This window comes from Marinomonas transparens (assembly GCF_016463975.1).
GTDB classification, from domain to species: Bacteria; Pseudomonadota; Gammaproteobacteria; order Pseudomonadales; family Marinomonadaceae; genus Marinomonas; species Marinomonas transparens.
Genome location: NZ_JAEMNX010000009.1, coordinates 1 through 170,542, shown reverse-complemented (window position 1 = coordinate 170,542; position 170,542 = coordinate 1). Strand labels below are relative to the sequence as shown.

Here is a 170,542-nt window from a genome sequence, read left to right as displayed (position 1 = left end):
AAATCCTCGTGTCGGCGGTTCGATTCCGTCTCTGGGCACCATCATAAAAAAACCTGCTTTTAAGCAGGTTTTTTTTTGTCTGAAATTTTGTTTATAAATGGTGCTTTAACTGTCAAATAGGCTAGCATGAAGCCTTGAACCTTCACTTATCCTTACTTTCCATTCTTTCTAGACCTCAGAAATTCTTATAATCGCTTACCTGAATATTGCTAAATCCAGCGCGCCAAAGAACCAGGGGAAACCATCATCGAGGGCGATATAATTCGAGCGGGTAAATATCATCATGGGTGAGTCTTTCCATGCCCCGCATGCTATCTGACATCATACCAGCCAACATCGGTGGCTTTGATGATATAGAAAAGAGGATGTGAGTGTATCACGAACTGGAAATAGGCGCCCTGTAGTCACTCTTCCTGGAGATTAATCAACACCTAGGAACGAATGCAGTAGGGTTTCAAGAGCCAGTGTGGCTAGGCGAGCAGAAAGTATAAAAATAACCTAATATACGGCAGAAACGCGCTCTAAAAACTTGTACCATCAATCCTTTTACTGAAGACGGATTTGTAGGAATGTCGATACATTTCAAAGGGATGGTAACACAGTATGGTTTGTTGCTTCTTTGAAAAGCAGGGTCTTTTACAGGAGAAAATAACATGATATGGCTGCTACCTTCCGCATTAGCCCTATTGATTAAACTATATTTATTCTTCCATTTAAGGTCACATAAAGAGACCAACATTTTTTTATGTCAAAATGTTGGTGGAAATAACTACTTCATCATTTTTTTGGTGTCGATATTTTTCATGAGTTGTTTCGAGCTGCTAAGTTTTTTTCAGATAGGGCACAACCTATTAGTGCTGAAGTTATACTACTGCACTACTATTTTTACTGCTCTGTATATATTTTTTAACTGTTTTAAAATATCACAGACTCCCCTTTTTATTAATAGAGGTGCCTTGCTCTTTTTTGCCAGTGCTTTGTCTTCTTTGGTTTTCTTCAGCAACAAGGTAATAGCTGATTTTAGTGTGCTCGATAATAATTCAATTACTCGTGTTGCGGGCGAGTATTATTTTGTTTTTCAAATTTACATGGTTTTTTTTATATTTCTTTCGACATTTTTTTTAATAAAAAATATTCTTAATGCAAAGGAGTATTATATCAAGTCAAGGTGCCTGATTACGTTGCTGGCGTTTCTGCCTTTTATGCTGGTGGCTGTGCTATTGATGCTGTTAATGCAGCTTGGCTACAGGGTAAATATGGCGGGTTTTTTATCGCTGGCAACCTGTTTTATGCTGCTTGTTTTTCTCTCTTTGAATAATAAGTATTCCTTATTTAAGGTGATGAAGTTCGTGCCCTTTTCGAGAGAGAGAGTTTATTATTTGAAATTGAGTGCGTTATTGGCACAGCTTTCACGGCCTTGGATGGAGGAAAGTGTTGATATGAAGTCCCTACTCAAAGAGATTGAAATCTTGGTGATTCAGAATGCCCATCATTATTTTGCGACTCAAAAAGAAGTAGCACAGGCATTGAGTATTTCCGAAAGCAACTTAAGTCGAAAACTAGACTCGAAATAGCAAAAGCAAAAGCTTATGTGTCGTTATCAGCGGGTGCATCTTGGCTGGCGATAATATAGCTATGCTCACCTTGATAACGAACAAAAGCATGCACCAAATGGTGGTTTTTTGGGTGAAAAATTTTCGGTGTAAGGGGGACTAACGCCTGTATTATCTTGTTTAAGGTTGCCAAGTCTATGCCGAATGCGGCTTGTAGTGGAGTGTCGTAATCTTCGCCTGTGTCAATCAGCTCATCGATTTGTTCAGGCGTCAACCCCAGCATCTGCTCTGCAATCAGTTTCGTTTTGTAGGTCTCCATGTATAAATCCTTTTTATAATATTTTGAAGAAATTATGCCTAGGTGGGAGAGGCATTGTCCTTTTCTCGAGTCTTACCTCTGCGTATATTTCGTATTCTTGTTCGCTTGATTTTTGTCCAGTAAATAAGTAAAAAAACACATTGTCAAAGTCTTTTTTCTAGAAAATAGCCTTTCTTTTTTGCAAATATGTAAAATAGATTTTAAATTTTAAATCGCATTTAAATCAATGTCTTATATGGTGGATTTCAAAAATGAAAGTTATCTTTTAAAACGTAAGGTTGTGTTTGTTATTACTTTTTCTTACTGGGGATATGAGGTTAGATGATTGCTTATGCAATTTTGCATAGTCAATGGAGAACTAACCATGTTAATGAAAGGAAATTGTCAAATTGCAGCGCTGGGGACGTATTTTCCTAAGCAAGTGGTCACCTCACGAGAGCTTATGAGAGAAATCAAATCCGAATTACATTATGGCATTTCTGAACACTGGCTAAGCGAGGTGTGTGGCATAGATGAACGACGAGTCGCCAGTGCGGAAGAATTGCCCAGTGTGCTTGCCATAAAAGCTGCCGAACAGGCATTGTCGGAAAGCGGCATTAACGCGAGGGACATTGATGCGGTGATTTTTTGTGGTATTAGTCGAGAATGGCTCGAACCCTCTATTGCCCATAAAGTACAACATGAATTAGGTTGTACCAATGCGATTAGCTTTGATGTTTCAAATGCTTGTCATGGCTTTATGAATGGCATAATAATAGCGGACAGTCTAATCCAGTGTAGTGATGCTACTCATGTATTGGTGGTCACTGGCGAGGCGTCTAGCGACATTACGAATTACTATGTAGACAAGTTGAGAAACAATAGTGCGTCATTGCAGAAAGAGCTAGGTGCATTGACACTGGGGGATGCTGGGGCAGCCATGGTACTTACGCCAAAAATCGATGGGCGGGGTTTCCAATATTTCAATTTTTACACAAATGCAAAATACACGGATTTGTGTAAAATAAGCCTAGACAAAAAAGGCAGGTATGAAGGGCAAATGGTGATGGGGAAGATTAGCTCAGTGGGAATCCGGTTACACTCAGCCTTGATAGAGCAAACCTATTTGGCACTACAATGGCAGCCCATGGATATTGCACACTTTATTTGCCATCAAACGGGTAGAAAACCACATCAACGTATGTCTGAAGTGGCGAAGGTATCACCACAGATAATGCCTGTTTCCTACAAACATTATGGCAATATCACTACCGCAACTATTCCGGTTAATTTGTATAATGTACAGGCGACACCCAACCAAAGAGTTCTTATTGCAGGTGCGGGCAGTGGGATATCAATTAGCCAAAGTGGCTTTATAGCATAACAGGAGATAAAAATGACATGGATGTTGCCATCTGCTATTGCTTTAGTTATCAAATGTTTTTTATTTTTTTATTCAAATGTCCATAAGAAGAAAAATTTCTTTATTTTACTTGTTTTGATGTTTTTTCTGAATTTCATCGAAATGATTAGCTTTTTAAGGTTAGGTTACTATTTTTTAGGGTTGAAATTATATTATTGTTTGGCTGCGTTCGTTGCTTTATATTTGTTGAAAAACTGCGTAGAAATATCAAATAGTTTTTATTTTTTTAAGAAGGATTTTTTATTTATCATTGCTTGCTTTTTATCTGGTGCTATCTTGCTTTCAGATAAAATAGTTGCTGGATTTTATTTTTTACCCAATGGCTCCATCACTCGGGTTGCAGGGGAATACTACTTTATTTTTCAGACATATATATTGAGTTTTTTATTGTGTTCCATCTTTATTTTAGTGAAGGGGGCCATGGCTAAAAAAGAATATGATGTAAGATCAAGGTGCATTGTCGCGCTTTTGGCTTTTGTCCCCTTTATTGTAATAGCTATTATATTGATGATCCTGATGCAGCTCGGTTACAGGGTCAATATGGCTGGTTTTTTGTCTCTGGCCTTGTGTTTTATGTTGTTTGTTTTCATTTCCTTGAGTGAAAAGCATAAATTATTCACCATGATGAAATTTGTACCCTTCTCGCAGGAGCGTGCACACTATTTAGAATTAAAAAAACACATTGAAAAACTAACTCTTCCTGCCATCGGTGAGTACATTGATATGAAATCGGTTTTAAAAGACGTGGAGATGGTAGTTATTCGCCATACGCATCACCATGCCAATTCACAAAAAGAAGTCGCACGGCGGTTGAGTCTGTCAGAAAGCAGCTTAAGTAAGAAAATGAGTAAAAAGTCCTAGGCACCCATTTCTTAAGCTTTGAAAATCCTCATGTCGGCGGTTCGATTTCGTCTCTGGGTATCATGATTAAGAAAAAAGGCCATCTATCCGTAGATGGCCTTTTTTCTCTACAATTTGTCTTACTGTATTGATGCCTTTCTTATTAGCCATGAGCTGATCAATGGGCGTAAGCGTAAGGGGAGCTATAATCGGATTAGCTCGGAAACAGGCATTAGCAGTGCTTATTTGCATAAGTTCCATATTAAGAAGCAAGCTGTATGTATTACAAACTTAAACAAGATTGCACAATTCTTCGCCGTTAAATATGTGGTGGTGAATTTCGACCCCTGATGGTCTTGGTGTTATTAATTCTCATTATCGATGACTTTCAGTTACATCTCTTAACTTAACCTCATATCTTCTCCAGCTTTGCCCTTCATGTAGTGTGCTAATCTTCAAAGACTCGTTCGACAAATTTTGTAGCAGCGGTATCTTATGATCAAAGGAATGAAGGCTATTTTAATAACAGCATGCGGTTATTTCCTGTTTGGATTGCTGGGGCTTTTGGCTGTCTTGCCTCCTAGTCATATGGCAACGATTTGGCCAGCTGCGGGCTTTGCTCTTGGTATGGTTTTAATCTTTCCTGTTAAGTGGGTCTTACTTGGTGTTTTCTTTGGCTCTTTGGCAGCCAATGGATTTTATGCTTGGCTGATTCATAGTACGTCATATTTCTCTGTCACATTCTTTTTTTCTGCTGTTGGCGCCGTGCTGCAATTTCTTGTGGCTGGATGGTTAGTAGATAGGTTGATAGACAAATCCTCTAGTATTCGCCATGTCAGTAATGTGCTGCGCCTTTTATTACTTATTGTTCCCCTTTCTGCTTTGGTTTATTCCTCGGTAGCGAGTCTGTCTCTCGCTTTTTCTGGTGATATTACATTGTCGTTTTTTGCTTTCCACTGGTTAACTTGGTGGACAGCGGTTGTTCTAGGTTGTCTTTTTATTACGCCTTGGTTTGTTGTGCTTTTTCCTCATTATTTTGGCGGGGATTCGCGATCTAAGTATCTGATTTTCTCTCTTTTTGTTGTCTTGGTATGTTCTATTTTATTGTCTTTGTGGGTAGGGGATTTTGAAAGGCGCAAACAGCAAGAAGAATTTAGAAACAATGCAGAGTTATTAAGAACATCATTAAGCGGTAGAGTGAGAAGCGCAGAGGATATCTTATACGGCATTGTTGGTTTAGTACGGGGCAGTAATCAAGTGGATGCTGTAGAATTTCAGCGCTATGCTGATAGTGTTATGTATCATGACTCTTCGATACAGGCTTTATCTTTAAATTTAGCCGTGTCAGGCGCTGAGCTGGGTAAGCTCGAGCATTTTATTGAGAACAACTACCCCAGTTTTGATTTTTTTATAAAACAGCATAATAGTGCAGGAGAGTTGGTTGCTGTTATGCCACGAGACCTTCATGTGGTGGTGAGTTACATTGCCCCTTTTGAAGAAAATAAGAGCGCGATTGGCTTTGATGTGTATTCTCAAGTTGATCGTCGTTATGCCATTGATCAAGCCATTGAACGTAATAGAGCCTACCCTACAGGGCCGATTAATTTAGTTCAAAATAGTGTCGGCGTACTGCTTTTTTTACCCCTTTTAGACCATGACAATATCACTTTTTTGGGGGTTGCTACTGCTCTGATTCAAATGGAAGAGTTATCGAAAAGAATCGTACATCGTGGTTTATTGCCTAATACAGAGCTCTATTTAATCGATATGGGGAGGGAGGCTGTTGGGCCTAAGTTGTTAGCAAGTAGCGCCGATGCAAGGTTATCGACTGATGCGCTTCTATCAGGTCTTGATAGAAGCATCTTTGGTAATAGTGTGACGTATGATGTCGAAGTGGGTGCGCATCAATGGAATCTGATTCAGGTGAGTGAAAATGTATTTTTTAGGCAGCCTTGGAGTGTGTATTTGGTTGTGACGAGTGTTTTGTTAGTGGCCAGTTTATTGAGCTGGTTTCTATTGCTTATTAATAATTATACTGCGGAGGTTGAGCGTCAAGTGGCGCGCCGTACACAGGATCTACAGTTAGCGAATAAATCTTTGAAAGAGTCTGAGCTTGCACACAGCAAGGCAAAACTTGAGGCGGAGCGCGCGAATAGGGCAAAAAGTGAATTTTTGGCCAACATGAGTCACGAGATCCGTACTCCACTAAACGGGGTAATTGGTTGCCTTTCTTTGTTAATCAATACGGGCTTAAGGTCTGAGCAAAGTAATTTGGCTAGGCTTTCTCAGCAGAGTGCTGAATCCTTGTTAGATATTATTAATGACCTGCTAGATTTATCTAAGATAGAGGTGGGGAGCTTTGTTTTAGATAAGCACTCTTTTGATTTGAGGGCATTAATTGAAGAAATCGCGCTCTTTTTCAGTGCTAAATCAGAAAATAAAAAAATTGCATTGTATATACCTACCAGTGCTACCCCCCAGATTCGATTATTGGCTGATCGCCTGCGCTTGAAGCAGGTGTTAGTGAATTTATTAGGAAATGCTATTAAGTTTACTCGAGAGGGTGAAGTGTCGTTGCGTATTGTGGTGGATCCTTTAGACGAAAATACGGTGATTTTACGATTCACTATTACTGACACTGGTGTTGGTATTTCTCAAGCGAGTCAAGATCAGTTATTTCAGCGTTTTAGGCAAGGGGATGGTTCGACTACTCGCCAGTTTGGCGGCACTGGGTTAGGCTTGGCTATTAGCAAAGATATTGTAGACGCGATGGGCGGAGAAATCGGTTTTAGCTCAGGTGAAGGAAAGGGGGCAACATTTTGGTTCAGTGTCCCTCTTGCTTTTGATCCTACCTTTGCCCTGTCAGAAGAGAAGCCGCATGGTGATTTAAGAGCACTTGTCATTTATCAAGACAATACGGGGCGTGACTATATAACTAGTCTATTGGAAATGATGGGCGTTTCTTTCCAGTCCTATGAGACGATTTCTCAGGTCTTATTAGATAGCCCATTGGCTGCTGATTGCCTACTGCTTGATGAGCAAGTAGTGACGAGCTCTCTTATTGATGATCTAGATAAATTAGAGCGTCTTTGTCAGGCACAAGAAATAAAACAGATTTTGTTGAAGGGGCGTTCTGATGTGAGTTTTAATTCAGATCGATATTTTGCATTTTTAACTAAGCCCATATTTTATCAGTCACTAGAAAGTGTCTTAGATAGTATGGTGACTTTACCTCTAGGAGAGAAGGTTATGAAAGAGAGTGGCGCAGAAAATAAATCAGAAGAGCGTCCTGCCTTTAACGCAAAAATTCTTTTGGTGGAAGATAATGTTACCAATCAAATTGTTGCACGCGGTTTGCTGAATTTATACGGTATTGATGTGGTGGTTGCAGAACATGGTCAAAAAGCCGTGGAGCTTGCTGCAACCACTAAATTTGATTTGATTTTTATGGACTGCCAGATGCCTGTCATGGATGGTTATGAAGCTACCAGACAGATACGTAAGATGACGAATAGCCAAACACCTGCAGATGTTGTTATTGTTGCCTTGAGTGCCAATGCCATGAAAGGGGATGATGATATTTGTTTTGCTGCGGGAATGAATGATCATATGGGTAAACCTATTTCACAACAGAAGTTAACCGCTATGCTGACTAAATGGCTCCCCTACTGAGTGCCAGTTGTTGACATTAAATGAAGCGGGAGTCTCTACCTATGCTTGAGTCTAAAATATTTGATTATAGCGACTATGAAAATCGATTGGCTTTTAATCAAGAGCTGATGATCTTGGTAGCGAGTGAATTTATTAAGGAAGCAACAGGCTTACTCAAGCAACTCCATGGTTTTGCTGAGGATCAGGATTGGACCAATTTGGCCATTGTTGCGCACCGTCTAAAGGGTGCTAGCTCAGAAGTTTCTAGTTATGGGGTGAATCATGGCGCTACAGAGATTGAGCAGTTGGCAAAACAGCATCAAGTGGAGGGGCTTTCTGAGTGTCTTATTCATTTGTCCCATGAGTTTGAGCTGCTAAAAGCCGCTCTTATTGCAGAAATCCTTTCTTAAGTTCTTATATTCCGATTTTATTCCATGTGAACCGCATGCTAATGAGCTAGATGGCGGCGTTTGTTTTCCTTTCATTTGTTGTGTGTTTTTTATTCTAAGCAAAGAAAAATGCGACGATTTTAAAGTTTTGTGTTTCAAATGAAATCTAACTATCATCAAAGTGAAATATTTGCTCTCTATAGTCGTTCTTTCTTTTCTAATAAAAACTCATTGTGAGGAACACGGAAATGCATAATTTTAAATTGGCGTCAGTAGTAATTGGTTTGTCTATTGCTAGCTCAGGGTTTGCTGCGACAGAAGTCGAATGGTGGCACGCAATGGGTGGTGCAAATGGTGAGAAGGTAAATGAAATTGCTAAAGCGTTTAACGATTCTCAAGACGCGTATGAAGTAAAGCCTGTCTATAAAGGTAATTACACCGAAACCATGACCTCTGCTATTGCTGCCTTTCGAGCGAAACAGCAACCCGCTATCGTGCAAGTGTTTGAAGTGGGTACTGCTAGTATGATGGCCGCAAAAGGCGCTATTTACCCTGTCTATAAGTTGATGCGTGAGTCAGGCCAGCCATTTGATGAAAGCTCTTATTTAAGCGCTGTGACGGGCTACTACACGAATAGCGACGGCAAGATGCTATCTATGCCATTTAACAGTTCCACCCCTGTGCTTTATTACAACAAAGACCTGTTTAACAAAGCGGGTATTAAGCAAGTGCCTAAAACCTGGCAAGACGTAGAAAGTGTGTCTAAGAAGCTGCAAGCGTCTGGTGTGAAATGTGGTTTCACCACAGCTTGGCAATCTTGGGTTCACTTAGAAAACCTAAGCGCTCGTCACAATGTGCCATTTGCTACGCTTGAAAATGGTTTTGGTGGTCTGAAAACCGAATTGAAACTGAACGGTCCCTTGCAAGTTGCCCATATTAAAAAAATGGGCGAATGGCAAAAGAGCGGTATTTTTAGCTATTCAGGCCGTAGGAATGATGGTGCGGCTAAGTTTTATAGTCAAGAATGCGCCATGTATACCGAATCTTCAGCCGGTTATGCGGGTATTAAACGTAATGCGAAATTCGACTTTGGTGTAGCGGAACTTCCCTATTGGGAAGGAAAAGTTAAACAGCCATCTAATACCATTATTGGTGGTGCGTCTTTATGGGTGCTGCAAGGGCATTCTAAAGAAGAATATCGTGGTGTTGCTTCTTTCCTAAGTTACCTATCTCGCGCTTCCGTTCAGGCAGATTGGCATCAGTTTTCTGGTTATTTACCCATCACGAAAGCAGCTTATAGCTTGACTAAAGGTCAGGGTTTTTATAGCGCAAACTCTGGTACGGAAACCGCTGTTGTTCAGATGACAACGGGCACGCCAACCGCGAATACCAAAGGCTTACGTTTAGGTAACTTTGTGCAGATTCGTGGTGTGATTGATGAAGAACTAGAGTCTGTATGGAGTGGAAAAGTGGATGCACAAACCGCTCTAGATGTAACGGTTAAACGTGGTAATGCATTATTGCGTAAGTTTGAAAAAGCAAACGATTAAGCAAAATAGTTACCCTTATGAATCTTCATAAGGGTATTTTCTTGTGGTTTTTATTTTTGATTTTTCGTTCTCTTTTGTTTGGATTGTCCCATGACAGTTACCTTCCCTCAAAAAGGCCTGCCTTGGTTGTTGCTTTTGCCGCAACTCTTGGTCACGGCCATTTTTTTTCTTTGGCCTGCTGAGCAAGCTTTAGAGCAAGCGTTTTACCAAGAAGATGCCTTTGGTTTAAGTCGAGAATTTGTCGGCCTAGAAAATTTTGTTTATTTGTTCACAGATCCCCTTTATTACCAATCCATGTTAACCACGCTCGTCTTTAGTTTTTCTGTGGCAATTATGGGTATGTCTGTAGCGTTATTTTTGGCGGTCATGGCGGATAGGGTCATTCGTGGCAAGTTGACTTATCAAACCTTGTTGATTTGGCCTTACGCTGTGGCGCCAGCCTTAGCGGGTGTGTTGTGGTGGATTTTATTTGACCCAAGTATGGGGCCAATTGCTTTATGGTTGGGATCGGCAGGCGTGGATTGGAATCATTACCTCGATGGTAATCAAGCCATGATATTGGTGGTTATTGCTTCCACATGGAAACAGATTAGTTATAACTTCTTGTTTTTTTTAGCTGGTTTACAAGCAGTCCCAAGATCTTTGATTGAGGCGGCGTCTATTGATGGGGCAAGTCCAGTGAAGCGTTTTTGGACCATTGTCTTTCCGCTCCTGTCACCAACGACTTTCTTCTTACTGGTCGTAAATCTTGTTTATGCTTTCTTTGAGACCTTTGGTGTTATTGATGCCACGACCAAAGGTGGCCCGGGTCAAAGTACGAACACCTTGGTTTATAAGGTATTCGAAGACGGCTTTATTGGCTTAGATCTAGGTGGGTCGGCCGCTCAGTCTGTTGTTTTAATGGCAATAGTCGGTGTGTTGACCGTGATTCAATTTCGTTTCATTGAGCGCAAGGTGCAGTACTCATGATAGAAAATCGACCTTGGTTAACTTTTATCAGTCACGCCACTTTAATGCTGGGTATTGCATTAGTCGCTTTACCTGTATGGATGGCATTGGTTGCTTCGACACACCCAGCTTCCGCGTTTGGCGTCGGTCATATTCCACTTTGGTTTGGCAGCGCCGGAATGGAGACATGGCAAACTGTGCTGTTTGAACAAGCGGGGAATGGTATTGATACACCTGTCTGGGTGATGATGTTGAATTCTTTAGTAATGGCGCTAGGAATTACCTTTGGAAAAATTGCCATTTCCTTGTTGTCTGCTTATGCCATTGTTTTCTTTCGGTTTCCGTTTCGTAATCTGTGTTTTTGGATCATTTTCATGACCCTAATGCTGCCCGTTGAGGTGCGGATTGTGCCAACCTATCAGGTGGTCGCAAACTTGGATTTGCTTAATAGCTATACGGGATTAACCTTACCTTTAATTGCCAGTGCTACGGCGACTTTCTTATTCCGTCAGTGCTTTTTGAGTATTCCGGGTGAGCTGGTGGAGGCGGCCAGAATTGATGGTGCTGGGCCATGGCGTTTCTTCTTTGATATTTTGCTACCCATGTCTCGGACGAATATCGCGGCCTTGTTTGTGATCTTGTTTATTTATGGTTGGAATCAATATTTATGGCCTCTACTGATCACTACAGATGATGCCTATTACACCCTAGTGATGAGTATTAAACGCATGTTGTCTGTTAATGATGGCGATATCGCATGGAATCAAATAATGGCGACCACTTTGCTCGCGATGCTGCCTCCGGTGGCTGTCGTAATTGGTATGCAAAAGTTGTTTGTGAAAGGCCTAGTGGACGCGGAGAAATAAGTTATGTCAGACGTTGTTTTGAAGAATATTGGTAAAACCTATCTTAATGGCTTCTGTGCGATTCCAAGTATGGACCTCACTATTGAAGAAGGAGAATTTATTGTTTTGGTTGGTCCTTCTGGCTGCGGAAAATCAACATTGCTACGTATGGTGGCGGGCCTTGAAAGCATTACTCAAGGGGATTTGTTGATTAAGGGAAATAAGGTTAATGAGAAAGAACCTGCTGACCGTGATATCGCTATGGTGTTTCAGAACTATGCGCTTTATCCCCATATGTCTGTGTATGGCAATATGTCCTATGGGTTGAAAAATCGAGGCACAAGTAAAGCGGTCATCGCCGAGAAGGTGAATGCGGTGGCGACCATGTTGGGGTTGGAAGAACTGTTAGAGCGTAAACCTAGAGAACTGTCTGGTGGTCAGCGTCAGCGGGTTGCTATGGGGCGGGCTATGGTACGTGACCCAAAGGTGTTTCTGTTTGATGAGCCGTTATCGAATCTTGATGCTAAATTACGCGTGCAAATGCGCATGGAAATTCGTCAATTACAGCGTAAATTAGGCACCACCACCTTATATGTGACTCACGATCAAGTGGAAGCGATGACTTTAGCTGATCGTTTGGTGGTATTGAATAAAGGCGTGGCCGAGCAGATAGGCACGCCAATGGATTTGTATAACAAACCAGCCACGCCTTTTGTAGCAGCGTTTATTGGTTCGCCGTCAATGAACTTGTTTGATGCTAATCTTACCGAGAAAGGCGTGAGCTTGTCGGAATCGCTGTATCTGCCGTTACCTCATGCTCACCGTGGCAGTATTGTGTGGGGGATTCGTCCTGAGCATTTGGCCATTGTTGATGAGCAAGATGCGGATTTTGCTTTAGAAATTCTCGCGGTAGAATCACTTGGCGCTGAAACCCTTGTGCATGGGGTATTAAAAGATGGTTCAGTGCAGGGAAAAGCCATGGTAGTGCGCCTTGCAGGGCCACATAATCCAGAGTTAAATAGCTTGCTTTGGTTATCAGCACCAGCAACTCATTGGCATATTTTTGATGCCATCACTCAGCAAAGGTTATGAGGGTAAGATGCGAAAGGAAAAGATGTCGACAACGGATATTTTAAAAACAAGGGTGATGGGGCACCGTGGTGCGGCTTTGTTAGCGCCAGAAAATACCTTGTCATCTATCCGTGCTGCAGCACGAGCCGGTGTTACTTGGGTTGAAATTGATGTTTATTTGATTGCCCAAGGCGGTTTGATCATTTTTCATGACGATAAGCTAGATCGTTGCACTAATGGCTCAGGCGTGACTCGCCAAGTTCTGCCAGAGGAGGTAGCGGCCCTAGATGCGGGAGGGTATTTTTCATCTGATTTTGTTGGGGAGAAAATACCCACTTTACTGGAAGCATTAGACTGTATTCAATCTTTAAATCTAGGTTTAAACCTAGAAATTAAACATGATGAAGCGGATGTTGAAAGCATTGTGCCTGCGGTCATGGATATTTTGCAGAGACATTGGAAAGATAACGACAAATTGATGATTTCTAGCTTTAATTATGAGGCTTTACAATTATGTTATCAGATAAATAAAACCCGTCATCTAGCTCAATTGTATGAAAATATTCCGCAAGATTGGCAAGCACAGTTAGAAAGCATTGAGGCTTATAGCCTAAATTGTGATTATGCTTGTTTGACGAAACAGCAGGCTCAGGCAGTCAAAGCGGCAGGTTATAAGTTACTTTGTTATACCGCCAATGAGCCTCAGTTGGTGGAATCTCATTGGCAATGGGGAATGGATGCCATTATTACCGATGACCCTACGCAGTTTGCATCATTTATTGATTAGGAGAAGGGCCTGACTTTGGACTTGAACGAGCGGCAGCAACAAATACTTAACTGGGTTCAGCAAGAAGATAGGCTCTTGGTAGAGGACATGGTGACGCGTTTTTCTGTGTCTTCTCAAACCATCCGAAAAGACATTAATCAGCTTGCTGAACGGCATTTAGTAAGACGAACCCATGGCGGAATTGCACCTGTTTCCAGTACTGAAAACTTGCCCTTTGATCACCGCTTGTTTTTGAATGGGGATGCTAAAAGTGCGATTGCTCATCAAGCAGCGAAAATGATTCCTGATGGGGCTTCTGTCTTTTTAGGGGTTGGTACCACAGTAGAATATGTTGCTAAGGCCTTATTATCTCATCGGCACTTACAGGTATTTACGAATAACTTAACGGTGGCGACTATCCTAGGCAATAACCCAGATATTCGTGTTCGTGTACTAGCTGGAAAACTGCGACATCGACATCATGATTTAGTGGGCGAAGAGACCTTGTCCGGTCTTAGGCAATATTATTTTGATTATGGTGTACTTGGTTGCGGTGGCATGGATGAGGGGCAGGGTATATTAGACTTTGACCCAGAAGAAGCGGCAGTGAGCCGAGTTTTAGTCGAACAAAGCCGTCATAGTTTGCTGGTGGCAGATCAACATAAATGGGGCCGTAAGGCGATGGCCCGCGTGCATCCTTTTATGGCGGTCGATTGGCTGTTCAGTGATTACTTAACAACAGAACAAACCCATTTACTCACCTCACAAGGTGTTCAGATTCAACTTTGCTCCTAGGATGGCTATGTCTATCTCTTCTCTTTCTGACCTTGCTTCACATCATTGCCGAGGCTTACGTTTTATCCTCACGGATGTGGATGATACCTTAACTTGGTTGGGACAATTACCCGTAGAAACCTTGCAGGCTTTAGCCCAGTTACAAGCGAATGATATTAGGGTTATTCCTGTAACAGGAGGCTGTGCGGGGTGGTCTGATATGATCGCGCGCACCTTACCTGTTGATGGGGTGATTACCGAAGGCGGGGCCTGTTTTATTGGTAAAACAACTGATCAGCGGCTGACCTACCAATTCTGGCGTGATGAGCAAGTTATGCGAGATGAGCAGTCTCGTTTGTTAGCAAAAGTCACCGACGTTCTGCAGGCGTTCCCAATTTTGCGCTTAGCCCGCGATCAAGCATATCGTCTAACGGATGTGGCGATTGATTACGCTCAAGACATTAAACCTGCCGCCCTTGAGGAAAAAGAAGCCTGTCTAGACGCCTTGATAGCATTAGGCATTAATGCGAAAGCCAGTTCAATTCATATTAATGTGTGCTCGGAAGGATATGATAAGTTTGCCATGGCGCAACGAATACTAAGTCAGGTTTATGGTTTAAGCGATACGGAGCAAAAGGTGCAGGTGTTATACGTAGGCGATGCGCCTAATGACGAAAGTATGTTTGCTCGTTTTCCATTGAGTGTTGGTGTGGCAAATATTAGTGAGCATCTGTCAAAAATGCACTATTTACCCGGTTACCAAACTACTCAACCGGGTGGGTTAGGCTTTGCCGAATTAGCCGACTTTATTTTGTCTGCACGGCGTTAGAACTCTTCTTTACTTGATGTTTTTTTTGGGTGTCTTCTTGGGGAAAAACGAAGCGATCCAAACGGTAACTCCGCCAAGGGCAAGTCCTACGGCTAAGCTGATGCCAGTATTGATAGCGCCTGTTATAATGGGGTATTGAGCGATTTCGCCAGCAACAGCCATCCCTGCGAGGTGATGTAGGGTAGGCAAACCATGGACAAAAATACCGCCACCCACTAAAAACATGGTAATGGTTCCCACGATAGTAAGTAGACGTATGAGCATAGGTGCGCCTTTTAAAATGGCATTGCCAAACACCTTCACTAGTTTATTGGTGGATTGGAATAAGTACAGGCCAATATCATCAAGACGAACAATCACCCCTACCAAGGCATAGACACCAAGGGTGACGACAATGGCGATTAGACTGACAACGAGAGCTTGGGTTACTAGGTCTTGGCCCGCTACTGTGCCAAGTGAGATGACAATAATCTCCGCAGAGAGAACAAAGTCAGTACGAATGGCGCCCTTTACTTTATTGTTTTCTAGCGCCAGTAATTCAGGCGCCGACTCGGCTTGTTGTAGGTTTTTCCTGAGAGTTTGTTTTTCGTCGTCGTGTTGAAAATAGTGTAGAACCTTTTCGACACCTTCGAAGCATAGGTACAAGCCACCAAGCATTAATAAAGGCTGAATTAACCAAGGAATAAAGGCACTGATCGCGAGGGCGAGAGGCACTAGAATTAACTTGTTGAGGAATGACCCTTTGGCAACTGCCCAGACCACAGGCAGTTCTCTATCAGCTTTTACCCCAGAGACTTGCTCAGCATTGAGCGCAAGGTCATCACCTAGTACCCCAGCGGTTTTCTTGGCTGCCACTTTAGAGAAAACGGCGACATCATCCAGTAGGGTGGTGATATCGTCTAATAGTGCCAGTAATCCAGTCATTGCCATTGTCGTTTTCTCTAAGAGTCGGTTAGTTGCAAGCGCCTAAACGTTTGGATATATCATCCGCAGCGGCTTTTACTTGGCTTTGCATCTCAATAAAAGTGTCATCATCTACTCGAAAGGAAGGGGCGGTGACACTGATTGCTGCTACAGGTTCATTGAGAGCATTGAAAATAGTGGCCGCCGCGCATTTAATCCCCATTTCATGTTCTTCCAAATCCAATGAAATACCACTCACCTTGATGGTATCTAGTTCTATTTGTAATGCTTCTGGGCTGTCTAGAGTATGTTCTGTGTGACGGAAGAAAGATTGTGAAGCAATGGCGGCTTGTTGTTTCTCGTTCGGTAAGAACGCCAGAATGGCCTTGCCGACACCTGTACAGTAGGCGGGGCCTTTTTTACCTACGGCAGAATATAGACGCAGACTCTTTGGGCTCTCTAATTTATCGATATAAATGACTTCTCCATCGTCAAGTACGGCGAGGTGGATGGTCTCTTGAGTGGCAGCCCATAAGCCTCGCATAGGTGAGGCGGCGACGTCTCTAATATCTAAGTTTGCCCAAGTTCTATGAGCTAAGGTTAGCAGGCCATAACCCGGATAGTAGGCTTGGCTGTGTTCATCAAAACGCACGAGTCCATGTTCAAGTAGTGTGTTTAATTGGCGGTGTGCGGTGGCTTTTGGTAATTCGGATAAGTCGACTAACTCGGCAAACCGTAAAGGAACCGGTGACGTGCAAACATGATTAAGCATATTGAGGGCTTTACTCAGTGAGGAGCCATTGGTCTTAGTTTCCATTGCATGTCCTAAAAAGAGTTGTTTTTAAAATGACTGTATCTAAAGGTAATTAAAGCAGATGCTTGTCTGCTCTAGTATTGTGCGTTATATGTGGCCAAAATCAAACCAGCTATCCCCTCAAAAATACGTTAAGAAACAAAAAAGTAGGGTGTGTTGGTTTGAAACCTCCGCGTCACGGTTTACACTCTTTTATATTCATTGTGTTGTTTTAGACCATTATGTCTGAAGTGATACTTTTACGGATAGGGTTGTCTTTTTATGTCTAGCACTTTGCGTACTTGGCGTCGTTTGATTATGCCGGACCCAGTTCGGGCACATCGTTATCAGAGCTTGCCTGAACAGGGGCCTAAAGTGCTTTTTTTTAGCGGCGGCTCGGCCTTAAATAAAATTAGCAGAGTATTTAAAGAATATACCCATCATTCAGTACATTTGGTGACCCCCTTTGACTCAGGAGGGAGTTCGGCGCGCCTAAGAGCGCAATTTGATATGCCGGCGGTGGGAGACTTACGCAGTCGTTTGATGGCGCTGGCAGATGAAACTGTAATGGGGCAGCCAGAGGTCTATGCCTTGTTTACTCATCGATTAGAGTCGCAAGCATCAGAAGGTGTTTTAAAAGAGCAGCTGCAACAGCTCGTCTTGGGTGAGCACCCGTTGATTGCTTGTATTCCCAACCCGATGAAAGAGCTAATTCAAACCCAGTTAGCGGTGACACAAGAACGCATCGATGACTTATTTGATTTACGTGGCGCTAGTATCGGTAATCTCATTATGGCGGGGGGCTATTTAAACAATCAGCAAGAGCTAGACCCAATGGTGTTTTTATTCTCTCGCTTAATAAAGGCCTTGGGAGAAGTGAAAACTACGCTGGATGCCTCTTTTCATCTTGGGGTTGAGTTGGAAGACGGGGCTACAGTGTTAGGCCAGCATAATATTACGGGTAAAGAGACAGCATTATTAAACAGCCCCATCAAACATATGTGGCTGAATAAAGGCCTGCGTAAAGTTGCTCCTATTAACCAATATATCGCGGATGATCGCAAGGGTTCCATTGAAGGTGCGGATTTGATTTGTTATCCCCCTGGTAGCTTTTATAGCAGTTTGCTGGCGAACTTATTGCCAGAAGGTGTTGGTCGTTCTATTTGCCGTAACCCAAACCCTAAAGTGTATTTGCCCAATTTAGGCGTTGACCCTGAACAGCAGGGTTTATCCTTGATGGAATGCATTGAGCGTTTGATATCGACTGTGTTGGCTGATGCAAAGGTGGATGAAAATAGTTTTACTGCTTTGGATTATTTATTACTCGATGAAACCTATGATTATGGTGTTATTGATTTAGATCGATTGCGAGAAATGAAGATAGAGGTGATTAAAACGCCCCTAATGATCAGTAAAGTGGATCGTTACGATGAGGGCCTTGTTGCAAGGGCTTTACTGTCTTTCACTTAGTTTTTTGAGTAAAAACGTTTATTCACTTCTACACTGATGAATAGCTTTAAGAAAAAGAGTACTAAGACTGTTAAGTGAATATTATTTATACAAAATAAAGGGATTTGCATTATTATATGCACATATTTTATATGGTTAATAATTTGCAATTAGTTAATTACACCCAATTGGGAAGAGAAAGTTAATGAGTACACGAGTACTGATCTGTGATGACTCCAAAATTGCTAGGAAGCAGCTAGCAAGAACTTTACCATCAGGCTGGGATGTCGAGCTTGAATACGCTGAAAATGGTCAGGAAGCTTTAGACCTAATAACGTCGACTGCTTTTGATATTCTGTTTCTAGATTTAAACATGCCGGTTAAAGATGGCTATCAAACACTTGATGCGTTGCAGTCTTTTACAACGCCAGTGCCTGCGGTCATTGTTGTGTCAGGTGATGTCCAGCCACAGGCGATTCAGCGAGTGAAAGACATGGGGGCAATTGCTTTTCAGAAGAAGCCCGCCAGTACCGAAGAGATTCATGAGTTATTGGTTTCTTTGAATTTATTTTCAGTAGGTGAGCAATCTTCAGACAATGTCCCTGCGGTTGATCAAAGTAGTGCCGCTGAAGAGTTTACGCTTAACGATTGCCTGCAAGAAATTTCAAATATTGCCATGGGTCGTGCCGCCAGTGTCTTAGCGGACATGCTGAATGTCTTTATCAAATTGCCTGTTCCAAAAGTGAACATACTCGAAGTGGGCGAACTTCAAATGGCGCTTGATTATAGCGTTAAAGACGACAATTGCTCTGCGGTCTCTCAGGGCTTTGTTGGCTCTGGTATTGCTTTTGAAGCCCTGCTTATTTTTAATGACTCTAGTTTTCCTGATATGGCAAAACTGTTGGGCGTGAAGGAGCAAATTACCAGAGAGTTAGAAATCGAGTTACTAATGGATGTTAGCTCTGTATTGGTTGGTCCGTTTATGACGGCGATTGGCAAACAAATAAACATCGATTTTAGTCATAGCCACCCAATACTATTGGGGCAGCATGTCAAAATTGGTGACCTTATTAATGTTAAGAAGGCAACGTGGAAGCGAACCTTAGCGGTAGAAATTGTGTATGAAGTGGAGAACTATCAAATTAGTTGCGACTTATTATTACTGTTCACGGAAGATTCGGTTTCAACACTTGAAAACCTATTATCTTTTTTAGTTGAGGACGACGAATGAGCAACGATGCGGAAGGAATAGCTGATCTACATTGGATGTTCGATATGCTTCATCATATCGATGTGGGATTAGCCGTTATTAATCAAAACTACGAAGTGCAGTTGTGGAACAGTTTTATGGAAAACCACAGTGGCATTAGTTCATCGATTGCTAAGCAGCAGTCTTTGTTGTCCTTGTTTCCAAATCTGGATGCAAGTTGGTTACGTCAAAAACTTGATAATGTATTTGCTTTAAAAACACCAATTTTCATTTCTTGGGAGCAGCGTCCGGCTTTATTTCCGTTTAACAGCTATCGTCCCATTACTGGGGTTGCAGACAAAATGTACCAAAATGTGGCGATACGCCCACTTTCCAACCCAGATGGCTCTGTAAAACATCTTTGTTTGGTGGTTTATGATGTGACTGACGTTGCAAGTAATAAAATTTCTCTTTCAGCGGCGAATCATAGGTTGGTTCGTTTAAGCCAAGCCATCTCTAAAAAGTAATCATAGCGGCTCTTATTTCTCTTCTATGAAGAGGAATAAGAGCAGCCTTTTTCATCTTGAGTCCCTCATTTGATTCCACTTTTCTTGATCTAAACGACTATTATTTGCTTTGTTGAATTGTCAGTATAGATACCAGCTATTGTAATCATTTTGTCTACCGCTAATATGTGCCTACTAGATCTGTTTACTGGAGTTGTGAATGAATAGCCAACTGATGCAAGAGTTGGAAGCGCTAGGGGGTGAAATACGCCCAGCGAGCTTGAAAAAGTGTGATGAAATTGTCATAGAGCAACCTGGGTTTACCGCTCGCATTGCCCTATGGGGCGGACATTTAGCAAGCTTTGTTCCTTTTGGACAAGAAGACCTTTTATTTCAATCTAACAACAAAGGTGGAAAGGGCCGTTTTGGGCGCCGTCATTTTGGTGTACCAGTATGCTGGCCTTGGTTTGGCGCTTATGAATCCGATGAAGATTTTCCTGCCCATGGCCTAGCGCGTTATTTTCGTTGGAAATTTTCTGAAGCAGGTCGTTTCAAAAATGGTGATGTAAAAATCGTTATTCAGCTCGCATCAGAAGATCACCCTTTACTTGAAGAAATGTGGCCTCAAGCTTTTGAGTTACGTCAAGTATTTAGGTTCTCTAGCAAAGAATTTAGAATTAATTTTTCTGCTGCGAACCTTTCTGATCAATCTATGCCAGTTAGCGAAGCGCTTCATACCTATTTTCGAGTGGGTAACAGTAAAAAAACGGAAGTACGCGGATTGGATCAGGTGTCTTATGTAGACAAGTTTGATAACGGTGATATGAAACAGCAAAAAGGCCCCATAACAAGCTGCGATTATATGGACAGTGTTTACTTGTCTGCGCCGGATCAGACCGAAATTCACGATAAAAAATTAAAGCGTAAGTTAATTATTCGCACCGAAGGTAGCCAAAGTACCGTGTTATGGAACCCGGGTGAAGCATTAGCCAAACAGCGTAATGATATGGATGATGAGGATTATCGTCATTTTGTTTGCCTAGAAACGGCGAATGCTTTGAGTGAGGCTTATAGCATTGCCCCTGGCGAAATGCATCAGCTTAAATTGAAAGTTCATTTTGAAGAGCTTGATGAATAGCAGGAGTGTAAAAGAGATAAAAAAGAGCCCGCTGGCAATGGTTGTTAAGCGGGCTCTTTCATTTTGAGTGTTTTACGTTAGTAGCCAAAAACCTTAATCAAAATTGTATTCCATGATCAAAGGGGCATGATCAGAAAAACGTTGGCCTTTATAAATGCTACCGCCCTGAATAAGGTTTTTGATACCAGGGGTGGTGATTTGATAATCCAATCGACCACCTTCATCTAGCTTCCAAGCACGTTCGTAATCAGGCCACCAAGTGTATTGCTTGTCTTGCTTATTTACCTGACGGAAAGCGTCTATATACTCAAGTTCGTTGAAAATTTCGTTAATCCATTTACGTTCCTCAGGTAAGAACCCCGAGTTGCGTTGATTGACGAACCAGCTGCTCACATCAATGGGGGAGCGTGCGACGTTCCCTGTGCCGCAAAAAATAAATTCCCGACGTTTACGACGGGTTTTGATGAGGTGGTTTTTAAAGCCTTCCATAAAGCGATATTTGTGCTCTTGCAGTGCTTCTTCATGGTTTGAACCATGAGGTGTTAAAAACGCACCAATACTGACTTTATCGAAATCTGCTTGAATGAAACGGCCTTCAAAGTCGCATTCAGGAAAGCCCATGCCAGTCATAATAGCTTTTGGCATGGTTTTGGAGTAGATGGCTACCCCTGCTTGCTCTGGGTTTTCCATAGAGTCAAAAAAGTAAGTATTGAACTCAGGAGGAAAGAATACATTGTCATTGAGACTGCGTTCATCTGCTTGTATGTCCTGTAGACACACAACATCCGGGTTCTGACGAACCATCCATTCAAAAAAGCCGCGATCGGCTGCTTGTCTTATACCGTTTACATTAAGGCTGATGACCTTCATTTCTGGTCCCTACAATTCCTAGCCGTGTGTTATATTAGCACCCATCCAATGTTGGCATGGCTTCGCTCGTTCTTGGCGGCGCTTTGTTTGTTTTTATCATCTTTCTGGAGTCGGTATGAAACCTTACCAAAGAGACTTTATTGAATTCGCCATTGAGCAAAATGTATTGCGTTTTGGCGAGTTTACTCTTAAATCTGGCCGTGTAAGCCCTTACTTCTTTAATGCTGGCCTGTTTAGTTCAGGACAAGCGCTTGCTAAATTAGGCCGCTTTTACGCTGCCTCATTAATGGAAGCTAATGTTCCATTTGATGTGCTTTTTGGCCCTGCCTATAAGGGCATTCCGTTGGCAACCACCACGGCGGTTGCTTTATATGACCATCATAATGTAGACACACCATACGTTTTCAACCGTAAAGAAGCAAAAGCTCACGGTGAAGGCGGTTCTCTTGTTGGTGCGCCTTTGGCTGGTAACGTCATGATTATTGATGACGTTATTACCGCAGGAACAGCCATTCGAGAAGTTATGGCTATTATCCAAGCTGCGCATGCGGCACCTGCCGGCGTACTTATTGCCTTAGATCGTCAAGAACGTGGCCAAGGCGAGTTATCTGCCATTCAGGAAGTCGAACGTGACTTCAATATGCCTGTTATTAGTATTGTCTCTTTAAATGACATCATGACGTATTTAGCGGAACAGGCAACGCCTGAGCTCGCAGAACATCTAGATGCGGTTAAAGCTTACCGTGAAAAATACGGCATCTAAATACTTCGTCAGGGGCTAGTGTTATTTAGTCCCTAGCGATTTAACATCAAGTTTTGTGCCAACACGGCCCATTGTTCAGACCAGTTTGCGCTGGCTTTCACTTTAAATTCGCTGCGAACATAGTGGCGAATTTTTCCTTCCAGCACAGCCATTAAGAAATTAGCACAAGGTGCAACTCCCATCGCTGGACGTAAACCCTGTTTTAAATCTGCTTCGCGGATGACCTGCTTTAACTGAGTTTCGATACGGTCAAACAATTGGGCGATGCGAACACGTAAGCGCTCTGTTTCGCCAGCTAAAGCATCAGCAGTGAGTAAGCGACACATCCCCGGGTTACTATCAGCGAACCCTACGACTAAGGTCAGCATCATTTCAATGCGTACCATGACGTCGCTTTCATCTTGTACAATGCGATGAATGCGAGAAAATAAAGACTCTTCGATAAACTCAATGAGTCCTTCAAACATTTTTGCCTTGCTTGGGAAGTGACGATACAGTGCCGCTTCAGATACACCAACTTGTTTAGCCAAGGCGGCCGTTGTAATACGTGCCCCCGGACTGCTTTCGAGCATTTGTGCCAAGGCTTGCAAAATTTGTGTGCGGCGATCGGTTTTTTTGTTAGTCATTGGTGTACCCAGTTTTAACCCGATATGTCAGCTATGATGCGCTTGTTATAGACAAAAAGCATCATAGCCTTGTTTATGTTATTTCGCTGCTGGCGTATTTGATATCAGCGTACCAACACCTTTGTCCGTTAATATTTCCAGTAGAGTGGCATGCGGTACACGGCCATCAATAATAATAGCGCTGGTAACGCCTGCATTGACGGCAGACAAGGCACAACTGATTTTCGGTAGCATGCCGCCATAAATCGTGCCGTCAGCAATTAGGGCATCTACTTGAGCGGTACTTAATCCCGTTAGAACCTTGCCTGACTTATCCTGCACACCCGAAATATTAGTGAGCAGCATAAGTTTCTCTGCACCTACTGCTTCAGCCACTTTACCAGCAACCAGGTCTGCATTGATATTGTAGGAATGACCTTCATCATCGACTCCAATTGGGGCAATGACAGGAATTAAATCACTGTTTTCTAGAACCTTTAAAATACTCGTGTCGATATGAGACACTTCGCCTACATGACCAATATCAACCTGTTCTGGAGCATTCATGCCTTCGGCTTGATGCTTCACAAACAGCTTTTTAGCTTTAATGAAGCGGCTGTCTTTACCGGTAATGCCTATGGCTTTACCACCGGCCTCACAGATTAAATTGACGATTTCTTTATTAACTTGGCCACCTAATACCATCTCCACCACATCCATAGTGGCCGTGTCAGTAACACGCATACCATTGATGAAGTTTGATTCGATATTGAGCTTTGTCAGCATGTCACCAATTTGTGGCCCGCCGCCATGCACAACGATTGGATTAATGCCAACGGCTTTCATTAATACGATGTCACGGGCAAAACTGGCTTGCAAGCTCTCATCTGTCATGGCGTTACCACCATACTTTATGACAATCGTTTTACCGGCATAGCGTTGAATATAAGGAAGCGACTCACTTAATACGGTAGCAACATCGAAAGCGGATTCACGTGAAAGAGCCACGGGTTATTTACTCCTGAAAACAAAAAAGAGATTACCTATTGAGCTAGGTAATATTGAGTGACTGATAAAAGCGCCATCTCAAAATAGAATACTAGGCTGCTGTGGCGAAACGATGACAGTACAAGGTAAACAACGAGTGTAAGCAACCACTAATGTCTAAAATAATAACGTGAACTCAGCGGATTAACTATAGGAGATTATAAGAAAATGACGAACTTAAGGCATCTAGAAGCAAATTAGATCTTAGATATTTAATAAGGGTGAGGGAATCTTGTATGTAACAGGAAAAAGGTGAAATAAATTCACCTTTTTCCTGTTTTGCATATCTAGTGAGGAGGGCTTATTTTGTACCTGTGTGGCCAAAACCACCTTCGCCTCGTTCAGTTTGTTCGAATTCAGTGACGATATTAAATTCGGCTTGAACAACAGGCAATAATACAAGCTGCGCTACCCGTTCGCCGGGCTCAATCGTAAAGCTGGTATTGCCACGGTTCCAACAGGACACCATTAACTCACCTTGATAATCGGAATCAATCAGGCCAACTAGGTTGCCTAAAACGATACCGTGCTTATGGCCTAAGCCAGAGCGAGGTAAAATTGTTGCGGCAAAATTTGTATCTTGGATGTAAATGGAAAGGCCGGTTGGCAGTAAAGTCGTTTCGCCCGGAGCAAGGTCGATGGCAGTATCTAGGCAGGCACGAAGGTCTAGGCCAGCAGAACCTTCTGTCGCATAGGTAGGTAATGGAATCTCTTTACCGATTTTGTCACTGAGTATTTTGAGCTGTATGGCTTGTTTCATTGTCTTTTTTATCTCTTAATTCGTTGAGGGTGTGGATGCAGTGTATTCATAAATGAAGCTAACCAGCTGTGTGGCTAACTCTTTTTTTGCTGCTTTACTGGGTGACCAGGTATTGTCTTTGGTAATTACTGTGACCTGATTCTGGTCTTGATTAAAGCCAATGTCGGTGCGAGAGACATCGTTGGCGATAATGATATCTAGGCCTTTTTTAACCAGCTTACCTTTGGCGTATTCAACGACCTTTTGGGTTTCTGCGGCAAATCCGACCATGTATTTGGCTCGCTTTTTCTGGGTCAGGGTGGCGATGATATCTGGGTTTTTTACTAGAGTGAGTTGGATTTCATCGCTATCTGATTGTTTCTTCATTTTTTGGTCTGTTGCTGTTTTCATTTTGAAGTCGGCAACGGCCGCCGCGCCAATAAAGACATCCGCTTGCTGAGTCATATTGCTTTCACAAGCCGCGAGCATTTCATCAGCGCTTTTAACGGAAACTAGGTTAACACCGTGTGGGGCAGCGCATTGCACTGGCCCACTGATGAGTGTGACGGACGCTCCGCGGGCCTGTGCGGCAGTGGCAAGGGCATAACCCATTTTTCCAGAGCTATGGTTGCTGATGTAGCGAACGGGGTCGATGGCTTCCATGGTTGGGCCTGCGGTAATGACCCAATGTTGCCCAGTTAGATCTTGTTTAATAGCGGTTTGCTCAAAGTGTGCTGTAATGGTGTCAAAAATATCCGTTGGCTCGCTCATACGTCCCGGGCCAATATCGCCACAAGCTTGCGCGCCATCCGCTGGGCCTATGTTTAGCACGTCACGTTCTGCAAGTAATTTGGCATTGGCTTGAGTGGCAGGGTGACGCCACATGGCTTGGTTCATCGCTGGAGCAAGTAGTACTGGCGATTCGGTAGCAAGGCATAGGGTGCTTAGTAAATCGTTTGCCATGCCTTGCGCATAACGGGCGATAAAATCAGCGGACGCTGGCGCGATGACGATTAAATCGGCCCACTTTGCTAATTCAATATGTCCCATACCTGCCTCGGCATTAGGGTCTAATAAAGTGCTGCGTACTGGATGCCCAGAAATGGCTTGTAGAGTCATTTCAGTCACGAAGGCTTTTGCGCCATCAGTTAATACGACTTGAACCTCTGCGCCCGCTTTGGTAAGTAGACGAATCAGCTCGATACTTTTATAGGCCGCAATGCCGCCTGTAATCCCTAATAAAATGCGTTTTTGAACTAGGTTTGACATAAAAAACTTCTCAATTCGAGCTGTGATCGATATGGTGTTAGAACCGTTAACTAATAGCTGAGGCAGGATGCCTCTTAATTTCTTGCTTGATTAACCTAGGGCAAGATTATCATGGATCAAGGAGTAGATCATGAGCATTAAACATTGGCCAGCACAAGAAAGACCTCGCGAAAAACTCATTCACCAAGGCGCTAGTGCCTTAAGTGATGCTGAATTATTGGCTATTTTTTTACGTACGGGTACCCAAGGCTTAAGTGCAGTAGAGCTAGCCCGCCGAGTGTTGACACATTTTGGTGGATTACGTTCCCTGATGTCTTCCAGTCGAGAAGAATTCTGCCAAGGCTTTGGTTTAGGCGACGCAAAATATACCCAGCTACAAGCGGTATTGGAAATGTCCAAGCGCCATCAGCAAGAACAATTGATGCGAGAAACTATTTTCACTAGTGCTCAGCACGTTCGAACCTACCTTTCAGCACAACTACGTCATTCCCAGCGAGAGGTTTTTGCTGTTTTATTTTTAGATACCCAACATCGACTGATTCGTTATCAAGAGCTCTTTATGGGTACCATAGACTCCGCCGCTGTTCATCCGCGTGAAGTGGTAAAAGCCGCTTTGAAACACAACGCAGCAGCGGTGATTCTCGCTCATAATCATCCCAGCGGTATCGCTGAGCCAAGTCAGGCTGATATCAGTATCACAGGAAAAATAAAGCAGGCATTAGATCTTATTGACGTCCGCTTGTTGGATCACTTCGTCGTCGGGGATGGCTCGCCAGTATCACTGGCAGAGATGGGGCTTTTGCAGTGCTAATACGCTGTAGGTAAAATATTGATAGTGAGCGCATTGGTGTACTTGGCTTTTCGCTGGTTAAATCTGCGGTATTGGTTGATCCATCTGTTGCGCAAGCTTTTGATGCGCAAAGTCTACGCACCATTTCTATTCCTATGCGCTTTATTAACCTTGGTGAGCCTAAAACGGTTCCTGTTTCAGTCGCTTCCAGTGTTCTATCCGAGACTGTCATGAATGGACGATTGGATTATGTATCGGAGGCAACCCATTTTAGCTTCTTACCTGAATGCAAAGCGTCTGCTAAGGCATTTTTAAAGCAAATAGGTGAAACTATTTACTTTGTGACGAGGGTGGTCGTCGGACACGAGCGGATATCCATGCCGAATTGGCCGAGCTTATAGAACAGGCTTTTACTGAAACGCTCAAATAGCATCATAGGGTTGTTAAGGAAGCGGGATTTCTAAGCCGACTTTGACATTACCCATGACAACATTGGAGTTAAATTTGAAGATGCTTTTATCATCCAAAAACAGCTCTTGAGTGATAATGTCGTACCTTTGCATGCTTTTCGCCGCAATGACTAAAATAAAGTCGTTTTCTCCAGTGACATAGTAGCATTGCTGCACTTCAGGGTAGTTTTTTGCTTTCTTCTTGAAGTTGTTTACCGTGGCGTTTCCCCCTTGTACTAGCATAACTTCGACAATCACTAGTATGTGACCGCCTAGTTCGGAGGGGTTGAGTACGGCGATTTCTTTTTCGATCACGCCAGATTCTCGCAGTGCTTTTAAGCGCCTTTGCACTGCCGTTGCTGAAAGTCCGATTTCTTGCCCTATTTCTTCTGTGGTGCGTCGGGTGCTGGTTTGCATCATTTTCAATATTTGGTGATCAAATGAATCCATATGGGGAAAAACCTCTTAGATGGTTGTTTTGCGCAGTAAGTGTGCATTTTGAAGTGTATTTTGCTGCGCTTCGTTATTAGTGTGCTCCTAAAATGGAAGAAATCCAATACGGATAAACATTAGGGAGATGGCCACAATGAAAAACAAAGAAGTAGTACTGGGTATTTGTATGGGCTTGGTTGCCTCTTTTATTTGGGGAAGTTGGCCTGTTATCTCGAAACTTGCCCAAATTCAAAGTATTACTTCGGTTGAAATAACGATCTTGCGCTTTGGTGTGTCCGGTTTGATTCTCTTGCCCGTGCTGTTTTATCACTCAGCATCACTGTCGTCTCTTTGCACTAAAGGTGTTGCTTTAGCAATTGGGGCTGGGATGCCCTATGTATTGTTGGCGGTGAATGGCATGAGTCTTTCTTCGAGTGCGCATTTTGGCATTATCGCTCCCAGCTGTATGTTGGTGTTTTCAACGTTAGGCAGCGTTTATCTATTATCGGAAAAGCTGACTCGCCAGCGTTTGCTGGGCGTATTAATGATAGTCGCGGGCGTATTTATTGTGGGTTGGCATAGTCTTGCTCTGACGAGTCGTCAGGTTTTAATCGGTGATCTTATGTTTGTTGGTTGTGGTGCCTTATGGGCCAGTTTTACCTTGTTAAGTAAATACTGGAAACTCAACTCTTGGGTGGCAACCGCAATGGTTTCTGTTGTATCGGGTGTGGCTTGTGTGCCGCTTGCGGCTTTTAGTCAGGAGTCTTTTTTTTCGAATATACCGATTTCTACCTTGTTGCTACAGGGTGTTTTTCAAGGCGTATTGGTCGCCATTTGTGCTCTTTATTGTTATTCGAAAAGTGTTTCTTTACTGGGGGCGGCGAAAGGTTCTGTTTTTGCGGCTTTGGTTCCGCCTTTTGCTATTGTGTTAGGTGTGTTGATTTTAAATGAAGTTGTTACTTGGGTAGAGGTGGTTGGTATTACTTGTGTGTTCTTAGGGATGGTTTTTGCGCTGGGGTTAGTCAAGTTTTCCCATAAGAAAGTAGTGGCTGTCGAAGTGTAGGTGTCTGAGGCATTATTTTGACTCAAATTATTTATTACCAAATCTGTTTGTAGGGACCATAGTGATGCTCCGAAGAGGTAGGCGGTAGTTTCGATAAGGAGTGTCACTATGGTTTTATTCAGATTCATTTATTGATCATTTTTTTAACAATAAGGTTGCTCAATAGGTGTGGGTATGGGAAAATGCGCGCCGCTATATCCTCGGTATGGGATTTTTTTGATTCATAAGGAATCATGCTCCGCCTGAGGAAGTGAAACACTTCCAATAATCTTTCTGGATAGCAAAAGGTATTTAATTATGTCTCGCGTATGTCAAGTTACTGGGAAGCGTCCTGTTACAGGTAATAACGTTTCTCACTCAAAGCGTCGTACTAAGCGTCGTTTTCTTCCTAACCTTCATTGGCACCGTTTTTGGGTCGAAGGTGAAAACCGCTACATCCGTTTACGTGTATCTTCTAAAGGTATGCGTATTATCGATAAAAAAGGCATCGAAACAGTTCTTACTGAAATGCGTGCCAACGGCGAAAAAGTATAAGGATCTGAATCATGGCTTCTAAAGGCGCTCGCGATTTAATTCGCATGGTATCTTCTGCTGGTACTGGTCACTTTTACACAACTGACAAGAACAAGCGAAATACTCCGGATAAACTTGAAATGAAAAAGTTTGATCCTGTTGTACGTAAGCACGTTATGTACAAAGAAGCGAAAATTAAATAATTTTCGATTCTTATAAAAAGAGCCGGCTCATTGAGTCGGTTTTTTTGTATCTAAAAGAAGCTATTTGCTTATTTGATCCGTATCGTTTGTGACTGTTTAGTTAATTTTGAGGTGGCTTATGCCTGAATTGCCAGAAGTGGAAACCACGTTACGCGGTATCGAGTCGCATCTTGTTGGCCGCACACTTGCACAGGTTGATATTCGTCAGCCGCAATTGCGCTGGCTCATTACTCCTGAATTGACTGCGGATGTGGTCGGTCAGGAAGTCACTCATTTATCTCGTCGTGGCAAGTACATAGGTATTCATACTGCTAAAGGGACATTAATTATTCATCTTGGTATGTCTGGCAGTTTGTATTTTGTACCAGTTGATACACCGCCCCTCTTTCACGACCATGTGGATTTCTGTTTTGAGGGCGATGGTCCTTGGTTAAGGTACACAGACCCGCGTCGTTTTGGTGCTATTTTGTGGACGACCGATGATTGGCATCAACATGATTTAATTAAACACCTTGGCCCCGAACCTTTATCGGACTTGTTTAATGTTGAGCAACTTTATGCTCGTGCTAAAGGCCGTAAAGTGCCGATTAAAACCTTCATTATGGATAGCAAGGTTGTGGTAGGCGTAGGCAATATTTATGCAAATGAAGCCTTATTTAAAGCAGGTATTCGGCCTACTCGTATGGCGGGTAATATCAGTAAAGCTCGCATGAGGCGTTTGGTGGAATGCATTAAAGCGGTACTTGCTGCTGCCATTAAACAGGGCGGTACTACCTTGAAAGATTTTGTAGGCGGTGATGGTAAGCCTGGGTATTTCAAGCAAGAGCTAACCGTCTATGGACGAGCAGATAAGCCTTGTACTGTGTGTGGCTCGACACTGAAAGAGATTCGACAGGCTCAGCGTAGTACGGTTTATTGTGTTAATTGCCAAACTTAGAGCAGATATGAGTCGTTTGCCTATGTCCGGCATAACAATTGCAGGTTATTTTAGGCCATTAAAATTGCGATAAGAGCTCTTTTTTCATCTGCTTTTCAAGCAAAATGCACTAGAATGTTCACACTAATAATTTAGTGTAGCATTGCGCTATGGCGTGAATAAGTTTATTTTTGACCACTTGGGCAAGATTCATTATCTGTCCGAATATAATTAAAAAAACCACAAGAGGAATTGGAATGAAAGGTATTTTTCTTGCGTCTGTTACGGCGCTAGCTATCTCGGCGAGCATAGCTCAAGCAGCAGACATTAAACCAGCAGTTGTTTATGACCAAGCAGGTAAGTTTGATAAGTCCTTCAACGAAGGGGTTTATAACGGCATTAAGCGCTATACAGCGGATACGAGTATCCAAGTGCGTGAATTTGAGCCGAAGAACGAAGCTCAGGTTGAACAAGGCCTACGCCGTTTAGCGAAACGAGGTTATTCACCTATCGTTGCGGTTGGTTTTTCAATGACCTCAGCGGTTGAAAAAGTAGCGAAAGATTTCCCTAATATTCATTTCAGCATCATTGATGGTGTCATCGACCTTCCTAACGTTCAATCCATTGTCTTTAAAGAGCAAGAAGGCTCTTTCCTAGTGGGCGCTTTGGCGGCAATGAAATCGACGACTCATACTGTTGGTTTCGTTGGTGGTATGGACATTCCACTTATTCGTCGCTTTGGTTGTGGTTACGAGCAAGGTGCTAAATACATCACGGCTGATGCGACAGTAATTCAGAATATGACGGGGTCTACGGGGGCGGCATTTAATGACCCAACAAAAGGTTCTGAGCTTGCTAAAAGCCAGTTCTCTCAAGGTGCTGACGTAGTATTTGCTGCCGCAGGTGGTACCGGTATTGGTGTTTATCAAGCTGCAAAAGATAGCGGTAAACTAGCAATTGGTGTGGATTCTAACCAAAACCATATACAACCTGGCACCATGCTAACGTCTATGGTTAAACGTGTTGATCAAGCGGCTTATAACGCTTATGAAGCAGCACAAACTGGCACTTGGAAGCCGGGTTTCATGGTTCTTGGTCTTGCTGAGGGTGGTGTAGATTGGGCGCTGGATGATAACAACGCGAACCTCATTACTGACGATATGAAAGCGAAGATGAAAGACATCAGCGCTAAGATTGTCAGCGGTGATATCAAAGTACATGATTACATGTCAGACAATACTTGTAATTACTAAGTTGCATAATCAAACAGCTGTTGGCGTTTAGTGGGCAGCTGTTTTTTTTGCCTTGATGTTTTGATATTGAATGCTATCGCGATGAAATAACCGTGGTAACAAAAAACACACTGAGTGCTCTGACTCATTTAGAGACACTAAGAGCGTTCCATTTAACTCAGACGAATTACTTTAGATATGACAAATAATGCAACGCCATACGCAATTGAATTGCGAGATATCAGCAAACGCTTTGGGGCGGTTCAGGCCAACAAAGATATTTGCCTGCAAGTTGAAGCTGGCACGATTCACGGCATCATAGGTGAAAACGGTGCGGGTAAATCTACCTTAATGAGTATCATCTATGGCTTTTATGAAGCCGATACGGGTTATATTGAAGTAGATAGCAAACGAGTCGATATTCGTACTTCTCAAGATGCCATTGATTCGGGTATTGGTATGGTGCACCAGCATTTCATGTTGGTGGAAAACTTTACCGTGCTAGAGAATGTTGTACTGGGTGCTGAAGGTGGTGCGTTATTAAAACAAGGAATGGACGCCGCACGGGTTGAACTACAACGCTTGGCGCAAGAATACAGTTTGGATATTGATGTAGACGCAATAGTGGAAGAACTTCCTGTTGGTTTACAGCAACGTGTCGAAATACTGAAAGCCCTTTATCGTGGCGCACGTATTTTGATTTTGGATGAGCCTACTGGCGTGCTTACCCCTCAAGAAGCGGATCATTTATTCCGTATCTTAAAAGCCCTAAAAGAGCAGGGCGTGACCGTATTATTAATCACTCATAAGTTACGTGAGATCTTGGCTTCCACGGATAATGTTTCTGTGATGCGCCAAGGGGAAATGGTTGCCCATCGTGAAACGGCGAAAACGGATAAAGAAGAACTTGCCGAGTTGATGGTTGGCAAAAAAGTACGTCTGCAAGTGTCTAAAGAAGTGGCCGCGCCAACAGAAACGGTATTGTCTGCAAAAAACCTTTGTTTTGTTGATGGGCAAGGGGTCGAGCGACTCAAGAATGTTAGCTTGGACCTGCGGGCCGGTGAAATTGTTGGTATTGCGGGGGTGTCGGGTAATGGGCAAAGTGAACTGCTCAATGTGCTTTCTGGCATTACTCCCATGACATCGGGTGAAATTCAATTCGGCGATACACTGATTAATGCCAAAGCGCCTAAAAATGCCGCGCAAATGCGTGATCTGAAAATGGCCCATGTACCAGAAGATCGCCATAAAATGGGACTGGTCACAGGGTTTGAAGCCTATGAAGCCGCTGTGTTGGGTTACCACAATTCCGACGCTTATAATGGCAAAGTCCTGATGAACCGCAAGGTGATGGTCGATGAATGTAGTCGACGTATGGCAGGATGGGATGTACGTCCCCCTAATCCTCATTTGAAAACCGCCAACTTCTCTGGTGGTAACCAACAAAAAATTGTCATTGCTCGCGAAGTAGAACAGAACCCAGATGTCTTGCTGATTGGGCAGCCGACCCGAGGCGTTGATATTGGGGCGATAGAAAATATACACGAACAAATTGTAAAACTTTGCGTTGCTGGTAAAGCAATCTTACTGGTCTCGGTTGAATTGGATGAGATTATGGCGTTGAGTGATCGCATTATTGTGATGTTCGATGGTGCGATAGTGGGCGAATTAGACATAAAAGACGCGGATGAACGTACGCTTGGCTTAATGATGGCAAATGCTTACAACGAAGAGTTATCAGAACAAGCGTTACAAGAAGGGGAGTCAGCATGAGCCAGCCTAAAGTTCCAGTTTGGGTCAATGTTGCGCTGATCCCTTTCATTAATATTATGTTGGCTTTTTTGGTTTCGGGTTTAGTGATTCTCGCCATAGGTGAAGACCCAATAGAAGCCGCTGGCTACCTTATTTATGGCGCTTTCGGTTATGACGAAGGCATTGGTTATACCCTTTACTATGCAACTAACTTCATTTTCACCGGATTAGCGGTTTCCGTCGCCTTTAAAGCGGGATTGTTCAATATAGGTGGAGAAGGTCAGGCTTATATTGGTGGTTTGGGGGTTGGTCTAGTGTGTTTAGCGCTTGATAAAACCATGCCATTTTATGTGATTGCTCCCTTGGCAATTATTGGTGCTGGCGTATTTGGTGCCGCATGGGCCTATATTCCAGCCTACTTGCAAGCACGTCGTGGCAGTCACATTGTTATTACCACCATCATGTTTAACTTTATTGCTTCTTCTTTGATGGTTTACTTAATTGTAAATTGGCTAAAGGAAGATGGACGCATGGCACCGAACAGTCGAACGTTCGAAGAGAGCGCTTGGCTGCCTTACTTGCATGATTTTTTCTTGCCGTTAGGTATAGATATTGGCAGCTCACCGCTTAATTTTGCCTTTGTTATTGCTTTGGTCTGCTGTGTCTTAGTATGGGGACTAATCTGGCATACCCGCTGGGGCTATCAATTACGTACCTTGGGCACCAGTGCAACAGCAGCGAGTTATGCTGGTATTGACACCGCAAAAGTAACGATTTGGGTGATGTTGATTTCAGGTGGTTTGGCGGGTTTTGTTGGCATTAATGAAATTATGGGCGTTAACCATAGTCTGCTGCTTAACTTTACCGCTGGTTATGGTTTTGCTGGAATTGCAGTGTCTCTAATGGGGCGTAACCATCCGATTGGTATTGTGTTGGCGGCTATCTTGTTTGGTGCCCTGTATCAAGGTGGTGCTGAGTTGGCATTTGAGTTGCCTAATATTACGCCAGAAATTGTGGTCGTGATTCAAGGTTTGGTCATTTTATTCTCGGGAGCGCTTGAGCATATGTTTAAAGATCGCATCGAAGGTTTTTTCATTCGCAGAGCGGTGGCATAGGGGAAGAATATGTTTGAAACATTGATACTTATGCTAGATGCCACATTACGGGTTTCTACGCCTCTTATTTTAGCGGCGTTGGCAGGACTGTACGCTGAGCGCTCAGGTATTGTCGATATTGGTCTAGAAGGTAAGATTCTAGGTAGCGCCTTTGCTGCAGCGGCAGGTGCGGCAGTGTATGGATCCGCTTGGATAGGTTTGTGCTTCGGTATTTTAGCCTCCGTTGGCTTGGCGATGATCCATGGCTTTGCTTGTATTACACACCGTGGCGACCATATTGTTTCTGGTGTGGCGATTAATACCGTGGTGGCAGGTTTGACTGTCACCTTAGGTCTGGATTGGTTCAGTATGGGGGGGCAAACGCCTGCTCTATCTGGTGATGCTCGTTTTACGGATATTACCTTGCCGTTTGCCGACGCTTTAGCAAGCGTTCCTGTTATTGGGCAGATTTATTCTAACTTGTTAAGTGGTCACAATATCTTGGTATATCTTGCTTTCGCCATGGTACCAGTGACCTATTGGGTGATTTACAAAACCCGCTTTGGTTTACGTCTTCGTGCTGTAGGTGAAAATCCTCAAGCGGTGGACACGGCAGGTATTTCTGTCGCCTTCATTCGCTATCGTGCCTTAATTATTTGTGGCATCTTGTGTGGTATTGCTGGTGCTTATTTATCGACTGCCCATAACGCAGGCTTTTTGAAAGACATGAGTGCAGGCAAAGGCTATATGGCATTGGCAGCACTTATTTTTGGTAAATGGCGTCCAGTCCCTGTGTTGTTGGCTTGTTTGCTGTTTGGCTTCTTAGATGCGGTAGCAGTGCGTTTGCAAGGGGTTGAGCTTCCCGGTATTGGTGAAGTGCCGGTACAGGCTATTGAAGTCTTGCCTTATGTGTTAACTGTCTTGTTACTTGCTGGTTTTATTGGCAAAGCGGTTGGACCGAAAGCGGTTGGTCGTCCCTACGTCAAAGAGCGAGAATAGTATGTCGGAAGTGAATGATGGCGTATTGTTTGAACTCGCCAAAGAAGCCATGGGCAAGGCCTATGTGCCTTATTCACGCTTTACAGTGGGGGCTGCGATTGTGACAGCCAGTGGTAAGCATTATTCTGGCTGTAATGTCGAAAATGCTTCTTACCCAGAAGGGACTTGTGCCGAGGCTGGCGCGATTGCTTCCATGGTAAGAGATGGTGAAACAAAGATTAAAGCCATTTATGTGATGGGTGAAGGCGATCAGCTGGTCACCCCTTGCGGCGGTTGCCGTCAGCGTATTCGGGAGTTTTCCTCTGTGGATACCATGATTCATATTTGTGGTCCTGAAGGGGTGCGAAAGACGCTATCCTTGGATGAGCTCTTACCCTTTTCCTTCGGCCCTGAAAACCTCGCTTAACGAGAAAAGGCCATCTTGTGAGATGGCTTTAGTTACGTTTTGTGCATTTTAGCTTCGACATTTTTGAGTAATGCTGGGGTGAGTTTGATGGTGGCGATCATTTGTCCGAAGTCGTCTTCATCCCGTCGAATATTAAAACCGAGATGCTGGCAGAAGTCGAGCATGCGTTTGTTTTCTGCCAGAACTATGCCTTTCATGACGCGAATGCCTTTGTCGCTTGCCACACGGAACAGTTGGCGCATTAGATAGGAGGCCAAGCCTAGGCCTTGGAATTCGTCTCCTAGCACCACGGCAAATTCACAACTTTGGTCGTCAAAGTTATCTATGTAGCGCGCTGTACCTATGAGCAAGTCTTGCCCATTACGTTCTAGCACAGCAAGCAGCGCCATTTCCCTGTCGTAGTCGATATGAGACATACTTGCCAGCATTCTGGGTGTCAGTTCACTGATATTAGAGATAAATCGGAAGTAGCGGGTTTCATGGGACATGCTGCGTACGAAGTTGGCTAAAATACCAGAATCCCTCGGTAGAACAGGGCGTATTGTGACGACTTCGCTGTTTTTCAAAACTAACTCAGAGACCCATTGGCGTGGATAAGGGTGAATGGCCAGGTGTTCATAACGACTCATTTTTGAACAATCGCGTAGTGAAGAGGAAACCTCCGCATAGCAGCTACCACTTTCGTGAATGCGTACATCCGATAATTTCAAATACTCAATTTCGGGCAGTTCACAGACTAAGGTCGATAGATTACGCAATAGTTTTTCCAGCTCAAAAGACGCCATATTAGGGAAAGCGCGATGAATTAGGTCTTTAGCCAATATGGTATTGAGTGGTGGCAGGGCAACAGCCTCTGCTTGCTTGTGTTGTTGTGCCCCTTCTAGTGAAAGCCCAATGGCTGGGCCAAAAATCGCATCTTGGAAAACGCGTAGATGAATGGGAGCTGATAACAGGTTAGAGGCCTGACGACGCGAGGTTAAACGGATATGAAATAGTTCAAAGATACCCCGTAGATCTTCACCTGAAGGTGTTTTTTTGCCTTCCTTGCGTAACTGATTAAGGGCATTCGTAGCGTGTGAAACATCAATTTTAAAACGAAAAGCATGGCTGTCTGGTGCTTGTTTTGCGAGTAGCTGGTTACGCTGGAATTGTACTAAAAACTGAAAACCTTCAATGGCGGTTTCTGGCGTACGAAAGGTTGGAATACCTGCTTCATTGATTCGAGTACGCATACTGGTCATATTGCCCCCGCCCAATAAACAGACTAGAACGAGTTTCTTCTGTGTTTTATGTAACTTACTAATCAGGTCGTAGAGCGAATCGACATCGATAAAAGCAGTAGGGCTTAGGGTGAGTAAGACTGCGCCGCATTGTTCGCTATTTAATGCGGTTTTTGCCAGATCAATAAATAGATCTGTGGCGCAACTTGCCCACACTGTCGTAACTGGGCCTATGCCGCCTCGTCCTGCCATGATGGCTTCTAACTGGTCATGTAGCTCGCCTTCTGGAGAAAGTAGATCGATGTTTAATTCTTTTGCTCGCTGGGCGGCGAGCTCTCCAGGGCCTGCACCATTACCAATAATCAACAAGGAACCTTCTTTTACGCGTCGCGCATTGGTCATCACGGATGCTGCGGCGATAAGGTCATTGAGTCGACGACCACGAACCGCACCAGTACGGCTTAAGGCCGCGTCGAGTACGCGCTCATCTGCCCCCATTGAATGCTCTGTTACCACGGCCACCGGTTTGCTGCGCCCCGTAGCGCGTAAACTGCTTAAAAAACGCGTTGGACGACCGATTTTTTGCAGGTACATCAAGATTGCCTGACTGTCAAAATCGTTGGATAAATAATCCAGTACTTGCGATGGCATCACATCCACAGGGGTTCCCATGGAGACCACTTGAGAAAATCCAATACCTTGCCATGTCGCCCAATCGACTAATGCACTGGCAACTGTGCCAGATTGGGACATGAGTGCCAAACGGCCTGGTAAGGGGTGAGTTAAACCTAACCAAGCAAAGACACCTTGTTTGGGACGGCAAACCCCAAAGCTGTTGGGGCCCAACAAGCGTACATTATGCTGGCGTAGAAGTTTGAGTAATTTGGCGCTGGGTTCGTCTGTCCAAGTGAGCATCAATAGGGAGCCAATATTGGCGGCACCACAGTCAGTGATAATTTCTTCCATGGATGAGTGAGGGTAAGGACCAGCGAGGATTGCTAGGTCAGCCGTGTTATTTAGTTTGTTTAAAGAGGAAACATGGGGGAAAGGTAAATTGCTCGCATTTTTTGTATGGGGAGCAACGCCAACCAAGTTGACAGGACAGGGCCGTTTAGCATGAGACAACGCTTCGACTAACGCTAGCATAAGAGGGTCGTGTTCGTCCTCGCCAGTGAGCACTACCATGGATTTTGGTGCGAGTAATGATTGTAATGTATGTTGGCTCACTTGATGTTCTCCTCAGGCGGATACTTAACAAACTGACTATCAAGATATCATGCTCTCTATGTGTAAGGATTGTAGACCATGGTAGGGTAGACTGTTTTTGTATTTCCATGGCTTGATATGACGCAGTCAAAGGGGAAAAAAATAACCACTCTTGGGGTATGAGATGACAACCGCCTACATTACACATACATATTGCGATAAACATGACATGGGAGAGGATCATCCTGAATCCCCACAACGGCTTGGTGCTATTCAGAATCGTCTTATTATGGGTCAATTAATGGACTTTATTCGACGTATGGAAGCTGAGCCAGCGACCCGTGATCAACTTGTCGCTACCCATGATGAAAGCTATGTGGACTCTATCTTTGCGCGGGCTCCAGAAGAAGGGCAGGTGGAGCTTGAGCCTGATACCCTAATGATGGCTCATACCCTCGATGCGGCGCTTTATGCTGCGGGTTCAGTGGTTCAGGCAGTGGACTTGGTCATGGGCGATACCATAGAGAATGCTTTTTGTGCGATTCGTCCACCGGGGCATCATGCAGAATACGACAAAGCCATGGGGTTCTGCCTGTTTAATAATATTGCTGTTGGGGCTCGTCATGCGACTCGGCAATATGGCTTAGAGCGGGTTGCTATTATCGATTTTGATGTACACCATGGCAACGGCACCGAAGACATTTTCAAAATTGATCCCACAGTACTTTATGCGTCCAGTTACCAACACCCTTTTTATCCCTATAGTGATCCGGGGGCTTCCCATGACAATATTCTCCATATGCCGCTTGAGGCGGGTTCTGGCAGCCAAGAATTCAAAGCAATAATAAGTGAACAGTTACTGCCTGCTTTAGAGTCTTTTAAACCTCAGCTAGTGATGATTTCTGCAGGGTTTGATGCTCATAAAGAAGACCCAATGGGGCAACTTAGACTGAGTGAATCGGACTTTACTTGGATTACTGATGTTTTGATGGATGTAGCTGAACGTCATTGTCAGGGTCGAGTTGTCTCGGTATTGGAAGGTGGTTACAACATAGATGCACTAGGCCGCGCGGCTTTTTGTCATATCAAAAGCTTGATGAAACTCTGATAAGTTAGTCGTTAATCATCCACCAAATTAGGGCGCATAGGCGCTCTTTTTTGTGCCTTTCAACAGTGTGTTGAGTTTCTTTTAGACTAGTCAAAATGTAATTATTTGCAACTAATGCTAATGGTTATCGTTTACATGTGTTTTTAGTTAGGTATTATGTCGCTTTACATTTGATATTGATTATCATTTAATTTTAGGCTTGACGAGAGAACTTTTATGCGAACCCCCTACTTTGAAACTCCTCTTACCCTGATTGCGAGTGCCATTTTATTTGCCTCCACTTCCGCTTTGGCAGCTCCTGATGCAGTCAATGAAACGCAACTGCCCACCTTGCAAGTTGAAGCGAAAAAAGAGCTACACACTTCTTCTGATGGGGTGAGCACGGTTAGTGAAATTACTCAACAAGACATGGAACAGGACTTGGTAGTGAATCTGGATGATCTAGTGCGTTTTGAACCTGGCGTAGACGCTTCTCAGGCAGCACGTTTTGGTATCAGTAGTGTCAATATTCGTGGTCTAGACGGAGATCGACTCAAGATTACGGTAGATGGTGTGGATCAAGCCAATGCCTATAGACCAACACCAACTTTTTTACGTGCTGGTCGTAATTTAGTGGATTTAGATTCACTTGAAAAAGTGACTATTTTGAAAGGAGGCAATACGCAGGCAGGAAGTGGTGCGTTAGGCGGCGCAGTCAAGTACCAAACGAAAGAACCGAGTTCTTTTTTGTCTCCAGAAGGTGACGATAGCTTTTTCTCATTCAAGGCGGGCTACCGTAGCGCTATGGATCAACAGAGTGAAACCATTACAGCAGTGAATCGCAGTGGCAAATTAGAAACTCTATTGTTATATACACATCGAGATGGCCATGAAACAGAGAACTATTATGGCGATGCTGGCAGTGATCAAACTGTTGGTGCTACTAGGCAATCTGTAGATCCAGAAGATAATGAATCCGATAACATTTTAGCGAAAGCGCAATATCAATTAGATGAATCTAACCGCATTGGTGTAGTAGGTGAGTACTACAATGCAGGCTCGGTTATTGATCTGTACTCAGAGGGTGCAGATGATGATTTTCATCGCGCCGATGATACTAATAAGCGCCAGCGCATTGGTGTATTTTGGGAGAATCAGCAGGCCACCTCTGCCTATGATCAAGTGAAATGGCAACTGGATTATCAAAATACTAAAACCATTAACAAAACCTATCGTGAAAGTACGGCGAGTACGAGCATTGTTAATCGTTATTACGAAGAAGAGTCGATCGATTTAAAAGCAGATTTTGTTAAAGGTTTTAGTCAGCAAGATCTACGCTATGGTTTTAATTACAAGCAAACTTCTCTTGATAATTTAAATAGAGATACAGGTACTTCTGGAACTTCTCGGTTTTCACCGCTGGCGGATGCTGATGTGGTGGGGGCATATATCGAAGGTGGTGTCACTGTAACGGAGCAACTGATGCTGGTTCCTGTTTTACGTTACGATAGTTACCAATACAGTACTAAGGGTGATGAGTATTTTGATGCCTATCCTAGCAGTAGTAGTGAAGCTTTTACCGCGCAAATAGGAGCAGAATTTGAACTAACCCCAGCAATTAACCTGTATGGAAAATATGGTCAAGGCTTTAGGGCGCCAGATTTGGATGATTTGTATTACTTGTTTGAAGGAAGTGCTGGACCAGGGATGGCGTATGCTGAAGTTCCAAATCCCGATTTAAAAGCGGAAACCAGTGTTTTCACTGAAGTGGGAGCTCGCGCTCAAAATGATTATGGCATTGCTGAATTCGCTTTTTTCTACACGGATTATAAAGACTTTATTCAATCTCGCGTTCTTGTGGATTACGCGGCTCCATATGCTGGTGGAAAATATACTAAAAGAAACCTTGATCGAGTGGTCATTAAAGGAGCTGAATTTAAAGGCAGTCTGAATCTTTCTAACCTTGTTGAAGGTCTAGGCGATGGTTGGATGTTGAACTCGGCGATTGCTTATGCCGAAGGCGAAAATACCAAAGAGCATAAGCCTCTAGATAGTATTGCGCCGCTGAGTGCTGTATTTGGTTTAGGTTATGACGCGCCTTCAAAAATGTGGGGTACTCAACTGAACATGACCTTTAGTGCAGGTAAAGACAAAGCAGACATCACAACTGATGAGCAGTGGAAAGCGACAGAGAGCTATCAAGTGGTTGATGTGACAGGTTATTACAAACCGACTGGTTCTGTGACGATTAATGCCGGTGTATTTAATCTGCTTGATGAGGAATACCAAAAATGGAGTGATGTTCGCCATGCAACCGTGAATACACCTGTACAATCTTTAAATCCTTTTGCTGTAAATAATACCAACCTACAGCGTTACACTCGTGCTGGTCGCAATGTTGGTGTCGATGTCACCGTTACCTTCTAACAAAATTCATTCTAATTTTTGACTAAATAAAGCTTGTAAGGTCTGACCTTACAGGCTTTTGGAGTATGTTATGAGCAATTTATATCAGGCCTATCAAGCGGCCATAGAAGAGAATCCAAAAAGCCGAGCGCGTGATCTTGCGCAGACACTGAATGTGAGTGAAGGCGCTTTAGTCGCTTGCCGACAAGGTGTGGATACTTGGCAATTAAAGTCACCATTTCAAGATTTATTAAGTGCATTGGAGCCTTTGGGTGATGTGATGACCATTACTCGTAATGATGAAGTGGTTCATGAATGCCATGGCATTTATAACAATGTGCGTTTTATGGGCGGCGGTAATATGGGCTTGGTGCTAACGCCTGAAATTGATTTACGTCTTTTTATGAGTCAGTGGTTTGCAGGCTTTTTAGTATCGGAAAAAGGTCGAGACAGCTTACAGTTTTTTAATAAACAAGGCATGGCACTGCATAAAATCTATCGAACCGATAGAACCAATGTTCAGGCGTGGGAGGAGTTAGTCGATGCGTATCGTCTTCCTGTTGGTGACGTTGAGTTTGATCCAGTACAAACGGTTAAATCAGAAGCGCCGGTTTTGCCAGCCGATTTTGATTCGGCGCTTTTTGCTAAAGAATGGTCAGAGCTAAAGGATGTTCATGAATACCATGGCATGTTGAAACGTCATAAATTATCTCGAACTCAAGCATTGGAACAGATAGGTCCAGAATGGGCGACCAAGATTCATCACTACGCCGTTGTTCAGGCAATACAGTTTGTTCAGGAAGAAAGCAGTGATGTGATGATTTTTGTCGGTAACTCTGGTTGCATTCAAATTTACACCGGTGCCATTCAAAAGCTGATGCCTCATGGGCCTTGGTTCAATGTATTAGACGAACGATTCAATTTACATCTTCGTACCGATTTGGTGGATCAAGTTTGGGTAATAGAGCGCCCTAGCAGTGATGGCGTGATCACATCGATTGAGGCCTTTAACAAGCAAGGGGATTCCATTATTACCTTGTTTGGTCGCCGTAAACCCGGAGAAGCGGAGCTACCTCAGTGGCGCGATATCGTGCATAAAGTGAAGGCGCATTCTTACGATGAGGAGAATGAGCATGTTGCTTAAAAAGCGATATTTCGCATTCCTTATTGTATTGTTTAGTCCGCTGTTGATGGCTCAAGAACGCATTATCAGTATTGGTGGTATTGTCACAGAAATTGTCTATTTATTAGAGGGGCAAGATCAGCTTGTCGCCACAGATACCAGCAGTATTTACCCTGATGCTGCGAGCCACACTCCGAAAGTTGGTTATCAGAGAACCTTGTCTGTAGAAGGTGTTTTGAGCATGAAGCCGGATGTTTTGCTTATTACACCCGCCACAGGCCCTGCGAAAGTGTTGGCTCAGTTGCAGGAGGCCGGTATTAAGCTAGTATCCATCGATGGTGATGACTCCCAGCAGGGTATTGTGCAGCGAGTCACTCAGGTTGCCAAAGCACTGAACAAAGAAGCTCAAGGTCAACAAGCGGTCGCCGAAATAAATGCCTCTTTTTCTCGATTGCAGGCACCTACCCATTGGAGTCGACCTCCACGTTTGTTGTTTGTTTTACAGATGCACGGCGCGCCCATGATCGCTGGACAAGGTACCGCGCCAGATGCGTTATTCAAAATGGCTGGCGCGGTGAATGCCGCAGAGCAGATTAATGGCTATAAAACGCTTACCCCCGAAGCACTTTTGGCGATTCAGCCTGATGCGATAGTGGTTACCACCCAAGGGTTGGATCGTGCTGGAGCGGCATCGATTTGGTCTCTTCCAGGTTTGTCTATCACGCCAGCGGCTAAGGCCAAACGTTTGGTTGATTTGGATGCTTTGATGGTTTTAGGTTTGGGACCTCGTACCCCGCAGGCTATTGAATCGTTACAACAGCAACTTAGCGATTGGACACCATGAATATTCGTTCACCCTATATCATTTTACTGGGTGCCCTGTTGTTAATGATGGCAATGGCCTTAACACAAGGTGCTTATTCTTTGTCTTGGTCGGCGATTTTGTTTGATAAAATCGGCAGCATAGATCAGCAAATATTAATGACAGTCAGGCTGCCACGCTTGCTGATGGCCGTTTTAGTCGGTGCGGCGTTGGCGGTTTCCGGTAGTTTAATGCAGGCACTTTTTCGCAATCCATTAGCGGACCCTGGTTTATTAGGTGTGTCAGCAGGAGCATCGGTATTTGTCGGTGTTTTAATCGTTTTTCAACCCGCTTTGGGTGCTGTGCCTTTGTGGGCGAAATCGTACCTTCAAAGTGGTGCGGGGTTTATTGGCGCGGTCGGTACTTGTGCCTTAATTTTTTCGTTATCTAAGCATCAAGGAAAGGTGTCTGTTTTGCATTTATTGCTGGCGGGTATTGCTATCAATGCTTTGGCAGGTGCGGCAACGGGTCTATTAACTTATGTGAGTAATGATGAACAACTCAGGGCGCTGAGTTTTTGGTCTATGGGGAATTTAGGTGGGGCTCGTTGGGAACATGTGATTGTGTTGGCCAGTTTGGTGTTACCTATTTGTGGCTATGTTTTCCGCCAATCTAAGAATCTGAATTTATTGCTCTTAGGTGAAGAGGAAGCCCGTTACCTTGGGTTAAACGTTGAGCGTTTTAAGTTTCGTCTTGTGGCTGTAGTGGCTTTATGTGTTGGTATCACGGTGGCGTTTGCCGGTCTGATTGGCTTTGTCGGTTTGATGGTTCCCCATTTAGTAAGGTTACTTTTTGGCTCCGATAATCGTTTGGTAGTGCCTTGCTCGGCTCTATTAGGCGCAGCTCTATTAACGGGAGCAGATACTGTGGCGCGTTTATTGGTGATTCCCGCTGAGCTGCCTGTTGGTTTAGTGACGAGCTTGCTTGGTGGGCCATTCTTTTTATGGCTATTGATCAACAATATTAAGGAATCACGCTAATGCTACAGGCGAATAATGTGTCTCTATCGCGTGGTGGAAATTTGCTGCTTGATTGCGTTTCTATGTCGCTAGAATCCGGTGAGTTACTTATGGTTCTTGGCCCGAATGGCGCAGGGAAATCCACCTTGTTGTCTTGTTTGTCTGGGGCGGTTCATGGGGATGCCGGAGAGATTTTATTAGAAGCCAAACCCTTGTCGGCGTTCCCTATTGAGACGTTAGCCAAGAAACGAGCCGTTCTTACTCAGCAGGTGACTATGGTTTTTAACTTTACCGTTGAGCAGGTGGTCTCGCTTGGGTTAGCGCCTTGGTCTTTAGGTGTGAAACAGGCTGATGAGTTAATACAAAGAACACTAATGGATGTTGGCTTGCCCAATATGCAGAAGCGTGATTACAACAGTTTATCTGGTGGTGAGCAGCAGAGAGCACAATTGGCGAGAGTCTTAGTGCAATTATTGGCAGGCAATGATGATCTTTCTGGGTGCTATTTATTGTTAGATGAGCCCATAGCAGCCTTGGATCTTGAACAGCAGCAAAGAGTGCTGCGTTTATTAAAAACCTTGTCGGCAAAAGGGTTGGCTGTATTGTGTGTGATTCATGATATTAACCTTGCGGCACTTTATGGCGACCGACTTGTGTTGTTGGATAATGGGCGATTGATGTTTCAAGGGAAACCTGCGGATTTAACTGCCAAGCCTTATATAGAATCCGCTTATCAAGCGGATTTGATACGTCTTCACCATGCGCAGATGGCTGTGCCGCAATGGCAGTTTCAGGTGTAGCAGCCTGAAACTGTTTATTTTGTTCTAATGAGTATGGCCTAAATGCGGTCGAAGTCAGCTAAGCTTTTTAACTTGTGAGACGCTAGATCAAATTTGGTGTGATCGAATTCGTCTGGGTGGGGAACAGCGATAACCTGCATTCCGGCGGCTAAGGCGGCTTTTATTCCTCCAATGGAGTCTTCAAAGGCGATGCATTGCTGAGCATTCGCATTGAGCTTTTCTAACGTGAGTTTATACACATCGGGCGCGGGTTTGCCTTGTGCTACTTCATCCGCTGAGGTGTAGGCTTGAAAATAATGCCCAATCTCTAAACGCTTGAAAACACTGGGAATGATTGTTTTTGGCGAGTTGGTCGCTAGGCCTATTTTGATTCCTGATTGTTGCAAGTGAGCCAGTAAGTCGTGGACACCAGCCATGGCGTCTCCTTGTGTTTCTACAAGGTATTTTACTTGCTCAATCACTTGTTGTTCTACGTCTGCCAGTGAGGTGTTTTGCCAAGGCTGTTGTTCATACCAAAATTCGGTGACTTGCCGTGTGGTCATCGCAGCGGTAAGTTCCGCTAATGCGGGAGTGACTTTGACACCAAGAGAAGAAAAGACCTGCCGCTCGGCTTGTTTCCAGAAAGGCTCGGAATCAATCAACAACCCATCCATGTCGAAAATAACAGCCTGCATCACGTCTCCTTTAGTGTTCCCAATTTAACAATATTGGTTTTTCTGCATCCGCGGCAAAGAAGTAGCCTGCTTTCGGTGTGACATAGACGGTTTGGCCTTTCTCGAAGCAGTTTTTATCAAAGGCCTTATGAGGCAGGTCTATTTCCCAAACCTCGTTACTGTTCCAATCAATTGGCGTTAACTCTAAGCGTACTTCTGCACCAATGGGATTAATCGCAATAATGCGAAGTGGCAAAGAAGCTGTGTCGGTAGGGCTTGGTGAGACAAAGAACTCGTGAGAGCGAATATATAGCTGACCGTCTTTTGGTTCCGCCGTGTTTGGTCGCTCAATGTTGGCTATGCCATTGTGCCATTTCCCTTCTTCGAAGCGGCCTTCAAAGACATTAACGTTGCCAAGGAAGTCGAACACAAAACGGCTGTTTGGTGATGCGTACAAAGCCCCCGGTTGGTCGATTTGCTCTATGTGTCCGTTGCTCATGACCACAACGCGATCGGATAATTCTAAGGCTTCTTCTTGGTCGTGGGTAACGAATACGCTGGTAAAGCCTAATTCATCATGTAAACCCCGTAACCAACGGCGTAGTTCTTTACGTACTTTTGCATCTAAAGCGCCGAATGGCTCATCCAATAATAATACTTCTGGTTGGGTGGCTAGCGCGCGAGCTAAGGCGATACGTTGTTTTTGACCGCCAGAAAGTTGGGATGGGAAGCGGTTGGCGAGGTGAGCCAGTTGCACCATATCCAATAAATGCATCACGCGTTTTTTGATTTCGGTCGCGCTTGGGCGTTCTTTACGTGGTAGGACTTCTAATCCAAATGCCACGTTATCTGCCACCGTCATATGACGGAAAAGCGCATAGTTTTGGAAGACAAAGCCAACACGGCGATCACGTACATGGAGGTTGGTGACATCACGATCACCAAACTGAATACGCCCAGTATCTGCGCCTTCGAGCCCTGCGATAATACGCAGTAGCGTTGTTTTACCTGAACCTGATGGCCCAAGTAGACCGATCATTTCGCCTTCGTTGATATTTAAGGATAAAGGCGACAAGGCTTGAAACTGCCCAAAATGTTTGGAGATGTTTTCAATCAAAATACTCATTGTGTCACCTGTTTTTCTTTATCGGATTCAATTTTTAAGCTTCGTTCCTGACGCCACTCTACAAAGGCTTTGAACAGGAGGGTAATAAGAGCGATCATGGCTAACAATGATGCACTGGCAAACGCGGCGGCGGCTTGATAATCCTCGTATTGCAATTGAACATGCAGAGGTAAGGTATTGGTTTCACCACGGATATTGCCCGACACCACAGACACGGCACCAAATTCACCAACGGCTCGTGCATTGGTTAATATTACGCCGTAGATCAGTGCCCATTTGATGTTTGGTAGCGTTACTCTACGGAAAAGTTGCCAACCTGATGCGCCTAGGATAACCGCCGCTTCTTCATCTTCTCGGCCTTGTTGCTGCATGAGTGGAATCAATTCACGGGCCACAAAAGGGCAAGTAACGAATACGGTAACCATAACGATACCCGGCCAAGCAAACATTAGCTGAATGTCTTGATCGTAGAGCCATGAGCCTATCCAACCATTGTTGCCGTATAGCAAAAGGTAAAGCAGACCGGCAACCACGGGCGACATGGCAAAGGGAATGTCCAATAAGGTCATGAGAATTTTGCGACCGGGGAATTCAAAACGTGTGACTGCCCATGCCAACATCACGCCGAACACTAAATTGATCGGTACGGTTAACGCAGCAACAACAAGGGTTAAGCCAATAGCATGTAAGGTGTCAGCCTCTACCAAACTGGTAAAGTAATGTTCCGCCCCTTTCATAAAGGCTTGTTGGAAAATGCTAAACAGCGGTACGACCAATAAGATAAAGGTTAAAAATAGGGTTAGGCCGATCAGCGTTCGTCGAACCCAAGGGCTATCACCCACGCGCATTTTATGTTTGTTTCCAGACATGGCGATGCTCCTTAGCGTCCGTGCAAGCGGCGTAAATAACGCGCTTGCCATAAGTTAATTGCGAACAAGAGCACCAAAGAGGCCATTAACACCACAGAGGCAATGGCGCTCGCCGCTGGGAAATCGAATTCTTGTAAGCTCACAAAGATCATTAATGAGGTGATTTCACTCACATAAGGCATGTTGCCAGCAATAAAGATCACTGCGCCAAACTCGCCTAAGCTTCGAGTGAATGACAAGGCCACGCCTGTCATTAATGCAGGCCAAAGGGCGGGGAATATTACCCGACGAAATACCGCCCAATCGGAAGCGCCGAGTGTCATACCCGCTTCTTCCTCTTCAGGTGAGAGTTCTTCTAATACGGGTTGAACGGTGCGTACGACAAAGGGAATACTGGTAAAAGCCATCGCCAATACAATGCCCACAGGCGTATAGGCAACTTTAATGCCCAAACTTTCTAGTATTGAGCCATACCAACCATTTTGTGCATATAAGGTGGCTAAGGTGATACCTGCTACTGCAGTGGGTAACGCAAAAGGTAAATCAACAAGGGCGTCTAAAATACGACGACCGGGAAATTCGTAACGCACTAACACCCAAGCTAAAAGCAACCCTAAAAAGCCATTAAAAATAGAGGCAATGAATGCGGCCCACAGGGTGACTTTGTAACTGGCAACCACACGTTCATCACTGATAACACTCCAATATTGTTCCCAACCCATATCGGCGGTTTGCATAACCAAGCCTGCCATTGGCAGCAACATGATCAAACTGATAAACAACAAAGAGGTGCCTAGACTCAAGCCTAGTCCGGGTAATACCCGTTTATGGCGAGGACGAGGGTGGTCGACGCTAAGGTTGGTTGCCATGATTACTTCTCTTTTAATAGACGGAAAAAGCCGAACACTGACCATGTTCGGCTTTCTGATAACCTATTCTAACAATTAACGGCGTTGAAGTTGATCCAGTTTACCGCCATTTTTGAAGATTTCTTTGGTCGCTTTTGGCCAGCCACCGGCAATCTCTTCTACAGTTAGCAATGTCACTTCTGGGAACTTATCGGCAAACTCTGCTTTTACCACATCGTTATGGATGCGGTAGTTAAAACCTGCAAGAAGACGTTGAGATGCTTCACTGTACAAGTAGTTTAGATACTCATGAGACACTTCTTCAGTACCGTGCTTTTTCGCATTTTTCGCGACAACAGCCACAGGGAATTCCGCCAAGATAGAGGTTTTAGGCACCACTACTTCATATTTATCTGCACCGTACTGGTTACGGATATTGTTGACTTCCGATTCAAAGGTAATCAATACATCACCTATGCCACGCTCAACGAAAGTTGTCGTTGCGCCACGGCCACCCGTATCAAAAACAGAGACGTTTTTAAGGAAGGTGCTTAGAAATTCATCGATTTTCGTTTCGTTGTTTTTGCCAAAGGTATTTTGCGCATAACCGAAAGCGGCTAGGTAAGTGTAACGACCATTACCCGATGTTTTAGGGTTAGGGAAAACTAAAGCCACATCTTTACGCGCTAGGTCGCCCCAGCTTTGAATGTTCTTTGGGTTGCCTTTACGAACAAGAAACGCCGTTGTTGAGTAATAAGGTGAACTGGCGTTGGGGAATTCTTTCTTCCAATCCGCAGGGATCATTTTGCCTTTGTCATGCAAGACTTGCACGTCAGTGACTTGGTTGAATGTCACTACGTCTGCTTGCAAACCGTTCATAATGGCATTGGCTTGTTTTGAAGAGCCTGCGTGAGATTGTTTGATTTCTATGGTTTTCCCGGTTTTTTCTAACCAGTGTTTTTCGAACGTTGGGTTATAGGTAGCGAATAATTCACGCGCGATGTCGTAAGAAGTATTCAGAATAGTTTGATCCGCAGCCGACGCTTGAACGGCGCCGCTTAACAGCAAAGTGCCAATAACGGCTTTAAAGAAACGTGGCTTAGCTTTCATAGTATCCTCGGTGTATATAACAATGATTCTTAATAAGGGTGAAGGTTACTTAAAAGTTTTAGTTATTACAACATCGATCTATAGACTTATTTGAAATATACGCTGTGGGTTAAATTTATATCAATTTGTCCAGTTGGTATATTTTCTATCGATTGTATTTTTTTGGTGCTAACCATTCAGGTTTAGCATGATTAAAGTGTAAGCATAAAGACAGGCGCAAGCGGCCAGAGCGGCTATTCCTGAAGCATTTAAAAGGTGAGGAAATCGAAGTCTCGCTTGCTGAATTTTTAACATAGGAAGTTTTAAACGCTCAGGCCAAGAGGTGGGGTTAAGCAATGGCAAACTGTGAAAGAGCATCAACAGGCCTGAGATTAATGCCGCATTTCCCCAAAATTCGCCCATGTGTTGTAAACCATACCAAGCTACATTCCATAGTCCTGCCAAAAAAGCCCATAGAGCGATTTCACCTTGGTATTTTTGTAACCTTTGTAGCAATGGATTCGGTACTGATAAGAGTAAAATGAGAATCATAAAAACCGTGACGACAATGCCCATGTGTTTGCCTTTTTTAATGTAAGTCGGTGATGAAAAGTGAATACAGGGATTAGACGTGACAGAAGGGCAAGGTATTACAGGGGAATAAAAATATGTGTCATTTAGTGTGTAAAGTGATTACTTAAACACTGCCTTCTTTTTCGATTACTAAAATACGCGCTTCACCAATAGGGTGTGCAACATGTTCTGTACCGACCGCTGCGAAGAAAATATCTCCAACCGTCATTAATTGAATATGTTCTTCACCATTTTTTCGATAGTGCATATTTACCTCGCCATCTAACACCACAAACACTTCTTCCCCGTCATTGATGTGCCATTTATAGGGCTGATCTGTCCAGTGTAGGCGAGTCGTGACACCACTCATATTGGCAATGTCTAACGCGCCCCAAGCACGATCTGCTGTGAAGTCTTTGGCTTTGATGAATGTCATAAAAAAAGGCCTTGTTTTAGTGATCTTTAACAATGCACAGAAAGTACTAGAGACAGATTTGATAGCCAAGTTAGAAAACGAATAAACGTCACTTTGATGGTAAAAGCGACGTTTTACTGGTGGAATCAGGAAGTATGATTTTAAACCTCATAATGATGAACCGAATACTGCTTGGCGTACTTTTCCATGCCTTCAGGAATAAAGGCTTTGTGCCAATCTTCTCCTAGAAATGCAACCAGCTTATCTTTGCTTTGCCATTTAGACACCATGGCGTATTCATTCGGGTTAGATTCAACGGGAAAGCCAATCTCAATAGACACACAGCCATCTTGAGCTTCCAACGCGCCTACCGATAAACTGCGGAATTTGACTTCAAACTCCTCGCGGTATTCTGGATGGATTTCAACACGGAAAAATCGAGTGATCATATTGGTGTACCGATAGGGGCGATGAGAAATTTATTTTTTTAAGCGCCTTAGAATGATCTTTTTTGCCTCTTGGTTTGATGTGCCTTGCTCTTTAGATAATTGCAGCTCTGCAATTTTGATTTCCTTGATGAGTTGTCGTTCGTTGTGTATGGCGATGGCTTGCTCTAGAGATTCTTTTAATTCTTCGTAGAAACTCATTTTTCATAACCTCTGTTCTTTGAAGTCTAAGATCTGTTTTCAGGTGTCATTTGGCATTTTGTGTGATGTCAGGCTAAGTTCAAAACCACAAGCATTGGCGTATTTTAGCAATGTTGCCCAGCTTGGGTTGGCGTTGCCGCGTTCTAACCGACTGATATTGCTTTTTTGAGTGTGCATACGCATTGCTAGTTGCTCTTGAGTTAAACCAGCTTGTTTACGCATAGAAAGAAGTTGGTCAATAAAAGCGAACTCACTTTCGAGCCTTTCATATTCCGTATGTACTTCTTTATTTTTTAGCGCTCGTTCTTTTAAATTTTGTAAACTCATAGTGACTGAACCTTTTGCTAGGTTTAATTCTCGCTTTGGCGTCTTTTGTGATTTCTTCACAAAGGCGTGTAATACAAATATTTGTTGGCCTTTTAAGTAGCAAAATAAACCACGGCCAATGCCTTCTTTCGCTTTGGCTCGAATTTCAAAAAGACCATCCCCCATTGATTCTGTGTGAGGTGGGCCAAGGTTTGCTCCATGTTTTTCCATCAGCTCTAAGAGCTTGATCATCCGTGCTTGAATTTTTGGTGGCATGGTAAGAATGGAATCTTCTACGCCGTCATAAAAATGTATTTTCCAGCTCATGGTTCCCTCCTGGCTGTTATCATTAATGATAACCTCTATTTTAATTCTTTCCATAAAATTTATGCGTTGATTAAAAATCAAAAAATCTATATTGTACTAGTACGTGAATACATAAGCTTTTATCCAATCATAAAAGCAAGACGACGAGAGAGTCGATTTTATGCAGGACTTGATCCAGTTTTTAACACAAGCCGATGACGATGAGATGTTAGAGAAGCGTTTAAAGGCGCTGCTAACACCAAATGAAATCAATGAGATGCAGCATAGGTTGCAAATATTTTCTCTGTTGGAGCAAGGTGTGCCACAACGGGATATTGCCAAACAATTGGGAGTGGGGATTGCCACGGTGACCCGTGGTTCCCGAGCATTAAAGGAAATGAATGAGTCATGAGTCAACAAAACAATAAAAAGCCAGAGCGTATTCGCCTGCCGCGTAAACCTAAGTACATTACCATCAGTTCCGATTGTGATTTTTTTGATTTATTTAAAAAGGTCGAAAAGCGTTTTGATCACTGTTTCATGTTGGAATCCCTTGGTGAAGAGAGTTTTATTTCCCGCCATTCGATTATTGGTTTTGATCCTGAAAAATTGATCTGGGCGGAAGGCAAGCAGCTGTTTATTCAAGAACGTGATGGCAGCACGGAGTCTTATGAATCCGATAATCCGTATTATCTGCTACGCAGCATCGTGCCGCAGAATATTTTATCGCGCGGGTTTGCTGGTGGCCTAACGGGTTATATTGGTTACGACAGTATGAATTACTTTGAACCGAGCTTGGACTTGCAAGCCAGTGAGATGTTCGATGCTTTCCGCTTTGGCTTGTACAAAGATGGCCTGATCTTAGACAAAATGACGGGTGAAGTAATTTATTTCTACTATGAAGACTCGCATGCCAATGGCTCGGGTAATCGCGTGGAGCTTGTTAATCAAATGATGGTGGAACCTACACCAGAAAACGGTTCATTCGTGGTGACACCAATAGGTGAATCCATGACAAAAACCAACCATGCCGATGCGGTGGCTAAGGTAAAGCAAGACATAGTGGACGGTAAAATTTTCCAGTGTGAAGTGGGGTTCAAAAAATGGTTCGACATGGAAGGCGATACCATTAATTTGTATGAGCAACTGCGTGAAGTGAACCCTTCCCCACAAATGTATTACATCAAGTTTGGTGAGCAAAAAGTGATTGGCGCAAGCCCTGAGTTATTGTTCCGTGTACGTCAAGGGGAAATGGAAACCTTCCCTCTGGCAGGCACAGCGAAACGAGGTGTGGACGCAAAAGAAGATACGGCATTGGCGCGTGCTTTGTTGAATGATCCGAAAGAAATTGCTGAACATAATATGATTGTTGATTTGCATCGTAATGATATTGGTCGTGTGGCACGTTTTGGTACGGTGAAAGTGCGCAGTTTGATGGACATTAAACGTTTTAGTCACGTTCAGCATATTTCTAGCGAAATTGTTGGCATTATGGCGGAAGATCATGACATGTTCTCCGCATTAGCCAGTAACTTCCCTGCCGGAACTTTAACGGGCGCACCGAAAATTGAAGCCATGAAGATTATTGATGATTTAGAAAATGACGGTCGTGGCCCATACGGTGGCGCGGTGGGTCAGTTCTCTTTTAATGGGGATTGTATGTTCGCAATTCCGATCCGTACGGTTTTTGCTAATGGCAACAAGGCTTATGTGCAAACCTGTGGCGGCAATGTTTTCGATTCTAATGCGGAAGACGAATACGAAGAAATTCAGCGTAAGTTTGCCGGCACGAAACGTGTGTTAGACAGCTTCGCACCCGCTAATACTCAAGATAAGGTTTAAGGGAAGGTGACATGAAAGTTTATATTATCGACAATTACGACTCCTTCACTTACAACCTTTATCAGTTTATTGGCGAAGTATTGGAAACGGAAAAAAGCCAAGGTGAGATTGATGCCTTTGAGGTGATTGTTAAACGTAACGACGAAGTGACATTAGACGATATTCGTCAAGCGGCACCAGATCGCATTATTATTTCCCCAGGGCCAGGATCACCAGACGACAAAGCCTACTTTGGTGTGTGTGCCGAGGTGATTTTGGAATTCGGTAAAACCATTCCACTGATGGGCGTTTGTCTTGGCATGCAGGGTATTTGCCATGTGTTCGGTGGTAAGGTAGTGAAAGCCCCCTTACCCATGCACGGTAAAACCAGCCCGATTACCCACAATGGTGAAGGCATCTTCCATGACATTCCAGACCAGCTTGAAGTGATGCGTTATCACTCGCTCATTGCCGAAGCAGAAAGCTTCCCTGATGTATTGGAAGTGACGGCATCGGTTGGGGATTTGAAAGAAGCGGATTTCAGTGATTTAGCGACGGTCCACAAGGGCGGTGAGTTTGAATTAATGGGGATTCGCCATAAGGAATATCCTATTCAAGGTATACAGTTCCATCCTGAATCGTTTGCTACCGAAGGTGGTAAAGACTTGATCAAGAACTTTTTGTTTCAGGTTTGATGAAAAAGAAATACGAAAAGGCTGAGCATGCGCTTGGCCTTTTTTGTCTCATTTTTATTCCTCAAGTGAAAAGTCAGATTTAATGAATGCAGCGTAAAGGTACTAGTTAACGCCACTCTAAAGAGAATTGATTCTTATGAAAATACGGTTGTCTATCGCTATTGTTTGTACTGTTTTATCAGGCCTAGGTGTTTGGCTTAGTATTAGCGCGATACTTAATATTATTTCTATGGCTATTAAAGTATTAACTCAAGAAGAAGCATTAACCTGGGAAAGGTTGAGGGACGTTTTTTTTCTTATTTTTCCGTTGGCTTGGTTTTTTTACTTTAGAATTTGTCATTACTGGGTAAGGTTTAATTACGTACCTTATTCGCTTATTTTACCCGGTACATTATTCGGTGTTATATGCATTGCAGCTACTGTTGGCTTTGGTATTGTTTTTACCTTTCCAGCGGTTCTTCTCATGTTCTATATCTTGTTTTTTGTTATTAAAAAATAGGTATAGCAATAGTGAGCGGTAAGGGTTACTTCCTTAAAAGCTCTGAGATAAAAGCTAGCGTAATGCAACTGGCTCATGCAGAAATTAAGGCAGCGCCCAGCAATGGCAGCTGCCTTTTTTAGTTTGCATGATTGGTTGCAAAAAATGATTACCCTTTGATCCACTGCCAAGCGCGACCTAGCCATTCGTAGAAGGCTCTTTGGCTGTTGTAGCTGGCATTAGCACTGATACGCCAGTCACTTTGTTTCGATCCCAAATATAAGGCGGGAGCGGGAATAGCATTGATATTCGCTCGTTCAAAGAAGGTAAATGCACGCTTTAAATGGGAGGCTTCGGTCACTAGGGTAATGCGTTTCCCCCTTAGATCCGCTTCCATCATATTGGCCTCATCTTCGGTGTCTTTGGCGAGCGGGAAGGTTTTAATTCGTGTTGGGCTTACTCCCAGTTCTATCGCGGCTTCACGCATCACCTCAGCATGCGACTTTATATTTCCACCACCATAGCCAGAGACAAACAACATGGCGTCTGGGTTGGCTCTTAAAATACGTAGCCCTTCTTCCAAGCGGAAAAGCGCACTTCTGCTTAATGTCATGACCGCTGGCGTATTGCTAAGGACCTTGTGTCCACTGCCGAGCACAACGACCACATCAACGGGTTGGGTGATATCAAAAATAGGGTAGTCGTGCTCAACCGTGGCAATGAGCCTGTCTGCCACAGGATTCCAGCTGGTTAAACCTAAAAGCAATATGGCGCAGAATAAAAAGAATTTAGCAGTTTTCGGCCGTTTCTTTATTAGGAAAAGCGCGAGAAGCATAGCCATAAGTGTGAGAGGAATTGGCATCAGCATGGTACCAACGATTTTTTTAATATAAAAAAGAATCACGCTCACGGTATTTTACCTCCTTAAATAAGATGCTTAGAATACCTTATTAATGAAAGACAACAGAGCTTTCCGTTTAACTTTCTACTTTAATTTTATTCTCAGGATGCAGTATGTTTTCTATTCGCCAAGCCGCTTTTCCGCAAGATAATGACCCTGTTTTAGCTATCTTTCGTGAATACATTGCTTCTGCGCCTGTCAGTTTAGATTACCAACAGAATGAGCAGGAGTTTGTTTCTTTAGAAAGTAAATACTCACTTCCATATGGTGTGGTTTTCTTAATTTTTAAAGAGGATGAAGTGGTTGGTTGTGCGGCGTTTCGACGTGTGGATGATCGAGTATGTGAAATGAAGCGTGTTTATATTCGCCCTACGGAGCGAGGTCATCGTTTAGGTGAAAAACTGGTCACAGAATTAATGGGTTGCGCTAAGGAAAATGGCTATCAGCGAATGTGTCTTGATGTACTAGCGGATTTTGAAACGGCTAGAAAACTGTATATAAAACTGGGCTTTGAGCCTTGTGATCCTGTGAGCTACAACCCAATACCGGGAACGCATTTCCTCGGACGTGACTTGTGATGTCATAACTAATTTTCCCTTCCTCTTTGTGTCATTCTTTTAGTTTCTGACTTTTTTACCTGACCTATGTCATGAAAAGCTATTTTCTTCCTAACTGTTCTTCATATGTAGGCTTTACTGTATATTAGTGGTTTCTAATATTTTGAGGCCTTAATTCCAGTAGGAGGAAATAATGAAAAATAATTTACGACTTTGGTTAAAAGGGGGACTTATTACATGCTTAATGATTTGCTTGCCAGCGCTGGCATCAGGCGATAATTATGGTGCCGTGGGTGCTGAAAACCTGTCTGACAAAGAGCTCACGTTAGAAGTAATGCTTAACTTCGCATTAGAGGATGAATACCTTGCAAGGGGAGAGTACCAAAAGATCATCGAGACCTTTGGTGGTAAGAAGCCTTTTACTAATATTATTAAAGCAGAAGAAAAACACATTACTTGGTTAGTACCATTGTTTGAAAAATATGGCATTGCTTTACCCGTTGACCGTGGCATGGAAAGCGCTGTGATACCGGCGAACTATGAAGAGACTTTTTCTATTGGTGTTGCTGCTGAAATAGCCAATATTGATATGTATTCACGTTTTCTAAAACTGGATCTACCCAGTGAGGTGGAAGACGTCTTTATGCGCCTGCGTAAAGCGTCAGAAAACCATTTGGCGGCTTTTCAACGGTGGGAAGCTAAGTACTAAACATGATCGTCCCCTTTCTTATTTAACCCAATAATGGTCATGTGACTATTATTGGGTTACTTCTCTTTTTACAGCGATATGTAAAAGGTTCTTTGACTTATTGTTGTTCATGTTGATCAAAGCTCCCTTTTAATAAAGCCTTTACGTGTTCTAATTAAAAAGCATTGCTCTTTGTCTTTTGCTGTGAATTGATAGGATGCTATTTAGTATTAAGCTAAGGTTGTTTGTGGTGATTGAAATTCCTTTGTCTGTTGTTCCTGCAAAGCAAGAAACCGATTGGTGGCTACCTCGTCATGAAGCAAAGCTCGTACAAAAAGAAGCCATGGATCGTGTCGATTTGGTGTTTCTCGGTGATTCCATTACTCAGGCGTGGGAGGTGGAAGGTGCAGATATATGGGATGAGTTCTACCGTCCGCGTAATGCCTTGAACCTTGGCTTTAATGGCGATAGAACCGAGCATGTGTTGTGGCGCCTTGAGCAAGGGGAAGTGGATGACATTCAGCCGAAACTTTTGGTCTTGCTAATTGGCACTAACAATACTGGGCATCGACAGGATAAAGCAGAAGATACGGCCTTAGGTATCAAGAAAATCTTAGATGTGTTGGCTGAGAAATTACCTCATACCAAAATCTTATTACTGGCTATCTTTCCCCGTAGTGCGAAGCCGACACAACAGTTACGTGTACTCAATGATTCCATCAATCAAATCATTCAACACTATGGGGATGACGAAAGGGTGTTTTATCTCGATATTAATGCTCATTTTTTAACGAATGAAGGCGTTTTGAGTCGTCGTGTAGCGAAGGATTTTCTGCATCCCAATGGGAGTCAGTATTCGCGATGGGCGGATTTGATTGAGCCTAGTATTCAGCGTTTGATGAAATGACTTTTTGCTTAGCTTTATGGACAAAGACATATCGGGATTGCTATCCAGATTCTATATTATTTCATTTGAACGACATGTCTTTGGTGAATATGATGCGCTTTGATTGATGTTTGCTTTTTGATAATAAGGACGCACTTGTGAATACAAAAATAATAAAGATAGGAACCTTGGCGGAAGAGACAGTTCAACAAATACGCCTGCATAACGCGTCGTTGGATGTCAGCATTTTAACTTATGGTGCGACGATTCAATCTGTTCACTTGAATGGCTATGAGCATTCATTGGTCTTGGGTTCGAATAGTTTGTTCGCCTATCAGCAAGAGGCAAAGTATTTCGGCGCGGTGGTCGGACGTGTTGCTAACCGTGTTGCCAATGGTCATGCCGTTATTGCGGGCAAAACTTATCTATTGCCCCTGTCACCACCAGAACCCAATCAATTACATGGCGGGCCATTTGGCACGGGTAATCTGAATTGGGCAATTGAGGCCAGTGGTGAGGACTTTGTGCATTTACAAGTGAAGTTGGCCGATGGTCATATGGGGTACCCCGGCAATATGCTGGTTAATCTGATTTATCGCTTGATTGGTGATGCCTTGGAGATGGAGATTGAAGCCGTTTCAGATCAAACCACCTTGTGTAATTTTGCTGGTCACAGTTATTTTAATTTAGATGGCACGGGTTCTATTTTGGATCATAGTCTGTCTATTCATGCTGAGTCGTATTTGCCGGTGGATGACAACTTGATTCCGACTGGTGAGATTAAAAGAGTTGAAGGTACGGCGTTTGATTATCGAACATCTCGTGCCATTGGCTCTAAAAATGGCACAGCAGAGTATGTTGGGTTAGACACGAATTTTTGTTTATCCGATCAGCGTCAGGAGATGCGTGAAGTAGCGACCTTGATTGCTCCGAAAACAGGCTTGACGCTCACTTACCAGACAACCGAAACAGGCTTGCAGGTGTACGATGGACGATATATTTCGCTGGCGTCTGAGCTCAATATCAATCAAGGTTTATTGCGTGCTTACTCTGGTGTGGCGTTGGAAGCGCAAGCTTGGCCCGATGCGGTTCATCATTCTGTTTTCCCTTCTGTTGTGTTAAATGCAGATCAGCTTTATCAACAAAGAACACGTTACCAATTCAATTGATTCTTATTGTCCAGATAGGCCGAATTTATAGAAGATAGCCAAGCTTTTTTAGCTTGGTTATGTTGTTTGTTAATTTCGTCATCTACGTATTAATACGTAGGTGACTAGGTAGTTCCCGTTTTTTGTTCGGTATTCGTACGAATTGTTTACACTTTCTAATCGCGCGATTATCCGCCCTGCTAGTTCATATCTTTACCCAATAATCATAACAACAGGATGATAAAAACAATGAAATCCTTGAAGATAACCACCCTAGTTGCTGCCGCTGCAGTGACTATCAGTGCTATTTCCCTGCCTGCTTTTGCTGCGGACAGAGTCTATAAACTTAAGATGGCTGAGACTTGGTCAGCTAACTTCCCTATTTTTGGCGATGCTCCTCGTAACATGGCTCGCATGGCTGAGGAAATGTCGAATGGTCGTTTAAAAATTACTATCGACTCTTCTAATAAACATAAAGCGCCTTTTGGTGTGTTTGATATGGTTCGTTCAGGTCAGTACGACTTAGGCCATTCCGCGTCTTATTATTGGAAAGGTAAGGTGCCAAACACCTTGTACTTCACCACTATGCCATTCGGTATGATCACGCCAGAACAATACGGTTGGTTCTATGAAGGTGATGGTATGAAGCTAATGGAGAAGGTGTATCAACCTTTCGGTTTGTTGTCTTTCCCAGGTGGTAACACAGGCAACCAAATGGGAGGCTGGTTCCAGAAAGAAATCAATTCATTGGATGACCTTAAAGGTCTGAAAATGCGTATCCCAGGGTTCGCAGGTGAAGTCTTGGCTAAGTTAGGTGCGAAGCCAACTAACATTGCTTCAGGCGAGCTTTATACTGCCCTTGAACGTCGCACTATCGATGCCCTTGAGTGGGTCGGACCTTCCCTAGATTTACGTATGGGTTTCCACAAAATCGCACCTTACTATTACACTGGCTGGCATGAGCCTGCAACGGAACTTCAATTCTTAGTCAACCAACGTACTTGGAAGAAGTTGCCTGATGATCTGCGTGAAATCTTACGTGTGTCTATGAAGTTAGCTGCGTACGATATGTATACGCAGTCTTATCATGAAAGCGGTGTGAACTGGGCGACTATGGCTTCTGAATACCCGAATATTCAGGTTAAAACCTTTCCTAAAGAAGTGTTAGCGGCCATGAAAAAAGCTAACCAGGAGTTGCTTGCAGAGAAGTCTGCCGCCGACCCTGTCGCGAAGGAAATCATTGAGTCTCAAGCGGCCTATATGAAAACAGCTCGTGTTTGGACCAATATCTCTGACCGTGCTTACCTTGAAAGTGTTGACAGTTTAGCGGAATAAATCTCTAAGAGGCCTGTTGCATATTTTGTGGAACAGCCTCTCTTACAGGGCAAGTGAGTACCGCATGGTATGAGCCTGCCCTGTGTCTTTTCTAGGAGCTTGTAATGTTGTTAATCAACCTAGAACGAGGTATTACTCGTTTTTCAAATCTACTGGGTGTTATCTCCACTGTGTTGTTTATTGGTCTGCTTTTTAATGTCTTTTACGATGTTTTAATGCGCTACGCCTTTAATGATGTCTCTATTGGTATGCAGGAGCTGGAGTGGCATTTGTACGCGGCCGTTTTCTTGCTAGGAATTCCCTATGGAATACAACATGGTGGTCATGTTCGTGTGGATTTGATCTACGAAAACCTATCAATTCGAGGTAAAGCTTGGGTTGACCTGTTCGGTTGTGTGTTCTTCTTGTTACCTTTTACTTTACTCGTGGGTTACTACGGTATTGGTTTTGCCCATGAAGCATTTTTGTTAGGGGAAACCAGTGGCGACCCAGGTGGTTTACCCTACCGCTGGATTATTAAAGCGGTTATTCCTTTTGCCTTTTTCTCTATGGCAGTCAGTGGCTTGGGTATGTTGATTCGTTCTATCAATGCCATACGAGGGTTGAGTGTGGACGGTTTTTCGCATCCACCTATTCAACATTAATCCTTGTTGCCATTTTTAAGTTTGTAGGTCGTTTATGATTGGAATTATGATGTTTTTTGTTGCCCTAGTAATGTTATTACTGGGCTTCCCTGTTGCCTTTACGTTTGGCGGCATTGCCTTGATCTTTGGGGTGTTTGCTGAAGGTTTTGATATGTTTGCTTTTATGCCGTTCCGCATACAAAGCTACATGGAAAACACGACCATGATGGCGGTGCCCCTGTTTGTCTTTATGGGCATAGTGCTACAAAAAACTCGCTTGGCTGAGCAGTTGCTGGAAGCCATGGGCAAGTTATTTGGTGGTGTTCGCGGTGGTTTAGCGATTTCTACTATATTAGTAGGGGCTCTGTTGGCGGCATCGACGGGTGTGGTCGGCGCAAGTGTGGTTGCCATGGGGCTAATTTCTTTACCTGTGATGCTTAAGTACAACTACAACAAGTCGTTGGCCTGCGGCACGATTTGTGCGTCTGGTACCTTAGGACAAATTATCCCGCCTTCTATTATTTTGATTATCTTGGGTGACGTGTTAGGTATCCCAGTCGGTGACCTGTTCCATGCTGCTTTGTATCCAGGTATGGCGTTGATTGCTTGTTACATTATTTATATTTTGATTCTTACCTTCTTAAATCCTGAAATGGCACCGGCCATGCCACAGGAGCTAGATGACGAAACGCGTGCAGAGCAAATTTTCAGTGCGTTAAAAGCCATTATACCGCCTTTGGCACTCGTCTTAATCGTATTGGGTTCTATCTTTACCGGTATTGCGACACCAACAGAGTCTTCTGCTTTGGGTGGCATGGGCGCGATTGTGTTGGCGCTGTTATATCGCCAGTTTAGTTGGAAAATGCTGTATGACAGTGGCTTAGAAACAGTGAAAGTAACCGCCATGGTCTTTGCTATCCTGATGGGGGCAACCGCTTTCTCTATGGCGTTTAGCTACACAGGTGGGGATTATATTGTTGAGGAAGCCTTGCTTAGCCTACCGGGCGAAAAATGGGGCTTCATTATCTTGGCAATGGTTGTGATTTTGATCTTAGGCTTCTTTATCGATTTCGTGGAAATTGCTTTTATTATTGTGCCGATTCTTGCACCAGTTGCGGAAACACTTGGCATTAATATGGTGTGGTTTGCTATTCTGATTGCAATGAATTTGCAGACATCTTTCCTGACACCGCCCTTTGGTTTCAGTTTATTTTATCTCAAAGGGGTGGCGCCGAGTTCGGTACGAACCAAGGACATCTATAAAGGGGTTATGCCTTTTATCTTGATCCAGATTCTCGTCTTGGCCAGTTTGATGGTCTTCCCTGAATGGTTCGGAATGGGCTAATGTTTCAGAGAGAAAAAGGATTTTCAAGTTATGTTAAAAGCGGGTTTAACCCGCTTTTTTCGTTTATTCTGGCGTTTACTGCTAGAGTGACACCAAGCATTTTTATAACAATAATAAATAGGTCTCGTCCCGTGGGCTTAAAAAGTAAAATTATATTACTGGCTGTGGCCCCTTTGATTGTCGCGACCGCCATCATCATTTATCTGAGTCTTCAGTCTGCCCGTGAGCTGGCAGCGGAAGAGCTGTCTATTTATGAATTCAACTTGGTTGATGCCAAAAAACAGGCGTTGAAAGATCATGTCAATATTGCTTTGTCAGCCATCCAGCCCGTGCTGGACAATACGCAATTAAGTGACGCGCAAGCACAAGCACAAGTGAAAAAAATCCTAACCAGTTTAAGCTATGAAGACGATGGTTACTTTTTTGCCTATGAGATGTCTGGGGTAAATTTAGTTCATCCGACGCAACCGGATTTTGTTGGTGTGAATCTCTGGGAGTTTCAAGATAGGACTGGGAATTTTTTGATTCAGGGACTGATTCAGGCGGCACAGGCGGGCGGTGGTTACCATAGATATATTTGGGAAAAACCTCCTCTCATGCAGCAAGAAGATAAGCTTAGCTATGTGGTCACCATAGAGCGTTGGAATTGGATGATGGGCACAGGCCTGTATCTGGATGATATTTATGCCGAGTTAGCGAAAACCAAAGTGACTATGAACGATAATATCCAGCGTAGCTTTTTTACCGTGATTGTGGTGGTGGTGATTACGGTTGTCTTGGTTATTTTGTTAGGCTTGGTGATCAATTTACATGAGCATAGGCTGGCGGATTCACGCTTGAAAGAGTCTGCTCAGCGTTTTATGCGTTTGCAGGTGAATGAGCGGCGTGGCTTTTCCCGTGAACTTCATGATGGCATTAATCAATTACTGGTCAGTTGTAAGTTTCGCATTGAATTGGCTAGCAATAAATTAAAGCGCGAGCACGATAAAGAAGTCGTGCAACAAGAGTTGCTCAAGGCCGGCGACATGATTAGCCAGACGATTAATGAAGTACGACAAATCTCCCATAATTTACGTCCTACTTTACTGGATGATTTGGGTTTAGATACGGCGCTGAGTTCCTTGATTGATCAGTTTTCTGAACGTACTGACATTCAAGTGGATTATCGCTTTGATGTTCCCGTTGAATTGGCAGATGAAATCGAAATCAGCATTTATCGTCTTACTCAGGAAGCCTTGACCAATATTGAAAAACACGCCCAGGCAAGTCGGGTGTCAATCAAGCTTTGGTTTTTAGGCCAACAGCTTGAATTTGAATGTAAGGACAATGGTAAAGGTATCGTGGCTAGCGCTGAACCAAGTGCAGGCATAGGCTTCATTAATATGCGAGAACGATTAGAATTGATTGGGGGCAGTTTCTTTATTGAATCTCAGAACGGAAAAGGTACGCGGATCTATGCGGTGCTGCCTCTTTAACCTATGTTACCTTCTTGAATTTATTCATAAAAGAGTCGACTGGTGTGGTGAATAATATAGCCAAAAATACGCACCGTTTCATCATATGGACTTTTACTGAATGGTTAGAATAGTTTACTGTCATGGGTGACGATGTTTAGCCGCTAACTTTGATACCAATCTTATGAATGATGAACAACCCTGTACTATTTTACTTATTGAAGATGACCTTAAGCTTGCCGAGTTAATAACAAGCTATTTAGGCCAAAAAGGATTCATTGTTAATCATGCCGAAGATGGTCAGAAAGGACTGGAGTTGGCGGAACAATTATTGCCTCAGCTTATTATTCTCGATCTGATGTTGCCCCATGTCGATGGTTTAACCGTGTGCCGAAAGTTGCAAGCGTGGTACCAAGGGTCGCTGTTGGTGTTGACGGCCAGTGGTGATGATATGGATCAGGTGGCGGTGTTAGAAATGGGGGCGGATGATTTTGTGAGTAAACCCATTCACCCGCGAGTGCTGCTGGCGAGAGTGCGGGCATTGTTACGCCGTTACGAAAAAAATACTGATACTTCCCATCAAACGCCTGAAACCAACAAGGACCAACTGACTTTTGACAGTCTTATGATTAATATGGGACGTAGGCAAGTTGAGCTGGCGGGCGAGCCCGTTAAATTAACAGAAACAGAGTTAGAATTATTATGGTTGCTTGCGAATAACCCCGAGAAACCTGTGTCAAGAGATCAAATTAGTCAGTCGTTACGTGGGATTGAGTACGATGGACAGGATAGATCCATTGACAACAAAATTGTGTCATTAAGAAAAAAACTGGGCGACAGTCATGGGCTTCCCCGCAGGATCATTACCGTGCGCGGCAAAGGTTATCTTTTTATTACTGATCAGTGGCAAGTGAATGTTTAACGATGACAAATCAAGACATAATGGTGACAGTGCTGCACCGCTAAAACAGTCTAAGCTCTCGGTATCTCATTTTTTTGGTATGACCTTGCTTAAACAATTTATCAGCATGTATCTGGCGTTAATTGTTTTGTTTTTCATTTCTACTGTGGGCAATGAAATGCTTTTCAACAGCCTTTATTATGATGAACTCCACGATGATCAGCTCCATGATTACGAAACCGTGGTGACGTTAATAAAGGCGTTATACCCGATTCAGTCTAACGAAGAGTTTCAGACGTTACTGCAAGGTATCAATAAGACCTCCAACCTTCCGATAGAAATCATCCCTTTTGATCAGTTAACACTGTCTGAAAAACAGCTTAGTGATATTCAACAAGGTGTGCCTGTTTGGCCTTTTTTCCCTTTAGATATTCATTTTCAGCTTATTGCACCTAATACCGTTGTGAAAGTTGGCCCGATGAAAGAGAGCGAAGCCGCCGAGTTAGTATTTACTGCTTTTCGATATTTTCCGTTGTTTATTTTTGTTGGCTTTGCCTTACTTTGGGTGCTGGGAATGCAGTATCGATTAGTGAAATTGGAACATACGGCCAATGCATTTAGTCGGGGAGAGTTTGATGCTCGGGCACCTGAAGGTTTTTTAGCTTTGGGTGACCTGAGTAAAACGTTTAACGTGATGGCGGAACGATTAAAACGGCTGTTTGAAAGCCAAAGAAATTTAATCAATGCCGTTTCACATGAATTACGTTCTCCTATTGGGCGCCTTAGGTTTCAGCTGGAAATGGTGGCAGACACCTCTGATGACAATTTGAAAAACCAATATCTGTTGGGCATGAATGCCGACATTGATGATATGGGGGAAATGGTGCATGAACTGCTGAGCTACACGAGGCTTGAGAGCGCGGAACCCTTGCTGAAATTAGAAAATATGGATGTTTCAAGTTGGTTGTTCAAGCAAAAACAGCATCTTGTTTCGGAAATTAATACTGAAATTCACCTTAGCTTGCCAGACAAAGAGACATGGGTGGCGATGGAGCCTCAGCTGATGTCTCGGCTATTACGTAACTTGGTGAGTAATGCAGACAAATACACTAACACTACTATCGTGGTTGGTGTCAGCGTAGACGCGTTGCATTATAAAATGTGGGTAGATGATGATGGCCCCGGCATTACTGAAGAACAGGCCGTGCATTTATTTGAACCCTTTACTCGCCTCGATGTGAGTCGGAATAAAGAAACAGGAGGCTATGGGTTAGGTTTGGCCATTGTGGCGCAAATAGCTCGCCAACATGGTGGCGAGGTGAGCATTCATCGTAGTGAATTCGGTGGCGCCAGAATATTAGTGACTTGGCCTGTAGTGGTCTAGGTTTTATTATTAATATCAGTACATAAGTATGACATTGCGCCACACAATAGGGACATTAATGGGACATAAGTTAGTCGGTTAATCAGGCATATTTCTACTCATTCAAATAGATTCAGAGTAGGACTATGTCAACCAGTTATCATCATGTCAGCCAGCCACTTTACCGTGGAACAATAGTCGTAAAATATTGGTTATTAGCGGTATGGCGCTTACCAAAAAAAATCACCCTAAGTTCCAGCGTTTTCAATGTTTTATTAGCCACCGCCTTCGTGTTTTTTTATAACTTTTCGTTGTGGAAAAATGTTTTCAAGTTGCCTTATCCGTTGTCGCTGTGGAATGTCGGTTTTTACCTGTCGTTGTTTGTCTTTTTAGTCGCTTTTATTAATATACTGCTTCTTTTTACCACGCTGCCTTATCTCAGAAAACCGCTCCTTACTATAATTCTAATATCAGCGGCCAGTGCCAGTTATTTTATGGACACCTATGGCATATTGATTGACTGGAACATGATACAGAATACGGTTGAAACCGATGTCTCTGAAGCCGCGGAGTTGTTGTCAGGGAAGTTGTTTTTCTACGTTGTTTTTTTGGGTGTAGTGCCGACGCTGATGGTATGGCGAGTAACCATAAAACCAAGCTCTGTGCTAAGGGGGTTAGCGGGTCGGCTTATTAGTGGTGTTGCGAGTATCCTGATTATCATTTTGATTTTGATGACTTTTTATCAAGATTATTCTTCTTTTTTCCGTAATAACCGCTACTTGAGACATTTGATTAACCCAGTTAATTTTATTTATGCGACGGCGACCTATGCTTCTAGTGTATTCGCCTCGGAAAGTGCGCCACCACAAGCTATTGCTTTAGATGCTCTAAGATCTAAGGTTCTGCCTGCTAATGGAAAACATAACCTGACAGTATTAGTGGTAGGTGAAGCGGCGAGAGCGGCTAATTTTTCACTTAATGGTTATCGTCGAGTAACCAATCCTAAGCTTCAAAAACAAGATGTTATTAATTTCACTAATGCCTCTTCATGTGGAACAGCAACCGCAGTATCTGTGCCTTGTATGTTTTCTAAGTTTGAGAGATCGGATTATAGCCATTCAAAATCAGAAAAATATGAAGGGTTATTGGATGTGTTGTCACGAGTTGGCTTGTGGGTTCTATGGAGAGAAAATAATTCTGGCTGTAAAGGGGCGTGTGATAGGGTGCCAACAGATGAACTAAGTCATGCGAATAATGAGTTGTGGTGTAACAGCAAGGAATGCTTCGATGAGATTCTTCTTAATAAGCTGGACGAAAAGGTCGAATACCTTGATCAAGATGTTTTCATCGTGTTGCATCAAAAGGGGAGTCATGGGCCTTCTTATTTCCAACGCTATCCAAAAGCATTTGAGCAATTTACACCTGTGTGTAAGACCAACCAGTTGCAGGAATGCTCAAGGCAAGAGATTACTAACGCTTACGACAATTCTCTCTTATATACAGATCATTTTTTAAATGAAGTTATTGAGTTTCTTAATCGACAATCGCCTCACTATAATACCTCAATGATATATCTATCAGACCATGGCGAATCGTTAGGGGAAAACAATATCTATTTGCATGGTACACCCTATTTCATGGCTCCTACGGAGCAAACGCACATTCCATTTTTAATGTGGTTTTCCAAAGAATATCAATTAGCTAATAAAATTAGTGCCCCGTGTTTGATGGCCAAAAGCGAGCAGCCAGTTTCACAAGACAATCTGTTTCATTCTATTTTAGGACTGAACAATATTACGACCGACATTTATGAAGAGGAGCTGGATGTTTTTAGCTCATGCCGTAAAAACTAAATCACCATGATGAATAGAAAAAGGGATGTAATTATGACAAACAATGTTCTTAAGCCAAATGGCGTTGGTATAGGTCGTATTCTTAAGGCTGGACGATGTTCGATGCAGGGTTTTGAGGCGGTGTACCGACATGAGTCCGCTTTTCGGCAGGAATTACTGCTGGCTGCGGTGATGTTTCCTATTAGCCTTTTTGTCGCTACCGATTTTTTTCAGCTTGCTTTGTTGAATGGTGCCATGTTGGTTGTGTTATTGGTTGAAATAATAAACTCGGCCGTAGAAGCTGTGGTTGATCGTATTAGCCTAGAGTTGCATGAGCTGTCAGGAAGAGCGAAAGATTTGGGCTCAGCGGCGGTATTTTTGTCGTTGATGTTATACAGCCTTATTTGGATCAGCGTTCTTTATAAAAATTTTGCCGAGGGTGGTTAAGGAAATGGGATGGACTCCCCCACCATCGGCATCTATGTGCCAAGATTAGTTGCTGAGACCACTAATCTAAAGGGAGAGTCCACATGACTATTATGCGAGTTGGTTTAGATTTAGCAAAAAATATTTTTGAACTTTGCACGATGGATGAACATGGGCATGTTGTACAACGTAAGACCTTAATGCGAAATAAGATTTTATCGTATTAAAACCGAGGGAGTCCATACAAGGTACGAATAAGTCTACCAAGCCGTCCTTAATTATCTGGTCATGATAGCGAGTGAAAAATCAAAAAAATCGGACGTGCTTCATGTTCCGATTTTTTGTGCGTATTTTCTGGTTAAAGAACAGGTTAAAGTGACACACTATATTGAATCTTAAAAAGGTAGGGGGCTTCGAACATATGCTACTTCCCTTATTTAGACTAGACGGTTATTTTTCCTTTCCTATTGAAACAATAAAAAGAGTTAGAGTATGACAATGTCACCTTCACTATTACGTGTTTTACTGGTGGATGATCACACCCTTGTTTTGGATGGTTTGCAAGCTCGGTTGGAGCTGGAAGCAAATATAGAGGTTATCGGTACGGCGTCTAATGGCTTAGAAGCTCTGGAAAAAGCCAAGGCGCTGAAACCAGACTTGGTGCTGATGGATGTATCCATGCCAGTATTGAACGGCTTGGAAGCGACGAAGCGCTTTAAGACAGAACAGCCAGAGATAAAAATTCTCATGCTCAGCATGCATCATGATAAAGAATACATTTTGTCTTTGATCCAGTCTGGTGCCAATGGCTATGTGTTAAAAGATGTGTCATCGGAAGAGCTGGTGCAGGCGATGAATACCGTGAGTCAGGGGGGCACTTATTTTAGTTCAGGGGCCTCGGATGCTTTATTTTCGCAAGCGAGTACGCCTGAGAAATGTGAAGAGCTAACCAAGCGTGAGCTGTCAGTCCTCAAAGAATTAGCCATAGGTTTGTCGAATAAAGAAATGGCGCAAACGCTCAATATCAGCGTTAGAACGGTAGAGACCCATAGGCAAAATATTAAAAACAAACTTGATATTCATACTTCGGCTGGGTTGGTAAAATATGCTCTAGAGCATCAATTAATTGAGTAGTTGAAGAGAATAGTATAAGGAATAATAAATGAATTTCCGTAAGTACCATGCCCTTGGAAATGTCTATTTAGTTGTCTCACCTGATGAATTTCTTGATGAACCTGCGGCATTAACTATTAAAAACATTTGCCATAAACATTATGGTGTTGCCTCGGATGGTTTATTAATTGGGCCGTTTGAGTCGTCCGTAGCCGACTTTGGTTTACGCATCTTTAACCCTGATGCCAGTGAAGCGGAGAAAAGTGGTAATGGCCTACGAATTTTCTGTCGTGCCCTGTGGGATGCTGGATTGGTAAAAGACAAGCCTTTCAGTATTGAAACCAAAGGGGGTGTGGTGAAGGCTCAGGTACTCGAAGCAGGGCGTCGGGTAAATGTAGAAATGGGCAAGGTGTCTTTTAGCAGCCGTGACATTCCAGTTTGGGGCGAACCTAGGGAAGTTTTGTTAGAAAGCCTAAATGTAATGGGGTTGGATCATATTTACAGCGCGGTAACCATTGGCAATCCGCATTGTGTGATCTTGACGGACTCGCCCACAGAAACACTCGCAAAAGAATTTGGTCCCCTGATTGAAACTCACCCGAACTTCCCGAATCGCACAAATGTGCAGTTTATGCAGGTGATTGACCGTCAACATATTTGCATTGAAATTTGGGAGCGCGGTGCGGGCTATACTTTAGCGTCTGGAAGCAGTAGTTGCGCCGCTGCGGCCGTGGCTTACAAATTAGGGCTGTGTGATGCGAATATTAAGGTCATTATGCCAGGTGGACAAATCGACATTGATATCAGCGAGGACTTTCGTGTCAGCATGAGTGGTGGTGTGACCCGAGTTTGTCATGGGGAGATTGATCCTGAATGTTTATCTCAGGTATTCCATTGAGACTTTTTATTTTGAATACTAAAAAAGTCTTTGCTGCGTCCATCACACACCGTATAAAAGCCTAGTATTATTAAGAGTGTGATGCATTTCAGTGATTTGTAAGTCTTTTTTATTCATAACAGCGTAGAGTGTTGTAACGGCAAACCATGTCGTGGGCTTTTCAGTAAGCTTTTTATGATGATGGGGTCCACTATGCGCGTTTTGTTTGCCTTTTTTACCATGTTTTTTCTTTCCCCTGTGTATGCCGTCGATGATTGGTACAAGCCTCCTGTCTCTGCTACTTGGCACTGGCAATTACAGGGAATAGTGAATGAGAGCTATGATGTCGATATATACGATATTGATTTGTTTGACTCGCCTGTTGAATTGATTCAGCGCTTGCAAGCCTCAGGCAAAAAAGTCATTTGTTATTTTTCGGCTGGTTCCTATGAGGATTGGCGCCCTGATGCGGCCGCCTTTGCGGAGCAAGATTTAGGTAAAACGCTGAGTGGTTGGGACAATGAACGTTGGTTAGACATTCGTTCCGATCAGGTAAAAAGCATCATGGCGAGTCGTTTGGCGTTAGCGGCAAAAAAAGGTTGTGATGGCGTTGAACCAGACAATGTAGACACTTATCGACATAACACCGGATTTTCTGCTCGTTCGAATGATCAGTTGGCGTTTAACCGTTTTCTTGCTGCTCAGGCTCATCAACGAGGACTGGCCATTGGTCTGAAGAATGACCTTGATCAGCTGAGAGCGTTGGTCAACGATTTTGACTTTGCGGTGAACGAGCAATGCTTTGAGTTTTCTGAATGTCGGGCCCTATCGATTTTTATTAAGAATGGTAAACCTGTGCTGAATGCGGAGTATCGAGAAATGTATTTGGAGGATATGGCGCAGCGTGAAGCCATGTGTAAAGAGTCCATTATCCAGCAATTTAGTACCCTGATATTACCTTTAAAGTTGAATGATGTATTTCGAGTCAGTTGTTTACCTTGAGAGCTGCACTGGCCTTATTTAAAATAGACTACCATGCAGCAAATGCTTTTATGGAGATAATAGCCAGATGACGCCTTCTACCCACCCTATTTTTTGGCGCTCCCCTGATTTACCTTATGTCGAGCTGCGTCACGTGGTGGATGGCAGAGAGGTAAGCTATGCGCCCCATAGCCATAAAGAATGGTCCATTGGTGCGATTCTAGATGGGCAAAGTGAGTTTCTTTGTGAGGGTCGATTGCATCAGGTAGAAAAGGGGATCTTGGTGTTGATGAATCCTGATGCCGTACATGCCTGCCACCCATGTAAGGACTCACCTTGGTCTTATTACATGATGCATTTGGACAAGCATTGGTTGGCGTCTTTACTTAAGAGTGCTGGTGTAAGACCTGAACTGGATTGGCGAGATAGTCGTTTAGACACGCTGCTGGCATCGCACTTTTATCAAGATTTTGTGTCATTGTGCCGAAGCCTTATGTCCAGTCAGCTAACGTCTATTGAAAAAGACGCTTCACTCAAAAAATACTTTGTGCGTTTATTCGAGTACCTTGATCATGTCGTAGAGGCAGAGAAAACGCTATTACCCCCTAATCGGCTTTATCAAGTGGCGGATTACTTAAATCAGCATTGTCTAGAAGACAGGTCCATTGACCTTATCAGTGACGAGTTTGGCTTTAGTACGGGGTATCTGGTTCGTGCTTTTAAACGCCATTTTAATATGACGCCCCATGCCTATCGACTGAATCGCCGTGTACAACTTGGCCAACAAGCCTTAAAAGCAGGCCAAGCCATCTCAGAGGTCGCGCAAGCGGTTGGCTTTAGCGACCAAGCGCATTTTCAGCGGGTGTTTAAGCAGCGGGTAGCAGCAACACCAAACCAGTACCGCCGTTCCATGTTTACCGATCAAAAAGCGCCTCTAGGGAAGGTCTGAACAAGTCCTCTTGTCTCAGCATGTGGATAAAAGCCTGTTATTCGAGGCGAGTGCCGAATGTGAATAGTTGCCCTATTGTCGAGGTGCTCAACAAAGAATTCAGGCTTTTAGACCATGCCCTACGGGTCTTTCAGAGAAAACGCCACACTGCGTTGCGACTCTTTGAAAGGTACTCACATCAGAATCGCGCCTTATTTGACGATTTCTCTGAAACACTGAGTCTTAGTAGACTTATTCAGACCTTCCCTAGATTAAGATCAAAAAACAGCTCCCTGCTAATAACAAGGCTAAGCTTTTATTGAGCAAGCGCATCTTGGCAGGGCTTTGAAAATATTGCCCTAAGAAGATTCCTATGCCAACCCACACTCCCAGCGATAGCCAGCAAATAGGCAAATACACACTGGCAAAAGTAACAACCTTAAATGCTTCCGCATTAGGGATATAAGCGGCGATGCCTGATATCGACGCTAACCATGCTTTAGGGTTTACCCATTGCATAATGGCGCCAGTCATAAAGCTTGGTGCCTTGTTATTAGCATCAGAACTTAGCTCGCCATTATCGCTAAATAATTGATAACTAAGATAAAGTAGAAAAGCGATGCCTAACCATTGCAGAACTTGAGTTAGCCAAGGCAAGACATCGATAAAATAATTCAATCCAAAGCCAATCAATAGAAAAAGCACAATAAAGCCTAGGCTGGCACCAGTCACAAAGGTTAAACCTATCTTGATACCGTAACGAGCACTACTACTTAACGAGATAAGGTTAACGGGTCCCGGTGAGAGAGAAGCAGCAAGAGCAAATAGCGACATGGATAGGATCAAAGATAAGGTCATGAAACATTCCTAGAGAATTCAAAGAGGCGCCTACTATCGTCTTTATGATGAGTCGAGTATTGAACAAAATTGACCTTTTTTAGTTTTGTTATGGTTCGCTTTTTTTAGAGCGAGAGGCGGGTTATGCTTTTGGCTTTACTGGCTCAATAGGAAGAGTATGAGTGATTTTCGGGTTTTGGCGCTATCAGGCAGTTTACGTGCCGCCTCATTGAATACCTTCGCCTTGCAAGCATTGAAAACGTTGGCACCGAATAATGTGACGGTTTCGCTAGTAGACTTGGGCGATTTCCCATTATTTAACCCTGATCGCGAAGAAGAAACGATTGCGCCAGTGGCAAGATTAAAAACGGCCCTAAAAAACGCTGATGGTTTGATTATTGCCAGCCCAGAATATGCCCATGGTATTACAGGGGTGATGAAGAATACTTTAGATTGGTTGGTCAGTGGAGATGAATTTGTCGATAAACCTATTATGCTGATTAATACTTCACCACGGGCTTTTCATGCGCAAGCATCCTTGAAAGAAATCCTCAAAACCATGTCGGGCCATTTAGTGGAACAAGCCAATGTGGACGTTCCATTATTAGGCAGTCAGCTGGATGCTCGTGGTATGGCTGAACATCCTGAGATTTCTCAAAAGCTAATCTCTGGTCTTAAGGTGTTTTGTGAGGAGATTGCCTATTCTAAAAAGGAGTCATTATGATTCGTCATGTTTTATTGATTAAATTCAAGCAAGAAGCCAGTACAGTCGATATCGCTACATTGATGAGTAACTTTATTGCTGTTAAAGATAAAATTACTGGTATTGATACAGTGGAATGGGGTGAGAATAGTAGCCCAGAACAAAAGAATAAAGGCTATACACATTGTGTTGTTATGACTTTTATCGATGACGCTGCACGTGATTTTTATTTACCTCACCCAGACCATGAGATTTTGAAAGCTCAGCTGGGCCCAATTTTAGAAGACATTATTGTGCTGGATTATGCTTTGTAAAATATCCATGTAAGTGTCTGCTTTTTCGTCTATTTTTGCATCGTCTTGGTTTTGCTTGCGACTTTGTGCAAAGGTCTTGTAACGAATTAATTTTATAGGGATGGCTCATGCTATATCGATTGATGTTGTGTTTTTTACTCAGTGGTGTTGTGACGCTCTCTATGGCGGAAGAAGCACCAGACAATGACAAGTTGTCTCAAACCGTGTTTGAGCTAGAGCGCAGCGTCGCGATGTTGCAACTGTCTACGGCACGTCTGGAGGATTATAAAACCTTGGATAGACGGGTTAGTGTGTTAGAAGGGCGAGTGAGCTTTTTAAGTGTTTTGGCTTTTTTGTTGTTTGTTGCTGGTGGTATTTCCTTGTTCCAATTGCATCGTCAACATAAGCGTCTTTTCGTTCTTGAAAAAGGCCACATGGCGGCTGAGAAGAGTAAAGGGAATGATGATGAGTGAATCATGTGTTTTGCTGATTATCGATATGCAACAAGGCATGTCGTGGCCGCAGGCGGGTGAAAGAAATAATACCAATGCTGAGCATGAAATAGCTGAGCTGCTTGCCCATTGGCGAGCTAACCATGCCCCGATTGTTCATGTGCGCCACTTATCTACCGAACCGGACTCCTTATTCTGGCCAGAACAAGAAGGTGCTTTGTTTCAAGAGGCTTTTCAGCCGTTAGCCAGCGAGAAAGTGATTGAAAAATCTGTGCCAGATGCTTTTACCTACTCGAATTTAGAGGCTTGGTTACGAGAACAAGCTATTCAAAGACTGCTGGTAGTGGGGGTGAGTACGAATAATTCGGTGGAATCGACAGTAAGAAGTGCAGGTAATTTAGGCTTCAATGTCTATGTGGTCGCCAGCGCCTGCTTTGCTTTTGCTAAACAAGATTTTGGTGGTCGTGAACGCAGTGCAGAGGAAGTACATTCAATGTCATTAGCGAATTTGCATGGTGAATATGCCACCGTCATTAGCCAAGATGAGGCCTTTGCTTTATTACCGGAGTAGCTTACTTTGCTAAGGCGCTTATTATTCCACTACACACATTGGGGTTTTCGCGATAGGATCCTGATGGATTTGAGCATTTAAAGAAAAAACGGATTTTAATAGTGCTTTAGTTAGAACCGTTTCTGGGCTTCCTTGTCGAATAATTTCCCCGTGTTTCATTAGGATTAAATGGTCGCAATAGCGTGCAGCTTGGTTTATATCATGCAGCACAGTAATGATGGTTTTCCCCTGTTTATTGAACTGACGTAGTAGATGCATCAGCTCGACCTGATGGTTTAAGTCCATATAAGTGGTGGGTTCGTCTAGTAGCAAATAAGGCGTGTCCTGTGCCAGTGTCATGGCAAGCCATACTCGTTGACGTTGTCCGCCGGATAGTTCACTGACGAGCTGATTGGCTAGCTCTGTGATTTTCGTTTCCTGCATCACTCGCTTAATGATGCGTTTATCTTCGGCGTTAATGCGCCCCCAAAATCCTGTGTAAGGGCTACGGCCATAAGACACCAGATCGACTACCTTGATCCCTTCTGGTATTGGTTGTGTTTGCGGTAATAGGGCTAACTTCCTTGCTAGTTGTTTAGAAGGGATTTTGTGTAGATTTTGACCCTGCCATTGTACCTGCCCTGCCATAGGCGGCAGGATTCTCGCCATGGCTTTTAAGAGTGTGGACTTACCACAGCCGTTTGGCCCCAGCAGAGCAATAATTTTTCCTTCAGGAATCGTCAAATTAACCTGATCAACAACGATGTTATTGTGGTAGCCAACGGACAAGTTATGGGTGCTAAGAGACATGAATTATTTCGTCCTAAAAAGTAACCAAAGAAAATACGGTGCGCCGATAATCGCAGTCATCAGACCAGCGGGTAGCTCGATTGGTGGGTCAATGGTACGCGCTACTAAATCTGCTACCAGTAATAAGATGGCGCCGACGAGCATGGTAGCGGGCAACAAGGTTTGATGACGACCACCAACGAGCTTACGGGTTAAATGGGGGGCCACCAAACCGAGGAAGCCAATAGGGCCACACACAGCGACACAAGAGGCAGTAAGTCCAACCGCCACAGCAAGAGACACTAGGCGTAGTTTATTGGCATTGATGCCAAGACTCATGGCCGTATCGTCACCAAGGTGAATTAAGTTGAGTGACTTGGCTAACCAAAAAGCAACGGGAATGAGCAGTAGCCAAGGTAGTATCATCATCAACTGGTGCCAGCCACGTCCCCATAAACTGCCCGTTAGCCAAAGTAGAGCATTATTAATTTCTAATGGTTTTACTAGCATGAGAAAGTCGACACCACTGGCATACAGTGCGGCCAAGGCGACACCAGTAATTGCTAGCTTGATAGCGCTGCTAGATTGTCCACATAACCACCAGAGAATGAGGGCAGCGAGTAAGCCCCCAACCAGAGCCACCGCAGGAAGCCAGTCGATGCTGGACGCAGGAAAATACGTCATATAAATAACCGCTGCAAGCCCTGCCCCATGGCTGACACCGAGCACATCAGGCGAGGCGAGTGGATTGCGAATAACGCCTTGCACTAGAGCGCCAGATAGCGCCATCATAGCGCCAACTAGAACCGCTAAAAGGGTTCGAGGGAGACGATATTCGTGAAGGGTGAAGTAGTTGTCACTGCCTTGTTGAAAGCCTTTGAGTATTTCATTAAGGGGAATAGAAACCGCGCCGAACATGAGGTTTGCTATGATTAATATCAGCATACCAGTGATGAGGGTTGGAAAGGGCCGACTTTGCTTCATAGGGTTCTTTTCCTCACCAGATAGATAAAAAAGGGAGCGCCAATTAAGGCTAAAATGGCGCCTGCTGGTGTTTCCATTGGGAAGATAATCGCTCGGCTGATCGTATCGGAAAGCACCACTAGACAGGCACCCATGAGCATGGCAATGGGTAAAAATTTACGGTGATCTTGGCCGCAGAGCATTCTCGCCATATGGGGAACCAATAGCCCGACGAAACCAATGGCGCCAACGGCACTGATGGCACTGCCGACGAGTAGTAGTACAAGGAAACTCCCTCCTAATTTTACCCAGAGCAAAGATACGCCAAGGTTGCGCGCATTATCGTCTCCGAGCTGTAGCAGGTTGAGGCTTTGTGAAATCAATAAGGTACCAAGTAAACCCAGTAAAGCGATGGGCCAGAGTTGGTCAAGCGTTTGCCATCGGGCGTCGGTAAGACTGCCTGCAAGCCAAGTTAGTACGCCACTTGCTTGATCTTCTTCAATGATAATAACGGCTTTAGTCAAAGCCGCGCACAAGGTAGAAATGGCAACCCCTGCGAGCACTAAGCGTCCGTGTTCACCGCCTGTTTTCCAAGCATTGCCTAATAACATCACTAAAGCCCAAGCCAGTCCACCACCCACCATGGCTGCCATGGAGGTGCCTAAAAGGCCGAACCAAGGGGTGATGGTCGAGACAATCGCCATACCCAGTGCTGCACCGGCATTGATGCCCAGCACCGAAGGTGAAGCAAGAGGATTTTGTGTCAGCCCTTGCATGACAACGCCTGCTGCCGCTAGGCAAGCACCGACGATAGCACCAATCATGGCCCGTGGTAGTCGTAAATCATGAACAATACGGTGAGCAATGTTGTCGTCATTCATCGCGTATAAAGCGCTTAGTGCATCGTGGGGGGAGATAGGAATAACAGACCAGCTAAATAAACTGATCCAACCGACGAGACACAATAACAAGGACAGTACTAGGCATTGTCCTGAATAGGGGAAAGAGAGAAATTTCATTTATTTAGCATTAAGGATTTTAATAAGGTCTTGGCCCATACGCTCTGCGGCCACTATGCCACGGGACTTTGACCAAACATTAGGGTTAACCTTGTAAAGGTGTTTATTGCGCGCCACTTTCAGCACCGACCAAAGAGGCTCATTTTGCCATTTATCGATGATGCTTGGGGTAACGTAATGACCAATTAATAAATATTCAGGGTTAATCGCAACAAGTTGCTCTAAGCCAGTTTGACGATACGCAGAGTCGTCCCGGCCTGTTTCTGCATTCGTTAAACCTAATGCTCGAATCACACCGCCAGCATAGGAATCGGCAGTATGAAGAAACAGTGCATCGTCTCTCGCTACACCAAATTGTACTTCAGCATTGTGGGGAAGTTGTTTTGCTAGTTCCATCATAATGGTTTTGTGTTTTTGTAAGCGCGTCTGCATGGCGCTGTCTTTACCCACTACTTTTCCGATAATACCAGCGGCTTTTAGGCTGCCCTCATAGGTCTCGCGTCGTGATGGCAAAATTAATGTGGGTGCTATTTTTTGTAGATCTTTATACACAGCCTCATGGCGGGCAATATCGGCAATGATTAGGTCTGGCTTTAGGGAGGCGATGACTTCTAGGCTAGGCTGAGAGCGAGTTCCGACCGAGGTCCAATCACCAATAATATCGCGCACATCTTTTAATACGCGAGTAGGGTCTTTGTCATCGGCGATGCCGATAGGGCTAACATTGACGGCAGCAAGGGCATCCGCAAAAGAAAACTCCAAAACAATGATTCGCTTTGGCTGGTAATCAATCGTGAATGTACCCTTGCTGTCTTGAACTGTGGTAGCTTGAGTAATAACTGAGAAAAGTAATACCACGCAGGTTATAACATAGGAGGAAAAGCGAGTCATATTCAAAGGACCTTAATGACAGTCTGGAATTTTCAATAATGATAACACTTATCATTATTGTTTGTGGGCCGTTTTAGCAATTAACCTCTATTTTAATCAAAGGCTTTCGAGTATAGACATTGGTCTAAGAAGCATTTTGTTGGTTATGATAAAAGCGCACACTCCTTGGTAAATCGATAACTGAGAATAATAAAATGGCCGCTATCGACATTCCTGAAGTTCAAAAATTTATAGAAGCGACTCCACCGTTTTTGAACCTGACGTTACCACAGCAAAAACAATTATTGACTGGCGTAAGCATGATTTATGTTCGCCAAGGCCAGCGGGTTATGTTGCAGGGAGAATCGGCGACCGTGCACTTAATTCGACGGGGTGCGTGCGAAATTCGTTCTCCTAAAGGGGCGCTGGTGGATCAAATTGCCGATGGAGAATGTTTTGGTGTGTCGAGTGCTATGGTGCAAAACCCGGATGGTTTGCATGTGGTCGCTTTAGAAGACAGTTTGGTTTATCGCTTTGATAAAGTTCGCTTTATGGAGATGGTAGAACAAAACGAAGCATTTGGGCTTTTCTTTGAACACACTCGTCATAATCGATTACGTAAACTTTCTCGTAGTCAGGGGGAAGAATTAACGTCTCCAACCTCGCAATTATCGACGCCTATTTCTCATATCATGACCCGGCAGTTGATACTGGCGTCGCCAAACGACACAGTACAGGCTATTGCCCAACGCATGACAGAAGCGCGTGTTAGCTCAATACTCGTGGTTGAGAACGAACGTTTGTTGGGCATAGTGACGGATAGAGATCTACGCTCACGGGTATTGGCACTGGGCGTTCCATCTAGCCTCGCGGTTAGTGACATTATGACGCGTTCGCCTGTTAGTCTATTGCCCGACTCTCTGGTGATGCAGGCACAAACCCTAATGAGCGAAAGCAATATTCATCATTTGCCTATTGTAGATGAAGAGCAAAGAGCGGTGGGGATGTTAACGGCAGCGGATTTGCTACGTCACCAAGAGCTTAGCCCTTTGTTGTTGATTAATCAGATTCACCGACAACAAAGCGTAGAAAGCTTGGCTCATGTTTGTAAGCAGTGGCCAACGCTCATCATTAATTTAATTGTTACCGATATGAAACCAGCCGATGTTGGCAAAGTTCTGGCGACCGTGAGTGATAATTTAACTCGACGTTTGATCGAACTGGCATTGGAGAAGTTTGGCCCTGCACCCATGGGATTTCAGTTTCTGGTGTTTGGCTCCCAAGCTCGCCAAGACCAATCTTTGGGCAGTGACCAAGATAATGGTTTGATGCTTGAGCGGGAGCCAACGGCGGACGAAAGCGCTTACTTCAGCGACTTCTCTCAGTTTGTTTGTGAGGGGTTAGGGTTGTGCGGTATTCGACTTTGTCCAGGTGACATTATGGCGAGTAACCCCGCTTGGCGAATGACGGAAGCTGGCTGGAAAAAAGCGTTTTCGAAGTGGATCAAAAGTGGTGAGCCCAGCGCGCTGCTTCATGCCAGTATCTTTTTTGATATTCGTTGCGTGTATGGTGAAGAGGAAGCGATAAAGGGGTTGATCAAAGGTATGCAGATAGAAGTCAGTAAGAATAGTGTGTTTCTTGCTACCTTGACCCGTAGTGCTTTGGCGAGCAAACCGCCGTTAGGTTTCTTTCGGCATTTTTTGTTGGAATCCTCTGGAGCGCATAAGCATCAGTTAGATTTAAAGCACCAAGGTTTGGCACTGATTAATGACTTGGCGCGCTTGTATGGCTTGTCCTGCGGTACTTATCGGGTTGGGACCTTAGAACGCCTTGAGCAGGCAATCAGAGAGAAACTCATGAGTGTGGATACAGGGCGTAATCTGATGGATGCATGGGATGAGTTAAACGCATTGCGTTTGGCCGCTCAGCGGCAGCATTGGCAAGCGACAGGTAAGGCCAGTGCCTATTTAGACCCTAAAGATTTAAGTTCTTTAGAGCGTAAGCATTTGAAGACGACCTTTAGCATTATTAGTGATGCTCAGGATGTGGCACAGCAACGCTTCTTGAAAGGGTACAGCTAGATGTTGATCGGTGTGATGCAGAAGTTCAAGGCGTGGCACATGTCGCGTCAGGCGATGAAGCGAGCTTGGTCTGATTGGGATTACTTGGTGCTGGATATTGAAACCTCAGGGCTAGACCCGAAACAGGATAACATCGTTAGTTTGGGGTGGGTCTGTATTCATCATGGCGTGATTGATCTGGACAGTGCACGACATATGCTGCTTGAGGGGGCAGAGATTAGTGATAATGTGGGCATTCATATGATTACAGATGCAGATGTTGAATTGCATGGCAAGAAGCAGCAGAGTGTGCTGCGTTACTTGCGGCATCTCTTGAGAAAGCGAGTATTAGTCATTCATCATGCGCCGATGGAGTTGGGATTTTTAAAGTCGTCTTGGCAGCAACAAGGGCTAGCGAGTTTTTCGTTTAATTGGTTAGACACACTAGCGATTGAGCGGGCTAAAGCCCATAGAGCACAGCAGCCGATTCAAGAAGGCGGCTTTCGTCTTGGCCCTTGTCGAGCGCGTTATGCTTTACCTGATTATCAAGGACATGATGCGTTAACCGATGCGTTAGCGACGGCTGAGTTATTATTGGCTCAAGCCGCCTACCAGGGTAAAGACTGCCGACTGCATGATTTAAATCAATTGGGCGGCGGCAGAACTCGCTTAGTTTCTTGAAGGCATGGGAGATAATCCCCAGTCATCTATTGTCGGTTCTGTGGCGATGACTCTAGGTTGCTCAGACCAGTGTAATAGGCTCATTTCGCCGGACGCGGATTCTGTTAGAGCCGTGCAATGCTCGACCCAATCCCCATCGTTACAATACAGAATGTCTTCTTTTAGACGAAAGGAGGCGAAGTGAATATGACCGCAAATATAACCATCTACCTTTTGGCTTTGAGCTGACTTTAACGCGGCCGTTTCAAAGCGCTCTATAAATTCTTTGGCTTTGCTGATATGGCTCTTTAAGTAACCTGCAAGGGACCAATAAGGTCTACCGATAAATCGACGAACACCGTTAATCCATTGATTTAATGACAACATAAGCCCGTGAGCTCGATCACCAATGGCCAGCATAAGTGGGCTGATTTTCACCATTTGGTCGAATTCATCGCCATGGCTGACATAAAAGGTGCGGCCATTAGCCGTTTGATGGCGAGCATTAAGACGAATATTGATACCAGACAGGGTCTGTCCCGCAAACTGACGGAAAAAGGCATCGTGGTTACCTGGGATATAAATGACCTTGGTGCCAGATTGCGCCATGGCTAATATCTGTTGTACTACTTGGTGGTGAGCTTCAACAAAATAGGCGCGATGGCGCATTTCTTGTAAATCAATGATATCGCCAACCAAATATAGGGTGTCTGTTTTGATGTTTTTCAAAAAGTCTAATAAGTGGATGGCTTGGCAAGCTTTTGTCCCTAAATGGACATCAGAAATAAACACGGATCGAAATGTTGTTTGCATAAGCGCCTCCTAGCTAGTTACTTCTAGGTTAATGAGCCTATATGACATACTTATGCATTCTTTATGACAGTTAGATAACAATTATCTTTATCCTACTTTTAGGAGGAGGTTATTGTGTTATTTGTTTGCTCGGATTGCAAAAACAGATGGTTGCCCCCTTTTTGCTTTGCAAATTTTTTTGCCTGTGCAGCCAGTTCGGCGACCTGGTGGTGATTTTTACACTGTAGTAAGTTGGTGTGTACTACGCCAATGGCTAGACTTAGTATTGGGTGGAAGAGTGTATCTCCTTGACGGTTCTTGGTCCAAACCCCTCCTTCTTTTAAGGTGTCTTCTGGATAGAAGGCACGTACTTCCCGTTCGAATTCTTTTAGTACGTTTTGACATTGTGGCCGCCAATCTTTATCACCAAAGATGACAACAAAGTCATCGCCACCAATATGACCAATGAAGTTGTTGGAAGAGACGCTATTCTTAATTAGGGAACCGACTAATTGAATGATGGCATCCCCCTTTGAGTAGCCAAAAAAATCGTTGAATGGTTTGAAGTCATTGAGGTCAAAATAAGCAACATGAAAATCTTCATTGGCGAGTAAGCGTCGACTGACTTCTTTGTGTATGGGGACATTGCCGGGCAATAGCGTTAGTGGATTGGAGTAGGTGGCATTTTGAATTTTCAGTTCAGTAATGTGTTTTAACAGGTCTCTAAGATGGCCTACACCAATAAATTCACTTTTTCTAACAACAATGATTTCGTTATTCAGGGTATCGGCTTCTTGATTAGTCACCAAGGTTGAAACGCTAGAAAGGCTGACATTACTTTCGACGATGAGAACATCACTGCAGAGCAAATGGGTGACGGGTTTATTTTCGTATAATGCTCGACCATAGGGTGTTGAGAAAAGCTCATGCAATTGATGGCGTCGAATGACCCCTATGGGCCTGTTATTTTCCAGTATTGGGATATCAATAAGGTCTGGATGTTGTTTAAAGCATAATGACGCTTCGTTTAATACACTGCTTGACGGTAAGGTTGGTGTATATCTACAGAGAGTCTGAACTGTTTCAGTGTGGTTGGCTTGAAATTGTGCGCGTCGCTTGGCCTGTTTTTCCAGATAGGGATGTGTAGTAAATGCTGGATGTTCTGTTGGGCGTCCAAGGAAGTAGCCTTGGCCTAAGGTGATGCCGATTTCAATCAGTTGATCGAGCTCTTGCTGAGTTTCTATGCCTTCTGCTATTAAGCTGCAATTTAAACGCTGGGAAATGGTCAGGATGGAGCGTACAAACTCACGTTTAATATCATCTTTGTCTATGCCTTGAATAAAGTGCTTGTCTATTTTAACAATATCAGGCTGTAATTCAGACCAAAGTTGTAAGCCTGAATACCCTACACCAAGGTCATCTATTGCGACTTGAAACCCCATTTCTCGGTAGTGATCGACACTGGTTCTCGGCAATCCATTGTGATCGTAGGGGTGTTGTTCTGATAGTTCGATAACAATGTTTTTTAAATCAAGAGCTAGATTTTGAAGAATGGCTAGCGTCATGCCTGACTGGTGATCAGGAGAGGCAAGTAAAGACGCACTCACGTTGAGAAATAGGCGCCCTTCTAGGGAAAGGTGGGCAAAACGAGATAAGGCATGTTTTCGGCATAATATTTCTAGTTGATGTAATTTGCCTTCAGACAGGGCTAAAGAAAATAATGCATCAGGTGTGAATAACCTAGAGTTCTTTGGTCCCCGTGATAAGGCTTCATGACCATAAATAAGGCCATTGGTTAGGTCATAGATAGGTTGAAAGTAGGGGGTTATCAAGTTTTCTTTTAGGATTCTTTCAAGCAGAGCTTTGTCGTCGAATTGATCCATGTTTCCCTAAGTCCACTAAACAGTAATAAAGTAATTTGAAGTAAATACTTTATGTCTTATTTGTGTCGTTTTGATGACAGAGAAATCTGAGGCAGGGAAGAGAAATAGACAGGAGTTAAGAAACCTCGTTGCCGGATCGATGTTATTGTTATTACCTTTCGATCTGCGGAAACGTTAGGTTCTTTGGTTTTAATTTTGATCTCTTAACTAGGGCTGACTCATATATTTTATCAACGCTATAAGAATCAAAATATTTGACCTAGGTATTACTTAGCTCTGTTGAGCGGTTTTGAAACTACGGTTAGCTGTTAGGTTGGCAAAGAAGGCTTTGATAGCAACAATCGTTTTTTTAGTCATCTCTGTGTAGTAAGCGCTGCGTAATGCGTAAGCTTGTTCTACATAGTAATCAGTATCAAGGTTACCGAAAGCATCGTATTTATAATCGTTTTTCATGGTTTATCTCCTAAAGTATTGGTCATAATTGACATGACTAATACTAGGATTTGGTAGGTGAACTCACAAACGATCAATTCTCAGCTCATAGGTTAGAAAAATTCATCATAATGAAGCTTGGTTACTTTGAGCGCGAAATTTACCCGGTGGCACACCGGTACAGCGTTTAAAGAAGCGGGAGAAATAGCCCGGATCCTTGAAGCCTAACTCGTAACTTATTTCTTCTACAGAGCGTACTGTGTAGATCAAACTGCGTTTGGCTTCGAGTAGCAGGCGAGCATGGATAAGGTCGAGTACGCTTTGATCAAAGGTGGCTTTGCAAAGTCGGTTTAGACGACTGGCTGAGGTGCCTAGCGCTTCAGCGTATTGATGGCTGCTCCAATGTTGTCGGTAATGCTGTTCTATCAATTCTTTAAGGTGATGGGCGTTACCGTTTCCTGTTTTGGCGATTTCATTGGCATCACCATTGGTTTTTTGTTGGCGATGCAATAACAGTAAAACCGCCTTAATCAAGTATTCACTCATTAGGGCTCGACCTTCGCGTATATAGGAAGACTCGCTTTCTAACTGTTGAATGAGGGGCCAGAGTTCATTAAAGACATTACGGTTACCATTAAAGTTAATTTGTCCTGCCTGACTGAGTAGAGGCTTAATATATTTAGCTGCTTTTTCTTTGTAAGCATCTTCTAGCAAAGGTTCTGCGATAGTAATTACTCGACCATCGGTATCCGGTGCAAAACGAAAGCCGTGTACCACTCCAGCAGGCACTATGATGGCCCATGCCCCTAATAATTTTTGCTGTAGACCATCCAATTGCACCTTAGCTTCCCCCGACCTCAAGATCAGGATTTGAAACAATTTTGCATGTCGGTGAGGGCTGATTTTCCAGCCGAGTTCACTGCTGCGAGATTCAATGTCTTCAATATGGAAAAACTCTGGGTCGTTGATCCAGCTGGAGTCTCCATACAGGCCAAAGTGAGGGATATTAGAAGGCTTCATTAATCTTCTTCTTTGATGAAAGATGAATGGAATGTACTTTTAACAGATCTCCATTTTCTGGAGAATTAAGAATAAGTACATTATTACAGGCTTTTTGGTGCTAACACTAGGTCGCAATGATAGGTAATTAGATTTATTTATTCATGAAAAAATTAGTAGGTGATTAAAAAGTACAATATTTTGATCATAAATCACCTAACGTATTCATTCATTATCTTTCATTATAGGTGCAGGTTCACGATGCTGTTTTATAGACAGCATCCAAAATAATAAGACATTGGAGAGAGATGATGAAAACTCAAGTTGCCATTATTGGTTCTGGCCCATCAGGTTTATTGCTTGGCCAATTACTTGCTAAGCAGGGTATTGATAATGTGATTATTGAGCGTGCTTCTGCAGATTATATTCTGGGCCGCATTCGTGCCGGTGTACTTGAGCAAGGCATGGCGGATTTATTACGTGAGGCCGGTGTTGGTGAGCGCATGGACAGAGAAGGGCAAATTCACACTGGTGTTGAGTTAGCCTTTAATAATAAACGGGTACTGATTGAGCTGGAAAAACTGACTGGTGGCAATACGGTAATGGTATACGGTCAAACAGAGGTGACTCGAGATCTTATGGATGCCCGTTCTGGTGCAGGTTTAACGACCTATTATGAGTCCAGTAATGTTGAACTACACGATGTGAAAACCGACTTTCCGTATGTCACCTTTGAACAGGATGGTAAAGAATATCGCCTTGATTGTGACTATATCGCGGGCTGTGATGGTTTCCATGGGGTTTCTCGTCCGACGATTCCTGAGTCCTCACGTAAAGAATTTGAACGGGTTTTCCCATTTGGTTGGCTAGGCATATTGTCTGATACGCCTCCAGTCAACAAAGAGTTGATTTATTGTAAAACAGATCGCGGTTTCGCCATGACCAGTATGCGTTCAGCGACTCGCTCCCGTTATTATCTTCAAGTGCCTTTGACAGACAAGGTGGAGAATTGGAGTGATGATGACTTTTGGACGGAACTGAAGCGTCGTCTACCTGATGATGTGGCAGAGAAACTGGTGACTGGACCTAGTATTGAAAAAAGCATTGCACCATTGCGTTCTTTTGTTTGTGAGCCTATGCAATACGGTAACTTATTTTTAGTTGGGGATGCTGCGCATATCGTGCCACCAACTGGGGCGAAAGGCTTGAATTTGGCTGCATCAGATGTGGCGACCCTGTATAAAATACTGACCCGTGTTTATAAAGAGGGTGACAAAGAGTGCATCAATCAATATTCAGAAATTTGCCTGCGCCGTGTTTGGCATGGTGAGCGTTTCTCCTGGTGGATGACTAACATGTTGCACGACTTTGGTGACGACGGTGTCAATGGTTCAGATGCCGAAACCTATGAAAGATTTATGAGCTCAGAGTTGAACTTCTACACGGACAATGAAGAAGGCCGCCGAGTGATTGCGATGCAATACGTTGGTTTGCCATATGAAGATTTGAAATAAACACTAGAACTACTGCGCCCATAAATTTGGCGCTATGACTGCCTTGAAAATAAAAAACGGCGCTCCTCAACGGCGCCGTTTTTTATTTAACCAAGTATTGGCAAGCGCAGTAGCCGTGCAAATGTCTTAATGTAATCGTGTTAACCAAACAAACATGGCTTCGATTGCCTGCATTGACCAGTTAGTGGTGGCTTTTTCTGCTGCGCTGTCTTTGTTTTTGGCTATGCCACGGGCACTGACTGTCCAAGCGGCAAGTCGTGATCCCGTTGGATCAATCAATTCCAGCGTGCCTTCTTCAAACACATAGAAACGCCCATTTTGTGTTTCGCTATGTTGTGAGGTTTGGCTATTGAGCTGGAACACGGAGTTGGCTTTAGGAGTCAGTCCGTATTTTGATAAAGCGCTAGCAAGTGGATTGGCTTGTTGTGTTTGTGAAACATCAAAACCGTAAGTCGATAGGGCTTGATTGAGTTGTTGCTCAATGGCTTGAATATCGGCTTCTGCACGGCCTGCTAAGGTGCGTTGTATCGAGTAAAGGCTTAATTCTTCTTGATAGGCTTTACGCTGAGCAAAGCGTGGAATTAGCTGCATGTAAATTTGCCAGTCTTGGGTAGCAGCGGCTTGATTGCCTGTCGTAGTTAATGCTGTGGCTTGTTTGCGAATGGCATCATCTAGATCAACAATGGCGGTTTTAAGCTTGCTGACAATGCGACTACGGTCTATGGACTGCAGAGCATAGACATACTTGCTACCGGCAAAGCGCTGCTCGTTGACCGCTTGTTCTAATTCAAGGGGCGCTGTGGTGATTTGTGTATAAGCGGTTTGTATTTTAGAAACCTGCTCATCTCCGTGTCCAGAAGAGGAAACCTGAGTATTTTGGGTATTCACTTGACTGACTTGAGTGCGCAGTTGCTGAGCAATTTGTACATTACCGTTTTGCTCAGCATGGCTAAAGGCTAGCGCTATATTTTCAATGCGCGGCGCACTACCGACACCGTATAAGTGAGTGTTGTCCTGTGGTGGTGACATCACCCAAGTGGGCATTTTTTCAGCATCCGCACCCTCTTTTGTATTGGAACCAAGACACCCAGTTAAACTGATGCATAGACCAATGGCTATCATCCAGTTAACAGGGTGTTGGAAGGAAAGTGAGCTCATTAAAAGAAGCTCTTTTCAGCCAATTTTTTGATCTTTTTTTGACCGTTCCAGACTTCACGGTTGGTGGTCATGTCGATGAGCTTTAAATCGACCTGATAAAAGGTGACACGTTTGTCGCCATCGGAATCAACAATAGAGTTGATGGCACCAGATAAGGCAAAGCCAGCACCTTGCTCTAAACCGAATTGTGCGGCGGTACCCGGCGCAGCATTTAATTCTTGTTCTTCACGCTCGCTACGTATGTCTTCTCGTTCGGCACCGGAGACGACAAAGTCAACTTTGCCTTCGCGAAGTAGGCTGCGCTTAATATCATTAATGAAGGTGTCTACTGGAATGTGTTCAGATGACTTGTTGCGAATGGTTTGCACGATAACCGTTGGGTTACCTTTTTTATTGAAGTTGAAGTCGCGGTACCAAGGGAAGCTCAGCATGTCGCCCATCATGGCTTCGGCGACGAGCTTAGAATCGATGTCGTTCCAACGATCGGAAAGAGCGACCTCCTCATTGACGTCGACTCGTTTAACCGTGTTAGAACAAGCCGCTAGAATAATCGCCATCAATACAATGACTAGATTCTTCCAAAGCAGACTTGCTGATTGAAACTTGCTTGATCCAGAGATATGCATAATCGTTTCCTTTGCTGGTGTTATCTGATTTCAGACGGCTGATAATAGACGTCTAGTGTAATCTGTTTAATAAGGATTGCGTAGGTTCCAAACTTCAATTTTGTTTGGTTCTAACGTTACTTCCCCTAATGAAAACTGTTTTCCGTTGACGCTATAGCTGGGTGAGTATTCACCGGGAGCCAGTGGTTCTCGGGTTAGGCGTACCTGTGCAGGTAGTGTTAGCCAGTTTCTCGTGTCTGCTGCTGAAGAAGCAAATACGGCGACTTGCCCAATCAGGCCGAGTATCGCGCTGGCGGTTTCATCTTCGACACTATTGGTGGCTTGAAAGGTGATCCAGCTGCGTAATAATTCTCGTACTAGGCCCTCATAAATATCACGTTGTGCTTCTGACAGTTGTTCTTGTAAGGCAATATCGGCCAAGGATGTCATCTGCAATGTATTGGTGGTAGCTAAGCTGTCTGATGTGTTGTTCGCTTGTAGTTTAGGAATGTGTTTGTCTAAGGTGAAGCGGCGGTAATAGGGCACGGTGACGCGTATACTTTGCTGAGTTAAAAGGGTATCGACTTTTACACTGGATAGCTGTTGCCAAGCAGATCTTCCCAACATAATGCGTTTGGTAAAAATCCCTGAGAAGCTTCCCCAAGCCCCGCCGGTTTTATAATTGGCGAGTAAATTAAGCGGATTGATGTCTGCATACACCATGGTGAACCAACGAAAAGCATCGTTTGTTTCCATATTTCCACCACCATGTAAGGGCTCTAATACTAGAGAATGGGCATTGGGAGCGGCATAGAGAAGTAAGGTCATTTCACTTTTGTCGGGAATAAAACCTTGGTGTTCTAGTACCACTAATTCTGAGTTTCCCTGCTGGTAAGCTTTTAGGGTTTCTTGCATCGGTGCAGAAAGCTTTTGTGTGCTTAAGCGTTGGATATCATCTTGGCTCCAGCCACCTTTTTGCATCATGCGAATACAGTCTAGCCAAGCCCGCTCTGTTGTGAGTTTAGATAACTCATATTGTTTTGCATAGCCAGATTCATAGAGGGTAGCGGCATTTTGGTAGCTGATTCTGGCGTCATCGTAGTCGCCGCTCATTTCATATTGCAGGCCTTCTAGGTAGCGAGCCCAAGCATCATCACGGTAGAGGTACTGTTCAGTATCACGGCCGCCAGTATAGAAGTTACCTAGCCAGTTGAGTGCTTTTAAATAGAAGGCTTGGTTCTCTTTGGCATTAAGGTCTTGATAGCTTGGCGTTTGCGCTTTGATTTCATTGAGTTTTATATCAATACGACGGACTTCTACTAGGGCGGAGTCTTGGAGTTGCCGTGCTTCAGACTGGGTTTTGGCTTGTTTCGCTAGGGCAAGATAATTGAGGGACTTTAAATAACTGATGTAAATTCTCTCTAGGCCATTACCACGGTAATCGCCTTGTCTTGGATTGCTAAGCAGTGCCCAAGCGCGGTTATTAAAGTTGTCCTGAAAAAAGGTATCACTCAGTCGGTCGGCTTGTTCTAGTAACTGGTTACTGCGTTCATAATCGCCTTGGTTTTGCGCCAAAGCACCGATTTCTAAGTAGTAGAGTAATTTGTCCTGTTGGCTATCTAGGGCGCCTTCAAGTTTGGCTTCGGCTGATTCCCATTCGCCTTCTTTGGCTAGATTGAGGCCTGCCTCAATATCCTCTTTATAGGTAGCACAGCCAGAAAGAAGCGTTAAGCTGATCCAGAGTACAAGCCACTTCACTATAGACTTCCTTTCTCTAAAAACTTAGCGACGAAGAGTAAACCAAGTAATGCAAAGCAGGCTAGATAGAGGATAAACCAGCGTGCTTTAATACAATTAGGGCAAGGTTTTTTCTTTTTTTTCTGCATGACTACTTCGCTGTCTGTATTGGTTAATGAAACCCTTTAAACATGCTACAAAAAAAGGAGGCCTATAGCCTCCTTTTTTTGCGATAAAGAAACGAAGAACTTATTGTTCTGTTTCAGTTTGCTGCTTCTGTAGGCTTTCTACATAGAGAGCATCAAAGTTAATTGGTGCAAGCATAACCGCAGGGAAGCTACCTTTTACAATAACCGCATCGATATTTTCACGGGCATATGGGAAAAGTGTCGCTGGGCAAAAAGCGCCGAGTGCGTGGTGAAGCTGTTGGTCATCTAGACCAGAGATGACAAATAAACCGCCCTGTTGAACCTGGACTAGGTAGCCTGTTTCTTCGCCATTTTTAACCGTAACGGTAATTTCTAGAACTACTTCGAAAACACTTTCAGCGACTTGGCGGCTTTTCGTGTTTAGTTCTAAACCCACTTCAGGTTTCCATTCTTCCTGAAAGATCATGGGCGAACGTGGAGATTCAAAAGAAATGTCTTTTAAGAAAACACGTTGCATTGCTAGTTGTGGGCCTTGAGCTTCAGTTGCTGCAGCCGCTTCAGTTGTATCAGACATGGTTGTTCCTTATTTTTTTAAGTGTAAGTGAAATATAAGGTGGATCTTATTACTGCTTAGTTCATCCTTTTACTTAGTCAGTAAGGTGTCTAGCTTCTGTTCGCGTTCAAGAGCGTATAACTCATCGCAACCGCCAACGTGTAATTCATCAATCCAGATTTGAGGGACGGTATGACGACCACTTTTATCCATCATCTCTTGGCGAAGCTCGCGTTGTCCATCAACACGAACTTCGTTAAAAGCAACACTTTTTGCGGCTAATAGCTGTTTTGCACGAACGCAAAACGGACAGAAATCGCTTGAATAGATAGTGACTGTGGCCATGAAACGCCTCTCTTATTTTTTAACCAGTGGCAGGTTAGATGATTGCCATTCTGCAATGCCACCTTGAAGTTTGTATACCTTAGTGAAGCCTTCTTTTTTCAAGTCTTTAGCGCTTGCACCAGAAGTTACGCCAGACTTACAAACTAGAATAATGGGGGCATCTTTGTGTTTCTCAAGACGGGTCAGATTGTCTTTCATTTTAGTCGCAGGGACATTCAATGCGCCTGTGATATAGCCGCTTTTGAACTCTTTTTCAGGACGAATATCGACAATAATAGCCTCCTCCGTATTCATTAGGTTTGTTGCCGCGGAAGGCGTTAAGCTTTGAGCGCCGCTTTTGCTCTCAACAAAAAGCAGAGTGGCAAGAATCGCTAAAAAGACAGCGACCATTTCCCAGTGGTTGATAGAAAATTCAATAAGTTGGTTCATCATAATCGTAAAGCCCATATTTAAACTGCCAGCATTATACACGCCGAACGGAATGGGTACATACTCTCAGAGAAAGGTGACAAAGATATGATGAGATGAGCGTAATAAGTCAGGAATAACGAGCCAATTAAGGCTCGTTATGAATTTGCTAGTTAGTTTACGTTGGTTGAATCAAAGATTTTATCGGCGTTGCCTTCGATAAAGCTATCGAACAGTGTGCCATCTCGTTGCGGATGTCGGCGGGCAAATTCGTAGAAGCAGCTTGGTATCGTTCGTTTTGTTCCCTCTGCAAAGTGGTAGTCAATCTTGTCCGCCATGGTAGAGGATTGTTCTAGGCGGGATTCAGGTGAGCCTTTTACGACACCGCCAACCTGATTTAACGCATAGCCTTCATCGAGCAGTAACTGATTCACTGTTTCGATTGTGGGGTATTTATTGAGGTGATTGATGCTCACGGTGAAGTGATTAGCTTGTAGTCCCATGGTGGATAACCAAGCGGCGTATTCTGAATGCTCTGCAAGAGCAAGGTAATCTGCTTCTGTTGGGGTATCCCATAATTTTCCTGACCAGAAAATCGCTGGGGTTTGCACCATGTTTGTTGGGATCTGCGCGATAAACTTGCCAATAATGTCTTGGCAATGTTGAGGCAGTTCTTCTACTAATAATTCGGACAGGAAAATCTTTGGTGAATCCACATCCGTTTGGTGTTTATAGCAGCGCGCTTTTAGGTGTTTGCTGTCAAAACGGAAAGCGCCATAGGCCTTGTAGCCGATAGCTTCGAGTTGCGGTTCTAGCTTTTCTAAAGAGATCGGTGAATTGTTAAAGGTGCGAAACGCAACGTGGTCATTGAGTACCGTTTCGCCATGGCTTTGAAACAGCTGTTGGATACGCTGAGCCTGTGGAGTGACCTTGGTATAAACGTCCCATAGGGAGGCAAAAAATTCTGTCGGTGTCATGCTTACTCCAATGATGTATTGCTGAAAATAATGCTAGCACTTTAATCTAGTCGCTGTAGGCGGTGCAAAGGGTAAAAATGCACTTTGTAATGCCTAAAACTTATGCGAGCTTTGGCTCGATCACGCTTTTGTTTATTTTAAGCTGCTGCTTCGCCGTTAAAATCGTGTTGATTAAATGGGCTGGAAAACTTTGCTCCTTTCTATGGGCTAGGCCAACCACGCGTTTTAGTTTCACATCATTTAGTGGTCTAAGGCATAGGTCATTGCGGCCCCGCGATGAGTGTTCGGGTATCAAGGAAATACCGAGTCCTGCTGCCACTAGATCTAAGGCATATTCTTCTGTTTTTACTTGAGCTCGTATGTCTGTGGTTAAGCCTTGTTTTTGCATTAGGTAATTCCAAGATTCCAAAATGTCACAAGGGGTACGGGAGATGAAAGGCTGTTTATCGATTTGCTTGATGGAAATAGAGGCAAAATCGGTTAACCAATGATCCAGCGGCATGGCGACTACATAATCGTCTTCCCACAGCGGATAGAAGATGTCTTCTTCTGTGGTGTAGCGACCACAGGTAAAGCGTAAGTCAGCACTTTCGGATTCATCCACTAGGTTAAGAGTGAGTCCCGGAATTTTATTGAGCATGGTTTTGATGACTTGGCTGATTAAGGAGCCTGATAAAAAAGGTGTCAGAGAAATGGAAAGTGATAGTGGGGTGGGTGAATCAACAAATAAATTACGCATCGCACTGAGGTCGCCGACCATTTTGCAGGCATGGGGATAAAGTTGAGTGCCGTTATCTGTGGGTGATACCCCTTTGGAGTGGCGGACGAAGAGCTTAGCGTCTAGGTCATCTTCCAATTGAGCGATGCTGGTGGAGATGGAAGGTTGGGCGACAAAGCAACGTTTAGCGGCGGCACTGAGGCTGCGTTCTTCATACACAGCAATAAAATAGCGTAATGAGCGAATATCCATGGTGGCCTCTGTTGAACTCGTATTATGAGTATGGGACAAGCTATAGGTAAAAACTAGACCACTAGCAGGAAATCTATATTTCTCATTGATAGTAAGGCTGGTTATGGTGGAGGGAATTCGTACTTAATGATTGATGGGGTTTTATGATGACGTTAGCTTGCTTGGACACATTAGGCATAAATACGCTAAAAGACGGTGACACTTATTACAGTGTATTAACAGGGAATACAAAGCTAATGGGCCAAGGCAGTACGTTTTCTGCTCAAAGCCCAATTGATGGTGTGACGTTATCTACTTTTAACAATGCTACACCTGCTCAACTTGAAAAAGTGAATGCGGAATTAAAAGATGCTTTTAAAGTATTGCGCACTATTCCTGCGCCACGTCGAGGTGAGTTAGTTCGTCGTATTGGTGACGAAGCACGTAAATACAAAAATGAATTAGCACAAGTGATCTCTTTAGAAGCGGGTAAAATTGTTCCTGAAGCCTTGGGTGAAGTACAAGAGTGGATTGATGTGTGTGATTTCGCCGTTGGTCAATCTCGTATGCTACATGGCTTGTCCATCGTGTCTGAACGTCCGGGACATCGCATGATGGAGCAATGGCAGCCACTTGGTCCTGTTGCTGTTATTACCGCGTTTAATTTTCCTATGGCAGTGTGGGCTTGGAATGCCATGCTGGGTCTGGTTTGCGGTGATCCAATCCTACTAAAACCTTCTGAAAAAGCACCGCTTTGTGCCTTGGCTATGTACCAAATTGCGCAAAATGTTCTTGCCGATATGCCTGATATCCCGAAAGCTGCGGTGTCTGTGATGATTGGTGATCGTGAGTTGGGTGAAGCGATTGCTTCTAACACGACCTTCCCTCTGGTTTCTGCGACAGGGTCTACCACTATGGGACGTGAGGTTGCAAAAACCGTTGCCGGTCGTCTTGGTCGTTCTTTATTAGAGCTTGGTGGTAATAACGCGATGATCGTTTCTGATACAGCGGATTTAGAGCTTGCATTACGTGCGATTGTTTTCTCTGCGGCCGGTACAGCTGGTCAGCGTTGTACCACATTGCGCCGTTTGATTACCCACGAATCTATTGTGGATGGTTTGGTTGAGCGCTTGGCGAAGTCTTATGGTTCTCTGCCAGTTGGCAATCCATTAATCGAAGGCAACCTAGTGGGGCCACTAATCGATGAAGGCAGCTTTAATCGTATGCAAACGGCTTTAGACACGGCGAAAAAACAAGGCGGCGACATTATTTGTGGCGGTGAACGTGTGACAGAAAACGTTCCTGCTGGTGGTTTCTATGTTCGTCCTGCCATTGTTCGTATTGCCCATGATGCGCCCATTGTTCATGAAGAAACCTTTGCGCCTATTCTGTATGTTTTAACTTATCGTTCATTCGACGAGGCGATTGAGATTCAGAACGAAGTACCACAGGGCCTTTCGTCTGCTGTGTTCACGGAAAGTATGCGTGAAGCCGAAATGTTTATGTCTCCAGCTGGCTCTGATTGTGGTATTGCCAATGTGAATATTGGTACCTCTGGTGCCGAAATTGGTGGGGCGTTTGGTGGTGAAAAAGAAACGGGCGGTGGTCGTGAATCGGGTTCAGATGCGTGGAGAAACTATATGCGTCGTACTACAAATACCGTGAACTACGGTGGTGATTTGCCATTAGCGCAAGGTATTGTTTTCGAATAATCGTCCTCCCTTAGCACAGTTAAGGCCCTCCTTAACTGTGCTTTTTTTATTGATCATCCTCAATAATCGCTTTCAAGGTGGTCGTTATGCCTGAACCCTTATGTGATTCCCTATGGCGAGCCAGTGCGCCAGCCGCTCCTTCATTATCCAAGTTAGAAGGTCGTTTAGTTGCTGATGTCGTTATTGTCGGTGGTGGTTTCACCGGATTGTCTGCTGCGCTTCATATGGCGAAATTTGGTCTCTCTGTGGCGGTTGTCGAGGCTCAAGAAATTGGCTTTGGTGGTTCAGGTCGAAATGTTGGTTTAGCGAATGCAGGCTTATGGATGGAGCCTGATCAACTGGATAAAACCATTGGCCTAGAAGCCGGAAGAACATTGTACGACGCACTCGCTGTAGCACCAGATTATGTTTATGGCTTGATAGATGAATACGCTATTGAGTGTGAAGCCACTCGCCATGGCACCTTGCATGCCAGTGTGGGTAAATCTGGCTTGGCGCAATTAGAACGTCGTTATGAGCAAATGGCGCGTCGTGGGGCCCCAGTACAATTATTGTCTGCATCAGAGGCGCAGGCGCGTATAGGCTCGGAAAAATTCAACTCTGCCTTGTTCGACCCACGCGCTGGAACGATTCAGCCATTGGCTTACGCACGAGGTTTAGCCAAAGCCGCTTTGGAAGAAGGCGCGAAACTGTTTGATTACTCTCCAGTAGAGAATATCTCTCCCTATGAAGAGGGGTGGCTGGTTAAGACCCAGCAGGGGGAAGTTCGCGCGCCGAAAGTGGTATTGGCGACTAATGCGTATAGTGAACAGGGCGTAAAAGAACAGGCACGAAAGTTTGTGCCGATTTTTTATAGTCAATTAGCGAGTAAGCCTTTATCTGATGCTCAATTGGCCAGCATTTTGCCAAATAAAGAGGGCGTTTGGGATACCTGTACTGTCATGAGTTCTTTTCGATTAGATCAGCAAGGCCGCTTGGTATTTGGTGGTATGGGGGGGAAGGGGGATGTTCTTGCAAATTGGGCATCCCAACGAGTGAAAGAACTGTTTCCAGTTCTCAATAAGGTAGAGTGGGATTATTGCTGGACAGGGAAGATAGCTTACAGTGAAGACCATTTACCTCATTGCCAGCAGTTACAAAATGGCTTGTTTAGTGTGGCAGGCTACAGCGGACGAGGCATTGGTCCGGGGACTGTGGTTGGCATGGAACTAGCGCAATGGTTTACAGGTCAGCGAGACAACTTGTCTATTCCCACGACTTTATTAAGAGATGTGCCATTTAGGGAGTTGAAGCGTGTGTTTTATGAGGTGGGTGCTCAGGCTTATCACTTAGGGCAGAAGGCCCACGCTTTGGACTAAGTCCTTCCTGGGAATCATTTTTTTGATTGTTATTTAGCGTTGGAATAAATGCATCCTTATGGTGCGGTTGTTGTTTTATTGTTTGGGAATCATGGAGTTATAGGATAGAGTTAGCTTCTTCTAGTATTGGTTAATTGAGTAACGTCTACATGCGCCGTTATATTCCATCGTCAACTGCTCTGAAATGTTTTGAAGCGTCTGTAAGGCACCTTAGCTTTACCCGTGCTGCGGAAGAATTGCATCTTACTCAAAGTGCAGTAAGTCGTCAGATTCGCAACCTTGAAGAGTTTCTCGCCCGGGACTTATTCATTCGTCTTAACAAACGTTTAGTGCTAACAGGGACAGGAGCCGCGTATTACAAAGAAGTGGTGCCCTTGCTGGATGGTATGGAAAACGCGTGTTTACGCATGTTGCACCGGGAAGATGAAAAAACTACCTTAACGATTTCTGCTTTACCTACGTTTGCTTCCTATTGGCTCATGCCTCGTCTTGCTGAGTTTCAAAATGCGCATCCGCAATTTCAAATTAAAGTGCGTTCTTTAGACGATGCCGCAAAAATAGACCCTGAAAACATTGATATTATTTTGCATTATGGTGGTGATCATTGGCCTCGGGCAGTCTCTCATCAACTATTACGGGAAAATGTTATTGCCGTATGCTCTCCAAGCTTATTACTCACTTCCGATAAGGCGAATGCTTTAAACGATTGGCAAGTGGAAGATGTGATGGCGTTCCCTTTTTTGCACTTGTCCTCACGCATTAATGCTTGGCCGGATTGGATGGTGGCTCAAGGTATGGAAAGCGGTTCGTTTGCTGGGGCATCTTTTGCTCATTTCCATATGCTGCTTGAAGCGGCTAAGAACGGTATGGGGGTTGCGATTATGCCAACTATCATTGCACAACGTAGTATCGCTAATGGAGAGCTGGTGGCGCCATTTGGCGAGCCCGTTGTGACTTCCCATGAATACCTTTTGTCTTACCCTGCGGATAAAGCAAACTTAGAACAGGTGGTTGCCTTTCGAGATTGGTTGCTGACAAAGTGTAATTGATTAAATGAATGCTCTTAATAGGCGTAGGAGCTGTAATTAAATTACAAGCCTATGATAGTATCGTATCAATATTATGATTATTTATCGGGATAAATGAAGATGAACAAAAAGACCACAGCACTCTTTATTTTAGATGGATGGGGCTATAGCGAAACCTCTAAATCGAATGCCATCTCTGCAGCAAATACACCGAATTGGGACGCTCTTTGGCAGAACCAACCTCACTCTTTAATTAAAACATCCGGCCTTGCTGTGGGTTTGCCTGAAGGGCAAATGGGTAATTCAGAAGTAGGTCATATGAATATTGGTGCGGGTCGCACTGTTTATCAAAATTTCACGCGCATTGGCAAAGCCATTGAAGATGGCTCTTTTTTTGACAATGCCGCTTTAGTTAATGCGGTTGATAAAGCCGTAAAGGTAGGTAAAGCGGTTCATGTTTTAGGCTTGCTATCGAATGGTGGTGTTCATAGCCATCATGAACAGATTATGGCGATGTGTGAGCTGGCTGTGAAACGTGGCGCAAAAGCGGTTTATGTTCATGGCTTTACTGATGGTCGAGACACTCCCCCGCGCTCTGCTAGTTCACCAATTGCTGACTTAGAAGCTAAATTAGCCGACTTAGGCATAGGTAAAATTGCGACCTTGACGGGGCGTTATTTTGCGATGGATCGTGATAACCGTTGGGATAGAGTGCAAACGGCTTACGATGCCATTGTACTAGGTAAAGGTCAGTTCCAAGCAGATACTGCACAACAGGCAATTCAAGCTGCCTATGATAGAGATGAAAATGATGAGTTTGTTAAAGCCAGTGTGATAGGGGAAGCGGTACAAGTGCAAGATGGCGATGCTATGATTTTTGCCAACTTCCGTCCAGACCGTGCCCGCCAACTAACAAGAGCTTTTACTGATTCCGGCTTCTCTGGTTTTGAGCGTGCGGTTTACCCTAAGTTAGCGTCTTTCGTTACTTTCACTGAATTTGCCTCTGATATTGCCGCCGATGTGGCTTTTCCTCCGGTTGCTTTGAGCAATACGCTGGGTGAAGTATTGGCCAAAAATGGCAAGAAGCAGCTTCGTATTGCTGAAACGGAAAAGTATGCCCATGTTACTTTTTTCTTTAATGGCGGTGAAGAAGCCTTATTTGATGGGGAAGAGCGCGAGCTTATTCCATCACCTAATGTCGCAACCTATGATTTACAGCCTGAAATGAGTGCCCCAGAGGTTACCGATAAGTTGGTTGAGGTGATCGAAGCGGGTAAATACGATACGATTATTTGTAATTTTGCTAATGGTGATATGGTCGGTCACAGCGGTGTTTTTGCTGCGGCGGTGAAAGCGGTAGAAGCAGTTGATGCTTGCTTGGGACGTATTATTGCGGCGCTTGAGGTAAATGGTGGTCAATGTCTGATTACCGCGGATCATGGTAATGTAGAGCAGATGTTGAGTGATGATGGATCGCAACCTCTTACTTCCCATACGATAGGACCTGTGCCCTTGGTGTTGTTTTCTCCTACTAAAGGGCTGAGTCTAAAAGAAGGTGCTCTGTGTGACCTCGCACCAACCTTATTGGACATGATGGGGATGGATAAGCCAGCTGAGATGACAGGCGTAAGCTTGCTCTCTCGAGTGTGAGGCTAGCATGACTCTGTTATATCGGAATCTGTTTGGTACGCTTTTATTGCTTCTGTCCAGTCTAAGCTTGGCGGCAGGTGAGCCTCAGACTCCGGAACAAGCGAAGCAGCAGATTCAAACATTGCAAAAGGATTTGAAAAAACTCAATAGCTGGTTAAAGGATCTGAAGTCTGAGCGCTCGGATGTGGAGAAGCAACTAGAGAGCAAAGAGCAAACCATACAAGATTTGCTTAAAAAAATTCAAAATATTCAGCAAAGCCTACAAAAAGGCGATAAACAATTGGGGGAGTTAAGGCAAAAACAACGAACCCTCCAATTGAGTATTCAACAACAGAATGAGCAAATAGCCGCCCAATTAAGGGCGGTTTATCGTTCTGGCAGTGAAGAAAGCATTAAGCTGCTATTGAACGGTTCTAATACCGAAGATGCCCAACGCTTAGTGCAGTATAATCGTTATTTTTCTAATGCTAGACAATCTTTGATTAATGGCTTTACCAGTGAGGTCAATGATTTAAATCTTGTTGAGAAGAGTATTCGTAGTCAGCGGGCTCAGCAGGCCAGAGATGAAGTGATTCTAACGGAGCGGCGCAATAGTCTTAAACAACAGCAGGCTGAGCGTCGTAAGTTGTTGGCCAAATTAGATAAAGACCTTACCCAAGGTGATCGCCGTGCCAAGCAGCTTTTACAAGATCAAAAAAACCTTCGAGAAATGTTACAGCGACTAGAAGAGGCGCTTGCTGATGTGGATATTCCAGATCAAGATGTGCCTTTTTCTTCTCAGCGTGGCAAACTTGTACGTCCTCTTGCGCGTCTTGCTACTTTATCTTCTAGTGGTCGAGTCAATTTAGGTGGTGTGACGTTAAAGGCAAAAGAAGGAGAGGCGGTACGTGCCATTTTTTCTGGCCGAGTCGTATTTTCAGATTGGCTTAGAGGGTTTGGTTTTTTGTTGATCCTAGATCATGGTGAAGGCTATATGTCACTCTATGGTTATAATCAAAGTTTATTGAAAGAAGTTGGTGAATGGGTTGGTGCAAATGATATTGTAGCAACGGCAGGTAGCACAGGTGGTCGACTAGATTCTGGTTTGTTTTTTGCCATTCGACATAATGGTACTCCTTTAAAAGCTCTTTCTTGGGTTAAATCCGGTTAAAGATGTGATAGGAATAGATATGATAAAAACCTTGGGCCTGAGCATGGCTTGTTTATTCGCAAGTTTATCCGTGCAGTCGTCATTTGCTGCGGACTCGAAAGCGCCCCCTACATTGCCTATTGCCGAGATTCAATCTTTTGTTGGTACCTTTGAAACCATTCGCGAAGGCTATGTGGAGGTGCTCTCTGATGAGGAAGTGCTACACAAAGCGTTGAAAGGTATGGTATCCGCCCTCGATCCTCATTCTGAATATTTTACGAAAAGTGAGTTGGCTGAGTTTAATGAGCTAACCTCTGGCAAGTATGCGGGTATCGGTGTGGAAGTAGAAATGAAGGATAAACGCTTAACTGTGGTTTCTCCTGTCGATGGCTCTGCTGCTGCCGAAGCTGGTATCTTACCTGGCGATGTGATTGTACGAATTGATAATACCTTGATCACGGATTTTGGGATGCAGGATATCATCGGCTTAATGCGTGGTGAAGTGGGTACTGATTTGACCTTAGATATAGAGCGGGATGGTCAAATTAAACAATACGAGTTGACCCGTCGTTTGGTAACCGATGCCAGCGTGAGTGAAAAATGGCTAGGACAGGGCATTGCCTATTTTCGTATCAGCCAATTCCAAGGTGATAGTGATAACGAGCTTTATAACGCTATTGATAAGCTAAGCAAGGAAGACAAGATTCAGGGCGCTGTTTTAGATTTACGTAATAATCCGGGAGGCGTTTTGCAAAGTGCCGTGGGGATTGTTGATGCCTTTATTGATAAGGGCATCGTGGTGTATACCGATGGACGTCATGAAATGTCGAAAAGCCAATATGTCGCGTCAAGCAAGAACACTCGGTTGGCTAAGGTTCCAGTGGTGGTGTTAATTAACGAAGGCTCTGCCTCGGCGTCGGAGATTGTCGCTGGTGCTTTGCAAGACCATAAGCGAGCCATCATCGTCGGTACAGAAAGCTTTGGTAAAGGCTCTGTGCAAACGATAGTGCCCTTATCTAATGGTGATGCGGTGAAGTTGACGACAGCACTTTATTACACACCAAATGGACGTTCCATCCAAGCACAAGGCATTACCCCGGACCTGATGATTCCACAGGCAAGCTTATCTTTTGATAAAGAACAGTTTTTTGTTAAAGAGGCCGAGCTGAAAGGCCATTTGAGTAATGGTACCGGTGGTAAAGAACGCACCAGTGCTGATGTTAAAATAGAGTTAAGTGAACTAGCAGAGAAGGATTTTCAATTGTTTCAGGCCGTTACTATTTTAAAAGCGCTGCCCAAGTTTATTCACTAATTAATGAAGACCCTTTGTATTATGGCGTTTTTGACGTTAAAAGCCTTATCTAGTTACCGAATAAAAATAGTCGTTACCTTGCTGTCTTGTTCAATCTTTTTAGTGTTTGCTAACAGTTATGATGCGTCTTCTGAGTTATTAGATGATGTGGAAGTGATTGAAGCCAATGTTGTTGAAGAGACGTCTTCTGGCCCTGTTTTGGATCTTGTGTCAGAGGTAATAGAGGCTCCTCAAATAGAGTTGCTTGATGAGGCAACAGACAATAGTTCTGTTGATGGTGTTTATTATGAAGAGCAGAATGATGAAGGAAGCGAAGCACAGCATGTTTCTCCTGAATCTTTAGGGCCTGTCATTATAGAGCTGAAAACGCCAAGGGGTAAAAAGGCTCAATCACAGCCTCATTTTTTGTTAGATCATACAGAACCTTGGTTTCCTGCAATGGCTCCTATTTTGGAAGTTGAGCCTGATAGTCTTCCTCCTTCTTTAGATTCTCTAGGTTTACCTGAAAAAGAAAAGCCATTGCTGCCTGCTGAAATGTTAGAGGTTGATAACCATCCTAGAATGCCGCGTATTGCGATTCTGATTGATGATTTGGGGTATAACCGCCATGGTATGGAATCTTCTTTGATTTTGCCTAAAGAAGTCGCGTTAGCGATTTTACCCGGCACTCCCTTTGCTTCTAAAACGGCTCTTGGTGCTCAAGAGCAAGGTCGAGTCACCCTGTTGCATGCCCCCATGGAAAATCAGCGTGAATTAAAGTTAGGCCCGGGTGGCCTTTACGCTAATATGACTAAGCAGGAGTTACAAGCGACTCTAAATCAAGATATTGATGGCTTGCCTGGTATTCAAGGCGTTAATAATCATATGGGAAGCTTATTGACCACCAAGCAGCAGGCAATGGATTGGGTGATGGAAACCTTAACAGGGCGTTCGTTGTTTTTTATTGATAGTTTAACAAGCCCTCAAAGTGTCGCTAGACAAGCGGCCGAAAATCATGGGTTGAGAACGGCCAGTAGAGATGTGTTTCTAGATAATATTCGTTCTGAAAAGGCGATAGATCGACAGTTTGCTCGCTTAATTAAATTAGCTCGACGTCATGGTAGTGCCTTAGCAATAGGTCACCCTTATCCGGAGACCACGGCTTACTTGAAAAAGCGCCTTCAGCAACTAAAAGGTGATGGGGTGCAGCTTGTTCCATTGCTTGATGTGTTACTACCGCCTAAAACTCAGCATATTAACCATTAATAATCTCTTTTATAGCGTCTTTGTGTAATGACGGCGTGGGCAAGTCTCCTTGTTACGGTAATTGCTCCTGCTCTACTACACCACATCCTTGTGGTTTCGCACCTTCCATAACTGTTATTGCAGCTAATACAGGGTTAAAAATAGGCTCGAAGCTCTTGATCTATTTTTAACCCGTCTTAAGTTTTGTTCATAATGTCGTGAGAAGGTCTATTATAATAAGTTACTTTTAAATAAAGGCGGATTTTTTTGATAAAAAACCGGATTTTTTAGTAATTTTTTTGTTGCCTTTTGCGTTAAATTTATTAGGTAGTATATTTTTTAATTTACTTGTCCTTTCGAAATAATTCTGCCCTTTTCTGCTTCCAATTGTTTTTCTTTGTTCTTTTACTTATAGTGTGTTTTTTAATTTTTTTGGAATAAAAAACTGGAATTTTCCTTTTTTCAAGAGATATATTTTGCTTTTTCTTTGAAAGGCGACATTTATTTTTGTGATAGTTGTGCACCTCTATTGACCATGGGTCACGCAAAGATTACTCTTTAGCCACGTTATAGTGCACATTTTTTGAATAGTTGCTGTGACAGTTCCATTATTAACGCTGTTTTCTGGAGGTTAATTTTTGGAACGCTTCTTGCTTTTGAATAACAACGATAAAAACCAAAACGAAATAGAGGCTTTTCTTATGTCAAACATGGTTATTAAACAAACACTACTTTCTCTTGCTGTTGCTGGGGCTGCAACATTGGCACAAGCCGATGTTGTGATTGGTGTCGCGGGTCCTCATACCGGTGCTTATGCTGCATTCGGTTTGCAATTGTGGAAAGGGGCGGAAAAAGCAGCGGCTGACATTAATGCTGCTGGTGGCCTAAATGGAGAAATGATTAAGCTTGTAAAAGCAGATGATGCTTGTGAGCCTAAGCAAGCGGTATCGGTTGCTAACCGTCTTGTTGATTTGGATGATGCTGTTGCTGTTGTTGGACACTTTTGTTCATCTTCTTCTATTCCAGCATCAAGTATTTATGAAGAGGCTGGCGTGTTAATGGTAACGCCTGCATCAACGGCTGATGGGCTTACAGACCCTGGTCTTCCTAATGTTTTTCGTGTATGCGGTCGTAATGATCAGCAAGCTGATGTTGCAGCGAGCTATATGGTTGGTACTCTTAACGCTAAGCGAATTGCTATCATTCATGACAAGGACTCATACGGTAAAGGGCTTGCTGATACGACAAAAGCAACACTTAACTCCTACGGTGTTAAGGAAGTCATGTACGAAGGTTTGACTCGCGGCGAAAAAGATTTCAATGCCTTGGTCACAAAGGTCCGTTCGGTGGATGCTGATGTAGTTTATTTTGGTGGTCTTCACTCTGAAGCAGGCCCGCTAGTTCGTCAGCTACGTGAGCAGGGCTCTAAAGCCATCTTTATGTCAGGTGACGGTATCGTTTCCGATGAGTTTGTTTCTGTTGCTGGCTCGCCAAAGTATGTCGATGGTATATTGATGACATTTGGTGCCAACCCAACCTCTTATCCTTCAGGTAAAAAAGTGATTGAAGCGTTCCGTAGCGATGGCTATGAGCCAGAAGGTTATACGCTTTACTCTTACACTGCGATGCAGGTGGTTGCCGCCGCATTGTCGAATAATAACCTAGACCCTGTTAAGGGCGCCGACTGGTTGAAGTCTCATTCTGTTCAGACGGTAATGGGTAAAAAAGACTTTGATAGTAAAGGTGATTTGAAAGTTTCCGACTACGTTATGTATGAGTGGAACGCGAAAGGCGAATATCATCAATTAAACTAGTTTTATAGCCTTGTAATTATGCTTGCCAACAAACATTTGTTGGCAAGCATTCCTCTCTATATTTTCTAAAATTCCCACGAGGTTTTACGATGGATATCGTTCTCCAGCAGCTGGTAAACGGTCTTACCCTTGGTTCTGTTTACGGACTTATTGCGATTGGCTACACCATGGTGTATGGCATTATTGGCATGATTAACTTTGCCCATGGTGATGTTTACATGGTTTCTGCTTATATCACAGCGATTGCAATTGCTCTTCTAACATTCTTCGGTATTGAATCTTTTCCCATTATTATTATAGGTACGTTATTTCTAACTGTTGCTGTGACTGGCGCTTATGGTTGGGTAATTGAACGTATAGCCTATCGTCCATTACGAAACTCTAGTCGCTTATCTGTGTTGATTTCAGCGATTGGTATGTCTCTTATTTTGCAGAATTATGTACAGCTTAGTCAGGGCGCCAACCAGCAGGGTGTGCCAACCTTATTAAGCGGCGCTTTACGCTTTAATGTTGGTGATGGCTTTGTGCAAATTACCTACATGAAAATCTTTATTATTGTTGCCTCCTTAATAGGCATGGGGGTGCTGACTTATATTATTCAAAAAACGAAATTAGGGCGCATGTGTCGTGCGACTCAGCAAGACCGTAAAATGGCCTCTATTTTGGGTATCAATACGGACAGAATTATTTCCATCGTTTTTGTCATTGGTGCAACGATGGCGGCATTGGCCGGTGTACTTATCACCTTAGATTATGGCGCATTTGACTTTTATGTTGGTTTTATTATCGGCATTAAAGCCTTTACTGCAGCGGTATTAGGAGGCATTGGCTCGTTACCTGGTGCCATGCTTGGTGGACTTGTTCTTGGTTTGTCAGAAGCTCTATTCGCAGGTCTGATCAGCTCTGATTATAAAGATGTTTTCTCGTTCTCATTATTGGTTCTCATTTTGATTATTCGCCCAAGTGGCCTTCTTGGCAAACCTGAAGTGGAGAAAGTATAGATGAGTGCTACAGCTGGAATTAATTACAAAAAAAGTGTCATTGATGCCCTTGTCGCAGGTTTCATGGCGCTGATCGTTTTTGGTCCTATTGTCGGTGTGGTTCTAGATGGCTACAGTTTTAATGCAGAGTTCGGCAAAGTTGCTTGGATGGTTGCTGTCGTAGTGATTGGTCGCTTTGCGATTTCTTGTTTTTTTCAGACAGAAAAAGGCATTGCCATGGCATTTCGCCATGCTAACAATGATGAAGGGGTCGCTGTTCGGTTACCTGATCATAAGTCTAAACTGCTATGGGTTGTGCCCTTGGTGATAGCGATTGGACTTTTAGTGCCTTTCATTGCCTCTAAATATGTACTTACCGTCATTATTCTTGGTTTGATCTATGTACTGTTAGGTCTTGGTCTAAATATAGTGGTTGGCTTGGCAGGTTTATTGGATTTAGGTTTTGTTGGCTTTTATGCTATTGGTGCTTACGGTTTGGCATTGGGCTATGAAAACCTAGGTCTAGGTTTTTGGTCTATGTTGCCTATCGCTGCGCTTATTGCCGCTATGGCTGGAGCTATATTAGGCTTCCCTGTGCTGAGGATGCATGGCGACTATTTGGCGATTGTGACACTGGGTTTTGGTGAAATTATTCGTCTAATTTTGACGAACTGGACTTCTTTGACCCATGGTCCTAATGGTATTTCTGCACCGTTACCGACTTTCTTTGGTTTAGAATTCAAACGTCGGTCAAGAGATGGTGAGACCTTTCACGAATTTTTTAACATCCCCTACGATTCCGCTTACAAATATATGTTTATTTATTTGGTCTTGTTTGCTGTGGTCTGGGCTGTGCTCTTTATTAAGCATCGTTTGGTGAAAATGCCGATTGGTCGTGCGTGGGAAGCGCTACGTGAAGATGAAATTGCTTGTCGCTCATTAGGTTTAAACCATGTGCTGGTTAAGCTTTCTGCTTTTATGATTGGCGCTTCAACAGCGGGCTTAGCGGGTGTGTTTTTCGCTACTTACCAAGGTTTTGTTAACCCTTCTTCCTTTACCTTCTTTGAGTCGGCTTTGATTCTAGCCATTGTGGTATTAGGTGGTATGGGCTCCACATTAGGTGTGGTAATTGCTGCCTTCTGTTTGACGGTATTACCTGAATTGTTAAGGGAGTTTGCTGAATACCGAGTCTTAATGTTTGGTATTTTGATGGTGGTAATGATGATCTGGAAACCTCGAGGCATTGTTCGTGTCACACGAACCGGTTTCGCTGCGAGAAAAGGGGTAGTGAAATGAGCCTAGAACATATTTTAAAAGTTGAAAACTTGGTGATGCACTTTGGTGGCATCAAGGCGCTTAATGATGTGACCTTTAATATAAAACGAGGTTCGGTTTCGGCTTTGATTGGTCCTAATGGTGCGGGTAAAACAACCGTATTTAACTGTTTAACGGGTTTTTATAAGGCGACGGGTGGCGATATTACTTTGTCTGCGCAAAATAAAGAAACCAGTGTTATCAAAGTGTTGGGAGAGCCCTTCCAAGCCACAGATTTTCTTTCTCCCTTTGCTTTTTTTCGCCGCCTTAAATATAAAATGTTTGGTGGGTCGCATCTGGTTAATCGCGCGGGTTTGTCTCGTACTTTTCAAAACATTCGCCTATTTAAAGAAATGTCGGTGGTTGAAAACCTGCTGGTTGCTCAGCATATGCGTGCTAATCGCAGTATGCTTGCAGGTGTCTTGAATACTAAGTCTTACCAAAAATCGGAAGAGGAGGCGTTAGATCGTGTTTTCTATTGGTTGGGTGTAGTGGATCTTGTGGATTCTGCAAATCGTTTAGCTGGGGAGCTTTCCTATGGACAACAGCGTCGTTTAGAAATTGCGCGAGCCATGTGTACAAACCCAGAAATTATATGTTTGGACGAGCCTGCTGCAGGTTTGAATCCATCGGAAACAGAAGCGCTGACTAAAATGATTCGTGTATTACGCGATGAGCATAATACGACAGTACTACTGATTGAGCACGATATGGGAATGGTAATGGATATCTCTGATTACATTGTTGTTTTGGACCATGGTGAAGTGATTGCTAAGGGCGGCCCAGAGGACATTCGGAGTAACCCTAAAGTGATTGCAGCCTATCTCGGTGCAGAAGAAGGCGAAGAGGTGACCCTATGACATCTTTGATGGAGTTTAAAGAGGTTGATGTCCATTACGGGCCAATCCAAGCGTTAAAGAAAGTGTCTTTGACAGTAAGTGAAGGTGAAATAGTGACCTTGATTGGGGCCAATGGTGCAGGTAAGTCTACGCTTTTGATGTCTATTTTTGGCCAGCCGCGTATTTCATCAGGTGAAATCATTTACCGAGGTGAGGATATTTCTCAAAAGTCTTCGCATTATGTGGCATCTCACGGTTTGGCTCAATCTCCTGAAGGGCGCCGTATTTTCCCCAGTATGTCGGTGGAAGAGAACCTTTTGATGGGGACTATTCCTATTGGTATGGATCATGCGGAAGAAGATATGCAGCATATGTTTGAACTGTTTCCTCGTCTGTTGGAGCGTCGTAATCAACGTGCTTCAACCATGTCTGGTGGTGAACAGCAAATGCTAGCGATTGCGCGTGCATTAATGAGTCGTCCAAAACTGCTTTTGTTGGATGAGCCGAGCTTAGGCCTAGCACCTATTATCGTGAAGCAAATCTTTCAAATACTCAGAGATGTGGCCAGTACCGGTATGACGATTTTCCTTGTTGAACAGAATGCTAACCATGCTCTAAAACTAGCGAATCGAGGCTATGTGATGGTGAATGGTGAAATTCGCATGACAGGAACAGGGGATGAGTTGCTGGTTAATCCAGAGGTGCGTGAAGCGTATCTAGGTGGCCATTAAGCGTTACTGAAACGGTAAACGAGACCTGATTAATACTAAGCGATACTTTGAAAAAGGTATCGCTTTTTTATTGTTGTGAATAACTTAAGGTCTTGTGCACAGCTAAAGTGTTGAGATTGATTTTTAGCTTCTAAATAGCTTGTTTGTCAAAATATCACGAACCTGAGAAGGTTGTGATGCTTCTCCTAATGGTGCATTGTAAATCGCGTCAATATTCTCTCCAAAGTAAGTATTTACTTCTTCTATACTATTTGCTGGCTCTAGCCCTGATGGATTTGCTGATGTTGATACAATGACTCCTTGAAAAGCTTTACAGAGGCGTTGTACTGGCTTGTGGTTAGATAATCGAATAGCGACACTATGGTGTTCTCCTTTCACCCAGCTCGGGCTTATCTGGGAGTCTGGTACGACCCAGGAGGTAGGGGTATCTGGTTGGCTAATGAGCCGTTTGCCAGTTTCTTCATCGAGTGTGGCAAGCCAAGATGTTAAGTGCTCTTGGTGCCCTGCAATTAGAATCAGGCCTTTATGTTCAGGACGTGATTTAAGTCGCAAAATGCGGCGCACGGCAGTTTCGTTGAAGGGGTCGCATCCCAATCCCCAAACGGCTTCTGTAGGGTAGGCAATGACACCGCCTTGTCGAAGGATGGTAGCGAGTTCTAGTTCAGAGCTGACAAGGTGCATAGAAAACGTGCTCAAGTTGCTCTCTTGGGAGCATGGGTGAAAAAGTTTGTGGAATTGTAGCGAGAATTTAGTGCTTGAGCCAGAGTGTAAAATTGGCAGAGCTCAGGGGCTCGGCCAATTGGAAAGCGTTCTGGCAGTTTGTATTCAATATGATTACATTGAATCGATTTTTTCTTTGATTTCAGCGATTTTACTATTAAAGACTTTTTCGAGATGCTCAAGTTCTTTGATGAGGTCTTCTTTACTTGCTTTGCCTTCTTCTTGTTTTCCAACGATCTGGCTTAGCTCTTCCATGGCGCGTAGCACAATAAGTGAAGGTTCTTGAACTTGGCGATAGGTTTGTTGGCCACCATCGGCAAGTACGGTTTTTGTAGAGCGTCCAAATTTGAATTTTTTACTTTTAGGTAATAGAGAGCCTTTTTCACGATGGTAATAAACCTTTAGCACATCGTGGCCACCTTCATAACGCAGGGTGAACTTTTCAATATTTTCTATACTCGTGATACCCATGGAGTCAAGTGTTGGATACATAACAGATTTCCTATTTGTTTATGATCAAATGCTGATTTTAATTAGTAGGGGATTGTGGCATTAAAAGCAAGTCTTAAGTAGCAGAAAGCTATGCTAAAGCGGGTGTTTATTTGATTTTACAGATAGAAACTATGAGTGAAAATAGAGAGTGGCTTGGTTAGCCCTCTCTATTTTTGTTTGGGCTAATCTTCTTCTTGCTCGGCGTGGTCAATATTTAGTTCTTTGATCTTGCGGGTTAAGGTGTTTCGCCCCCAGCCTAATAGTAAGGAGGCATCACGGCGACGCCCGCCTGTGTGGGCAAGTGCAGTTTCTATCATGATGCGTTCAAACTTAGGTACAGCTTGATCTAGAATGCCTTTTTGCCCTGTAGCTAAGGTGTTGTCGACCCAGTTTTTAAGAGCCTCCTCCCAAGAAGCGAATGGCTGCTCATTTGGTGTGGCGGACAATAGTTCAGGCGGTAGATCTTCAACCAGTACTTCACGGCCAGAGGCCATAACAATTAGCCAACGACAGGTGTTTTCTAGTTGACGAACATTACCCGGCCAGTCCAACTGGGTGAGGTAGTTTTCGGTTTCCTTGGTGAGCTGTTTTGGTTCAACCGCTAACTCCTCCGCCGCTCGGCTTAAAAAGTGGCGAGCCAGTTTTGGGATGTCTTCACGGCGCTCTGCCAGCTTAGGCAGGTGAATGCGAATGACATTGAGACGGTGGAATAAATCTTCTCGGAAGGAGCCTGTTTTTACTAGGTCTTCAAGATTTTGATGGGTGGCGGCAATAATGCGTACATCCACTTTTACTGGCGTATGGCCACCGACTCGATAGAATTCGCCGTCTGCCAATACTCTTAATAGACGAGTTTGGGTTTCCGCTGGCATATCACCGATTTCATCTAAAAAGAGAGTGCCGCCATTGGCCTGTTCAAAACGGCCACGTCGTTGCGTATTAGCTCCAGTAAAGGCACCTTTTTCATGACCAAATAGCTCAGATTCAATAAGGTCGTGAGGGATGGCGGCCATGTTGAGTGCAATGAAGGGGTTTGCTGCACGAGGGCTGTGAGTGTGTAAGGCTTGCGCGACAAGTTCTTTACCTGTGCCGGATTCACCGTTAATCAATACCGTGATATTAGAATTAGCGAGTCGACCTATGGCGCGAAAAACTTCCTGCATGGCAGGGGCTTCGCCAATAATTTCTTTATCAACTTGAGACTCTATTTCTTCTACCGCTTCCATATTTGGCATGGCGTTGCGGTGATGTATCATGGCGCGTTTTACTAAGGTGACCGCTTCTTCTACGTCAAAAGGCTTAGGTAGGTACTCGAATGCACCGCCTTGGTAGGAAGCGACGGCGCTTTCTAAGTCTGAGTGCGCTGTCATTATGATCACTGGTAAGTAGGGGTGATCTTTCTGTAATTTGTCGAGTAGCTCTAAACCATCCATGCCTGGCATACGAATGTCACTAATGATGGCGCTAGGTTGTTCTGTATCAATCATATTGATCAGGTTTTCAGCGGAGTCAAATAGTCGACACTGAATCCCTTCCTGTTCTAGGGTTTTTTCTAGAACCCAGCGAATAGAACGATCGTCGTCTACAATCCATACGGTTTCTTCTGGTGTCATAAGTGTTTCTCCTGGTCTTGGACTGCAGTCTCAATGGGCATTAATATGTTAAATTCAGTGTTGTTTTGGTCGCTATTGCATTCGATGATGCCGTGATGTTGATGAATCACGGATTGTGCGATGGATAAGCCAAGTCCAGTGCCTTCAGGGCGTCCGCTAACCATGGGATAAAATAAGCTGTTGAGTATTGCCGCTGGAATTCCGGGGCCATTGTCGATGACGCTAATTTTACAAACTAAACGATGACGCTTTGTGCCTATGGTAAATTGGCGTAGCGCACGAGTTGCAATGCGAATTTGTTTTTGTTGGTTGCTCTCATCTTCTAACAGAGCTTGCATGGCATTGCGGGTGACATTTAATACGGCTTGGATAAGTTGCGCTTCATCGCCATAGATGTCAGGAATGCTTGGGTCATAATCACGTATGATTTCAATCTGACCATCTGATTCGACAAGGGTTAATTGCTTTACTCTTTCGATAACCCTATGGATATTAAGAGCCTTATTTTTAGGTAGTTGTCTTGGTCCTAGCAGGCGATCTACAAGGTCTCTTAAGCGATCTGACTCTTCAATGATGACTTGGGTGTAATCGTTAAGTGCTTCATCTTTGAACGCTCTACTGATTAGCTGTGCGGCCCCGCGAATACCACCTAGTGGGTTTTTTATTTCATGGGCAAGACCACGGACAAGTTCTTTACTGGTTTGGTGATTGGCGATTAGTTCACCTTCTTGAGAGATGCGTTTCATGCGATCTCGTGGATAAAGCTCTATGATAAGGCTTTCTGTATTATTCATTGTGCCCATTACTGGCGTTACGGTGTAATCACAAAATAGTTTCTTGCTATTGTTGAGTCCAATTTCTGTTTCACGCTTAGTAAAAGGGTAGCCAGATTCTACGGCAGCAGCGAGTGCATTAATGCTTTCTCCATCTTCGCGAAAAGCAGCCTCAAGATCTTGGCCATAAATTCGTCGACGACTAACTGCCAATAGCATTTCCGCTGCTGGATTCAAGTATTCTATTTGAAGCTCTCTATTAAGTTGAACTACAGCAGTCGATAAATGGTCGATTAATAAACTATACACGGTTTGCCTCTCTATTGAGTTTTATTAGTTGCAAAAAGCGAACCAACATTGGGCAGGCTGAAGTGGCCTGTTTACTAAGGCATTTGGAGGTTTGGATATGATATTTTGCTCTTTTTTGGTGCGATAATAAATGAACGGTTTTTGTGGGGCAAAAAAAAGCCCCGATAGCTATCGGGGCTTTGTGGTTTTGAAAGAAAACTGACTACTTAAACACTGTAGTAAAGTTCGAATTCTACTGGGTGCGTTGTTGTTGAGATACGTAGTGCTTCTTCTGTTTTAAGTTCGATGTAAGCATCGATCATGTCTTCAGAGAAAACACCGCCTTGCATCAAGAAGGCACGATCTTCGTCAAGAGCTTTAAGGGCTTCTTCTAGGCTACCGGCAACTTGAGGAATAGCGAGTGCTTCTTCGGCTGGAAGGTCATACAGATCTTTATCTGCTGCATCGCCTGGGTGGATTTTGTTTTTGATGCCGTCAAGGCCAGCCATCAGCATAGCGGCGAAGGCTAGGTATGGGTTAGCGGTTGGATCAGGGAAACGAGCTTCAATACGCTTACCTTTAGGGCTAGCAACGTATGGAATACGAATAGAAGCAGAACGGTTACGAGCTGAGTAAGCCAGCATAACAGGCGCTTCGAAACCAGGCACAAGACGTTTATAAGAGTTTGTTGAAGCGTTAGTGAACGCGTTCAAAGCTTTAGCGTGCTTGATGATACCACCGATGTAGTAAAGCGCGGTTTCAGACAGGCCAGCGTATTGGTCACCAGCAAATTGGTTAACGCCGTCTTTCCAGAAAGATTGGTGAACGTGCATGCCAGAACCGTTATCGCCAACGATTGGTTTAGGCATGAAAGTCGCTGTTTTACCGTAAGCGTGAGCAACGTTGTGAGTACAGTATTTAAGAATCTGAACTTCGTCTGCTTTCTTAACGAGCGTGTTGAATTTAACGCCAATTTCGTTTTGACCTGCAGTCGCTACTTCGTGGTGATGTACTTCAATTTCTAGGCCCATTGTCTCCATTGCGCCACACATTGCGCCACGTAGATCATGGTGAGAATCAACAGGTGGTACGGGGAAGTAGCCGCCTTTAACGAATGGACGGTGACCCATGTTACCGCCTTCGATTTTTTTGTTAGATGCCCAAGCGGCCTCTTCTGCATTGATTTCTACAGAACAGCCAGACATGTCGGCTTTCCAGCGAACGTCATCAAATATAAAGAATTCTGGTTCTGGGCCGAAGAAGGCTGTGTCACCAAGACCAGTAGATTTTAAGAACTCTTCTGCGCGGATAGCAACAGAGCGAGGATCGCGGTCGTAGCCTTGCATAGTAGAAGGCTCGATGATGTTACAGCGAACGATAATAGTAGGCTCTTCAGTGAAAGGATCTATGATAGCTGTGTCTGCTTGAGGCATCATGATCATGTCAGATTCGTTAATGCCTTTCCATCCAGCAATTGAAGAGCCGTCAAACATTTGACCATTCTCAAAAAACTCTTCATCTACTGTCGCAGCAGGAATAGATACATGCTGCTCTTTACCGCGGAAATCGGTAAAGCGAAGGTCAACCCACTTCGCATCGTGCTCAGCAATCAAGGCAAGGGTCTGGTTTGACATAATTGTTCTCCAATTTAATTAAAACGAATTTATTTCGACTAACTAAGGGTGCTCCAAAATGAAGCTCCATGTTGGCAATAGGTAAAGCACATCTTGTGCCAGAATCTTGTGCGTATTAATAAACCTATATATATCATGCGGATACTTAATATTTATAAAAAAAAAGACGGGCAAATGATTTGTAAGAGTGCATTAAAAATGTTTTTCGCACCATAATGATTCATATTACTTTTGCCTTGTTTGTTTTTGGTGCGAATTTATTATTTTCGTCTTGATTGGCTTTTCTTTATACTGTGCGCCTTTCTCATTCCAACTGGTTACGATCCAATCCAATATGAAATTCATTGTTAAGTTCTTTTCTGAAATTACCATAAAAAGTCGTCCTGTCCGTAAGGCCTTTGTTAAACAACTGCGTCACAATATTAAGCTGGTTTTACGCCAGTATGATAATGATGTGGTGGTCACAGGGAACTGGGATTACATCGAGGTGCACTCAGAACATGATGACTTACGCGAAGAGTTTATTGACGCTATGTCTAATATTGCGGGTATTGCTCATTTTCAATACGTTCGTGAGTTTCCTTTTGTGGATCTTGATGATGTGGTGGAACAGGCAATCGTTTCATACGGTGATGCGATTAAAGATGCCATCTTTGCGGTACGGGTAAGGCGTGTTGGCAATCATGATTTTACTTCGGTTGAGGCCGAGCGCCATATTGGTGGCTGTTTGAAAGCCCGTTGTGGCGCGAAAGCGGTGCGTCTTAAAGAGCCTGATGTATTGGTTCCCATCGATATTAGAGATGGCCGAGTGTGGCTGATTGAGCAACGAGTCAAAGGTCTGGGGGGGTATCCGCTTGGTTCGCAAGAGCCTGTGCTGTCATTGATCTCTGGTGGCTATGATTCTACCGTAAGCTCTTTTATGACGATGAGTCGTGGCCTGAAAACTCATTTCTGCTTCTTTAATCTAGGTGGTGATGCTCACGAAATTGGTGTTAAGCAAGTATCGAATTTCATCTGGAAGAAATATGGTTCAATGCTTAACGTGAAGTTCGTTACTGTCCCTTTTGAAGCGGTTGTGGGCGAAATTTTAACCAAGGTGGATAACGCAGAAATGGGCGTGATCCTCAAGCGTATGATGTTGCGCGCTGCTTCTCAGGTAATGGAGGAAGTGGGGGCGAAAGCCTTGGTAACCGGTGAAAGTGTTGCACAGGTATCGAGTCAGACCTTGATTAATCTTAAAGTTATTGATCAGGTGACAGATGAGTTGGTGATTCGTCCTTTAATTACTACTAATAAGCAAGAGATTGTCGATAAAGCGATTGAGATTGGCACTGCGCCTTTTGCGGCCAGTATGCCTGAGTTTTGTGGTGTGATTTCGGTGAAACCCACTACTCGAGCAAAAATGCACCGTGTTGAAAAGCAAGAGGCTAATTTTGATTTTGCCGTTTTAGAAAAAGCCATTGCTGATGTCAAAGTGGTGTCGATTCAAAATGTCATGGACGATGTCGATAAACAGTATCAAGGTGAAGTGCCTGTTGTGCGTATGCCGGTTGGTGATGAAATTATCATTGATATTCGTCACCCAGATGAAGTCAGCAAGAGCCCTTTAAAAGTCAGTGGTCGTCCAGTTAAAGTGATTCCTTTCTTTGCCTTAGAGTCGAATTGGGCAGACTTGGATGCAGGTGTGACGCATTTACTTTATTGCGGTAAAGGTGTGATGAGCCGTATTCATGCTTCTTATTTGTTGGGTAAGGGGTATGAAAATGTGGGTATCTACCTTCCTTAGAGAGATTTTAGAAGAGTAGTATTTTTGTAGTATAAGAATGCTACTGTCTCAGTTTGAATGCATCTTGTTCCCTTATTAAGCTATTTTTGTGGACTTTTTTACACACATTAATGGGATATTGATCGATATAAGGGTACAATTGCGCGAATTTTACCCCGCACCAAGATCCGACACGCTTGAAGAGCTTATCTGCCCGAGTCAAGCGGCGCTATATCTTTTTGCTCACGCTAAATGCAGAGAACTATAAATGTCTAATGATATCAGCAAGTTACGTAACGTAGCCATTATTGCTCACGTTGACCATGGTAAAACAACCTTGGTTGATCAGCTATTAAGCCAGTCAGGTACACTCGATCGTAAAGATGAAGGTGCAGAGCGCATCATGGATTCTAACGATCAAGAGAAAGAGCGTGGCATTACCATTTTGGCGAAAAACACCTCTATTAAATGGAATGATTACCGCATCAATATTGTAGACACACCTGGACACGCTGACTTTGGCGGTGAGGTCGAGCGTGTGTTGTCTATGGTTGACTCAGTGCTTTTGTTGGTCGATGCCGTTGATGGCCCAATGCCACAAACTCGTTTCGTAACATCAAAGGCGTTTGAGCGTGGCTTGCGTCCTATTGTTGTTATTAACAAGATTGACCGCCCCGGTGCTCGTCCTGATTGGGTGATGGATCAGGTATTTGATTTGTTTGATAGCCTTGGCGCAAACGAAGAGCAGCTTGATTTCCCTGTTATTTATGCTTCAGCTATTAATGGTATTTCTGGTAACGATCCAGAAGAAATGGCAGAAGACATGACGCCTCTTTACCAAATGATTGTTGATAGCGTTCCTGTACCGGATGTTGATCCAGAAGGGACTTTCCAGATGCAGGTTTCTGCATTGGATTACGATAGTTATGTTGGCGTAATCGGTGTTGGTCGTATTACACGTGGTAGCTTGTCTCCTAATCAGCAAGTAATTGTAAAATCTTCTGATGGTAAAGAGCGTAAAGGTAAAGTGCTAAACGTGAAGGGCTATCATGGTCTAGCTCGTGTAGATACGGATAAAGCCTCTGCCGGTGATATTGTTTGTATCACTGGGATTGATGGTCTAAGTATTTCTGATACCTTGTGTGATCCTACCTGTGTTGAAGCGCTTCCTGCTTTGACTGTGGATGAGCCAACCGTAAGCATGACCTTCATGGTGAACGATTCTCCGTTTGCGGGTAAAGAAGGTAAGTACATTACCACTCGTAATATTAAAGACCGCCTTGATCAAGAGCTTATTCACAACGTTGCATTACGTGTTCGCCAAGGTGAAACACCAGATAAGTTCATCGTATCTGGTCGTGGTGAGCTTCATTTGTCTGTATTAATTGAAACCATGCGCCGTGAAGGCTTCGAAATGGGCGTTTCTCGCCCAGAAGTAGTTCAAAAAGAAGTTGACGGAAAAGTTCAAGAGCCATTTGAGCTAGTGGTTATTGATGTTGAAGAGCAGCATCAAGGTTCTATCATGGAAGAGCTTGGTTTGCGTAAAGCAGAGTTAACTAACATGGAGCCAGATGGTAAAGGGCGTGTTCGTCTCGAATTCATGACCCCTTCTCGTGGCTTGATTGGCTTCCGTGGTTTGTTCCTAACGCTAACCTCTGGCTCTGGTATCATGACCAGCGTATTTGATCATTACGGCCCAGTAAAAGAGGGTGATGTTCGTGGTCGCCAAAACGGTGTATTGATTAGTATGTTGACGGGGAAAACGGCCGCTTACGCTTTATTTAACTTGCAAAGTCGTGGTCGTATGTTTCTTGGTCATGCGGTTGATATCTATGAAGGTCAAATCATTGGTATTCACGCACGTGACAACGACTTGTCGGTTAACCCTGTTAAAGGTAAGCAATTAACTAACGTGCGTGCATCCGGTACGGATGAAGCCTTGACGTTGACTCCGCCAATTCGCCACACACTTGAGCAAGCGCTTGAGTTTATCGAAGACGATGAATTGGTAGAAGTCACACCAGAAAGCATTCGTATTCGTAAAAAACTATTGACTGAAAACGAGCGTAAGCGCGCTGGTCGTAAGTAGAAGCGATTTTTTTAAGATCGTTTAAAAGAGCAGCAGCAAATAGATCCACTTTGGTGGGTTTATGAGCGACAGAGGCGCCTTCGGGCGCTTTTGTTTTTTCTGAGATAAGTGAATGTGTGGGGGCGGTAATGAAAGTTCTAATACAAAGAGCTATGGATGCTCAAGTCGTGGTTGATGGCGAAACGGTAGGTGAAATTAATCATGGGCAGCTGGTTCTGGTCGGTATCGAAAAAGGTGATAGTGAAAGCGACACTCAGCGTTTAGCTGATAAGTTACTTAAGTACCGAATGTTTGCTGATGAAGATGGCAAGATGAACTTAAATGTTCAACAGGTTGGTGGCGGTGTGCTGTTGGTTTCTCAGTTTACTTTGGCTGCGGAAACGAAAAAAGGTTTGCGTCCTGGTTTCTCGACAGCAGCAGTACCGGAAGAAGGCGAGCGCTTATTTAATGATTTTGTGAATAAGGTTCGTGCTCAGTATGGAAAAGTAGCAACGGGCCGCTTTGGTGCAGATATGAAGGTGTCTTTTACCAATGATGGCCCTGTTACCTTTATGCTGGATTGAGCGTTAGCTCGTTTTCTTTATGTTTTGATATACGTGATAGGCGCTGGCAACATCAGCAAGTGCTGTGCCGACGGACTTAAACAGCGTCATTTGACTGTTGTTTAATCGCCCTTTTATATTGCCTGAGCAAAGCTCGGCCAACTCCCCTTTGATGTGGTCTTTCTCAATAGAGCCTTCTTCGAGCGGAATCAAAACCTCTCCCGCCTCATTTAAAACGTTTAAACGACTGTCGACTATTAGATGAGCCATTTTAACCGTGGCTGAGTCGCATTCTCGACATGTCCTGTGATGATTGCCAACTAAATCAATATGCATGCCAGCAGCGAGTTCGTAGCTCTTAAATAAAGGCTTAGGGCTACCGGTGGCGCAACTGACAATATCGACGCCAGTAATCACATTTTTATAATTTGTACAGATTTTCACATCGATATCTGGTCTAGCCGCTTGTATCTGATGCTGGGTGTTTTGCATTTTTTCTTCGGAACGGCCATGGATATAGATGTTGCTAATGGGGCGGACGCTAGCATGAGCTAATGCCATATAGGGCGCTAATTCTCCAGTGCCAAAAAGTAATAAGGAGCTAGCGTCTTCTCTTGCCATTATGCTGGCTGCCAGAGCGGATACGGCAGCGGTTCGCCAATAGGTCAGGCTGGTACCATCGACCAAGGCGATAGGGGCTCCAGTATCACGGGAAAACAGCAGTACTTGTGCGGCAACCGTCAATCGGCCTTTCTCTGGATTTTGTGGGTAATGGGTGAAGCTTTTAACACCCAAGACCTCTTCAGTCCAAGCAGGTAGGACGGCGAAGGTGTCGTGCTTTTCTTCTGTCCCACCGGGTAATGGATACATTTGTCTTTGGGGCATACCAAAGTCATGGCTAAATGCGGCCTTGAGAGAAGGAATGAGTGCATCAAAGGACAATGAGTTTCGTACTTCTTCAGCACTGATGATTTTCATGACGCATCCTTCTGAGTTAATTTGGAATATTAAGTTATTAGAGTACTTGATTTGTTAGTTTGAATAAAAGCCTTGGTCTTGCCGTGATCGCAAAACGCCCCAGTCAAGTGAGGCGTTTAGGTACAGGTGATTTTGAATTGTCTCTTTGCTAATTGCTTGGCTCAGAGACCTTATCTTTGTTTTCTTCTTCATCCTTGTCGGCCTTTACGGTACGACCCGCCATCAGTCCAAGCTCAAATAGCATCCACATAGGGATGGCTAATAGCGTCTGAGAAAAAATATCCGGAGGTGTGATAAGCATACCAACCACAAAACAACCAAGGAAAATATACGGGCGCTTTTTCGAGAGGGTGGCAACGCTAGTGACGCCAGCCTTAATTAACAAGTAAGTGGCTACTGGGATTTCAAAGGTGACACCAAAAGCAAAAAATAACTTCAGGACAAAGTTTAAGTAGTTATTTATGTCGGTCATAACGGTGACCTCACCGGGACCGACTGTGGTGAAGAAGCCAAAAATAAGTGGTAAAACCACGTAATAAGCGAACAGTACGCCAGCATAAAATAGGAAGATACTTGAAATAAGAAGTGGGATGGCAATACGTTTTTCGTTCTTATAGAGAGCGGGTGCGATAAAAGACCAAGCCTGATAAAGGGTGTAGGGAACCGAAATTAATACCGCGACGGCGAAGGTAAGCTTTAGTGGTGCTAAGAAAGGTGAGGCGACTTCGGTTGCAATTAATGAGCTGCCAGCAGGTAGTAGGAGGCGTAATGGTTCAGAAACTATCAGGTACAGGTCATTGGCAAAATAGTAGAGGCCGGCGAAGAGTATTAATATGGCGAGTACAGATTTTAGTAAACGGTTTCTAAGTTCGATGAGGTGGGCAACAAGTGGCGCTTGATCAGAAGAATTTGTGCTCATAGAAGGTCAAAATCCGTAGATGGTTAACAACAAGGTAACCCACATAAAGTGGCGATTAAGGGCGCGATAAGTTAGCGTCTGATGCTTTTTTTTCATTTGGAATAGGCGATGTTTCGTCTATATTTTCTTCTGCTTGTGTTGCTTCTTTAACGAATAGGTGTTTTTCATCTTGCTCTTGTTGACTAGGGTTAACGGGGGGCAATTCCGCTTCAACTTCAGGTAAAGGGGTGATGGTATTTTGAATGACCTCACCTTCTTTCATGATGCGTTGGTTGGTTTCATTGATTTTTTGTTGTAATTCTTCTTGATCGAGTTGGGCATTGATTTCTCGTTGTACCGAATTGATACTGCGACGAATTTTCCTTATCCATAGCCCAGCCGTCTTGGCCGCGTGCGGTAAACGCTCGGGACCAAGGATCAATAGACCAACGACAAAAACAACAAGAAGTTCTGCTAAGCCTATATCAAACACAAATTAGGCGCTCTTATCGTCTGTTTTTTCTTCGACATCAATGATCTTGTTCTGCGCCGTTTTAGGCTCATCTGCGTCATTGTCTTTGTCTACGGCTTCTTTGAAGCCTTTTACTGCACCACCTAAATCAGAACCTAGGTTCTTCAATTTTTTTGTGCCGAATATAAGCACTAAAATAGCCAAAACGATTAGTAATTGCCAAATGCTAATACCACCTAACATGTTTATCTCCTACTTATTTGGTACGGTTGGCTTTTTCTTCTAAGCCAGACAAATTGAATCGACGTGCTAATTCATCAAGTATAGCATCTGGGCCTAGATCTAAATGAGACAGCATGACTAATGTATGGAACCAAAGGTCAGCTGTTTCATAAATAAGCTCAGATTTGTCACCAGAGGTAACAGCGTCTTTCGCTGCAATAATAGTTTCAATGCTTTCCTCGCCTACTTTTTCTAGGATTTTATTTAACCCCTTTGCGTGGAGGCTGGCAACATAAGATGAGTCCGCTGCCGCACTTTTACGTTCTTCAAGAGTGGCGGCGAGCTGCGCTAATACATCATGGGTCATTATAGTCTCTCAAATGTTACGATTTTAATACGAATAGGTATAGGCCTACGATAAATAACCCCAAACTGATGAAATCAGCAGATTTCAGTACTTCCAAAGAAGCGGTGTCTGTTGTTATCCATGCTGCTCCTATACTCACTAGGCCAAGTAACTTAAATGGTAAGCCTTGGCGGTTTTTTTTCAATTCTTCACCGAGTTGTTCAATGGCTTGAGTTTGCGACTTCATGTGTTCTTGTTGGTGAGATATTTGTGATAGCGCTGAGAATATTAAATTAGGTATCTGCGGTAGCTGCCCTGCCCATTCTGGCGCCTGTTTACGAGCTTCTTCCATGATGCGCTTTGGCCCCATTTGTTCGCGCATCCAGCGTTCTAAGAAAGGTTTGGCTGTTACCCATAAGTCTAGGTCTGGATAGAGCTGGCGCCCTAAACCCTCAATGTTGAGTAGGGTTTTTTCTAGCAGAACAAGCTGTGGCTGTACTTCCATATTAAAGCGACGTGCGGTTTGGAACAGGCCGATTAACACCTGACCAAAGGAAATGTCCTTAAGTGGTTTGGCGAACATTGGCTCGCAGACACTGCGAATAGCGGATTCAAACGCATGTATTGGAGTGCCTTTTGGTACCCAGCCACTTTCCACATGAAGTTCTGCTACCAAACGGTAATCACGCTTGAAAAAAGCTAAAAGGTTTCTTGCTAGGTAGCTTTTATCTGCGTCATCTAAGCTGCCCATAATGGCACAATCAATGGCGATGTATTTAGGCTTCTGCGGATTAGTTACGTCGACAAAAATATTGCCGGGGTGCATGTCTGCGTGGAAAAAACTGTGAGAGAAGACTTGGGTGAAGAAAATTTCTACGCCACGTTCTGCTAGGCACTTCATGTCTACATTGGCTTTGTTTAATGAGGCAATGTCAGCGACTGGGATACCAGAGATGCGTTCCATTACCATTACATTGCCGTGACAATAATCCCAATATACTTGAGGCACATACAAGAGTTCAGAATCAACAAAGTTGCGTTGCAAAAGGCCTGTGTTGGCGGCTTCTTTGGCAAGGTCAAGCTCATCTAAAATAGTGTGTTCATAGTCATTGACTACTTCAACGGGCTTTAGGCGGCGACCATCATCACTCATTCTAGTGATTAAGTTGGCTAATATATGCAATAGACCTATGTCTTTGCGAATGGTCTTTTCTATATTCGGGCGAATAACCTTGACGACAACTTCTTCTCCTGAGTGGAGAGTGGCGGTATGAACTTGGGCAATTGAAGCGGACGCTAAAGGGTCGGCTGAAAACTCCGCGAACAGTTCCTCCACAGGTGCTTTTAGGTCTCGCTCAATAATCGCTTGAGCAACCTGACCAGAAAAAGCGGGTACTTTATCTTGTAGTTTGGCTAACTCGTCCGCGATGTCGTCGTCGAGTAGATCTCGTCGAGTAGAGAGAATTTGTCCAAACTTGATGAAAATAGGGCCTAAAGATTCTAATGCGAGACGTAGGCGCTCTCCTTTGTTTTTTCTGGCTCTTTTGCGACCAATGGAGCAAAAGAGGCCAAGGCTATAGCGTATATACCAGGGCGAGATAGAAAAAGGGACGAGGGCGTCAAGGCGAAAACGCATCACAGTTAAGATGATGCGTAGAAAACGAAAGGCGCTAGTAAACATGGTTAGAATTTAAATCCTTTATGTAGAGCAACAATGCCACCGGTTAAGTTTTGGTAGCTGGTGCGTTCAAAGCCGACTTCATCCATCATGCTTTTTAATGTCTCTTGGTCTGGATGCATACGAATAGACTCGGCTAAATAGCGGTAGCTTTCTGAATCGTTGGCAATCAGTTTCCCCATCATTGGTAGTAGGCGAAAAGAGTATTGGTCGTAAATATTTGATAATACTTCGGATTCTGGTTTGGAGAATTCCAACACTAATAGGCGACCACCGGGTTTCAATACGCGGTACATAGAAGCGAGAGCTTTGGATTTGTCGGTGACATTGCGTAAGCCAAAGGCAATGGTGATGCAATCGAAGGTATCGTCAGGGAAGGGTAGGGCTTCGGCGTTTGCTTGAACGAATGTTACATTGCTGACAACGCCACGGTTAGCCAGTTTGTCGCGACCCACTTTGAGCATGGAATCGTTGATGTCTGCCAAAACGACTTGGCCTTGATTACCTACTAGGCGTGAAAATTGTAAGGTGAGATCCCCTGTGCCGCCAGCAATATCTAATACATGGTTGCCAGCACGGACGCCTGATTGGCTAATGGTATGGCGTTTCCAGAGACGATGAATGCCACCAGACATAAGGTCATTCATAATGTCGTATTTTGCGGCAACGGAATGAAAAACTTGTGCGACGGCTTCTACTTTGTCATCGGTTGGGATTTCTTTAAAGCCAAAGTGGGTGGTTTTGCTTTGATCGTCTTGCATAAACTGCTTCATCCTAGTGGCGCCATGCGCGCCTATCTCTTTTAATCGCGTTGCGTGTAAAGTGTGAAGGACTATTGTAACCGCGACAGCATGGCTCTGGTACTGCTTTATCTCTTCTATTTGTCTGACATCACTTTATTTCGCCCTGTTTCTTTTGCCGAATAAAGTTGTTTATCGGCTTTAGAGAAGAGCGTTTCGGGTTCGTCGTTCGCTTGTAATTGAGAGATACCAATAGAGACGGAAATAGAAACAGGTTCTCCATTCATGTTAAAAGGGGTTTTTTCTACCTGTTGTCGAATTGCTTCGGAGCGTTTTTCTGCCTGTTCCATGTTTGTGTTAGGGAAGACAATCACGAATTCTTCTCCGCCGTAGCGAAAAATGAGGTCTTCTTTGTCTAAAGCACTGCGAATTTGTTTTGGCACTAGACGTAATACCTTGTCTCCGGCAAGGTGGCCCCAGGTGTCATTGACTTTTTTAAAGTGATCAATATCACAGACAGCAAGGCATAACGGCTTTTTAGAGCTTTGCATGACGCGGCATAGAGGCAGTATGGCATCTTGATAAGCAGCGCGATTGGGTAAGTCGGTCAGAGCGTCTGTCATCGCCTGCGCGAGCTTTTCTTTTAATAGGGTGCGTAATGATGTGCTGTCTTTCTCCATGCGTACGACTTTATTTCTTAGCTGAGAGATAGACTGTGTTGCTTGCTTTTCTTGCTCATGCATTTGGGTTCGATATTCGGTCATGGTGCTAGAAATGGTCGACATGCGATCAGCAATAAGACTTTTAAGGCTTTCTAGGTTGTCAGCGCTTTGTGCAGCCGCAGAGGTGTCGGCCACTTGTTGTTGTAGGCTGCTATCAAAGCCTTCACGGCTTTCAGATAAGTTTTTTTGGTTTTTATAATTGCTAACAACAGAACTGTTGATGCTGGCGAGTTGTTTGTTTAGCTGATTTAAATAATTGGCTAGGCCTTCTTGAGTATTGCCAATAGTAGCCATAATGAGGTTAATAACCTCATCCAGTAGGCTAGGTAGTTGCTGTAGATCCTGATTGCCTAGAAGGGCTTTTCTTAAATCAACAATGTCGTCGTCAAAGTCGCTAGGCAGAGATAGGTTGTTAATCAACCCTGCGAGTGTATGACTAATTTGTTGCATGATCTCTTGATCATTTTTTGAGTCTTTTTGCTCGTCACTGCGTTTGTTAAATAAGCGCTGAAAAAATGAGCTTTTAGGGGCTGCGTCAGATGGCGCTTGGTTTAAAGTGTGATCAGCTAGTTGTAGATAGGCATGAAGTAGAGCGGGCCATTGAGAGGGTGTTTGCCAATGCGAACGTACTTGGGCTTCGAGATTCTTTTTTTCGTTTTGCGGGACTTTTAGGTTGTCTTGTTTCTCAAGAAGGTCGACGAGCTCATGCATAGTTTCTCGCACTTGCTTGGCTCGATTATCGCGGGCCTCATCATTTTTTATGAGTAGCGGTTCGGCATTGTTGAGAACGTCTTGTATCGCTTCTGCGTCCGCCCCTTTGGCGATTGATTGGCGAATGTTGCGAACAACGGAATCAAGCTCGGGGTCATTGCCTTCTGCCAGCATACTGGTTCTAGAAACAGCCTTGCGTAATGCTTCAATTAGAGCATCACTTGAAGATTCCGTCATATCGCCTCACTTAATCATTGGATTATTTTGTACGTTCTTTTTCTATTAGAAAATCGACGACATTATAAATGTTGTTATTGCCTTTCGCCGTTTCTGCTGTCACTAGATATTTTCCGTTAACAACTAAACCAGGTACACCACGGGCGCCATAAGCGCGTATTTTTGCATCCGCTTGGCTTAGGCGGCTGTTGACGGCAAAAGAGTTATATTGCTTACGGAATTCATCTTCACTTACGCCATAATTGACAAAAAATTCTGCAAGGTCATCTTCGGAGTTTAGACGATGATGCTCAAGATGGATGGCATTAAAGATATCAGAGTGCATTTTATCTTCAATACCTAGCAAATCTGCCACATGAAAAGCTTTGGCATGGGCTAACCAATTGCGGCCAAATACGGCTGGCATATAGTTAAACTTAACGTCTGTAGGCAAATTCTTTTTCCAAGCTTGAGTTAGAGGTTCAAGTTTGAAGCAGTGAGGGCATCCATACCAAAAAATTTCAGTTACTTCTATTTTGTCCGGGGTACTAGTACGAACCGGGTTTTTAAGCGTGATATAGCCATTACCATCACTGTATTCAGCAGCAAAAGCTGTGAGGGGAATAAGTAGAGAAAGTATTAAAGCTGAAAACAGTTTTTTCATTGATTGCTCCTAGTCATCGAAAATTAACAAGTGTGTCTGCGCGCTATAATTATGCGCAGGATATCCTTAGGTAGGAGTCTATCACAGCTAGAAAGTTCTTTTAGCTCATTGTATTTACGTAATACTTACATAAATAATGCTACTTAGTAATACCGACTTATATGAGTGTTTTGTTAATAAAGGTTACCCTTTGCTATAACGTTTCGTGTCCTGTTCATTATTTTTATTTTTTTAATAGGCGTTTATATGTAGCAGGAGGTTTACATGGCAAATAAATGAATTTTCTGTCATTATGCGCTGCTGGTAAAATAAACCTAAACGCTCATTTGAACCTACTGACGAATTCCTACTTATGACTCCTTTTGACGCCACTTTCCAATCCGCACATTTTATTAAAAGTGCTGAAAAACTTTCACAATGCCCTTTAGATCAAGGAGTCGAAGTGGCGTTTGCGGGCCGCTCTAATGCTGGTAAATCGACGGCTTTAAATACCCTTACTAATCAAAAAAAATTAGCGAGGACTTCTAAAACCCCCGGGCGTACACAGCTGATTAATTGCTTTGGTTTGAACGTAGAGGACCGTCGCTTGATTGATTTGCCAGGTTACGGCTTTGCAAAAGTCCCTATTGCCATGAAAAAGGTATGGCAGGCTCATATGCAAGATTATCTGATGAACCGTCGTTCTTTAGCGGGTGTTGTCTTGGTGATGGATATTCGCCATCCGCTAAAAGAGTTTGATGAAATGATGTTGGATTGGTCAAAGTCCAATGGCATGAAGGTTCATATATTGCTGACCAAATCTGATAAGTTAAAACGTGGCCCTGCTAAGGCGACCATGTTGAAGGTGCAGAAGACGATTAAAGAATTAGGTGTTGATGGCAGTGTGCAAACCTTCTCTGCATTGAATGGCGATGGTGTGGATGATTTACGTATAAAACTTGCTGATTGGCTGGTGTTTGAAAACCTAGAAGAGATCCCGATTTCTCCCAATGCTTAAGATTTAGATGATTAACATCGCCCTATAAAACGCCTCGATTGAGGCGTTTTTTGTGTGTGTTTTCGTATTTTATTGCGGTATTAAGTAGTCGGCTAAGAAGGTATCGAAATCGACTGAATCTGCCGCTTCAATAGTTTCTTGTTCCGTAATTGATTGGGTGGCTTTCTTCATGAATTCATTGATTAGTGTGTTAGGGAGAGGGCGTTGCATCCAGCCCGTTTGTTGTTTTTTCGCTAACGACAACATGGCATTCTGGTAGCCTTGCTCTGCATGGCAGCGATCCATTAGCAATGCCGCAGGAAGTAAGCCTGGGTTGCTTAGCTTTTCACTCTGTATTGCGACAGCTTCTTGGTAAGCTGGATTACCAGTACTTTCAGATAGGAAGTCGGCAACCAGTGCTAGCTTATCCAGTACGATTTTTGCTTTTTCACGGAGTTTGATTGGGCCTTGGCCAAAGTCAAACTCACTATCAATATCACGGCCGTGAGAGGCTATTTCTTGTTGCATCACCCGTAGTTGGTTGCATTCGGCTCCGCTTAATCGTTCATCTCCTCGTAGCATACAATAGAGCAAGAACACGTCGATGAAATACAAGGTCGATGATTTCATCCCTATCGGCGAGTCTGGGTCTAGATCCATAATGCGTACTTCGATGTATTCAACGCCTCTTGCTTGCAATGCGGCGCTTGGGTGTTCACCAGGGTTCGTGACGCGTTTAGGTCGAATGTCGCTATAGTATTCGTTTTCGATCTGTAGCAAGTTACTATTTAGTTGGCGATATTGACCGTCGATTTTTACGCCAATGTCTTGGTAGCGCTGATATGGCGTTTGTAAGGCTTTTTTAACGGTACTAATGTAGGTATCGACGTCGTTGTAGCAAACATATAAATCTGCTTGGGCTTTATTTTGATAGCCCAAATCACTCATACGCAGAGAGGTCGCTTTTGGGCCGAACCAAGTATTTTTTTCAAGGTGAGATAGACTGCTTGGCTTCTGCGGTAGAAAGCTTTCATCAATGGCAGGTGAGGCGCCAAATAAAAGAGATAGCATCCATGAGCTGCGACGAAAATTACGGATAAGAGCAAAGTAGCTTTCAGATTGAAAAACTTGTTTTTCTGCTGCGCTGAGGCTGCTTTTCCCCTTGTAAGCTTCTAGAAAACTCCAGAAGTTTTTATCGAATGAGAAGTTGTAATGCATGCCCGCAATGCATTGCATGATGCGGCCATAGCGATTGGATAGACCTTCCCGATAAACTTGCTTGAGTTTACCTGTATTGGATTCACCAAAATACGCGATGGGGACATCATCATTATTTTCTAAATAACAGGGCATACTTGCAGGCCAAAGGCATTCGTCCTGCTTATCTAGTTCATGGTTGACCAGATTGTGAATATCTTCCAGTTCTTTAACAACCCCTTCTACGCTCGGGTGAACCTGGGTAATAAATTCCATCAAGGCTTCTGAGTAGTCGGTGGTAATGGAACTGTGTGTAAGGGTAGAGCCAAGGGACTTTGGATGAGGCTTATGGGAAATGCGGCCTTCGGAGCGTTCGACACGGAGTGCTTCTCGCTCCACACCACGATGAAATGTCAATGCAGATAAAGAGTTTGCTTGTTGGCAGTGTGTCGCCAACGCATGCAAGGCATCGGTTAAAGTGGTCAAGAAGTCTTCCTTCTATTAGCTAAGGCTAAAATAAATTTTTATGGATTGTACTCGGCAGAACTCTCTCGCAGCAAGTAAGAGCTTCTATATGCACAAAATATGCACTTACTATATGAATCCAAGCAGCAAAACGAAAATCTGCGCTGAATTAAAAACGCGATGTCTATTGGGTATCGCGTTTTTAATTTGTCATTAGATAAATGACTCGCTAAATAGCGCTTAAAGGCGCATTTCAATACCAGCATCGACCATGCATTGCTTGGCTTCTTGAATGCTGTATTCGCCAAAATGGAAAATACTGGCCGCCAGTACGGCATCGGCTTTGCCTTTCGTAACGCCATCGACAAGGTGTTCTAAATTGCCAACACCACCAGAAGCAATGACGGGTACATGCACGGCTTCGCTAATGGCACGAGTCACCCCAAGGTCAAAACCATTCTTGGTGCCATCACGATCCATACTGGTTAGCAGGATTTCTCCCGCACCGTATTCGACCATTTTTTTCGCCCATTCAACGGCATCAAGTCCTGTTGGTTTGCGGCCGCCATGTGTGAATATTTCCCATTTGTCTGTTTCACCTTCAGCGCTGACCTTTTTCGCGTCAATCGCCACCACAATGCATTGGGAGCCAAAGCGCTGTGCGGCTTCACGAACAAATTCTGGGTTAAATACCGCTGCGGTATTAATGCCTACCTTGTCGGCCCCGGCATTAAGCATGCGACGAATGTCTTCACAGGTGCGGATGCCGCCGCCAACCGTTAGCGGAATGAAAACCTGACTGGCAATGGCTTCGACCATATGGACTGTGGTTTCACGGTCATCGGAGCTGGCAGTAATGTCGAGAAAGGTAATTTCGTCGGCGCCCTGTTCATCGTAGCGTTTTGCTACTTCTACAGGATCGCCAGCGTCGCGAATGTCGAGGAATTGAACGCCTTTTACGACACGACCATTGTCCACATCAAGGCAGGGAATAATACGTTTTGCTAAGCCCATGGTTGGCTCCTAAAGTCTTTATTGTTAAGCGCGAACGAGTTACGGCTTGCCATCCCAATGGATGAAGTTTTTATAGAGTTGAAGGCCGTCTTTATGGCTTTTTTCTGGGTGGAACTGCACGGCAAAGACATTGTCCCGAGCCAGTGCGACACAGAATTCCAAACCATAGTCGCAAGTTCCCGCGACTTCGCTTTTGTTTTCTGGCACCACATAAAAGCTGTGCACGAAGTAGAAGCGTGCATTGTCAGGAATGTCTGCCCAAAGGGGGTGTTGGATCGCTTGCTTAACTTGATTCCAGCCCATGTGCGGGACTTTAAGTTTGCTGCCATCGCGATCTTGGTGTTCTTCGCCAAAGAAAAGCGCGTTGCCTTTAAAATGGTTTAGGCAATCTACACCGCTATTCTCTTCGCTGTGGGACATAAGAGATTGAATGCCAACGCAAATAGCGAGGAAAGGTTTCTCCGCCATGGCTTTGCGGATACTAGGTACGAGGCCTGCGTTGTACATTTCGCCGATACAATCTCGAATGGCACCGACACCGGGCAGTAACACTCGGTCAGCCGCATCAATCACCTTCGGATCGCTAGTAACAACCACAGTCGTATTGTCGTCAGCTACGTGTTCTAGTGCTTTGGCAACCGAATGCAGGTTGCCCATGCCATAGTCGATGACAGCAACGGTTGATTTTTTTACTTCGCTCATGGAATAGACCTTACAAACAACCTTTAGTAGATGGCATTTGACCAGCCATGCGCTCATCAACTTCTAGCGCCATGCGCAGAGCACGGCCAAAGGCTTTGAAGACGGTTTCTGCTTGGTGGTGCGTGTTTTTGCCACGTAGGTTATCTAGGTGCAGGGTCACTTTAGCGTGATTGATAAAACCGTGGAAAAATTCAGAGAACAAGTCCACGTCGAAACCGCCCACGGAGCCACGGGTAAAAGGCACGTGCATTTCTAAGCCGGGACGCCCTGAAAAGTCGATGACAACACGAGACAATGCTTCGTCTAGGGGAACATAGGCGTGACCATAGCGTTTGATGCCTTTTTTATCACCTACCGCAATATCAAAGGCTTGGCCTAGGGTGATGCCTAAATCTTCCACCGTATGGTGGGCGTCAATGTGTAGGTCGCCCACGGCGTGGATGTCGAGATCAATCAAGCCATGGCGAGCTACTTGTTCAAGCATGTGGTCAAGGAAGGGTACGCCAGTAAAGCAGTTGAATTTACCTGTACCGTCTAGGTTTATCGATACCTTGATCTGAGTTTCAAGCGTATTACGCTCGACACTGGCAATGCGATCGGACATTGATTGATTTCTCCACAGTGAATTATGACGTTTAGTCGTCACTTAATATGATATAAGGGCGACATTATAGAACGAGGATACTCAGGCTTCTATGCTTTGTCTGTGTGTTTTTCATGAGTTGTCTCTATTGGATCGATAATACTGCGCTTCGAATGCTATGATAAGCCGAAATGCCGCGTGCTGATTGGGACTTTTTTCAGCTATTTTAATGAATCGGTTTGGCGCTAAATAGATAAAATAATGAGTTTAAGGAATCAAGCATGGTGTGGATAAAACGACTTTCAATATTAATAGCGAGCTTGTTGGCGCTTATCGTTGCGGTATTGACGTACGTTATGTTGTTTGTGAATCCCAATGACTTTAAAGGTGAACTGAAAAACGTGGCCTATGAAAAGGCCAATGTCACTTTGCGCTTGGATGGTGATCTTAGCTGGTCTTTTTTTCCTTGGCTCGGCCTTTCTCTTGAAAATATCGGTGTTGCGCTGGGCGAAGATGCTGAGATCGTACAGTTTGATCGTGCTGAATTTGGCCTCGCCATCATGCCCTTGCTCAAACGCACCATTCAGGTGGATAAGGTAAAACTGATTAACCTGAAAGCGAACTTACTGGTGGATAAAGCAGGGCAAGCTAATTGGCAGTACACCATGCCTGCTGATTTGCCTGTTTCGAATTCACCGAGTAATACGAAAATAAATCCTGATGCAAGCCAGTCTTCGGATGTTGTGACTAGTCAGCCTGCTCCTGTTGTTTCTAGTGAGGATCAAGCGCCTGCGCCTTTACCCAATATTCAATTGGATGAATTACTGATTGAAAATGCCCAGATCCAATACCGTGATGAACAAAGCAAGCAACTTGTCTCCGCTAAGCTGAATGTCAAATTGAAAGATGTCACATGGGATAAAGCTTGGCCCATGGTATTGGATTTGGCTGTTACTCAAAGTGATCTGGAGGGTAACTTTCCACTGAAAGCGAACATGACACTAAACGCTAATCTGACTGTTTTTCCAGAGAAAGAAGCTTTGTCTCTGGGGTCGTTAGTGTTGTCAGCGGATGTTGAAAGCGGTGCGTTGCCAGTTAGTCCGTTAAAAGCTAAGTTAAGCGCCACTAGTATGGATATGGACCTACCTCAAGAAAACCTTTTCATAGAGGGTTTGGCGTTGAGTGGTTTAGGGCTGAATCTTGACGGGAAAATACAAGCTTATCAGGTGTTGAGTGACCCTCAATTTACCGCTTCCTTCTCTCTGGGGGAGTTTAATCCTCGGGATGTAATGAAAGCCTTAAAGATAACAGCACCTGAGATGTCTGATGCAAAAGCATTAACAAAGGCCCAGCTGGATATGACGATTGAAGGCAGTACGCATAGCGTGACAGCGCAGTCCATTTCTTTGTTATTAGACGATACTAATCTAGAAGCCAATGGTGTGGTGAATCTTGCTCCTTTGTATTGGGATATGAGTCTCGCAGGATCGAATTTAAACCTTGATCGCTATTTGCCGACTCCTGTTGAAACCAGCGAAGAAGAGTCAAATACACCAGCCAAATCAACAGAAACGCAATCCACTGTAAATACAGCCGCTTCATCTGCGGTCAATCCAGCAGTAAAAAGCCCTGTCGAAAGTGACCTTATTCCAGTGGATCTGATTCGCTCTCTGAGTGGACATGTTGGCCTTGTTTTTAACAACATTATTGTTAAAAAACTGAAAATAGATCAGTTAACCTTAGACTCAACCCAAGCGAATGGGTTGGTTAAAGTTGACCCAATAAAAGTGTCCTTGTACCAAGGTAATGTGGTAGCAAACGCCAGTTTGGACGTACGAGGGAAAACGCCCCTTATTAAGGTGCAGCCAGCTATTACTGCTGTGCAAATCCAGCCCTTGCTGGTTGATTTTATGGAGATGGATAAAATCTCAGGAGCGACGTATTTGGACGGTGAGATAAGTACACGCGGTAATCAGCTTGATATGCTGATGTCATCATTGCAAGGTGACTTGTTGGTTGATATTAAAAAGGGTGCCCTAGTGGGAACTAATTTGACGAAAACCGTTTGCCAAGGCATAGGGGCTGTTCGTAAGGAAGCACTCAATGATAAAAGCTTTGGCGCGGATACCCCGTTTGAAACCATGACCTTTCCTGCCCATATAGTGAATGGTGTGGTATCAACTCCAGGGCTAAAAATCAGTTCTGCCGGTATTGCTGTGACAGGAAATGGCGTGGTGTCTTTACCTGACGCTTCATTGAACTATCAGGCTAACGTAGGCGTTGCTGGTAGTGAATTGGATAAGGCTTGTCGAGTAAATCAAAAAGTAGCGAAATTGACTTTTCCTATTGTTTGTAAAGGGAAGTTTAGTGATGACCCTGCGGGATTATGTCGCCCTGATGTGAAAGGTTTTGCATCCTTGTTTGCTAAGTTAGCGAAAGAGGAATTGAAACTAAAAGCGGATGAGGAAAAGGCTCGCCTTAAAGCCAAATTAGAGGAAGAGAAAGTTCAGCTTAAGGCGAAGGCAGAGGAAGAAAAAGCCCGTCTGAAATTAAAAATCGAGCAAGAAAAAGCAGAATTAAAAGCCAAGTTGCAAGCGCAGCGTGAAGCGGAAGAAGAGGCGGCTAAAGAGAAACTGAAAGAAAAATTAAAAGATAAGTTAAAGAGCTTTTTTTAATGCCAGCCATATTGAGTTGAGACGAGAAATACATGCATCCAGTTGAAAATTTTGCGCCCCGTGTGTTGGCTTGGTTTGACGAGCACGGGCGTAAAAGCTTGCCTTGGCAAGATGATAAAAGCCCCTATCGAGTTTGGATTTCTGAAATCATGTTGCAGCAAACGCAAGTGACCACAGTGATACCCTATTACCACAAGTTTATGTCTTCTTTTCCTAATGTAGAAGCCTTGGCCGATGCGGAGCAGGATGAGGTATTGGCGCATTGGAGCGGTCTTGGTTATTACGCTCGTGCTCGTAATATGCATAAAGCGGCAAAAATGCTGGTGGATGAGTTTGATAGCGAATTTCCCCAGAGTGTCGAAGGTGTGTGTGAGTTGCCCGGAATAGGGCGCTCAACGGCGGCGGCGATTTTATCGATTTCTCGTGATGTGCAAGCGGCGATTTTAGATGGCAATGTTAAACGCGTATTGGCACGTTTTCATGCCGTCCCTGTTTGGCCCGGTGAGAAGAAAACGGAAAATGCCATGTGGGAATTAGCTGAGCAATACATGCCCAGTGAGCGATGTGGTGATTACACTCAGGCGATGATGGATTTAGGTGCGACCCTTTGCACTCGTTCAAAACCTCAATGCTTATTGTGTCCACTAGAGAGTGATTGTCAGGGTAGATTAACTCAAGACCCTACCCAGTTCCCCATTAGGAAACCGAAAAAAGCCGCAAAACCAGAGAAGAGTATTCAATTGCTGGTGTTGATGAATCAACAGAGTCAGCTGTTATTAGAAAAACGTCCGCAGACGGGGATTTGGGGCGGCCTGTGGAGTTTACCTGAGCTGGCATCCGAAGAGTCTATCGTACTGCATATTGAGCAGCGTTTTGCGACACAGGTGAAAACTGTCACGGCCTTGTTATCTTTTCGACATACTTTTAGTCACTATCACTTAGATATTTCCCCTAGCCGAATTCAAATGCAAGATACGAACTTGGTGATGGAGGGGGGTAAGTATCAATGGTTCAGTTTGGAGCAAGCATTACAGCTTGGTTTGCCTGCGCCAGTGCGTAGTATTTTAGACTCAGCTAAATAGAGATCTTTGCACGACTGCTGTGCGTACCAATACATTGTTAAAAATAGACTCAAGGTGCTCATTTATAACCCATAAACTCCGCTTTTTCGTCTATTTTTGCCTCGTCTTGGCTTTGCTCGCGACTTCGTGCAAAGGTCTCAAATAACAAAGATTAATGAATTGGAAAGGATAATGTCCCACAACACGCCCTCTTACATAAAACGCCTAACCGAGGTGTTTGTTTCTTTCTTATTATTAGGTTTTACCAGTTTTGGTGGACCGGCTGCTCACCTAGGCTATTTCAACCAAGAGTTTATCAAATTAAGAAAGTGGGCCAGTGAAGCGCAATATGCGCAGTGGTTGGCTTTGAGTCAAATTGTTCCGGGTCCTGGGTCTAGTCAAGTGGGTTTTGCGCTAGGCTATCATAGGGCTGGTTTAGCGGGTGGTATCGCCGCTTTTATTGGTTTTACCCTGCCGTCTTTTGTCGTCATGGTGTTGTTGGCAAAATTTGGTATGCATTGGCAAGATGATGTCTTTTTTGAGGGGGCAGTGCATGCGTTGAAACTCTTAGCCGTTGTCGTGGTGGCGGATGCTTGCCTGAGTATGTGGCGTTCTTTTTGTCAGACGAAAACTATGGGGTTGGTTGCATTATCGAGTGCGGCGTTTATTGTGTTTTTGCCGAGTAGTTTAGCGAGCCTTTTAGTCTTGCTTACTGCGGCTATTATAGGTTTGCTTAAACCTTCTGCTCAAAGCAGTATTGGCGAGTCCTTACCCAAGGTGAAATTTGGTTGGCTGATGCTAGCTCTTGCTGTGATTGTTTTTGTTTTAAGCTTTGCATTTGATTCAGGCTTGAGTGGTTTGTTTGCCAATTTTTATCAGGCTGGTGCTTTAGTGTTCGGTGGTGGCCATGTTGTGCTGCCTATGCTGTCAGCGTTTGTGGCTGACAAGGTTCCTGAATTCAGCTTGTTAATTGGCTATGCTACCGCACAAGCGGTTCCCGGCCCTATGTTTACCATGGCTAGCTTTTTAGGTGCATCTGCTACACCGCAGGGAGAAAATATTTGGTTATGGGCAGGTGTTGCTACCTTGGCGGTTTTTGCCTCTGGCCTGTTGTTGATGCTTGGGGTGCAAAATGTCTGGCAGAGCTTATCTTCTAATAGGCGTTTTCGTTCTATTGTTGTCAGTCTAAATGCTGCTGTGGTCGGTATCTTAATAGCGGCCTTGTATCACCCTATTGCTACTTCAAGCTTGGTGAGTGGATGGGATCTTATTATTGTCGTATTAGGCTTTGTGTGGCTAAAGTCTAAAAGGCCTTCTATTTTTTGGTTGATTGCGTTCTTTATTACAATAGGTTTGGCGCGAGTGTTGATATGACAGCTACTCGTTAAAGATCCCTTGATTTTTTCAGCTTTAGCGCCATTATCATTGTTACCCTTACTATCAATATGAGTTATTCCCATGGCGAACACTGTTTTTTGTAAGAAATACCAAAAAGATATGGAAGCATTAGAGCGGGCGCCTTTACCGGGGGCAAAAGGCCAAGATATTCTGCAAAATGTATCTAAACAGGCGTGGCAGGAATGGCAGCTGTTGCAAACCATGATGATTAATGAAAAGCAGTTGAACTTGATGTTGCCTGAATCACGCAAGTATGTGATGGAGCAGATGGAGAAATTCTTCAATAATGAAGAGACGGATAAACTAGTTGGCTATGTCAGCCCAGATGACATTACAGAATTATAATTTTCGAACGATTACCTAATAAAAAAGCGCCTTTCGTTAGATTGGCGCTTTTTTATTGGGTTCGATTTTTGGGGTTTACTGTGTGACAAAACTTGAGAAAAGCACATCTTTTATTGGTTCTTGGTTGGTTTCTTCTTTTAGTACTTGGTTAATGGCAACGGCGGCTTCTTCGCGTGTTTTTTCTCGTGCGATAGCACCTGTTACTTGTTCTTCTGTTCGTGAGCTAAGAAACATGATGAGAGCATCTTGAACCAAGGGCAAATTGTCGTTAACCAGAGCTTCTTTTGTACTATCAGAACGTAAGGTTATCTTTGTTTTTATGTATTTTAATCGCGTACTACTGGAGGAGTAGTTAACAATAAAATCGGGGGTGAGCTCGATATAAACGGGCTTTGTGCTGTTGGCTTCATCCTCAGCGTAGCTCACTTGATAGAAAAAGCTGCTTAGTATGAGTAGCGCAAGAAGGAGTTGCTTGGTGTGTAGTGGTATCGTCAATGACATTTTATGATCTCGTATTCGTTCCAATAGACAGTATACTAACTGCCATTAAAGGCGAATGTCAGTAGTAATTTTGCACTTTCCAAATTTCTTGCTGTCGTAGCCACACTTTAATCTGTAAAACTTTCATTTAAATAAGCTTAGGAATCTTTATATGTTCGCGTTTTTATCGGCTCGCCGTTTCCATGGATTGGTTGCATTTTGCTCTTTTGCTCTTTTGGCAGTGGCTTTTTACATGGAATATCAAATGGGGTTAGAGCCTTGTCCCTTATGCATGTTACAGCGCATTGCCTTTTTCTCTGTTGGGGTAATGTCTTTAGGTTCTGCGTTAACGGCCAGTATCAAGGTAAGAAAAATATGTTCTTGGGTTGTGATGGTTTTATCTTTATTAGGTGCTGCACTTGCTATCCGTCACTTATATTTACAAAGTTTACCTATGGACCAGCTGCCTGCGTGTTTACCTGGTTTAAGTTACATGCTGGACGTTTTTCCTTGGCAAGAAATCATGCAAGCTATGGTAATGGGAACAGGTGAGTGTGGCGATGTTGTGTGGACTTTCTTAGGTTTGAGTATTCCAGGTTGGACTTTGGTAGCCTTTGTTGCAATGGCGGTTATCAATTTGGTGATTGCACTAAAGGTTTACAAAGCAGCTAACTAGTCATAACAAAGGTTACAATTTCCCTCAGATGATTGCCTTGCAGGGGCATATGGATCGGAATATGCTTATTTGCATCAAATAAGCAATTATCACTTCGTTAATGGAGCTAGGGTATGTTGGAACGATGCAAAACAGCGCAAGAGCGATGGGGTGGTGTTCACGAAATCATTGATCGTTGGTTAGAGCAAAGACGTCAGTTGATCGAAGCTTTGATCTATTTACGAGAGCGGGGTGAGTTTACCCCGACAGATACCCCGAAGATCCAAGCATTATGTGAAATGTTGGTGGACTATGTATCGGTGGGACACTTTAATGTTTATGAGCAGCTCGCATTAGAAGCTAAAGACTTTGAAGACGATAAAGCCTTAGTATTATTGCGTGAGCTACTACCACAAATTGATAGCACAACAGAAGTGGCCATTGAGTTCAATGATAAGTATGACACCAAAGACCACTGTAACGATCAGTTAGAGGCGTTGCCTTTTTCTCTGCAAGCTTTGAGTGTGGTGATGGCAGATCGATTTCAACATGAAGATCAGTTGATCAAGGAATTACATGAAGCACATAGCGAAAAGACTGCTTAAACTCAGCCTATTTGTTGTTTCACTAACGGTTCTCTTATCTTGCTCGAAAGAGGCTCCTATTAGAACTGCGGAGTACGCTGTGCAAGGTGTTTATTCGGCGGTATTGAGCGATGATGGTAGCGCTGCGGTTATAGGTTCTATTCAGCATGGCGGTAGCTACTGGAATACGGCTCTTAATGAGCGTCGTTATAATTGGAACCATGAGAGCGGACAATATACTCCCCTTATTAGTGTAGACATTGACCCCAGTGGTGGGTTTGCCGCGACGGGCGGAGCTCGAACTCTTGTTTTGTGGGACACATCGACTGGCCAATCGGCTGGTTTCTGGACAACGCCGGGCGATATTCGTGCGCTGAAATTAACACGCAATGGCAATTTGGCACTGGTTGGTCTGGATGATCAAACAGCGCGCTATTTTGATGTGAAAAAAGGTGGAATCATACAAACCTTGCGTACGGGCGCGGTTGTTCGTGCGGTCGATGTTTCTCCTGATGCGACATTGGGTCTTACCGGTGATGACAATTACAAGGTGATTCTTTGGGACATGCGTACGGGCACGAAAAAGTATGAGTGGACCTTGAGTAATAATATTGCCAGCGTTGCTTTGTCTGCGGATGGTAAATATGCGTTTGGTGCCGCTCAGCTGGGCACAGCCAAAATTTGGTCTACGGCTACTGGGAAGGAAGTCACCGCGATTGATACGGGGAGTTTAGAGTCCCGCAATATTACCATTCGTCAGGCGGTGTTTTCTGGAGATAATCGCTCCATTTTACTGGGCGGGATTAATCGTCGAGTATCACTTGTTCAGGTTAGTACAGGAATTGTTCAAAAAGAATGGGATTTGTATCTTAAAGATAAGGGTCGTCCTACCGGAGCCAGTGTATTGGCGTTAGCTTTTGGCGTAGGAGATCGTTATTACGCCGTTGGTAGTAATGGCTATTTGAACGTATTGGAATAACCCATGGCTTCTTTAACTTTTCCTGCAAAATGGGCTGCGTTTTTTGCGGCTCAAGCTGCCCTTGCTATTGCGGCTGGTGCCTTTGGTGCTCATGCTTTAAATGGCCTAGTGGATGAACGAGCACTTGGCTGGTGGCACACTGGTAGCCAATATCTAATGTATCATTCGCTGGCAGGGTTGCTTGTTGCCGCTTTGTCTTCTTACCTTTCTTTCCATAAAGCCATTTTGTCTTTCTTTTTTGTCGGTAATGTTTTGTTTGCAGGAAGCCTGTATGTGATGACCTTGACTGGCCAGACTTGGTTAGGTGTTGTTACTCCCCTGGGTGGTATTTGTTATTTACTTGGCTGGTTGCTTCTAGTCATATGTTTGTGGAGGGCGAAAGGATATAAAGAGTAATGTTTGTTTTACCTATATCTACCTTGTTAAAACAGGACAGAAAGTGGTTTTTCGGGTAGCATACCGCCCCAATATACAATATAGAATCACCTACACGATAGAGAATCATGCAAGATAACAATACAGGATTACAAGAACCCGTAAAGAAACGTACTATTCGCAGTTTTGTTGTTCGTGGTGGCCGCATGACGGAAGGACAGCAGAAAAACTACGATGCAAATTGGGAAGTTTACGGACTAGAGTTGGCGGATGGGCGAATTGATTACCAAAATGTATTCGGTCGTAAATCTGACGTTGTAATTGAAGTAGGTTTTGGTATGGGAGCTTCTCTTGCTGAAATGGCAAAGAATGCCCCTGACAAAGATTTTATTGGTATCGAAGTTCACCCGCCTGGTGTAGCCAAGTTGATGATGCTTGCCAAAGAGGAAGACATTACTAACCTTCGCGTTTATTGTGATGACGCCATTGAAGTGATGGCGAACTGCTTGCCTCAAAAACAAGCGAGTGCTTTTCAACTGTTTTTTCCTGATCCTTGGCATAAAAAAAAGCATAATAAACGTCGTATTGTGCAGCCCTTGTTTGCTCAGCAGGTTGCTAATGTGTTGAAAGAAGGCGGTTACTTTCATATGGCGACCGATTGGCAGCCCTATGCAGAACATATGATGGAAGTAATGGAAGCCCAAGAGCAATATGAAAATGCAGCAGGAAAAGGCTTATATCACCCTCGACCAGAATGGCGCCCATTGACAAAATTTGAACAGCGCGGCGAGCGTTTGGGGCATGGAGTTTGGGATTTGATTTATAAAACAATTGGTTTGTAGTTTTTTACTAATTCGGTTTTGTGAATTTGAACTATCATTTTAATATCACTATATAAAATAAGTAAGGAAGGATTGTGGGAGAAAATCAGCTGTCTCAAGTATCATCTCTGCCTAAGCATGATGATGAAATTGATCTGAAAGAGCTAATTGTTGCTTTGTGGCAAGGCAAGTTCATTATAATTGTCACTACTGTAATCTGTGCAGCCATAGCTGTTGTTTATGCATTGAACGCTAAGGAAGTTTGGACTGCTGAGGCTCTTATAACACAACCTCAGATAAGTGATTTTTCTGACTATCAAAAAATGGTGAGTGAGTTTCAGCCTGTTTTTGATGTCTATCAAGTAGGAGGAGATATTCGGGTTAGTTCTAGTCTGGATCGCTTTGTTTTACCACAAACCTTGTTTAGCATTTATGTACAGGAATTTGAGTCAAGAAAGAACAGAAAAGCTTATATTTCAATGCTACCTGAATTTCAAGATGAGTTAGAGGGGCTTCGAGCCAGTGGCTCTGAAGATATAGAGTTAGCTCTATATGCTAGGTGGGATGATAGGCTTTCTGCTAATCTTGTAAAAGGTAGTAACTCTTATGTATTAACTGGTATGCAATCTTCTTCGAAAGGTAGTTATGACCTGTTAAATGGCTACATTCAATTTGTGGAAGGGAAGGCAAGAGAACGTGTGATAGCCAATTTAGACTCTATCGTTGACGGTAAAAGAAGCAGTCTGATACAGCAAAAAGCCCTGTTAACTGATTTAGCCACTGCACATCTAGATTATGAGCTTAGGCGATCTAAATATGCATTGCAGATTGCTAAAGCAGCCGGAATTAATAAGCCTCAACAAAACCTAGGCGATGAAGAGTTATTTGCTATTAATATTGGCGCCAATGCATTAGAGGCAAAAGTTGATGTATTGGAGGGGTTGAAAGAATTGAGTGTTATTGAACCACGTTTGCAGCAAATTGATTCGAAATTGGCGTTGCTTAAAACCTCGCAAGTTGATTCTAATATTAGCTTTGATACTTTCCAATTTGTAGAGGAACCAGAAAAACCCATTAGCCGAACTTCTCCTAAGCGGGCTCTGATTGCTATGTTAGGAGTGTTGTTAGGTGGTATGTTGGGCTGTGCTATTGTTTTGATTCGATATGCATTCAAAAGTAAAGAATAAGTTATTGAGGGATAAGTAAAAAAGACCGCTATTATTGTTTAATGGCGGTCTTTTTTCGGGCTAATCGATAAGGAAGGCGCTATTTAATTTCTACGCTTTCACGGCTTTTTCCTGAGTTGAAGTACTCTTGGAATACTTTTGGTGTACGGCCACGACCAGTCCACTCATAAGTTTGACCATCAACAACGAGACGGTACTTAGGTTCCACGGTTTTGCCTTTCATTGCACCAGCTTTAGGTGCTGATAACAAGGAAACCTCTTCCATTGTTAAGCCGCTTTTGGCGATAAGTGTTGCAATTTCTTCGGCCAATGCTGATTTTTGTGCCTTTTCTGCTTGAAGAGCTGCCTCTTCTTCTTTCAGTTTTTCAAGTGCATTATTGAAACCTGCAATTAGGTTTTCAAGCTGTGCAACCGTTAATTCTTTTGCTGCTGCACGTGCTTTGGCTTTATTTCCGGCTAGTTCAAGTAATAAACTCATTGGTGTCCCCTATCTGTTAAAACTGGTTAAAGGTTGTATTGCACTGAAAAAAGAAGTCCATCCTTTACACTCAGCGATAAGTGCCAAAACTTAGAAACATGAACCGCTCAAATGTAAGAGAAAAAATTATACTCTTTTCTATTTTATGGTGAGGTTTGATCATAAGGTAAAAGTCCTTATGATACTTCTTCTTAATATTAAACCATTAAAAGCTGTATTGATTGCTTCTTTATACAGTGTGAGATAGTTTCATATTTTTTCAAGTTTGGCGGAGGATTTTAATAAAAAAAAATGATTTTTGCTAATTATATTATGAATTTAAATTGTTATGAAAGTGTAAGTAATAGGGTAATTTATGGTTTCTATATCAAATAGCTTAAGTGCAGAGTTTTCTATTTTAAAAAAACACGCCGATAGCGTTATTCAGCTATTTGAAGAAGGGGCGACGGTTCCTTTTATTGCACGCTATAGGAAAGAATGTACTGGTGGAATGACGGATGTTGCCTTACGCTCATTTTATGAGCGTTGGGGGTATTTGGTTGAATTAGAAAAACGTAAAGGAAGCATTTTGTCTTTATTGTTAGATGACGAGGGTTGCTCTGAAATACTTAGAAAAAAAATACGGGCGGCGATGTCGAAAACAGAGCTAGAAGACTTGTATTTACCTTTCAAGAAAACACGTAAGACTAAGGCGTGGGCAGCGAGAGAACTGGGGCTGGAGGTTTTAGCTGAAGAGATTTGGTCTGGAGAGCGCCTTGATACCTTGTTAGAGGTTAAGGCTTGGTGTAAGCAGAATGGTTTAGTTATCTCACCTGAACTGGCTCTAGATGGTGTCGTGGAAATAATCGGAGATATTATTGGGTCCGATAATGAATTTCTGAAACTAGGGCGGTTGACCTTATTAAGAGAAGGGGTGTTGGTTAGCCGAGTATTAAGAGGTAAAAAAGAGCAAGGGGGGAAATTTAGGGATTACTTTGATTATCAAGAAAAAATCAATCAGGTGCCTGCACATAGATTACTTGCTCTGTTTAGAGGAAAAAAAGAATCAATATTAAAGCTAGGTGTTTCTTTGCGAGAAGAGAGGGAGTGTCCGAGAATATTAGAGGTCTCGCACCTTTACCAATTGTTTGGGGTTGAAAAAATAAAGAGACAAGCACTTACTTCTGTGCAACAAAAATATTTAAATTTAGCTTGGCAGAATAGACTTTTTTCAAAGTTAGAGGGTGATATTTTATCGCAATTGAAAGAAAAAGCTGAAGAGGGGGCGATTCAAGTGTTTGCGGAGAACTTGCAAGACTTATTAATGGCTGCGCCTGCTGGTTCTCATTGTGTTTTAGGTCTTGATCCTGGTTTTCGTAATGGGGTGAAGTTGGCGGTGGTTAATGAGCAAGGAGGAGTTGTTGAGCATGGTGTTATTTATCCACATGCCCCACAAAATAGAATGCAGGACGCGACTACACTGTTAAGCAAATTAATCCGTAAGCATCAAGTTCATTGGGTTGCTATTGGTAATGGGACCGCTTCTCGAGAAACTGAAAACTTAATAGCTAAACTTATTAAGGGAAATAATTTGGATTGTCACTCTGTGGTGGTAAGTGAAGCGGGGGCTTCTGTTTATTCGGCTTCCCCAGTTGCCATTGATGAATTCCCTGATCTAGATGTTACGATTCGTGGCGCTATTTCTATTGCGCGACGTTTTCAGGACCCTTTGGCTGAGTTGGTAAAAATTGACCCTCAGGCAATAGGTGTAGGTCAATATCAGCATGACTTGAAGGTTTCGCAATTATCTCAATCTTTGGCCAATGTGGTTGAAGACTGTGTTAATCGAGTAGGTGTCGATATTAACTTGGCTTCTGTGTCGCTTTTATCCTATGTTTCTGGCTTAACGGAGCGATTGGCGAAAAATATTATTGAGTATCGACAGCAGAAGGGGAGAATTGAATCTCGATCTGAGCTATTAAAAATTAAAGGAATAGGCGAAAAGTGCTTTGAGCAGTGTGCTGGTTTTTTAAGAATACTTAATGGCAAAGAGCCACTGGATCAATCGGGTGTTCATCCAGAGTCGTATTCTCTTGTTAAGCAGATGGCTGATAGTGTGAAATTAAAAACCAGTGACTTGCTTAATAATGTACAGGTATTGAATCAGCTCAAACTAATGGCGCCAGTTTTTTCCCATGTCGGTGACCTGACCTATTCTGATATCTTAACTGAGCTATCAAAGCCCGGAAGAGACCCGCGTCCAGAGTTTCGCTATGCTTCCTTTGATCAAAATGTTCATCATTTAGATGATTTACAAGAAGGAATGGCGTTAGAAGGGGTGGTGACGAATGTTGCTGCTTTTGGTGCTTTCGTTGACCTTGGTGTGCATCAGGACGGGTTAATACATATTTCGCAATTGGCCAATCGATATGTAAAGGATCCGCGAAATTTAGTTCGTGTCGGTCAAGTGGTAAATGTGACGGTGTTAGAGGTAGATATTCAGCGTAAGCGAATTGCTCTAAAGGCGAATGGTTTGTAATTCTTTAAATGCTGATAGCTATAAATAGAGAGCCGACAAAAATTTCTGTTTTGTCGGCTCTATTGTTTAGATTGCTGCAGCGATGTCTTCTTTTGCTTGGTTGAATGCTTCTTCGCCAGCTTCACCCATAGCTTGACCGCCAGCGATAAACGTTTCTTTAACTGTCATTCCTAGGAAGCCTAAGAAAGTGCCTAAATAAGGTACTTGGTGATCCATCGGTGTTTCTGCTAAGAAACTACCACTTGCCGTAAATAAGTAAGCGTCTTTATTGATTAGTCCAACAGGGCCTGTTTCTGTGTATTTAAAGGTACGGCCAGCACGTGCAATATAATCAAAATAAGCTTTTAGTGTAGAAGGAATACCAAAATTGTACATAGGAGCTGAAACAGCGATGACATCAGCAGCTTCCAATTCACTAATAAGCTCATCTCCAATTGCGACAATCGCTTTCTGGCTATCTGAACGAGCTTCTTCTGGTGTGAACATAGCGCCTAGGGTCTCACTTGTGAAGTGAGGTAGTGGGTTTTCATTCACATCACGAACCACAACCGTTCCGCCAGGATTCTTTGCTAACCATGCCTCAACAAAAGTGTCTACTAGTTGACGGGATTTTGAATTTTCGCCTGAAGCACTTGAATCCACTCGTAATAAAGTTGTCATATCATTCTCCGAAATAAAGTTAGAGCGTCTCTTGCTCTGTTATTTGATTGTTGTTGTATCTTATAGTCAGTTTATTTGATTAAAAAGCGGTTTTTTTAGCGGATATTGATCGAAAAATGCGATAAGTTTAAGGTGTTGTTTAACAATATGAGGGAATAGTCTTGAAAGCACCGCGCGTAACCTTAGAGCAATGGCGAGTTTTGCAATCGGTTGTAGATAGAGGTGGCTTTGCTCAAGCGGCAGAAGCTCTTCATAAAAGCCAATCTTCTGTGAGCTATACCGTAGCGAAACTGCAAGATCAGTTAGGCTACCCTTTATTAATTATTGAGGGTCGGAAAGCAAAACTCACAGAAAGGGGGGAAGTGCTTCTTCGTCGTTCCCGCCATTTAATAAAAGAAGCGGTTGACCTTGAAGAGCTTGCTCACACGTTAGGGCAAGGTTGGGAGCCTGAAATTGAGTTGGTTGTCGATCAAGCTTTTCCAAAACCCGCTTTGTTGCGAGCGTTAAAGGCCTTTGAGCCCCAAAGTCAGGGCACACAAGTACAACTTAAAGAAGTCGTATTAAGTGGTGGAACGGAAGCATTAACCCATGGTCATCCTGATTTAGTGTTAACCAGTTTGGTGGCTAAAGGGTATTTGGCTGATCCTATCGTAGATGTTGAGATGGTTGCTGTAGCGTCTTCAGACCATCCTTTGGCGACCGCTGAGTATCCAATAGATAATGAACGCTTAAGTCGAGAGCTTCAATTGGTTATTCGTGACTCTGCGGTAGAAACCTCTGTCGATGCGGGCTGGCTAGGTACTGATAGACGGTGGACTGTATCCAGTTTGCAGTCAGCACTGGAGATTGTCGTCAGTGGAGTGGGTTTTGCGTGGTTGCCAAAAGCCGATATTTTAGAAGACTTAAAGGCGGGCAACTTAAAAAAGCTAAATCTAGTCTCAGGAGGAGAGCGAAAGTTTCATCTTTATGCGGTTTTTGGTAAAGGTGAACGGACAGGACCTGCTACTAGGCTGTTGGTTGAATTGCTTCAAGTTGAATGTAACCGCTGTACTAAAAATGAAGCTGAGCAACATATTTAATATGCTAACAATTTTGACTGATTTCTCTAATATAATCTTATTAAATCATTAGTCTGAGTGTTTATTTTAAAATTGTCATTTTATTTTTGACAATTTGGGTTGTGGTGTTTTTTGCAAAAAGGTCTAATGCCTTATACTCAAATTTATTATTATCTTGATAAGTCAAAACAAGGACGATTCATGAAACTAGATATTGTTATTCTTGCCGCAGGAAAAGGAAGTCGAATGAAGTCGGCCTTTTCTAAGGTACTGCATAAAGTGGGTGGCGTACCAATGGTGAGAAGGGTGCTCAATACAGCGAGTAGCTTATCAGAAGCGAAGCTGCACCTTATTGTTGGGCATCAAGGTGAACAGGTAGAGGCAAGTTGTCAGGATTTTTCGACTAATGTTGTTTGGCAAGATAGTCCACAAGGCACAGGAGATGCATTGCGTAGGGTTGCACCCTTCTTAGAAGAAGGTGGTGCGACACTAACACTTTATGGTGATGTCCCTCTTATTAGCTCGGAAACGCTTGAGAAAATGACAGCTTTGTCTACAGCGAATACTTTGGTGCTATTAACTATTTCTTTAGATAACCCAACAGGTTATGGCCGAATTGTTCGTGACGGAAGTGGCAAAGTAACAGCGATTGTTGAGCAAAAAGACGCTTCAGCAGAGCAGTTAAAAATACAAGAAGTGAATACTGGGATTTTGCTTGCTCCAAATGATCATTTACAAACTTGGCTTGCTTCTCTTAATAACAATAATGCTCAAGGCGAATATTACTTAACCGATGTAATTGAAATGGCTGCCCGTGATGGTGTGGACATAGTAACGGTTAACCCACTGAGTGAAGCGGAAGTGGCAGGAGTGAATGATCGTGTTCAACTAGCGGCACTAGAGCGAGAGCTTCAGTCTCAGCAAGCTATTGCTTTAATGCAAAACGGCGCGACATTGCTAGATCCTTCACGCATAGATGTACGCGGCGAGTTAGTCACCGGGAATGACGTGATCATTGATATTAACTGTATTTTTGAAGGAAAGGTTGTTCTTGGTGATGGTGTCGAGATTGGTCCAAACTGTCATCTTAAAAATTGCGTTGTTGGTGATAACACCGTTATAAAAAACAATACCCTCATTGAAGATAGCCAAGTGGGTGAGTCCTGTGATATCGGCCCTTTTGCCCGATTACGTCCTGGTACTTATCTATCTAATAACGCCAAAATCGGTAATTTTGTCGAAACGAAAAAAGCCCATATCGGCGAAGGCAGTAAGGTTAGTCATTTGAGCTATATTGGAGATACTCAAATGGGGGCTAACGTCAATGTTGGTGCTGGAACCATTACCTGCAATTACGATGGCGTTAATAAACACCTTACCCAAGTGGCCGATAATGTGTTTATTGGATCAAACAGCTCTCTTGTTGCTCCCGTATCTATTGCTGAAGGAGCGACCATAGCTGCAGGCTCAACCATAACCAAAGCGGTTGGCGAAAACCAATTAGCATTCGCTCGAGCGCGACAAACTCATAAAGATAACTGGCCTCGACCGACTAAAAAATCTTAAATAACTTAATTTTATTATGCTGGAAACGCATCAGCAGCATAAATGTAAAAGGACATGAAGTATGTGTGGAATAGTGGGTGTTATTGCGTGCCGTAATGTATCTAAAATCTTGATTGAAGGGCTGAGTCGCCTTGAATACCGAGGCTATGATTCATCTGGTATTGCGATTAATAACGAAGACGGTGTGTACTCCCACCGTGCGGTTGGTAAAGTTCAGGCATTAAAAGATAAATTTGAAGCTTATCCTTTAGATGGCAAAATCGGTATTGCTCATACGCGTTGGGCTACTCATGGTAAACCAACAGAAGCGAATGCCCATCCGCACTTTTCTGGTGATGACCTGGCATTGGTTCACAATGGTATTATTGAAAATCACGAACCGCTTCGCCGTGAATTAAAAGCAAAAGGCTATGAATTTAAATCCGAAACAGATACGGAAGTTATTGTTCACCTTATTCATGATGCCATGAAATCCCAGCCGGATTTATTAAAGGCAGTTCAAGCAAGTCTCGCTAAACTAGAGGGCGCTTTTGCTATTGGTGTAGTGCAAAAAGATGACAACGAACGCTTTATAGCAGCTCGAAAAGGCAGTCCGTTAGTGGTTGGTGTAGGTATTGAAGAAAACTTCGTGGCTTCTGATCAGCTTGCCTTATTGCATGTAACAGATCAATTTATCTTTTTAGAAGAAGGTGATGTGGTTGAGCTTTCTCGTGATCAAGTGACAATTTACGATGCCAAAGGTGAGCCGCAAGAGCGTCCAATCAGTGTGTTTAATCATAATATTGATGCGACGGATAAAGGCGAATATCGTCATTATATGATGAAGGAAATCTACGAGCAGCCTAAAGTCATTGCTGCTTGTTTAGATGGTCGCATTAGTGAAACCAAAGTATTAACAAGTTGCTTTGGTGCCGACTCTGGTTTCTTAAAAGAAGTCGAAAATATCCATATCGTTGCCTGTGGTACTAGTTATCATGCGGGTATGGTAGCCAAATATTGGATTGAAGATTTAGCTGGCTTGCCTTGTACGGTAGAAGTTGCGAGTGAATATCGATATCGCAAAGTGGCTGTACCTAAAAACACCCTTTTCTTAACGTTGTCCCAGTCCGGAGAAACTGCCGATACCTTAGCAGCACTTCGTATGGCAAAAGAGCTTGGTTATTTGACTACTTTGGCTATTTGTAATGTTCCATCAAGTACCTTGGTACGAGAGTCTGCCCTTACGTTATTAACCAATGCAGGAGCCGAAATTGGTGTGGCGTCAACGAAAGCCTTTACGACGCAATTAACAGCTTTGTTGATTACTAGTATTGCTATTGCCGTTGAAAATGGCTTGTCCGCAGAGAAAGAAAAAGAGTTGGTGCAAGCTATGCGTTCTTTACCTGCTTATGTGGATCTGGCCCTAAAAGAAGATGCTCACATTAAAAATGTCGCAGACCGCTTTGCCAATAAACATAATGCTTTGTTTCTTGGCCGTGGCACTATGTTTCCTATAGCCTTAGAAGGCTCTCTGAAGCTTAAAGAGATTTCTTATATACATGCGGAAGCTTATCCGGCAGGTGAGTTGAAGCATGGGCCGTTGGCATTAGTCGATGAGAATATGCCTATTATTGCCTTGGTGCCTCATAACGATATGTTAGATAAACTGAAATCGAATCTGCAAGAAGTGGCGGCTCGTGGTGGTGAATTGTATGTCTTTGCAGACAAAGACACGGACTTGCATAGCGAAGAAAATATTATATTTACCGAAGTGCCAAAAGTGGATTCTATTTTAGAGCCAATTGTGCATACCATACCGTTGCAACTGCTTTCTTATCATGTGGCAGTGGTGAAAGGCACGGATGTGGATCAGCCAAGGAACTTGGCAAAATCCGTTACAGTGGAATAATGCTAAAATAAACCTTTGGCTGTTGTTCTTCGGGTGACAGCTGGAGGTTTATATTGGAATCACCACCTCACATTCTGGATGTTCCATTTCAATCAACTCCTTTAATGTTTGTTTGGCGACATCATCCCCATGCACCAAATGTACTTTCTTTGGTTTAACTCGCATGCGTTTAATAAAATTTAATAAATCCCATTGCCCCGCATGGGCCGAATAACCGCTAATTTGGTGTGCCTTGGCATTAATGGCATAGCGTTCGCCGTCGAACACCACATAGCCGTTAGGTTTATAGTTAACATACAAATCCTTATGTATTTTTAGAGAATGACCAAGATTAAACCACAATATACCCTAAACCAACTACCAACCCATGTCTTCAATATCGTGCGAAAGTTGTTTGTTGTAGATCGGTCTTCAGGCCGATACCATCAATCTGCAATACCTTGTCGCGCTAAAACACGGCCTACAAACCGAAATACCTGTAGGTCGGTCTTTAGGTCGACACCTTAACCTTTTTCGATGAAAAAATAATCAATTTCTAAATTGCTGGCCCAAGAAATCGTCGTTTATTTGTTTACAATGAATTTACAAAGAGATACCTTTCAATACATTATTTGCGTTAATGAGTGCCTTCAATTATGATTGTTCATCAACTGAACATGATATTGTAAAGCTTTCATGCAACAAATGGAGAAAGCCAGTCAAAGCGAAAAATTGTTTAATATTAATGTTCGGACTAAACGCATGGGGAATGCATTAATCCATCGATTTTTTTATATTCGTTAATTTGCCTCGAACACAAGGTGCTTTCATGTTAACAGACGAATATCGCTACAAAATATTAAAAGAACTACAGCAAGATCCAGATATTAGTCAGCGTGAATTGGCAAAGCGTCTGAATATTAGCCTAGGAAAAACCAATTTTTGCTTAAAAGCATTAATAGAAAAAGGTTTGGTAAAAGCAGAAAACTTTAAAAATAGCACTAATAAAACCGGTTATTTGTATTTGCTTACTCCAACAGGTATAGAAGAAAAAATCGTTCTTACTCAGAGTTTTCTTCAGAGAAAATTGAAAGAGTATGAGTTACTAGAAAAAGAAATAGAGCAGCTTAGGGAAGAAGTAAAGCCTTGTAAAAGATGAAGTAAAAAACAAGTGGTAAGCCATTAGTTCAAATCTAAAAATTTAATAAGAGTTGAAAATAAAAATGAAAGTCTTAACCGTTTTTGGTACACGTCCTGAAGCTATAAAAATGGCTCCTTTAGTGCGCGCTCTTGAAAAGGATGTACGTTTTGAAGCCAAAGTCTGTGTGACGGCTCAGCATCGTGAAATGCTTGATCAAGTATTGGATCTTTTCAAAATAACACCAGATTATGATTTGAATCTCATGAAGGCAGGGCAGACACTTCCAGAAGTGACCAGTCGTATTTTGCTTGAGTTAACGCCAGTACTGAAAGAATTTAAACCTGATGTAGTTTTAGTGCATGGTGATACTGCAACGACTTTTTCTACAAGCTTAGCAGCGTATTATGAGCAAATTGCAGTAGGTCATGTGGAAGCAGGGTTGCGTACTGGGAATATCTACTCTCCTTGGCCGGAAGAAGGCAACCGCAGGTTGACGGGGTCTTTAACAAAGTTCCATTTTGCCCCCACTGAGAACTCACAGCGAAATCTGCTAAATGAAAACATCGCCAGTTCAAACATCCACGTAACTGGCAATACAGTAATAGATGCCTTATTACTGGTAAAAGCGCAAATCGAGGCCGACACGAATTTAACAAATACGCTAGCGGCACAATTTCCTATGCTGGATAGTCATAAAAAGCTGATCTTAGTGACAGGCCATCGACGTGAAAGCTTTGGTGGTGGGTTTGAGCGTATTTGTGAAGCATTAGCGCAAACAGCGAAATCGCATCCTAATGTTCAAATATTATATCCAGTACATTTAAATCCTAATGTGCAAGAGCCTGTAAATCGCATTTTAAGTGACGTAGATAATGTGCACTTAATTGAGCCTCAGCAATATTTACCCTTTGTGTACTTAATGAACCGCTCGCACATTATTTTAACGGACTCAGGTGGCATACAAGAAGAAGCACCAAGTTTAGGCAAGCCTGTTTTAGTTATGCGAGATACAACAGAACGCCCTGAGGCGGTAGACGCAGGTACGGTAAAACTGGTTGGAACCGATGTGGTAAAAATCACCGCGGCATTGAATAAGCTACTAACGAATGACGTCGCATACAGTGAAATGAGCCGTGCTCATAACCCTTATGGTGATGGCAAAGCATGCCAACGAATTTGCGATATTTTGGCGAAATAATAAATGTAGGTCGTGCCTTTAAGCCGACAATAGCGACAGCAACAATAAATTTTGAAAGTTAAGGAATATCATGTCTTTTAATACGATTTCTGTGATTGGTTTAGGGTATATAGGCCTGCCAACTGCGGCTATGTTTGCCTCTAGAAAGAAAAAGGTGATTGGTGTAGATGTCAGTCAACGGGCAGTAGACACTATCAACCGTGGAGAGATCCACATTGTTGAACCTGATCTAGACATGATCGTTCACGCAGCCGTTACAGAAGGTTATCTAAAAGCCGTGTTAAAGCCGGAGCCGGCGGATGCTTTTTTAATTGCTGTTCCAACACCTTTTTTGCCTGTTCAAACGGAAGGAGATATTCCTCAGCCTGATTTAAAGTACATAGAAGCGGCAGCAAACGCGATTGCACCCGTGTTAAAAAAAGGTGACTTGGTAATTCTGGAATCAACGTCTCCGGTGGGCGCAACAGAACAAATGGCAGAATGGCTTGCTGTAGCGCGGCCAGATTTAACCTTTCCGCAAACAGTGGGAGACAATGCTGATGTGAACGTGGCCCATTGCCCTGAACGTGTTTTGCCTGGTCATGTGGTACGTGAATTGGTCGAGAATGATCGCGTAATTGGCGGCATGACGGCGAAATGTTCTGCTCGTGCTGTTGAGTTATACAAAACCTTTGTTCAAGGTGAGTGCGTTATTACCAATGCTCGCACTGCAGAAATGGCAAAGCTAACAGAAAACTCATGCCGTGACGTGCAAATTGCCTTTGCTAATGAGCTTTCTATTATTTGTGACAAGCTTGATATCGACGTATGGGAGCTAATATCACTGGCGAACCGTCATCCGCGTATCAATATTTTACAGCCAGGGCCTGGCGTAGGTGGACACTGTATCGCCGTAGACCCTTGGTTCATCGTCAGCAAAACGCCAGATGAAGCCAAATTGATTCATACGGCACGTAAAGTAAACGATGCCAAGCCAGAGTGGGTAATTAATAAAGTTAAGATTGCGATTGCAGACTTTCTACAAGCCAATCCAGATAAAACAGCGAAAGACGTTACCATTGCCTGTTATGGCTTGGCTTTTAAGCCTGATATAGACGATCTACGCGAAAGCCCAGCGCTTAATATCACAAAAAAAATTACTGAGATGCATGCTGGTAAAGTATTGGCCGTTGAGCCAAATATAAAAGAACTACCTGTTATGAATACATCGTTTGAGCTTGTAAACTTTGAAGCTGCGAAAGAAATAGCAGATGTTCATTTGTTACTGGTGAATCACAAACAATTTAAGTCTTCAGATCTTAAATCTAGTTATCTTATTGATACAAAGGGTATTTGGTAGTGAGAATCTTAGTAACTGGCGGTGCGGGTTTTATTGGTTCTGCAGTAACCCGTAATATTATCCAAAAGACCCAAGACAGTGTGGTGAATGTCGATAAGCTTACCTATGCGGGCAATCTTGAAAGCCTTGCGAGTGTTGATCATTCAGATCGTTACGCCTTTGAGCGGGTCGATATTTGCGATAGAGTAGCGCTAGATCGTGTTTTTCAAACACATCAGCCAGATGCTGTGATGCATTTAGCAGCCGAAAGTCATGTTGATCGTTCTATTACAGGCCCTGCGGACTTTATTCAAACTAATATAGTGGGGACTTACACGTTATTGGAAGCGGCTCGCGAATATTGGAATGCTTTAGAGGAGGATCGTAAAAGCGCTTTTCGCTTTCATCATATTTCCACAGACGAAGTGTATGGTGACTTGCCGCACCCTGATGAAATGACAGGTGAGCTTCCATTATTTACAGAAACCACACCTTATGCACCTAGCAGCCCTTATTCTGCGAGCAAAGCATCCAGTGATCATTTGGTACGTGCTTGGTTAAGGACTTATGGTTTTCCAACGATAGTGACAAATTGTTCCAATAATTATGGGCCTTATCATTTTCCTGAAAAGCTGATCCCGTTGGTTATTTTAAATGCACTTGAGGGCAAGCCTCTGCCTATTTACGGTAAAGGCGATCAAATACGTGATTGGCTGTACGTAGAAGATCATGCTCGGGCCTTGTATAAAGTCGTAACGGAAGGAAAGGTGGGTGAAACCTACAACATAGGCGGCCACAATGAAAAGCAAAACATTGACGTGGTGAAAACCATTTGTGAGATCTTGGACGAACTTCGTCCGAAAGATACCCAATACGCGGAACAAATTACTTTTGTGTCTGATAGGCCAGGACACGATCGCCGCTATGCCATCGATGCATCGAAGATGAGTCGAGAATTGAATTGGCAACCACAAGAAACCTTTGAAACAGGGCTTCGAAAAACAGTTGAATGGTATTTAGCGAATCAAGACTGGTGTCATAACGTACAAGATGGTTCTTATCAGCGAGAGCGCTTGGGCACTTTAGGTCAGGAGTTGCAACAATGAAAGGCATAGTTCTAGCTGGCGGCTCAGGTACGCGGCTTTATCCGATTACCATCGGGGTGTCTAAACAACTACTTCCTGTTTATGACAAACCAATGATTTACTACCCTCTTTCTGTGCTTATGTTGGCCGGAATTCGAGAAATATTGATCATAACGACACCTGAAGATCAGAGTAGCTTTCAGCGTCTTTTAGGCGACGGCTCGAAATTTGGTATTGAATTAAGTTATGTGGTGCAGCCGAGCCCTGATGGACTTGCTCAAGCTTTTATTCTAGGTGAAGGCTTTATAGGCAGTGATGATGTATGTTTGGTCTTAGGGGATAATGTTTTCTACGGCCAAGGTTTTACACCTAAACTAAAACAGGCTGTTGAAAACGCGAAAAACGGTCAAGGTGCGACGGTTTTTGGTTACCAAGTAAAAGACCCTGAGCGCTTTGGGGTTGTGGAGTTTAATGCGAATAAAAAAGCCATTTCGATTGAAGAGAAACCTACTAAACCGAAATCGCATTTTGCGGTGACGGGATTGTATTTTTACGATAATTCAGTCGTTGAGTTGGCCAAACAAGTGCAGCCATCTGAACGTGGTGAGTTAGAAATTACTTGCCTTAACGAAATGTACCTAAAGCAGAATAAGCTGAATGTCGAAATGCTAGGCCGTGGATTTGCATGGTTAGACACTGGTACTCATGAAAGTTTGTTAGAAGCGGCTCAGTTTGTCGAAACCATAGAAAAGCGCCAAGGCTATAAAATCGCTTGTTTGGAAGAGATCGCTTTTTATCAAGGTTGGTTAACAAAAGAAGAGCTTCAGATATTGGCTAAACCGCTACAAAAAAATAGCTATGGTCAATATTTATTGGAAATTATTAAGGACGACGAGTGAGTTTAATTCAATTAATCAGTTTTCCACCTTTAGGTGATGATCGTGGTTCACTAGTCGCGTTAGAGAGCCAACAATCCATACCATTTGATATTAAACGCGTGTACTACATATTTGGTACGCAGCAAGGTGTTGCCCGTGGTTTTCATGCCCATAGGCAGCTAAAGCAAGTGGCGGTCTGTGTGACAGGCCGATGCCGTATGGTGTTAGATGATGGTGAGTTTCGAGAAGAAGTGTGGTTGGATTCAGCTACAAAAGGTATTTTTATTGAAGACATGGTATGGCACGAGATGCATGACTTTAGTGATGATTGTGTGTTGCTAGTTTTAGCTAATCAGCTATACGATGAATCAGACTACATAAGAGATTATACGAATTTTAAGGAGTTAGCAAGTGACTGATATAGTGATAATTGGCGGTGGTGAAACCGCCCATCTAGCTTTTGAATATTTTACACATGATAGTGAGTATAATGTCGTAGCCTTCTCATTGGATCGTGACTATATAAAAGAAGATGATTTTTTAGGGTTGCCTGTTATTGCTCTTGATGAACTGGTTGAAAATTATCCTCCTCAAAAATATAAGGCTTTTGTTGCTGTCAGTTCAACCAAACTTAATAGAGTTAGAAAGGGGCTCTATGATAGAACTAAGTCATTAGGCTACGAGCTTGTATCTTATATAAGCAGCCGTGCGTTTGTTTGGCGTAATGTTGAAATTGGTGAGAACTGTTTCATATTAGAAGATAATACTTTGCAACCTTTTACTAAGGTTGGCAATAATGTAGTGATGTGGAGCGGCAATCATTTAGGACACAGTTCGATCGTCGGTGATCATTGTTTTATTTCGTCACATTGTGTTATCTCCGGTTACTGCTCTATTGGAGATTTCTCTTTTATAGGTGTTAATTCAACGGTGGAAGATAATGTTTCAATTAGTATTGATAGCTTTGTTGGAGCGGGTGCATTAATTCAAAAAAATACAATTATAAAAGGCTTTTATCAAGAGCCTCAAACAGTGTTGTCAAAGATTAATACACATCGATTATTTAGGATAAAAGAGTTATGAAGTGGGAGAAAAGAGGGATCATACACCAGCCTAATAAACAGTATTCATGGAATCAAAAATATGACATTTTACCCACTCCAATATACCTAGAAGAAAAAGGAATTATTAGAGTATTTATAGGGACAACCGATAAAGATAATTACGGACGTATAACATTTTTAGACTTAGATGCCGGTAATCCATTAAATATTTTATATGAACACAATGACTATATACTTGGTCTTGGGGATGATGGTACGTTTGATGATTGTGGTGTAGTTCCATCTTGTATTATTAAGAGTCAAGAGAAAGATGAGTTTTATTTGTACACAGTTGGATTCCAAAGAACTGTCAAAACTCCATATATGCTTTTTGCAGGGCTTGCTGTATCTACTGATTTAACGGAATTTAAACGCTTTAGTAATGCTCCGATTTTATCGAGAAATGAATTTAGGTATATTTCACAAGGTGCGCCTTGTGTAATTTACGAAGATGGTATTTATAAGATGTGGCATTGGTACGCAACTAAATGGCTTAAGGTTAAAGGTAAGTCTTTTATGGACTATCATATTGGTTATGCTGAATCTAATGATGGGAAAATATGGGATATGAAAAATATTTCTTGTTTAAAGCCACGTATAGATAAAGGTGAATTTGCTGTTGCGCGTCCTTGGGTATTCAAAAAAAATGAAAAGTACCATATGCTTTATTCATCAAGATATGAAGATCGGCTATATAGAATTGAGTATGCAGTTTCTAGTGATGGAATAGTTTGGGATAGAGAGTTTTGCTCCCCGTTCGATGTTTCAGATGAAGGCTGGGATTCTGAGATGATTTGTTATCCTAGTGTCGTTGATGTAAATGGAAAAGTCTATATGTTTTATAATGGCAATAATAATGGGGAAACTGGTTTTGGATATGCTGAACTTTTGGATTAAGTTTTATGAATTTTAATGTATTTATTTATAGTGTGGAAAAAAAGAAAGAGTGGGATGAATTTGTAAAAAATTCTAAAAATTCGCATTTTATGTTCTATCGAAATTATATGGATTACCACTCTGATCGTTTTTATGATTTTTCACTTATGCTTTATGACGAGAAAAATCGTCTTGTAGCCTTACTTCCTGCAAACTTAGATGAGCGTAAGTTATATAGTCACCAAGGTTTAACATTTGGTGGTTTATTGCTTTCAAATAAGTCAACAACTGAACAAGTGTATGACATGCTTTTATCAATTGTTGAATTTTTAAAAATTAGAGATAATGTTGATTCTTTAATATATAAAAGAGTACCTGATCTTTATCATACATATCCATCGCAAGAAGATTTATATTCGCTTTTCTTACTTGAAGCTAAACTAATTAGAAGGGATGTTACGGTATCAATAGATTTATCTAATCCTATTCCTTATCAAGAAATCAGGAAGCGAAAAATAAAGAAAGCTACGAAAATAGGAATAGAAGTATCTGAAGAAAATGATTTAACTGATTATTGGGATTTGCTAACAAAAGTCTTAAAATTCAATCATGATGCTATTCCTGTACATTCTTTATCAGAAATTGACTTTCTTCGTTCTAGTTTTCCCGAAAATATAAAGTGTTATGTTGCTAGGTTAGATGGTGAATTGCTATCTGGTACAATTGTTTATGAAAATAAAAATATTGTGCATACACAATACTTAGCTAATAATGAGAAAGGAAGAGAATTGGGTGCTTTAGATTTAGTTATCGATCATTTGGTTAGAAATATTTATAAAGGGAAAAAATATTTTGATTTTGGTATTTCTACAGAAAAAAATGGTAGGTTTTTAAATAAAGGTCTTATTGCGCAAAAAGAAGGTTTCGGTGCGCGTGCGTTTACTCACGATTTTTATGAGATTTTTATAAATGATTAAATTTTTAGACCTGAAAAAAAATAATGAGAAATATAGAAAAGAGCTGATTCAAGCGGTTACCAATGTAATTGATTCTGGTTGGTATATCCAAGGTGTGGAAGTAAAAGCATTTGAACAGGGATTTGCACTATATTGCGGTGTTAAGCATTGTGTTGGCGTTGCTAATGGCTTGGATGCGTTGACTCTGATTATGCGAGCATGGAAAGAATTGGGTAAGCTGAAGGACGGGGACGAGGTTATTGTCCCCGCTAATACTTATATTGCTAGTATTCTAGCTATTACTGAAAACAACTTAACTCCTGTTTTAGTAGAACCAGATCCTTCGACATATAACCTGTGTCCAAAGCAAACTGAAAAATTAATTACGCGAAAAACTCGCGCTATTTTACCCGTTCATTTATATGGTCAAATGGCTGATATGCCATCCATTATGGAGATTGCCAACCACCATAATTTATTAGTTTTAGAAGATTCTGCGCAGGCACATGGCGCAAGTATCAATGGAATAAAGGCAGGTAATTGGGGGGATGCTAGTGGCTTTAGCTTTTATCCAGGTAAAAATCTCGGTGCATTAGGAGACGCTGGAGCTATTACGACTAGTGATGATGAACTCGCACAGACGATACGAGCACTAGGCAATTACGGTAGCCATAAAAAATATGAAAATATTTATCAAGGAGTGAACAGCCGACTTGATGAGATGCAAGCAGCAATACTTAGAGTTAAGTTAAAATATTTAGAAGGCGAAATAATGTCTAGGCGTTTTATAGCTAATAAATATATTGAAGGGGTGAATAACCCGAAAATAAAATTACCAGGTTATTTTTCTACAGAAATTTCTGTATGGCATTTATTTGTTATTAGAACCAAAGAGCGAAATGCTCTTTCAAAATATCTTGAAGGAAAAAAAATAGCTTCACTTATCCACTACCCTTTCCCACCTCATAAACAGAAAGCATATCCAGAGTTCAATAAGGAGACTTTTCCTATTACTGAAAAAATTCATGATGAGGTTTTGTCTATTCCTATGGATCCTACAATGAATGAAAATGAAATATCTTATATAGTGGATGCTTTGAATGCATTTTAAATATTTTTATCATTTGAAGGGTAGTGTTAATTTAGCTTTAGATGGTGTATTGAAGATATTTTCAGCCCTTTTTGTGATTAAAATAGTTTCTAATATGAGTGATCTTTCGCTTCTAGCGAATTTTAGTCAGTTGAAAATGGTGACAGCTCTTATAGTATCTGTAAGCTCTAGCGTTTTTATATTAGGTATTAATAAGGTTTTAATTAAATACGATCAGCGGGCAATTTTCGATCTGGCCATAACTGTTTTTGTTTTTAGTGGGCTAGTCTCTATTGTATTTTTTTTATTTAGTGAGGATATAGATAATGTAGTGGGGCGAAAAATTAGCTATATATATTTATTTGTTTTTTTTGGTTTTTTTGCTAATTTTTTTGTCGGTCTAGTTATATTTTATGGTGACTCTAAAAATCTCTCTATGTCAAAGCTGAAGTCGACCGTGTTATCTTTCTTTACTTTTTTAATATTATATAATTTGAATTTTAATATTTGGTCTGCGTTGTTTTTGTATTTGATTTCATATTACATTTACCTGTCAATTTTCTTGTTTGATAAGAGTGCTTTTTCTTTTAATGGTTTTATTTTTAAAAAAAATATTTATTTTGAAATATTTAATTTATATCTTTTAACTATAGTATCATCTTTTGTTTTTCCTTCCGTGGTTGTTTACTTTAGATATAGATTGTCTCAAAATTTTGGATGGGATTTTGTGTCATACTGGGAAGCTGAATGGCAAATTTCTTCGATTTTTCTTCTTATCCTTTCTCCAATATTAAGTGTTTTGGTTACTGGTATAGTAACCAAAAAACTTAGATCTGGTGGATTGACAAAAAAATATATATTTAAGTTGTTTTTGTTTTTTTCGTTTTTTTCGTTTTTTTCATCTTTAATTATTTATGTGTTCAGAAATCGAATTTTCAATTTGTTATTTGGTGAGGAAATACTTAAGCTTGATTATGATTCTTCTCTTTCTTTTTTGCTTTTTATTAATTCGATTAGGCTTGTCTCAATAGTGATGTATTACATTCTTTATATAATTGAAAAACCTCAGAAATTATTGTTTGGTGAGCTATTGTTTGGAGGCGCTTTCCTTTTTTCATGTTGTCTTGGTTTTTTTAATTTGTCTTTGCTTATTCCAGTTTTAGTTTGTTTTTTATATTATTTGTATGTTTTTTTGAGTGCCCATGAAAATAAATTTAGTTGATTTTTTCTTTGCTTTAGCCTTGTTTGTCATTTTTTTGATAGGCAAACATTTAATTCCTCTTTCTCTAGTTGGTGAAAGTGGTTTTTTTTCATTATTTATTTTTTATTTTTTGTTATGCTTTTTGTTTTTTTTTATAAATAAAACACTTTTACCATTCTTATTGGCTCTTCTCGCTGTTCCTTCTTTTTTGGTTGGGGAGTTTAATGTATTTGGCGTTTACAAAATAATTAATTCTTTGTTGTCTGTTTCTATTATTGTTTGTATCTTTTTTCTTTATAAGAAAAGAATCGACTTCAATCGTTCTATGTTATATTTTTCATTTCTTCTCGGTGTTTATGTGCTTTTGATTGTTTTTTATATGTTTTTTTTTCGTGGTTGGGGGGGGGGGGAGCGAATTGTTATGGGCCTTAATGGACCTATAACGTTTTCAAGATTTAGTTTGTTAGTTTGTTTAATAGTTTTTCTTTATTATGATGGAAAGTTTAAGATTCTTATCGCATTGCTGTTTTTTATTATTGGAGTGGTAATGGCATCGAAGGGTCCCCTTTTAGCGTGTGTTATTTCTATTATGTATTATTATGTTGACTTTAAAAAAATCAGAGGGGGGAGGGTTTTTGGTTTTTTGTTTTTCTTACTAGCAGCTTTTTATTTGATTGACTATTTTTCACCACGTATAACACAGTTTTTTTCTGATATTATATCTTTTGCTTTTTCACTTGATGCATCGATTTTATTATCTAATAATAATAGTGGAAGTGTAGGGGCTAGATGGTATGAATGGTTGCATGCAATCGAAGTGTTTAGAAATAACCCTAGTGGTATAGGTGTTGGGAATTGGTCTAAATATGGAGAGCATTTATATCCACATAATTTAATTTTAGAAATTTTGGTTGAGTTTGGTTTTTTGGGTTTTTATTTATTATTTATTATTTATTATTATTTTTTATCAATAAAAAATATAAAACTAAAAGCAATTATTTTATTTGTTTTTTTAAATTCTCTTTTTAGTGGGTCATTTGTTGATAATTCTTTCCTTTTTGTTTTTTTGGTGATTGGCAGGTTGGGTTATGTTCGAAAATATAATTAATAATAAAATCATCTTCTTTTATCCTTCTCATGACCTCGGGGGAGCTCAAACGCTATTTCTTCGTTGTATTAAAATGCTACATAGTAATAATATTGATGTAGGTTATGTTGATTTTAATGATGGTACACTTAGAAAAGAATTGATTGGAACTGGCGTAGATTTTTTTGATTTTTCTTCTGCACCATTTGTTTTTGATTTTAAAGTGACACTTGTTACTAGTTTTAATTATATGAATTTTTCCCCCCTTTTTTTTAGTGGGGAAGTGGTTTTTCTATTTTGGGTTGTTTCGCCTTTAAATATGCCTGTTGTGAATTTATCTAAAAAATTGAATGTTGATTTAAATGCAAAGAAGTATATAAAGAATAGATACCTTGGTTTTTATAATCTTGATCTTTCTTTGAGTCAGAAGTCAGTCTATTTTATGGATAGGTTGTGTTTCGAGGTTTATGGTAAAGAGGCTTTGTCATATGATCCTTTTCTTCCTTTATATATTGATTTTAAAAATAAAAACCTCACTTATAAATTCACTGCTAAAAGTTATAATTTTGCTTGGGTAGGTAGAATAGATCTTTCGATAAAATTTAATTGTGTTGTCTTTTTGGTAGAAAAATTTATAGAGTATAAGCAGATCTTCCCTAATAGTTTTGTAAACCTTACTATTTTAGCAACTGGTGCTGGAGTTGCTAAAATTCGTGATATTTGTGAGAGAAGTGAATTTTCAAAGGATATTCGTTTCGTTGAAGGGGTTCCTTATGGTGATTTTCATGAGTTTTTATCAAATAATTTCGATTTAGTCTTTGCTCATGGTACAACCTGTTTAGAATCCGCATCTATTTCTATACCTACAATTTGTTTAGATGGTGATGAACGTGTTTTTAGAAGTAATTACAAATTCAAATGGATCTTTGATCGAGATGATTACGATGTAGGGAGAACTTTTTTCGACGAAAATTTTTCCTCTCGTGGCGTAACGTTCTCTGAAATAGTTGACTCCATGGAATATCGAAGGGGTTATCTTTCTAAATCTTCTTTTCTTGTTATAAAAGGACAATATAATTCTAACTTTATTATAAGAAAAATGGTTAGAGCAATAGAATTATCAGATGTAAATATTATAAATATAAAATTTAATGGTATTACATTATTAATAGACTATATTGTGCATTTTCGTTTGATAATTAAAGCTCCAATTTTGTTTTTAAAAGGGTTTATTAAGGGAATATTTAAGTAATGATAATACTTTATTTCCACCAACATTTCTCCACTCCAAAAGGCTCTGCTGGAATTCGTTCTTATGAGATGGCTCAGCGGCTTCTAAAACACGGACATCTGGTTACTGTAGTATGCGGTAGCTATGGTGGTGGGGTGACTGGCCTATCTCATGATTTCGACAAAGGTCGTAGAGAAGGTTTTGTTGATGGGATATACGTCATAGAGTTTGATTTATCCTATTCGAATAGTGATGGATTTGTAAAACGGGCGATGGTATTTCTAAAATTTGCCCTTAAAAGTATAGGTGTCGCGCTCACTGCAAAATACGATGTAGTGTTTGCTACAACGACGCCTTTAACTGCTGGCATCCCTGGTACCTTTGCTCGTTGGCTTAGAGGTAAGTCTTTTGTGTTTGAAGTGCGTGATCTCTGGCCTGAATTACCTAAAGCAATGGGGGTTATTACTAATCCGCTAATTCTGGGGGCAATGTCGGTACTTGAGTGGGTGTCTTATCGCTCTGCACATCGCTGTATTGGTTTGTCACCTGGTATTGTAAAAGGGATTGCCGCGCGAGGAGTAGCAACAGATAACATTTTAACGGTTCCCAATGGTTGTGATTTGGAGATTTTTTCCGACAAAGCAGATGTTTGGCGACCTGAAGGTGTTTTGGCAACGGATTTGATGGCGATATTTACTGGTACCCATGGTATGGCTAACGGTCTTAACGCGGCTTTAGATGCAGCAACTGAGCTGAAAAACCGTGGTAGGAATGACATCAAGCTTGTCTTAATTGGGCAAGGTAAGCTGAAGCCAGAATTGCAGCAGCGTGCGCAGCAACAAGAGTTAAGCAATGTAATATTTCATGACCCAGTTAACAAAACTAAGTTGGCAGGTTTAATGGCGAGTGCCGATATCGGAATGCAACTGCTTGCCAATGTACCAGCATTTTACTATGGCACATCGCCAAATAAATTTTTTGATTACATTGCTGCTGGTTTACCTGTTCTTAATAACTACCCTGGCTGGTTAGCGGGTATGATTAAAGATAACAACTGCGGTTATGCTGTTGAGCCCGATAATGCTTCTGCATTTGCAGATGCGCTAGAACACGCGGCCGATAATAAGGAGCTGTTACCAGATATGGGTGAAAGAGCACTGGCCTTAGCAAAATTAGATTTTAATCGTCATAACCTTGCTGATAAATGGGTTGCTTGGGTTACGGGAGTAAAAAAATGAAACGTCTGTTTGATTTTACATCTGCTTTTATTGGGCTGTTAGTTTTATCTCCTGTGATTATTGTTGTTGCTTTGCTTATTCGCTTTAAACTTGGCTCTCCTATCTTATTTACTCAAGATCGTCCCGGTTTAAATGATCGTGTCTTTAAAATGATGAAGTTTCGCTCTATGTTGGATGCGAAAGACAAACAAGGTAACTTGCTTCCTGATGAGCAACGTATGACTAAGTTTGGTGCCTTTTTACGCTCTACCAGTCTAGACGAATTGCCTGGCTTATTTAATGTTCTAAAAGGCGATATGAGTTTGGTAGGTCCACGTCCGCTATTGGTTCAATATTTGCCACTTTACAACAAAGAACAAGCCCGCCGCCACAATGTGCGGCCCGGCATTACGGGGTGGGCACAGGTCAATGGCCGCAATGCGATTAGTTGGGAAGATAAGTTCAAACTCGACGTTTGGTATGTGGATAATCAAAGCTTTTGGTTAGACATTAAAATACTGTTGCTTACGGTAAAGAAAGTCTTTGTGCGCGAAGGGATCAGCGCAGATGGTCATGTTACCATTGAACCCTTCAAAGGTTCTGGTCATGAACGATAAAAAGTTAGCGATCTTGGGTGCAAGCGGACACGGAAAAGTGGTGGCGGATTTAGCTGAGCAATTGGGTTATGTCGTTCATTTTTATGATGATGCTTACCCCAACAAAACCATGATAGAGCACTGGCCAATCGAAGGCACTTTTGACGATCTGCTGATGCTTGATAGCACTCAAACTGATGTCGCGGTTGCCATTGGGCACAACAAAACACGCCAACAAAAAATAGCTTTGTTACTTGATAAAGACTTTACGATACCTACATTAATTCACCCTTCTGCTGTGGTCAGTCAATATGCGAAATTACAGCATGGTTGTGTTGTTTTTGCTGGCGCTGTAGTCAATGCTTTTGCTGATATTGGTAAGGGTGTCATTATCAATAGTTCGGCGGTGGTTGAGCACGACTGCTCGATAGGGGATTTTTCTCATATTTGTCCTAATACGGCTTTGGCCGGTGGTGTTATAGTTGGCACTGGTTGTTGGTTGGGTATTGGTAGTCAAGTGAAGCAATTGGTTGAATTAGGTGATTACTGCCTCATCGGCGCTGGAAGCACCGTTTTAAAGAACATACCTTCCCATGTTACTGCTTTTGGATCACCTGCTATTGTTATACGGCATCATAATTAATTTTTCTTAGACGGAATTCATAGGAACATCATGTTAAACACCCCTTTTTCTCCTTGGCCTTCTTTCACTCAAGAAGAAGCCGATGCTGTGAGTCAGGTTATTTTATCCAATAAGGTGAATTATTGGACGGGTACTGAGTGCCGTGAGTTCGAAAAAGAATTTGCCGCTTGGGTAGGGACTGAATACGCTATCGCTTTAGCCAATGGCACTGTTGCTCTGGATTTGGCGCTTAAAGCGCTTGGTGTTACGCAGGGTGATGAAGTGATCACCACACCTCGTACGTTTTTGGCGTCGGCTTCGAGTATTGTTACTGTGGGCGCAACCCCAGTCTTTGCTGATGTGGACTTGAACAGTCAGGTTATTACTGCCGACAGTATCAAGGCGGCCCTTACTGCCCATACCAAAGCCGTTATTGTTGTGCATTTAGCGGGTATGCCTGCGGAAATGGATGCCATTATGGCGTTGAGCAAAGAGCATGGTTTCTTTGTTATAGAAGACTGTGCGCAGGCTCATGGTGCCAAATACAAAGGTCGTTCTGTTGGTAGTATTGGTCATATTGGTGCTTGGAGCTTCTGCCAAGATAAAATCATGACGACGGGTGGTGAAGGCGGCATGGTCACCACGAATGATTATTCGCTTTGGTCTGCTATGTGGTCATATAAAGATCATGGCAAAAGCTATGATGCTATCTACCACAAAGAACACCCACCAGGGTTTCGATGGTTGCACGAAAGCTTTGGTACTAATTGGCGTATGTTAGAAATGCAAGCTGCGATTGGTCGTATTCAGCTGACTCGAATGGCTGTATGGACGGCTAAACGCCAAGCTTACGGTGCTATGATTGATAATGCTGCTAAAGGTTTTTCTTGTGTACGCTTGGTGAAGGTGCCGGAGTATATTGAACACGCGGAATACAAGCATTACATGTTTGTTGTGCCAGAACATTTAGCCGAAGGCTGGAGCCGTGATCGGATCGTTGAAGAAATCGTAAAGCTTGGTGTTCCGTGTTTTCAAGGTAGTTGTTCAGAGGTGTATCTTGAAAAAGCCTTTGATAATACCCCTTGGAGACCAGAAAAACGCCTTCCTAAAGCTGTTGAACTTGGTGAGACCAGTATGATGTTTTTAGTTCACCCGACTTTAACGGAAGAAGAAATGGATAAGACGGTTCAAGTTATTCAGACCGTGTTTTCTATGGCGTCTTGTTGATTTGTCTATTATCGGGATTGGCACAAATTTCTGATATTGATATGTCGACGCCTAAGTTGCTGGCGGAAACTGATGCTAAGATGATTCAAGAGATGTCTCTGAAAAACTACTTTGTTTATATCATCAAGACGGTAACGGGCAGTGGGTCTGGTGATAGAGTTAAGGGGTAGTTATTACTTTCGCAAACCTTAAATGCGAATTGTTTGTCAAATTGGCGTAGAATGTTTTTAGTTGAGTTTGTAGGTCGTGCTTTGGCGCGACATTTTCGTTTTTGTATGTAGAGGTTTTTTGTCGGCCTGAAGACCTACCGGTAGGTGATTTGGTGTTGCTGGTCTAAAATGTCAGATCACGCCTCGTACCTCGGCTAATCTGACCTACGGGTGATGTGTTTTTTAGGGTGTATTAGATGGTAAAAAAATTGGATTTTCTTTGGTCTCTTCCTCGTACTTACAAGCGTCTTATTAGTTTAGCGGTTGACGCTATTTTTGTTTTTCTGGCTTTTGCTTTTGCTTATTGGGCTCGTTTGGGTGAGTTCAGCCTGTTCGCCTATCAATCTATATGGTTTGTCGTTGCTGGAACAATAGCGGTTACTCTATTTTCGAATGTGAAGCTCGGCTTGTACCGGGCAATTTTACGTTATTTAACCTTTCATGCCTTTACTGCAATTTTAGTCGGGGCGGCAATTTCGGCTTTGAGTATTACTACATTTGCTTATTTCTTCGGTGCAAATATTCCTCGCACAGTACCTATTATTTATTTTCCTTTTTTAGTGATGTTGTGTGGTGGCTCACGAGTTTTGGTTCGTGCTTTGTTAATTCAAAAGCCTAGAAAAGGTTACGAGTCTGTCTTGGTGTTTGGTGCTGGGTCTGCCGGTCGTCAGTTATCATTAGCGTTGCGACAAGCATCCAACTATAGGGTAAAAGGCTTTATTGATCATGATACGTCACTGGCTAACACCATTATTCAAGGTGTTCCTGTTTATCATGTAGATAAAATAGCCGAATTAATTGCTAAATATGACATTGGCAAAGTTTTGTTGGCTATTCCTCGCGCTAGTCGTTCTGATCGTAAAAAGGTAATTGGTCAGTTGCTTCCTTATGCGGTTGAGGTGCTAACCGTGCCAGACTTTGATGATATTGTCACAGGGAAAGCCAAAGTTAATGAATTGCAAGATGTGGCTGTAGACGATTTGTTAGGGCGTGACGTAGTAGAGCCGGTTGCTTCGTTAATGCAGTCTAATATCTTTGGCAAGGTTGTTATGGTGACTGGAGCCGGTGGTTCTATTGGTTCTGAATTGTGCCGTCAAATTTTGACTCAACAGCCTAGTGTCTTAATTTTGTTCGATGTATCAGAATTTGCGGTGTATCAAATTGATAAAGAATTAAATGAAATCCTTCAGCAAGAGTCTTTTAGCGTCAAAATTATACCGTTAATTGGTTCTGTGCAGCGTCTTAACCGTTTGGCGTCAATTATGAAAGCGTTTAGGGTCAACACCGTTTACCACGCAGCGGCTTATAAGCATGTTCCTCTAGTGGAATATAATGTGGTTGAAGGGGTGCGAAATAATGCTTTTGGTACTTATTATTCCGCAAAAGCTGCTATTGAAAGTGGTGTGGAATCTTTTGTTTTAATTTCTACTGATAAAGCCGTCCGTCCTACCAATGTTATGGGGGCAACAAAGCGCATGGCTGAGTTAGGTCTGCAAGCTTTGGCTGAGGCAGAAGCTAAAAAAGCCGCAAAGCAAGAGAAGTTTACGCGTTTCTGTATGGTACGTTTTGGTAATGTACTTGGCTCTTCTGGTTCTGTTATTCCAGTATTCAAGAAACAAATCCGTGAAAATCTGCCGATTACAGTTACTCACCCTGATATTATCCGTTACTTTATGACCATCCCAGAAGCGGCTCAGTTGGTTATTCAAGCTGGTGCAATGGGGAAGGGCGGTGATGTGTTTGTATTGGATATGGGGGAGCCTGTTAAGATTGTTGATCTTGCTGAAAACTTGATTCGATTATCTGGTTTGGAAGTTAAGTCTACAGCTAATCCTAATGGCGATATTGAAATCCAGTTTACAGGGTTACGCCCTGGCGAGAAGTTATTTGAAGAGCTATTAATAGGCGATAACGTTCAAGAAACACAGCACAAGCGTATCATGACGGCGAATGAACGATTCTTAACTCTATCAGACTTTATGGAAACGATGGAGCGGTTAGATAAAGCATGCCATGAGTTTGATAATGAAAAAGTTCGTGAGATATTGATAGAAGCGCCAACTGACTTTCAACCAACGGATGGTATTGGAGATTTGGTGTGGAATGCAAAAAAAGCCCAAGAGCAAGACGCCAGTGATTCGAATGTGATTTCGTTAAGAGGAGAGTTATAGTATTTAATTCCCCTTCGATACTTTGTTAAGATGGTTGATGGGGTTTAATAATCAGTTAATTTAAATTTAAAAAACGGGCATCATGAATGATGCCCGTTTTTATAGTTAATCTTGCTTCTACTGAGTCGTCCCTGAAAAAAATCTCAACCTATTGAATCTAATGTATTTTTATAAGATAGTTAATATCTAAATCTTGCTATAAATACGCTATAAGACCCAAAAAGTTGCAGAACAGGTGAGTTTTATGAAGCCTCGTCAAACAAAGACCATACCGCAAAAGGATTTATTCCAACCTCAGCTCGTTGACATCATTAACCCCAATCATCCTTTAGTACGACTGACTAAGATCATTGATTGGAAGCAATTGGATTCAACGCTTAGCGCCCATTTTTCAAACGTTGGTGCGGCCGCGTTACCAACGCGTCTTATGGCGGGGT

At 43.0% G+C, this 170,542-nt stretch carries 171 protein-coding genes; 111 read left to right on the top strand and 60 right to left on the bottom strand.

The features are described 5' to 3' along the window. Positions 1-956 precede the first annotated feature (956 nt). On the top strand, positions 957-1,574 hold the full coding sequence (locus tag I8J31_RS09795) for a hypothetical protein (RefSeq protein WP_233402685.1): 618 nt from the start codon (positions 957-959) through the stop codon (positions 1,572-1,574). Positions 1,575-1,587: 13 nt separating this feature from the next. On the opposite strand, the gene I8J31_RS09790 is transcribed toward I8J31_RS09795, so the two are convergent. After that, positions 1,588-1,872: a hypothetical protein gene (locus I8J31_RS09790; RefSeq protein WP_199468274.1), complete on the bottom strand. Its 285-nt coding sequence runs from the start codon at positions 1,870-1,872 to the stop codon at positions 1,588-1,590. Positions 1,873-2,236: 364 nt separating this feature from the next. Between I8J31_RS09790 and I8J31_RS09785 the strand changes: the two genes are divergently transcribed. The 11 genes from I8J31_RS09785 to I8J31_RS09735 all read left to right on the top strand — a co-directional run bounded on the left by I8J31_RS09785 (position 2,237) and on the right by I8J31_RS09735 (position 14,937). Then, complete coding sequence (locus tag I8J31_RS09785; RefSeq protein ID WP_199468272.1) at positions 2,237-3,235, top strand: 3-oxoacyl-ACP synthase III family protein; 999 nt, start codon at positions 2,237-2,239, stop codon at positions 3,233-3,235. Between the two features lie 12 nt (positions 3,236-3,247). After that, on the top strand, positions 3,248-4,135 hold the full coding sequence (locus I8J31_RS09780) for a hypothetical protein (RefSeq protein WP_199468269.1): 888 nt from the start codon (positions 3,248-3,250) through the stop codon (positions 4,133-4,135). Between the two features lie 486 nt (positions 4,136-4,621). Then, the gene (locus tag I8J31_RS09775; RefSeq protein WP_233402684.1) at positions 4,622-7,786 is read left to right on the top strand and encodes an ATP-binding protein; all 3,165 of its coding nucleotides are present in this window, start codon (positions 4,622-4,624) and stop codon (positions 7,784-7,786) included. A 41-nt stretch (positions 7,787-7,827) separates the two neighbouring features. Then, a complete protein-coding gene (locus tag I8J31_RS09770) occupies positions 7,828-8,175 on the top strand; it encodes an Hpt domain-containing protein (protein ID WP_199468265.1) in 348 nt (115 codons plus the stop codon). A 227-nt stretch (positions 8,176-8,402) separates the two neighbouring features. Further along, positions 8,403-9,704, top strand: a complete 1,302-nt coding sequence (gene ugpB, locus I8J31_RS09765) for a sn-glycerol-3-phosphate ABC transporter substrate-binding protein UgpB (protein WP_199468263.1) — start codon at positions 8,403-8,405, stop codon at positions 9,702-9,704. 90 nt (positions 9,705-9,794) lie between these two features. After that, positions 9,795-10,673: a sn-glycerol-3-phosphate ABC transporter permease UgpA gene (gene ugpA, locus I8J31_RS09760; protein WP_199468261.1), complete on the top strand. Its 879-nt coding sequence runs from the start codon at positions 9,795-9,797 to the stop codon at positions 10,671-10,673. After that, positions 10,670-11,518 carry a sn-glycerol-3-phosphate ABC transporter permease UgpE gene (ugpE, locus tag I8J31_RS09755; protein ID WP_199468259.1) on the top strand — a complete coding sequence of 283 codons (849 nt, stop codon included), beginning with the start codon at positions 10,670-10,672 and terminating at the stop codon, positions 11,516-11,518. Before ugpA ends, ugpE begins: the two co-directional genes overlap by 4 nt. A gap of 3 nt (positions 11,519-11,521) precedes the next feature. Then, positions 11,522-12,589, top strand: a complete 1,068-nt coding sequence (ugpC, locus tag I8J31_RS09750; RefSeq protein ID WP_199468257.1) for a sn-glycerol-3-phosphate ABC transporter ATP-binding protein UgpC — start codon at positions 11,522-11,524, stop codon at positions 12,587-12,589. A gap of 7 nt (positions 12,590-12,596) precedes the next feature. Continuing rightward, positions 12,597-13,355, top strand: coding sequence for a glycerophosphoryl diester phosphodiesterase (locus I8J31_RS09745; protein ID WP_233402683.1), 759 nt, complete (start codon positions 12,597-12,599; stop codon positions 13,353-13,355). A 15-nt stretch (positions 13,356-13,370) separates the two neighbouring features. Continuing rightward, a complete protein-coding gene (locus I8J31_RS09740; protein WP_199468255.1) occupies positions 13,371-14,129 on the top strand; it encodes a DeoR/GlpR family DNA-binding transcription regulator in 759 nt (252 codons plus the stop codon). 7 nt (positions 14,130-14,136) lie between these two features. Beyond that, the gene (locus I8J31_RS09735; RefSeq protein ID WP_199468253.1) at positions 14,137-14,937 is read left to right on the top strand and encodes an HAD-IIB family hydrolase; all 801 of its coding nucleotides are present in this window, start codon (positions 14,137-14,139) and stop codon (positions 14,935-14,937) included. Positions 14,938-14,946: 9 nt separating this feature from the next. Here the strand turns inward: I8J31_RS09735 and I8J31_RS09730 are convergent, their stop codons facing one another. Together I8J31_RS09730 and I8J31_RS09725 are read right to left on the bottom strand one after the other, a co-directional pair. Further along, complete coding sequence (locus I8J31_RS09730; protein WP_199468252.1) at positions 14,947-15,867, bottom strand: DUF808 domain-containing protein; 921 nt, start codon at positions 15,865-15,867, stop codon at positions 14,947-14,949. A 22-nt stretch (positions 15,868-15,889) separates the two neighbouring features. After that, positions 15,890-16,657 (bottom strand): IclR family transcriptional regulator, encoded by a 768-nt coding sequence (locus I8J31_RS09725; RefSeq protein ID WP_199468249.1) that lies wholly within the window; start codon positions 16,655-16,657, stop codon positions 15,890-15,892. Positions 16,658-16,915: 258 nt separating this feature from the next. On the opposite strand from I8J31_RS09725, the gene I8J31_RS09720 reads away from it, so the two are divergent. The 4 genes from I8J31_RS09720 (at position 16,916) to I8J31_RS09705 (ending at position 20,915) form a co-directional block, all read left to right on the top strand. Further along, positions 16,916-18,103, top strand: coding sequence for a GAK system CofD-like protein (locus I8J31_RS09720; protein ID WP_199468247.1), 1,188 nt, complete (start codon positions 16,916-16,918; stop codon positions 18,101-18,103). A gap of 184 nt (positions 18,104-18,287) precedes the next feature. Beyond that, positions 18,288-19,313 carry a response regulator gene (locus I8J31_RS09715; protein ID WP_199468245.1) on the top strand — a complete coding sequence of 342 codons (1,026 nt, stop codon included), beginning with the start codon at positions 18,288-18,290 and terminating at the stop codon, positions 19,311-19,313. After that, entirely contained in the window at positions 19,310-19,798 is a 489-nt protein-coding gene (locus I8J31_RS09710) for a PAS domain-containing protein (RefSeq protein ID WP_199468244.1), read from the top strand. Before I8J31_RS09715 ends, I8J31_RS09710 begins: the two co-directional genes overlap by 4 nt. 199 nt (positions 19,799-19,997) lie before the next feature. Next, entirely contained in the window at positions 19,998-20,915 is a 918-nt protein-coding gene (locus I8J31_RS09705) for a D-hexose-6-phosphate mutarotase (protein WP_199468243.1), read from the top strand. Positions 20,916-21,008: 93 nt separating this feature from the next. Here the strand turns inward: I8J31_RS09705 and I8J31_RS09700 are convergent, their stop codons facing one another. Further along, positions 21,009-21,785: an exodeoxyribonuclease III gene (locus I8J31_RS09700; RefSeq protein WP_199468242.1), complete on the bottom strand. Its 777-nt coding sequence runs from the start codon at positions 21,783-21,785 to the stop codon at positions 21,009-21,011. Between the two features lie 115 nt (positions 21,786-21,900). Between I8J31_RS09700 and pyrE the strand changes: the two genes are divergently transcribed. Further along, the gene (gene pyrE, locus I8J31_RS09695; protein WP_199468241.1) at positions 21,901-22,548 is read left to right on the top strand and encodes an orotate phosphoribosyltransferase; all 648 of its coding nucleotides are present in this window, start codon (positions 21,901-21,903) and stop codon (positions 22,546-22,548) included. Between the two features lie 32 nt (positions 22,549-22,580). Here pyrE and slmA read toward each other — a convergent pair whose 3' ends face one another. The 4 genes from slmA to coaBC all read right to left on the bottom strand — a co-directional run bounded on the left by slmA (position 22,581) and on the right by coaBC (position 26,208). Next, positions 22,581-23,174: a nucleoid occlusion factor SlmA gene (gene slmA, locus I8J31_RS09690; protein ID WP_199468240.1), complete on the bottom strand. Its 594-nt coding sequence runs from the start codon at positions 23,172-23,174 to the stop codon at positions 22,581-22,583. Between the two features lie 78 nt (positions 23,175-23,252). Next, the gene (argB, locus tag I8J31_RS09685) at positions 23,253-24,161 is read right to left on the bottom strand and encodes an acetylglutamate kinase (protein WP_199468238.1); all 909 of its coding nucleotides are present in this window, start codon (positions 24,159-24,161) and stop codon (positions 23,253-23,255) included. A 340-nt stretch (positions 24,162-24,501) separates the two neighbouring features. Beyond that, complete coding sequence (gene dut, locus I8J31_RS09680; protein WP_199468237.1) at positions 24,502-24,960, bottom strand: dUTP diphosphatase; 459 nt, start codon at positions 24,958-24,960, stop codon at positions 24,502-24,504. A gap of 15 nt (positions 24,961-24,975) precedes the next feature. After that, positions 24,976-26,208: a bifunctional phosphopantothenoylcysteine decarboxylase/phosphopantothenate--cysteine ligase CoaBC gene (gene coaBC, locus I8J31_RS09675; protein ID WP_199468235.1), complete on the bottom strand. Its 1,233-nt coding sequence runs from the start codon at positions 26,206-26,208 to the stop codon at positions 24,976-24,978. Between the two features lie 130 nt (positions 26,209-26,338). On the opposite strand from coaBC, the gene radC reads away from it, so the two are divergent. Both radC and I8J31_RS09665 read left to right on the top strand, forming a co-directional pair. Then, entirely contained in the window at positions 26,339-27,019 is a 681-nt protein-coding gene (gene radC, locus I8J31_RS09670; protein ID WP_199468233.1) for a RadC family protein, read from the top strand. A 71-nt stretch (positions 27,020-27,090) separates the two neighbouring features. Next, entirely contained in the window at positions 27,091-27,399 is a 309-nt protein-coding gene (locus tag I8J31_RS09665; RefSeq protein WP_233402682.1) for an alpha/beta hydrolase, read from the top strand. Positions 27,400-27,441: 42 nt separating this feature from the next. Here the strand turns inward: I8J31_RS09665 and I8J31_RS09660 are convergent, their stop codons facing one another. Continuing rightward, entirely contained in the window at positions 27,442-27,897 is a 456-nt protein-coding gene (locus I8J31_RS09660; protein ID WP_199468232.1) for an Lrp/AsnC family transcriptional regulator, read from the bottom strand. 136 nt (positions 27,898-28,033) lie between these two features. Between I8J31_RS09660 and I8J31_RS09655 the strand changes: the two genes are divergently transcribed. The 9 genes from I8J31_RS09655 (at position 28,034) to I8J31_RS09615 (ending at position 36,057) form a co-directional block, all read left to right on the top strand. After that, positions 28,034-28,942: a DMT family transporter gene (locus I8J31_RS09655; RefSeq protein WP_233402681.1), complete on the top strand. Its 909-nt coding sequence runs from the start codon at positions 28,034-28,036 to the stop codon at positions 28,940-28,942. 297 nt (positions 28,943-29,239) lie between these two features. Next, positions 29,240-29,476: a 50S ribosomal protein L28 gene (rpmB, locus tag I8J31_RS09650; RefSeq protein ID WP_133010891.1), complete on the top strand. Its 237-nt coding sequence runs from the start codon at positions 29,240-29,242 to the stop codon at positions 29,474-29,476. Positions 29,477-29,487: 11 nt separating this feature from the next. Continuing rightward, positions 29,488-29,658, top strand: a complete 171-nt coding sequence (gene rpmG / locus I8J31_RS09645; protein ID WP_011978459.1) for a 50S ribosomal protein L33 — start codon at positions 29,488-29,490, stop codon at positions 29,656-29,658. A gap of 118 nt (positions 29,659-29,776) precedes the next feature. After that, complete coding sequence (gene mutM / locus I8J31_RS09640) at positions 29,777-30,595, top strand: bifunctional DNA-formamidopyrimidine glycosylase/DNA-(apurinic or apyrimidinic site) lyase (RefSeq protein ID WP_199468229.1); 819 nt, start codon at positions 29,777-29,779, stop codon at positions 30,593-30,595. A gap of 236 nt (positions 30,596-30,831) precedes the next feature. Next, a complete protein-coding gene (locus tag I8J31_RS09635) occupies positions 30,832-31,827 on the top strand; it encodes a BMP family lipoprotein (RefSeq protein ID WP_199468228.1) in 996 nt (331 codons plus the stop codon). Between the two features lie 177 nt (positions 31,828-32,004). Next, complete coding sequence (locus I8J31_RS09630) at positions 32,005-33,579, top strand: ABC transporter ATP-binding protein (RefSeq protein ID WP_199468227.1); 1,575 nt, start codon at positions 32,005-32,007, stop codon at positions 33,577-33,579. Further along, entirely contained in the window at positions 33,576-34,673 is a 1,098-nt protein-coding gene (locus I8J31_RS09625; RefSeq protein WP_199468226.1) for an ABC transporter permease, read from the top strand. The genes I8J31_RS09630 and I8J31_RS09625 overlap by 4 nt, the downstream gene beginning before the upstream one ends. Before the next feature lie 9 nt (positions 34,674-34,682). After that, entirely contained in the window at positions 34,683-35,651 is a 969-nt protein-coding gene (locus tag I8J31_RS09620; RefSeq protein ID WP_199468225.1) for an ABC transporter permease, read from the top strand. Position 35,652: 1 nt separating this feature from the next. Continuing rightward, complete coding sequence (locus I8J31_RS09615) at positions 35,653-36,057, top strand: cytidine deaminase (protein ID WP_199468224.1); 405 nt, start codon at positions 35,653-35,655, stop codon at positions 36,055-36,057. Positions 36,058-36,089: 32 nt separating this feature from the next. On the opposite strand, the gene I8J31_RS09610 is transcribed toward I8J31_RS09615, so the two are convergent. Beyond that, positions 36,090-38,504, bottom strand: a complete 2,415-nt coding sequence (locus I8J31_RS09610) for a bifunctional acetate--CoA ligase family protein/GNAT family N-acetyltransferase (RefSeq protein ID WP_199468223.1) — start codon at positions 38,502-38,504, stop codon at positions 36,090-36,092. 163 nt (positions 38,505-38,667) lie between these two features. On the opposite strand from I8J31_RS09610, the gene I8J31_RS09605 reads away from it, so the two are divergent. The 6 genes from I8J31_RS09605 to I8J31_RS09580 all read left to right on the top strand — a co-directional run bounded on the left by I8J31_RS09605 (position 38,668) and on the right by I8J31_RS09580 (position 45,720). Then, complete coding sequence (locus I8J31_RS09605; RefSeq protein WP_199468222.1) at positions 38,668-39,591, top strand: histone deacetylase family protein; 924 nt, start codon at positions 38,668-38,670, stop codon at positions 39,589-39,591. Between the two features lie 216 nt (positions 39,592-39,807). Further along, positions 39,808-41,997 (top strand): TonB-dependent hemoglobin/transferrin/lactoferrin family receptor, encoded by a 2,190-nt coding sequence (locus I8J31_RS09600; protein ID WP_199468221.1) that lies wholly within the window; start codon positions 39,808-39,810, stop codon positions 41,995-41,997. Between the two features lie 70 nt (positions 41,998-42,067). Continuing rightward, positions 42,068-43,120, top strand: coding sequence for a hemin-degrading factor (locus I8J31_RS09595; RefSeq protein ID WP_199468220.1), 1,053 nt, complete (start codon positions 42,068-42,070; stop codon positions 43,118-43,120). Next, entirely contained in the window at positions 43,110-43,943 is an 834-nt protein-coding gene (locus tag I8J31_RS09590; protein ID WP_199468219.1) for a heme/hemin ABC transporter substrate-binding protein, read from the top strand. Before I8J31_RS09595 ends, I8J31_RS09590 begins: the two co-directional genes overlap by 11 nt. Then, entirely contained in the window at positions 43,940-44,941 is a 1,002-nt protein-coding gene (locus tag I8J31_RS09585) for a FecCD family ABC transporter permease (protein WP_233402680.1), read from the top strand. Before I8J31_RS09590 ends, I8J31_RS09585 begins: the two co-directional genes overlap by 4 nt. After that, positions 44,941-45,720 (top strand): heme ABC transporter ATP-binding protein, encoded by a 780-nt coding sequence (locus I8J31_RS09580; protein ID WP_199468218.1) that lies wholly within the window; start codon positions 44,941-44,943, stop codon positions 45,718-45,720. The genes I8J31_RS09585 and I8J31_RS09580 overlap by 1 nt, the downstream gene beginning before the upstream one ends. A 38-nt stretch (positions 45,721-45,758) precedes the next feature. Here the strand turns inward: I8J31_RS09580 and hxpB are convergent, their stop codons facing one another. The 10 genes from hxpB to I8J31_RS20865 all read right to left on the bottom strand — a co-directional run bounded on the left by hxpB (position 45,759) and on the right by I8J31_RS20865 (position 52,573). After that, positions 45,759-46,394: a hexitol phosphatase HxpB gene (gene hxpB / locus I8J31_RS09575; RefSeq protein WP_199468216.1), complete on the bottom strand. Its 636-nt coding sequence runs from the start codon at positions 46,392-46,394 to the stop codon at positions 45,759-45,761. 10 nt (positions 46,395-46,404) lie between these two features. Beyond that, positions 46,405-47,499 carry a sulfate/molybdate ABC transporter ATP-binding protein gene (locus I8J31_RS09570; RefSeq protein ID WP_199468214.1) on the bottom strand — a complete coding sequence of 365 codons (1,095 nt, stop codon included), beginning with the start codon at positions 47,497-47,499 and terminating at the stop codon, positions 46,405-46,407. Beyond that, positions 47,496-48,368, bottom strand: a complete 873-nt coding sequence (gene cysW, locus I8J31_RS09565) for a sulfate ABC transporter permease subunit CysW (RefSeq protein ID WP_199468212.1) — start codon at positions 48,366-48,368, stop codon at positions 47,496-47,498. Before cysW ends, I8J31_RS09570 begins: the two co-directional genes overlap by 4 nt. 11 nt (positions 48,369-48,379) lie before the next feature. Next, on the bottom strand, positions 48,380-49,237 hold the full coding sequence (gene cysT, locus I8J31_RS09560) for a sulfate/thiosulfate ABC transporter permease CysT (RefSeq protein ID WP_199468210.1): 858 nt from the start codon (positions 49,235-49,237) through the stop codon (positions 48,380-48,382). 75 nt (positions 49,238-49,312) lie between these two features. After that, positions 49,313-50,326 carry a thiosulfate ABC transporter substrate-binding protein CysP gene (gene cysP, locus I8J31_RS09555; RefSeq protein ID WP_199468208.1) on the bottom strand — a complete coding sequence of 338 codons (1,014 nt, stop codon included), beginning with the start codon at positions 50,324-50,326 and terminating at the stop codon, positions 49,313-49,315. 168 nt (positions 50,327-50,494) lie between these two features. Beyond that, the gene (locus tag I8J31_RS09550; protein WP_199468206.1) at positions 50,495-50,881 is read right to left on the bottom strand and encodes a hypothetical protein; all 387 of its coding nucleotides are present in this window, start codon (positions 50,879-50,881) and stop codon (positions 50,495-50,497) included. A 121-nt stretch (positions 50,882-51,002) separates the two neighbouring features. Next, positions 51,003-51,314, bottom strand: a complete 312-nt coding sequence (locus tag I8J31_RS09545) for a cupin domain-containing protein (RefSeq protein WP_199468204.1) — start codon at positions 51,312-51,314, stop codon at positions 51,003-51,005. A gap of 140 nt (positions 51,315-51,454) precedes the next feature. Beyond that, the gene (locus I8J31_RS09540) at positions 51,455-51,742 is read right to left on the bottom strand and encodes an antibiotic biosynthesis monooxygenase family protein (protein WP_199468202.1); all 288 of its coding nucleotides are present in this window, start codon (positions 51,740-51,742) and stop codon (positions 51,455-51,457) included. A 30-nt stretch (positions 51,743-51,772) separates the two neighbouring features. Beyond that, positions 51,773-51,940, bottom strand: a complete 168-nt coding sequence (locus I8J31_RS09535; RefSeq protein ID WP_199468200.1) for a hypothetical protein — start codon at positions 51,938-51,940, stop codon at positions 51,773-51,775. Between the two features lie 39 nt (positions 51,941-51,979). Then, positions 51,980-52,573: a type II toxin-antitoxin system RelE/ParE family toxin gene (locus I8J31_RS20865; protein WP_233402679.1), complete on the bottom strand. Its 594-nt coding sequence runs from the start codon at positions 52,571-52,573 to the stop codon at positions 51,980-51,982. Positions 52,574-52,733: 160 nt separating this feature from the next. Between I8J31_RS20865 and I8J31_RS09520 the strand changes: the two genes are divergently transcribed. The 4 genes from I8J31_RS09520 (at position 52,734) to I8J31_RS09505 (ending at position 55,567) form a co-directional block, all read left to right on the top strand. Next, a complete protein-coding gene (locus I8J31_RS09520; RefSeq protein WP_199468198.1) occupies positions 52,734-52,964 on the top strand; it encodes a Trp family transcriptional regulator in 231 nt (76 codons plus the stop codon). Then, complete coding sequence (locus I8J31_RS09515) at positions 52,961-54,394, top strand: anthranilate synthase component I family protein (RefSeq protein WP_199468196.1); 1,434 nt, start codon at positions 52,961-52,963, stop codon at positions 54,392-54,394. The genes I8J31_RS09520 and I8J31_RS09515 overlap by 4 nt, the downstream gene beginning before the upstream one ends. A gap of 11 nt (positions 54,395-54,405) precedes the next feature. After that, the gene (locus I8J31_RS09510; protein WP_199468195.1) at positions 54,406-55,068 is read left to right on the top strand and encodes an anthranilate synthase component II; all 663 of its coding nucleotides are present in this window, start codon (positions 54,406-54,408) and stop codon (positions 55,066-55,068) included. 148 nt (positions 55,069-55,216) lie between these two features. Next, positions 55,217-55,567 carry a hypothetical protein gene (locus I8J31_RS09505; RefSeq protein ID WP_199468194.1) on the top strand — a complete coding sequence of 117 codons (351 nt, stop codon included), beginning with the start codon at positions 55,217-55,219 and terminating at the stop codon, positions 55,565-55,567. A 148-nt stretch (positions 55,568-55,715) separates the two neighbouring features. Here I8J31_RS09505 and I8J31_RS09500 read toward each other — a convergent pair whose 3' ends face one another. After that, positions 55,716-56,456, bottom strand: coding sequence for an ElyC/SanA/YdcF family protein (locus I8J31_RS09500; protein WP_325101191.1), 741 nt, complete (start codon positions 56,454-56,456; stop codon positions 55,716-55,718). A 104-nt stretch (positions 56,457-56,560) separates the two neighbouring features. Between I8J31_RS09500 and I8J31_RS09495 the strand changes: the two genes are divergently transcribed. The 16 genes from I8J31_RS09495 to I8J31_RS09420 all read left to right on the top strand — a co-directional run bounded on the left by I8J31_RS09495 (position 56,561) and on the right by I8J31_RS09420 (position 72,925). Beyond that, positions 56,561-57,025 (top strand): GNAT family N-acetyltransferase, encoded by a 465-nt coding sequence (locus I8J31_RS09495; protein WP_199468193.1) that lies wholly within the window; start codon positions 56,561-56,563, stop codon positions 57,023-57,025. A gap of 172 nt (positions 57,026-57,197) precedes the next feature. After that, positions 57,198-57,713 (top strand): ferritin-like domain-containing protein, encoded by a 516-nt coding sequence (locus I8J31_RS09490; protein WP_199468192.1) that lies wholly within the window; start codon positions 57,198-57,200, stop codon positions 57,711-57,713. 196 nt (positions 57,714-57,909) lie between these two features. Next, positions 57,910-58,599: a GDSL-type esterase/lipase family protein gene (locus I8J31_RS09485; protein WP_199468191.1), complete on the top strand. Its 690-nt coding sequence runs from the start codon at positions 57,910-57,912 to the stop codon at positions 58,597-58,599. Positions 58,600-58,736: 137 nt separating this feature from the next. Beyond that, a complete protein-coding gene (locus I8J31_RS09480; protein ID WP_325101190.1) occupies positions 58,737-59,747 on the top strand; it encodes an aldose epimerase family protein in 1,011 nt (336 codons plus the stop codon). A 228-nt stretch (positions 59,748-59,975) separates the two neighbouring features. Then, positions 59,976-61,061, top strand: a complete 1,086-nt coding sequence (locus tag I8J31_RS09475) for a TRAP transporter substrate-binding protein (RefSeq protein WP_199468190.1) — start codon at positions 59,976-59,978, stop codon at positions 61,059-61,061. A gap of 104 nt (positions 61,062-61,165) precedes the next feature. Beyond that, complete coding sequence (locus I8J31_RS09470; RefSeq protein ID WP_199468188.1) at positions 61,166-61,705, top strand: TRAP transporter small permease subunit; 540 nt, start codon at positions 61,166-61,168, stop codon at positions 61,703-61,705. Between the two features lie 34 nt (positions 61,706-61,739). Beyond that, complete coding sequence (locus I8J31_RS09465; RefSeq protein ID WP_199468186.1) at positions 61,740-63,029, top strand: TRAP transporter large permease; 1,290 nt, start codon at positions 61,740-61,742, stop codon at positions 63,027-63,029. 131 nt (positions 63,030-63,160) lie between these two features. Continuing rightward, the gene (locus tag I8J31_RS09460) at positions 63,161-64,504 is read left to right on the top strand and encodes a cache domain-containing protein (protein ID WP_199468184.1); all 1,344 of its coding nucleotides are present in this window, start codon (positions 63,161-63,163) and stop codon (positions 64,502-64,504) included. Positions 64,505-64,667: 163 nt separating this feature from the next. After that, positions 64,668-65,405: a response regulator gene (locus I8J31_RS09455; protein ID WP_199468182.1), complete on the top strand. Its 738-nt coding sequence runs from the start codon at positions 64,668-64,670 to the stop codon at positions 65,403-65,405. Beyond that, positions 65,398-66,768, top strand: coding sequence for an ATP-binding protein (locus tag I8J31_RS09450; RefSeq protein WP_199468180.1), 1,371 nt, complete (start codon positions 65,398-65,400; stop codon positions 66,766-66,768). Before I8J31_RS09455 ends, I8J31_RS09450 begins: the two co-directional genes overlap by 8 nt. 125 nt (positions 66,769-66,893) lie before the next feature. Then, positions 66,894-68,600 carry a phosphoethanolamine transferase gene (locus I8J31_RS09445; protein WP_199468179.1) on the top strand — a complete coding sequence of 569 codons (1,707 nt, stop codon included), beginning with the start codon at positions 66,894-66,896 and terminating at the stop codon, positions 68,598-68,600. A 33-nt stretch (positions 68,601-68,633) separates the two neighbouring features. Then, positions 68,634-69,026, top strand: a complete 393-nt coding sequence (locus I8J31_RS09440) for a diacylglycerol kinase (protein ID WP_233402678.1) — start codon at positions 68,634-68,636, stop codon at positions 69,024-69,026. Positions 69,027-69,497: 471 nt separating this feature from the next. Continuing rightward, positions 69,498-70,139 (top strand): response regulator transcription factor, encoded by a 642-nt coding sequence (locus I8J31_RS09435; protein ID WP_199468177.1) that lies wholly within the window; start codon positions 69,498-69,500, stop codon positions 70,137-70,139. Between the two features lie 28 nt (positions 70,140-70,167). Beyond that, on the top strand, positions 70,168-71,016 hold the full coding sequence (gene dapF / locus I8J31_RS09430) for a diaminopimelate epimerase (RefSeq protein ID WP_199468175.1): 849 nt from the start codon (positions 70,168-70,170) through the stop codon (positions 71,014-71,016). Positions 71,017-71,208: 192 nt separating this feature from the next. Next, a complete protein-coding gene (locus I8J31_RS09425; protein WP_199468173.1) occupies positions 71,209-71,997 on the top strand; it encodes an endo alpha-1,4 polygalactosaminidase in 789 nt (262 codons plus the stop codon). A gap of 67 nt (positions 71,998-72,064) precedes the next feature. Continuing rightward, on the top strand, positions 72,065-72,925 hold the full coding sequence (locus I8J31_RS09420; RefSeq protein ID WP_199468171.1) for an AraC family transcriptional regulator: 861 nt from the start codon (positions 72,065-72,067) through the stop codon (positions 72,923-72,925). A gap of 246 nt (positions 72,926-73,171) precedes the next feature. On the opposite strand, the gene I8J31_RS09415 is transcribed toward I8J31_RS09420, so the two are convergent. Next, the gene (locus tag I8J31_RS09415; protein ID WP_199468169.1) at positions 73,172-73,762 is read right to left on the bottom strand and encodes a LysE family translocator; all 591 of its coding nucleotides are present in this window, start codon (positions 73,760-73,762) and stop codon (positions 73,172-73,174) included. Between the two features lie 157 nt (positions 73,763-73,919). On the opposite strand from I8J31_RS09415, the gene I8J31_RS09410 reads away from it, so the two are divergent. From I8J31_RS09410 to I8J31_RS09395, 4 genes are all read left to right on the top strand, one after another. Then, positions 73,920-74,465: an NADPH-dependent FMN reductase gene (locus tag I8J31_RS09410; RefSeq protein WP_199468167.1), complete on the top strand. Its 546-nt coding sequence runs from the start codon at positions 73,920-73,922 to the stop codon at positions 74,463-74,465. After that, positions 74,462-74,758: a Dabb family protein gene (locus tag I8J31_RS09405; RefSeq protein WP_199468166.1), complete on the top strand. Its 297-nt coding sequence runs from the start codon at positions 74,462-74,464 to the stop codon at positions 74,756-74,758. The genes I8J31_RS09410 and I8J31_RS09405 overlap by 4 nt, the downstream gene beginning before the upstream one ends. Before the next feature lie 107 nt (positions 74,759-74,865). Further along, complete coding sequence (locus tag I8J31_RS09400) at positions 74,866-75,210, top strand: hypothetical protein (RefSeq protein WP_199468164.1); 345 nt, start codon at positions 74,866-74,868, stop codon at positions 75,208-75,210. Beyond that, positions 75,203-75,760, top strand: coding sequence for a cysteine hydrolase family protein (locus I8J31_RS09395; RefSeq protein WP_199468162.1), 558 nt, complete (start codon positions 75,203-75,205; stop codon positions 75,758-75,760). The genes I8J31_RS09400 and I8J31_RS09395 overlap by 8 nt, the downstream gene beginning before the upstream one ends. A 21-nt stretch (positions 75,761-75,781) precedes the next feature. On the opposite strand, the gene fecE is transcribed toward I8J31_RS09395, so the two are convergent. Genes fecE through I8J31_RS09375 form a run of 4 tightly spaced genes read right to left on the bottom strand, consistent with a single transcriptional unit; the run spans position 75,782 to position 79,401 of the window. After that, positions 75,782-76,549 carry a Fe(3+) dicitrate ABC transporter ATP-binding protein FecE gene (gene fecE / locus I8J31_RS09390; protein ID WP_199468160.1) on the bottom strand — a complete coding sequence of 256 codons (768 nt, stop codon included), beginning with the start codon at positions 76,547-76,549 and terminating at the stop codon, positions 75,782-75,784. 3 nt (positions 76,550-76,552) lie between these two features. Further along, complete coding sequence (fecD, locus tag I8J31_RS09385) at positions 76,553-77,512, bottom strand: Fe(3+) dicitrate ABC transporter permease subunit FecD (RefSeq protein ID WP_199468158.1); 960 nt, start codon at positions 77,510-77,512, stop codon at positions 76,553-76,555. After that, positions 77,509-78,510, bottom strand: a complete 1,002-nt coding sequence (locus I8J31_RS09380; protein ID WP_199468156.1) for an iron chelate uptake ABC transporter family permease subunit — start codon at positions 78,508-78,510, stop codon at positions 77,509-77,511. Before I8J31_RS09380 ends, fecD begins: the two co-directional genes overlap by 4 nt. Then, positions 78,511-79,401, bottom strand: coding sequence for a Fe(3+) dicitrate ABC transporter substrate-binding protein (locus I8J31_RS09375; RefSeq protein ID WP_199468154.1), 891 nt, complete (start codon positions 79,399-79,401; stop codon positions 78,511-78,513). A 194-nt stretch (positions 79,402-79,595) separates the two neighbouring features. On the opposite strand from I8J31_RS09375, the gene I8J31_RS09370 reads away from it, so the two are divergent. After that, positions 79,596-81,461 (top strand): DUF294 nucleotidyltransferase-like domain-containing protein, encoded by a 1,866-nt coding sequence (locus tag I8J31_RS09370; RefSeq protein ID WP_199468152.1) that lies wholly within the window; start codon positions 79,596-79,598, stop codon positions 81,459-81,461. Further along, complete coding sequence (locus I8J31_RS09365) at positions 81,462-82,121, top strand: 3'-5' exonuclease (RefSeq protein ID WP_199468151.1); 660 nt, start codon at positions 81,462-81,464, stop codon at positions 82,119-82,121. It begins immediately after the preceding gene. Here the strand turns inward: I8J31_RS09365 and I8J31_RS09360 are convergent. The 4 genes from I8J31_RS09360 to I8J31_RS09345 form a co-directional block, all read right to left on the bottom strand. Next, a complete protein-coding gene (locus I8J31_RS09360) occupies positions 82,110-82,913 on the bottom strand; it encodes a UDP-2,3-diacylglucosamine diphosphatase (RefSeq protein WP_199468149.1) in 804 nt (267 codons plus the stop codon). The genes I8J31_RS09365 and I8J31_RS09360 overlap by 12 nt on opposite strands. 98 nt (positions 82,914-83,011) lie before the next feature. Continuing rightward, the gene (locus tag I8J31_RS09355; RefSeq protein ID WP_199468147.1) at positions 83,012-84,775 is read right to left on the bottom strand and encodes a GGDEF domain-containing protein; all 1,764 of its coding nucleotides are present in this window, start codon (positions 84,773-84,775) and stop codon (positions 83,012-83,014) included. Between the two features lie 270 nt (positions 84,776-85,045). Further along, positions 85,046-85,228, bottom strand: coding sequence for an RSP_7527 family protein (locus tag I8J31_RS09350; protein ID WP_199468145.1), 183 nt, complete (start codon positions 85,226-85,228; stop codon positions 85,046-85,048). A 105-nt stretch (positions 85,229-85,333) separates the two neighbouring features. Further along, positions 85,334-86,227, bottom strand: a complete 894-nt coding sequence (locus tag I8J31_RS09345; RefSeq protein ID WP_199468143.1) for a helix-turn-helix domain-containing protein — start codon at positions 86,225-86,227, stop codon at positions 85,334-85,336. 290 nt (positions 86,228-86,517) lie between these two features. Between I8J31_RS09345 and pobA the strand changes: the two genes are divergently transcribed. Next, positions 86,518-87,720 carry a 4-hydroxybenzoate 3-monooxygenase gene (gene pobA / locus I8J31_RS09340; RefSeq protein WP_199468141.1) on the top strand — a complete coding sequence of 401 codons (1,203 nt, stop codon included), beginning with the start codon at positions 86,518-86,520 and terminating at the stop codon, positions 87,718-87,720. 126 nt (positions 87,721-87,846) lie between these two features. Here the strand turns inward: pobA and I8J31_RS09335 are convergent, their stop codons facing one another. From I8J31_RS09335 to I8J31_RS09300, 8 genes are all read right to left on the bottom strand, one after another. Next, positions 87,847-88,878, bottom strand: a complete 1,032-nt coding sequence (locus I8J31_RS09335) for an LPP20 family lipoprotein (RefSeq protein WP_199468139.1) — start codon at positions 88,876-88,878, stop codon at positions 87,847-87,849. Continuing rightward, complete coding sequence (locus I8J31_RS09330) at positions 88,878-89,504, bottom strand: penicillin-binding protein activator LpoB (RefSeq protein ID WP_199468137.1); 627 nt, start codon at positions 89,502-89,504, stop codon at positions 88,878-88,880. Before I8J31_RS09330 ends, I8J31_RS09335 begins: the two co-directional genes overlap by 1 nt. A gap of 66 nt (positions 89,505-89,570) precedes the next feature. Next, on the bottom strand, positions 89,571-91,241 hold the full coding sequence (locus I8J31_RS09325; RefSeq protein WP_199468135.1) for a COG3014 family protein: 1,671 nt from the start codon (positions 91,239-91,241) through the stop codon (positions 89,571-89,573). Between the two features lie 228 nt (positions 91,242-91,469). Beyond that, positions 91,470-91,943: a protein-export chaperone SecB gene (gene secB, locus I8J31_RS09320; protein ID WP_199468134.1), complete on the bottom strand. Its 474-nt coding sequence runs from the start codon at positions 91,941-91,943 to the stop codon at positions 91,470-91,472. 69 nt (positions 91,944-92,012) lie between these two features. Beyond that, the gene (grxC, locus tag I8J31_RS09315) at positions 92,013-92,267 is read right to left on the bottom strand and encodes a glutaredoxin 3 (protein WP_199468133.1); all 255 of its coding nucleotides are present in this window, start codon (positions 92,265-92,267) and stop codon (positions 92,013-92,015) included. A 12-nt stretch (positions 92,268-92,279) separates the two neighbouring features. Beyond that, positions 92,280-92,714: a rhodanese-like domain-containing protein gene (locus I8J31_RS09310; protein WP_199468132.1), complete on the bottom strand. Its 435-nt coding sequence runs from the start codon at positions 92,712-92,714 to the stop codon at positions 92,280-92,282. 134 nt (positions 92,715-92,848) lie between these two features. Beyond that, complete coding sequence (locus tag I8J31_RS09305) at positions 92,849-93,652, bottom strand: DUF1338 domain-containing protein (protein ID WP_199468131.1); 804 nt, start codon at positions 93,650-93,652, stop codon at positions 92,849-92,851. 100 nt (positions 93,653-93,752) lie between these two features. Beyond that, positions 93,753-94,622, bottom strand: coding sequence for a LysR family transcriptional regulator (locus tag I8J31_RS09300; RefSeq protein ID WP_199468130.1), 870 nt, complete (start codon positions 94,620-94,622; stop codon positions 93,753-93,755). Positions 94,623-94,768: 146 nt separating this feature from the next. Here I8J31_RS09300 and amaB point away from each other — a divergent pair, with 146 nt between their 5' ends. From amaB to I8J31_RS09240, 12 genes are all read left to right on the top strand, one after another. Continuing rightward, complete coding sequence (amaB, locus tag I8J31_RS09295; protein WP_199468286.1) at positions 94,769-96,313, top strand: L-piperidine-6-carboxylate dehydrogenase; 1,545 nt, start codon at positions 94,769-94,771, stop codon at positions 96,311-96,313. Between the two features lie 86 nt (positions 96,314-96,399). Next, positions 96,400-97,671, top strand: a complete 1,272-nt coding sequence (locus I8J31_RS09290) for an NAD(P)/FAD-dependent oxidoreductase (protein ID WP_199468129.1) — start codon at positions 96,400-96,402, stop codon at positions 97,669-97,671. 149 nt (positions 97,672-97,820) lie between these two features. Continuing rightward, positions 97,821-98,720: a LysR substrate-binding domain-containing protein gene (locus tag I8J31_RS09285; protein ID WP_199468128.1), complete on the top strand. Its 900-nt coding sequence runs from the start codon at positions 97,821-97,823 to the stop codon at positions 98,718-98,720. Between the two features lie 99 nt (positions 98,721-98,819). Beyond that, a complete protein-coding gene (gpmI, locus tag I8J31_RS09280; protein WP_199468127.1) occupies positions 98,820-100,349 on the top strand; it encodes a 2,3-bisphosphoglycerate-independent phosphoglycerate mutase in 1,530 nt (509 codons plus the stop codon). Positions 100,350-100,356: 7 nt separating this feature from the next. Further along, positions 100,357-101,499 (top strand): murein hydrolase activator EnvC family protein, encoded by a 1,143-nt coding sequence (locus tag I8J31_RS09275; protein WP_199468125.1) that lies wholly within the window; start codon positions 100,357-100,359, stop codon positions 101,497-101,499. A gap of 19 nt (positions 101,500-101,518) precedes the next feature. Then, positions 101,519-102,790 carry a S41 family peptidase gene (locus I8J31_RS09270; RefSeq protein ID WP_233402677.1) on the top strand — a complete coding sequence of 424 codons (1,272 nt, stop codon included), beginning with the start codon at positions 101,519-101,521 and terminating at the stop codon, positions 102,788-102,790. 21 nt (positions 102,791-102,811) lie between these two features. Beyond that, positions 102,812-104,035: a divergent polysaccharide deacetylase family protein gene (locus I8J31_RS09265; protein WP_233402676.1), complete on the top strand. Its 1,224-nt coding sequence runs from the start codon at positions 102,812-102,814 to the stop codon at positions 104,033-104,035. 680 nt (positions 104,036-104,715) lie between these two features. Then, entirely contained in the window at positions 104,716-105,828 is a 1,113-nt protein-coding gene (locus I8J31_RS09260; protein ID WP_199468123.1) for a branched-chain amino acid ABC transporter substrate-binding protein, read from the top strand. An 89-nt stretch (positions 105,829-105,917) separates the two neighbouring features. After that, the gene (locus I8J31_RS09255) at positions 105,918-106,829 is read left to right on the top strand and encodes an ABC transporter permease subunit (RefSeq protein WP_199468120.1); all 912 of its coding nucleotides are present in this window, start codon (positions 105,918-105,920) and stop codon (positions 106,827-106,829) included. Further along, a complete protein-coding gene (gene livM / locus I8J31_RS09250; RefSeq protein ID WP_199468118.1) occupies positions 106,830-108,104 on the top strand; it encodes a high-affinity branched-chain amino acid ABC transporter permease LivM in 1,275 nt (424 codons plus the stop codon). Next, positions 108,101-108,982 (top strand): ABC transporter ATP-binding protein, encoded by an 882-nt coding sequence (locus I8J31_RS09245; RefSeq protein WP_199468116.1) that lies wholly within the window; start codon positions 108,101-108,103, stop codon positions 108,980-108,982. The genes livM and I8J31_RS09245 overlap by 4 nt, the downstream gene beginning before the upstream one ends. Beyond that, positions 108,979-109,692 carry an ABC transporter ATP-binding protein gene (locus tag I8J31_RS09240; RefSeq protein ID WP_199468114.1) on the top strand — a complete coding sequence of 238 codons (714 nt, stop codon included), beginning with the start codon at positions 108,979-108,981 and terminating at the stop codon, positions 109,690-109,692. The genes I8J31_RS09245 and I8J31_RS09240 overlap by 4 nt, the downstream gene beginning before the upstream one ends. Positions 109,693-109,815: 123 nt before the next feature. On the opposite strand, the gene tsaC is transcribed toward I8J31_RS09240, so the two are convergent. The 5 genes from tsaC to glnA form a co-directional block, all read right to left on the bottom strand. Continuing rightward, positions 109,816-110,388 (bottom strand): L-threonylcarbamoyladenylate synthase type 1 TsaC, encoded by a 573-nt coding sequence (gene tsaC / locus I8J31_RS09235; protein ID WP_369122888.1) that lies wholly within the window; start codon positions 110,386-110,388, stop codon positions 109,816-109,818. Positions 110,389-110,526: 138 nt separating this feature from the next. Next, positions 110,527-110,904 carry a DUF3461 family protein gene (locus I8J31_RS09230; protein WP_199468112.1) on the bottom strand — a complete coding sequence of 126 codons (378 nt, stop codon included), beginning with the start codon at positions 110,902-110,904 and terminating at the stop codon, positions 110,527-110,529. A 182-nt stretch (positions 110,905-111,086) separates the two neighbouring features. After that, the gene (ntrC, locus tag I8J31_RS09225; protein ID WP_199468110.1) at positions 111,087-112,517 is read right to left on the bottom strand and encodes a nitrogen regulation protein NR(I); all 1,431 of its coding nucleotides are present in this window, start codon (positions 112,515-112,517) and stop codon (positions 111,087-111,089) included. Further along, positions 112,514-113,599, bottom strand: coding sequence for a nitrogen regulation protein NR(II) (glnL, locus tag I8J31_RS09220; RefSeq protein ID WP_325101189.1), 1,086 nt, complete (start codon positions 113,597-113,599; stop codon positions 112,514-112,516). Before glnL ends, ntrC begins: the two co-directional genes overlap by 4 nt. 206 nt (positions 113,600-113,805) lie before the next feature. Continuing rightward, a complete protein-coding gene (gene glnA / locus I8J31_RS09215) occupies positions 113,806-115,212 on the bottom strand; it encodes a glutamate--ammonia ligase (protein WP_199468108.1) in 1,407 nt (468 codons plus the stop codon). A gap of 334 nt (positions 115,213-115,546) precedes the next feature. Here glnA and thiI point away from each other — a divergent pair, with 334 nt between their 5' ends. From thiI to dtd, 3 genes are all read left to right on the top strand, one after another. After that, positions 115,547-116,998 carry a tRNA uracil 4-sulfurtransferase ThiI gene (gene thiI / locus I8J31_RS09210; RefSeq protein ID WP_199468106.1) on the top strand — a complete coding sequence of 484 codons (1,452 nt, stop codon included), beginning with the start codon at positions 115,547-115,549 and terminating at the stop codon, positions 116,996-116,998. 247 nt (positions 116,999-117,245) lie between these two features. After that, complete coding sequence (gene typA / locus I8J31_RS09205; RefSeq protein WP_199468104.1) at positions 117,246-119,066, top strand: translational GTPase TypA; 1,821 nt, start codon at positions 117,246-117,248, stop codon at positions 119,064-119,066. A 128-nt stretch (positions 119,067-119,194) separates the two neighbouring features. Further along, the gene (dtd, locus tag I8J31_RS09200; RefSeq protein WP_199468102.1) at positions 119,195-119,629 is read left to right on the top strand and encodes a D-aminoacyl-tRNA deacylase; all 435 of its coding nucleotides are present in this window, start codon (positions 119,195-119,197) and stop codon (positions 119,627-119,629) included. 3 nt (positions 119,630-119,632) lie between these two features. Here dtd and lhpI read toward each other — a convergent pair whose 3' ends face one another. The 9 genes from lhpI to I8J31_RS09155 form a co-directional block, all read right to left on the bottom strand. Beyond that, positions 119,633-120,586, bottom strand: a complete 954-nt coding sequence (gene lhpI, locus I8J31_RS09195) for a bifunctional Delta(1)-pyrroline-2-carboxylate/Delta(1)-piperideine-2-carboxylate reductase (protein WP_199468101.1) — start codon at positions 120,584-120,586, stop codon at positions 119,633-119,635. Between the two features lie 148 nt (positions 120,587-120,734). Next, positions 120,735-121,505, bottom strand: a complete 771-nt coding sequence (gene tatC / locus I8J31_RS09190; protein ID WP_199468099.1) for a twin-arginine translocase subunit TatC — start codon at positions 121,503-121,505, stop codon at positions 120,735-120,737. 55 nt (positions 121,506-121,560) lie between these two features. Further along, complete coding sequence (gene tatB / locus I8J31_RS09185; protein ID WP_199468097.1) at positions 121,561-121,977, bottom strand: Sec-independent protein translocase protein TatB; 417 nt, start codon at positions 121,975-121,977, stop codon at positions 121,561-121,563. A gap of 3 nt (positions 121,978-121,980) precedes the next feature. Then, positions 121,981-122,199, bottom strand: a complete 219-nt coding sequence (tatA, locus tag I8J31_RS09180) for a Sec-independent protein translocase subunit TatA (RefSeq protein WP_199468095.1) — start codon at positions 122,197-122,199, stop codon at positions 121,981-121,983. A 13-nt stretch (positions 122,200-122,212) separates the two neighbouring features. Next, positions 122,213-122,545, bottom strand: a complete 333-nt coding sequence (locus tag I8J31_RS09175; RefSeq protein WP_199468093.1) for a phosphoribosyl-ATP diphosphatase — start codon at positions 122,543-122,545, stop codon at positions 122,213-122,215. Positions 122,546-122,561: 16 nt separating this feature from the next. Continuing rightward, complete coding sequence (ubiB, locus tag I8J31_RS09170) at positions 122,562-124,205, bottom strand: ubiquinone biosynthesis regulatory protein kinase UbiB (protein ID WP_199468091.1); 1,644 nt, start codon at positions 124,203-124,205, stop codon at positions 122,562-122,564. Positions 124,206-124,207: 2 nt separating this feature from the next. After that, a complete protein-coding gene (ubiE, locus tag I8J31_RS09165) occupies positions 124,208-124,963 on the bottom strand; it encodes a bifunctional demethylmenaquinone methyltransferase/2-methoxy-6-polyprenyl-1,4-benzoquinol methylase UbiE (protein ID WP_199468089.1) in 756 nt (251 codons plus the stop codon). A 116-nt stretch (positions 124,964-125,079) separates the two neighbouring features. After that, positions 125,080-126,612, bottom strand: coding sequence for a GGDEF domain-containing protein (locus tag I8J31_RS09160; protein ID WP_199468087.1), 1,533 nt, complete (start codon positions 126,610-126,612; stop codon positions 125,080-125,082). Between the two features lie 22 nt (positions 126,613-126,634). Continuing rightward, a complete protein-coding gene (locus tag I8J31_RS09155; RefSeq protein WP_199468085.1) occupies positions 126,635-127,255 on the bottom strand; it encodes a thiol:disulfide interchange protein DsbA/DsbL in 621 nt (206 codons plus the stop codon). 352 nt (positions 127,256-127,607) lie between these two features. Between I8J31_RS09155 and yihA the strand changes: the two genes are divergently transcribed. After that, a complete protein-coding gene (gene yihA, locus I8J31_RS09150) occupies positions 127,608-128,252 on the top strand; it encodes a ribosome biogenesis GTP-binding protein YihA/YsxC (protein ID WP_199468083.1) in 645 nt (214 codons plus the stop codon). A gap of 69 nt (positions 128,253-128,321) precedes the next feature. Here the strand turns inward: yihA and gshA are convergent, their stop codons facing one another. From gshA to hisB, 4 genes are all read right to left on the bottom strand, one after another. Continuing rightward, a complete protein-coding gene (gshA, locus tag I8J31_RS09145) occupies positions 128,322-129,914 on the bottom strand; it encodes a glutamate--cysteine ligase (RefSeq protein ID WP_199468081.1) in 1,593 nt (530 codons plus the stop codon). A gap of 219 nt (positions 129,915-130,133) precedes the next feature. Beyond that, positions 130,134-130,907 (bottom strand): imidazole glycerol phosphate synthase subunit HisF, encoded by a 774-nt coding sequence (gene hisF / locus I8J31_RS09140; protein ID WP_199468080.1) that lies wholly within the window; start codon positions 130,905-130,907, stop codon positions 130,134-130,136. Positions 130,908-130,946: 39 nt separating this feature from the next. Beyond that, positions 130,947-131,609: an imidazole glycerol phosphate synthase subunit HisH gene (gene hisH / locus I8J31_RS09135; protein WP_199468078.1), complete on the bottom strand. Its 663-nt coding sequence runs from the start codon at positions 131,607-131,609 to the stop codon at positions 130,947-130,949. A 10-nt stretch (positions 131,610-131,619) separates the two neighbouring features. Next, on the bottom strand, positions 131,620-132,213 hold the full coding sequence (hisB, locus tag I8J31_RS09130; protein ID WP_199468076.1) for an imidazoleglycerol-phosphate dehydratase HisB: 594 nt from the start codon (positions 132,211-132,213) through the stop codon (positions 131,620-131,622). Between the two features lie 260 nt (positions 132,214-132,473). Here hisB and I8J31_RS09125 point away from each other — a divergent pair, with 260 nt between their 5' ends. From I8J31_RS09125 to I8J31_RS09110, 4 genes are all read left to right on the top strand, one after another. Next, positions 132,474-134,867 (top strand): AsmA family protein, encoded by a 2,394-nt coding sequence (locus I8J31_RS09125; protein WP_199468074.1) that lies wholly within the window; start codon positions 132,474-132,476, stop codon positions 134,865-134,867. A gap of 32 nt (positions 134,868-134,899) precedes the next feature. Beyond that, positions 134,900-135,949, top strand: a complete 1,050-nt coding sequence (gene mutY, locus I8J31_RS09120; protein WP_199468072.1) for an A/G-specific adenine glycosylase — start codon at positions 134,900-134,902, stop codon at positions 135,947-135,949. 171 nt (positions 135,950-136,120) lie between these two features. Further along, positions 136,121-137,302: a chromate efflux transporter gene (gene chrA / locus I8J31_RS09115; protein WP_199468070.1), complete on the top strand. Its 1,182-nt coding sequence runs from the start codon at positions 136,121-136,123 to the stop codon at positions 137,300-137,302. Positions 137,303-137,386: 84 nt separating this feature from the next. Further along, positions 137,387-137,671: an oxidative damage protection protein gene (locus I8J31_RS09110; protein WP_199468068.1), complete on the top strand. Its 285-nt coding sequence runs from the start codon at positions 137,387-137,389 to the stop codon at positions 137,669-137,671. Between the two features lie 75 nt (positions 137,672-137,746). Here I8J31_RS09110 and I8J31_RS09105 read toward each other — a convergent pair whose 3' ends face one another. Then, complete coding sequence (locus I8J31_RS09105; RefSeq protein WP_199468066.1) at positions 137,747-138,172, bottom strand: flagellar basal body-associated FliL family protein; 426 nt, start codon at positions 138,170-138,172, stop codon at positions 137,747-137,749. 151 nt (positions 138,173-138,323) lie between these two features. On the opposite strand from I8J31_RS09105, the gene I8J31_RS09100 reads away from it, so the two are divergent. From I8J31_RS09100 to I8J31_RS09075, 6 genes are all read left to right on the top strand, one after another. Then, the gene (locus I8J31_RS09100) at positions 138,324-138,827 is read left to right on the top strand and encodes a disulfide bond formation protein B (protein ID WP_199468064.1); all 504 of its coding nucleotides are present in this window, start codon (positions 138,324-138,326) and stop codon (positions 138,825-138,827) included. Positions 138,828-138,940: 113 nt separating this feature from the next. After that, positions 138,941-139,411: a sigma D regulator gene (rsd, locus tag I8J31_RS09095; RefSeq protein WP_199468062.1), complete on the top strand. Its 471-nt coding sequence runs from the start codon at positions 138,941-138,943 to the stop codon at positions 139,409-139,411. After that, positions 139,383-140,369: a WD40 repeat domain-containing protein gene (locus tag I8J31_RS09090; protein WP_199468060.1), complete on the top strand. Its 987-nt coding sequence runs from the start codon at positions 139,383-139,385 to the stop codon at positions 140,367-140,369. The genes rsd and I8J31_RS09090 overlap by 29 nt, the downstream gene beginning before the upstream one ends. Before the next feature lie 3 nt (positions 140,370-140,372). Then, positions 140,373-140,765 carry a DUF423 domain-containing protein gene (locus I8J31_RS09085; protein ID WP_199468058.1) on the top strand — a complete coding sequence of 131 codons (393 nt, stop codon included), beginning with the start codon at positions 140,373-140,375 and terminating at the stop codon, positions 140,763-140,765. Positions 140,766-140,872: 107 nt separating this feature from the next. Continuing rightward, complete coding sequence (gene trmB / locus I8J31_RS09080; protein ID WP_199468056.1) at positions 140,873-141,586, top strand: tRNA (guanosine(46)-N7)-methyltransferase TrmB; 714 nt, start codon at positions 140,873-140,875, stop codon at positions 141,584-141,586. Between the two features lie 74 nt (positions 141,587-141,660). Next, a complete protein-coding gene (locus I8J31_RS09075; protein ID WP_199468054.1) occupies positions 141,661-142,752 on the top strand; it encodes an LPS O-antigen chain length determinant protein WzzB in 1,092 nt (363 codons plus the stop codon). Positions 142,753-142,831: 79 nt separating this feature from the next. On the opposite strand, the gene I8J31_RS09070 is transcribed toward I8J31_RS09075, so the two are convergent. Beyond that, on the bottom strand, positions 142,832-143,230 hold the full coding sequence (locus I8J31_RS09070) for an H-NS histone family protein (protein ID WP_199468053.1): 399 nt from the start codon (positions 143,228-143,230) through the stop codon (positions 142,832-142,834). 355 nt (positions 143,231-143,585) lie between these two features. Between I8J31_RS09070 and I8J31_RS09065 the strand changes: the two genes are divergently transcribed. Further along, complete coding sequence (locus I8J31_RS09065; protein ID WP_199468052.1) at positions 143,586-145,748, top strand: Tex family protein; 2,163 nt, start codon at positions 143,586-143,588, stop codon at positions 145,746-145,748. A gap of 66 nt (positions 145,749-145,814) precedes the next feature. Here I8J31_RS09065 and I8J31_RS09060 read toward each other — a convergent pair whose 3' ends face one another. After that, positions 145,815-146,408, bottom strand: a complete 594-nt coding sequence (locus tag I8J31_RS09060; RefSeq protein WP_199468051.1) for an FMN-dependent NADH-azoreductase — start codon at positions 146,406-146,408, stop codon at positions 145,815-145,817. Between the two features lie 161 nt (positions 146,409-146,569). Between I8J31_RS09060 and I8J31_RS09055 the strand changes: the two genes are divergently transcribed. The 3 genes from I8J31_RS09055 to glmS all read left to right on the top strand — a co-directional run bounded on the left by I8J31_RS09055 (position 146,570) and on the right by glmS (position 150,920). Beyond that, the gene (locus tag I8J31_RS09055; protein ID WP_199468050.1) at positions 146,570-147,487 is read left to right on the top strand and encodes a LysR family transcriptional regulator; all 918 of its coding nucleotides are present in this window, start codon (positions 146,570-146,572) and stop codon (positions 147,485-147,487) included. 180 nt (positions 147,488-147,667) lie between these two features. Then, on the top strand, positions 147,668-149,032 hold the full coding sequence (gene glmU / locus I8J31_RS09050) for a bifunctional UDP-N-acetylglucosamine diphosphorylase/glucosamine-1-phosphate N-acetyltransferase GlmU (RefSeq protein ID WP_199468049.1): 1,365 nt from the start codon (positions 147,668-147,670) through the stop codon (positions 149,030-149,032). A gap of 61 nt (positions 149,033-149,093) precedes the next feature. Then, positions 149,094-150,920, top strand: coding sequence for a glutamine--fructose-6-phosphate transaminase (isomerizing) (gene glmS, locus I8J31_RS09045; RefSeq protein WP_199468048.1), 1,827 nt, complete (start codon positions 149,094-149,096; stop codon positions 150,918-150,920). A 48-nt stretch (positions 150,921-150,968) separates the two neighbouring features. Here the strand turns inward: glmS and I8J31_RS09040 are convergent, their stop codons facing one another. Then, complete coding sequence (locus I8J31_RS09040) at positions 150,969-151,262, bottom strand: MBL fold metallo-hydrolase RNA specificity domain-containing protein (protein WP_233402675.1); 294 nt, start codon at positions 151,260-151,262, stop codon at positions 150,969-150,971. 466 nt (positions 151,263-151,728) lie between these two features. Here I8J31_RS09040 and I8J31_RS09035 point away from each other — a divergent pair, with 466 nt between their 5' ends. The 20 genes from I8J31_RS09035 to I8J31_RS08940 all read left to right on the top strand — a co-directional run. Continuing rightward, the gene (locus I8J31_RS09035) at positions 151,729-152,058 is read left to right on the top strand and encodes a MarR family EPS-associated transcriptional regulator (protein ID WP_199468047.1); all 330 of its coding nucleotides are present in this window, start codon (positions 151,729-151,731) and stop codon (positions 152,056-152,058) included. A gap of 64 nt (positions 152,059-152,122) precedes the next feature. Further along, positions 152,123-153,238: a non-hydrolyzing UDP-N-acetylglucosamine 2-epimerase gene (gene wecB, locus I8J31_RS09030; protein WP_199468046.1), complete on the top strand. Its 1,116-nt coding sequence runs from the start codon at positions 152,123-152,125 to the stop codon at positions 153,236-153,238. Positions 153,239-153,308: 70 nt separating this feature from the next. Beyond that, positions 153,309-154,577, top strand: a complete 1,269-nt coding sequence (wecC, locus tag I8J31_RS09025; RefSeq protein ID WP_199468031.1) for a UDP-N-acetyl-D-mannosamine dehydrogenase — start codon at positions 153,309-153,311, stop codon at positions 154,575-154,577. Beyond that, on the top strand, positions 154,577-155,662 hold the full coding sequence (rfbB, locus tag I8J31_RS09020; protein ID WP_199468029.1) for a dTDP-glucose 4,6-dehydratase: 1,086 nt from the start codon (positions 154,577-154,579) through the stop codon (positions 155,660-155,662). The genes wecC and rfbB overlap by 1 nt, the downstream gene beginning before the upstream one ends. After that, positions 155,659-156,540: a glucose-1-phosphate thymidylyltransferase RfbA gene (gene rfbA / locus I8J31_RS09015; protein WP_199468027.1), complete on the top strand. Its 882-nt coding sequence runs from the start codon at positions 155,659-155,661 to the stop codon at positions 156,538-156,540. Before rfbB ends, rfbA begins: the two co-directional genes overlap by 4 nt. Further along, entirely contained in the window at positions 156,537-156,938 is a 402-nt protein-coding gene (locus I8J31_RS09010) for a sugar 3,4-ketoisomerase (RefSeq protein ID WP_199468025.1), read from the top strand. The genes rfbA and I8J31_RS09010 overlap by 4 nt, the downstream gene beginning before the upstream one ends. Next, complete coding sequence (locus I8J31_RS09005; protein WP_199468023.1) at positions 156,931-157,602, top strand: acetyltransferase; 672 nt, start codon at positions 156,931-156,933, stop codon at positions 157,600-157,602. Before I8J31_RS09010 ends, I8J31_RS09005 begins: the two co-directional genes overlap by 8 nt. Continuing rightward, a complete protein-coding gene (locus I8J31_RS09000; RefSeq protein ID WP_199468021.1) occupies positions 157,599-158,519 on the top strand; it encodes a glycoside hydrolase family protein in 921 nt (306 codons plus the stop codon). The genes I8J31_RS09005 and I8J31_RS09000 overlap by 4 nt, the downstream gene beginning before the upstream one ends. A 5-nt stretch (positions 158,520-158,524) precedes the next feature. Then, positions 158,525-159,475 (top strand): GNAT family N-acetyltransferase, encoded by a 951-nt coding sequence (locus I8J31_RS08995; RefSeq protein ID WP_199468019.1) that lies wholly within the window; start codon positions 158,525-158,527, stop codon positions 159,473-159,475. Next, positions 159,468-160,565, top strand: coding sequence for a DegT/DnrJ/EryC1/StrS family aminotransferase (locus I8J31_RS08990; RefSeq protein WP_199468017.1), 1,098 nt, complete (start codon positions 159,468-159,470; stop codon positions 160,563-160,565). Before I8J31_RS08995 ends, I8J31_RS08990 begins: the two co-directional genes overlap by 8 nt. Further along, on the top strand, positions 160,555-161,766 hold the full coding sequence (locus I8J31_RS08985) for an MATE family efflux transporter (protein ID WP_199468015.1): 1,212 nt from the start codon (positions 160,555-160,557) through the stop codon (positions 161,764-161,766). The genes I8J31_RS08990 and I8J31_RS08985 overlap by 11 nt, the downstream gene beginning before the upstream one ends. Next, on the top strand, positions 161,747-162,853 hold the full coding sequence (locus I8J31_RS08980) for an O-antigen ligase family protein (protein WP_199468013.1): 1,107 nt from the start codon (positions 161,747-161,749) through the stop codon (positions 162,851-162,853). Before I8J31_RS08985 ends, I8J31_RS08980 begins: the two co-directional genes overlap by 20 nt. Further along, a complete protein-coding gene (locus tag I8J31_RS08975) occupies positions 162,834-164,084 on the top strand; it encodes a hypothetical protein (protein WP_199468012.1) in 1,251 nt (416 codons plus the stop codon). Before I8J31_RS08980 ends, I8J31_RS08975 begins: the two co-directional genes overlap by 20 nt. After that, entirely contained in the window at positions 164,084-165,301 is a 1,218-nt protein-coding gene (locus I8J31_RS08970; RefSeq protein WP_199468010.1) for a glycosyltransferase family 4 protein, read from the top strand. Before I8J31_RS08975 ends, I8J31_RS08970 begins: the two co-directional genes overlap by 1 nt. Continuing rightward, positions 165,298-165,897, top strand: a complete 600-nt coding sequence (locus I8J31_RS08965) for a sugar transferase (RefSeq protein ID WP_199468008.1) — start codon at positions 165,298-165,300, stop codon at positions 165,895-165,897. Before I8J31_RS08970 ends, I8J31_RS08965 begins: the two co-directional genes overlap by 4 nt. Beyond that, positions 165,887-166,519, top strand: a complete 633-nt coding sequence (locus I8J31_RS08960; RefSeq protein ID WP_199468006.1) for an acetyltransferase — start codon at positions 165,887-165,889, stop codon at positions 166,517-166,519. Before I8J31_RS08965 ends, I8J31_RS08960 begins: the two co-directional genes overlap by 11 nt. 30 nt (positions 166,520-166,549) lie before the next feature. Beyond that, complete coding sequence (locus I8J31_RS08955; RefSeq protein ID WP_199468005.1) at positions 166,550-167,725, top strand: DegT/DnrJ/EryC1/StrS family aminotransferase; 1,176 nt, start codon at positions 166,550-166,552, stop codon at positions 167,723-167,725. After that, positions 167,722-167,895, top strand: a complete 174-nt coding sequence (locus I8J31_RS08950) for a hypothetical protein (RefSeq protein WP_199468004.1) — start codon at positions 167,722-167,724, stop codon at positions 167,893-167,895. The genes I8J31_RS08955 and I8J31_RS08950 overlap by 4 nt, the downstream gene beginning before the upstream one ends. A gap of 236 nt (positions 167,896-168,131) precedes the next feature. After that, positions 168,132-170,105, top strand: a complete 1,974-nt coding sequence (locus tag I8J31_RS08945) for a polysaccharide biosynthesis protein (RefSeq protein WP_199468002.1) — start codon at positions 168,132-168,134, stop codon at positions 170,103-170,105. A gap of 244 nt (positions 170,106-170,349) precedes the next feature. After that, positions 170,350-170,542 (top strand): transposase (locus tag I8J31_RS08940; protein ID WP_499844756.1); only part of this gene is annotated, 193 nt, incomplete at its 3' end.

Bases quoted from the DNA above. Each gene is read 5' to 3' on its own strand.
- I8J31_RS08945 (WP_199468002.1), top strand. From the start codon at position 168,132: ATGGTAAAAAAATTGGATTTTCTTTGGTCTCTTCCTCGTACTTACAAG.
- I8J31_RS09730 (WP_199468252.1), bottom strand. From the start codon at position 15,867: ATGGCAATGACTGGATTACTGGCACTATTAGACGATATCACCACCCTA.
- I8J31_RS09420 (WP_199468171.1), top strand. From the start codon at position 72,065: ATGACGCCTTCTACCCACCCTATTTTTTGGCGCTCCCCTGATTTACCT.
- typA (WP_199468104.1), top strand. From the start codon at position 117,246: ATGTCTAATGATATCAGCAAGTTACGTAACGTAGCCATTATTGCTCAC.
- mutY (WP_199468072.1), top strand. From the start codon at position 134,900: ATGCATCCAGTTGAAAATTTTGCGCCCCGTGTGTTGGCTTGGTTTGAC.
- I8J31_RS09635 (WP_199468228.1), top strand. From the start codon at position 30,832: ATGAAAGGTATTTTTCTTGCGTCTGTTACGGCGCTAGCTATCTCGGCG.
- I8J31_RS09100 (WP_199468064.1), top strand. From the start codon at position 138,324: ATGTTCGCGTTTTTATCGGCTCGCCGTTTCCATGGATTGGTTGCATTT.
- I8J31_RS09490 (WP_199468192.1), top strand. From the start codon at position 57,198: ATGAAAAATAATTTACGACTTTGGTTAAAAGGGGGACTTATTACATGC.
- I8J31_RS09700 (WP_199468242.1), bottom strand. From the start codon at position 21,785: ATGAAGGTCATCAGCCTTAATGTAAACGGTATAAGACAAGCAGCCGAT.
- ugpC (WP_199468257.1), top strand. From the start codon at position 11,522: ATGTCAGACGTTGTTTTGAAGAATATTGGTAAAACCTATCTTAATGGC.
- I8J31_RS09370 (WP_199468152.1), top strand. From the start codon at position 79,596: ATGGCCGCTATCGACATTCCTGAAGTTCAAAAATTTATAGAAGCGACT.
- livM (WP_199468118.1), top strand. From the start codon at position 106,830: ATGAGTGCTACAGCTGGAATTAATTACAAAAAAAGTGTCATTGATGCC.
- dut (WP_199468237.1), bottom strand. From the start codon at position 24,960: ATGAAACAAGCCATACAGCTCAAAATACTCAGTGACAAAATCGGTAAA.
- ugpE (WP_199468259.1), top strand. From the start codon at position 10,670: ATGATAGAAAATCGACCTTGGTTAACTTTTATCAGTCACGCCACTTTA.
- I8J31_RS09035 (WP_199468047.1), top strand. From the start codon at position 151,729: ATGTTAACAGACGAATATCGCTACAAAATATTAAAAGAACTACAGCAA.
- hisF (WP_199468080.1), bottom strand. From the start codon at position 130,907: ATGGGCTTAGCAAAACGTATTATTCCCTGCCTTGATGTGGACAATGGT.
- I8J31_RS09785 (WP_199468272.1), top strand. From the start codon at position 2,237: ATGTTAATGAAAGGAAATTGTCAAATTGCAGCGCTGGGGACGTATTTT.
- I8J31_RS08985 (WP_199468015.1), top strand. From the start codon at position 160,555: ATGCATTTTAAATATTTTTATCATTTGAAGGGTAGTGTTAATTTAGCT.
- I8J31_RS09745 (WP_233402683.1), top strand. From the start codon at position 12,597: ATGCGAAAGGAAAAGATGTCGACAACGGATATTTTAAAAACAAGGGTG.
- ubiE (WP_199468089.1), bottom strand. From the start codon at position 124,963: ATGCAAGACGATCAAAGCAAAACCACCCACTTTGGCTTTAAAGAAATC.
- slmA (WP_199468240.1), bottom strand. From the start codon at position 23,174: ATGACTAACAAAAAAACCGATCGCCGCACACAAATTTTGCAAGCCTTG.
- wecB (WP_199468046.1), top strand. From the start codon at position 152,123: ATGAAAGTCTTAACCGTTTTTGGTACACGTCCTGAAGCTATAAAAATG.
- I8J31_RS09275 (WP_199468125.1), top strand. From the start codon at position 100,357: ATGACTCTGTTATATCGGAATCTGTTTGGTACGCTTTTATTGCTTCTG.
- I8J31_RS09090 (WP_199468060.1), top strand. From the start codon at position 139,383: ATGAAGCACATAGCGAAAAGACTGCTTAAACTCAGCCTATTTGTTGTT.
- I8J31_RS09230 (WP_199468112.1), bottom strand. From the start codon at position 110,904: ATGTATCCAACACTTGACTCCATGGGTATCACGAGTATAGAAAATATT.
- I8J31_RS09450 (WP_199468180.1), top strand. From the start codon at position 65,398: ATGTTTAACGATGACAAATCAAGACATAATGGTGACAGTGCTGCACCG.
- I8J31_RS09790 (WP_199468274.1), bottom strand. From the start codon at position 1,872: ATGGAGACCTACAAAACGAAACTGATTGCAGAGCAGATGCTGGGGTTG.
- I8J31_RS09445 (WP_199468179.1), top strand. From the start codon at position 66,894: ATGTCAACCAGTTATCATCATGTCAGCCAGCCACTTTACCGTGGAACA.
- ugpB (WP_199468263.1), top strand. From the start codon at position 8,403: ATGCATAATTTTAAATTGGCGTCAGTAGTAATTGGTTTGTCTATTGCT.
- grxC (WP_199468133.1), bottom strand. From the start codon at position 92,267: ATGGCCACAGTCACTATCTATTCAAGCGATTTCTGTCCGTTTTGCGTT.
- I8J31_RS09350 (WP_199468145.1), bottom strand. From the start codon at position 85,228: ATGAAAAACGATTATAAATACGATGCTTTCGGTAACCTTGATACTGAT.
- I8J31_RS09600 (WP_199468221.1), top strand. From the start codon at position 39,808: ATGCGAACCCCCTACTTTGAAACTCCTCTTACCCTGATTGCGAGTGCC.
- I8J31_RS08995 (WP_199468019.1), top strand. From the start codon at position 158,525: ATGAATTTTAATGTATTTATTTATAGTGTGGAAAAAAAGAAAGAGTGG.
- I8J31_RS09335 (WP_199468139.1), bottom strand. From the start codon at position 88,878: ATGAGCTCACTTTCCTTCCAACACCCTGTTAACTGGATGATAGCCATT.
- I8J31_RS09475 (WP_199468190.1), top strand. From the start codon at position 59,976: ATGAAATCCTTGAAGATAACCACCCTAGTTGCTGCCGCTGCAGTGACT.
- I8J31_RS08980 (WP_199468013.1), top strand. From the start codon at position 161,747: ATGAAAATAAATTTAGTTGATTTTTTCTTTGCTTTAGCCTTGTTTGTC.
- I8J31_RS09515 (WP_199468196.1), top strand. From the start codon at position 52,961: ATGAGTCAACAAAACAATAAAAAGCCAGAGCGTATTCGCCTGCCGCGT.
- I8J31_RS09330 (WP_199468137.1), bottom strand. From the start codon at position 89,504: ATGCATATCTCTGGATCAAGCAAGTTTCAATCAGCAAGTCTGCTTTGG.
- I8J31_RS20865 (WP_233402679.1), bottom strand. From the start codon at position 52,573: ATGAGCTGGAAAATACATTTTTATGACGGCGTAGAAGATTCCATTCTT.
- rpmB (WP_133010891.1), top strand. From the start codon at position 29,240: ATGTCTCGCGTATGTCAAGTTACTGGGAAGCGTCCTGTTACAGGTAAT.
- I8J31_RS09415 (WP_199468169.1), bottom strand. From the start codon at position 73,762: ATGACCTTATCTTTGATCCTATCCATGTCGCTATTTGCTCTTGCTGCT.
- I8J31_RS09360 (WP_199468149.1), bottom strand. From the start codon at position 82,913: ATGCAAACAACATTTCGATCCGTGTTTATTTCTGATGTCCATTTAGGG.
- I8J31_RS09305 (WP_199468131.1), bottom strand. From the start codon at position 93,652: ATGACACCGACAGAATTTTTTGCCTCCCTATGGGACGTTTATACCAAG.
- I8J31_RS09110 (WP_199468068.1), top strand. From the start codon at position 137,387: ATGGCGAACACTGTTTTTTGTAAGAAATACCAAAAAGATATGGAAGCA.
- I8J31_RS09440 (WP_233402678.1), top strand. From the start codon at position 68,634: ATGACAAACAATGTTCTTAAGCCAAATGGCGTTGGTATAGGTCGTATT.
- wecC (WP_199468031.1), top strand. From the start codon at position 153,309: ATGTCTTTTAATACGATTTCTGTGATTGGTTTAGGGTATATAGGCCTG.
- I8J31_RS09485 (WP_199468191.1), top strand. From the start codon at position 57,910: ATGCTATTTAGTATTAAGCTAAGGTTGTTTGTGGTGATTGAAATTCCT.
- I8J31_RS09470 (WP_199468188.1), top strand. From the start codon at position 61,166: ATGTTGTTAATCAACCTAGAACGAGGTATTACTCGTTTTTCAAATCTA.
- I8J31_RS09365 (WP_199468151.1), top strand. From the start codon at position 81,462: ATGTTGATCGGTGTGATGCAGAAGTTCAAGGCGTGGCACATGTCGCGT.
- secB (WP_199468134.1), bottom strand. From the start codon at position 91,943: ATGTCTGATACAACTGAAGCGGCTGCAGCAACTGAAGCTCAAGGCCCA.
- lhpI (WP_199468101.1), bottom strand. From the start codon at position 120,586: ATGAAAATCATCAGTGCTGAAGAAGTACGAAACTCATTGTCCTTTGAT.
- I8J31_RS09585 (WP_233402680.1), top strand. From the start codon at position 43,940: ATGAATATTCGTTCACCCTATATCATTTTACTGGGTGCCCTGTTGTTA.
- I8J31_RS09550 (WP_199468206.1), bottom strand. From the start codon at position 50,881: ATGGGCATTGTCGTCACGGTTTTTATGATTCTCATTTTACTCTTATCA.
- I8J31_RS09540 (WP_199468202.1), bottom strand. From the start codon at position 51,742: ATGATCACTCGATTTTTCCGTGTTGAAATCCATCCAGAATACCGCGAG.
- I8J31_RS09245 (WP_199468116.1), top strand. From the start codon at position 108,101: ATGAGCCTAGAACATATTTTAAAAGTTGAAAACTTGGTGATGCACTTT.
- I8J31_RS09395 (WP_199468162.1), top strand. From the start codon at position 75,203: ATGAGTGAATCATGTGTTTTGCTGATTATCGATATGCAACAAGGCATG.
- trmB (WP_199468056.1), top strand. From the start codon at position 140,873: ATGCAAGATAACAATACAGGATTACAAGAACCCGTAAAGAAACGTACT.
- pyrE (WP_199468241.1), top strand. From the start codon at position 21,901: ATGAAACCTTACCAAAGAGACTTTATTGAATTCGCCATTGAGCAAAAT.
- I8J31_RS08970 (WP_199468010.1), top strand. From the start codon at position 164,084: ATGATAATACTTTATTTCCACCAACATTTCTCCACTCCAAAAGGCTCT.
- I8J31_RS08955 (WP_199468005.1), top strand. From the start codon at position 166,550: ATGTTAAACACCCCTTTTTCTCCTTGGCCTTCTTTCACTCAAGAAGAA.
- I8J31_RS09630 (WP_199468227.1), top strand. From the start codon at position 32,005: ATGACAAATAATGCAACGCCATACGCAATTGAATTGCGAGATATCAGC.
- I8J31_RS09545 (WP_199468204.1), bottom strand. From the start codon at position 51,314: ATGACATTCATCAAAGCCAAAGACTTCACAGCAGATCGTGCTTGGGGC.
- hxpB (WP_199468216.1), bottom strand. From the start codon at position 46,394: ATGCAGGCTGTTATTTTCGACATGGATGGGTTGTTGATTGATTCCGAG.
- rsd (WP_199468062.1), top strand. From the start codon at position 138,941: ATGTTGGAACGATGCAAAACAGCGCAAGAGCGATGGGGTGGTGTTCAC.
- I8J31_RS09400 (WP_199468164.1), top strand. From the start codon at position 74,866: ATGCTATATCGATTGATGTTGTGTTTTTTACTCAGTGGTGTTGTGACG.
- I8J31_RS09660 (WP_199468232.1), bottom strand. From the start codon at position 27,897: ATGGATTCATTTGATCACCAAATATTGAAAATGATGCAAACCAGCACC.
- I8J31_RS09425 (WP_199468173.1), top strand. From the start codon at position 71,209: ATGCGCGTTTTGTTTGCCTTTTTTACCATGTTTTTTCTTTCCCCTGTG.
- I8J31_RS09780 (WP_199468269.1), top strand. From the start codon at position 3,248: ATGACATGGATGTTGCCATCTGCTATTGCTTTAGTTATCAAATGTTTT.
- I8J31_RS09705 (WP_199468243.1), top strand. From the start codon at position 19,998: ATGAATAGCCAACTGATGCAAGAGTTGGAAGCGCTAGGGGGTGAAATA.
- I8J31_RS09520 (WP_199468198.1), top strand. From the start codon at position 52,734: ATGCAGGACTTGATCCAGTTTTTAACACAAGCCGATGACGATGAGATG.
- I8J31_RS09255 (WP_199468120.1), top strand. From the start codon at position 105,918: ATGGATATCGTTCTCCAGCAGCTGGTAAACGGTCTTACCCTTGGTTCT.
- I8J31_RS09290 (WP_199468129.1), top strand. From the start codon at position 96,400: ATGCCTGAACCCTTATGTGATTCCCTATGGCGAGCCAGTGCGCCAGCC.
- amaB (WP_199468286.1), top strand. From the start codon at position 94,769: ATGACGTTAGCTTGCTTGGACACATTAGGCATAAATACGCTAAAAGAC.
- ubiB (WP_199468091.1), bottom strand. From the start codon at position 124,205: ATGTTTACTAGCGCCTTTCGTTTTCTACGCATCATCTTAACTGTGATG.
- I8J31_RS09770 (WP_199468265.1), top strand. From the start codon at position 7,828: ATGCTTGAGTCTAAAATATTTGATTATAGCGACTATGAAAATCGATTG.
- cysT (WP_199468210.1), bottom strand. From the start codon at position 49,237: ATGGCAACCAACCTTAGCGTCGACCACCCTCGTCCTCGCCATAAACGG.
- tatC (WP_199468099.1), bottom strand. From the start codon at position 121,505: ATGAGCACAAATTCTTCTGATCAAGCGCCACTTGTTGCCCACCTCATC.
- cysP (WP_199468208.1), bottom strand. From the start codon at position 50,326: ATGAAAGCTAAGCCACGTTTCTTTAAAGCCGTTATTGGCACTTTGCTG.
- I8J31_RS09405 (WP_199468166.1), top strand. From the start codon at position 74,462: ATGATTCGTCATGTTTTATTGATTAAATTCAAGCAAGAAGCCAGTACA.
- I8J31_RS09615 (WP_199468224.1), top strand. From the start codon at position 35,653: ATGTCGGAAGTGAATGATGGCGTATTGTTTGAACTCGCCAAAGAAGCC.
- hisB (WP_199468076.1), bottom strand. From the start codon at position 132,213: ATGTCCGATCGCATTGCCAGTGTCGAGCGTAATACGCTTGAAACTCAG.
- I8J31_RS09710 (WP_199468244.1), top strand. From the start codon at position 19,310: ATGAGCAACGATGCGGAAGGAATAGCTGATCTACATTGGATGTTCGAT.
- I8J31_RS09355 (WP_199468147.1), bottom strand. From the start codon at position 84,775: ATGGATCAATTCGACGACAAAGCTCTGCTTGAAAGAATCCTAAAAGAA.
- pobA (WP_199468141.1), top strand. From the start codon at position 86,518: ATGAAAACTCAAGTTGCCATTATTGGTTCTGGCCCATCAGGTTTATTG.
- fecE (WP_199468160.1), bottom strand. From the start codon at position 76,549: ATGTCTCTTAGCACCCATAACTTGTCCGTTGGCTACCACAATAACATC.
- glmU (WP_199468049.1), top strand. From the start codon at position 147,668: ATGAAACTAGATATTGTTATTCTTGCCGCAGGAAAAGGAAGTCGAATG.
- coaBC (WP_199468235.1), bottom strand. From the start codon at position 26,208: ATGTCAAACCTAGTTCAAAAACGCATTTTATTAGGGATTACAGGCGGC.
- dapF (WP_199468175.1), top strand. From the start codon at position 70,168: ATGAATTTCCGTAAGTACCATGCCCTTGGAAATGTCTATTTAGTTGTC.
- I8J31_RS09455 (WP_199468182.1), top strand. From the start codon at position 64,668: ATGAATGATGAACAACCCTGTACTATTTTACTTATTGAAGATGACCTT.
- I8J31_RS09590 (WP_199468219.1), top strand. From the start codon at position 43,110: ATGTTGCTTAAAAAGCGATATTTCGCATTCCTTATTGTATTGTTTAGT.
- I8J31_RS08975 (WP_199468012.1), top strand. From the start codon at position 162,834: ATGTTCGAAAATATAATTAATAATAAAATCATCTTCTTTTATCCTTCT.
- I8J31_RS09065 (WP_199468052.1), top strand. From the start codon at position 143,586: ATGGTTTCTATATCAAATAGCTTAAGTGCAGAGTTTTCTATTTTAAAA.
- I8J31_RS08965 (WP_199468008.1), top strand. From the start codon at position 165,298: ATGAAACGTCTGTTTGATTTTACATCTGCTTTTATTGGGCTGTTAGTT.
- I8J31_RS09000 (WP_199468021.1), top strand. From the start codon at position 157,599: ATGAAGTGGGAGAAAAGAGGGATCATACACCAGCCTAATAAACAGTAT.
- ntrC (WP_199468110.1), bottom strand. From the start codon at position 112,517: ATGACACCAGAAGAAACCGTATGGATTGTAGACGACGATCGTTCTATT.
- I8J31_RS09345 (WP_199468143.1), bottom strand. From the start codon at position 86,227: ATGAAGCCTTCTAATATCCCTCACTTTGGCCTGTATGGAGACTCCAGC.
- I8J31_RS09260 (WP_199468123.1), top strand. From the start codon at position 104,716: ATGTCAAACATGGTTATTAAACAAACACTACTTTCTCTTGCTGTTGCT.
- glnA (WP_199468108.1), bottom strand. From the start codon at position 115,212: ATGTCAAACCAGACCCTTGCCTTGATTGCTGAGCACGATGCGAAGTGG.
- radC (WP_199468233.1), top strand. From the start codon at position 26,339: ATGAGCATTAAACATTGGCCAGCACAAGAAAGACCTCGCGAAAAACTC.
- I8J31_RS09535 (WP_199468200.1), bottom strand. From the start codon at position 51,940: ATGAGTTTCTACGAAGAATTAAAAGAATCTCTAGAGCAAGCCATCGCC.
- I8J31_RS09270 (WP_233402677.1), top strand. From the start codon at position 101,519: ATGATAAAAACCTTGGGCCTGAGCATGGCTTGTTTATTCGCAAGTTTA.
- I8J31_RS08990 (WP_199468017.1), top strand. From the start codon at position 159,468: ATGATTAAATTTTTAGACCTGAAAAAAAATAATGAGAAATATAGAAAA.
- I8J31_RS09155 (WP_199468085.1), bottom strand. From the start codon at position 127,255: ATGAAAAAACTGTTTTCAGCTTTAATACTTTCTCTACTTATTCCCCTC.
- tatA (WP_199468095.1), bottom strand. From the start codon at position 122,199: ATGTTAGGTGGTATTAGCATTTGGCAATTACTAATCGTTTTGGCTATT.
- I8J31_RS09720 (WP_199468247.1), top strand. From the start codon at position 16,916: ATGTCTAGCACTTTGCGTACTTGGCGTCGTTTGATTATGCCGGACCCA.
- I8J31_RS09595 (WP_199468220.1), top strand. From the start codon at position 42,068: ATGAGCAATTTATATCAGGCCTATCAAGCGGCCATAGAAGAGAATCCA.
- I8J31_RS09285 (WP_199468128.1), top strand. From the start codon at position 97,821: ATGCGCCGTTATATTCCATCGTCAACTGCTCTGAAATGTTTTGAAGCG.
- I8J31_RS09300 (WP_199468130.1), bottom strand. From the start codon at position 94,622: ATGGATATTCGCTCATTACGCTATTTTATTGCTGTGTATGAAGAACGC.
- chrA (WP_199468070.1), top strand. From the start codon at position 136,121: ATGTCCCACAACACGCCCTCTTACATAAAACGCCTAACCGAGGTGTTT.
- dtd (WP_199468102.1), top strand. From the start codon at position 119,195: ATGAAAGTTCTAATACAAAGAGCTATGGATGCTCAAGTCGTGGTTGAT.
- thiI (WP_199468106.1), top strand. From the start codon at position 115,547: ATGAAATTCATTGTTAAGTTCTTTTCTGAAATTACCATAAAAAGTCGT.
- I8J31_RS09510 (WP_199468195.1), top strand. From the start codon at position 54,406: ATGAAAGTTTATATTATCGACAATTACGACTCCTTCACTTACAACCTT.
- rfbA (WP_199468027.1), top strand. From the start codon at position 155,659: ATGAAAGGCATAGTTCTAGCTGGCGGCTCAGGTACGCGGCTTTATCCG.
- I8J31_RS09715 (WP_199468245.1), top strand. From the start codon at position 18,288: ATGAGTACACGAGTACTGATCTGTGATGACTCCAAAATTGCTAGGAAG.
- I8J31_RS09175 (WP_199468093.1), bottom strand. From the start codon at position 122,545: ATGACCCATGATGTATTAGCGCAGCTCGCCGCCACTCTTGAAGAACGT.
- I8J31_RS09580 (WP_199468218.1), top strand. From the start codon at position 44,941: ATGCTACAGGCGAATAATGTGTCTCTATCGCGTGGTGGAAATTTGCTG.
- I8J31_RS09620 (WP_199468225.1), top strand. From the start codon at position 34,683: ATGTTTGAAACATTGATACTTATGCTAGATGCCACATTACGGGTTTCT.
- I8J31_RS09375 (WP_199468154.1), bottom strand. From the start codon at position 79,401: ATGACTCGCTTTTCCTCCTATGTTATAACCTGCGTGGTATTACTTTTC.
- hisH (WP_199468078.1), bottom strand. From the start codon at position 131,609: ATGAGCGAAGTAAAAAAATCAACCGTTGCTGTCATCGACTATGGCATG.
- I8J31_RS09380 (WP_199468156.1), bottom strand. From the start codon at position 78,510: ATGAAATTTCTCTCTTTCCCCTATTCAGGACAATGCCTAGTACTGTCC.
- I8J31_RS09605 (WP_199468222.1), top strand. From the start codon at position 38,668: ATGACAACCGCCTACATTACACATACATATTGCGATAAACATGACATG.
- I8J31_RS09240 (WP_199468114.1), top strand. From the start codon at position 108,979: ATGACATCTTTGATGGAGTTTAAAGAGGTTGATGTCCATTACGGGCCA.
- I8J31_RS09655 (WP_233402681.1), top strand. From the start codon at position 28,034: ATGAAAAACAAAGAAGTAGTACTGGGTATTTGTATGGGCTTGGTTGCC.
- I8J31_RS09570 (WP_199468214.1), bottom strand. From the start codon at position 47,499: ATGAGTATTTTGATTGAAAACATCTCCAAACATTTTGGGCAGTTTCAA.
- I8J31_RS09775 (WP_233402684.1), top strand. From the start codon at position 4,622: ATGAAGGCTATTTTAATAACAGCATGCGGTTATTTCCTGTTTGGATTG.
- I8J31_RS09625 (WP_199468226.1), top strand. From the start codon at position 33,576: ATGAGCCAGCCTAAAGTTCCAGTTTGGGTCAATGTTGCGCTGATCCCT.
- I8J31_RS09465 (WP_199468186.1), top strand. From the start codon at position 61,740: ATGATTGGAATTATGATGTTTTTTGTTGCCCTAGTAATGTTATTACTG.
- I8J31_RS09070 (WP_199468053.1), bottom strand. From the start codon at position 143,230: ATGAGTTTATTACTTGAACTAGCCGGAAATAAAGCCAAAGCACGTGCA.
- I8J31_RS09160 (WP_199468087.1), bottom strand. From the start codon at position 126,612: ATGACGGAATCTTCAAGTGATGCTCTAATTGAAGCATTACGCAAGGCT.
- glmS (WP_199468048.1), top strand. From the start codon at position 149,094: ATGTGTGGAATAGTGGGTGTTATTGCGTGCCGTAATGTATCTAAAATC.
- I8J31_RS09495 (WP_199468193.1), top strand. From the start codon at position 56,561: ATGTTTTCTATTCGCCAAGCCGCTTTTCCGCAAGATAATGACCCTGTT.
- yihA (WP_199468083.1), top strand. From the start codon at position 127,608: ATGACTCCTTTTGACGCCACTTTCCAATCCGCACATTTTATTAAAAGT.
- rpmG (WP_011978459.1), top strand. From the start codon at position 29,488: ATGGCTTCTAAAGGCGCTCGCGATTTAATTCGCATGGTATCTTCTGCT.
- I8J31_RS09105 (WP_199468066.1), bottom strand. From the start codon at position 138,172: ATGTCATTGACGATACCACTACACACCAAGCAACTCCTTCTTGCGCTA.
- I8J31_RS09735 (WP_199468253.1), top strand. From the start codon at position 14,137: ATGTCTATCTCTTCTCTTTCTGACCTTGCTTCACATCATTGCCGAGGC.
- I8J31_RS09125 (WP_199468074.1), top strand. From the start codon at position 132,474: ATGGTGTGGATAAAACGACTTTCAATATTAATAGCGAGCTTGTTGGCG.
- mutM (WP_199468229.1), top strand. From the start codon at position 29,777: ATGCCTGAATTGCCAGAAGTGGAAACCACGTTACGCGGTATCGAGTCG.
- ugpA (WP_199468261.1), top strand. From the start codon at position 9,795: ATGACAGTTACCTTCCCTCAAAAAGGCCTGCCTTGGTTGTTGCTTTTG.
- fecD (WP_199468158.1), bottom strand. From the start codon at position 77,512: ATGAAGCAAAGTCGGCCCTTTCCAACCCTCATCACTGGTATGCTGATA.
- I8J31_RS09725 (WP_199468249.1), bottom strand. From the start codon at position 16,657: ATGGAAACTAAGACCAATGGCTCCTCACTGAGTAAAGCCCTCAATATG.
- I8J31_RS09060 (WP_199468051.1), bottom strand. From the start codon at position 146,408: ATGACAACTTTATTACGAGTGGATTCAAGTGCTTCAGGCGAAAATTCA.
- I8J31_RS09310 (WP_199468132.1), bottom strand. From the start codon at position 92,714: ATGGGCTTTACGATTATGATGAACCAACTTATTGAATTTTCTATCAAC.
- cysW (WP_199468212.1), bottom strand. From the start codon at position 48,368: ATGTCTGGAAACAAACATAAAATGCGCGTGGGTGATAGCCCTTGGGTT.
- I8J31_RS08960 (WP_199468006.1), top strand. From the start codon at position 165,887: ATGAACGATAAAAAGTTAGCGATCTTGGGTGCAAGCGGACACGGAAAA.
- I8J31_RS09410 (WP_199468167.1), top strand. From the start codon at position 73,920: ATGAGTGATTTTCGGGTTTTGGCGCTATCAGGCAGTTTACGTGCCGCC.
- I8J31_RS09435 (WP_199468177.1), top strand. From the start codon at position 69,498: ATGACAATGTCACCTTCACTATTACGTGTTTTACTGGTGGATGATCAC.
- I8J31_RS09085 (WP_199468058.1), top strand. From the start codon at position 140,373: ATGGCTTCTTTAACTTTTCCTGCAAAATGGGCTGCGTTTTTTGCGGCT.
- I8J31_RS09265 (WP_233402676.1), top strand. From the start codon at position 102,812: ATGGCGTTTTTGACGTTAAAAGCCTTATCTAGTTACCGAATAAAAATA.
- gpmI (WP_199468127.1), top strand. From the start codon at position 98,820: ATGAACAAAAAGACCACAGCACTCTTTATTTTAGATGGATGGGGCTAT.